This is a genomic window from Alteromonas sp. AWJ4_197 (assembly GCF_056160285.1).
In genome coordinates, this window is the sequence record NZ_JBSWWW010000001.1 from 230,192 (window position 1) to 460,877 (window position 230,686).

Below are 230,686 nucleotides of genomic sequence, written 5' to 3' on the forward strand. Positions count from 1 at the left end.
GCAGGTTCATGACCCCTTTTATAAAGTCAGGAGCATTGGCGATTTTTGTTACCTGCTCGTAACCTCTGATTTCCTTCACAGTGGTGATGTCCAGCGCGTAGTGCTCCTCACCTAAAACAAAACTGAGAAATTCACGATCATCTCCGGCCATCACCGACTGTTGTACGGCGGCTTCGCTCATACACATAACTCCTCTTCTGCGGGCAGTTGACAATGTTCTGCCACGGCGTCTGCATCCAGTATCATGGCCACGGTGCCATCACCCATAATTGTTGCTCCTGCCAGACCGGGGATTTTCCGGTAATGGCGCTCCAGACTCTTAATCACCACCTGCTGCTGACCTAAAATGGAGTCAACCTGAATGCCGTAGCGTTTTTTGCTACTTTCCACCAGTACAACAATGCCTTGAGTAGCCGACGTGACGGCATCATCGATATCCATCATTTGGTGCAGTGCCACCATTGGCCAGTACTGTTCTCTGATCCACAGCAGTTTTTCATTCCGGATATTTTTCAGTTCGTTAGGTTTTGGTTGGAATGACTCAATTATATTTAGTAGAGGAATCACAAAAATGCGACTTCCAACTTTCACACACATGCCATCAAGAATGGCTAAAGTGAGGGGTAACTGAATGTAAAACCCTGATCCTTCACCAGTTTTTGAAACTATCTCAATTCTTCCGCCAATCGACTCAATATTTCGTCTGACCACGTCCATGCCAACTCCCCGGCCACTGACGTCAGTCACTTCCGCAGCAGTGGAAAAGCCGGGTTCGAAAATCAGATTCCACACATCACTGTCTGGCATATCGTCACTGAATGGCAGACCATTTTGACGTGCTTTGTCCAGAATGCGCTCACGGTTAAGACCGGCACCGTCGTCTGTAATACCGATGACGATATTGCCGCCTTTTTGCTCCGCACTCAGAGTCACCGTACCCGCCTCTGGTTTACCGGCTGCCTTACGGACCTCCGGGGATTCCACACCGTGATCAATACTATTGCGCACCAGGTGGGTGAGCGGATCCACCAGCTTTTCAATCAAACTTTTGTCAATTTCGGTATGCTCACCTTCCATCACCAGATTGACCTGCTTACCTAACTTTCTAGACAAGTCACGGACAACCCGGGGGAAACGGCTGAAGGTCATATTTACAGGCAACATCCGCATGGACATCACCGATTCCTGAATTTCCCGTGTATTGCGTTGCAACTCGGTGATTGCATGTTGCAACCGGTCGCTTGCCTGTCCGTCTACTTCACTGCCCACCATCGAGAGCATTGACTGGGTGATCACAAGCTCTCCCACCAGATTCACCAACCCGTCGATCTTGGTAGTATCTACGCGGATAGAGGCGTTCTCTTTGGCCGGTGAGGCTTTCGCCGGTACTTTCGGTTTCACTGCGACGGCCGCCGGAGCAGGTTCAGATTGCCCGGCCGCTTTGGCATCCGCCGTAACATCTGTCGTATTCGCGGCAGGGGTTTCACCTGCGCTTTCTGCAACAACAGGGAATTCTTCTTCATCATCAAAAAAGCCGAAATCAAACCCTTCACCGTCATCACCGGATTCAGAGGAAGCCGCCGGCTGGCTGTCCTGACCGCTATTCTCTCCCTGACTCCCGCTCCCAAGGACGGTTTCCAGTTCAGCAATACGGGCAGAAATATTGTCGTCGGGAGTATCAGTTCCCGCTTTATAAGCTTCGAGGGTTTCCTTCAGCACATCTGTGGAGGAAAGCAGTAAGTCCACGGATTCCGTGGTGAGTGGCATAAGGTGTTTGCGGGCCTGGTCGAGCAGGTTTTCCATGACATGGGTCAGACGGGTAAGTGCGTCGAAACCAAAAATACCGCTGCCGCCTTTAATGGAGTGGGCGGCGCGAAATATGCTGTTCAGTTCCTCATCATCAGGGGCAGACACATCAATTTCCAATAAGATGCGTTCCATTTCCTGCAAATGTTCGTCGCTTTCGTCGAAAAAGACAGTATGAAACTGCCCAACATCAATGGACATTTTACGCTCCCGTGAAGCATAGAATCAGCTGGCCAACTTATTGATAACTGTCACAAGTTTATTGGGGTCAAAGGGCTTAACCATCCAGCCGGTGGCACCGGCCGCGCGCCCTTTTGCTTTCATGTCATCACCGGCTTCGGTGGTTAACATGACGATAGGAACGCGTTGGAATGCCGGTTTGCCTCTGAGCGCTTTAATCAGTGTCAGTCCGTCCATGCGTGGCATGTTCTGGTCTGTAAGCACAACATCAAATGCGGAACCGGAACACATATCCAGTGCATGCTGACCGTCTTCGGCTAATGTCACTTCGAAGTTAGCCGCACGCAATGTCATTTCCACCATTTGTCTGATCGAAACGGAATCATCTACAACTAAAACCCGTGTACTCACCTGATTACTCCTCACTATTCGGTGTTGGCATTAAACCGGACAGAAAGTGATCGGTGATGCCAATAAACGTAGTACACAGTATGAACAAGATCCAAATTCGCGAAATTATACTTTTGGTTATTTGGCGACAATAGTGAATTTTAACGACATTTGCGACAAAGATAGTGTAAGCATTAAATTTTGACTATAAATTAATCGCTTAACATTGAAATAAGAATGAGTCGCATGAAAGAAGATACTGAAATTATCAGTGAAATCAGTGACAAACATACATAGTTATACATTTATATAACTGAAATTAGAGCCATCACACGTTACTCCGGACCCACTTATGTCATTTCTCACCAGATATATTCTCATAACCATTTGCATAATCTCTCCGGCATCAGCGCAGGAATATCGCCTCGAAGATACCGGAAATGATGTTTACCGGTATGTGGCCGGAAACTACCGCTCCGTGGTGATCAATACCAGCGACGGTATAGTGGTCGTCGACCCGCTAAACACGGATGCTGCAAACTGGCTGAAAAAAGAAGTAAAAGAGCGCTTTAATAAACCAGTACGTTACGTGATCTACAGTCACAGCCATCCTGACCATAGTTACGGTGGCAACGTGTTCGATGACGGTAATACAGTTTTTATCAGTCACGAAGATGCGAGAGCTAACTTAGTACGAACAAAAGCGCAGACGACTATCCCGAAGCTGGTTTTCAGTGACACCTTCATCCTGCACGCCGGCGAAAGTTCGATTGAAATGCGTTACCTGGGGCCAAATAACGGTTATGGCAACGTGGCTATCAGGATTCAGCCCGGCAACATTTTGATGGTGACCGACTGGATAACACTGGGACGTTTACCCTATAAAGATTTAATGGGATACGACATTGAAGGAATGATAGTTTCGGTAGAAGAGGTGCTGAAGCAGCCCTTCAATTTGTTTATCGGCGGGCACGCAGACACAGGTAGCTACAGGGATGTGGAAAACTACAGAAATTATCTGGTGACCCTGCATGACACCGTGCTGGAAGGTATTCTGGCTGGCAAATCGTTAGAGGAAATACAGACCACTAAAGCGCTCAGCCCGTGGTCAGAATTGAAAATGTTTGAGGAATGGATGCCACTGAATATTGAAGGCGTATACAACCAGCTGATGTCACGCTCGTATATTCAACTGCGTCCTGAGTAGAGGACGCAGCGCACTTTACAGGCGTTCGATAGCAGGGATGTCGTAGTAAATATCCGGAGACTGCTCTTTCAGCTCAGTGAGGGATTTTTTTCGGGCGGTCCGCTCGCTGACTGTTTCACCAAATACAGCCAGATGCTCTTCTTCGATGAGTTGCGAGATATCAGAATGGCTGGCAATACCAAGCAGTTTTGCTGCCTGAATAAGGCCTTCGGTCCGGTGCTTTTGCACATCGTCCGGCTTGCCTGATAAGGTATTGCGGAAACTCAGAATAAGTTGCTCCCGGCAATAACCTATAAATTCATTCTGTGTCATCAGCGTACCTTTTTCATCGTTTGCGATTGAGCACGATAATGGATCTGCAAAAAGAACTCAAAAACCACTACACCAGTCAAGCAGGGCATACGTTAAAAAATACGCATTTCCATGCTGTACACCTGCTCTTTGCCGTTTATTTCTGACATATAGACTTTATACAGATAATTAGGCGCTTCCACTTCGATAACATCATTCATCACGAAACTGTCCTCGCCCACCGCAGATAAGGCATCGTTTTTAGATTGCCCTTTAAAGAACTGCGCAAAGCGCCAGTGATGATTTTGGGTGTATTCATTTTGAATAAAGTCAGGGCTGACATTGACCTTACTGACATTCCGGCCGATGACTTCTACCAGCGTCCAGGGGTTTATTAACACATACCCTTTGCCAAATCGCCGGTTCGTCCAGCCAATCTTTTCACCGGGCAGTGCGGAGATATCCAGACTTTCCCCGTTGTCGTCCCGATTTGTAAAGTCATCCAGAAATGCCACAGCCTCATTGTTTTCCTGCCATGTAAATTCAGGTAACGACGCCATCACTTTTTCATTGCGCAATACAAAACCGGTAGCTTCCCGCTCTACGTCTTTCTGATCGTTCACCAGATAGGTTTCGCCGGTGAGCGTAAGGGTAATATCTCCCTGTCTGAAAGACATTTGCTGTTTGCCTGAATAACTCTCTCCCTTCCCGATGCCATTAATTGACCACTTACGGTAGTCGAAGCGATCATCAAAAAAGAAAAAGTTGGTCAGTTCATTACCAAAAAATGCTGAGCCGTACCGGGCCTCTGCCACGATGCCGTCTTTCAGGGTAATCCAGTGGGAGCGGCCATAGGCAAGCATTGTCCAGTGCTCATCCTGCCTGAACGTAAAAGAGGGCGTTCCGAAAAGTTTTTCTACTTTTTCCTGCTTATCACCGGGTTTGATGCCATACATGCCCTGCCCGATACTGACTTCAGTACTTTGAGGCAGTGGCGGGGTTTTATCATCGGAAGCGTCAAACGCCGGCACTGAGACCGTTTGTCTGGCGCGGATGACATTCATGCCGAATTGTTTGAATCCGTCCGGAGTAAACGGGGTCAGATCGCCATCAACATATTCACTGCCATCTTTGCATTCAGATAACAACTGGGCCGTTACCCTTAACATGCCACGGTCATTGCTGGTTTGCTGAAATTTTGTCCGTAATACCGCAACACCCTGTGCATCGACATCAAGGGCTTCGTAAAACAGATCGTCCCTGGCCTCAGCCATCATTTCTTTGTGCGCAGCGTCGCTGATTCTGTCACCGCGTACATAAGACATCACACTCACTACAGTGGTATCGAGTACGTCGTAATCACACGTCGGGTAATACTTGAGGAATTCCGGCTCCTTGCCGGTAGCATTGGCAGACAAACTCCCTGTCAGTAAGGCCAGAAATGTTGCTACGAAAGTATTTGTTTTCATGACACACTCCATGTTTTTTAGACAATCATAACAACACTAACTGGCCAAAAAGTAAACTAAAGTATAGACCTGCTGCTCTGTCCTACGGCCGGATATCATGCGCCGGTGTGCGGACATCCGGCAGTGTCTCCCCTTCCAGCGGGTTTACCGGATTCAGTTTTATCTGCTCTTTTAAATAGCGGATTGCAGCGTCCAGCTGAGCGTCTTTTCCGTTAAATGTTGCATACGGAAGATTATCGACTTCCCTGTCCGGACTGATCCCCCGCCCTTCAGTTATCCAGCGTCCGTCTGCAGCAAATACAGGAAACTCAGCCACCCGCGCCATACCATTATCGGCAACGCGGTTGCGTCCGGTAAGCCACACACCGGCACCTGCGGTCTGCTTGCCGATAACCGGAGCCAGGCGCATTGCTTTTACTCCGGCAGTGAAAGTTTCGCCATCTGAATAGGTAAACTGATCGGCCAGTACCACAAGGTGACCACGGAATGTTTGCTGCATGTTTGTGCCCACGCTACCGGTAGGATACTGCCAGAACATCCATACCCGCCGGAGCAGCTTCTCCAGGATCATGCTGTCCACGTTACCACCACGATTACGCCTGACATCAATGATTAAGCCATCCTTTTTATATTGGGCATAGAACTCCCGCGCAAACGACGCGACATCATTACCCCCCATTGCATAGAGGTGCAGATAGCCAATATCAGCATCTTCCTGATTCACTTTTTCGCTGTTCGCCAGTACCCAGTCACGGTAGCGCTGTGCAAAATCTGTATTCACATCTGTCGGGGTAACAACGGTTTTCACTACTTCCTCATCCCGTTTCAGTGTCAGCAACACCTGCTTGCCGGCGGTGTTCATGAGCGCCCGTACTACGTCTGCACGGGTTTGTGTTTCATGGCCATTCACCGCAAGGACAATGTCGCCTTCTTTCGCATCGGTACCAGGCTTTGCCAGAGGTGGTGCCTCTGCCGGAATTTCACTGTCGTAACGGTAAATGTGGGAAAGAAGTACACCATCAGCGGTGTCGTCAAGGATGCCGCCCAACATGGCCGCTTTGGCTGCATTTTTATCTTCCGGCATTTCACCGCCCCGCACCTGACTGTGTAACGCATTGAGCTCTCCCATCATCTGGGCAAAAACGTCATTCAGTTCACTCCGGTGTGTTACACGTGCAAGCAGCGGAGCGTATTTTTTTTCTACCTGTTTCCAGTCGAGCCCCCGCATCGCCGGATCGAACAGTGACTCCCTGTGCATCAGCCAGGCATCATGGAACATCTGCGCCCATTCCTGCTGCGGCGTAATGCGCATTTGCCAGCCTGCTGTATCGAGTTGCTTACCTGACAAGTCTTTCGGAAAACTGGTACTGGCAGGCACGATATACATGTGCTTATTGCCCTTACCCTGTTTGTGTACAAACAGGGACTTTCCGTCTGCGGATAAGGCATAACCGGCCACACCGGAGGTCACCGCCTTCAGCTTACCGTCGTGCTTAATTGCCATCCCTTTCAGCACGGCTGCGCTGCCACTTTGTTCCGTTACAAATAAGGTTGAGTCAGTCATAGTCAGATGACCGTAGTTAGCCGGACTGACTGGCACCTGCCAGAGTCTCGAAGTCAGGCCATCCCATTTTACAACGGAGCCGGACTGCTCACCTTCCTGCTCTGACCCCGTTTCATCTTTTTCTGAGCCTTTAATTTTACGGTTCAGCTCGGTTGGCGCGGCAAAACTGAAATCACCGTTACCGGTAAGATCAAGAGCAAAAATTTGTGTCGGTTTGTCAAAGGCAGTCCCCATGGCACGGTCGCCCCAGGGATTCGACGGTGAAGCAACAAAATGCCGGTCAGACAGAAAATAAAGCCACTGACTGTCTGCACTGAACGCCGGAGAGTAAGACTGGTATTTATCCGATGTTACTTCCATCCCCCGCTGTTCAGCCATGGCATACAGATAAATACTGTTGCGCTCGTTACCTAAAATATTACGGCTGACAGCCAGCAGTTTGCTGTCCGCAGACCACACCAGGTCCGGGGTGGCAAACAATCCGTCACTGTCGTCCAGTACCGTGGACACCGTGCTATCAGAAGTATTGAGAACCTGAACCTTTCCCTCATTGTCGTCGAAGGCAAGCCACTTACCGTCAGGTGAAAGGGATAACTGCCAGCGAAACGCATCACCATTTTTTGTGAGTTGCTCAGCCTGGTCAGAACCATCTGCTGCAAAACGCCAGATCTCCGTTTCACCGCTGGCGTCGTTTAATGCATAAACCCACTTCCCGTCATGACTGAGCAGGGCTTTCCGGCTGCGTGAATCTTCCGGCGTATCCACTTCAACCAATCTTGAACCATCTGTTCTGGCAATAGCAATGCGGCCTCTGGCCGTCAGCACAACAGCATCACCAGATTGCGCGAAGGCCGTATTGGTAAGGAACTCAAGAGGCGCATTGTCCCAGTGTTCCCGCAGGTAGGGAAAATCTGAAATCAGCTGAACCGGTACAATTTCGCTGCTGCCTGATGACAAGTCTTTCAACACTAAATCCGCACCCTGCTGGTACACAATCCGGTTGCTGTCGGCACTGGCACCGCGTACCGTCCAGTCTGCTGTTCCGGATTCTTTTCGCAAAGATTTACCGTCGGGAGTCATCGACCAGAGGCTGTCCGGGCCATCCTGGTTACTGATAAAATAAATGCGGTTGTCTGCCAGCATTGGGGTGCGTACAGAACCGTTATGGTCTGCTGTTAACCGCTCAGCCTCCAGCCCGGAATGCAGTTTCCATCGCCAGAGTTCACCTTTTGCTCCACCCTGATAATAGTTTGCATTGTCGCCAGAAACCTGTAAGCCAAAACGAACAAAGTAGAGCCACTCACCTTTGTCATCAATGACCCCCTCTACTGCATCAGCGAGAGGTAAAGTAGAGACCTTGCCAGAGTCCGGCTCCAGCAGTTTAAGAACATAACTATTGGCTGGCCCTGTATGGCTGTTCGTGCTGTAAAGGAGCACACCGGATGTCGTCCACTGGTGCAGTTTAACTGCCGCATTTTCGAAGGTGGCACGCTTTGCCACACCGCCTCTCACTGGTTTTATGTAAACTTCTGTCGTGCCTTCATAGTTAGCAACAAACGCCAGTTGTGTGCCATCAGGAGAAATAACCGGCTGCGTTTCTTCTGCCCGTTGGGTAGTTAACCGTGTCGCTCCAAACTGACCGCCATTCTTGGTGTTCAAATCTACAGACCAGAGATCGCCTTCAGCGTTGAATATCAGCTGGTCATTATGCAAAACCGGTTCACGGTAATACCCCGGAGCCGCCATGGCCTGCGATACAGAGAGGGCAAGCAGCACTGCTATGCCGCACGCGAGTCGTTTGCTCTTCATTCGTTTCATTGTTTGTTCCCTGTTGTAAGTGCTTTATAATTTATTTTTTCATCCCCGCCTCAACGCTGACGCTTTTTTATTCTTCGTCAGAGAAGTCAATCTGAGGAGCTTCTTTTTGTTTATCGAACAACTTTCGTTTGCAGACATCAGTATCGTGCTGGCAATTGGTTTTATGGTCGGTCTGGCCAAGGCCGGCATCCATGGTACATCTCTGCTGTCAGTTCCCTTACTTGCCATACTGTTCGGCGGAAAAGGTTCCTCAGGCATCATGCTGCCAATGCTGATTGCCGCTGATGTTTTTGCAGTCTATCACTATCACAGACACGCAAACTGGCAGTTTCTGATGAAACTGTTTCCTCCTGCGATTGCCGGAGTATTGCTTGGCACGTGGCTGGGCGACCACATCGACGACGGTATGTTCATGCGGGTCATGGCAGTGATTATTTTCGCCAGTGTGGCGTTAATGCTTTGGTTGGAAAAGCGAAAAGCCGACGTGCCTGATAATACAACGTTTGCTGTGCTGACCGGTGTCATGGGGGGATTCACCACTATGGTGGGCAATCTGGCCGGCTCTGTGATGGCTGTTTACCTGCTGAGTATGCGGTTACCCAAAAATGTATTTATTGGTACTGCTGCCTGGTTTTTCCTTGTCATCAACCTGTTTAAAGTCCCTTTTCATGTTTTTGTGTGGGAGACCATCAGCTGGGAAAGCCTGAAATTGAATTTGCTCGCTCTGCCACTCATCATTGCAGGGGTATATTGCGGGATCTGGCTGGTAAAACGTATCAGTGAAGCTCACTACCGCTGGCTGGTTATCATCATGACCTTACTCGCGGCACTGGCGTTACTGCCGGGTTGACCCTTCACCTCTGCGCGGTCGCCTCTGTTGCCACAAGGCGCATAACAATGCGCTTTACCACCGGCGACACCACCATAATCACCGGAAAAGCGATGGCAAACGTCAGCGGCCAGGAATTCAGCCAGCTAATAATCACCCCATCTGTAAAGCCGATATTAATTGTGGTTACTACCAGCGACATAATGCCGGACATAAAGAAAGCCATGAATAATGCAAAAACCACCGGTGCATAACGGGGATGAATCATAGAAGAACCTTTGAAATAAAAAATGAAGAGATACGTGTTGCAGTTCATTCAAGTATATCACAGACTCTGGTGTAAATTTGAGCCGTTACTCTCTTAAGGTAAAACAGGCTGTATTTATCAGTGCTTCATCTGTTCAGGGTAGCGGCCCAGTGTAATGATTAATCCGGCTCCTGTTGCAGAGAGTATGGCCACAGCATGCAACGTGAAATCATAGCTGCCAGAGGCATCAAAAGAACGGCCAAAGACGAATGGCGCCAGCCCGGCTCCCACCGAAAAGAAAATATAGAGAAAGCCATACAGCGAACCGTAATGCGCCAGCCCGAAGTAGCGGCTGATGAGATACGCCATAATATCCAGTTCAGCACCTGCCGCGAGGCCCACAATCAGAGCAGCAATCATAATTTCCATCTCATTAAGAAGCGGTTGCTGCAAAATGATTGCAGACACCAGAGGCATACCTAAAAAGAGCGCTGCAACCGCAGGTGCCCAAACCTTGTCCATAAGAAAACCTGCCAGCAGCCGGCCGGCGATAACACTGATACCGATATATCCGGCAAAATGCGCGGCATCACTTACTGACAAGCCCCGGTCAGTCAGGATAGGAACCAGATTGGTAATAACCCCGGAAATACCCACTGCCACACATAATAAAGCTATGCAAAGGGCCCAAAGTTTATAACCTTTCAGTGCCTGTTTAAGACTGAGTCCGGATGGGACTAAATTTGTGTCTTCCGCTTCAGAGGAAGAAGCCCCGACGACATTAGCCCTGCCCGCTTCACGAAAGAAAAGCAGCAGCGGAACATATGCGATGACGATGACAGTGATACCCAAAAGCGCGTAGGCATTACGCCAGCCAAACTCTGTAATCAGCCAGGCTGTATAGCCGGGCGCGACAGCCGCTGCGATGCCGGTTCCCATCAGAGTCAGCCCCAACGCCAGTCCTCTGGCACGGTCAAACCACCCGTTCACAACTTTCGTCCAGGTTACGGGTAATGTGCCGGCGGCCAACACAGACATCACCACCCAACCTGTATAAAACATCCAGATTTGTTTGCCTGTAAAGGAAAGCCCGATCAGACTCAGCGCAAAAAGTGGCATTGATACCAAAGCCACAGCCCTTGCACCAAAGCGATCGATAACCAGGCCGGTAAGCGGTGCTGTGATCACCGCAGCTAAAATCATGATACTTATTCCGAGCTGAATTTCCCCCCGACTCCAGGGCATGTCTGCATCTATCGCCGCAACAAACACGCTGTTCGTGTAAAAACAAACCGATGTGAGTCCGCAACCGGCACCAATCAACGCAGCCAGCAGCACTTTGTAGCCTTGTTTGAATTCTTGTGAAGCAGAAGACTGAGCGTTTTTTACAGAAGCGGATACAGATGACATGAACAACCCTTAAGTGAGTAGCCGGGATACTAAAAGCAATGACCTTACTCCCGAGACTATCCCCCGCCGCACGGTGCCACTATGATAAATATCAATCCGGTACTGCTATTAGCGGTGCGCCATAAGCATTAAAATTTGCTGACGGTCAAAGAAGGCCAACCAGAATTGATTGCCGGGCCAATAGCTGTAATAGTGATGATTATCTGAGCTATGCTTAACGTTCAATGAAAGGCGGAGACGGAAATGAAAACCTGGGAAGAGCATAAAAAGCAAATGGCAGCTGATGAAAGACGGGAGTGGATTTTGGCTCTGGCAGTCACTGCGGTTATTTTTCCGTTCATTGCCGTGCTTTTCATTTTTTAGGTAAGGCACCGGAACGGATGGTATTTTCAGTTTCCGGAATCAAAAAAGCCCCGCTTACGCGAGGCTTCTAAGAATGGTGCCCAGAGGCGGGATCGAACCACCGACACGCGGATTTTCAATCCGCTGCTCTACCAACTGAGCTATCTGGGCGAAACTTGGTAGCGAGGAGACTTTTTAAAGCCTGTCCTGCTGTGGGTGCGTATTAAACGGATTTCCGTGCTTCAAGTCAACCGTTTTTCTGCATATTTTTTTCAACTGCGCATTAGTTGCGCAATTCAGAGAAAAAAACAGCAACCCGTGCATTTTTCAACCGTTTAACACTACTTCTTCGGGGGTACGTAGCCTTCGATGGTCGGCTCAATCCCTTCGAACAAAAAGGCCTCCATCTTTTCTTCCAGGAACTTTCTGTCTGTAGGTTCCATCATATTCAGCTTTTGTTCGTTAATCAGCATGGTTTGCTTTTTCTGCCATGCGGCAAAGGCTTCTTTAGAAATATTGTCAAAAATACGCTTTCCCAGTTCGCCGGGATAAAGCTGAAAATCCAGTCCGTCTGCGTCTTTATTCAGGTGCTGGCAAAATACTTGTCTGCTCATGGTGTCTCCTTAAGCCGGGCTGACAAACCCGCGAATGTGGGCATAGTCTAAAGGAATTGTTTTATTTGCGAGATAATTTTTTGCGTGGGTGCTGCAGTACCTACACCCAAAGGCTCATCAAGATTAAACCAGCGCTGATTATTTTCCTCAACCCGCTGCTGCTCAATGCCGTCAGCCAAAATCAACCAGGGCTGAATATCCAGATGAAAATGACTGAAGGTATGCCTGAAAGGCTCAAGCGCTTGCATTTCGCCCACACTCACCGGTAACTCATCTGTCAGTTCTGTGACCGCTTTATCTGTTTCTATAAATCCGTACAATCCGCCCCAGAGGCCGGCCGGAGGACGCTGCGCCATTAACACACTGCCGTGATAAAGCACTGCCACCATAGACGTGGTCCGAACAGGCAAGACTTTCTTTGGCTTTTTACCGGGAAACTCGCCTTGCCGTCCCTGCGCATAGGCCAGGCAATCTGTTTGCAACGGACACGCATCGCAACGGGGCTTTGAACGGGTACATATCATGGCCCCTAAGTCCATCATGGCCTGAGTGTAGTGATTACAACGTTGCTCAGGGGTATTCGCAGCGGCATATTCCCATAGCTGATTCTCCACCGGCTTTTGTCCCGGCCAACCTTCCACGGCATAGAACCGCGCCAGTACCCGTTTAACATTGCCATCAAGGATTGGATGATTCTGACCGCAAGCGATAGACAATACAGCACCGGCAGTAGAACGGCCGATGCCGGGTAAAGCGACAACCTCATCAAGGGTAGCCGGAAACTGGCCATGATATTGCCCGGCGATAATGCCTGCCGCTTTATGAAGATTGCGGGCTCTGGCGTAGTACCCCAATCCCGTCCAGTGATCCAGTACGGCATCCTGCGATGCATCTGCCAGGTCATTTACCGTAGGAAAACTATTCATAAAGCGCTGGTAATAAGGGATGACTGTTGAAACCTGCGTTTGCTGGAGCATGATTTCCGACACCCAAACCCCATAGGGCGTGATATTCTGCTGCCAGGGAAGATGTTTACGGCCATGCACATCGAACCAGTCCAGTACACGTTCTGAGAATTGCTTTGTCATTTAGGCTATTTATTCACTCTTTCTGCTACACCGCTATGATAACATGCCGCGCTGAATACCAAAGTTAAGCAGGTTTAAGCGTGTCATTTCCTACATTATTCCTTCCGGGCACATTGTGTGATGAAAGAGTGTGGTTGCCGGTATGGCAGAAACTGCAGGTTCATCAGCGTCGCTACGTACCTTTGCAGTGGGCTTCTTCTATGGATGAGATGCTGGCTTTGACCACCGACCGTGTTCTGGCAGGTGAAAAAGTGCACCTTGCCGGCTTTTCCATGGGCGGTTATATCGCTGCACGCTGGGCGATTGATAATCCTGACAGCGTTGCATCACTGACGATGATCGCCAGCTCTCCTTACGGTTTAACTGCAGAAGAAGAAAAACGCCGTGCCCAACTGGTCACTATGTTGAAAAAAGGCAGTTTCAAACCTGACAGCCCGGCCTACATTACCCGCTTTGTTCACCCTGACCACCAGAACAACCCCGATGTAGCCGGTGTTGTGCAGGACATGGGGAAAGATCTCGGTGCGGCCACCTTACTGGCTCACACACAAGCGACCACGCCAAGACCAGCGCTGACAGACAAACTGAAAGCCTGCTCCTTCCCTGTTCATATCATTGCCGCCGCTGACGACCAGGTAGTCACAGCCAGTGTACTTAAAGACGCCGCAGAAACTATTCCTTCAGCCTCATACACATCGGTTCCCGGCGCCGGCCACATGTGTCTTTTAGAGCAACCGGACACTATGAGCCGCATTTTACAGTCGATTCTGGACTAATCCGGCGGATTTCACAGCAGTACCACAGTTATTGCAGTAAAATTAACCACTCTATATTGCAATCACCCGGGCAGCGGGCATAATGCCGCCCCTGTTTAACCGGTAATAGTGCGGACACGAAAAAATGGGTCAATACAAAAATCAGGAAGAGGCGGAAGCCGCCGGCGTTTACATCAGCAAGGTACGCAGCTTTGTTAAACGTGAAGGCAGATTAACCAAAGGACAGGCTAAAGCGCTGGAATCTTTCTGGCCAACCATGGGCATTGAGTTTAGAGATGAAATGCTGTCTTTACAGGATCTTTACGGTCGCGATGCGCCGGTGGTGCTGGAAATAGGTTTCGGAATGGGCAAATCTCTGGTAGAAATGGCAGAGAACGACCCGCAATCAAACTTTTTTGGTATTGAAGTACATCGTCCCGGAGTAGGCGCATGTTTGTCGGAAGCCGGTGAACGAGGCCTGACGAACTTACGTGTCATGGAATACGACGCGGTAGAAGTGTTTAAGAAAATGATCCCTGACGGCAGCCTCGCCCGGGTTCAACTCTACTTTCCTGATCCATGGCATAAAAAGCGTCACCATAAACGTCGTATCGTACAACCTGAATTTGTACAAATGGTGCGTGAAAAGCTTGCTGTCGGCGGTAAATTCCACATGGCGACAGACTGGGAACCTTACGCTGAGTATATGGCGGAAGTGATGAATGCGGCTCCCGGCTATGAGAATACCGCGACAGACGGAGACTATGTGCCCCGTCCGGACTACCGGCCAATAACGAAGTTTGAAGTCCGCGGACAAAAGCTTGGCCACGGTGTGTGGGATCTCATATACCAACGTACAGAATAATAAAATAACCGGAAAACACACATGCTCAGCCCGCAAAGCCAGTTAATGGAAAGAAACCTGGCACTTTTTGAAGAAGGTAACTGGTTGATTATCAACCCTGCCGACGCGTATTTTGCCGATCAGATAGATCACAGACCTGTGACCTTTCTTCACCAGTACTTCGACATTTTCAGTGAAAGTGTGCGGGTGATCCCCTGCTGTGAGTTCGACAGCCGCGATGTCAGTCATTCTGAGACCGGCTTTTGCATTGAACAAAAGACCGGCGCTCACCGCCATCTGTTTGCCCCGTTCATTCCGGCAGAAACCTGTTTTTCTGACATTCTGATTTATATGCCTAAATCAAAAGCGCACATGCAGATGTTGCTGGCCATGGCTGTCTCTGCGTTGCAGGAAGGCGGCCGCATTCACATTGTGGGTGAAAATAAAGGTGGCATTAAGAGTATCGGCAAGCTGATTGAAAAGACCGGTCCGTCACAGAAAGTAGACTCAGCAAGGCATTGTAGTCTGGTTACGGTGATGCCTGAGAAAGCGGGAACTGCGTTTAAGCCGGGGGACTGGATTGACGAATCAGAATTCGAGGTTCAGGGGATCCAATGGGAAGTCGTTTCCATGCCCGGCGTGTTCAGTCACGGTGAACTGGATGACGGTACCCGTATGCTGCTGGACAAAGGATCTGACCGTTTACGGGGTAAAGTACTGGATTTTGCCTGTGGTGCCGGTGTTATCGGTGCACATTTGCTCCGTCGCTTTCCCCATCTGGATATGACATTGCTGGATGTCAGTGCCCTTGCCATTTATTGCAGTGCCAGAACGCTGGCCGCAAATCAGCAGTCAGCAACACTGATTGCATCAGACGGCTTGCATGGCGTGAACAAATCTTTCTCACACATTGTCACCAACCCGCCGTTTCATACCGGCGTAAAAACAGATTACACAGTGACCCGCCGGTTTATTGAAGACAGCCGCCGCTGCCTGAACTCAAAAGGCACATTACAAATGGTTGCCAACCGGTTCTTACCCTACCCCGGACTGCTTGGTGATATTTTTCCGCAAACCCACACGGTGGCGCAGGATTCCCGCTTTTCATTGTATTTGAGTATTTGCGGATAGGCAGATTTTGAACTGTGTGGTAACGTTTACCATCACATAACCGGTGTTGATTTAACTGTTTGGTAAACAAAGCAGCGCCATTGCTTTGAGGTTGTCGGGAGTCTTGTTGTGAATATTGTTTTCGCCATTTCAGAAGTGGAAGATTTAGTCAAAACAGGAGGACTTGCCGACGTAGGAAAGGCATTGCCTCTGGCTTTACTGGATGCCGGTGAACAAATCAGCATCATCATGCCCTATTACAAGGCGATTGCGGACGAATATAAACTCGCCGATGCCTGCGCACAACAGACATTATTTGCCGAAGGTAAGGTATACCACTACAACATCAAACAGTTGTCCTGGCAGGGACTCAATATCTACTTTATTGACTATCCTGAATATTTCGCCCGCGACGGTTTATACAGCAGTACCTATGAAGCCTACCAGGACAATGCTGAACGCTTCAGCTTCTTTTGTGGAGCAGCGTTGAATGCATTGCAGGCTCTGAGTATTCAGCCTGATATTATCCACTGCCACGACTGGCACACGGCCATGCTGCCATTTCTGTTGCGCTTTGATCAGTCCGGCTACTTCAATCAGACGAAGACGGTTTTTACTATTCACAATGCAGCCTTTCAGGGCGTGCACAAACTGGACGACATTCCTTATCTTCGCCATCACCCTGCGATTTTGTCTCAGATCCACGGCGGCTACATCAATATGTTGCAGTCGGGCATCGAATTCGCCACCAAGGTAACAACTGTCAGTCCGAATTACGCAAAAGAGTTGCTTACAGACCTGGGCTCACACGGCCTGCACGACCGCCTGGTCATGCGCCAGCAAGATTTGTCGGGTATTCTGAACGGTTGTGATTACGGGCAATGGAATCCGCAGGACGACACCTATCTGCCGCAAAATTATTCTGCCGACACCTTACACGATAAGAAAACCTGCAAACTGGCGTTACAGGAACTCAGCCATTTACCTCAAAATCCCGATGTGCCGCTGCTGGGCATGGTGTGCCGTTTAACAGAACAGAAAGGCTTCGGTTACCTTGTCCCTATTTTGCAGGATTTGATGCACCACAACGTACAGATGGTCATTGTCGGCACCGGTGATCCCACAGTTTGTATGGATCTGGATGAGTTTGCCCAGAATCATCCTCAACAATTTGCCTTTATAAACGGTTTCAGTACCCACCACGCCCACCTTGTGGAAGCCGGCGCGGATTTCTTCCTGATGCCATCCCAGTTCGAGCCTTGTGGCCTGAATCAGATGTACAGCCTTGCCTACGGAACATTACCCATCGTGCGTTCAGTGGGTGGCCTGAAAGACACTGTCATTGATCAGTGTCAGGATAAAGAAAACGCAACAGGCTTTGTTTTTGATGCCCCTACACCGGAGGCGCTGCTGGCGTGTATCCGCCGTGCCCTGTTGTTCTACTATGAACACCCGGTGCAGTTCAGAGAAATGCAAATCCGTGGCATGCAAACCCGTTTCACCTGGGAAGCGTCAGCAGAATCTTACCTCGCACTCTACAGGACGATGATTTAAAGGAATAAATCACGGATGTTGCTTTATTTTTACGCAACTATAAGCCACTATTGAGTGAAGGGACGCGCTTAGAATAAGACACTGTTTAATGAGTCAGCACGCTGTGCAGCTATCAATACGTAGTTTGTTTTTGTGGATGGTTATGGCCATCGCCACAGCGTCTTTGCTTGTATCTGCGGGTCTGTCCGGCTACAACCAGGTGAATCATTACCGCGAAGCACAGCGCGAAGATGTCACTATCTTTATTGACTTACTCGCCGCCCTGTTTAAAGACGACCTTCTTAAAGTACAATCAGACAGAGATAAACGGTTACTGGGTAATAAACTTAAAAACCTGGCGGTTTCTCCTGATTTGCTCAACGTGCATATTTACCAGCAGGATATATCCGGTCAGCTCAGAATGGTGGCAAACTACACCAAAGAAGGCGAAACCCGCACCAGTTCGAAAGAGTCCTCTGTCAGTAATTATTTTCGTCCGGTTTACTCAAACGAAATCGTTGAAATTGCACGTGCCATCGAGAATGAAGATGCCTCAACGGCGGGGTACATCTATATTCAGGTGTCCACACATCGTCTGAATGAAAAAATCCAGCAGTCCATTTTGACGTCTGTCACCGTCATTATTCTGATGCTGGTGATCTGCTTTATTGTTTCTCTCAAAATGCAAAAGCTCATTACTGCGCCTATCCAGCGTCTGGGAGATTTTCTCAGTAAAACGTCCCGGCAAAGAGATTACTCCGCCCGTGCTGAACCCGGCAATATCAGAGAGCTGGCGTATTTATCTGAATCGATTAACGTAATGCTGAGTCGTATCCAGGAATACATGCAAAAACAAAAAATGGCGGAGGAGCAGCACCGTAAACTGAATGCCAGCCTGGAAGATATGGTGAGTCAGCGCACGAACGCGCTTAAAGATGCCAACCAGGAGTTAATCCAGACACTGGAGAAGTTACACCAGTTTCAACGACAAATCGTTCAGAACGAAAAAATGGCGTCACTTGGAGATATGGTTGCCGGTGTGGCCCACGAAGTTAACACACCAATTGGTCTTGGTGTTACGGCTTCCACCATGATGCTGGACAGATTGCACATCATTCAAAAAGAATTCGAGAGTAAAACGCTAAAAGCCAGTACAATGGCCAGGTTCTTAAATGAGAGTCAGGAAAACCTGAATATCATCTACCGGAACCTTAACCGTGCAGCAGAGCTGATTTCCAGCTTCAAACAGGTTGCGGTAGACCAGTCTTCAGAAAGTAACCGCAGATTTTGCTTTGCACAGCTGGTTAATGAGATACTGTTATCCTTACGTCCCAGATTAAAAAAGCTCCATCATGATATTCGCGTAGACTGCGATCCGACGTTATCAGTGGAGACCAAAGCCGGCCCTATCAATCAGATAATAATAAATCTGATCATGAATTCTGTCATACACGGCTTTGAGCATATAGAACACGGTGAAATAGACATCATTGCGGAAATGATGACACCGACAAAAATGAAATTAATTTACAAAGATAACGGAAAAGGCATATCGAATGATATCCGCAAACGTATCTTTGACCCGTTTGTTACAACTAAGCGGGGGCAAGGTGGTTCCGGACTGGGTATGCATCTGGTCTACAACCTGGTAACACAGGCATTGAACGGCACCATCTCAATTACCAGTGAAGAAGGAAACGGCGTGGAATTTATTATCATTTTCCCTGTCGAAAGCTCTGAAACCGGAAATTTACCGTTAAAAGGTGAATAAGCCCTTGTAAATTTTGTACAAATCCTTATACCGTTGACAAGTTATCCGATAAACGCTTTTAAAATAGTCACCCGGATATTAGAATTGTCAGAAGCTAGCTTAATCGATTGTAGAAGAGTGTAAAACACCATGCAGACGCCAAATATATTAATTGTTGAAGACGAAGTGGTAACGCGTACCACACTAAAGAGCTTATTCGAAGCTGAAGGCTACAATGTGTTTGAGGCCGAGAATGGCGATCAGATGCATGATTTCTTCGAAAATCACTCTATTAACCTGGTTATCATGGATATTAACCTGCCGGGCAAAAATGGTCTTATTCTGGCGCGTGAAGTACGCGACCGTAAGAATGTAGGTCTGATTTTCCTGACTGGCCGTGACAACGATGTAGACCGTATTCTGGGTCTGGAAATCGGTGCAGATGATTATCTGACTAAACCTTTCAATCCGCGTGAACTGACTATTCGTGCCCGCAACCTGCTTGCACGTACTACCAGTTCTGCAGAAGACGACGACTTACCAAGCCGCGTCAGCTTCAACGGCTGGATTCTGGATGGCGACAGCCGCTCTCTGATTTCACCAAGCAGCACGGAATTCCGTCTGCCACGCTCTGAATTCCGTGCACTGCACCTGTTCCTGAGCAACCCTGGCAAAATTCTTACCCGTGAACAGCTAATTATGGAAATGACAGGCCGTGAACTGCGCCCGAACGACCGTACTGTTGACGTAACCATCCGCCGGATCCGTAAACACTTCGAATCCGAGCCGAGCGATGAAGAGTTGATTGTAACCATCCACGGTGAAGGTTACCGTTTCTGCGGTTCTGTAGACAGCTGATAGCCCGCCGGGCATTAGCTTTCACATTCCACAGATGAAAAAATGCAGCCTCTGGCTGCATTTTTTGTGTCTGATGTTTCTGATACGGCTATTTGATTGAAGCCGGCAATCAGCTGCCGGCTATACGCATTTCACCAATCAGCACTGAGCCGGTTTGAACACCGCCGCGAAGCTCGCGTTCGGCGCCGATGGCAGCAATGTTCATAAACATATCTTTCAGATTACCGGCAATGGTCACTTCGTGAACCGGATACTGGATAATACCGTTTTCAACCCAGAAGCCGGCAGCACCACGGGAATAATCGCCTGTTACGGTGTTTACACCCTGCCCCATTAGCTCTGTAACCAGTAAACCGGTGCCCATTTCTTTGAGCATCTCAGCATCTGACTGCCCGGTGTCCCCCACAATCCAGTTGTGGATACCGCCAGCATGACCGTTTGAAATCACGCCCAGTTTGCGTGCTGAATAGGTCGTGTAGAGATAGTGAGATAAACAACCGTTCTCCACAATCGTCATGTCTTGTGTTGCCACCCCTTCAGCATCAAAGCTGGAACTGGCCAGCCCTGATTTCAAATGAGGCTTTTCTTCAATGTTCAGCCATTGAGGGAAAACCTGTTCGCCCAGCTTATCCAGCAGGAATGAAGAACGGCGGTACAGGCTGCCACCGCTGATGGCACTGACATAATGGCCGAATAATGAACTGGCAACGTCCTTATGCAACATGACCGGTACTTTGCCTGTGGCAATTTTACGGGCTCCCAGACGGGCGACAGTTGCCTCAGCGGCTTCACGGCCCACTTCTGCAGCAGGTTTAAGCAAATGCGCCTGACGGTTTACTGTATAGGCGTAATCCCGCTGCATATCACCATTTTCAGAGCCGATCATCATGCAGCTCACGCTGTAACGACTGCTCGGATAGCCGGCGTTGATACCATGGGTATTACCGTACACCCGCATCCCCAGGTTTGCGTTATAAGATGCGCCGTCTGAGTTGGTAATGCGTTTGTCGTATGCCATGGCGGCCCGCTCAGCTTCAATGGCAATCTCAATGCCTTTTTGCGGGTCCAGCTCAATGGGGTGATACAATTCTAAATCAGGAAATTCAGTGGCAATCAGTTCTTTGTCTGCCAGGCCAGTGCACGGGTCTTCACTGGTATAACGGGCAATATCCACCGCTTTTTCTACCGTCAGTGCCAGCGCTTCCTTACTCAGATCCGCTGTAGACGCACTGCCCTTATGCTTACCGACATAAACGCTGATCCCCAGACCACCGTCGTTATTAAATTCCACATTTTCTACATCGCACATGCGGGATGACACAGCAATCCCCTGCACTTTCGACATACTGGCCTCGGCCTGCGTCGCGCCTTTTTTCAGCGCCATTTTAAGAACGTCGTCTACGACATTCTGAATTTCCGCAATTTGCTTTTCAATTTGCATAGTGAGTTTCGCTATTTCCGTCTGTATGTCACAATAACCGAATACTGCAGTGTAACATTTATGAGTGCCAAATGAGCGATAACAACCACCATTCTGATGAAGAAAACTTATTTAATGAAATTGATCAGGATGATGAGAGTGAATTAATCAGTAAATCCGAACTGAAGCGTCTGTCTGCTGAACGTCAGAAGCTCGGAGAAGACCTGGTTAACTTAACGCCGGCCCACCTTGCCACCATTCCAATGGACGAAGAACTGAAAGACGCAGTGATGCTGGCGCGGAATATTAACCGCAAAAAAGATGGTTTCAGACGTCAGCTTCAGTTTATCGGCAAATTAATGCGCAGCCGGGATACCAGCGATATTGAAGCTGCGCTGGCAAAATTGACGCACGCACACCAGGCCAGCAATGCCGCGTTTCACGCGCTGGAAAAAGCCAGAGAAGCGGTAATTAATGAGGGTGATGACGCCATACAACGCCTGATGGAAGAGCATCCTGCCCTGGATCGCCAGAAACTGCGGCAGTTCCACCGTCAAATCAGGAAAGAGCGGGAGAACAACGCACCGCCAAAAGCGTTCCGCGAGTTATTTCAGTACTTAAAAGAAGTGATTCACGAAGGGTAATATAAAAAGGCGCGATAAAAATTTATCACGCCTTTTTTCATCAGAGCAGTTGAGCGCTTAAGCAGTACCACCTACGGTGAGTTCATCCACCTTCAGCGTTGGCTGACCGACGCCTACCGGCACGGACTGACCATCTTTACCGCACACACCGACACCGCGATCCAGCGCCACATCATTACCAATCATGGAAATTTTCTGCATGACTTCAGGGCCATTGCCAATGAGGGTAGCGCCTTTTACCGGTGCAGTAATTTTACCGTTCTCAATCAGATAAGCCTCTGCGCTGGAAAATACAAACTTACCGGACGTGATATCTACCTGACCACCGGCGAAGTTCGGTGCGTAAACACCTTTGTCGATTGACGCAATGATCTCCTGCGGGTCGTGCTCACCGGCCATCATGTACGTATTGGTCATACGTGGCATGGGTAAGTGCGCGAAGGACTCACGGCGTCCGTTTCCGGTTGGGCTCACACCCATCAAACGGGCATTCATTTTATCTTGCATGTAACCTTTCAGGATGCCGTCTTCAATCAGCACGTTATGTGCTGACGGCGTGCCCTCATCATCTATAGAAAGAGAGCCACGGCGGTCAGCCATTGTGCCGTCATCTACCACTGTGACCCCTTTGGCAGCTACACGCTCGCCTATACGGCCGCTGAAAGTAGATGCACCTTTACGGTTGAAGTCACCTTCCAGACCATGGCCTACCGCTTCATGCAGCAGCACACCCGGCCAGCCGTTACCTAACACCACCGGCATGGTCCCGGCAGGGCTGGCGATCGCTTCCATATTCACCCGCGCCATGTGCAGTGCTTCATCGGCCAGGGTTTCGTAATAAGGCCGGCCGTCTTTATCTGTGGTGAAGAAGTCATATGAGTGGCGTCCGCCGGCGCCGGCACTGCCACGCTCCCTGCGATCGCCTTTTTCCATCAGTACTGAGCAGTTCAGACGCACCAGCGGACGAATATCTGCCGCCAAGGTGCCGTCAGTCGCAGCCACCAGTACTTCTTCATACACGCCGCTTAAGCTCACTACCACCTGATTAATACCGGGTTCTTTTTGACGGATGTAAGCGTCCACCGATTTTAACAGCGCAATTTTTTCAGCGTCCTGCATGGCAAGCAAGGGATTGTTGTCTTTGTAACGGGTGATATAGCTGCCGGTTTCCAGTGACTGAACATGATGTTTACCACCAGAAGGAGCAATCGTGCGGGCTGCGCGGCAGGCGTCCAGCAGGGCCGTTTCATTGATGTCGTCAGAGTATGCAAAACCTGTTTTTTCACCACTGACTGCACGCACACCTACACCGCGCTCGATGTTGTAGCTGCCGTCTTTGATGATGCCGTCTTCCAGCACCCAGCTTTCATGCTGGCTGGACTGAAAATACAGGTCAGCATAGTCATTGTCATGGTGATAAATTTCACCCAGCGCTTTTTCCAGCGATGACAAATCAAGGCCTGAGTCTGTAAGCAGATGCGTTTTTACGTTATTAAACAAGTTGGCTCCTGAACCGGTTATGTTGGCTGACAGGCATATTCGCCTTCAACTTCACCCGATCGTTAATGTCTATTTTAGCACTTACCAGCCCGGTCTGTTCAGGCTCGCAGGCCAGAACATCCCCCCAGGGAGAAATCACCATACTGTGACCGTAAGTTTCGCGCTGGTTGGCATGAATGCCGGTTTGATTTGCGCCAGCCACAAAACACTGTTTTTCAATTGCCCGGCTACGCAAAAGCACTTCCCAGTGTGCTTCGCCGGTACGCTGCGTAAAAGCAGCAGGCAACACCAGAATATCGATGTCTCCCATTGCCGTAAATAAGCCGGGAAAGCGCACATCATAACATACTGCCAGACCAATACGCCCGACCTCTGTATCCACAACTACCACCCGGCTGCCGGGTTTCGTATATTTAGATTCCAGATAGGTACCGGTGCGATCATTTACCGCCACATCGAAAAGGTGAATCTTCTGGTATTCGGTTATCAGTTCGCCATCCGGCGAATAAAACAGGCAGGAAGCTGTAAACAGGTTTTCCTCAGAGGTTTTGAGCGGAATAGTGCCACCCGCCAGATAGCACCGGTATTTTGCCGCCATAGCACTGAGTGCCTGTTGAATTTTGCCTTCACCTTTTGCTTCTGCGATCGTCAGTAATGTACCGTCACGGGTGCCGAAACAGGCGAAACACTCAGGCAATACAACCAGGCTGGTCACTTCGTCCGGGTCTGGCAGTAACGCAAGTTGAGATTCAACAAACTGTAAGTTCGCTTCGACATCCGGTCCGGATGTCATCTGTATCGCGACTACATTAACCATTGTTTACCTCCAGTTTGATACGCTCCATGTCCTGGTCTGTGATGGGATCATCCGGCGATGTTGCCGGCCGGTTTTTCGCAGGCAGTGCAACTTCTTTGCTGTCCCTGCCCACCTCTTCAAATACCGGTTCACTTAAGCTGCCGGTAACATGGTAGTTCACATTTGATATGACTTTCGCTGATGTTAACACCTGGTCAAGTGCCAGTGCAGCCAGTGCGGTTGGCGGCGTGGCAAGGAAGTACACCAGGATAGGCAGGTTGCCGGTGACGTTAGGCGAAAACACCACATTGTAATTCAGCTGGTTTTCCACCAGATCCGTATAACCTTTGATATTGATCTCACCGGCACCGCCATCAATTACAGTATCGCCGGTATACGCTTTGCCGTCAGCGATGGACAAGGTACCGCTCATATCATCATAAAAGAAGCCCTTCGCGAACACATCACGGAAATCCAGGCTCAGTTTACGCACCAGTGAATTCAGACTGAAAAGGGTAAAAATACGGGAGCCTTTATCACTGACTTCGCTGAGATAACCGTCTGACAAAGACCACTCTACATCGCCTGTCAGGTTTTCTGCACTAAAATCCATGGGGGATTTTGCCCAGCTTAAATCAAAATTCATTCTGGCGCCTGAGTCTTTAATGCCGCTGTCGACGCCCCAGTTTTTCAGCATCATGCCCACATCATCACTTTCCAGCGAACCTCCCAATAAAGTGTTGTTGTCGTCGCCGTCAAAGACCCATTTTCCTTTTGCCGAAAACTTGCCATGCTTACTCACTGCACTGAGTTGCCGGATATCCAGACCAGACGTCGCTTTCGCCACATCCAGTGTTACCTCGCCTAAATCTTTGTCGAGGAATATGCATTGTTTACAGTGGAAGTAGACCGGCGGTAACGTATTCGCATCCCAGTTATGGGCCACGCCTTCATCTTCTGATTCCCAACTTTCAAAACGGATATAATCAGCTTCAACGGCAACGCCCCGCGCCAGCCAGTCATCATACAAATTCACCGTCGCTCTGGCTTCCGTGGCGTTGATATCCAGCATCCAGTTGTTGTTTTGCTGCTTGGTGGTAATTTTAGCGTTATGCAGATTCTGACCGGCAATCACCAGGTTACCGGCATTAACAAATATACGTTCCGGCACAGAAAATAACGCGTTTTTCTGCGTACCGGGTTCGCCGCCACTGCCCATGCCGTTTACCAGTAACTCGATGGTTTTGTACCAGTCCGTCACATTCACGACATCCATGGCGGCGGAGATGCTGAAACCTATGCCCATGCCTACAAAGTCGCTGTCACCCAAAGCCAGGTGGGCGCGGGAAAACTGCATTTCCTGATGAGGCAGTACACCTTCGAAGCGCACATCATCACCTAAGCTGGCTTTCACCGTTGAGGCTTGCTCATTCCCTTCACTGATCACATTGAACAGTAAATCACTGTCTGCTGTTTTAGCAAAAGGAGCTGGCAACTTTGAACTAAGGCCGGTTAACGGCGTAGTAATATTCGCACGGTAGCTGAATCCTTCCGGCGGAATACGCAATGCGACAACGGCCTGCCAGTGGGCATCACCGGATAAATAAGTGTCGAAGTCAGGATTAAACTCAGCCAGCAGAGGATTAATGTTCCAGGTACCATCCAGCGACAGATCCACCAGATAATCTTCGTCTTCCTGCTTGCCGTCAAAAGACAAACTCACCGGCTGCCCGAGCAACGACGCCTCTAGATCGGTGAACTGTACCTTTTCGTTTTCAAAGATGACTTTACCGGTAGCGCCGGCAAAATCCATTTTTACGCTGCTCACGTGAACATCGTTCCCGGGCAGGGTCACTTCCCCCCGGGCAATGACCTGGTTACTGTCGAAAGGAATTTCAAGATGTAAGCCGGCAGACAGGTCTCCCTTTATCTGCACATCTTTTTCCAGTAATCGTCCCAGCGAACCGGATAAACTGCTCTGCAGCATAAATGAAGTAACATCCGCCCCTGTTGCTTTACCCGTGGCATCAATAATCACTTCCGAATCGCCCCTTAAGGCAGGGATCACAGCAGTCATATCACTAACGGCAACACCACCAAGTGTGCCGCCCGGACTGTGCATAGTTAAGCTGTCGTTCTCGAACAATAAAGTAAGGTCCAGCCCTTCCAGTGGCAGCCAGTCATCAGAGAAGCGGAACGTACTGCCGGTTACCTGTACTTTGGCCTGAAAAACCCCTTCATTGCCGCTGAAAGGAAAATCTGCCGGTTTACCCTGCCAGAGTATAGTGGCCCCTTCTATTTGCCCCGGCCCGACGAAAGCGCGGTTGAGAAAAGCCGTTGTGTTCTTGCCAATTACCGGACCAGGCAACAAGTCCTGTATATCTTTTACCGGACGGGACGCGATGTCAGCACTTACCGACAAATCCCGTGAAGTGGTATCAAAGCGGAATGCAGGTTGAAACGATAATTTGTCCGACTGCACATCCAGTTTGTGGCTCTGGACAACCCAGTGATTGCCGTCATCAAGGGACTGCCGGTAAACAAACACTTTCCCTCTCAGCTTGGTTACCTTCACTGATTCCGGTAGCAAATTATCGATGTCCAGGGTGCTGTCATCTGCAGATAACATCACCACACCTTGTTTCTTATGCCAGAAAATGTCCATGTCGAGGTGAGAAAGCCCGGGCACATAGCCATCCTGATCCCAACTCACGTCAATGAGTTTTGCTGCCAGGTCGAACCCTTTCGGCTGCAGTTTTACCTGTAGTGTCGCCAGTTGCCCCCCCGGGTTAATATCGCGGATATTGTCATCGGCGGTATCGTCTGTGAACAGGGGTAATAACACCAGAAAAGGGTTCACCGGTGCCGGCTTCACCGTATTCACCAGTAATTCATTATCCGATACGGTTCCTACCAGGTCTGTTACCAGACTCTGATCGTTGGCATCAAAAATAAGCTGGTCAACACGGAAGTGCCATTTGTCTTTAACCGGTTGCGCCTGAATGCTGCCGCCGCGGATCCCCGAGTTAAACACCAGCGCATCGTCGCCCCCCCACGCCAGCTTACTTTCGTGGAATTCGGTATAAAACGCACTGAAGTGACTTTCTTTTACTTCAGCCCAGACTTCAAAATTCGCCCGGCTTTCACGCAACGGACGCCGTGTTGCCAGCAAGCCGCTAACCCAGGGAGAAATATCCAAATCCTCTGCCCGGGCGTACATCACGCCATCCAGTGAATCAGGGGTACCGGTGAGATCGAGAATAAAAGAAGCGGAGTTATTTGCCAGTTCCTGTACCCGCACAGCGCCGGTGCCCTGGTGACGCCGGTCTTTGTTGATCCAGCTCAGTGACTCCAGTTGCAGTACTTCCCGCTCATTATTGCGGGTAATCGCAACCTCACCGTCAGTAAGTGAAAAGCGCTGTAACTGCTCAAGGAAAAGGCTTTTAAGGGCATCGACGACAGGAAAATCACTCTCGCCGGCACCGTCAAGACGGTCGGCATCGATTTCGAGTGTCAGTGCGTCCAGAGTAAAGGCATTGGAAGACAACATCCGTAAGCGCAGGCTTTCCCAGAAGTCGATGTCCATGTGGACTTGTTTAATGCCAAGCGCCACCGGAGAAGAGTCGCCGTTGGCGAGCACCACATCATTTAATACGATACTGGGGCCTGATTTTTCCCAGTCAGCCTGAACGCTGCCAATTTTGAGATCGACACCGTATTTTTCACTGACATAGTCTTCGAGCAGGTATTTTTTATGGTCGATATGGGGCAATGCGTAGCGCATAACGCTCAGCATGACAGCAAACAACACTAAAAAGACTGCCAGCAGCATCCACAGCTTTTTTACCAGCCAGGTGGCTACCTTACCTGCTTTACTCACTTAACGGGCACCGCCTTACATCATGACTACGTCGTATTTATCCTGGTTGTAGAGCGGCTCTGTCTGCACTTTAATCTGCTTAGACACAAACACTTCCAGCTCAGCCAGAACATGGGATTCTTCACCCAGCAGCGCATCGGCCACATTTGGCGAAGCATAAATAACAAATAATTCTGCGTCATAGGCACGGTTAACACGCACCACTTCACGCATAATTTCAAAGCAAATCGTCTCGATAGTTTTTACCGAGCCCCGGCCTTTACATACCGGGCATAGTCCGCACAGGGTATGCTCAAGACTTTCGCGGGTGCGTTTACGGGTCATTTCAATCAGACCCAGTGAGGTAAACCCGTGAATATTAATCTTTGCCCGGTCTTTCACCGTTGCCGCTTCCAGACTATTTAAGACACGCCGTTTATGATCCGGTTCCGACATATCAATAAAGTCGATGAGGATCATACCACCCAGATTGCGCAACCTGAGTTGCCTTGCGATAGCCAGCGTGGCTTCAATGTTAGTATTGAAAATGGTCTCTTCCAGATTGCGGTGACCGACAAACGCACCGGTATTAATATCGATGGTGGTCATCGCTTCGGTCTGGTCGATAATGAGATAACCGCCGGATTTAAGATCGACTCTGCGATCTAACGCCCGCTGTATTTCATTTTCGACATCATACAGGTCAAAAATGGGCCGGTCGCCACGGTAGTACTCCAGTTTGCTTTGAAGCTCGGGAACATATTCGGCGGTAAATTCACCTAACTCCCTGAAAGACAAATTAGAGTCAATACGGATACGGTCCAGCTCGGTGCCAACAAAGTCCCGCAGCACCCGGCGTGCGAGGGGCAAATCTTCATACATGATATGCTGCTTCTTGCGGCCCATCCGTTGTTTGATTTTGTTCCACAACCGGCGCAGAAAAGCCGCGTCGGAAGAGAGCTCCTGTTGCGATACTCCCTCTGCGGCTGTTCGCAAAATAAAGCCGCCTTCATCATCACAGTATTCCTGAACCAGATTCTTCAGCCGCTCCCGCTCCGCTTCGTCTTCAATTCGCTGGCTTACGCCGACATGGGTGACGCTGGGCATGAAGACCAGATAGCGTGACGGAATGGTAATGTCGGTAGTCAGCCGCGCGCCTTTCGTACCGATGGGATCTTTCACCACCTGCACAATAATGTCCTGACCGTCACGCACCAGCTCGCGGATATCCCGCTTTTGCAGCTGACTGCTGGATACCTCATCAACAATTTCATTGTGGACAACGATGTCTGATGCATGCAAAAAAGCGGCTTTATCCAGACCGATATCCACAAACGCTGCCTGCATGCCAGGTAGCACACGGCTCACTTTCCCGCGGTAAATATTCCCCACCAGCCCTTTCTTGGTGTGCCGCTCTACGTGCACTTCCTGAAGGATACCGTTTTCGATTAATGCGACCCTGGATTCAGAGGGCGTTACGTTGATTAGTAGTTCTGCACTCACGATGAAATTCCAAATTCTTTCAACAAACAACGGGTCTCGTACAATGGCAGACCAATCACTGAACTCACACTGCCGGATACCGATCTGACAAACTGACCGCCAATGCCCTGAATGGCATAACTTCCGGCTTTATCTGCAGGTTCTCCTGTCTCCCAGTATGCGGCAATATCGTCGTCGGTGACAGGGGCGAAAAGTACCTTTGTGCATACGCACAGTGTTTTTGATTTACCGCCGCAATAAATACTCACGGCAGTCAGCACTTCGTGTTCCTTGTCAGACAAAGCTCTGAGTGTGGCAAAACAATCATCACGGTCTGCCGGCTTACCTAACGGCCGGCCCTGAAAAGCAATGAGCGTATCTGAAGCCAGCACCACATAAGACGAATCCGCATCCACGTTCAGACGCTCACTGGCAACCATTGCCTTTTCAGCCGCCAACCGCGTCACCATGGTTTCGGGAGATTCTCCGTCGAGGGGAGACTCATCGATATCGACGGGAAACTGGCGATGGGCAAACCCCATCTGGTCAAGTAATGCAGTGCGGCGGGGAGAAGCTGATGCCAGAATAAGTTGCGCTGACATAACGCCTCCTAATTAATGTTGAGTTGTCTGCGTGCTTTACGGAGCAGCCAGAATATCCATGGCCATAAGATCATCGTGCTGAGGACAGGCCATAAATAGCTGAGCTGAAAAGGAATGCCGGTGAGAAGGTGCTGAAGCCAGAATAAAACGGTGTGATAGAGCGCACTGATCAAGCCGATGATAATAGCCTGTTGCCACACCGAGTAGTTGCGCAAACGCTGATAATTAGCCGCCAGTGTAAATACCGATAAACTCAGGGAAAAACTATGAATCCCCAGCGACGTCCCCAACAAAATATCCATGGCAATTCCCGCCATGAAGGCCACGCCTACATTCACGCGGTGAGGTAATGCCATGGTCCAGTAAGCCAGCACAATGAGCACCCAGTCCGGCCGGTAAATATCGACCTGGATCGGCAGAGGCACAATTTGTAGAACCAGTGCAATAAGTAAAGTGGCAATAATGGCAGAGTGGCGGGTCTTAATCATTCTCTCCCTCCGGGCCTTCATCACCGGCGGTACTGACACCATCAAATTCCGCTTCCCCGTCATGATGTTCCGGCCACAACAACAGCAAATACTTCAGCCTGTCCAGCCGTGCAAGAGGCGTAGCGGCGACAATGGCAAACGGACGGCTTTCGTCACGGGTCACACGGCTGACCTGTGCCACCGGATAACCCTCCGGAAATACCTGTCCTAAACCTGATGTCACCAGAATATCCCCGACTTTTACGTCCACACTATGGGGGACATGTTCCAGCAGCAGCTCATCGAGAGAGCCGGTACCGCTGGCAATAAAGCGGATATTATTACGTACTGAGCGTACCGGCACAGCATGAGTCACATCAGTGATCAGCACCACCCGGCTGTTCGTCGTACCCACTTCCATCACCTGGCCCACTACGCCACGGTCATCCAGCACCGATTGCGACAGGAACACATCGTCCAGCGCTCCTTTGTTGATGACAATTTGCTGACTGAAAGGACTGTTTTCAACAGCCATCAGCTCTGCCACCTTTTTTCGCACGTCCGGCTTTGCCGGCGTATCCAGTAGGGCACGGAGTTGATCGTTTTCTGACTGTAAAACATCGAATCGCTGTAAACGTTCACTCATCAGCAAAACCTGATTGGTCAGCCGCTGGTTTTCTTCAACGAGGTCTTCATGGGAGGTAAGGCGTTGCGCACTGGCGCTGAGCAGTACGCTGGGGAGGTTCGCAAGATATTGCAATGGACTCATCAGTGAGTTCATATACACGCGCGAAGACTGAAACGCATCAAATTTCGAATCTGCGATTATCAGCGCCACCGACATTACCAGCGCAAGAATGAGGCGGCTAATCAGTGAAGGTCCGCGTGTGAAAATCGTATCCATATTACCCGTGATACGCAGTAAGGCTACCTTGCGGTAGCCTTTCTGGTTTGATTATTCGTAGCTGAACAAGTCGCCGCCATGTATATCAATCATGTCGAACGCTTTACCGCCACCGCGGGCTACACAGGTAAGCGGATCATCTGCCACCACTACCGGAATACCGGTTTCTTCCATCAGTAAGCGGTCCAGATCTTTCAGTAACGCACCACCACCGGTAAGTACCATGCCGCGTTCAGAAATATCTGAAGCCAGTTCCGGCGGAGACTGCTCCAGGGCAACCATGACCGCAGACACGATACCGGTTAACGGTTCCTGTAAGGCTTCTAAAATTTCATTGGAATTCAGCACGAAGCCACGGGGAACACCTTCAGCCAGATTACGGCCGCGCACTTCAATTTCACGTACTTCATCACCCGGGTAAGCAGCACCGATTTCGTGCTTAATACGCTCTGCAGTAGCTTCACCGATGAGTGAACCGAAGTTACGACGCACATAGTTAATGATAGCTTCGTCAAACTTATCACCACCAATGCGAACAGAAGAGGAATACACCACACCGTTCAGTGAAATAATTGCGACTTCTGTGGTACCACCACCGATATCGACCACCATGGAACCGGTAGCTTCTGATACCGGTAAACCCGCACCAATAGCAGCCGCCATCGGCTCGTCAATCAGATACACTTCGCGGGCACCTGCACCCAGTGCAGATTCTTTAATAGCACGGCGTTCTACCTGAGTAGAACCACAAGGTACGCATACCAGCACTCGCGGGCTGGGACGCAGGAAATTGTTGTCATGAACCTGTTTAATAAAATGCTGCAGCATTTTTTCAGTCACATAGAAGTCAGCGATAACGCCGTCTTTCATTGGACGGATAGCACGGATATTACCCGGCGTACGGCCAAGCATACGCTTAGCTTCAGAACCCACCGCGGCAACACTTTTTGGTCCTGATGCCCGTTCCTGACGGATTGCTACCACTGATGGTTCGTTAAGTACGATGCCCTGATCTTTTACATAGATGAGCGTGTTAGCCGTTCCGAGGTCGATGGACAAATCGTTGGAAAACATGCCTCGAAGCTTTTTAAACATGAAATGCCAGTTCCTGTTATTGCGCCTGCATACCTTTCTTCGGGTATGGCTTGCGGCGTGACTGCGAAATGAAGATATATATCCGCACACTTTAACAACGGGTACTACTTTGGGCAAGCAAATAGCCCTCTGAGGCGCACAAAATACCGCTTCGCTGGTCAGCTTAAATAATTGAGCAGAATTTTAGTTCAAAAATCAGCCAGCAAGGGAATTATTTCGTCATGTAAAAGTGTGCAAAAAGAGTGACAATCACCACTCTGAACAGTCGTTAGACTGAGAAGACGGCATTCCGTTCAGGAAAAGTTCAGGAAAATCCGGAGGCAAAGATAAACATACCAGGCAAGACTAATAGTTGAAGGGTTTAGTCATGTTGTATGTGTTGGATTTCGTCGCCACCATTTCACCGGCAGCGCAGGTGCTGGTGGATTTAATTTCATAATGGTACTCTGTCTGGTTTCCGCTGACAGGGATTGAACGGGTGGTACACCGCACTACAATTGTACAGCCTTCAAACCCCTGCATATTTACCACCAGACTGTTCAGGTTGAAAGAGTTGTCGCAAATATGCAGATTACCGTTAACTGGTTTAATCGCGTGGACCAGTATTTCTACTCCCACCAGAGAGGCCTGCTCTGCCCGCTCGCCCATGACTTCATACACAATGGTTTTCTCTGATGACTGCACCATTGACGCCATTGAAATACCAATGAGTGACAGCACAACGATAGCAAACATCGCCAGTACCAGCATACTGCCGCGTTGTGATGCGGGTAAAGCGCAAGTTGTTTCAGGGTTTGAACGCAACGTGCACCTCCTGAAAATGATTAACCTGCTCACCGTTATCATTAAACTGAAGGTTTATCCTGACGAAATTGCTTTTTCCGGCCGGGCCCGCAAATACCATTAACGGGTCGTTAGCGGCATAGGAAGACGCCGGATTACCTGACAAGGAATTTGTAACATGCTCAGCCACAATTACAGCACCAGACAACGACAAAGATTGCGAGGTATTCATATTTTCCTCTTTGCGATATACGTTGCCATTCGCCACACAGTAGCTGATTGTCCGGTTAACAAAATAGGCATAGTGATGAGGTGATGCCTGCTGAAATGCACGGTCTACCTGTACCTGAATAACATCATCACTGTCATCACGGGTGAGGCAATGCCCGTCTCCGTCATCTGAGCATCCTGTTACCCGCGCTTTTCTGTTACGTGACTGATCGTATACGTCAGCGGGTTGCAGGGGATAAATGACGATGTGCTGATCATTAGCGACAATATGGTAATTCCCATCCGGGTCGTGTGGCCAGAACATGTTAACCGTGCGGTTGGACGTTGAACCAAAAGGTGCAGTGGCATAGCTGGCAGGCCAGACGACCGGGGTAAATTCAACGCAGTGCACACCACTGTTTCCGGCGATGCGAAAACTGTTTGGCACTGCACGGGCCATTTCCCGCTGCATCCGCGTTACGGCGAAGCGGCCCTCGTTCATCAGTTGCTCTCTCTCAACACTGCCGGCAAACAGCAGCATAGTATTTCCCATAAAGCTGCTTATTCCCAAACCCACAACCCCCAGGATCACAATCACTGTGACAAGTTCAATCAGGGTGAAGCCTTTTTGTACACTGAACTTCGCCATCAGATATTCCACTTGTATGCAGAGAACACCACCGTATCGCCACCCGGTGTGGTAATAAAGACGACAATGCGTTTTATATTCCCGGTATAGGTACCGGTATCGTATACGCCATCCTGATTAATATCGTCATCGTCTATACCATCAATATTGTCATCGTAATGCACCCGGACAAACAGCGAAAACCCCTGATAAAGTGGTGAGCCGTCTGACGCAATTAGCGCTACACCACGGCTGTCAGTAATACCGGCACCCGACTGGCTGAGCAGGTGATAATCATCCACATCATCCCAGTTTGCTCTGAGCTCACCGCTACCCGGCCCGAATTCATTGGTATAAGAACAGCGACTGCCCTCATTACACCGGGGGGCGTCGGGATTAGAACTGGAACGCACATCAAATTTTTTACTGTTAATTTCCGATAGCAATGCCCGTCCGAGTTCCGCTGCACGGGTTTGCCAGATGGGTTCCAGGCTTTTCTTTGATTGTTCAGCAATGAGCTGCACAGACGTGGTCAGCACGATGGCAAATATCACCATCCCGATAACCGTTTCCAGTAATGTAAACCCCCGGTTAGCATTCATAGATGAAACCCTGGCTGTTTACGCACACACTGGCGGTTGATTTGCCGGCAAATGAAATACGGCAACCGGAACCTGAAGCGCACAGAGCGCCGGGGGTCAATGGTTTACCCACATTGTTAAAACCGATATAGACCGGCGCGGAGGCATTGCCATCGTAGCCCGACATAGTGACTTCCATGGCACTCATTTCGCCATTATCCGTACGGAGGTGGCTGGCAGCGCTGAAATCAATGCCGCTCTGACAGGACGCGGATGAACTGGCAGTTGCCAGAGTGGCTACTGGCGGGCCGAAATTGAGCGATGACGGGGAATAATTGAAGTTCAGCCGGTGACAATATCCGTCACGGGTGTCCTGCATGGCCTGCATCTGAACATGCCTTAGTGCGCTAAGCAGGCGCTTTTGCAGCAGGAACTCGTTGTACCCCTTGCCATCATCGAAGCGTGAAATCGCTACCACCGATAACACACCCAGTAAAACTATGATGATGACAAGTTCAACAAGGGTAAAGCCCGACTGAACATAATTTGACGTAATGCGCTTTCGCATTACACATCCTTCTTTATTTCAGAGTATTAGCAACCGTCTGTGTAAACATCAACGGATGGAGCTGTATTCGCGTCTGCAGCTTCTGTATATACCACCTGACACGCATCAGATGAAGTGATCGCTACAGCTGTAACACCATTTGGAGTGATCGTAAATTGACCGGCAGCTGGTGCATTCGCCGTGAAGTCCCAGTCTGCATCAGCAAACTCTACCCAATAGTTCAAGTTTGCGAGTGAAGCAACTTCGGCATCTGGGTACCCAAAGTCAGTATTAACGTTTTCCCCTCCAATAGTTACCCGCGTCGTAGCGTTACCGGCATAGGCCGTGCGTTGTTCACCGGCAATGGCAGATTTTGCATAAACCAGTTGCATGCCGCTGGTCAGTGCCGCTTTAGCACCTTGCAGGGTAGATGCACGGGCATCGCCTTGTAAGTCAATGAAACGGGGCGCTGCCGTTACGGCAAGAATACCTAAAATCACTATCACAATGACCAGTTCGATAAGTGTAAAACCACGTTGTTGCATGCTCAGTACCTCTAAATAGGAAATTAACTATATATATTATGGCTCAAAATCTTGCTCAGTTAGTTATGGATTGATCGCTATTGTTAGTGAACACAATAACCTGACCTATCCTTGAGTCGTATATGAATCCATTTCCCTGTGTGTTATCGACCGGCGCGGTGTTTAAGTTCTTGATGGTTTGACTTAAATAATAGTAGCACTGGTCATTTCCGCCAGATCCTGTACCACTGCTTACAGCGGTATAGTAACGAAATCGTTCCGTGGGAATATTTTGCCAGTTAGCAGTAATGGTCGGTGCACTCTGCATGATCAGACTGAAAATGCTCTGGCAATCTGCATTACTCATACTGGTATCTTCCGAGCTGCCATCATTCGCCAGCTGTCCGGTAGGGTAGCCGGTGTCACTGTCGACCCCTACACGCACGCCATCCAATGTGACAAAGGTTTGATTCGTGCTGTCGTTGTCCTGCGGACGGGCCTCAAGTTCCCATTGCGCCCGTACCAGCCCCACGCCGGTGGCAAAACCGCCTGCCACACCTTCAACGGTGGCATTTTCCGCATCTTCGGTTACGTCCAGAAACCGGGGAATGGCCACCGCAGCCAGCAGGCCAAGCAATACCACAACAATGGTCAGCTCAATCAGCGTAAAGCCGGCCTGACTCTGTGTTGCCCGATAACGCTGTATATCCATGTTTCTGTTCTCCCGTTTTTCTGCATGCTGGCGATGTACCGGGTCACTCATCTTCATAGGTCACATCTCCGCGATAAATTGCATAATCAAAATAGTCACCGCTGCTCAGTCCGAACCGGCAATAAGCATTAACTGGCTCACCCGACTCTGTATCTGTATCACCTTCGTAAAAATCCCCGCGGACTCTGAAACCATCCACTTCCATAGGCTGATTCAGCAACATCTGCCACAGCTTCCGGCAGCCGTCATCTGTATGTTTAACGCCGGGCCAGCCCGTTACTCCCATCACCACCGGACGGCGATCAGTCTCTTTACCTTCGCTATTATAGTGCACCAGCAAAATACGCTCCGGACGGCCCTCGGCCTGCCACTGCCAGTGTGCGCTGACAGCACTGTCTTCGAGTTTATCGCCGAAGCGGAACAGGATCTGGCCTTTCAAATTCGGCTCTGATTCGTAGAAGTAGACGATAAAACTGCCCATCAAAATGGCAAACACCAGGGTTGATATGATGCCAAGGAACATCTTGCGCTGTTCATTCACTGCGGCGGCGTTACTTTTTCTCACCGGCCCCCCTTTATCGCACTCATCATGTCCCACATCGGGGAGAAAATACCCAGAGCTAAAATCAGTACCATGCCGGCGACAATCACAATCAGGAACGGCTCAATTTTCGCAGTCAGGCTTTTCAGGTCGTAATCCACTTCCCGTTCATAGAAACCGGCAACCTCAGCAAGCAGCTCATCTACCCGCCCGGTTTCTTCCCCCACGCTAATCATTTGCATGATCATCGGGGTGAAGAGTCCGCTGGCATGGCTAACCCGGGTTAAATTCTCGCCCTTCTCGATGCGCTGGCGCATTTCAATAACAGAAGCTGACACATAAGCGTTATCGACCGCATCCGCCACAAGATTAAGGGCATTGGTAAGGGGCACACCGGAATGGAGCATCATAGAAAAACTGCGGCTGAAACGGGCCAGCAGTGAGCGGCGGATGATGTCTCCCACCACGGGAAGACGAAGCTTGAGACGATCCCATTTGTAACGGCCGCTTTCGGTACTTACATAGCGGTAAATGCCATAGCTGATTAACGCGATAATGCCGATAAGAATATAACTGCGGTTAAGCATGAAATCAGAAATGGCCAGCAGCACTTTGGTCATGGTGGGCAGTTCGGCTCCGAATTTGGCAAACATGGTGGCAAATTTTGGGATAACGAACACGTTGAGCACTACAAAGGCCATTGCCAGAGCAATCAGCACGAATATAGGATACCGGGTGGCGGCTTTAATTTGCTTACGGGTTTCCTGCTCCCTTTCAAGGTACTCAGCCAGCTGTAAAAACGCATCATCCAGACGACCGGTATTCTCGCCCACATGAATAATGCTCACAAAAAGCTGGTTGAAAATATCGCTGTGTAAATGCAGCGCCGAAGACAAACTGCGCCCCCTTTCTAACTGAGCGATAACATCAAGCAGAGCTACACGCATTCGCGCAGAGTTACTGGACTCAGCCAAACCGCTGACGGCCCGCAAAATAGGAATGCCGGCACGGGTCAGTGAAAACATCTGACGACAAAAGATAACCAGCTCGTCCAGCGACACATTGGGCGTGTACCAGTGCACGTCCATGGATTTTTCAGCACCGGAAGCCGCCTCATCTTTGCTCGCAACAATTTTGATGGGGATGACATTGCGGGCCAACAGCAGCTTTGCCACGGCGCTCTCGTCCGTGGCATCCATAGTTCCTTCGGTTAACTCACCCGTCCTTTCACGGGCAGTATAACTAAACCTGGCCATCACCCGTGTCCTCTGCTTTGTCCACATCGGTATCTGAGGTATCGGCGACCATTTCAGACAACTTGAGCACTTCCTCAACGGTGGTCATGCCCATTTTCGCGTAGGTTAATGCGGCGTAAGCAAGCGGCCGGTAACGATTACTTTCTCTGGCATGTTGCGCGAAGCCCACGGTATCCCCTACCTTCAGTGCATCCATCATGGCGTCATTCAGTTCCAGCAGTTCGAACACACCAATCCGGCCTTTGTAGCCGGTCTGATTACATTTCTGGCAACCGCGACCTTTTTTAAATACCACCTCTCCCAAAGATTCATCCACGTGTTTAAGCCAGAACACCTCTTCCGGGGTGGGGGTGTAAACACTTTCGCAACTGTCACAAATTTTACGGACCAGACGCTGGGCAACAACGCCCCGTAACGCACTGGCGGCCAGATAGCCGGGCGCTCCCATATCAAGCAGGCGGATAGCACTGGAAACAGCGTCGTTGGTGTGTAACGTTGACAATACAAGGTGACCGGTCAATGCTCCCCGCAGACCGATTTCCACCGTCTCCTGGTCCCGCATTTCCCCCACCATGATAATGTCCGGATCCTGACGCAATGTGGTGCGCAGTACACTGGAGAAAGTCAGGTCGATTTTGCTGTTAACCTGCACCTGGTTTACCCTGGGCAAACGGTATTCCACAGGATCTTCAACAGTAATGATTTTTCTTTCCGGTTTATTCAGCTCACTCAGCGCGCCGTAAAGGGTCGTTGTTTTCCCTGAACCGGTAGGACCGGTAACCAGAATCATGCCGTGCGGGCGTTGTAACAGCGTGCGGAAACGTTTCAACAGCGGCGCGGGCATCCCGGTCTGTTCCAGTGTTAATACTCCGGCTGACTGATCCAGCAAACGCATTACCACCGCTTCACCGGACTGAACCGGCATGGTTGATAAACGCACGTCAATGCGGTGTCCCCGTACTTTTACCTGGGTACGGCCATCCTGAGGTAAACGCTTTTCAGAGATATCCAGACCGGCCATCAGCTTCAGGCGTAATACCAGTGCTGCAGCAATGTTTCCCTGCGGAATAACAGTTTCCTGCAACACACCGTCGACACGCTGACGGATGCGCAGCTTGCTTTCATCCGGCTCAATGTGAATATCTGAGGCTTTAGCAATGACCGCATCATCGAAGATTGACTGAAGTAACCGGGAAACAGCGGTGTCCTGCTCTTCTTCCACACCGGCACTTAACGAAAAGTTATCTGATTCCTGATATTCCTCTGCCAGCTCATGAGCGAAAGAGGCGATTTCATCGGTTTTACGATAATGGGTATCGTAGGCGTTATACAGTTGCGCTTCGCTGACCACAGCCATATCAAATGGTTTGGGCAGCAGATCCGACAGGTTATCCTGCGCGTTGAGGTCAGCCGGGTCGCTCATCGCCACCAGCAACCGGTCACCTTTGTCTGCAATAACCAGCGCTCTGTACCGGCGGGCCTGAATTTCCGGTAATAACTTAACTGCACTGGCATTAACCTGATACTGGTCGAGGTCGATAAGCGCGACCTTAAGGTGACGGGAAAGTAATGTTAATAACTCCTGCTCTGTCACCAGCCCCATGGAAATAAGGGTGGCACCCAGCTTACGGCCAGTTTTACGCTGTTCCCCCAGAGCCTGTACTAATTGCTCACCGGTAATTAAACCATCCTGTACCAGCAGATCTCCTAAACGGATTTTCGTCTGACTCATAATTACTCCGAGAGATCCTTAATCCGTTTCCGGACGAATAATTCAACAGCGTCTTCCAACCCTTGTCTGTTAAGAGCTTCCTTGTATGCCTGCACCGCCAGATGCGGCTTTCCAAGCTTGTCGGAGGCAACTCCAAAACCTAGCCACCAGCGTGCTATGGCAGGCTGAAGTTCAGTCAGCACACGATAATCAATTAGCGCTGCGTCATACTTTTTTAGTTGATTGGCATATCCGGCACGGAAACCCAGAAAGTCGATGTCGGTGGTATCAGCCGGCTGACTGATCACCTCCCACGCCTGTTCACCCATGTTCTGCTGACGGTAAAGACGCCCCAGCATCAACCGGATACTCGTGTTCTCCGGTGCTTCCTCAAGTGCCTGCTCCAGCATTTGCTGCGCCTGCTCTACTTGTCCTTCTGCGAAATACACCGATGCCAGTTTCTTGCGGACATCAAGGTCATCCGGCTCCCGTTGCGATAACAGTATCAGCAGACGGGTGGCCTCACGCATATTGCCTTTTTTCATCTCACCGGCAATCTGATCGCGCAGTGTAGCCTCCACAGCGGCAGGCTGCGACTTAGTGACTTTCATCACCCCTGTATCAGCGGTTTTACTATGTGCTTTTTCCGGTGTGATCACCGGCACCCTGTCACCTGCAGGATCCGGAGCCGCTTTTTTTTCAACCTCTTCCAGTGGGGATTCGGATTGTGGTTCTGTTTGAACCTGATTAAAAACAATGACCGGACCATTGTCACCGGCTTGTGGCGCTGCCCGTGCTCCGGCCTGCGGTATACTTTCCGGCGTTACGGGGGCAGACTCTGAGCTATTTGTAACAGCAAGTGATGTATTATCACGCGGTGCAATTGCAGTAAGGCTGCTATCTCCTGACGCGGTGAGGCGCGGTTCAGATTCATCAGAGACCGGTGATGACGCAGTGCTCTGAATACCAGCTTGTTCGGTTTTGGAAGACGCTGAATTCAACGATAACGGCGCAGGTCTGGTTTCGTTATTCGCAGAAGTCTTTGCAGTGAGAGCCGAGGCGGTTCTGTCCCCGCTGTCTTTGCCATCTACCAGAAAAGTAAAAGCACTCCATGCAATTGCGGCAAGCAACAACACACCCAGAATGATCAGCCGGCTCTTTATGCCAGCGTCTCCCGATAAGGGCGGTTTATAGTTTTTTGTGTTGTCGCCCTGATTATTCTCTCCCTCAAGGTCGCGGAGCATTTTATTGATTACACTCATACCGCGCCTCCACTGAACCACATACCTGCGATGACAGTAACCGCGATAACCACTCCCGTCGCTACGAGACCAATGGCTTGCAGAGGCATACCGGCTATCCGCCGTTGTGTGGCTTCAGTATCTTTTACAGCATATTTAATATGCGCCAGTGTTACCTCATGTTTTCCTTCGCCATAAGCCAGCATTAAAGCCTTATGAGAGACCACATTAATCAGCCTTGCGGTTCCGCGGCAGGCAGACACCATCATCTGGCAGGGGCGGTGCCCGAACACAGGAGAGCCTTTGTATCCGGCGACCTGCAAACGATGATGCACATACTGCTCAACCTGATCCACATTCATCAGCGCCAACCGGTAACTGAAGGTAATACGTTGCTTTAGCTGCCGCAATCTTGGCGTAGCCAGCTTCTGATCCAGTTCTGGCTGACCAAACAGCACTACCTGAAGTAACTTTTTGGATTCCGTTTCCAGATTGGTCATAAGTCTGAGCGCTTCCAGCGTTTCCTCAGGCATGGCCTGGGCTTCGTCCACGATCAGCACCACCGACAACCCTACTTTAGCTTTTTCAATCAGTTTGGCTTCAATCTGACGGGTAAATTGCTGCTGATCGCCTCCCACATCCAGCACCACACCAATTTCAGCGGCTACCGCACGACGAAACTCTTCCGGTGACAGCATGGGGGTAGGAATATAGGCGGAGGGAAAGTTATCCGGCAACTCGTTGAGCAATTTCCGGCACAACAGGGTTTTGCCAGTGCCTACCTCGCCAGTCACTTTGATAAAGCCTTCACCTGCGTCCAGCGCCGTTTTCAGTACTTCCATTGCCTCATTATGGCTGGGCAACCCGAAGTAAAACTGGGTATTCGGCGTCAACGTGAAGGGCGGCTCCTGAAGGCCAAAGTGACTCAGATACATGACTTATTCCACGTACAGCCAGTCAGCCATCTGCGAACGGCTCATTTCGATTTGCTTACTCCACGTGCCGGGCTCAACCACAGTGGGCTTAAGCAGTATGATCAGTTCTTTTTTGATTTCCTGCTGACGTTTATTTCTGAACAGGTTCCCCACCACAGGAATGTCTCCCAGCAACGGCGTTTTACTTTCATTATCGGTAATGGTGGTTTGCATCAGGCCGCCAATTACAACAATTTCTCCCGAAGACGCGCGGATAACCGTGTCAGATTCCCGGATAGTGCTTTGTGCAAGCGGCAGCACAATTTCTTCTTCGTTGAGGGTGACAACTTTAGTCTGCTCTTCGGTTTCAATAACAGAAGGATGCACGTGCAACAGCACACTGCCTTTATCGTCAATCTGGGGAGTAACATCCAGCGCAATACCCGAGAAGAACGGCGTCAGTTCAATATCCGGGACCACTGAAGTCGATGTGGCTGTAATCGTATTCTGGCTGGATACGTCGGTAACAAAATACTCATCGTCACCCACTTTAATCACCGCCTTCTGATTGTTTGTTGCAGTAACACGGGGGCTGGACAGCACCTGAACATTCCCCTGTGTGGACAACAGATTCAACACACCTGAGAAATCCTGATTGAGGAAAGACAAACTGGTGATGCCGCCCAAATCCGGGGTCAGTGCGTTGCCAAACGTACCTGCGGTGGTAGCGAATGAGAAATTCGTGCTGCCCACATTGGCAATAATTTCATTCCAGTTGATCCCTTGCTGATAGCCGTCACTCAGCACCACTTCAAGAATACGGGCTTCCAGCACTACCTGACGTTGCAGGTGGGTTTCAGACACCTGCAAAAAGCGTTTTATGGCACGGATCTCAGACGGTAAAGCACGGACGGTAACCAGACCGGCCTGAGGCGTAACAAACACCGCACGACCACCTTCTGTGCCAAGCATAGACGCCAGGCTGGTTTGTAAATCTTCCCAGAAGTTAGTTTCTGTGCGGGTGCTGATCATTGTGCCATTATTGTTACCGGACATACTGCTGTACTGACCGTTGCCGCCCATTTCACTACCGGTAAAATTACTGAAGTTACCGCTGCCGGACTGACTGCCGTTTCCGCCATTGGCATTTTGCGATACCCCGCCGGAAATGATACTGGTTTGGGTCGCCCCGTTACGCTTCATCAGCAGGTAGTTCACGGCGAAAGTTTCGGTACGCATACCCGCGGGTAACACGCGAAATACGTTTCCCTGTCTCTGGATATCGAATCCGTATAAATCAGAGAGTAATGACATGACCCCGTCCAGTGACACCTGCTTCAAATCGAGGGTAACCGAACCGGTCACATCCGGGTGCACGGCTACACTGTATGGCGTGTCATAAACCAGCCCGGACAAAAACTGCCGCACATCCACGCTTTGGGCATTAATATCGTATTTTTCAGGGCCAAGCAGTGCCGCCGGCGTAGCGGCAGGTCCGGGCGCGGTCATCAGCGCAGAATTCACGGCATCAGGTACTTCATCCAATTTTTCAGAAGTAGCCTTATTCGCCTTTTCAGCATCCAGCTGTGCCTGCAACTCGTCCTTCAACGAGCGCTCAACAACAGATTCTTTTGGCGCTGACTGGCAGGCGCTCAAAACGAAAGCTGCAAGTAAGGTGATGGTGGCTTTACGCATTGCCTGATCCTAATATGAGTCCGCAGTGCGGATACTAAACTTATCTGATGATGCCGGATTCACTGACAGCGTCACCGGTTGCCAGCGGCCGTCGCGCTGATGACTGATAATCACTTTATCTTTTAAAATTGTTTTCACGGTTGCGTCACTGAACTGATATCCCTCAGCCACCAGCTTGCCGTTAATGATGGCCTGAGGACGCATGCCATGATTAAAAATCGCTGTTACCTGATAACCGGTCTGCGTTTTTACCGCAGAAGACTGACCTTTATAGCCCCGTCCCGGTCTGGTCGGGTCGCCGGCATGCACTTGCTGGCTCATCATGAGCAGAATGCCGATAAACACCAAATATTTGCCGTATCTGTTAAACACCGATAAACGCCTTATCTGTACTGAGGGTATACACTTCCACAGTGACATCTGCCGCCGGCCATGCCGTCACCTCGTAATCAATTGACCGCCAGTAAAGCTGCCTTGAGCGGGTTTCCAGTACTTCGATGAAATTCTTAACGTCGAAATAATTGCCCCTGAATGTCATTGTCACGCCATGCTGATAAAGCTCTACATCCTGCATAGATTCGTTATCTGCAAAAACAGAGACGGGCTCCGCCGACGACATTTCAGTCAACGTCAGTGCGTGGGTATGGGAAAACACTTCTTCCACCAGCAACACCATTTCATCCGGCGACACCAGCTCGTCGAGTTGTGTTGAAAAGCTGACGGACAAATCATTCTTCTTAGCCACCAGATCATCATATTCAGCATGCTTTTCCGCATCCGGGTCTACCGACAGCGCTTCCACGAACAGGGCCTGTTGCGCCTGTAACGTCTGCTTTTTCATTTCTTCGGCAGCCAGTTCTTTTCTGTACCCGCTTAAGTCATTCATGGCAGGCTCAATAAAGAAGGTGAAGCCTGTAAGCAGCACCAGTGCGATACCGGATACCAGTGTCATCACCTTTTCCCGCCGGGATAACGCTTCAAATTTAACGTGTAATGAAGGCTTACTCATTGAGCACCTCCCGGCAGCGTTAAACCCGGCGCACTTTGCTGTGCCGGCGCAGCAGCCGTTGCTGATGCCGTTCTGCGGGTGGATAACTCGAATTTCAGTGCGTCATCTTCGTCCATATACACCCTGGCAGCGGCAAAACTGCGCCCTCTGAAACTGCTTGTTTCACTTAACCGCTGCAACCAGCGGGGAAAAGCCTGGGGTGAAGACACCTGCCCGTTGAAAGTCATGTTAGTTTCAGACACCGCCATAGACTCGATCCAGAGATCAGACTCATGTTTGTCAGCCAGGTCGTCCAGCAGAATACTGAAACCTTTGAACCGCAGCGGGGCGCGGGCAGCAAGTTCTTCCAGTACACGACGTTGCTTACTGAGATCCAGTTTGATGTCTTCTACCTTTTTGATCAGCGCAGGGTCTGCTTTCCAGTTTGTTACCTCGGCCTGCAATTCATCAATCTGGCTCTGATGGATCCGGTTACGTTCCAGCAGCTTCACGTATTCAGCTTCTGCACTACTGGCCAGATAATGATAAATACTGCCTGTTATCAGTACGATGAGAGCAACTACTCCAATGGCAAGACTGACGCTGGACAATGACAGATAATCAATGCGTGGTTCGAAGCGGGACTGGTAGAGGTTGATATTACTTTTCATCAGCCACCATCGGTTTTGCAGACAGCGTTTTATTCCGTGCCGGCGTCAGCGCCATGCCCAGACTGCTCAGATTAGAGATAACTTCCGACGGGTCGTTGACCACCCCGCTAAGATCCAGCTCAGTCACCTCAGCAGAAACTGCCTGTGATATCTGTTCTAAAATAATTGCGGTTTGTGCTGCATTGATGCGAATCATCACCTTACGTACCGGTGCCTGACGCAGCTGGCTTTCGAAAAAGTCCATGGAACGCTGAATTTGAATACATAATGAATCCAGCACGCCCATTCTCAGTTCTTCTTCGGAAAAACTCCCCAGGTTCTCGAAGCCTTTCAGCCTTCGGCTGAGATACAAGTGACTGTCCTTGACGACGTTCAGAATAATTTCTTCTCCGGCTTCCTGCGTCAGCGTGATAACCGGTTCCTGCATAACCGGCAACAGCGCGCAGTGTGCCAGCTCTTCAACAGAAATACTTTCCAGCCGTACATTCGCTTCAATACAACCGGCGACAATCTCTTTTATGGTGTCTTCAGGCATAGCAACGACATTGACCTTTTTATTGCCGGCCAGTGGCACAGGCAGATCGAAGTAGTCCAGCACCATGGGCTTGTCGAATCCCATCAGCTCTTTCACCGGCCAAACCAGAGAATCATTGATTTCGTCATCTTTAACGTCGGGCCGGTCAATCTGCAGCAATTGATACCAGTTTTGCGCCAGCGCAACGTGACACTCTGCACCGGACAGCTTTTGCTTTGCTACCCATTTACTGAGTTGCGTCTGCCACTGGGAATAAAGCACAGAAACTTCAGAGACAACATAAGATTCACCGCCCTTACTACGCAAAGCCGTGAAGGTAGCAGTTTCGGCAGACAACGATACACCGACAGCCATGCCGGCACGCTTCGATTGAAAACGTTGTTTGAGATAAGTTGTCCAACCAATGTACATAGTGATTAATTCGCTTAGTTATTATTCAGCGCCGGCAGAAAAAAGTGTCAGCGTACTGTCAGCCGTTATAAGTGTAGACGATTAACGCCCCAATAGCCGTTATCCTTCTCTGCAACTGCCCAGCCCCGCTGTTGCAACCTTTTGCGAATTTCCCTGTTCATCATTCCATGGCCAAACATGACTATTTTTTTATGGGTCTTTGCCCGCACTTCCAATAAGTTAACGGCCATTTCTGCCCGGGCTTTAGCGTCTTTATAGCTTTCAAACCTGCCGCCCGCCCCGGCCATCCACAGGGCACGACTGAAATAAACCCAGGTCCACGCTCTGAGCCGGAACGGTAACCGGTAATAAGGGATATCCATCTCTCTGAATAAACTGCTGTACTCACAGGCACTATGGCCGCAGCAATATCGGGCCGTTAAACGGGCCCGGTACAAATCGCTGCTCATGACAAAGTAGTTGTTAAGACTCAGTAATTTAGCGGGTTTGCTTTTGGGGTCAAGGTCGGCGGCATTATACTTTCGAATCCAGTTCGCGTAACCTGATACTGTACAACGGATATTATCTGCTGAGCGGGGTCTGCCATGCCGGATCAATACAATTTCAGTCTTCACACCTGTGCTCATATGTGCAATTTAAATCCGGAATCCTATAATAAACAAAGCCTTACAAAAGAGAAAGCACTTTGACCCCGCTACCATTTTCAGACCGGAGCCTGCCTTCGTTACGCGCGGCACTTCCCCGCTGCGATGAAAAAGGGCCTTACCTCGATGTACTTAACAAAGCAGACGCGCCGGCTAAAAGCAAAAAACAGGCAATGAAAGCTCTCTTTACATGCCGCGGTCCCTGCTGGATTGAGCCGGTATTTTGTTTGTCAGGTAATGCCTCCGTGGAACTGGGCCGGTTCGTTTTTCTCAATCACAACGTGACATTTATTGCTGAACAAAATATCCGTCTTGGCGAAGGGGTATTTGTCGGGCCGGGCGCAATCATCAGTACCGTGCCGTTAGACACAGGAGAAGTTCATCCCCCCGTCAATATGAATAATGCGCCGGTGACAATTGGCGACAATGTGTGGATTGGTGCTAATGCGGTTATTCAACCTGGCGTCACTATTGACGATCAGGCCATTGTCGGTGCCGGTGCGGTGGTGTTTGACGATGTACCGGCGAACACCACTGTCGCGGGTTCGCCGACCACCATCCGGAAAAGACCCGCTTTAAAATGACCAGGTCACGCCCAGAGTTGCTGTCGTACCCAGACCTTTAATATTGTAGCCACCGTAGGTGTAAGACTGGGCCCTCGCCGGGTAGTAATCACTGTTGAACAGGTTTTCGATTCCCATAAACGCATTCCAGTTGTCTGCAAACTGATATTTCCCGCTCACATTGAAAATGTTGTAGCTGGAGACTGGGCCCTGATCACCCACATATTCCCCGTCAGCATCGGGCGCAAAGCGCTTACGGTCGCCAACATGCAAATAGCTTACTGTTAATGACATACTATCAAGGGGGCGCCAGTTTACATTTACCGTGGCCTTCGGCGGACTGATTTGACGCGAGCCTAAATAGATATCGGCTTCGGTATTCTTTCCTTCAACGTAACTGTATGTTGCAACGACACCCAGGGTGTCAGAAACACGGTAGTCAACCAGCCCTTCATATCCCCAGATTTCCTGTGGTGCACGCACCGGCTCATACACACCGGTAACCGCATTAAACTGGTTTGTGGTGCCCAGTTCAGAAGTGCTGCGGTAAGCAGCCACTTCAATACGAACATTATCAAACAGGGAGGTGAAACCCGCTTCGTAGTTATCGATAATAGACGCTTCTGTCTGAATCAGACCGATATCGTCTACTGTTGCTGCGCGGAGTAAACGGCCAATATCGGCGATATCTGAACCCTGTGAATAGTTAATAAACGGACTGAATACATCCTTCCAGTTGTACTTGATAGCAATGTTGTACGTCGTGGCATCATAATCAATGGTATCTCCCTTTACCTGTAACGGCACAGAGCATTGTGTTGCGGTACGGCAAAGCTTGAGTGTTTCGTAATCATCGACAGTTAAGTCAATGCTTTCTCTTCTGACGCCCGCTTTCACAATAATATTATCCTGAATTACCCACTTGGTTTGCAGGAAGCCGGCAATGCTGTCCATGTCCATTTCAGGTACCCATACCCGGCCATCCACCAGAGGCTGTGAAGTGGTGTCCTGCAAGGCATCAACACCATAGATAAACGTTGCTTCCACGCCATCGAAGTCGGCAATGGTGTTGAATGTGGCTCTGGCACCACGTTTCTCTGAACGGATAATCGACTGGCCCCCGTCGTAACCCTCGTCAGGGTTTGCAAGGTTCGGCGAAAAGAAAAATACATTTTCTATGTCCTGCGAATACACATCGAGGGTCATTTCGGTGTTGGTGAAAATAGTGCTGTCGGTGTATTTAACAGTAATGTTTTCATTTCCGTCAGGCCCCTGGGGCTTACCCTGTTTCTGGAGGGCTTCCGGAACGTGAATAGCGTAGGTTTTCTCACCCTGATTAATGTCGCCGGCCACATCCCCTAAATCTGTTTTTTGCTGAGAGCTGAAATAGTTGTAACTGAATTGCAGACGCTTTTCGTCATCAAACTCATAACCCAGTTTAGTGAAGTAGTTCTGCGTTTCTGCGTCTGAAAGCCCGTACTGCAAGCCAAGAATATCGCCCTCAGCATCCCGCTGCACGCCGTTTTCTTCGTAACTGGCAGTCAGCAGGTAATCAAAGTTACCGGTTTTTCCGTTAACCGCTGCGGATACCCTGGCGCCGGCGGACTCTTCCGTTTTCACCGCACTGAACCGTGATGACAGACTGATCTGCCCTTTATGGCTGTCCTGTGTTGTTGCCTGCTTCGTAATGTAGTTAATGATGCCGCCTGATGCACCGTTTCCGTATACTGACGTGGCACCTTTAATCACCTCGATACGTGCAAGAGCACTGGGATCGATAGTTTTAATCCCTAGTGAGCCGTTCCTCAGCGGCGTTGACTGTGGCACACCGTCAATCATGACCAGAGGCGCCCGCCCCCGCAACGACTGACCGGTATTGCTTGAACTGCCGGTATCAGGAGCAAGTCCCGGCACCATTTGAGCCAGCAAGCTCTGAAGTTCGGGATTAACCTTAAGATGTTCTTCAATCTGGCGCTGAGAGATGACTGTAATGGACGCCGGCACTTCATCAATACTTTCGATAACACGGCTTCCGGAAACAATAATACGTTCAATGTCGTCTGTTTGTGTCTCGACAGCCATTGAGGAGGTGCTGACAGCCAACGCCACGAGAGAAAGGGAAAATTTAGACATGAAAACTCTTTTAAGAAATATAACAAGAAGAAAGGCCCGTTATACTAAAGGTGTAGGGAGGCAATGTAAAGATAATGAAAACCATTCTCATTATCTTTACAGAGTATGACTTATTTGTAGTGTCGCTTGTACCAGAACCAGATCCCTGAGCCGGTAAAAAAAGCAGGCAACAGAGCAACAAAGAACCATAAGAACTGAACCACAGGGCCGGCAAAATCGCCGGTATGGAACTTATATTTGAAATTCCAGACCTGCGTGGCAACGTTTGCCGAAGAGGCATCGTAACGTCCGGTTTCCTGCCCCGTCACCGGGTGAGCCCATACCCAGCTGTAAGCATGAGACTCGCCGGGATTTTGCATTCTGAAACCAATATGTTCACCGGCTTTCAGAGGGAAATAGATGCGGAATAACCGGGCATCAGGGAATATTGTTGTTGCCCGGTCATAAGCGATATCGATGGCGGCAGGCAATAACGATTCAGACGCTGTTAGCCTCGCGGGTACGGGCCTGATTTCCACCTCTGAAAAAGTGATGGTTTCGACGACCTGCTGCGTTGGCTTTTTCCAGTTGAAGGCCATGCCGGTAAACGCAATTAAGAGAAGTGGTACCAGCAAGTAGACACCCAGCACCGTATGAAGCTGATACATCAGGATGCGTAACTTTGCGCGGCTTTTGATTACCAGCCGCTTTAACCTGTTTTTCGGTTTCACCCACAGGTAAAAACCCAGTAAAAGCTCGAAGATAAGTACCAGTGCGCTTATCGAGACCCAGTTACGTAACGGCTTACCCTTCTCTCCGTCCTCATACAATAGCCAGCGGTGCAAAGCCATCGTGAAGCCGTAGATAGTGGTGTAGTAGTCATACCGGTACACAACGCCACCGGTATAAGGATTGACACTGACATACTCATCGTTCGCCAGCTTTCCCTGCCAGGCAAGCTGTGGATCCGTTTCCGGCATCAACATGGCAAAGGGTTGTCCGGTTTCCGTTTCAACGGCGAACATCAGGCGTGAAAGAGGAAGTACTTCATCCCGTGATGACACCTGCCATTTATCAGGTTGTGAAAGAATCTGGATATCTTTGGCGTAAACCAGCAGCGCTCCGGTCACACTCAGACAGGTAATAAACAGTCCTGAAATCAGCGCCAGCACAAGGTGTAGTCTTCTAAGCCAAAGTTTCAAATGAGCAATCCAGGGTGTCCGTTCAAAGGTAATGTTCCGGTGCCGGCTTCTTCTCACGGCACGGTAAGCCGGCAATACTAACAGGAAAAACCCTTCCCGGAACACTCTCTTTCAGGCTACAACCTGAAAGCTTGCCGGATCCATCCGTGCACAGGGCTGTGGTGGGTACGCCCGAGCCACACAAGATGCTTGGCAAAACCGGGCACATCCACTGGCAGCGGCAAAATTGGCTTAGTGCCGTGGCCATTTGATTGCGTGCATAAAAACGCCTGAAATAGTCAGTCATAAGTTGACGTACTACATCATCAAGTTTTGCCAGATATAAATCCAATCACCTTTTACCATTAAACCTATCAGATATAATTATTACTGGAATTTTCCGGGGAATAAAAATAACAAACCCTGCAAAAAGCAGGGTTTGTGAGTATGAATATTTTTGTGTTCTTGTTCAGAGCGATGACTTTCCTAGAACGGAATATCGTCATCAAAGTCAAAATCAGGCTCGGCCATAGGAGGCTTGTTACCGCCGCCTTGCTGGTTTCCACCCTGATTGCCGCCGCCGTAGCCGCCCTGATTGTTACCCTGTGGACGTTGCTGATAACCGCCGCCCTGGTTGTTGCTGTAACCACCCTGGTTGCCGCCCTGATTTCCACCTTGAGGACGTTGCTGGTAGCCACCGCCACCCTGACCACCGCCATCGCGGCTGCCAAGCATTTGCATCTGGTCAACAATGATCTCCGTTGTGTAACGGTCCTGACCTTGTTGATCCTGCCATTTACGGGTCTGCAATTTACCTTCAACGTAAATTTGTGAGCCTTTCTTCAGGTATTCACCGGCGATTTCCGCCAGACGACGGTACATAGTTAACCGATGCCATTCTGTACGTTCCTGCATCTGGCCTTGTTGATCCTTCCAGCTTTCACTGGTAGCAAGACTCAGGTTTGCTACGGCGTTTCCATTTGGCATGTAACGAACTTCAGGATCATTCCCGAGGTTACCGACCAATATGACTTTGTTGACGCCTTTCGTTGCCATCGATGTCTCCTGTTAACTCTGTCTTTGTCTGTGACTTATGAATTCACAGCCACCCGCCCCGCACACTTTTTGCGGATTTCTGGCGGATTTAACGTTGCTGCTCAACGTTGTTCCCTGCCCGTGCAGTCGCTGTAAATTTTGTGATAGTGGGCCAGTATACCTGATTTTTTTCTCTGGCTAAGGGAATATTTTCGTTAAATAAAAGCTGCGGCAGCCAGTTAATTGTCGCACAAGGTTTTTTCCGGATTTATACACCCGCAGCACCAACCTGTTTCTATGTTGAGTCAAAATTTATCACACGCAGAGAGGCTGTCGAGCTGTACTGACGGTCCGTTTATTACCTGACCAGTCGCGGTCATACTTCATCCCCACTTTGTATCAGCGCTATGTGTCTGAAGTGGATTTTACCGGCTTGCGGCGTGGCATCATTATCGAGAATAAATGTCAGGTATTGATAATTACCGGCTTTGAGATACTCACCTACCGGTATAACCAACCGTTGCCAGCCGTCCTGTTCGCTCAGATCATCAACAAGATGACCGTATGATTGCGAACCACCGAAGCTTAATATCACGCCGGGTCCCTGCTTTAAATTGGTATCCAGGCCTAACGCGGCAATTTCCGCCGGACCTTCAATTTTAACTGTCGCTACCAGCCGGCTGCCAGCGTCGACAATGAACTGCCCTGCGATTTGTTTCCATGCGTTACCGGATAACGTTAATGTTGAACCATCATCGCTTATGGTCATTCCGCCATTGACGGTGTCATCCTGTTTCGCATCGTAGCTTGCCGGTGCAAACTTATTAAAATTGAGCATTTCCTCAAGTAACACATGGCTAAACGACAGGTAAGGAGCCGCGCCGGTCACCGGGCGGGTTTTTCCGGTGATCAGTCCGCTTGCGAACTTCGAAAAATTAGCAACGGTGAGACCATCAGCTATGTTCAGGGTTTTCGGCGCTGCCTGTTCAGCCAGCGACTGAGCAAAGGCGGTGTTGAGCTTAGTTGAGTCGGCAAAAGGCACAGTTATGTCAGCCTGAAACCGCTCACTGGCGGTATCCAGATTAAACAGGTAATTACCTGTGAAGAGACTGCGGGTATCGAACTGCTTATCAAGAATGCTGAAGCCGGATACGTCTGTTGCCGGACCGGTGATAATCACATTGTTCACCGCATTTACCCAGAACCCGTCATCACCCTGGACATAGGATGCGGTGATACCGTTTCCTGAAGAATAAACGTAGTTGTTGAACAGATTAACCTGCCCTTCAGGATTAGATGACACGCCGCCGGCCTTGATAGCTGCCCACATCATACCACGCTCGTCGCCCATGCTGTGAAGGGTATTATTAAAAATATAAGACGGTCCGCGACGCACCGGCGCAACACTTATTCCGCCATAACCGTGGGAAAAATCATTGTTGTAAACCAGTACGTTGTGCTGACCACCATCCAGTTCGATAATGTCATCGTTGGCGAAAGCAAACGTGTTGTTATATATCGCCGAGTCCCGGATGAAACCGCCATCGCTGTTGAGGTTAAACCGGCTTTCCACCACATCATTAAAGCGCACCTCATCAGTACCGGTGAAGGTATTGTTGCGTAATATGATTTGCCCCTGAAAGACTTCCTGCGGATGGTTGGCAAAAGCGAGGAAAGCATTGGTACCTTTGGGGTGGCCGTTACCCCAGTGGTTTGCGCCAAACACCGGGTCATGTACGTAACAGTTCTCTACTGTGATCACGCCACTGCGACGCATAAAGAAAGCGGAATCGTAGTTAATCTGCCGGCCCCGGTCGTCATAAGCGATGCCTTTGCGGTACTCTGCCGGGCGTCTTCCCCACTGAGAAATATCACATCCGTTGACCCAGATATGGTGTGCTTCTTCTGCAAAGAAACCGAGCTGACCGCCCTGCGCTATGGTGATGTCTTCGAAATACACATAACTTTGCGCACCGATGCGGATGGCCGAGAGAGCATCCTCCGGGGCTACGATGGGTGTATTAAGATCGCCTTTAATCATGGCCCATGCACCGGGCGCACCTTCGATACCCAGCGCTTCTACATCCAGCGTACCGCCCTGATAAATATCTTTCAGATGATATATCTTCTGAGGGTCCACCGGCGGCTTGTCAGCCCGGGTATAGAAGGAATCTGTATACAAACGGGTTCCGGCATCATCTGTCACACTCAGCTCAATGTCATAGTGTGAAGACGGCTTCAGGTACACTACGGCACCGGATAACGACCCCTTAACAGGGTCAAAGTAAAGCGGGTTAGCATCCAGCCACTGCGTAGTGCCGGTTTCACGGAAACGAAGTGTATTGTCAACATCTGCGGACTGACCGGGCAGTTCAATCCCCGCTGATTCTATTAATGGCGTGATTGTGAGTTGTTCAGGCAGTGGCTCATCAGCACCGGCGCGGGCACTCAGCACAAAGCCGGTCAGAAAACATAACGTCAGGATACGACACATAATTGCCTCGCAAGTAAGAATAGTCAGGGGAAACAGAACGTACGAACAGTACCGGTGACTATGCTACCAGCGGAAAGAGTTATTTACACATTAAACTTGCACAGAAAATAAACAAAAAACCGCCCGGAGGCGGTTTTCAATTCATACTCACCGGCGATTTATTACCACCAGGTAATGTAGAACGCTGCAGTTACCAGTGTGATTGCAATGGCTGCGATATTGAAGCCGGAGGACGTAGCAAAGCTGACTTCACCCAGTTCAATAGCATTGTCGTGGTTGCCCTTTTTCTCAGACAGAGAAATCAGCACGGCCAGACCCACACACATCAAAAACACAATGCCTACACGGTCAATGAAGGGAACGTCAGGGAAGAACATACGGCCCGCAAGGCTGAAGAAGAATGACCCCAGCGCAGCAACCAGACCACCATTTGCAGTGGTTTTCTTCCAGAACATACCCAAGGCAAACAGGGCAACAATGCCCGGCGTGAAGAAGCCGGTGAATTCCTGAATATACTGGAATGCCTGATCAAAGTTACCCAGTAGCGGTTTAGCCACCAGCATAGCGATGATTAACGACACCAGACTGACAATACGGCCCACTTTCACATAGTGATTTTGCGGTTTATCCGGATTTTTAGGCTTGTAGAAATCCATGGTGAAGATGGTAGAAACACTGTTGGTCATTGACGCCAGTGAAGACACGATAGCCGCTACCAGAGCAGCGAAGATCAAACCTTTCAGACCAACCGGCATTAATGTCATCAGAGACGGGTAAGCTTCATCAGCACGGTTCAGATCCGGCACCAGTATGACCGCAGCAATACCCGGTAACACCACAATCAAAGGCATCAGCAGTTTAAGGAATGCCGCAAACGCGATCCCTTTCTGCGCTTCTTTAACGCTTTTAGCAGCCAGAGTACGCTGAATGATGTACTGGTTAAAGCCCCAGTAAGACAGGTTCATGATCCACATACCGCCAATCAGCACAGAGATACCCGGCAGGCTCTTATAGTGCGGATTATCTTCAGAAAGAATCATATCGAATTTTTCCGGCAGACGGTTTGTGATATCAACAAATCCCTGAATCACACCGTTACCGTCACTGATCAGGTTCAGCGCAGTGTATGACAGGAACAGACCGCCCAGCACTAACAACACTACCTGGATGATATCGGTCATGGCCACAGCCTTCAGGCCGCCGTACAGTGAATAGGCCAGTGAAAACACGCCAAGGAACAACATACCGTACATCATGTCTACGCCGGCGATGGTATTAATAGCCAGCGCACCCAGCCACAATACAGCCGTGAGGTTCACAAATACGTATACTGCCAGCCAGAATACCGCCATAACGACACGCACACGGTGGTCATAGCGCTGTTCCAGGAACTGGGGCATGGTGTAAATTTTATGCTTCAGGAAGATTGGCAGGAAGAACTTACCAACAATCAGCAACGTTATGGCTGCCATCCACTCATAAGAAGCTATGGCTAAACCGATGGTATAACCAGAGCCGGACATTCCGATGATTTGTTCAGCGGAAATGTTAGCAGCGATCAATGATGCCCCAATCGCCCACCAGGGCAGGCTTGAGCCAGCAAGGAAGTAATCATTGGTATCCTTCTCATGGCCTTTCTCCTCGCGGGAGACCCACCATGCGATCCCAATAAGCGCGATGACATATATCACAAAGACTGTGATATCCAACGTCTCAATGTTCATATTATTTCCCAACAGAATGTTATTTTTATCAGAATGTCTTATGACAGTCAGGCAAACGCCCCCTGTTCAGCCGAGCAAATGTAAATGTTTTGTTTATACCCGGTCCGCGCATAATAATGTTTATTAACGGCTTCTTCTACCTGACTCAGCAGATTTTTTGGCACCAGTGCCACGACGCAACCACCGAAGCCGCCGCCGGTCATCCGCACACCGCCCTGCTGCCCAATAACGTCACCGACAATTTCTACCAGCGTATCGATCGGTTTTACCGTGATTTCAAAGTCATCCCGCATGGAGGCATGTGAGGCAGCCATCAACTCACTGACGTCAGCGGTGCGGTCTTCATTGAGCGCATCAAACATCGCCAGAGTTCGGATATTTTCTGTGATGATATGCCGTGCACGGCGGTATACCACTTCTGTCATTTTATCTTTCGCGGCGTCCAGCATGGCCATATCGGCTTCCCGCAGGCTTTTCACACCCAGCGCTTCTGCAGCCGCTTCACACTGCTGACGCCGCACATTGTATTCGCTGTCTACCAGACCGCGTTTCACATTAGAGTTAATGATGACAATGCTGTACTTGTCGGGGATTGGCGTATGCTGAATAGCCAGAGAACGGCAATCAAGTAACATGGCAGAATCTTTCTTGCCCATGGCTGAAATTAACTGGTCCATGATGCCGCATGAGCAACCGACAAAGGTATTTTCCGCCTTCTGGCCGAGTAACGCAGCTTCGATCCCGTTTACGTCGAGGTTGTAAAGTGCCTTGAACATTTTCACAATCGCGACTTCAAATGACGCCGACGAACTTAATCCGGCGCCTTGCGGTACGTTGCCTGTCACCACCACATCAGCCCCTTTTAAATCAGGGTAACGGGTCAGCAGCACCTTACACACACCGCGAATATAGTTCGACCAGGTCGCCTCTTTGACATGCTCAATGTTATCCAGAGAGAAAGTATTACGCTGACCGTCATAATCCAGCGCTACCACATCAATAACACGGTCATTTCTGGGCGATGCGGTGATCCAGGTACCAAAGTTAATTGCTGCCGGAAATACAAAGCCTTCATTGTAGTCGGTATGTTCGCCTATCAGGTTTACACGGCCGGGAGCCTGCACAGTGACCGCTGGGCTGCTGCCGAAAGCCGCTTCAAAAGCGGAAATAAGTTGTGCGTTATCAGTCATGGCTTCGTGCCTTCTTATAGTGAACTTCCGCTAAGTCTTTTAATCGTTGCGCTGCCTGCTCCGGGGTCAGATCCCGCTGGGCTTCTGCCATCATTTCATATCCCACCATGAATTTGCGTACCGATGCAGAACGCAATAGCGGCGGGAAGAAATGCGCATGCAGTCCCCATTCGCCATGGGCTTTATTATCGAATGGCGCACTGTGCCAGCCCATAGAGTAAGGAAAAGAAGTCTCGAACAGGTTGTCGTAACGGGTGGTAATGTTGCCAATGATTTCAGCCAGGCTCTGTTGCTGGCCGGCGGTTAAAGCAAGCAGTGAACTGGCTTCAAAACGGGGTAACAGCAGTGTTTCAAACGGCCATGCTGCCCAGTACGGTACCACAACAGCCCAGTCATCATTTTTACAGACAACCCGTTCATCAGCCTCTGTTTCGCGCTTCACGTAATCAAGCAATAAACTGGTGCCGTATTTTTCGGTATACGCCGTAAAGCGGGCTTGTTTCTTTTCCGCCAGCGTAGGTAAATGATGCTGTGCCCACACCTGACCATGGGGATGAGGGTTTGAACACCCCATCAGAGCACCTTTGTTTTCAAACACCTGTACCCAGGTGTAATCTGCACCCAGTTCTTCAGTTTGTTTGACCCAGCATTTCACCACGTCAAGACGCTCTGCGTCGCTGAGCTCAGGCAGGGTTTTGCTGTGGTCGGGTGAGAAACAAATAACCCGGCTGCAGCCCTGTTCAGCCTGAAAAGTGAAAAGGGGATCATCGGATGATGCATCCGGCGTATCCTGTTGCAAGGCAGCAAAATCGTTCGTGAATACATAAGTACCGGTATAGGCCGGGTTCAATTCACCGTTCACGCGGGTATTGCCGGGACACAGATAGCAGGTTTCGTCGTATTGCGGACGCTCTTCATTTGAAGGCGGTTCATTCTGGCCCTGCCACGGACGCTTTGCACGGTGGGGAGACACTAACACCCACTCTCCCGTCAGCGGATTAAACCGGCGGTGAGGATGGTCGGTCGGGTCAAATGCTGTTGTCATTGCTTCTCTCATTACTCTGCTACCCTTTTGTGCCCTAAACCCGCACAAATCATGTAAACGTTTAACCTTTTAAAATAAATCTTTCCTGTGTAATCACAGGAAAGAGGATAATTATTGCGTTGAAAAACCGTATTTTATACGCGTTACATGGGCTTCCCCCGGCTCAACCCAGCCAAGCGGAAACGACGGCTGATTAGGCGTATCAGGAAATGCCTGCGGTTCCAGACACAAGGCACCGTCATCGGTAAATGTTGCAGTATCACCGGATGCGCCACTCAATCCATTAGCGCTGTAAAACTGAATGCCCGGCGTGTTAGTCCATAACGTCATCACACGGCCACTGGCTTCATCGACAACCTGCGCTGCAGGCTCATCTTCATCCGCAGGAAAAGTATCGAGCACAAAATTATGGTCGTACCCGCTGCCTGTGCGTATTTGCGCATCATCTGCGCCGATATCCTGACCAACGGGTTTTAATTTCCTGAAATCAAAAGGTGTACCGCTGACTTCCTGCAATTCGCCGGTTGGCACAAATTCAGGTCCCACCGGGGTAAATCTGCCGGCATTAATCATCACTTTATGGGCAAGCACATCACCGCTTCCGGCCAGATTGAAGTAGCTGTGACTGGTAAGACTTAACGGCGATTTCGCCGTACTGTTTACTGTCATCGTCAGCAGCACTTCGTTGTCGTTATTCAGCGCATAGACAGCTTCAATGTGCCGCGTGCCCGGAAAGCCACCTTCCCCGTCAGCGCAATCCAGCGACAGGGTTAACGTAGCAACCGTATCGTTGCTGTGAGTGGCAGCCTGCCAGCACTTTTTGTTAATACCGGCGCTGGCGCTGTGTAAATTATTTGTGCCTGAATTCTGCTCCAGTTCGTACACCGTGTCGCCAATAGCAAAACGGCCGTTTGCAATGCGGTTAGCGTAAGGCCCGACGAGTGCCCCTAAAAAAGCGCCATCTTTAACGTAGTCGTCAATGCTTTCAAAACCGGCGACAACATTTGCGAAGTTACCGTCTCTGTCCGGCGCCAGAATAGCCGTGACAATGCCGCCATAGTTGGTGATCTTCACGGTCATTCCGTTGGCATTTGTCAGGGTAAACAAGCTGACGGGTTTGTCATTTACTTGTCCGAACGGGGCTTGAGTTATCTTTGGCAAAATCACATTCTCTGAAAATCGTTTCTGTAAGCCCTACTGTGCCTGAAATCCGGTCATTCACACAACGCTTACGTTAAACATTAACACATACGCAACAAATAGGGTATACGTTTTCCCTCTTTTTGAAAAGGCTCTGTTAAAGGATTTTTGCCTTTGTGAAAGCATTCGTCAGGATTTTTTTAATGCAATCGGTTGAAATATTCATAAGATAGACGGCAAATAAATGAAAACATTTACCCTTAATCCGGTGAGCTAAGCGTGATTTGGTAGAACAATTCCGCTGAGCAAACCTGTACAAGGGCCGCACTGGCTACACAATGGCAACTATAAAAGATATCGCTACCGCCGCGGGCGTGTCGCTGGCAACTGTGTCACGGGTTATCAATAACGGCCCCAAAGTAGGCGACGCCACACGGGAACGTGTGAAAAAAATCATGGAAGAAATGGGCTACCGGCCGAATGCCAATGCCCGCGCACTGGTAACAAAGCGCAGTGCATCTTTGGGCGTTGTGCTCCCCGAATTTCATGATCCCTTCTTCGCCACCCTGGCTCATGGTATAGAAACCGTTACCCGTAAACAGGAAGTCCAGATCCTGCTCAGCGCCGGTTCTATTGAGCAGGCGACAGAGCGCAGGGCAATTGAAACTCTGCTGGAGCACCGGGTTGAAGCCATGGTGGTGCACAGCAAAGCGTTACCGGACGAAGAGATTATTCACTTTGCGTCTCAGATCCCGGGGTTCATGCTGATAAACCGGTATATTCCTGAAATCGCCAACCGCTGCGTCTGGCTGGATAACGAAGCCGGCGGGCAGATCATGGCTGAACACATGATAAAACAGGGTCATAGCAAACTAGCAGTAATTTCAAGCCGTTATCAAATTGCTGACCCCGCCATGCGGTTACAGGGAATACGCAATGCGATGGCAGAATTCGGCCTTTCTGTTCCCGACAGTCATATTGAATATGGTACGCCGGATCAGGAAGGGGGCGAGCAGGCTGTGCAGAATTTGCTGGCAAGGGGGATCGAGTTTACCGGCATAATGGCCTACAACGACGCCATGGCTTCCGGCGCGATGTCTATGTTGCAGGATCACAACCTGGAGATTCCCGGGCAGGTGTCTGTGATCGGATATGATGACGTTCTGCTGGCAAAATACTGTCGCCCGAAACTTACCACTCTGCGCTACCCGATAGAAATGATGGCAGCCCGCGCCGCCGAACTGGCTTTGAGCTATGCCAGCGGGAATACAACAACATCAGAAGACACTTACAAGTACACCCCGACTATTGTTAAACGGGAATCAGTGGGACGCCCGCCTTCAAGGTAAAGATCAGTCAAGATAGGTAAAGTCGCTCGAAGGCTGCTGAAAAGGGTGAAATGATAACTCCGACAGTCACCGGATTGTGGCTGTCAGGGAAAACCTGAAGCCCTGTAACCCCATTACCAGCGTTTTCATGGTTTCCTGCTCTCTTTTGCGAGAATACCTCGGGCGCTTCATGCGCCCTTTTTTTGTGGCCTTTTGTTTTTTCTCCGATTCCCTGACATTATGTGCTCCTGGCATCACGCGGGAAAACATCAGGAGCATTCATGGCAGAATTTGAGGAAGTCACACAGGCAGTAACAGAAGAACGTCTGGCATCACGGGGAGAAAGGTTTGCTGCGGCTGTCATTGATATAGTGATTTCGATACTCGCATCCCTTCCGTTTTTCTTCTACACAGGCCTTGAAGCCCTCGAAAACCCCGATATGACATTAGTGGTCACCGGCCTTGTTTACAGCATTCTGATTTATATCGTGATTAACGGATACCTGTTGTTTCACTTCGGTCAAACGGTAGGAAAGCGCTTTTTGAATATCCGGATAGAAGATTTACAGGACCGTCAGGCCGGTTTAGGCCGTATTCTGCTGATGCGGTTCCTGCCGGTTCAGGTTGTCACCAACATACCTTTTATTGGCGGCATACTTGGCCTTATCAACATTGCATTCATCTTCAGGAAAGACCATCGCTGTGTTCATGATCATATTGCCGGCACCCGTGTATGCCGTGTACCGGATGAACTCAGGGTTTAATTGATCCTGCGCATATCAGGGTCTGTTCAGACAGGCACGGGCGGAGTAAGCTGAGAATTCTTTCATTCTCACACGGAATAAGCCTGTGTTTGCACTGGACGCATCCCTTCATGCCTGGTTTGTATTCGGACTGATAGCCCTGGCTGCAGCAGCCATGCTCAGCAATAAAGTGCGCTACGATTTTATTGCCATCGGGGTCATTTCAGCCCTCACCCTCAGCGGCATCATGTCTGCCCGCGAGGCGGTATCCGGCTTCGGCAACAGCGTGGTTGTACTGATTGCCGGTCTGCTGGTCATCGGTGAAATGCTGGATAAAACCGGCGTAGCCAGTATCACCGGCGACATCATTCAGTCTGCCGGCAAGAAGAGCAAACACGGCCTGCTGGCCATTATTATGCTTGCCAGCGCCTTTCTGAGTGCCATCATGAGCTCCACTGCGGTGGTGGCGATTTTCATTCCTGTCATTCTCGGTATTGCAAAACGCAATCAGCTGCCTGCGTCGTCACTGTTGCTTCCCATGTCATTCGCCACACTGGTGTCTGGAATGCTCACACTGATTGCCACGCCGCCAAATCTGGTGATCAGCGCGAGACTCAGTGAGTCCGGCTACGCGCCTTTAGGGTTCTTTTCCTTCTCGTTACCCGGCCTGCTCATTCTTGCTGCCACCATTATTTTTGTCGTTTTTGCAGGCCGCAAATTACTGCCACAGAACGATGCCGCGCAGGTTCCGGATATCTATCACCGGAAACTGGCGCATCTGATGGAAGATTACCGCAGCGACCGTGAGATCACTGATGTGATGATAAGCGCCCGAAGCTCACTGAACGGCGTGACTGTCGGGATGAGCGAACTCTATACCGGTTACGGCATCCGCATTATCGGCATTGCCCGCCATCAAAACGGACAACATCAGTATTTCACGGCGCCTCACGCCGGTTTTGTGTTATCGGAAAAAGATATTCTTCATCTTTCAGGCGATCCGGAGCAACTTCACACGGCCTGTACTTCACTTCAGCTAAAGCCGGTAACACTGTCTGCAACGCAGAAACAACAGGAAAACTGGGAGCTTGGTGCAACAGCAGTGCTTATTCACCCGAATTCCAGGCTGGCAGGGAAAACAATTAAGGATGTGCGGTTCCGCGACCGTTATCATCTGGATGTCATTGGCCTTCGCCGCAATCAGCAAGCCATACCTGCTGCAGAAGATGTTCGGCTGGCCCCGTCTGACAGCCTGCTGGTGACCGGCGCCTGGAAAAACATTAAAGCGCTGGAAGATCAGAACCACGACTTCGTTGTCCTTGAACGGGCCTCAGAAGGAGATGACGTTGCACCGGCTTATAAGAAAATGCCGCTGGCACTCATAATTGTTGCCGTGATGGTGTTGATTTCGTTGTTCGATGTCATGCCACTGGTCATCGCCGTTCTGATGCTGGTAGCGGTGGCGGTTACAGGGCGGTGCTTATCTGCTGAAGAGGCTTACAGAGCGATACACTGGCAGTCACTGGTACTGATTGCCGGCATGCTTCCCCTTGCCACAGCCCTGGATACCAGCGGCGGAACGAAAATGATTGTCGGTATGTTGATGACACTGGCGGGAGGAAAAGACCCGCAAGTACTACTGGTGCTGCTGTTTTTTATTACCGTAGTACTCACCAACTTTCTGTCTAATACCGCATCAGCGGTACTGATGGCCCCGATTGCCATCACCGCTGCAGAGCAGGCAGGAGTATCTCCCTATCCGCTTGCAGCGACTGTGTTGTTTGCTGCCTCTGCAGCATTTCTTACCCCTGTGGCCTCCCCGGTGGTCACGCTTGTGGTTGAGCCGGGCCGTTACCGTTTCATCGATTTCATTAAGCTGGGCACCCCGCTCCTTCTGATAGTATTCGCAGTTACATACTGGTTTGTCCCCCTGGTGTTTCCCTGGCAGGGTAAGGGAGCGCTTTAATCCTTTGCATTGCCGTAACGGTCGTAAATGCCGTGAATTGCGAACACAACAGGCGTTAAAGTAGGGTTCTCAACCCGCTTCCGCTACACAGGAACAACAATGAAAAATAAAACCCTGCTGGCACTGCTCACCGGTGCCTGTTTCGCGCTTCCTCTGCAAAGTCAGGCAGTCACTGACGATCAGAAAGTCATTCTGGATTTATTACAAACCAACGCAAGACAGGACAATCTGTCTTATCAGATCATCGAATCTCTGACCACAGAAGTCGGCCCCAGGCTTGCCGGGACACCCGGTTCTGAAAAGGCTGTCGCGTGGGCTCAGGACACCATGAAGCGCCTGGGTTTCGATAAAGTATGGATTGAAGAAAGTAAGGTTCCGCTGTGGACCCGCGGCGATTTAACCGCGTCGATTTCAGCCCCTTACCCGCATAAAGTCACAGCGCTGGCACTTGGCGGCAGTGTGGGAACAGACGGTAAACCCCTCGAAGCTGAAGTTGTCCGGTTTGCAACGCTGGACGCACTGAAAGCCGCTAAACCCGGTTCTCTTGATGGCAAAATAGCCTATGTGGCTTATCGTATGGAACGTCACAAAGACGGACACGGCTACGGTAAAGCTGTTGGCGCCAGAGTAGCCGGTGCATCCATTGCTGCTGAAAAAGGCGCTGTAGCATTTCTGTTACGCTCAGTAGGCACCGATGACAACCGTCTTGCTCACACCGGGGTGATGCAATACGAAGAAAACATTAAACGCATTCCTGCTGTGGCGATTTCAAATCCCGACGCAGATCTACTGGATAATATGCTGACCCGTGATGAGCCGGTCATGTTTTCCCTCAATACGTCCGCCAGCGGACCTACGGGCCGCGTAGCGACCATCGCCAATGTTATCGGCGATGTGACCGGCAGTGAACACCCGGAAGAAGTTGTCACGCTGGGAGCACACCTGGACAGCTGGGATGTGGGTACCGGCGCCATTGATGACGGTATCGGCATCGGCATTACGCTGGCAACAGGCCATTACATTGCTGAATTACCACAGCGTCCGGCACGCACTGTACGGGTAATTTTGTTTGCTGCTGAAGAAATCGGACTCTACGGAGCTAAAGATTATGTTGTACAGCATAAGAACGATATGGATAAGCACGTCATTGGCGCAGAGTGGGATTTTGGTAACGGCGCTATTTACGAACTGACTCCGGGCGTGGGCACACAGGCACTGTCTGAAGTGCGCGACTTTGCTGAATACCTTGCACCTTACGGTGTGGGAATGTCAGACAAAAACGACGCTAAGGGCCAGTCAGACATGAGTGCACTGGGCGAAGCCGGTCAGCCGGCGATTAACTTCTCTCCGGACGGCAGTGATTATTTCGACTACCACCACACTGAGAACGACACGCTGGATAAAGTTGAGCCGGAAGCACTGAAGGTAAATACCGGAATCTTCAGCGCCTTCGCATTCTGGGCTGCAACCTCAGAAACCAACTTCAGAAAATAGCCTGAAACGAAAAAGAGCGGCCATGCCGCTCTTTTTCCTGCTGCGCCGCGTAGTCTTTATCTGCCGGATTTCAGCGAGCGCACAAACATCCGGTACTGCCCTTTCACATCGGGATATGTCATAGACTTGTTGTGCTTACCACCCGGTACAACGTAAATCCACTTATCTGTGCTGGGTGACACTTCATACAACTCCCGGCTGAACGTGATCGGCGTAGTCCGGTCTTTGTCTCCTACCACCAGGAAAAGCGGCTTATCAAACTGACGGATAAAATCATCGTTTTCGATAATCGCCAGTTCCGGAGACACCTTCAGAAAGGTGAATGTTTTGGTCCAGTCCGGCACCATGTTCTGTACAACATCATTCACTTTGTTAATCGCGCTGTCGAGTACCAGACCGTCGATATCCCGCTTCACCGCTACATAGCTGGCGAAAATGGTCCCCATGGAAATGCCGTGTACCACCGTAGGTAAATCATTAGCAAAAACTTCTTTGGCATAATCGTAAACCAGCAGAGAATCCCGTTTGAGATTATACATTCTTGCTCTTTTGGCCTTATCGCTGGCACCCGTGCCCTGATAATCCACCCACAAGACATTCGCCGGCAGCTTTCCGAACTCGTGCAACAGCGCTGAATTTTTACTGATGGTCATGCCATTATCGGCAAACAACACAACGTTAACGATAGGGTCCGGATACGCCACAGCCACACCTTTAAGTGTCAACTCTTCACCATTCACGATTTCTACCGTGGTAATGGTCATCGCCGCTTCATCTTTATTCACAGCCTGACTCAGTGCAGTGGTATCAAGGCCGGACGCGGAGGCATCCTGATGCAGGAAACTGGAGGAACTGACATCAATAGCACAGCCCGAAAGCTGAAAGACACATGCCAGCAAAAGAAAATTACGAACCAATCTGAACACTTAACTCTACGCTCATTTAACAATCAGGGACATTACAGCAAGATACATTACAGTAATCCGTTGCCGCCGCATAGTAATCAGGATACGGCAGAAACGGAAATCAGGATGAATACCGGAACACCTGAAACCTCAGGCGTATTTTGCCAGCAGCGCCCGCGCGGCCGACGTATCAAATGCTTTGGTGATTTTCAGATAAACTGCACTTTCCTCACGGGAAGCCACCACTTCATGGACACCTTCCAGTTTATGCAGTTCAGTTTCCAGTACTGCAGGATCAACCTTATCGAATGATACCTGCATGGAAAGCCGCTTTAGCTTCATCACTTCTTTCAAGCCAAACAGTATGACCATCCAGACACATGCACCGGTGGCGCCTGCGAGGTAAGCGGTTTTAGGTGTCCAGATGTCGGTCACAACGCCGGACAAGACACCGCCCAGGAACGCCCCGAAGAACTGAAAGCTGGCATAAATGCCCATTGCACTGCCCTTCTGTCCGGCCGGAGCAATAGTAGAGACCAGTGCAGGCAGGCTGGCTTCCAGATAGTTAAACCCGGTAAAAAACAGGATGACCGCAGCAAACACGACCCACATGTGGTGGTCCTGCATATTAAGCATCAGAAAAGCGGTCATCATCAACGCTGCAGCGGTAATCACCACGGATTTCGGCGTTTGTCCCCGGCTGATCCCCATCAGCACTATCAGACCGATAATCGACACGGCTAATACCGGTAAATAAATCGTCCAGTGGCTCTCCAGTGTCATATCAAACTGAGTCAGAGTAATGGGCAACTGAACAAACAAAAGAGTTATCATCATATGCAGCGCCATCACGCTGACATTCAGTCGCCAGAGCTGGGGTGAAACAAACAGAGACTTGATTTCAGACACATGGGGAAGGGTATCTCCGCTGGCGCTGATACTGACATCAGGCACCACCCATTTGACCAGCGGCATACAACAAATAGCAAGCACACCGGTGACACCAAATACGCCGGACAGTCCCCAGTTCTGAGCAATTAAGGGACCTACAAGCACCGCAAGATAGAATGAGAAGCCAATGGCAATACCAATGACGGCCATGACTTTGGCACGCTGGGTTTCCCGGCTCACATCAGTGGCCAGCGCCATAATTGCACCGGCAATAGCACCCGCCCCCTGCAGGATACGTCCTGCAATCATCATCACCATGCTGTCGGCTGATGCGGCGATGAAAGAGCCGGCGGCAAAAATACACAGTCCGAGCAGAATAACCGGTTTGCGGCCCCAACGGTCTGACATCATGCCCATGGGAATTTGCAGCGCTGCCTGAGTCAGTCCGTAACCACCTATCGCTAAACCCACCAGCAAAGGTGAATAATCAGGGTAATCCATCGCCGCCACGGCCAGCACGGGCATGACCATAAACAGCCCCATCATGCGCAATACATATACCAGCGCCAGTGCTAATGCGGCGCGAACTTCAAGTGCGTTCAAGTGTGTTCCCGTGCTTCTCTTTCTCAGGCCGCGAAGTGTAACACAAAACCAACATTCGCCCAGTGTCTGATAATGGTCCGGGTGTGATCCCACTAATAACTTAAACGTAGTTAATGATTAATTTTCGTGCCCGTTGTGGCATACTTTCTCTTTTGGCAATTCTCAGGCTTCAATGGATAAAATCGAAATTCGCGGTGCCCGCACCCACAACCTCAAAAACATCGATTTAACCCTTCCCAGAGACAAACTTGTTGTGATTACGGGTCTGTCTGGCTCCGGTAAATCCTCATTAGCATTCGACACACTGTACGCTGAAGGTCAGCGCCGTTATGTTGAATCATTGTCGGCGTATGCCCGTCAGTTTTTATCAATGATGGAAAAACCGGACGTGGATCACATCGAAGGGTTGTCACCGGCCATTTCCATTGAACAAAAGTCGACGTCGCACAACCCCCGCTCAACCGTTGGTACCATTACAGAAATTTATGATTACTTACGTTTAATGTTTGCGCGGGTCGGTACACCACGTTGTCCTGACCACGATGTACCGCTGGACGCCCAGACTATCAGTCAGATGGTAGATAAAGTGCTGTCTATGCCTGAAGGTACCAAGCTGATGCTGCTGGCACCGGTTATTCAGGAGCGGAAAGGTGAGCACGTCAAAACATTGCAAAATCTTGCTGCGCAAGGCTTTATCCGGGCCCGCATCGACGGCGAAGTGTGTGATTTATCCGATCCACCCGAACTGGATTTGCGCAAGAAGCACACCATTGAAGTGGTGGTCGACCGGTTTAAAGTGCGGGACGATTTGCAACTTCGTCTGGCAGAGTCCTTTGAGACAGCATTGGAACTGGCTGGCGGAAATGCCAAAGTCGCTTACATGGATGAGCCGGACGCGGACGAAATCATGTTCTCCGCAAATTTTGCCTGTCCCCACTGTGGTTATAGTTTAAGTGAACTGGAGCCACGGCTGTTCTCCTTTAACAACCCTGCCGGTGCCTGTCCGACGTGTGACGGACTGGGAACAAGACAGTTCTTCGATCCGGTTCTGGTGGTCTCGAATGATGAATTGAGTTTATCCGGCGGCGCGATCCGTGGCTGGGATAAACGAAGCTACTACTACTTTCAGATGCTGCAAGCTGTCGCCGATGCCTACAAATTCAGCCTTACAGCGCCTTTCAACGAGCTTTCTGATGAGGCCCGTGATGTGGTGCTGTATGGTTCAAAGGGTAAGTCTCTGAACTTCAAGTACATCAACGAGCGCGGCGATGTGATGGAGCGCAAGCATCCGTTCGAAGGCATCATTCCGAATATGGAACGTCGCTACCGCGAAACTGAGTCCAATGCAGTCAGGGAAGAACTGGCTAAAAATCTGAGTCAGCAACCCTGTAACAGCTGCGGCGGAACACGACTGCGTACGGAAGCGCGAAACGTATTTATTGAAGGCACCAATCTGCCGAAAATCGCAGATATGTCTATCGCAGACGCCTTTGATTTCTTTGAAACACTGAGCCTGAGCGGGCAGAAAGCGCAGATTGCCGAGAAGATTTTAAAAGAAATTCTCGACCGCCTGGGGTTTCTGGTAAACGTAGGTCTGAATTATCTGTCTATGTCCCGCAGTGCCGACACCCTTTCAGGCGGTGAAGCCCAGCGTATCCGACTGGCCAGCCAGATTGGCGCCGGACTTGTCGGCGTTATGTACGTACTCGATGAACCTTCCATCGGTCTGCACCAACGTGATAATGAACGTCTGTTGAAGACGCTCACGCACCTGCGGGATTTAGGTAACACTGTATTGGTTGTTGAGCACGATGAAGATGCTATCCGCGAGGCGGATTACATTGTTGATATCGGTCCCGGTGCCGGTGTTCACGGTGGTCAGGTCATTGCTGCCGGTACTATGCAAGATATTCTTGACAGTGAAGACTCACTTACCGGCAAATATCTGTCTGGTCGTGAGAAAATTGAAGTACCGGAAAAGCGCAACAGTGCCAAAGATGATAAATGGCTAACGCTGACAGGTGCCTCAGGCAACAACCTGAAAGATGTAACCCTGAAGATTCCGGTTGGCGTAATGACTTGTGTTACCGGCGTATCGGGCTCAGGCAAATCGACGCTGATTAACGATACCTTCTTTAAAATTGCGCACCGCGAACTGAATAAAGCCACTACATCTGAGCCGGCTCCGTACAAAACCATGAAAGGGCTGGAAATGATGGATAAAGTGGTCGACATCGATCAGAGCCCGATTGGCCGTACGCCCCGCTCGAATCCGGCCACTTACGCAGGCATTTTTACATCCATCCGTGAATTGTTTGCCGGAACACAGGAAGCCCGTTCACGGGGTTACAAAGTGGGCCGCTTCAGCTTTAACGTAAAAGGTGGCCGCTGTGAAGCCTGTCAGGGCGACGGTGTCATTAAGGTAGAAATGCACTTCCTGCCAGACGTATATGTGCCATGTGATGTGTGTAAAGGTAAACGGTACAACCGTGAAACGCTGGAAATTCAGTACAAAGCAAAGAACATCCACGAAGTGCTGGAAATGACGGTGGAAGAGGCCAGAGAGTTCTTTGACGCCATTCCTGCCATTGCCCGTAAGCTGCAAACACTGATTGATGTAGGCTTGTCATACGTGCGTTTAGGCCAGGCAGCAACAACGCTGTCCGGTGGTGAAGCGCAACGGGTGAAACTGGCAAAAGAACTGTCGAAGCGGGACACCGGCCAGACACTTTACATTCTGGATGAACCGACTACCGGTCTGCATTTCCATGATATTAAACAGTTGCTGGCTGTACTGCACCGCCTGAGAGATCATGGCAACACTGTCGTGGTCATTGAGCACAATCTGGATGTTATCAAAACCGCTGACTGGCTGGTCGACCTTGGCCCCGAAGGCGGTTCAGGGGGCGGTCAGATCATCGCAGAAGGTACACCGGAAGACATTGCTAAAGCGAAGCAGTCTCATACCGGCCGGTTCCTGAAGCCGATGCTGTAAAAAACAGCTTCTCTGAAAAGCGGCGTGATCCGTTAAGGACACGCCGCTTTTTTGTATCTTTCGTCTATCAGGCATCAGCCATCGCTGAACGGCACTTTCCCCTTCAGGGATCCATGCGATAATAGTATCTGTATCCTGAAATGCTGCCTCCGGCGACTGAGTAATAACGACAAGAGTGAACTATGGCTTTATCACACAAAATCACCGCAATGCTAACCCTGATCATCTCAGTCATGGCAATGCCAGCACTGGCAAACGAACCAGAAGAGGTTTACTGGGAAGATTTGGTCCCGCCGGGCTTTAACGAACTCGCTCCGCCGCCGGTTGCCAGCCACGAAAGTACCATGGCGCAATTGCAGCCTGATGCGCCAGTGGTTGAAAAGTACAATGATAAGCTGGTTAAAATTCCGGGGTTTGTGGTGCCGCTGGAAGGTACTGACGAACTGACCACAGAATTTTTACTGGTTCCCTATTTCGGCGCATGTATTCACGTTCCACCACCGGCATCCAACCAAATCGTGCATGTGACCTTTGAAAAAGGCGTCGCCATCGAAGATTTATACGACGCCATCTGGGTAACCGGCACCCTTTCTACCGAAGGCTGGAAAGGTGATATCGCCTCAGTGGGCTACCGTATGACCGGTGTTTCCGTCACCGCGTACTGATCCTCCAGCATAATACGCAGAAATTACTGCGTATAAATTTGTTCAGCGCGGTTGAACAGCATCCATGAAGTGAGGATGTATTTATCATTACTCACCGGAATATTGCCCCGGTGAGTATGGGTAAAATGAGCGGGGGCAATCACCATTCTGCCTGCTTTAGGCTCGATACTTTTTCCCTGATAGTAAAAATCCGTTTCCCCGCCTTCTTCTACATCATTTAAGTAAAACATAAACAGCATAACGCGGTGCAGGGCATCATTGTGTTGAAGTTGCGGATAGACTTCTGAATGCCAGTACGGGTAACCCCCTTCTGCGGCTTTATAACGCTGGGTATTGATATCTCCGATCCTGAACAAATAATTCACCATATTAGCCAGATTCGGGCGCCCCACTTCCGCATAGTTGTCGCCGGTAAGCTTCACCGGTTGCCCGGTTTGCGGATGTCTCACTGTCAGGCCAATGGGCCCTACCAGCGCAAAGAAATATTCATCAATATACTTTAACAGTTCATTTCCCGTTTTCGTCATCACCTCTTTGTGAAAGGGTTGGAATACTGGATCCTGAGTGAAGGAAACATCTGTGCTGCGCTTTTTGTCAGTATCAATCCCTCCGCCGGTTTTGCCGGGAGCAAGGTTAGCGCTGCCATCAAATGCGGCGATGATATCTTTACATAGCTCCGGTGACAGGACGTCGTCTGTTACCGTAATAAAATCTGTGTCTTTTCCGTACATCGACTAGTCCTTCAACCAAGTCTGCATCTTTTCCCTTACTGCATCAGGAACAGGTTCGGCTTTTTGCGTGTTGTAATTGAAATGCACCATAGTGGTCGTTCCCGTTGCGCAGTGCTCACCCTCCTGCCAGATCTCCTGATACACATCAAAAGAACTGCTCCCCAGGCGCCCTACCCATGTTTTCACGGTGACGGATTTTCCGTAATAAATTTGCTTCAGAAAGTCGACCTTGTAGCTGGCCAGAATCAGTGGCCAGGCGGTTAAGTCCAGGTCTGGTACAAACAGCCGGAATAGAGGATCTCTTGCGGCTTCCAGCCATCCCACATGCACGGTGTTACCCACGTGACCAAGCCCGTCTGTTTCATAAAAGCGCACGTCAAACGTCGTTTCCATAGGTTCGGTTTTTGTCATCGTTATTCGTCCTGTCGTTGTATTGAGGAAACATACTCAGCATACCTGTTCGTCACTGCCGGCTAAAGAGCACACTGAAAACTAATATCAGTAAACCATTCGTATCTGTACATCACAGCAGACACAAGCACCGTTAGTTTCTGTAAATGAAAAGCACCACAAATTGCGGATTTATCACGCGGATAAAGATCAATGAATCATTAAACTTTCGCCTATTAGTTCTCTTCATCAATCGCTAACAAATTGATTTTAATAAACTAAAATAATGCGAGCAGGTCTATCCCGTCCTTTCCATCCGCACAGGTTGATCTCAGCCATACACCGTCCCCGTAGGCATGTGGACCGTTACAGTGAAAGTTTATGCATCAGTTCACCATTCCACACTGAGTTTTTCTTGTGAATTTCACTGGCATTTATGCACCACCCTCACCACAGACCGAACAGGAGTGATCCATGGCACAAGATAAGTTGAAGCCATATCAGAAAAACGGAGAAGTTTTTAAAAGCAGCACGGCGTCCCGCTCACGCCGGAACTTTCTTAAGGGCGTTGGCGTATCCGGCGTTGCGGTTGCGGCAAGTGGTTGCGCTGCAAGAAGTACCTCAGCACCGGAATCAGCCATTGAAGCAAACGACCCGGAAGCGCTGTCGAAAGTAGCCATCACCCTCAAGATCAATGGTGAAGCCAGAAAAATGAAAGTCCAACCTAATGCAGTGTTACTTGATGTACTTCGTGACGACCTGCAACTGACCGGTACCAAGAAAGGCTGTGACCACGGTCAGTGCGGTGCCTGCAACCTGCATGTGAACGGCAAAGTCATTAACAGCTGTTTGAGTCTGGCGGTGATGCACGATGGCGATGACATCACCACCATCGAAGGATTATCAGAAAATGGTGAGATGAGTGCGGTGCAAAAAGCCTTTCACGAAAATGATGCCTTTCAGTGCGGCTACTGTACTGCCGGACAGATGATGACCGCAGATTATGTGATTCGCAGTGATGATATTCCGGCCAGTCCTGAAGCCTGGCGGGAAGCTATGAGCGGCAACATCTGCCGGTGTGGTGCGTACAAGAATATTCTTTCTGCTATGCAGCAAGCCAGCAAATACGTGTAAGGAGGCATCATGCGACAATTTTCCTACGTAAGAGCAGAAGATACCGCACAGGCAGTAAAAGCAAAAGCGACACAAGCCAATGCATTTCTGGCCGGCGGCTCGACCCTTATTGATCTGGTGAAGCTGGATGTAATGCAGCCTGATACCCTGGTGGATATCAACAGCCTGCCACTTTACGACATTGAAAAATTAAAAGACGGGCGGCTTAAAATTGGCGCGCTGGTCACCAATAACGACCTTGCCTGGCATCCTGAAGTGAAGGCCCGTTACGCTGTTTTATCAGAAGCCTTGCTCTCCGGTGCTTCAACTTCTTTACGGAACAAAGCCACTACCGGCGGCAATGTTATGCAGAAAGTACGCTGCCCGTACTACCGCGACGGCGTATCGCCCTGTAACAAACGGGCACCGGGTAGCGGTTGCTCTGCCATAGAAGGTAATAACCGCTCTGTTCATGCAGTGCTGGGCACCAGCGAACACTGCATTGCCAGCCATCCGTCAGACATGTGTGTGGCGATGGCTGCCATTGGTGCCACGATTTTAGTATCCGGCCCTGAAGGAGAGAGGGAAATTCCTTTTACCGACTTTCATTTGCTGCCGGGCAGCAGTCCGGACAAAGAGCACAATCTGGCCCCGGGCGAACTCATCACCCATGTAATTTTAGACAAGCCCTTGCTCGGCAACCGGTCACACTACCTGAAACTGAGAGACAGAGCGTCTTATCAGTTTGCGCTGGCATCCAGTGCCGTAATTGTGTCCCTCTCGGGCTCAACCATCAGCGACGCCCGCATTGCGATGGGCGGAGTAGGTACAAAGCCCTGGCGTGCCTTTGAGGCAGAGCAATCGTTGAAGGGTAAAACACCGTCTCAGGCAGCATTTGAAAAGGCAGCAGCTATCGCCTTTGCGGCAGCCAGGCCCCAGTCTCAGAATGGGTTTAAAATTCCACTGGGACAACAAGCGATTGTCCGCAGCCTAAAAACCATCACCGCGTAGGAGGACACCATGACTATTGACTTAAATGCCAGCGACATCATGGGCGCTGCCCTTCCCCGCGTTGACGGACCGGATAAGCTGACCGGAAGGGCAAAATATTCTGCCGATAACCATCTGCCCGGCATGCTTTACGGCTACGGTGTGTACAGCACTATCGCTAAGGGAAAAATCACATCCCTCGATACCTCGGCGGCCAGACAAATGCCGGGAGTCGTAGATGTGTTTCACCACAACCACTTTACAGACAAGCTTTACCATGTGCCTGCGAACATGGCCAAGGGGCTTAAAGTCGATGAGAGCCGTCTGCCCTTTGAAGATGACACCATCTATTATGCCGGTCAGCTTGTCGCTTATGTTGTGGCGAACAGCTTTGCGAAAGCCCGCGAAGCCGCATTGAAGGTGAAAGTCACCTATTCAGAAGCACAATCTGTGACCTCTATAAAACAGGCCAGAGCGGCAGGTGTATCACCCATAGAGCAGAAGCCTTCTGAGAAAAGCCGTGGAGACGCTGAAGCAGCCTTCACCCAATCGGCTTATCAGCACGAAGCGGTTTACACCACACCTTTTGAAACCCACAATCCCATGGAAATGCACGCTACAGCGGCGCAGTGGGAAGACGGCAAACTGGTGGTTTATGAAGCCACACAAGGTGTGACATTCAGCCGTAACACTCTTGCAAGAGTATTTGGTCTGGTTCCTGAGAATATTGTCGTGCGTACGCCGTTTTTAGGCTCAGGATTCGGTGGTAAGTTGTTCACCTGGCCCCATTGTATTGCCACGGCGGCGATTTCGCGGGAAGTGGGTAAGCCGGTACATTTCATGGTCCCCAGAGCGCAGATGTTTACCACCACAGGGCACCGTTCGGCCACAGAGCAAACCTTTAAAATCAGTGCCGATGCTGAGGGTAATCTGACGTCTATGACTCAGCATACGCTTAACAGCACATCAGAAATTGATATACGGGTGGAAACCGCCGGCCGTACCGCGCCGATTTTTTATCAATGCCCCAATGTGGATATTGCCAACAGCGTAATTCAGATGAACACCGGCAGCCCTGCCGCTATGAGGGCGCCGGGTGCCGCGCCGGGTATCTTTGCGCTGGAATCAGCCATGGATGAACTGGCTGTGGCGATGAATATGGATCCGCTGACCTTACGCCGGAAAAACTTCACTGATCGTAATCAGGTAGAAGACTTACCCTGGTCTGATATCAACATCTTAGAAGCCTACGACAAAGGCGCGGCTAAATTCGGCTGGGATAAACGCAATCCGGAACCGGGTTCTATGCGCGATGGTAAAGACATCCTTGGCTGGGGTGTAGCAGCATGTGCCTGGGATGCGATGAAGTCATCCAGCAAAGCCAGGGTTTCCTTTTTAGCTAATGGTAAGGTACGTGTGTCATGTGCGGTGCAGGACATTGGTACCGGCACGTACAATGTCATGGCTCAAACCGTATCTGCCGCTACAGGCATACCGGTGGAAAAAGTAGAAGTTAAAATCGGTGATTCTGACTTAGTGGCCGGCCCGCTTTCCGGTGGCTCATGGGCAACAGCCAGTTTGCTTCCTGCAGTGAAGCAAGCCTGTGAGAATGCCATATCCGAACTGAAAACCTATGCGGTGATGGACAAGTCTCCTTTTGCCGGAGAAAGTGAAGAAGACCTTACATTTAAAAACGGGCAACTTTCTTCGCAATCAGGCACCGCGCGGTCATTCAGCGACATCCTCAAGGCCATTAAGGCAGGAAGCGCGGAAGGCGAAGGCAGTACCGATGGCGCTATGAAAGAAGGCTATTCCAGCCGCGTATTCGGCGCTCACTTTGTGGAAATTCGCTGGGATCCTGAAATCGCCGACTTACGGGTATCCCGTGTGGTCAGTGCCATTGACGTGGGCAAAATTGTTAACCACAAAACAGCAGCTAACCAGGTTGAAGGTGCCATTGTGATGGGTATCGGCATGGCGATGTTTGAACACACCGAATATGACGAGCGGACCGGCCTCCCCGTTAACAACAATATCGCGGAGTACCTGATGCCTGTTCACGGTGATATGCCTGATGAGCTGGAGGTAATATTTCTCGATAAGCCCGACTATAACTTCAGTGAAGTGGGCGCAAAGGGTCTTGGAGAAATAGGCATCACCGGCCTCGCCGCCGCGGTAGCCAACGCGGTTTATCATGCAACAGGTAAACGGGTCAGGGAATTGCCCATCACCCTCGAAAAGCTGATGTAACTATAGAACCAACAAAGGCGCTAACCAGCGCCTTTTCTTTGTTTTATTTTCGCAAATCAATCTTTATGGTCATGGTCATGGTCATGGTCATGGTCATGGTCATGGTCATGGTCATGGTCATGGTCATGGTCATGGTCATGGTCATGGTCATGGTCATGGTCATGGTCATCAGTATCGCGGCAGACCTCGCCGGGCATTTCAAGTTCGATGGTGGTATGTGCCAGATTAAATCCGGAGAGCTTGTCGTCTATTTGCTTTTTAAGGGCCCGGGCTGTGGCGGCATCCACGTCGCAGGCGAGCTCAATGTGAGCAGTCAGTACATGCTGTTCGCCGTCAAGAGACCAGAAATGGACATGGTGAAGGTTACTGACGTGTTCAACAGATAATAATGCTGAGTGAATTTCCTGCTGTTGTTTCGCATCCGGACTGCCCTGTAAAAATAAGCGTACCGTCTGATAAACGTAGCGGCCTACATTGAACAAAATAAACAGGGTAAACAGCACCGAGAGTAAAGGGTCAAGCACCGGCCAGTTTACGAATTGAAGCACAATCCCCACAATCAGTACGGCGACCCACCCGAGTACATCTTCCAGTAAGTGCCAGTTCAGTACCTTTTCATTAAGCGTGTTTCCGCCAGACAGCTTGTAAGCGGCTACGCCATTGACCACGATCCCTAAAATCGCCAGCGCAATCATGCCTTCCGTCACAGGCATTTCAGGTGCCCACAAACGGGGAATGGCTTCCGATAACACCCAAACGGAACCCACAATCAAAATCAGCCCATTGATCATCGCGCCCAGCAAACTCAGGCGCTTGTAACCATAAGTGTATTGTTCGTCGGCTTTTTTGTGCCCTACTTTGCTGAGATACCAGGCCAGACCTATGGATAGCGAATCCCCTAAGTCGTGAACGGCATCAGCCATAATTGCCACGGAGTTAGTGAGCCAGCCGCCGATAAATTCGATGATCGTGAAGATAAAGTTAAGCCAGAACGCCCAGCCGATGCGCTGCCCGTCGCTGACATGATGATGCCCGTGGTGGTGTCCGTGATGATGATCGTGGGAATGCAAAAGCGTCTCCGGCAGTTTTATTAAAAGCTGCCCCCAGTTTGCTGGCAAACCTGTTACATTTCAATCCATTGGTCTGCAGAACGCCGGATATCTTCCGGTGTGACATGGGTAGCGATAATTACCAGCGCATTTTCTGCAGCCGCAGTCAGTCCGGCGGCGACATATTGCTGATTGCCGGTATCCAGCCCTTCAAAGGGCTCATCAACCAGCCAGACCTTTGGCGAAGCGAGCAAAGTCCGGCTTAACGATACACGTCTTGCCTCGCCACCGGAGAGTACTCTACCTCCCTGTCCCAGCCACTCGTCCAGTTGTGAGAAGTGCCCCAGACCGAATTGAGAAAGCGCATTATTCAGTGCCCGGTCGCTTTGAACAGACTCATCCGGCACCAGATTCATTCTTAATGTGGCCTCCAGTAATACCGGCGACTGCTCAGCATACACCCAACCCTTGCGTCTGCCGGCCGGCACAATATCACCATCAAAACGCAAATCACCTTTCGCCTGTACCAGACCGGCCAGTGCTTTAAGTAACGATGACTTACCGCAGCCGGAGGGCCCGGATAACACAACCAGACCTTTAACAGGCAAAGTTGCATCGATACCTGACAAGACGTTTACAGCCTGAAAGCTTTCCAGTTGAATTTGCCCCCGGGGTTGGGTGTCGTGAATGGCCGGCAAGGCTATGGCTCCTGATTGAGCCAACGCACTTTTCGCCTGGCGGTAGCGCCCAAGGTGTGCGGCAGTCGTCACTGACCGTCCGAGCCAGTCGGTAATACTCAGTAGCAACATGGGAACAATCAGTGATGCCGGGTCGCCAAATCCCTTATCCTGATTGAAAGCAAACAAGGCCACCAGCGCCAGGATAGCACAGCCATGCAGCAACCATAATGCCCATTGTCCGGCTACGTCCGTGGCAAACTGATGACGCCACACTTTATCCAGCCCGGGAGCAGAGGCAAAATGAGGGTTGCGACGATTAACAGATAAATGCCACAAACTGCTGCTGTTAAAGAAATGCTCTGAACCGAACCGGAAACGCTTTTCTTCAGCGGTTTGTTTCGCTGACTGATTAAGTCCGTACACTACAAGCCACAGTGTAAGTACAAGCCAGAGGCCCGCCATGACCCGCATCGCCAACGTGCCGGGCAGCGCCAGTTGCGTGACAATGCCCGTTGCCAGAATAACCAGCACAACCGCGCTTGCCTGATGGGCAACCCATCCCACCCATACCGAGGACAACAGTTCAGTTTGCGCGGCAAGCTTTTCCACATCGCCTGCTTTTTCATGTAATACATGGTCTTTCAGCTTGCTGAACAGTTCACTGCGAAGCACCGTGGTACGTCCCAGTAAATCGTGATGCGCCAGCCACATGTGTCCGTAGCCGGCACCAATACGTACCAGCGCCAGGGCGCGGATGATGACTGCCGGCAGCATATAATTTAAGTTAACCGGCATCAGTGCGCATGCCGCAATGAACCAGCTTGAGAATATAAGAATGAGCAGTCCGGCACTGGTGTGAGCAATGGCAAGCAATAAGCTGACTACGGGGATTTGCTTCATTCGTCTGCTCCTGTTGTCTCGCCCTCTGTTCCGGATAATTCTGCGCTTGCGGTATGGAAAACGCGTCCATCCTTTATCAGCCAGTTCGCGCTGAACCAGTGAGATGGCAATGGCTTGTGCGATGCCCAGATGACAGTTGCCTGCTGACAGTTACGATGGATAATCTGACAAATCGCTTCATGCTGAGACTGAGGCAAATGGGCGGTGGGTTCGTCCAGAAACCACACCGGTGCTTGCCGGAGTAACAACCGGGCAATGGCCAGCCGCTGCGCCTGACCACCGGATAAAGGCGGATGCTCACCCATTGGCGTATCCAGTCCCGCAGGTAACATAGTGATCCAGGCCCCCAGTTCCACACTGTCCAATACCGCAAGTAACTGCGTGTCAGAACAGGTCATAGCCAGACACAGGTTCTCTCTTACCGTGCCCGGCAGTATAACTGGCGTTTGCGTAAGCAGAACGTAATCAGATACCGGCTTTGCTAATCCCGGGCGCTGACCGCTCAGTAACTCCATCAGCACGGTTTTTCCTGCACCGGATGCACCATTTAAACGGATCCAGTCACCCGGGTTGACGGTAAGCGTACTTGTGCTTAACGCAGGTGACCGGGTGAGCTCTCCGGTTAGTGTAATTGGTGCAGCTTCGTCCCTTGTTGCTGGCACTTCGCCATGGCTTGCGGGCGCTTCGTCCGGCGGGGAATCATGTAATAAATCCTGAATCGCCTCCATGGCAGACTCAGCCTGCGCTTTTTGATGATAAAACTGCCCCAGCTTCTTCATCTCAGATAGCAGTAAAGGGGCAGTTAATAAGAGCCACAAACCTTGTTGAAGGTTTATTGTCTCTCCTAAATTAAACTCGCCAAGCAATGTAAACCCGATATACACAGCAATTAACGCAACGGCGAGGGTGGAGAAAAAATCCAGTACGGTAGTAGACAAAAACGCCACCGACACCACTTTCATGGTGCGCTCTCTTAAGCTTTTGCCAGCAGTATCTATCCGTTTGGCCTGTGCATCATGGGCGTTAAACATGGCCAACAGCGGCAACGCGGATATCCGGTCTGTAAACAGCCGCCCCAGCCGCTCAAGAGCAATAAAATGCTTGCGGTGCAATGCCGCGGCACCTTTACCAACCAGTATCATAAACAGCGGTACAATGGGTAAAGTGATCAACAAACTCCCGCCCACAACTATGCTGACACTGAAAATGACCACAAGAGCAAAAAGCGGCACTACCACCGCCACCAGTTGCTGAACACGGTAATCAAAATGCCAGTTCACCACAGCAGGGATGTGCATTTGCCACAAGGTTTGCCAGTGAAAGGTTGAATGCTGACGCACTAAAGCATGTTGCTGACGGCCAAATGTGCGCAATAGCTGTTGCTGTAAGCGAAAGAGCAGTTTTAGTCTGCCATGATGATTCAACCAGATGCTGCACCCCTGACTCAGCCACACGCCGGCAAGGCAAATTGCAGTAAACCATAACAGTGAGGACGAAGCGGCAACCCCGTCAATGATCCACTGCGACACCATGGCAGCAAAACCCCAGTATGCCGCAATGAGCGCAGCATCACGTAAAACGTGGAGGACGGTAAGTGCCACCAGAGCCCTGCGGGGAGCAGGGTTTCCGGTGGCGACAGATTGCTGAAACCAGCGGGTAAGTGAGAGGGAACGACTCAAATTATCCCTTATTCTTCAGTATCAGGGCGGTCCATGTTCTCGGTAGACTCCAGCCACATGGCGTTGATAATGCCAAATGAACAAGCCAGTAAAATGCCAAGGATCCAGGTGAAATACCACATAATGCCTCCTAGTAAATCGCGTGAGATTTATCTAAATCAGATTGTTTAACTCTTCCACGCATCACGTAGAACCCGTAGATGGTGTAAGACAGTACAATGGGTACAAATACACAGGCTACGAAGAACATCACACGTAATGTCATTTCACTGGATGTAGCATCCCACATTGTCAGACTTGCATCCGGCATTGTGCTGCTTGGCATCAGGAACGGGAACATTGAGAACCCCGCCGTTAATATAACGCCGGCTATCATGGCAGAACTGGACACAAATGCCCATCCAGCACGGCCTGCTTTTGAAAAGGCCGCGCACGCCAGGCCACCTGCAATACCCAGTGCCGGTGCAATGATCATCCAGGGGTAAGTACCATAGTTGTTCATCCACGCGCCGGTTTCAGTGACAACGGTTTTGTGCAACGGATTTGAGACGGCATAAGTGTCTGCTACAGAGCTCATCACATAACCATCTATGCCGAAGGCTACAAACACCCCTGCCAGAATAAATAACGCCACAGTCACCAAAGACAGGATCACTGAGGTGGCACGGGCACGCACTTCAACAAAACCGTCTGTTTTCATTTGCAACCAGGTTGCTCCGTGATTAAGCAGTAATGCAACGGATACCAGACCGGTCAGGATGGCAAAGGGATTCAATAATCCGAAGAAAGAGCCGGTATAGGTGGATTTCAACGTATTATCAAATTCATAGGGTACGCCCTGTAACAGGTTTCCGAACGCAACACCAAAGATAAGTGCCGGAACAAATCCGCCGGCAAACAACGCCCAGTCCCAACGCTGACGCCACTTTGCTCCGGGCAGTTTACTACGGTAATCGAAGCCGATGGGGCGCATCCATAACGCAGCAAGCGTAAGAAATAACGCGATGTAAAAGCCGGAAAACGCAGTAGCGTAAATCATTGGCCAGGCAGCAAAAATAGCGCCACCGGCCGTGATGAACCACACCTGGTTGCCGTCCCAGTGCGGGCCGATGGTATTAATCATCACCCGGCGCTCTTCGTCGGTACGTCCGATAATTGTAAGCAACGAACCTACACCTAAATCAAAGCCGTCGGTAATGGCAAAGCCAATCAGTAACACACCGACAAGCACCCACCAGATCACCCGCAACACTTCATAATCGATCATGCGTTTGCTCCTTTTTCAGTTAAACCAATTACGCTTGCTTCATCCTGTTCGTCGCCGGGAGGAACCGGTCCTTTTTTGGCGAATTTCTTCATCAGGTAGAAGCTGATAATGAACATCACGGTGTAGAACAAGGTGTAGCCCACCATGGTGAATACCACATCACCCACACTCAGATTGGAAACAGACACGTGGACCGGCAGTACTTCTGCAATAGACCATGGTTGACGACCAAACTCGGCGACGAACCAGCCTGCTTCACAGGCAATCCAGGGCAGAGGTAAACCGTAGAGGGCTGATTTCAGTAACCAGCGGGGCTGAGTAATGCGGTGTTTAGTGCTGTACCAGAACGCTGCCGCGAACAGAGCCAGCATTAAAAAGCCTGCCAGTACCATTAAGCGGAAGGAATAAAACAGCGGTGCAACAGGCGGAATACTGTAATCCACGGCACGCTCAAGCGCTTCAGGTGTAGGCCGTGTAATATCCTGCGTAAAGGGTTGCAGCAGCATGGCGTAACCCAAATTTTCTTTATTCGCGTCAAACAGCGCCTGCTCAGCCGGCGTGGCTGAACCGTCACGCACTGCATCCATGTGCTTGTATGCCTGCACACCGGATAAAATGCGAACACGGTGCTGCTCTTTCAAATCTTTAATGCCGGTAACTTCTTCATCAAAGCTGCGGGTGGCGATGATGCCCATGGCGTACGGAATTTGAATGGCATAGTCCATGCGCTCTTCTTCGTCATTGGGAATACCAAAGATGGTGAATGGCGCAGGCGCAGGATGGGTTTCGTACTCCGCTTCAACGGCGGCAAGTTTCACTTTCTGCACGTCACCGATTTCGTATCCACTTTCATCGCCCAGAATAATCACTGACAACACAGACGCCAGACCAAAGCTTGCAGCGATGGCAAAAGAGCGGCGGGCAAACGCAACATGCTTGTGTTTCAGTAAGTAATAACTGGAGATAGCCAGCACGAACATTGCGCCTGTTGTATAGCCTGCAGAAACAGTGTGTACAAACTTCACTTGTGCCACCGGATTAAAAATAACGTCAGCGAAGCTGGTCATTTCCATCCGCATAGATTCAACATTGAAGTCAGCGCCCACAGGGTTTTGCATCCAGCCGTTGGCGATAAGGATCCAAAGCGCCGAAAAGTTAGAACCGATAGCCACCAGCCAGGTAGCCATAAGGTGCTTCACTTTTGACATGCGGTCCCAGCCAAAGAAGAACAGTCCGACGAAAGTTGATTCAAGGAAAAACGCCATCAGGCCTTCAATAGCCAGCGGCGCGCCAAAAATGTCACCCACGTAATGTGAATAATAAGACCAGTTCATACCGAACTGGAACTCCATGGTGAGGCCGGTAGCCACACCAATCGCAAAGTTTATCCCGAACAACTTACCCCAGAATTTGGTCATCTGTTTGTAGATTTCCTTGCCGGTCATCACGTAAACCGATTCCATGATGGCAAGCAGGAAAGTCATACCTAAGGTAAGGGGTACAAAGATAAAGTGGAACATAGCAGTCAATGCAAACTGCCAGCGCGATAACTCCAGTAATGTATCGCTCATTAGGAACATCTCCCGATTAATTAGTAATTTGGCGAAATGTCGACGATGTAGCCGAATTTAATATCACTGGCAGAGCAGAAGTCGTGCCACAGAGTAACGTTGGCAATCACAGAAGCGTGAGATAAATCAAAAACCGCAATTATTGTGCGCAGAAAGCGTGAATAACGAACACAACAGGGATGTTTGAGCCACCGGACGACTTCGGATACATCGCAAATTTCATAGCCGCTACCTTACACCCTTCGAACAGGCCGCTATTTGATCCAACGCAAGCTTTCTCACCGGAAAAACAAAGTCATTTTTGACAAATCTTGTGACATAATTGTCATAACTCACTGAGGGGGGCATAAACGTGAACATTTCTATTATTCAGTCGATGATCAATGCGATTGATAAGCCGGCGATTTTTATCACGCCGGATTATGTGGTGCATGCGGTTAACCAGCTCTACCGCGACACTTATGAAGAGCACATCATCACCGGTAAAAGTACCTGCTTCAGCGTGTCTCACAACAATGCTGTTCCCTGTGATCAAGCCGGAGAAGACTGCCCCCTTGCGGAATGCAAAAGTACACAAAGACCAAGCTCAGTGGTACACAATCACAAAACCCGCACAGGCGATTCTCACTGCCAGATCACAATGAAGCCGGTGGAAGACGAAGATGGTATGGTGCTTGGCTACCTGGAGGTGCTGGAGCAAATCACCTTCGCTTCTCCCCGTGCCGGTAATGCGAAACTCATTGGCAGTGCACCGTCTTTCAGGAATATGCTGCATCAAATCAGCCGCGCAGCACCGGCAGACATTGCCGTGTTATTGCAGGGAGAAACAGGCACAGGGAAAGAACTTGTCGCTCACGCTATTCACGAAAGCAGCCCGCGGAAAGACAAACCGTTTGTAGTCATTGAATGCACCGGACTGACTGAGTCATTATTTGAATCAGAGCTGTTCGGCCACGAGAAAGGGGCATTTACCGGCGCATCATCGTCGAAAAAAGGACTCATTGACGTGGCCAGTGGCGGCACGGTTTTTTTTGACGAAATTGGCGATGTGCCCATGAGTATGCAGGTCAAGCTGCTGCGATTGCTGGAGTCAGGAACTTACCGTCCTGTCGGCAGCCTGAAGCTGAAGCACTCTGATTTCAGGCTGGTCTGCGCTACACACAAAAACCTTAAACAGCTGGTTGAGAAAGGCGAATTCAGACAAGATCTCTATTACCGGATTGCCGGCTTTCCCATCGCCCTGCCTTCTCTACGCCAGCGCAGGGAAGACATTCCTGCGCTATGCGGGCAATTCCTGGCGCAAGCCGGGCACACGAAGAAGACCTTTAACAAAGATGCCCTTTCCGTACTCAGCCGTTATGCATTTCCCGGCAATATCAGAGAATTGCGCAACGTCACCGAACAAGCCGCTCTGTTATCGGTAGATGAACACATCACTCCGGCGGACTTACCTTCACATCTGACAGTACCGGAAAGCGAACAGGAGTCCGGCCCGCTCAGATTAAAAACACTGGAAGAAGCAGAGGAAGCGTACCTGTCTGAAATCATCTCAGCCTTCGACGGTACGCCGGAAGCGCTGGCAGACGTACTTGGCATAAGCACCAGAACACTTTACAGAAAACTCCGGCGATACGGCCTGACGCTCAGCAGGCGTTAGAGCGACATCGCTGCCTGCCAGATAAGGCGCAGGGCCAGTATGGTAACGATAACTTTAAACAGTAGGGCAAAGCGTTCGTCAGACACTTTTTTCAGCACTTTCAACCCCAGCCAGGTGCCGGTAAAGCCGCTGACTACCATAGCAACTACCAGTGGCAACCATTGAAAAAAAGCAAATCCGGCAAAGCTGAAAACAAAGGCTTTAAGCAGATGCTGAAATGTCATACAGGTAGCAAACGTACTGGTGAGGGTCATCTTATTATCAGTATTCCGGTGCACAAACCCGGCGACCAGCGGCCCTGTCGCGCCCACAAACATAGTCGCAACCGTCGTCAGCGCACCGGCAATGCAACGGCCGGTTTTGCTCAGCTCCCTTTTCGCCGGTTTGGGTCCCCACACTAAAAATAAGATAAAACCCGCTACAGTAAACTGAATGGTGATTAGCGGCAGTTGCACCACAATGAAAGACGCAGCAACAGCCCCGGCCAGCGCACCACCGCTGAACCACTTCACCATGGCCCAGTCGATGTGCGAACGGGTCAGCCACGAACGGCTCCCGTTAGAACCTAACTGAACAAGTCCGTGCACAGGGATCAACGCGGCTACCGGCACAACCGTTGCCATGGTCGCCAGCAACATAACACCGCCCCCGACACCGAATGAAGCTGTTATCATTGACGTAAGGCCTGCGAGAATAATCAGTCCCAGCGCTACAGCAGCGGATACTGCCCCGCCTCCGGTAAATAAATCTGTAAAGCTTGCTACTTCCAAGATTACTGTTTTCCTTCAATAAATTATCACTGCATCATACATTTCGCGTAATCGCGAATCGATTTAAAAAACCATCCAGCAGCCACGCCAGGCTCATAAGAAGTGACAGTGCGATAACGACAGAGGAAAAGCGGTACATACTGCTGTACAGCATGTCTGAATTGGGCTGAAGATACTGCCCGAACAAAATGCCGATGGTGGTTAAGGCACCAAAGCCCATACCTGAACCGGTGCGTTCAATCAGATGCAGCCGTGCCGTGAGCATAACGGTGATAAACATCGCAATCACAACCAGGGGAAGATAGCGGATCAGATCGTACATCAATAATTGTACGGTAATACCCAGCGCACACCCTAAGGCTACGCCTTTCGCCCGCTTCATAGAGTTTTCCAGCGAGCCGCGGAAGGTCATGGGAAACAGCACGAGTACCGTTGCTACCTGCGCAGACAGGGAATCTTTCAAATCGAAAATTTGAAAGACAACGAATGACAGCGTCGCCAGAATCGCCCCCGTCAGCGTGCGGTGATTAATCTGTGCAAACGTCACGTTATGCTGTGGTGGCGGTGCGATAGGATCAGTCTCCGGAATCAGCCAGTAAAGCACCGCTGCAGAAATAACGGATATCAGCGTGGCGAGGAATGCCGCCATAGTCATATCGGTTAGTGATGCATCCGGATAGCTTGAAAAATGGAGCAACACTGAGAGAGTGACTATCCCGGAGGCCCATAGCAGGAAGTGCGAGCCTTTAGCCATCAACCTGAAATGAACAAAAAATACTGCAAACACACCCATTATCATTAAAGCCGGATGATGTTTGAAAAACACATTCAGCAGATAGATTTCCACCACATTCACCGCCACACCTACCATAAACTGCCAGGCAATCAGGCGGTCGAACTTAGGCAACATGCCCAGCAATAACATGGGATAGACAGCGAAAAATACGCCGTACGGCCAGTTCATGTATTTACTGATGAGAAACCCGGCACAGCTGCCAAGGGCTATGCGCAACACCCGACGCTGGTCCTGCGGGGAATAATCCCCGGCCGAATTAATAAAGCGATGGTCACGCTGCTTTTTCAGTAAAAAACCGGACAATTTACTGATACCCATCTTAATAGATATAGTGCAACAGACTGACAACCTTCATCTGCGCTGCGCCTATCCAGTTAAAGATGCCGTCCTCATGACGTTGCAGCAACACCGTCGCCCGTGCGCCGCTCACCATATCGGCGGGCAGAGCCTGGTCGGTTAACGCAACATACACACGGACACGCTGGGCATCACGTACCCAACGGTCGGATACGTCCGGTTCGGCCAGCTTCCCGTCCGGCAAAAGTTGTCCTGTAGCCACACCCAAATCTTTACTGACAACTGAAGCGTGAAACACTTCCCCGGGAAGGGCATCAAATACCACCAGAGCACCTGCGCTATTGCCAATTTTACTCAGGCTTTTTTCGCGGAAATCGGCAACGACACGTTCTTCACCTGTGACCACCAGCGAAAGCAGAGATTGATTTGCCTGAGCCTGAATGCCGGGCGAAAGTTGCAGGTTCGAAACGACGCCATCTTCTGGTGCTACAACAGTGGTACGCGCCAAATCCAGTTCAGCCTGTTTAAGTGTATTTGTAGCAATACGAAGGCGCAGGTTATCTTCTCCTTCATCACCAAGCTCAACCTGTAACGCTTTTTTACGCTCCTGTGCAGCCTGCAGTCTTGCCCCGGCGGCTTCAACTTCAGCCATTTTTTGATCAACCAGTTGGGTACTGACCAGATTTTTAGCAGCTAATGAGGCTAAACGCTTATGTTCACGTTTGTCTTTAGCAAGGGTAACTTGTGATTCGATAATACTTGCCTGAGCTTCGGCCAGCTGGGCGTGCAAATTGTCGTTAGTCTGCTGCGCTTCCCGCAATGCCAGGCGGGCTTTTTCCACCGCCAGTTCGTAGTCAGTACCGTCAATTTTAAACAGCACGTCCCCTTTACGGACCGGCTGATTGTTTCGCACAGCAACGCTGATCACTTCACCCGACACTCTGGGTGCCACAGTCACAACAGGACGCTGCACCATGGAATGAGGTGTCATGGGAATATTGAAATCGGCAATAAAAATGTAAGCACAAATGGCAATGAACAGCACTAATGCGCCGCGCATCCATCGGTTAAATTGTGCATCTGCGGTCATGAATTCTCCGGCGTAGAAATATGGTTTGCGTTATCGATGACTTTACTCAGCAGTCCGTAAAAGACTGATCGTTCTTCATCAGTCAGTCCGCTCAGCATCTGCTGACGGCCTTCAAATGCTTTGGCCTCAACGGCCTGCATGAGTTCTCTGCCTTTTTCGGTAAACCAGAGGGTTTTTCGTCTGGCGTCATCGGGACAAGGCTTTCTGAGTATGAGTCCGGCCTCTTCTAACAAATTCAGCGTGCGTAGCAACGAAGGCTGTTCAATGCCTATATCACCGGCCAGTTCCTTCTGGCTGCATCCTTCACCGGTGCGGTCGAGATGTAGCATGGCGATCCAGCGGGACTGAGTCAGGCCAAGATCCGCCATGTAATGGTCTACGGCGTGCCGCCAGGCAAACGCCGCACGACTCAGTAACCATCCGATATTGTTTTCCATCTGCACTGCACATCCAATTAGTTAGCATGCTAATCATTTAAGCATATAATTAGCATGCTAATCAATATCACGATGGATAATTTTCGTCAGACAGGGGATTAACAAAGACAGGAGGGCGGATAACTCAAAAAACACCATGCAAAGGCATGGTGCTTTAAAGGTGCGGGAAACCTGGGCCGGCTACTTACTATGACCGGCAGCAAAAGCCAGCTCTTTCTCCGTTTTGAAACCAAAGAATTTCCTTAACACAATGGTTGCAGGGCAAAAGCCGGTAAAGCTCTGCTGAAACAGGTTTGCACCGATAAAAGCCGTAAACCACACAAAGTAACTGCTGACGAAGTACGTGAGTGCAACACTTAATAACACCATAAAGCCTGCGAAAGCCGTAAGAGCACGTTCTGCTGACATAATTATTCTCCGAAGTAGTAGCGAAATGAAGCATAGACGTTAGAGGCATCTCTGAACTGACTGTAAAACGTGTGTAGTTCGTCACCATAAAACAGGTTCAGCCCGCCGCTCAGTTGCCAGGTATCCACCGGTGACCAGGTTGCTTTCAGACGCAGATAGCCATCCCCGTCAGTGGGTGAATAGAAGTTGAAAGCCTGCAACGATAAGGTTTGCCGCCAGGCCTGATAGCGCAATTGGGTAGTGAACACATGACGCCTTTGTGACGGTTCATATTGTGGCCACATCGAATTGGTCATCAGTGCTTCATAATCATGAGTCAGCTCTGTATACCACTGAACACCCCCGGTCAGATTTGCTATCAGCTCCTGCTCATACCCCACCAGAAAGCGGCTTTGATCATTGGGCAAACGGGGATCATTACCCGATGTATCTTCACCATCGTGAAAAGCGTATTCCAGTTTACCCAGCCCAGGTCCGACGGCACGTACTGCACTGAACCCTGTCACTGACAGTTCGCTGTAACGGGGCATGCCATCCACATCAGCAGCTTGCGGCAATTTACTGAAACCTTTGTAACCGTATACCGCAAGTTCAGTACCGGCAAGGGTCCGGTAGAGGCGCAGTGCATATTCCGGTTTATCAGGTGTATTTTCATTACTGACCGACAGTCTGTCTGATGTGTTTCCACCCGTCTGCGGATTAAAGTAAGAAAAAATATCACCGTCGATGCCATTGTCAGGTTCAAACTCAGGCGTTATCACCACATCCACATTCAAAAAATTGAAGTAACCACTCACTTTCATGGACAGCGAGGGATACTTCAGATAGCCATCGTCCCGCCCGGCAAAGAAGGACTGATAATCTTTCGGGAACAAATCATTGAGAAACAAATAGTCGCCGGTTCCCCAGGTAAGGATCTGCTGACCAGCTTTTACGTCGACAGATTTGCCGGCTTCTCCCAAAAATCCTAAGTTACCCTGCCAGTACAATTCCCTGATTTGAGACTGCCAGCTATCTTCTGCACCGTTGTACAACGCATCGCCGCGAAAACTGATTTTTGATTCAGAAAACGTGTACGCACCCTGCAACTGCATTCTCACATCAGCCAGCGTTGTATTGTCCGGATGGTAAGGATCGCTCTGCAACCGGGTACCGCCGGCAACATCGAGAAAGCCGGACCAGTTGAATGGCGATACCGTTTCATCCCAATCCCCCATGTTTTCCCACAGATCATCCTGACCGCTTTGCTCATCCGCGAACTGCCGGGCGTAACCCGTCGTGGTTAACCCGGACATCAGACACAGTGCCAGTGCTACGGTGGCTTGCCTGTTCATACTATTTCAGCCACTGAACAGGTGGTGTACGAAGGCTACGTTCGCTGAAAATATCATCATCCAGCCCCAGGTCATAACTCACATTTCTGAATTCCATCAGGGTATAACCGCCTGATGTCAGATCCGTTACCTTAGAGCGGGTGACGGTGGGCTTACCCTGTATTGTCTCCACAGACACAGCTTCAACGCGGCGATAATTTTCATCGTTTCCACGATAAAAATTAATCAACACCGGTAACGTGGTTTGTTTATCAATTTCAACGACGTAATAGCTGAATTCCACAGAATCAGGTGTTTTCGGATTTGCCTTTAAGATATAGCGCTCAGTGGTTTCGCTTTGCAGCGTGAAGTGATCTTCACTGACAGCCCGTCCGGATACATCTTCATAGAAGAAATGGGAACCGGTGAAAGAGGTTCGCTTGTCTCCGGCGGAAATCCGCTTGACCAGATCCAGTGCAGGCAGATATAACCACCGGTCATCTTCCTGCTGCAGGCTGGCATGTTTCTCAACACGAAAAACCGTGTCTTTCACATCTGCCGGGCGACTGAAGAACACCATCATTTTCTGATCGCCATTGTCGGCAACATCTTTTCGCAAAATAGTGAACTGACGCATTTGCTTCCGTCCCTGCCCGTCCACAATCATCATTCTGGCGTCTGACCGTCCGTCATCTCCCGCATAATAGGCTGCTTTTTCCGATGCCGTTATTAAGGCGGTGACATCCACGGACTCAGCGGTGGCAAAAGCAGCCGGCAAGGTGAACATAAGAGCGAACGATAACACCCTGACGTGTTTAAAATACTGTTGACCAATAAACATAAAATCTCTCCGTTATCCGCGGAACACAAAACGACGCAGCAGGCTCATGGCGGAAGGCAGCACCAGTAAAGTGACCAGTGCTGAAATTGCCATAATAGCCGCCAGGAAAATACCTACTGTGATGTAGGGCACGAGTGGTGCAAACAGAAGCGGTGTAAATCCAAGTGCAATTACCAGCGCGTTGCGAGTGATCGCGCTGGCGGGTTCGCCAAACATTGCCTGCAAAGTGATATCAACGTTCCCGGTTTCTTTATAAATTGCGCGGGCACGTTCCAGAAAGTGAATAGCGAAATCAACAGACAAGCCAAGTGTCAGCGCTGATAAAACGGCGATTGGCATATCATAGTCTTTACCAATAAAACCAATCATGCCGTAAATCAATGAAATGGTGATGGTAAGCGGCAGCATGGCAAGCATGCCAAATACCAGAGAGCGGAACAACACCACCATCATAATGAACACCATGACAAACGCACCGGTCAGACTTTCTGTCATGCCTTTTACCATATTGTCCTGCCAGACCACATTCAGATAAGCTTTGCCTGCCCAGTGGTATTCAATACCCTCAGGTAACGGGTTGTCTGCAAACCAGGCTGCAACTTTCTCTTTTACTGCAGTCATTGCCTGGTTATCACCACTGGTGAGTTGCAACCAGAGCAGGGATTGTCTGAAATCAGGGGTCACAAAATGCCAGAGATCACCGGGCCGGTGTGACGACTGATATTGCAACAATGTTTGCGCCACAGCCTGTTCAGATTCAGGCAGAGTGTAGTCTGTGTCTTCACCGCTTCTCAGTTCACGGTTAACCACTTTCACCACATCAGCGAGTGAATTTGATTTACCGGTCAAACCGGTTTGACTCAGGTACCCTTGCAGTTCACTGATTTGATTTAATAAGTCAGGAGACTGAAACGTCTTGCTGGCAGACAGAGCCAGTTCAGTTTTACTCATTGCCCCCTCAAGCCATTCAATGGCCTCATCGTCTTCTGCGGCAAACAACGCATCATCAATAGCAAAGACCAGCGCTTCAAGAGCAGCGGCGCTATCAGAAGAAGCGAGCTTTTTCAGCGTGTCTTCGCGCCAGGTGCTCAATGACACCGGTACAGGAGTACTCAGCAGGGATTCGGCGTCCGGTACCGGACGGTTATCTGTCAATACCAGGTAAGCATTGTAGGTACCGGCAAACTGTTCGTTCAGTACGCGATCTGCCACACGAATTTCATGATCTTCTTTAAACCAGCGTACCGGATTATCGTTAATCTGAATGGTTGTCATGCCCCAAACAGAAAAAACGAACAGGACAGTAAACAAGAAAATCCAGCCACGACGCCATGCCATAGCCGCCCTGCCGATATTTGCAGCGAACCGGGCGACTCCGGACTGAGACTGACCATCACCGTGGAGAGCCTGCTGAAGCCCGGCTAACGATGATTCACTCATCCGCGACACGTAAGCCGGCATAAAAATAAGTGTCAGCAGAAACGCCAGCAGAATACCGCTGCCCACAAACGCGCCAAAAATCTGTACCGGCGGAATTGGCGTTAACATCAGCGAGAAGAATCCGGCAGATGAGGTCACAGAGGTATATAGCATCGGCGTAAACAAATGGGACACCACCCGGCTAATGACATCGCCTGCATCCTCGCCGGGCTTATAGCGGTCAGAAAACTCCGACAAAATATGAACAGAATCCACCACAGCAATGGGCATGAGAAAAATAGCAATCATTGACGACATGATATGAACAGTAAATCCCATACCAATCATCACGCCCATGGTCACAATGACCGTGACCATAGCAACAATCATTGGCGCAATGATTAGTGGCAAGTTGCGGAAGAAAAGGAAAAGCAGGAAGAAGATTGTGGCGCCGGCCAGCGGCGCAGAAATCCCCATCTGCACAAACATTTCGACACCGAACTGGTCCTCAGCAACAGGTAAGCCGGTGATATACCATGACTGCTCCGACCCCGTTTTATCAATTTCAGTACGGATAGCCGTTGCGATGCGGTAGCTTTCATTTTTATCTGCGATGGGTACGTAAATCGCCGCAGCCTTGCCAGTTTCAGCCACCAGCGTGTCGTAAAGTAACGGCAACCTTTCGATATGCTCTTTAATTCGCTCAGTACCGGCTGTATCTTCAGGTGCCTTATCCATCAACCATTCAAACCGGATTGTTCCGGGGCCGGCCTGAGTGATGTTATCCACGGTGGATAAGGACATAAGATCCGCATTAATGACCCCGTCAATAGCCAGTATTGCGCCGGTAACCTGTTTAATTTCTGCCAGTGTTTTCGGTGTGTAAATACTCTCTTCATTTTGCGGTACTACGCCCACTACAATGGCATCATGCATCGCGAAATCTTGCTTTACCTGATTGTGAAAAGCTCTTTGAGGATGACTGGCAGGCAGCATGTTTTCAGGATCGGTATCGACCTGAAGGTACGGGATCATGGCAGCAGCCGCTAATGTGATCAGCCCGACAAGCGCATAAACCCACAGAGCATGATTGACAGAAAAATTAAGAAAACGTGCTGACAGCTTTTTCACAGGATCACCAAAACAAACATAAGAATTTCATTATATAAATATTTTCTTATATTGCAACTATTGCTTGCGCCGGAAAGTGGTCACTCAGATATGGAAGCTGGCCGGAGGGCCCACCGGACGTCCGGAACAGGTCGGAATATAATTGGACAAGACAGGAGAATGAGGCAGCGGGATTACAACGCTGCCGGTAATACAGGGACAAAAAAAAGCAGCCGGCTAATGTGCGGGCTGCGCTCTTAGTAAAGCAAACAGAGTGAGGTTATTTTGTCAGGTGATTGGCAAACTGACCGACGGCATCCACAACGGCACGGGCACCTTCCTGGATTTCATCAATGACCGCACCGGCCTCTTCTGCGAAAGCCAGTCCTGTTTGTGCACGTTCATCACCTTTATTCACCAGTTCTACGGCATCTGCAGCCAGTGTCTGGTTGTGTTTCACTACGTTCACAATTTCTTCCGTGGCTTCAGACGTACGGGAAGCCAACTGACGCACTTCATCAGCAACAACGGCGAAGCCACGTCCCTGATCACCCGCACGGGCCGCCTCAATAGCAGCGTTCAGTGCCAGCAGATTAGTTTGATCCGCAATAGCACTGATACTGCTGATAATAGTTGCGATTTGCTGGGACTGAGAGTCCAGTGCGTGGATCCCCTCTTTCGCCTTGTCCATTTGCTCTGACAGCGTGGACATTTCTTCCAGCACTTTATTGATTACGTCTTTACCTTTGCGGGCAACAGCATCGGTATTGTTAGAGGTGTGATAGGCGATATCAGCGGCATTCGCTACCGCTTGTTCCTGCTGAACCTGAGCTGTTATTTCTGTGGCAAACTTCACCACTTTATACAAACGGCCGTGGGTATCGTGAATCGGGTTATACGTTGCTTCCAGCCACAATGTATTGCCGTGAGCATCTACACGATGAAAACGTCCGGCCACGAACTCACCGCGGGCCAGCTTAGCCCAGAATTGTTTGTAACCTTCTGAATTCGCTTCTTCATCAGTACAAAACATACGGTGATGCTTACCTTTAATGTCTTTAAGGCCGTATTTCACCGCCCCGAGGAAAGCGGCATTCGCCTCTAAGATGTGACCGGTTAAGTCAAATTCGATTACCGCCGTGGATTTATGTAATGCCTCGACTAAGTCTTCATGCTCTTTTGACATGGTAATCGTTCTGGTGAGATCGTTCAGGTTAACGGAGAAGTGATGCACTCTGCCGTTATTATCTAAAATGGGCTGCATCACGCCGCGAAGCCAGGCTTCCTCACCATTTTTTCGGGTATACTCAATGGCCCCGCTGTAATGATGATTACTTTCCATCGCCTGATGCAGTTTCTTGTAATAATCTGTGCCTTTCGCAATAGACGGAACAAAATCGAGAAAATGTTTACCTTCCACTTCTGACCCGCGGTAGCCTAACTCTTCTTCGAACAGGCGGTTCACTTTTTCAATGCGACCCGCGTGATCCAGTCTCACGAAAATCATCTCATCACGAAGACTTTCACGAACCTGTTTAAGCATGTTCAGTTCTTCCCGAAGCGCTTCGTTTTCTTTGACGAGGTGACGATTAAACATAAAATTTATTTCCAGTCGTTAATGAGTTTATGACTGCCACACGTGTCTTTAATCCCGTGATTAGCAGTAAATATAAATTTACGTGATCTTTATCGGCAGAGTGGTCTAATTTCTTGATTTATAAAATTAACCATTTTTATATGTCAGTTTCAGGACATTGAAAAAGCACTTAATAATAGCTAGGCTAAAAACGGGCAAAAATCAAACAACAGGGCAATCATGTCTACACTCCACCGTCGCCAGTTCGTCAAGCTCGCCAGTTCCGGTTTGCTCATCGCATCAGCAGTGCCGGTTTCCTCTGCGCTTGCTTTACCCCGCCCTTCGAAAGACAAAGTGGGTGTTGCCCTGCTGGGATTGGGTAACTACAGCACCCGTCTGCTTGCCCCGGCGCTGCAGGCCACCCGCCACTGTGAACTACGGGGTATTATTACCGGCAGTCCGGAGAAGATACCAGAGTGGCAGTCAAAGTATGGTATCCCTGATAAGAATACGTATACCTACGGGACAATGAATGACATTGCCAATAACGATGACATCGACGTGATTTATGTGGTCACCCCCACGGGTACGCATAAAGATTTCTCCGTTATGGCTGCCAACACTGGCAAGCATGTGTGGTGTGAAAAGCCTTTTGCTATGGATGAGGCCGAATGTCAGGCTGTGATTGATGCCTGCAGCCGCAACAAAGTGATGCTTTCTATCGGGTATCGCATGCAGCATGAACCGAATACCCGTCATTTTGCGGAGTATCATTTACGACAGCCGTTTGGTGCTTTCACCGGTTTTGAAAGTTATGCGGGCTACGCAGGTTCCGGCCGTGAAGCAAGCAACTGGCGAATGCAGAAAGCTATGGGTGGTGGTGCGCTATACGATATGGGGGTGTATGCCATTAATGGCACCCGATTCATCAGCGGCAAAGAACCTGTAGCGGTGAGCGGGTATCACGAAAAGTCTCATCCTGACATATTCAAAGAAGTGGACGAAACCACCATTTTCACCATGGAATTTGCCGATGGTACCCAAGCTGACTGTGGTGCCAGTGTTGTGCGGGGCTTCAATTATTTCAAAGCAAACTGCAAGGAGGGCTGGTATCAGCTCAAACCTATGCAAAGTTACTCAGGCGTTACGGGTACGGCCAGTAATGGTGAAACCTTACCTCCGATAAGTGCCATGCAACAAACACTGCAAATGGACAATGATGCCAGGGCAATTCTGGGCACCGGCCCCGCATTGGTTACGGCCGGGGATGCATTGCGTGATGTGAAGATCATCAACGCCATATTTGAGTCCGCTGAGACAGGAGAGCAAGTGCTTCTGGACTAATGTTTGCGCAGAGCGTCTATAAGTTCTGCTTTATTCATCCGGGAGCGGCCACTGATTCCAATTTTTTTAGCCTGCCCGTACAGGTCTTTCTTCGTCCGGTCTTCATATTTTTTGCTTGTGCCACCTTTCTCAGACGGATGCAGGCTGTCATTGGCCTGTGCATTAGAAATTCTTGCAGCCTTTTCTTTGCTGAAGCCTTTATCCCTAAGCGCTTCGTACTGTTCGTCGTCTTTAATCTGGCTACCGTGATTTTTTGTCATCAATTTATCCTCAACATATAAGTTTCCGGCACACATACCTCATTTGCATACATCACTCGTTGATACCCGAAGACTTGCTCACTGGTTTAATCCCGGACTGACAAGACCTGTCACGCATCTTTACGGATCAAAATACGGTGATGCTGCGTAGCAGTACTGAATCCCGACCGGATCGCCTTTTGAAAACTGCTCATTGAACAAGGGAGGATACATGGCAAAAGTTGCACAGCTCTATCGCATGGTTACAGACAAGCATATTTGTCCTTTCGGCCTGCGCTCAAAAGATTTACTTGAGCGGGAAGGGTTTCATATTGAAGACCACAAACTGACCTCGCGGGAAGAAACCGATAAATTTAAGCAGAAGCATGATGTAAAAACCACGCCGCAAACCTTCATCGATGGTCAGCGTATTGGCGGCTATGATGATTTGCAGGCATACTTCGGCAAAGGCGACACGCCGCAATCCGGTACAACCTACACACCGGTTCTGGTGATTTTTGCTGTTGCATTATTACTGGCTTTCGCCGTACAGAGCCTGCTGATGACACACTTTTTCAGTGTTCGTACACTTATGCTGTTTATTGCCTTTTCCATGACCTTACTGGCAGTACAGAAGTTACGGGATCTCTTCAGCTTTACTAACTCGTTTATCACCTATGATTTACTGGCGATGAAGCACTTACGCTACGCCTACCTCTACCCCTTTCTGGAAGCTTTCGCCGGCATAGGCATGATTGCGATGTTGCCAGTGTGGCTGATTGCCCCCATTTCACTTTTCATGGGGTCGGTAGGCGCGGTTTCAGTTTATAAAGCCGTTTACGTGGACAAGCGTGAATTGAAATGCGCTTGTGTTGGCGGTGACAGCAACGTGCCCTTAGGCTTTGTATCCTTGTCTGAAAATCTGTTCATGATTTTCGGCGCACTGTTGATGATTTTACTCTGAAGCAGAAGGCGGGCCTGACTCTGTGCGACAAGGTTGATAGGAGGGGTCAGCAGATTTATCAGCGGCCTCTTTTATCAGGGCTGAAATAGCGTCTTCTTCACTGGATTGCTGCAATGCATTAAGCCAGGTATAAAACAGTGCATGGTCATGCATCATCAAATCCAGAGCATCCGCAAGACGCGGATTCTCCGGTGTTGCATCAGCTTCCATTTCTTCTCTGACAGCATCAACCATCGCCATGTTGCCCTGCTTCGTATAAATATCGAGCTCTATATCATGACCAATTAATTTTTCTAACTCTAGTGGCGCTCTTGACACCATATCTTTTGCAGCCGCAATGCATGCACTGGCAACAGCTGGCTCGTCAGCCCTGCTCCCGCACCATGTTTTGAGCAGATTATATTTGTACGTACCGGCGGCCCATTTACCCATCGCATAAATCACTGCACCTTCAAGAGATGCCACCTGCTCAGCTATCACGGAATCCAGCGCCAGGGAGACGAACCGTGCATAATGATTAGAATAGCTTTTGGCCTGCACCATATTTTCAAGGGATGCCAGTACAGCCTCATGATCATTCTGCTTTATATGAAATAACACAAGGTTCAGCCAGGTTTCACCATCATCACGGCCACCCTCTTGTGCCTGACGCACAAGCGTACGGTTACATACTGAGTGGGAACCGTTCATACTGCAAAGTCGCAATGTTTCCCGAAGTGCATCTGTATTACGGGGATATTCAGACAAAAATGATTGCCAGGCATTCATCGCAGCCTCACCCTCAGAGCTGGTCATCATGAGTGCAGTCAGGCGTGATTGCTCACTCTCTGAACTGAGGTTTTCTGCATAAAAGGCTTCTATTTTCTTTTCAATCAGCGTGTAGTCGTCGGGACTCAACCGCGTACAGGAAGGAAAACTATCAAATACAGGCTCCGGCTTTTCAGTGCTTTCATCTTGTTCTGCTGTGACCGGAGGTTGCGGCTCTTCCGCAGGCGTGTTTATCACTTTTGTTTGTGGAAGCCGGGCAGTGCTATTAGCCGGTTTATCAGGTTTTAAAAAGAAGACAACACCGGCAAGGATGACTAAAGCAAGTGTCAGTATTATTCCGTATTTTTTCACCAACCGGTTCCGTGGCAGCAAACTGTTTAACACAGCTTACTGAATGACAGGAAAGGGATAAAGTAATAACTTGTTTCCTCCTCTAACCATAGTCAGTTATCTAAGTTTGTGTATGAAAATATAGACACACTGGCAGGTAAAATTTTCCCACACGGATTCTCCTCCTTTTTATCACACCGGATTAAACACCATAAAAAAACCTTAAAAACCAGTGCAATAACATCATATTTAGTACAAAAGTATAATCTGGCACGCCACTGGCATTATTGTTTGCAACAGACAACGAACAGGAGAACAGAGTATGAAACGGATAATTCCCGCTTTGACAATGACAGTCATGACTGTGTTCTCAACGTCACTTCTTGCTGAAGGGATTTCAGCCTCGCCAACGCAATCTGCGACGGATGATGCAATTGCAGGCAAGGTAGAAGCGGCACTCTTGTTTAGTGGTCAATTCGATACGATGGATATTCGCACGGATGTGAGCAAAGGACAGGTTATTTTAACCGGCAAAGTTAACAGTGAAGTTAACAGGGAACTCGCACAGGAAGTTGCGGCGTCACTGGATGGCGTAGTATCAGTTGAAAACAAGTTGGATGTTGTAAAGCCTGCATTACTGGAGGGTGACCTTGTCACCTTGCTCCATGGAGTCAGGGATGCGCAAATGGTGTCGTTGATACGCACACAACTTTTGCTGGAATCCGGACTGTCAGGCGACGACATTGATGTCCATGCTTTACGAGGGATTGTAACCCTTACCGGCAAGGTTGAATCGCTCACAGAGCGCGATTTGATCATAGCCATTGCAAAGAACACTGATGACGTTGTTGACGTTAAAAGTGAACTGTCTGTTGACAGTTAATCTCCCCTCCAGGCCTTTCCCGGCCTAACCAAAACCTCTGATTTTCTCCCGCCATTTGGCGGGAGCTTTTTTTGGTATCGGGAATACTACGCAGATATAGTTTTTCATGTCGAATAAAGCAGCAGTCAGTCCTATATTTAAAATCACAAAACAACAGAGTGCTTTCATTGTTTTGTTTCCATGTGTATTCCTAAATGTCTTTTGCCGGAACCTTTGTGTTCCGGCTTTTTTTTCATTCTATTTTATCGGTTATACAGATACCCACCATTCGTAACAATGCGTTGTCTTTAAGAATTGTTCTCATTTAAAATGGTGGTGAATTAATAGAAGAGAAAATAAGTATGGAAAAAAGACAGCCAAGACAACCCGCCTGTCTCACAGTAAAAGACAACATTGCAATTACTCCTCACATGCGCCGTATCACCGTGACCGGCGATGCCCTGAAAGCTTATCCCGATATCGATACAACAGCATACGTTAAGTTACTTTTTGATTTTGATGGTAATCCCTTGTCAGTGCCACCGGCGTCCTTACAAGATGCGCAGCTTCGCACGTATACCATCCGTCAACTGGATCGCAGCAACGGCACTATGGATATCGACATGGCGCTGCATGGTGAAGGCGTTGCAAGCGGCCCGGCTTCACACTGGGCAAAAAGTGCAGCACCCGGTGATCAAATTTGTGTAGGCGGACCGGGCAGCTCCAAAGGTCTGGCAGACAGCTTCGACTGGGTATTATTCGCCGGCGATATGACATCCCTTCCGGCCATTTCTACCTACCTGGAAAAACTGGAGCCGCAAACACAGGGTTATGCCGTCATCAAGGTTACCACCGCAGATGATATCCAACCTCTGGAGAAACCTGCCGGCGTAAACGTAATTTGGGTAACCGGTGCAAACAGTCTTGCAGATGAAGTGGCAGCACTGAGCTGGCTTCCGGGTACACCGGCTGCCTGGGTAGCCTGTGAGTTCTCAGATATGCGGGCACTGCGGCAGTTACTGGCTAAAGAAAGACGTATCCCCCACGACCAGCTATATATCAGCAGTTACTGGCGTGAAGGCCGGTCTGAAGACCAGCATAAGGTGGATAAGCGTAAAGATATGGAAGAATACGAAGCCGGCGCCTAGCCAACCTTCAGGCTAACGATGATACTGTTCTTCCTCTGTATCGTTAGCCGCATGAATATGCCCTTTGATATCCACGAAGGGCATAGCATCCCCTGCACGCATATCCTCAAGATAATCTGTGAGATATAAAATCCCTGCCAGGTTGTGACACACCGTTACCGGTACGGCATTCAAATGAAAGTTGAAGCGGTTCAGCCACTCAGAAATCAACCGGCTGTCGCCATCTGACAACGCAAACAGTAAATGGTACAGGCGTATTAAAGCGACCTGAACTTCACACTCCTGCGACGTTTCCTCAAACCCCACATACAAACTCTGATCCAGAGCCACTTCTGAAATACCCAGTAAATTCGCGGCTTCCAGACGTGTCATGCCCATAGATTCATAAGCCATTACATAGGCTTTCATCACTACTGCCGGTGACGTTCCCATTGCATGCATACCCGACACTCCTCATTTTTCACTGATATTAAACAGTGACCTGCGAGAAACGTTCCAGTTTATGAATTTTTACTGTAAAGGGGGCTTTTAAAAGAAAATAGAGAGGATTACAGCACAGAAGCGGGAAGATGAGCACAGAATACCTGTTCTGATTGCGCAGACGTTGAAAAGCCCGCGTCTTCGAGCCAGGCCTTTGCTTCAGAATACGTTGTGAAAAAATCGTACTCAACGTCAAGGCTGTCATACATTCTGGTGAGCTGCATGCGCGCGGTAACGCTCACTGAGGATTCAGCTGTTACGATAGCCACTTTTTTCAAACCTAAGGGCACAACCGCAGCTATCCGCACACCAAGCACACGCTCAGCATCGGGAATAAGCAGGCTTTCGCCACGCAGTATCACAATATCAGACCATGTGTCTGCTTTTAACAGCTGACGTTCAATCCGGTAAGCTTCACCAAATGCCACCACGCATTCAGCATTCCAGGGCCCGTATGCCTGAGTCAGCATGATATTGCCTGATAATGCTATATCGAACTCACCGTGAACAAACTTCATAATTTTTACTGAGGGTGATGAAAACGGCGGAATTATACCAGAAAACCGGTGGCACAGTAATCTGTGCCAGCCGGTTTATCCGGTCCGTGTCAGGCTGCAATGACGCTGGAAAGCGCCGAGAATGACGGTTGTGCTTGTATATCAAGGGGAAGACGTAACTCTCTGGCAATATCACTCACACTTATAATGCCACGAATCACGTGTTCCTTGCGGTCAATCACCAGACAATGCTGCTGGCCGTTGTCTTTCAGTGTTTCGATAATATCTTCCACTGTCGCCTGCTGGATCTGTTCGTAATCGAATGACTGCAAGGCTGACTTTGGCTGCATAAAGTCCGCCGCGATAAGATCGCTGCGGGACGTGCCCAGGGCAACTTTCTGCATGATACGCTGCTCGGTAAGGTCAGCCAGTGTCACGATACCCGCGAACTGGTCGTTCTTATCCAGCACAATTTTCATTTTCACATGGGACTGTTTCATCAGATGCTCCAGTTCCGTCGCTTTAGCATCGTAATCGATTACCAGCGGAACGTGCTCTTTGAAATCAGTAAAAACAGCACTCGCAGGCGATTGCAGGGTCAATCGGTTTTGCGCTGCTGGCCAGGCGAGTTTATCGACATTTTCGGTTTTGAATAAGGGTAATACGTGCATGATAATTTCCTTTGTTTATTTGATCATGGATGGCCCGCAATAGCGGGAACATAAACATCAGGAAAATACCGGTGGCCCTCTGATACTGTAGGCCTGAATGAGGCCCCGCAAAGGGATCAACCGGATATCTGCATATTCGCTGAACGGCTGTATGACGATGGCGTTACGAACAGCACTTAAAATACCGTTACCACTGTCTGATTCGGCATCGGCGACGGTATTCTTAGTAACTTCAGGCACCTGCCCGTCACTGGCTGACATGACTGCGGCTGATTTTGCGCCCATAGCAACATCACTGCTATCACCCAAAACGGGTAGCAGAGTAAGCAACCATAGTGCAACAGCCCAGAAACGCATCGTGTTCTCCATTGATGTGAGTCAAAAAATTACCGGCCCACACTATAAACATACGATGATTTTCAAAAATTCAAACTACACTTCAGCGCAATAATCGGATACTCATCGCGTTTCGGCAAAACATAACGCCGGTGAATAACCCTGATTTTTAGTCGGGTATTCGCTACCAAAGTACCATTCCGGTTACCACTATAAGTTAATTTTCTGTAAACATCGTCTACTCTAACCTGTGAGAAAGCACAAAAAACCGGATGCTCACCATGACTGAAAAAACATTTAGAAGAAGCTTTATCGCACTGACCGTAAGCTCAGTTTTGCCACTGACAGCACACGCAGCGGTACACTGGGACGAGCAGGAATTAATTGAGGTAACAGGGCAAACCCCGTTATCTGCTTACAACGACGATAACTCACAGGTGAATGCCACCCTGGGGTCAAAAGATATTAATCTTGCCAACGGTGGGTCACTGGCAAGGTTACTGGACAGCGAATTGCTTTCAGTGTCGATTAATGATGTGACGAACAACCCTTTTCAGCCCGATGTGCAATACCGTGGTTTTACCGCTTCGCCTTTACTGGGACTACCTCAGGGTCTGTCGGTGTATCTGAATGGTACCCGCTTTAACGAGCCTTTTGGTGATACGGTAAACTGGGATCTGGTCCCCATGACTGCGCTGGACAGCGTGAGTATTGTGAGCGGTGCTAATCCGCTGTTCGGCCAGAACACACTGGGGGGCGCATTGTCCCTGCGAAGTAAAACCGGCTTCAGCTTTACAGACAACAAGCTCACCGTACAGGGCGGTAATTTCGGCCAGAAAGGCGCTACCGTTGAAAGTGGCGGCAATAATGGTGAGTGGGGCTATTACGTCAATGCCAGTTTTTATGAAGAAGATGGCTGGCGGGATTTCTCCCCCAGCGAAGTAAAGCAATTATTTGGTACGCTGAGCCGTCAGACCAAAGACAGCCGTACACAATTAACATTGTCTCTTGCCGACAACGATCTGATTGGTAACGGAGCGATCCCGGTAGACCTCATTCCTTATGAGGGCCGCGACGCCATTTACACCCGCCCTGACCAGACAATGACTAACCTGACCTTTGTCAGTCTGAATCACGAATGGGACCTCAGCGATTCCGTTGAGCTTGCCGTTAACGTTTATTACCGTGAAAACGAAATTGAAACCTACAACGGTGATGACAGTGATTATGAAGAGTGTGAAACCGAATTCGGCGAGACGCTCTGCGAGGAAGGTGACGAAGACGACGATGATGATGACGAGGCAGAAGAGGCCGCCGTCGATGACGATGACGACGATGACGACGATGACGATGAAGAAGGTGATACGCCGGTCCAGTTCGTTGGTTATCTGCCGGAAGTGCCTCTGGAAGACATCAGCGATATAGACCCTGATGAACTGGACGGCACAGCCAATACATCTCTCACTCAAAATCGCAGTTACGGTGCCAGTTTTGAGCTGAGTGGCACCAAAGCCGGCGATAACATTCACAACTGGGTATTTGGTGGTGGTTTAGACAGAGCAAACATTGATTTTAACAGCCGCACTGAGTTTGCCATTCTGGCCAACGACACCGCTGAAGATACCCGTGGCGTAACAGGTATCGGTGTTTATGATGCCGGTTCTGAGGTTTTCCTGAGAACTGATGTCACCCACTATCATTTGCTGTTAAGCGATACCATTACCCTGACTGATGAATGGCAAGTGTGGATTTCTGGCCGCTTCAACCGCTCTGAAATAAAGATGATGGATCAAGTTGAAACCGGCGAAGGCTCACTGAACGGCGACCATACGTTTAACCGGTTTAATCCTTCCGTTGGCGTGCAGTACCACCGGGATGCCCTCACACTAACAGCCAGCTACAGTCAGTCATCACGTACGCCAAGCCCGGCAGAACTGTCCTGCGCGGACGAAGACGATCCCTGTAAACTGCCTAACGGCTTTGTGGCCGATCCACCACTGGAACAGGTTGTCACAGATACTCTGGAGCTGCGCCTGGCATGGGCTGAAGATAACCTGGAACTGGCCGGTGCGGTTTACCACAGCGACTCTGAAGACGATATTATTTTCCAGCAAGCCGGTGACCGCCCTTCCGTGGGTTACTTTGTGAATGTGGACAATACCCGTCGTCAGGGTGCCGAAGTTGCAGGCCGCTATCACTTTGACACGCTTTCTCTGGGCGCCAGCGCGAGCTACCTGAAAGCCACTTTCGAGTCTGAGTTTACTTCTTTCAGTCCGCAAAACCCGCTGGGCGGCAATCGTCAGGTACAGGCCGGTGACCGTATCCCGGGCCAGCCAGCTTTCCAGACAGGATTTGATGCAGACTGGCAGGCAATGGAAAACCTTACCCTGAGTGCTACCGTTAACTACACCGGCGGACAATACTTCCGCGGCGATGAAGCTAACGAAAACCGTAAGCTGGGCGGATACACGCTGGTTGATGTATCAGCTTCCTGGCAGTTGTCAGAGTCGCTGGAACTGGGCCTCCGCGTAGACAACGTGTTCGACAAAGAGTTTGAAACCTTCGGGACCTATGGCGAAGCCGATGAAGTGCTTGAAGGCATTTATGACGATGTGGAATCCACAGAATTCGTTGGCGTCGGACAGCCCCGTACGTTCTCAGCTTTCGCCAGTTGGGTGTTCTGACCTCACCTGTCACTAAGCAATACACAGACAGCCCCGGTAAATTTGTTTTACCGGGGCTTTTCACTCCTGAAGACAACCTGATAAAGTAATGGGCTTTGCCATTTTAAATTGTTATTTTTCATGTTGAAGCAACGGATTTACTCATCATTAATGCCACTGATCGTGGCGGCAACCTTATCAGCCTGCAGTGCCACTCCACCGCCCCCGGTATCCGGCTCTGCGACCATTACGGAAACAGCAGATTTCGCTGAAGTTAACCTGGCTGTAGAAACTCTGAATGCCCGCTACGGTGCGGCGAATGTACTGATTGTGTCGGATATTGATAATACCCTGCTGACCAGCGCCTCCGACCTGGGTGGCGATATCTGGTATCAGTGGCAACGGGGAAAGCTGGATGTAAAACCCACACCGGCCCAGAAAGTATCGTGTTTGTTTGAAGATACCATCGGCATGTTATATGAACTCAACCCGATGACAGTCACCGACCCGCTGGTACCCGAAATTGTGGCCAGCTGGCAGCTTGCGGGCAATACGGTGATGGCACTGACATCGCGGGATCCCCGCTACCGCTCAGCGACCGAACGGGAACTCAAAAGTAACGGCATCGAACTTGGTCAGTCTGCTCTGACGCTGGAAAACGGCGTCATGCCGGAATACCGCCACCAGATGGACCGGGAGCTGACTTACAGTCAGGGCGTAATGATGACCACCGGCATGGACAAAGGAAAAATGCTGCACTGGATCCTGGATAAAACCGGCAGACATTTCGATGCCGTGATTTTCATTGACGATTCACGCAAGAATATCGACAACATGTATACCGCCTGGAAAGACGGCAACACAGATATGGATATTTTTTATTACACCAGTGTTGAAGATGCCAGAATTGCCCGTCACGGTAGCGTACTCACCCAAGCGCAGGCGGATAAAGTGGCTGCAGACTACGATAAGCTGAATAAAACCCTGCTGGACGTGTTTCCGGGCCGTTCAGATGGTCTGTGTCTCACGGTGAACTGATGGCAATGCTGGAAATCACACCGTCCCTGCGTATTGATGAAGCCGAATTGGAGATGACGGCTATCCGCGCGCAGGGTTCGGGGGGACAGAACGTCAATAAGGTGAGCAGTGCTATTCATTTACGTTTTGATGTGAACGCCTCCTCGCTGCCGGACAATATAAAGTCCCGTTTGTTGTCGGTGGCCGACACCCGGCTGACGTCTGACGGCGTGTTTGTGATTAAGGCGCAAAACTTCCGCACTCAGGAGCAAAACCGGCAGGACGCACAGGCACGTCTGATTGAGTGGATTGCTCAGGCGACAAAAGTGCAGAAAAAACGCAGGCCGACACGCATCGGCAAAGGCGTTAAACAGCGCCGTGAAACCTCTAAGAAACAACAAAGTGAGCGTAAACAGATGCGCAAAAAAGTGGACTTCTGATCCCCTGCTCTGCTGCACAACTGTAATTAGCCGCACCCACAGGTAAAGATAAAGATTCCCCCTGTACGCCCGTTTCCGGCTGTGATTATCTTATTGTTTTGTGCCGGTATGGCACGGGTTCAACAACCGGAATATAACAATGAAAATACTTTTCCTCGCCGGAATGCTGGCTGCAAGCCTGTGTTCTCCTGTCTTCGCCGCAGACAAACCTGCTGAGAACACGAAGACGAAAGTCCCTGAACTGACGTCCTTTGTCACCAAACATAAAGGTAAGTTTAACGGCAAAACTGTCTCATACACTGCGACGGTGAGTAATATGCACCTGACTAACAAAGAGGGTGACGTGACCGGCGATGCAGTGACAACGTCCTATGTGGCAGAATCAGATGAAAACCGGCCGGTTACCTTTGTTTTTAACGGTGGTCCGGGCTCATCTTCGGTATGGCTGCACATGGGTATTTTCGGCCCTAAATATGTGGAAGTACCCAGCGATGCACAGGATGCAGGCAATGCGCCTTACAAAATTCTTCACAACCCGTTAAGCCCGCTGGATAAAACCGATTTAGTGTTTATTGATCCCATCGGCACAGGCTTCAGCCAGCTTGCCGGAGAAGGCACGGCTAAAGATTTCTGGAGCATTGCTGCCGATGCTGAAAGCGTCAGTGCAGTGGTAAAGCAGTGGATAGCGAAAAACAACCGCTGGAATTCACCTAAGTTTATCGTCGGTGAGAGTTACGGTACCACCCGTGCCGCCGCCATGCTGCCGTATCTTAACGACAGAAAAAGTCCCCTGCGCATCAACGGCCTTATTCTTATCAGCCAGGCACTGGATTACGCCGGCAGCACCCCGGAGGCCGACAACATGATTTCATTTGTGACCTACCTGCCAACAATGGCAGCGACGGCCTGGTATCACGGGAAAATAGACAAGAACAGTATTTCACTGGAAAAACTGGTGGAAGATGCAAAAGCGTTTGCCACTGACGAATACCTGCCGGTTCTGTTTAAAGGCTCAGCCCTGACTGCTGCAGAATTCGATAAAATCGCAGCAAAACTTGCCTATTTTACCGGATTGAATGAGACGCTGATCAAGCGGGGTAACCTGCGTGTGGATGCGACCCGTCAGCGCAAATTGTTACTGGCAGACCAGGGCATCGCACTGGGCCGCAGTGACTCCCGCTACACCATTGATGAAATTGACGATCTGGACATCACGCCCAAGTATGACGCCTCAAGCACTGGTGTTTCCGGTGCCTACAATGCGGCACTCAGACACTATCTGATGAATGATTTAAAAGTCACCTGGAACAGAGATTATCTGGTCAGCAACCGTGATGTAGGGCGCAACTGGGTGTACTACCGCGATTCAGGCAGAGAACCTCATACAGTCAATACCTCTGCAGATCTGGCTGAGGGAATGCGGGTTAATCCGTCTATGAAAGTGATGCTGGCCAGTGGCTACTATGACTACGCTACGCCACTGTTTGACGGCGATTACACTTTCGGCCGTTACGGTATTGATAACAGTCGCGTTATCAAACACAACTACGAAGCGGGCCATATGATGTATCTGCACAAGCCGGACATGGAAAAACTGGCGAAAGATATCAGCGCTTTTTATGACGACATGAAAGGCAATCCCTAATCAACGCAGGGATTGCCTGTATGTGTTGATTCAGATGTCCGGCGAAAAACCGCCGGGCATCCCTGTCCAGTGTCACTGGCAGTGTTTACAAGCTCAGTTTTTCCAGTTAACGGGAAGGTCCAGCTTACCCTCACCTATCATCACGTTAACCTTCTGCTCAAAGCGGTTGAGATATTGTTTCGTCGCCGGCTTTGTGGCCAGCGCAGTGGCATACTGCCTGTAGTAACGCACCACATCCCCGGCTGAAGCCTGCCTTAAAGCAGGCACATCAAGGGTTTCGCATTTAAGGCGTTCAGCAAGAAAATCTGCCAGCGCATCCGCATCAAGAAATGACAACGCACTGCCGTGAGCGGCACTGTTTTGCTTTGGCGGCACATACAAAGACTGCAATTCAACCAGATCACCAAAAAAGGCCACATCCTGACAGCGTGCAGTTAATAACGGCCGGAACAGCACATCAGTCTGATTGCGCCGTTGCAGCACAGTAATTTTTGCCTGGATTTCGCCCATCAGCTCGAGCACATGCAAAGCCGCTCCTTCGGCAAATACGATTTCTTCTGCGCTTTTGTAGTATTTCAGCTGAGTCACAATATCTGCGCTCTCAGGCTTAAAAATAGTGAAGCCCTGCCGCGCCATGAACGCAGCAAGATAACCTTCTCCGGCAAATGCTCCTCTCATGAGGAATGATTCACGGCTGACGTATAAACGCTTTGGAAGAGAAGGATCCGCCACCACCCCCGATGCTTTTTCACGTGCAGTTAAAAAAGACAAATATTCCGCTGAAACTGGGTTCCTTGCGCGGAAAAAACTCTGCTGGGGTGAGACCCACAGTGATTCCGTACGAATATTTTTACCGGGTAAGACGATATTTTTTTTACTTACTCCAAGATATTCGAGAACTTCGTAAAAACGGGGAGGCAACACCGCTTTTTTAATAAATGATTTTTGTCTGAACCTTTGCGGCAGGAAGATAACCGGCATGTCGCCGTAACTTTGTCTTATCTGCTGTAGCGGTGCCAGACGATGAACCGACTCTGCCAGAAAATGCCCGAAGTTACTGAAAACCGGACCGCCGTAGAAGAACTCTCCCTTCTTAATTGCGTGTGTTTCAGGCTGAGCAGCTAAAAACTCCCCGTCAGTCACGTTTTGAGGAACAGGATCCTCAGAGCGGGCATTGGAACACCGGAACTGGGCGGCGAATTGAGGTACTTCCTGCGCAGAGCGGATCCCGCCTTTGACAATCCCCGGATTGGATCCCGGGCCTTGTCTGATAATCTCTGCCCGTTTCACGCAGGCCAGCTTCCCTTTAACCGGTTTGATTCCGGCCAGTGCACTGCGTCCCGACAGTGCGTCTTTCAGGCGCTTAACCGTGCCGGCTGCAAGCATCTTTCCTTTTCCCAGCACATAATGAATACCTTTAAGGCGAAACTGCGCTCTAAGCTGCGCGTCCTCTTCAACAAATTCCGCCGAAGAAATAACAGATGCAAGAGACCGGAAAAGACCGGGCTTGTCCTGCTTCAGTTGTTGCAGCATATCGCTGACAACAGAACCGTTCTCCTGCTGATCCCGCACTGGTAAAGCTTCAATTTTTTCATGCGCCCCGGCTAACCATTCCCACTCATGTTCGCTAAGCAGCGAACTGAAACCGGAGGCAGTCGAAGACAACTGGCTTTTATAGTCTGCCAGCAAGTCGTCATCAATGAGCCGGTAACGTGATTTGCCATCACTGACTGACTGCAAATAAGCATCCAGCTCAGCCTGCACAGCAGAGATTGGAAATTGATTTAACCAGCGTTTTAATTCCAGTGCCGGATATGAGTATGAAGTGTTGATTGCGCCCCTGCCTGTGTCTGCCGGCATATCAATATCCAGCACACCAAGTAAGTCCTGAATGATGCTTCCGTTGTCTTCAGGCAACTTAAATGCGAAACAGTGAAAACAGGACGGACTGACCCGCTTCTGAAGACTCTGCAATCGCTGCCACTGCCCGAGATTCAATCTCCTGCCGGCGCTAAAGGGCTTCGTATTGCCGTGTCTTTTCACCGACTGATTATAAATTGAGAGCTGATACTCGATGGGATTACGAATAAAGCAAAGGATCTCAACATCGGGAAGCGCATCGACAATGTCTGTGGCAATTCTGAAAAAGGACTCTGAACTGAACAGTAATATTTGATGCTCAGGCGAAGCGTGAAATTTATTGATAACAGCTTTCAGTTTTTGCGCATCGAGCGCCAGTTTCCCGTGCTCATCAACCCTACAGACAACTCTGGCATTCCCTGAACTGATACCATTCCCGTCTATGTCGTGTTTCGGATAATCCACCCCGAGACGGGAAAGGGTATCGCGACGGGAATGAAGAAAATGTTGGATCGCCGAACTTCCTGTTTTCGGAGGACCAATATGAAAAATAACGCGCTTACTCAATACTTCTGCTCTATCCGGTTTGAACGGCGCAATATTAGCACATCCCTGTTTGAGGTGGATGCTCTGACTTCAAACATAATAAAAAAATGCCGGGTGGTTCACCCGGCATATCTCACTATCAATGCAGCTTCAACTTCGGCCCCACAAAGTTACTCACTTTGCGGCCCAGTAAGGTCATTGTGCCTTTAAACCACCCGTGCACTGAATACTGGTGCATGTTGTACAAAGAGATATACACCAACCTTGCCAGACGTCCTTCAATGAACATACTGGAGTTAACCAGTGCGCCCATCAAACTGCCCACAGTACTGTATTTACTGAGGTGTACCAGCGAACCATAGTCACGATATTCATAGTTTTTAAGGGGCGCGCCTTTAAAGATATTTATGATATTGGCCGCCGCCACACTGGCCATCTGATGGGCTGACTGGGCACGTGGCGGCACCCAGGAACCATCTTTCTGTTTAAAGCCACAGCAGTCGCCAATCACAAAAATATCGTTGTCGACGGTGCTTTGCAGATGTTCATTGACCAGAATCTGGTTGGCACGGTTAGTTTCGAAAATATCCATCTCTACAAGGAAATCCGGCGCTTTTACCCCTGCTGACCACACCAGCAAATCGGCATCGATTTCTTTACCGTCTTTAGTTTTAAAGCCATTTTCTGTGGCTTCAGACACCATGGCACCTTCCAGTACGTCGATACCTAAGTCTGTCAGCGCTTTTTTCGCTGACCCGGCGATACGCTCGGGCAACGCAGGTAAAATACGGGGGCCGGCTTCTAAAATAGACACTTTTAAACGTTCAGCAGACATCTCCGGCATGCCGTAAGCACGGGCAAGATTGGCTACGTGGTGAAGTTGTGCCGCCAGCTCTGTGCCTGTGGCACCGCCACCAACAATGGCCACATGAATAACTTCCTGGTCAGTACAGGATTGATTCACTCTGAGCAATTGATTGAGCAGTGCCTTGTGAAAGCGCTCGGCCTGCGACAGGGAGTCGAGGAAATAACAGTGGTCTGCCACACCCGGCGTGCCAAAATCGTTACATACACTGCCCATGGAAAGTACGAGGTAATCGTATTCGATGGTACGCTCCGGCAGAATTTGATGCCCGTCTTCGTCATAGAGAGGGTCTAACACAATGCGTTTGTTCTCTTTGTCGAGACGTTGCATATTACCAAGCTGGAATTGATACTTGTTGCGCACCGCATGCATACGGTAATCAACACCGTCTGAGTTTTTATCGATAACGCCCGCAGCCACTTCGTGAAGTAATGGCTTCCACACGTGAGTTTTACTGCGATCGACCAGAATCACCTCAGCCAACCCTTTACGGCCCAGCTTTTTACTCAACCGGGTAACCAGCTCCAGGCCTCCTGCACCACCGCCTACAACGACGATCTTTTTCATAATGTTTCCTTAAAGCAATTTTTCCAGCTATTGAATGTCTTGAGGACGGTGTCATCCAATAGCTCGAAAAACTGCAGGTGGCTGTGCTTTTACGTGGAGACGAGTCTGAATTTGAAACACGCGGTAAACCCATCCCTGGGTGCTCTGCCGCAGCATCCATGCTGCGGAAGGTTTCAAATTCAGACTCATCCCCACTTTGGACGCTACTACAGGCAATAGTTACCGCGTCAATCTGGTGCGCGGATGGGGAGGGCGTTGATTTTCAGAACCGTCTGCCGCAGGGAAGCGGCAGCCGAGGCCCCATGGATGGGTTTACGCCGTGTTCTGAAAATCAACGCCCTCCCCGGCCAGAAGCACCAGATACAGGTGCACCAAAGCGCCGGATACCACCTTACATACGGCTGGAAATATTATTCCCAACGATAAACGAGACTAACCATATAGTTTCTCGGACGACCGGGAAAATAACGGTCGCCGCTGAACGACGTGTAGTCTGCCCGCTCTGCATACGCTTCATCAAACAGGTTATTAATGCGGCCGTAAACCGTCAGTGCCGGATTAATGTCCCAGCTTGTCCGTAAATCCACCACATCATGGCCGTCATATTTATGTGCGTTTTCGGGGTCAGTGTAGTAACTACCCATGTGTTGCCATGCCAGTTCCGCCGTGATGGTTTCTGTGGGAGTGTACCGCAATTGGGTATTCGCGACGTGGCGGGGAGCGGTATCCATATCATTGCCGCGAATATCAATATCACCGGAAAGTTCTGAATGGCGATAAGTGTGCTTTGCCACGGTTCCGGCCACAATCAGCGCCCACCCGGGGTTCATTTGCCATTCCAGTTCTGCCTCTGCACCCACGTGACGGCTTTTACCATTATTGACGTAATAGTAATCGCTGTCGCGATAGATAAAGTTGTCTTTATCCATATGATATACGGCAATATTGTAGCGCAGCGACCCGCCCTTTCCTTTCAGGCCAACCTCAATATTGTCAGCCACTTCAGGCTTTAACTCTGCTACGGTTTGAGCGCGCTGAAGGCGATACAATTCAGTCGCCTGGGGGGCACGGTAACCACGCGAAATATTGGTGTAAACCAGCGTATTGTCATCTATCGAATAGGCTGCACCAAGTTTCGGTGAGAAATTGCTGAACGTGTCTTCACGGCTTTCAGGGCGGGTATAACGACAGCCGCCCATCCCGCATGCTGTGCCGTCTTCACGCACCCTGCCGCTGTTCATGTTGTTGGTATAATCGTAGCGCATGTGCTCGTAACGGGCACCGGCCGACCATGCCCACCGGCCATATTCCCAGTTCACCATAGCGAAAGGTGCAACTACTGTAGCATCAACGCTGTAATCGTAGTGCTTACCCGACGGGATGGTTTCTATCAGAAACGCGGAGCCGGTTGTAGCGCCGTCCTGATATTGCAGTAAGTCACCTTCGGTGAATTCACCGTCAATACCGGTGCGCAGGGTTATATTGTCAGCAATCCCGTGCCGCCAGAGGGACTGTATTCCGGCGCCGCGCTGGCTATTTTGTTCAACCGGCTGCCCCGGCAGGAAGTGCATGAGAAAGTCCATGTCCTGGTCTCTCACAAACGGGGTCACAATGATGTCGTCACCATTGTCCAGCGTCAAAGACACTTTCGACCACAGTCTTAATGATTGTGCATTGCGGTAAGCTTCGGGGTTTTCGTTACCCTGTGCCAGCGTCTTGTCTTTATAACTGTCTGTATCGCTGATGTAGCCGGCGGTGTCCTGCTCCAAATTAGTATAAGTGAGTCCGGAATTGACCGAAAAAGCGTTACCGTCATAGCGATGTCGTAAGTTTACTTTTTCCTGATCGACGCCTTCATCAACCCGGTATCCCGTATCACGGGTCACACTGGCGTTGATGCCTGCCCCGGTATTTCCGGCATCATAGCCGGAACGTAATTTATAACGGCTGTATCCGTAAGAGCCGTAATCAACACCCGCCATACCACCGCCACGGGTAGTATCAGGCGTGATCACGTTAATCACGCCATGTACGGCGTTAGAGCCGTACAATACAGAACCGGGCCCTTTTAGTACTTCGATGCGCTGCGCCATTTCGCTGTGAGCTTCAAACAGCTCGTTAATGTTACAAAAGCCAGCGGCTCTTAACGGAATACCGTCTTCAGCGGTAAGCAACCCTCCACAGGCGCCAGCGCCTGAAAATACCGGTGAACGTAATGCCGGCAGATATTCCTGTCCGTTACCCCGTTGTAATTGCGCACCGGCAATCTGGTTCAGGGCTTCTTCAATATGGGTGGCAGAAAGAAGTGTCAGAGCGTTCTCATTCACCGCACTGACGGAAAAAGGCTGTCTGAAGGCCGAGGTCTCTGTGCGTGTTGCCGTGGTGGTAATGCGTTCAATGGAAGACTCACTCTCCGCCGCCATTACCTGTGAGGCCGTAGCGGCAAGCAGTACGGCCTGAGCAAGCACGGTTAGCCGTGATGTGAAGGGATATCTTGCGGTCATAACTCTCTCATACATGGTGTTCTGACACTATGAATCAGTCTCATAGTAGGTGGAAAAATTCAGCCGGAGAAGCCCGTTTCACGGGCACTTTATGGCATTTTGTCCTGCTACTTTGCAGTCCCCCCGGAAGCCACTGACATAACTACTACTTTGGAACTACTCCTTCGGATGCATTTCACTGGCGGACTAAAGTGTAACGGATTCCACCCTATCGACGAGTTTCCAATTTTGCCCCTGACAACAATACTCGAAACATCAAAAAAGTTCGCTGGCAACGAATCAGCGGACAATGGGCATGAGTAACCCGGGATCGATGTGAATTGTTGCTCCGCCTATACGAAAACTAAACAATCAGAAGATAGGTGAAACACATGAACAACAAGAACGTAAGCCTCAAGCCTCTTGCCTTAGCCGTATCCGCACTGGTTTGCTCAAGCGCAAACGCTGCCGTTACTTTGTACGACGACAAAGAAGTCGCCACCGTATCAGTAGACGCGTCTTTCAACACATTTTACGTAAACAGCAGCTCTGAAAGCGATGCAGCCGGTACTTCACGTGATCAGTCACGGGTCAAAATGGGCTTTTTGCCAAACTGGCTGGGCATGAACTTCAGCAAAGAAGTTAACGGCCTTAAAATCGGTGGCCGCTCATCTTTCTGGGTCACAATCAACGACAGTAACACAGGTGTTACCTCTACCGGTATCGATGTGCGCCAGTTCTACGCGACTTTAGGTTCAGACTGGGGTGAAGTGTTGCTGGGTAAAGATTTTACATTGTTTAACCGTAACAACATCTTCCTCGACGAAATCCTGCTTGGTTACGGCAACGTGAATGACACACTGGGCCTGATTGACGGACAGGGCGTGTCTTTCGGCAACATCGGCAGCGGTTATACCTATCCGATGCCGGCATCTCAAATTCGTTATACCTCACCCACTTTCGCAGGTGGCCTGCAAGTCGCCATCGCTGCAATCGATCCTTCACCGGTAAATGCCGCTGACGACCGTCAGGAATCAGCTCCACGCATTGAAGCTCAGGCAACGTACAGCACTGACTTTGACGGCGGTAACGTGACAGCCTGGGTGGGCTTCCTGAATCAAACTTCAGAGTCAGACACCATGGGTGACATCGACTCTACAGGTACTTCTTACGGCGTCAAAGTAGGTCTGGGTGACTTTACTCTGCACGCATCAGGTTACACAGGGGAAGGCATCGGCATCCTGCTTGGCCCAACCGAAGCAGCGCTTGGCCTTGGCCCTGTGACCATGTACGACATGAATATGAATGAGCTGGACAGTTCGGGTTACCTCGTTCAGGGCTCTTACAAAATGGACGCGCACCGCTTTGTTGTGTCTTACGGCGAAAACGAAATCGAAAATGCCGACTATATTGGACATGAGGGGATGCAGGTTGCGTGGTTCTACAACTACAACAGCAACGTGACATTTGCCGTTGAATACGCCACCAGCGAGTTTACCGGCATCTTAGGTGATGAAGAAGCCGACACTATCGCAATCGGCGGTATCGTGAATTTCTAAGCCCTTAGTTTCAATGCCAGAGAAACAAAGGACACGTATTTCCGGTCACCGGGACCGGAGCCGCGACAGGGTATTTTCTGTCTGCAGGCTGAATCCCGGTATCTGGCAACGCTTTTAAAATTGAAAACCGGAGTAATAACTATGATTTACGCAGCACCTGGACAACAAGACTCGGTTGTAACGTTTAAAGAACAGTATGGCAACTACATCGGCGGCGACTGGGTCGCGCCTTTAAAGGGCCAGTACTTCGATAACGTTTCACCGGTTAATAATGAAGTATTCTGTTCTATCCCGCGCTCTACCGCTGAAGATATCGAACTGGCGCTGGATGCCGCTCATAAAGCAAAAGCTGCCTGGGGTTCAACCTCAACGACTGAGCGCTCTAACCTGCTCCTGAAAATTGCAGACCGTATCGAAGCGAATCTGGAAAAGCTCGCAGTGGCTGAAACCTGGGATAACGGCAAGGCTGTACGCGAAACCCTGAATGCCGATATTCCTCTTTCTGCTGATCACTTCCGTTATTTTGCCGGCTGTGTTCGTGCACAGGAAGGTTCAATCGGTGAAATCGACAACAATACTGTGGCTTATCACTTCCATGAACCTCTGGGCGTTGTAGGTCAAATCATTCCGTGGAACTTCCCGCTGCTGATGGCTGCATGGAAAATTGCACCGGCACTGGCTGCAGGTAACTGTATCGTTCTGAAACCTGCAGAGCAGACACCTGCTTCAATTCTGGTACTGATGGAAGTAATCGGTGACCTCCTGCCTCCCGGTGTACTTAACGTGGTCAACGGTTACGGTGCTGAAGCGGGTCAGGCACTGGCAACCAGTAAGCGGATCGCAAAAATTGCTTTTACCGGATCCACCCCGGTTGGTTCTCACATCCTGAAGTGTGCGGCGGAGAACATCATTCCTTCAACCGTAGAACTGGGTGGAAAGTCGCCTAACATCTATTTCAGCGATGTTATGAAGCACGAAGACGAATTCCTGAGCAAGTGTGTGGAAGGTATGGTCCTCGCCTTCTTCAACCAGGGTGAAGTATGTACCTGTCCTTCACGTGCCCTTATCCAGGAAGATATGTACGATGACTTCATCTCTCTGGTTATCGCCCGTACTCAGCAAATCAAGCGTGGCAACCCGCTGGATACAGAAACTCAGGTGGGTGCGCAGGCATCTGCTGAGCAGTACGACAAAATCCTGGGCTATCTGGAAATTGGTAAGAAAGAAGGCGCGGAGGTACTTATCGGTGGCGGCCCTGCCAGCATTGAAGGCTTCAACAAAGGTTTCTATATCGAGCCTACGTTGTTGAAAGGTCACAATAAAATGCGTGTGTTCCAGGAAGAAATCTTCGGCCCTGTGGTTGGCGTAACAACCTTTAAAGATGAAGCCGAAGCTCTGGCCATTGCCAATGATACTGAGTTTGGTCTGGGTGCAGGTTTGTGGACCCGTGATATGAACCGTGCATATCGCATGGGTCGTGGTATTGAAGCTGGCCGGGTCTGGACCAACTGTTACCACCACTATCCTGCACATGCTGCATTCGGTGGCTACAAAAAATCTGGTGTAGGTCGTGAGAATCATAAAATGATGCTGGATCACTACCAACAGACTAAGAACTTACTGGTTAGCTACGACGTTAACCCGCTGGGCTTTTTCTAAAAGCGTTGCCTGAAAAGGCGTAAGTCCGGTACCCGTCGCTCTGGCGGGTACCTTTTTCAAAATCTGGTCTACGCTTTGTAAGGTATTCCAACCATTTACGACACGTAACCTATTCTATGACGTCACTGTTCAGAATCCTTATCATTGCCTGCTTTCTGCTGTTTTCCGGCCTCGCTGTGGCCAAAGAGACGGTGCGCGTGGGGGTACTGCAATACGGAACGGTGAACTGGGAAATGCAGGCCATCAGCAACACCGGTTTGCAGAACAATTATGATATTCAGGTAGAGACTGTTCCTCTGGCATCCACTCAGGCATTACTGGTTGCCCTTCAGGGTGGCAAAGTCGACGTTATCCTCAATGACTGGCTATGGGTCGCCCGTCAAAAAGCCCTCTCCCGCGACTACCGTTTCGCGCCCTGGTCAACTAACGGCGGGCAACTGGTGGTGCGTAACGATCGTAATATTCAAACCCTGAAAGACTTAAAAGGGAAAACCTTAGGCATTGCGGGTGGCAAAACCAACAAGAACTGGGTGTTGTACAAGGCATACATTCAGCAGGCCGCCGGCCTCGAGCTGGGTAAAGATATTCAGGTAAAATTTGCTGCGCCCCCCATGTTAAACGCGCTGGTTCAGCAAGGTGAACTGGACGGCGTGATTAACTTCTGGCATTTCGCAGCGCAACTTAACGCGCAGGGCATGCATACTCTGCTCACCATGCAAACCCTGCTGAACAACAGTGGTATAAAAGCACCTGTACCGTTACTGGGCTGGGTATTTTCTGCAGCATGGGCCTCACAGCACAGCAAGGCAATTAATGACTTTCTCGCCATGTCGGCAGAGATCAGGCAACGCATGCAAACCGATGACAGTCTGTGGGCGACACTGCCGGCCTTCACAAAATATCCGGCTCCGGCGCAGCCATGGCTGATGGAAGGATTCCGCTCCGGTGCGATGACAACAACGTCACCGGACACACAGGCATCGCTGAATGCGGTGTTCGAAATGCTTTCCCGCAATCAGGAAGAGAATGATGTCACCGGTCCCCTCGACGCATTGCCAGCAGACATACTCTGGCAGCGACACTGACGTGCATTGTCTTCCTGAAGACACCGTACGCTGGTATCAACTGCCGTTTTTCAAACGGCTCACATCCGTTGTGCTTTTGCTTACCATCTGGCAACTCGCCGTTACCATTTTTACTCCCGCTTTGCTTCCGGCTCCCTCAGAGGTATTTATAAGACTGGCAGAAGAGTGGCAGGGAACCATGCCTCTGCATCTTTCACAAACCCTGATCAGGGTCGCCATCGCTTTCTCTGCCGCAATGGTACTTGGCACTGCACTGGGTCTGGCGATGGGCCACAACCGCAAAGTGGACACATGGACTGACAGCTTACTGACGCTGATGCTGAACGTACCTGCTCTGGTTACTATTATTCTGTGTTTTATCTGGTTTGGTCTGAACGAATCAGCCGCCATTATTGCAGTCATCCTAAATAAAGCCCCCAATGTTGCCGTCACGCTGCGGGAAGGCGCCCGGGCCATCGACCCGAAACTCATGGATGTTGCCCGGGTTTACCGTCTGGGGCGGCTGCGCACTTTCAGAAAAGTATATCTGCCTCAAATTACGCCATATCTGATTGCCGCAGCACGGGGCGGACTGGCGCTGGTGTGGAAAATTGTGCTGGTGGTTGAACTGATTGGCTGCAGTGATGGCGTCGGCTTTCAGTTATCCAGCTATTTTCAGCTATTCGATATCACAGCCATTCTGGCCTACACCCTTGCCTTCGTTACTGTGGTGTACGGGATTGAAGCCCTTGTCCTGCGCCCGCTGGAAAACCGGCTGTCGGGGTGGCGCAAATCATGAACATTCATATCCGCCACAAGGCATTTGCAGCAACAACACTGATTTCAGACCTGACTATTCATACCGGCGAAAATGAAATTGTTGCCCTGGTGGGGCCATCCGGAGCGGGGAAAAGCACCCTGTTAAACATTATTGCCGGTCTTGATAAGGACTTTAGCGGCGACATCACTTTTGATGATCAACGTCCGCCCGGACTCATGTTTCAGGAAGCCCGTCTGATGCCCTGGCTCACCGTGCTGGAAAACGTCACTCTGGTTGCGCCGCCGGACCACCCTGATCCCACCGGCGAAGCCTTGTCTTTACTTACACTCACCGGCCTTGAGTCACAGGCTGAAAAGTATCCGTCACAGCTCTCCGGCGGAATGAGCAAAAGACTGGCGCTGGCACGGGCGATGATGTTCAAACCCGGTGTCCTTTTGATGGATGAACCCTTTTCGTCTCTTGACGCACCGGCTGCAGAGAGTTTGCGCCAGTGCGTGCTATCGCTGAAGGCAACTTCGCCTTTCAGCATTATTTATGTTACCCACGATTTGAAGGAGGCCGTTGCTATTGCCGATCGCGTACTGATTTTAGACGCGAATCCTATGACATTGAAGCATCAGGAATTTATCACTTTGCCCCGCCCCAGGTGTTTACATGACAAAGCCGTCAGCGATGTTTGTGAGCCTTTGTATCGTGCCTGGCCGGGACTGTTGTACGGGAATGCTGATGAACGCAAAACCATGTAAACCAACACATCATTGTTGTTAAGCAATTGTGAAACAGATATTATTCCTCCATACCTCTGGAGGACACATGAGTCGTCAACAAGCACAACTGGCTGTCGCGCAGGACATCGTCAGCGGTGTAGCCCGCGCCGGGAGTGAACAACAAGACCCGGTGAGAGCTGCCGCGGAGATTTACCGTGCACTTGCTCCCTGTGAGCCAACCTGTGTAGTTTTTTACTGCTGCACCCGTTATCCGCTGGAATTATTAGCGCGGGAGTTATCCCGTTATTTTCCGGACATTACGGTGATCGGCTGTACTTCTGCAGGTGAAATTACCCCGCTGGGCTACAAAAAACACAGCATCAGTGCATTCGGGCTGAGTCAGTCCCTGTTTGCTGTGGAATCTGTGCTGATTGAAAATCTTGCTGCGTTTACCAAAAGCGATGCGGATACGCTGGTTGACGGTATGCTGAATAACCTGCGAAAAAAGGCTGTCACGTCTTCACCCATTGATAAGCAATGTTTTGCACTGTCGCTGCTCGACGGTTTATCTGTGCGTGAGGAACTGGTGATTAATGCATTGAGCGAGAGCCTGCATGAAATCCCGCTGGTCGGTGGTTCCGCCGGTGACGATCAGCATTTTGTTGATACTCAGGTGTTTTATAACGGCAAGTTTTACAGCGACGCTGCGGTGTTTATGCTGGTGAATACGGCCTGCAATTTTGAAGTGTTCAGTCAGCATCACCTTGCTCCTATGCAGGAAAAGCTGGTTGTGACTCAGGTTTCGCCGGATTTACGGGTAGTGCAGGAATTTAATGCCGAACCCGCTGCGCTGGAGTACTGCCGTATTAACAATCTGAAGCTGGAAGATTTGAATTCCCGCACCTTTGCCATGTATCCGCTGGCAGTTCAGATTGGTGATCATCTGTATATCCGCAGCATTCAACAGGTAAATGATGATTTAAGCCTTACCTTCTTCTGCGCCATCGATGCCGGTGTTGTGCTTACCCAGATGACATCGCCGGGCTTGCTGTCGCATACATCAATGATTTTCAATTTGCTGGAAGAATCAGTCGGTGAAATTCAGTTACTCATCGGTTTTGACTGTATTCATCGCCGGGCGGAAATCGACGAGTATCAGCTTGAAGAAGATATGTCTGAACTGTACATGGAACACAATGTCATTGGCTTTAGCACTTACGGTGAACAAATCAACGGGTTACATCTGAACCATACCTTTACCGGTGTTGCTATAGGATATCCACGTGACCAGGCCAACCCAGACCTTACCCTCACATAGCCCTTATCCGGCAGTCAATAACGACGTCGCTTCAGACGAGCTGGAGCGCCTGCGTTACGAAAATGAAAAGCTGACCAAAATAAACGCGGTGCTGATGCGCCGTGTTGAAATGGGATGGGGCAACCACAGCGATGCTTATCAGTCTTTCGAAGATGCCGCTCTGCTTGCTGACAAAGTCAAAGAACGGACATTTAAGTTGCAGCAAACGCTGCACCGTCTGGAAGAATCGAACCAGCAGTTAGACCAGGCCCGCCATGACGCTGAATTAAGCCGGATTTCTTCTGATCAGGACCGCCAGCGTCTTACAGATGCCATAGAAAGTATCTCCGAATCCTTTGTTCTGTTTGATGCCGACCGCAAAATGGTACTGGTGAACAACCGCTGCCGTGAATTCTGGACCCGCTTTGGGATTGTTTTTGAGATTGGCGTTACCACCTTTCAGCAAATTACCGCGGCTTCTTTGCCTCTGGTTGATCACAGCTGTAAAGTACAAAGAAAAGTCAGTGCGTTTCCTGAGTCCATTACCCAGACCATTTTCAAACTGAAAGATGGCACATGGATCCAGATGTCTGAGCGGAAGACCGCTGAAAACGGCCTGGTGGTGGTATATACCGATATCACCAACATCAAAAAAACAGAAGAGTTGCGTTATCAGACGGCCATGGCAGAGCAGGCACAGTTGCTGAAGTCGACGCTGGAAAACATGACGGAAGCGGTGGCCCTGATCAACGAAAACAACGAACTGGAAACCTGGAATCAGCAGTTCCTGGAGTTCGCCGGCCTGAAAGAAGCCGACGTAAAACGGGGTGTGAAGTACAACCAGCTGCTGGCGAACAGCGCTTTGCGTGAAGTACCCGCCTTGCCCATGGACGAATGCCTGAATGATGATGGCTTTGGTGAAACAGAAGTGGTGCTGGAAAGCGGTATTGTGCTGTTGTTTAAAAGCCATCTTATTCCTTCCGGCGGCATGCTGAACACTTTTACCGACATCACTGAACGCAGTCATCATCAACGCGCGCTGCAGGAAAGTGAGCAACGCATCCGTCTGATTACCGATGCTATGCCGGCACTGATTTCTTACGTCAATAAAGACATGTGCTATGAATTCGTGAACCGGGAGTTTGAAAAGTGGTATCACCGCTCCCGTTCAGAAATCATCAGCCACCATCTGCGAAATGTACTGGGTGAACAAACGTTCAGTAACCTGCAAATATATATTGAACGGGCAATGCTCGGGCAGTCAGTCAATTTTGAGGTTGAAACCACAATGGATAACGGCAACAGCCGGATATCCAACAAGACCTACATTCCTCATTTCGACCACGAACGCAACGTAGTCGGCTTCTTCGCATTGGAGCAGGACGTTACCGAGCAGCGGCGCACCGCCAAGGCGCTTAAGCACGCTTACGATTACATGGAACAGCGTGTAAACCAGCGTACCAAGAAGATTTCTGAGATAAATGCCCAGCTGCGCAAAGAAATTGAAGACCGTCAGCTGGCGCAAATCCACTTGCTGGAAGCCAAGCGGGAAGCAGAGCACGCTAACGAGTCAAAAAGTAAATTCCTCGCTGCAACCAGCCACGACCTGTTGCAGCCAATGAACTCAGCCCGTTTATTTGTCAGTGCACTGGCAGAGCAGACGCTGCAACCGGAAGCACAGAAACTGACCAGTTCACTGAGCTATTCGCTGGAGAATCTGGAGTCGCTGATCACGGCACTTGTGGATATCTCCAAGCTTGAGGCCGGTTTGATAGAGCCGGTGCTGGACGACTTTGCTGTTGAAGATCTCATGAGTAACCTTGAGAATGAATTCCGTCAACAGGCAGAAGCCAGAGGCCTGAAATTCCGTTTCCGCAACTCTTCACGTGTAGTGAACTCGGATGGCTACCTGCTCGCCCGTATTCTTCGCAATCTGCTTAGCAACGCCATCCGGTATACCAATGAAGGCGCAATCCTTTTAGGTGCCCGCAGACGGGCACATGGCCTGGAAATTCAGGTGTGCGATACAGGGATCGGTATTCCCGAAGATAAACTGAGTGATATCTTCCAGGAATTTAACCGCGTCGAAGCGAAGAAACGGCGTCATGACCAGGGACTGGGCTTAGGTCTGGCTATTGTGGATAAACTTTCCACCGTGATGAACCATAAAATCCATGTGACGTCCGTTGAAGGCAAAGGCTCCTGCTTTACCGTAACCCTGCCCTACGGCAAACAACGATTAACGTCTGACTTGCCCCGTAAATCTGCAGTACAGGACAGATTCAACAGTCATCTTGAAGGCGCAAATCTGCTTATTATTGATAACGATGAAGCCATTTGCGCCGGTATGGAAGAGTTGCTGGGCGGCTGGGGAATTCAGGTTACCAGCGTGCAGACACTGGAAGATTTGGGTAAAGTAGGCTGGCTGAAAGACTTACACCCCGACATCATAGTGGCTGACTACCACCTTGATGACGGCGACACCGGTTTCGACGCCCTTGAAATCGTTGAGCGGGAACTGGGAACCGGCACACCGGTCATCATGATCACGGCGAACTACACCAATGAATTACGCCAGTCTGTGCGGGCAAAAGGCTACTCACTGCTGAATAAGCCAGTGAAACCCCATAAAATGAAACTGGCCTTGAGCAACCTGATGTCGAAGAAGGCCGGGGAATAACTTCAGGCGCCATAACGTGAACTAAGCCAACCGCTTTGCCGATTCGCGCAGAGCAAACTCCCGCAGTGTTTGAAGTTGCGGGCTTTCTGTTTGCCAGTAATGCCAGTACAGAGGCGTATCCACGTGATAACCCGGCATCAGGTCGACTAACTCTCCGTTTTCCAGTTCTTTATTCAGTTGCAGCACGGGTAACAAGCCGTATCCAATACCCGCCAGCATAGCTTGCTTAAACCCTTCAGAGGACGGACAGAGATGCACCAGTGAGGGTGTGGTGCCGTTTACTTCCTGTAAAAAATCGTGCTGAAGCCTGTCGTGTTCATTAAACACCAGGCAAGGGGCATCGCTGAGCTGTTCAGGACCGGTAATGTTGTACCGGCGAATAAACGCAGGGCTCGCAATCACTTTATACCGGAGTGCGCCCAGTGAACTCACTTTGCCCCCGTTTACCGCTTCTGCTGATGAGCATATGCAAACCATGACCTCTCCTGCTTTCATGCGCTGCAGGGCAATGGACTGATCTTCCGTAATGATTTCAAACTGAAACTGACATCCTGCTTCTTCTTCCGTTATCGCCAGTGCCGCCGGTAACCAGGTGGCCAGTGAATCCACGTTGGCCACAAGCTTTACTGTTAACGGACCGGATTGCACATCGTGACCGGCAATACCCTGAACGTTCAGAGCCACTTCAAGTTGCCGGACTTGCTGCAAATGATTCAGCAGTCTTTTGCCTAGTGCAGTTGCAGAAGGTGGCTGTGTCCGCACCAGTACCGGCTGTCCTAACAGTGCTTCTAACTGATGAATGCGTTTACTCACCGCTGACTGGGTCAGAAACATTTTCTTCGCTGCTCTCTCAAAGCCTTTTTCCGCAATCACATGGGACAGCGCATCAAGTAACTGATAATCGATCATGAATTTCAGGAATGTATAGATAGATATAGTCATTAGATTAATAATAAAAATGCCATTAATCTAGCGCCTGTGTGTTGTCATCAACTGTTGAATTACTGAGCGGGAGCCCGTTGTGCAATCATTTTTATCCGGAATGGGATTAGGTATGAGCCTGATCATTGCTATTGGTGCACAAAATATCTGGGTGCTCAGTCAAAGCATGGCCGGTGCTAACCGACTGGCAATTGCCCTGACCTGCATACTCTGTGATGCCGTACTGATTTTTCTCGGCGTTTTTACCGCCAGTGAAATCAAAACCTGGATCCCGGGACTCATTCCCTGGCTGACCTGGGCAGGTGTCGCATTTCTGCTTTATCTTGCTTTTGGTGCGGCCAAACGGGCTTACGAAGGGTCGTCGGGCCTGACTCTTCATGCAGAAAAAGCTGCCAAAGCATGGTGGAAAACCAGCCTTGCCGCGCTGGCAATCAGCTTACTCAACCCCCACGTATATCTGGATACTGTTGTCCTGCTGGGCAGTATCGGCGCCCTGCAACCTGAACCACTGGTATTTGCTTTGGGTGCAACAACCGGTTCAGTGTTGTGGTTCGGCAGTCTGGTGCTGTTTTCTCCGGCATTGAAAAAGCTACTGAAATCCCCGCTTCGCTGGCGTATTTTCGACAGTATTATAGCTGTAGCACTGTGTGCCATTGCCTGGCAGCTATACAACACACCTGCTGGCTGAACCAGGCCAGCCACTTCCGGTAAATTCTATTCTGTTTTTTCAACGCATCAGATAGTGATTGAAATCGATACTCGCCGCACACAATGCAGCCTGAATCCGGTTATGTACATTCAGCTTATTTAAGATGGCCGACACATGGGCTTTCACGGTGGTTTCCGCAATATTCAGCTCGTAGGCGATTTGCTTGTTCGATTTGCCTTTCGCAATACACTCAAACACCAGCAGTTGTCTGCGAGTCAGTGCTGCAATTAATTTAGGGTCAATTTGCTGCGCGCTGTTCTCGTCTTTCGGCTTGCCGGTACCACTTTTACGGATAATATCCGGTGGCAGATAAACCTGGCCGGAAAGCACCTGCTCTAACGCAGCGACAATCTGTTCACAGCTGGATGACTTGGTGATAAAACCCACTGCCCCATATGTAAATGCTTGCAGCACCACATTTTTATCTTCTTCCGCAGAGACAATCACAATGGGAATTTCGGGAAATTGATTACGAAACCGTACAATGCCGTTCAGGCCGTCCATACCCGGCATGTTCAGGTCTAACAGCACCAAATCAATATCAGGATTCTCTTCAGCCACTTCAATTGCAGCATCAAGGTCTGTACAGGTAATGGTTTTTGTTTCTGCTATATTCCGCTCGACAAAGTCGGTAATGGCATAGCGAAACAGTGGATGATCATCTGCAACCAGGATTTCTACCATAATTGTAAACCTTTTGTTAATTCATGACTGATAGTAGTAAATTCCGCACAGGCCTGTCGAGCACTATGCTCGGGTTATTTACCCGGCTTCTTCTTTTGTTGCATTCCACGTTTAGGATCGTAGCCCCAAATTGCAATCCCGCAGAATACGACGGTAGTTGCAAAGGTGACCCAACCTGCGGTGGGATTCCAGCTCTCATATAACGCAAAGCGAATCAGTTCTACTGCATGGGTAAAAGGATTATGTTGCGAAATCCAGTATAACCACTCGTTCGACTCTTTCAGTTTCCACAACGGATACAGCGCAGATGAAAGAAAAAACATGGGAAACACCACGAAATTCATTACACCGGCGAAGTTCTCCAGTTGTTTGATGAAAGATGACAGCAAAAGCCCCAAAGCGCCAAGCATTAATGCACCAACCAGCAATGCCGGTGCTGCGTATATGTAGCCCATAACCGGTACTTCGATACCCAGCAGATACGCCAGCAAAAAGAAGGCATAGGCCTGCAGTAACGAAATAATAGCGCCGGCAATGAGCTTACTTATCAGTAAAAACGGGCGGGGAAGCGGGCTGGTGAGCAGCACTTTCATACTTCCCATTTCACGGTCGTACACCATGGACAGTGAGCTTTGCATGCCGTTGAACAACAAAATAATGCCCGCCAGACCCGGCATAATGTACACGTCATAAGTAATGTAGGTGTCATATGGCGGGATAATAGCGATACCCAGTGCAGCTCTGAAACCGGCGGCAAAAACAATCAGCCACAATAACGGCCTCACAAGGGCACTGACCAGCCGCGCCTTCTGATGCCAGAAACGCCACATCTCCCGCACCACAATGCCTTTGAATGCCATCCAGTACTTCATGCTGCGTCATCCTGTGTAGTCAGTTGCCGGTACAGGGCTTTTACGTCACCGGCCTGATATTCAGTGAGTGCAGTCTGACAGGGCATATCCAGTAAAATGCTCCCCTGATGTAACAGGATAAGATTATCTTCAGGCAAGACTTCATCCACCAGATGGGTAGATGACAACACCGTAATGCCCTTCTCAGAGCACAGGTCGCGAATATGGCGGTTTATGCTGTCTCTGGTGGGCATATCCAACCCCACACTGGCCTCGTCGAGCAATAAAATGGCGGGTTCATGCAGCAACGCGCGGGCAATTTCTACTCTGCGGCGGTGGCCACCGTTTAATGAGCGCACTTTCTCATGCTGCCGCCCGGTCAAATCAAATCTGGCCAGTTCCCGCGCTATGGCGTCTTTCGTTGCAGAGGCAGACATGCCGTGCAAGCCAGCGTGGTAATTCAGGTTCTGGTAAACGGTTAAATCTAAGTCCAGCGTGCTTTGCTGAAACACGATACCCAATGCCGCTAACGCCTTGCGCGGGGCTTTGGCTGTATCATAACCGCCGACAAAAATGTCCCCTTCCGCACTTTGCAGCAACTGACAAAGCAGGTTAAACAGCGTACTTTTACCCGCGCCATTCGGCCCAAGTAACGCGTAGAAACGGCCCTGTTCCAGGTTCAGGTTCACATTGTGCAGTACTGCCTTTTGCTGATAACCGAACTGCAAGCCAGCGACAGATAACGCTAAACTCATGGCTTCACCGCCACGCCCCAGGGATAACGTCCCACTTTCAGGGTTTTGATTACTTTTAATTTATCTGTATCGATGACTGATACATCGCCACTCACACCATTGGTGGTAAACAGCAAAGACTGATCGTTGGCGAAGGCCAGTTGCCATACGCGACGTCCCACCAGCAGATAATCCAGCACTTCATAGGTTTTCGCATCGACCACCGCTACGTGATTCGCCGGACCCAGTGCTACAAACGCATATTTACCGTTATCAGTCAGTTTCACGCCCACAGGCTGAATTTTATCCCTGTGTACACCCGGAATTTTGAAATTAATCACCTGCGTAATCGCTTTACTGTCCACATCAACAATGGAAACGGTTCCGCCAATTTCTGAAGAAGCCCAGACAGTTTTGCCGTCTTTGGTAAACTCCACGTGGCGGGGACGCTGATCGACCAGTGTGTTGTCTACCAGTTGCTGATTTGAGGCGTCAATCCAGTGCAGCATATTAGTGGTTTCAGAGGTATTAATAACCCATTTACCATCGGGACTGGCGGCCATGCCTTCAGGCTCTACACCCACGTCAATTTGTGCAATCACATCCCGTTTTTCCGTATCAACAACGGTGACTACGGCATCGTCTTCATTGGCGATATACAGATGATGGTTATTAGGATGCAGCGCAAACTGCTCGGGATCTTCGCCGGAAGGCAGGTTATGGATGATCCTGTTGGTACTCACATCCAATACCTGCACTGCGTCGGAATCGCTGGCGCAGATATACAGATATTTGTAGTCATTGCTGAAAATAATCCCCCTTGGCCGCATACCCACTTCGATGGTTTCAATTACTTCCAGTGAACCGGTATCAATGAGGGTCAATGTGTCATCTTTTTCGTTCGACACATAAGCAACACCCGCCAAAGCAGGGGTGGCGAACAGCATCATTGCGGGGAGAACCAACGACTTCATACTTACTCCTTGACCATGGAACAACGAACTTCCGGCTTGTCATACCCCAGCGTATCTAAATCCGTCACGGGATGAAGAAAACCTTCCTGAGGAGATTGGGAAACCAGAGATTCCGGCTGCACTAACGGGATGGGCTGACGCAGTTGTCCGTTCCACTGGCGGAAGGTCAGTTTGCGTCCTTTGAACGCTGCCAGCTCGAAGTTATCGCTCATAAGGTATTGATAAAGCGTAGCAGAGTTATTCGATTTTGTTCGGGTGACCGCTTCAGCAACGGCTCTGACAGCAAGCCAGGCGTTAAAGTCGTCGTCATTCATAGGGCGCTGATTCGCCTCAAAAAAGCGGTTTTGCAATTGGATAGCTCCCCACTGCTCAATACTGCGATGCCAGGAAGCGGCTTTGAGTCCGTGGGTACCGGCTACCGGACGGGGCAACCAGGTGTTATAGGGCAAATAAAAACCAAACAGGTTTTGTGTATCTGCCACCAGCACCACGTCATAATCTTCCCCCTGCGTCAGGGCGGGCACTTCCTGCTGGGAAGTACGGCGTAAATCCGTGTCGAAGGTCCAGGTTTTACGCCCGGTAATTTTGGTGCCAAAGCGCTTTGATGCCCGTTCAAAGGCCTGCGCCATGGCTGTATCGCCTTCACCGCTGCCAGAAACTAAAAACCATTCCCGCCAGCGTTTTGCCATCAGAAACTGACCCAGCGCATCGCCCAGCATGGCGTAACTCGGGGAAGTGTGCAGTAAACCGGCCCGGCATTGATTTAGCCGCCAGCTGTCAGATTTGTTTGTTGCATTGAGCATCAGCCCGGCGTCCGCACCGGGCAGGGCCAGAATTGCCTGCAAGGTACTGTCGGGCACATCCAGGATCAGAGGCCCGTTATTGGCTGTCAGCCACGCCTGTACTTTGCCGGTAAGGGCTTCCCCGCTGACATCTTCCAGTACCGTCAGCGCGTAGTGATGTTTAAGAAAGCGACCGGTGGTATTGGAATCATCCGTCCCCAGCAAAGCGCCGGCAACACCATTGTTCGCAGGAGTTTTAAACAGCGCCAGTGAAGCAGAAGACGTCAGTCCGGTTTGTTTTACATAGGCTATATTTACCGGTAATTCGTCAGCAAAGGATTGTGTGAGGGGCACCAGCAGGCTTAGCAGACACGGCATAGCCAGCAACCGCATCACATAACTTGATGCAGCTTTCAGCGGTATTGCCAGGCCTGGTGTCGCCATTATCGTTATTAGTGGGGCGAACATACCGGTACTCCTTTTGCGAAGGTGAACTAAATACTAGTTGATGACCAGTCCATTATGAATGAGCACAAAGGATGAAAGGTTTACTACCTTAGTACAATTGGACGCATCCGGCATATCACCTACCTTTTAAAACGTGTCTGGTTATGTCGCAAACACAACAAAACCTACTCAAGTTGTCCGCCAACTCTAACCAGCATTGACACTATCTGACAACTTTTGGAGATGTATAAATGAAAAATTTCTCAACCATATTGCGTAGTACGCTGGCAGCGGTTATCGCTGTATCTTCAGCGCAGGCCCTTGCTCATGGCGATGTTACACCACAGGCAGTGGACACCAGCGCGTTACCTCAACTGGGCGAGGAATGGAAAGCCACGAACCCATACACTGGTAACGAGCTGGCAATTAAAATTGGTGACTCTGCCTATAACCAGAACTGCGCCCGTTGCCACGGCCTGGAAGTTATTTCTGGCGGTATCACTCCGGATCTGCGTAAACTGAATGACGAAAACGAATTTTTTAGTCCGGAAGAAGCTGACGACTGGTTCATGATGCGTATCCGTAACGGTGCAGTTATCGACGGCCGTGTTTACATGCCGCCATTCGAAGGCATCCTTAGTCAGGAAGCAATGTGGGCAATCAAATCTTACATCGAAACTCGCGGCACCCCCGAGTAACAGCTATGGCTCGCTTATTACGTTGCTGGATAACGGGCCTTGCGCTGACTGCCTTTATGGCAGCCAGCGCTTTTTCAGTTCAGGCCCGAAGCTATGACGATATTATTGAGTCAGGCTACATCACCATTGCGGTCTACAATAATTTTCCCCCCTACTCTTTTCTGGACGATGAGTTCCCTGCCGGTGTCGACATTGAAGTAGGAAAAGCCATCGCTGCTGGATTAGGTGTTGAACCGCGCTGGATGTGGATCAATGCCGATGAAAATCTGGAAGATGATTTACGACAGGCAGTATGGAAAGGCCATATCATTACCCGCCAGAAAGCGGATCTGATGATGCGTGTACCTTACGACCGTAAATTCAGTTACGGCATTGACGGATACGGTCTGCCCCGTAATGAAATGGTGGTGATGTTCGGCCCTTATCACCGTGAAAAATGGGCGCTGCTGAAGAACACTGAAAAAACCAACGGCATCGACACGCTGGCGATTTTCCAGTACGAGAAAATTGCCGTAGAAATCGACTCACTTCCGGACACCTTTTTAGGTTCGACCATTGGCGGCAGATTACGGAAAAACGTGGTACATACCAACACCACCTTTGACGGCATAGACCTGTTCAAAAAAGGGGAAGTCGCCGCAGTCGCGGGCATGCAGTCCCAACTGGAATGGGCACAGCCAGCCACTGATACTTTCACTATCAATGCTACCGGTCTTGCAGCAATGAGCATTAAAGCCTGGGATATTGGTATGGCGGTGAAAACGGATTACCGGCAGTTGGCTTATTCTATTGAAGACATCACCGTCCCTATGATCGAAGACGGTCGTATGAAGGCCATTTTTGACGACTACAAAATTACCTACACGGTACCCGGGTTATACGCCGGAGAATAACCGGGATAACGGGGAGCGTGGTCCCGGCATCAACACGCTTCCCATTTTTATATTAGATATTTCCCGTCTTTTTCAGTACTGATTCATCCCCAAACACACTGTTCCGCGATCATCATGATTTGTTATGCAGACCACATATTCTATTGACCTGAGGTTATTTACCTGTGCTTCTCACCCTCCCTTTTTGACCCGTTTTTCAGGGTACTACTACCAAGGGAGTAAAAATGATAATCCAAGGTTTAATGGTTGTTAAAAAAACATTAGCTAATACTGACCATGTCGTCGTCCGAAGATGTTCTATGCTTAGGGTCCGGAGGGCGGATTAACAATAATGCAAGGCCGTAAGAAGAACGTTCCCAACTAATACAACTGTTTTTCAGACGAGCCGCTTGTGTAAAAAGGTGGAAAGACCACCGAAGCACCTGTTGAACTACTGGAGAAACCTGATGAAAAGTCGAACAGTTTCACGTCACCTGATTAGCTCTGCTGTCGGTCTGGCCTTGTCTCTTAGCACCTTAGGCGGTGTTCAGGCGGCAGGCGTTACCGATAAAGACATACTTAACGACGCTAAAACCACCGGCGATATTTTAAGCTATGGCATGGGCCCGCGCGGACAGCGCTTCAGCCCGCTGGACACACTGAATACCAAAAACGTTAAGAAAATGCACCCTGTGTGGGCTTTCTCGCTAGGCGGTGAGAAGCAGCGCGGTCAGGAATCACAGCCTCTGGTACACGATGGCGTGATGTTCGTAACAGGTTCTTATTCACGTATTTATGCCATTGACGTTAAAACCGGTGATGAGCTGTGGCAATACGAAGCCCGTCTGCCAGACGGCATCATGCCTTGCTGTGACGTTATCAACCGTGGTGCAGCACTGTATGACGACCTGGTTATCTTCGGTACGCTGGATGCGATTCTGGTCGCCCTTGACCAGAAAACCGGTAAAGTGAAATGGCGTAAGAAAATGGGTGACTATAAAGCAGGTTACTCATTCACTGCTGCGCCTATGATTGTTAAAGGCATGGTTGTAACAGGTATCTCTGGTGGTGAATTCGGTATCGTAGGTAAAGTTGAAGCCCGCGATGCGAAAACCGGTGAACTGGTATGGACCCGTCCGACTGTTGAAGGTCACATGGGTTACCTGAACGGTGAAGAAAACGGCATCACCGGTGGTGAAGCAAACAAAACCTGGACTGGCGACCTGTGGAAAACCGGTGGTGCAGCAACATGGCTTGGCGGCACCTACGACCCTGACCAGGATCTGATTTTCATGGGTACAGGTAACCCTGCACCATGGAACTCTCACTTACGTCCCGGCGACAACCTTTACTCTTCTTCACGTCTGGCTATCGATCCTGACACAGGAAAAATCGTTTGGCACTTCCAGACCACACCACATGACGGCTGGGATTTCGACGGCGTAAACGAATTGATTGCGTTTGACTACAAAGAAAAAGGTAAAACCGTCAAAGCGGCCGCAACGGCTGACCGTAATGGTTTCTTCTATGTACTAAACCGTGAAAACGGCGAATTCCTCCGTGGCTTCCCGTTCGTAAGCGGTATCACATGGGCTGAAGGCCTGAATGATGATGGTACGCCAATTTACAAAGAGGGCGGTCGCCCGGGTAACCCTGCTGAAAGCGAGAACGGTGAGAAAGGTGAAACGGTATTCTCAGTACCTTCATTCCTGGGTGGTAAGAACTGGATGCCTATGGCGTATAGCCAGGACACCGGTCTGTTCTACGTTCCGTCTAACGAATGGGGCATGGACATCTGGAACGAGCCGGTAAGCTATAAAAAAGGTGCAGCTTACCTGGGTTCTGGTTTCACTATCAAATCTGTTTACGAAGATCACATCGGTTCACTGAAAGCCATCGATCCTAAGACCGGTAACACCGTCTGGGAATATAAAAACAACGCACCTCTGTGGGGCGGTGTTCTGGCCACTGCGGGTAATCTGGTCTTTACCGGTACACCTGAAGGCTACCTGATGGGCTTCGATGCCAAAACAGGTGAAGAAGTTTACCGGTTCAATACAGGTTCAGGCATCGTCGGCTCTCCTGTTACATGGGAAATGGACGGTGAGCAGTACCTGAGTATCTTGTCTGGCTGGGGCGGCGCAGTACCTCTTTGGGGTGGTGAAGTTGCCAAACGCGTAAAAGACATCAACCAGGGCGGCACTGTCTGGACCTTCAAGTTGCCTCGCTCGTAACGCGGGCATCGTAGCAGGGCTTTGGTCCCACAACCCTGTTACGAGTTTTTATTCAAAGAGCTGGTATGGACCTGACGCCGGCTCTTTTTTTAAGGACCCGCCTCATGACAGGATTCATCCATACTGCCTTTTTAAGAACCTTCTTCTTTATTTCACTCTGCTTTAGCGCATGTGCTGTTCTGGCTGAAGAAGTCAGTATCGATGATTCCCTTATTCAATCCATTTTTCCTAAAGCCACGCTCATTGGCGAAAAGCAAACCGGTGTCCCCGTGCAACCGGTTTATCAGTTACAGGAATTGCTGGGCTATGTATTTGCCAGTAACGACCTGGTGAATCTGCCGGGCTTTTCCGGCACCCGCATCAACCTGCTTATCGGCATCGACACCGCCGGAAATGTAAAAGGCATTCGGATAATTAATCACCACGAGCCCATTTTCCTGCACGGGCTCGGCCCGGAACCCATGCTCAATTTCATAAGTCAGTATGAAGGTCTGAATGTGGGACAGCGGGTGATTGTGGATTCCGCCGCAAAGAATAATCCCGACGCCCCCTCTACGGTGCATGTGGATGGCGTAACCAAGGCCACGGTGTCGGTGATCATCATCAATGACACCATTTTGTTGTCTTCGCTGAAAGTCGCACGTCAGTTATTGTCCGGGTTCGCCAGCTCCCCGCTGGCCACACCGAAAGAGATGTATGAAGAAAAAAGCTGGCAGCAGTTACTGGAAGAAGGTCTGGTTCGTCAATGGCGTATCAGCCAGCAGAACATGGCTGACGGCTTCAACATTGAGCTTGATACATTCCCCGGCGATACTTTTGACCTTTCCTACGATAACTTCGACGTGTATTACGCCTACCTGAACGCCCCGACTATCGGGCGTAATTTGTTGGGTGACGGCGAATATCAACGTTTAATGGGTATTCTCAAACCCAATGAGCAGGCATTCCTGGTGATGTCGGAAGGTTTCTTCAGCTACCTGGAAGACGACTTCAAACCCGGCACGGTAGCCAACCGCATTTCGCTGACGCAGAATGATTTGCCCTTCCCCATGCGGGATTTAAACTTCTACAGTTATGCCGACCAGCAATTGAGCGCAGGCATGCCTGAGAGCGACGATGTACAGGTATTCGTGGTAAACACCCAGTCCGGATTCAACCCCGGCGATACCATGTCGCTGAATCTGAACATTGATATTGCCCGCAACCACCTCATCCGCAATCAATTGCACCTGCATGACGACTACAGCCTGCCTGAAAACCTGTTTGATTTTGCCGAAGCCGCGGTAGAGGAAGCGCCGAAAGCGCCCTGGGTACGCATCTGGGAAAACCGCATCGTCGATATTTCGGTACTGGTGGTGAGCCTGATTCTGGTCACGTTGATTTTTATCTTTCAGCATCGATTATCGGCGAATGAGAAGCTATTCCGCTGGGTTCGCTGGAGCTTCCTGACCTACACACTGATTTTCATTGGCTGGCTTTGGCAGGGACAGCTTTCTATCGTCAATATTTATCCAGTCCTGCAAAGTGTGATCAATGGTTTCGACATCAATATGTACCTGATGGACCCCATTTTGTTCGTCCTCTGGAGCTACGTATTCGTCAGTCTGTTTATTGTTGGTCGCGGTATTTTTTGTGGTTGGCTGTGCCCGTTTGGCGCACTGCAGGAAATGGTGGGCTGGGTGGCGAAAAAGCTGCGCATCCGTCAGAAGAAAGTGCCTTTCGACGCTCACAGTAAACTCTGGTGGGTTAAGTACGCCATTCTGATTGGCCTGGTAATCACCTCTTTCGCCTCAGTGAGGGTAGCTGAAATTGCCTCAGAAGTGGAACCGTTCAAAACCGCTATTACACTCCAGTTTGTGCGTACCTGGCCATTTGTGCTGTATGCGGTTGCCCTGCTGGTCGCCGGGCTTTGGATCAATAAATTCTACTGCCGCTATGTCTGCCCGTTGGGCGCTGGTTTAGCGGTGCTCGGTTACTTCCACGCCGGTGAATGGCTCACCCGTCGCAAGGCCTGTGGCAACCCCTGTACGCTCTGTCATCACAAATGCGACATCAAAGCCATCACGCCTAAAGGTGATATCAATTACAACGAGTGCGTGCAGTGTCTGGAGTGTATTGTTTATTACAACAACGATGATTTATGCCCACCGCTTAAGAAAGCAAAGCGGCAGGAGAAAGCGGGGCGCAATGAAAAACAGCGCAAAGGCGATGTAGAAATTTATACGCCGGCCTGATTTCTGCCAGGGCACTTTTTGTTATTCAGGCATAGCAGCGTGAGGATCTTTTCGGTCCAACCAGCTTTTCAACAATGCAAACGTAATGCGTGGCCGGTCGTTATAGAAACCGTGTGCACCACCTGGCACCACAGCCAGTTCTGCTCCCGGTGTCAGAGCCAGATAATCCTGTACGGTATCGATACGAGCTGAATCGTACTGGCCAATCATGAACAAAGTATTCATCGGGTCAATGTCTGCCAGTAAATGGGTGGCATCGTAGCTTTTCAGCACGCCGGTAGATGAAAACTCACTCGGTCCCCACATCTTGTTGTAGATAAGCGGATTAAAGCCGTTGCCGCCTACGTTCTCGTAGTAAACTCTGGCCGCTTCGGTGCCAATACCCCGGGTGTAATAAGCAGAATAAAGTTTGGTATAAGCTTTACGACAAACATCGCCTTCTGGCGGCTTCGCGGATTCACACTGTTTCAGCGTCTTTTGTACGTCTTGCGGGGCGGCTTTTACCAGCAGGTTTGCATCCATGATCCAATGTGGCGTCGAAATAAACGTGCCTCCTAAAACCGTAGATACGGTGTACTGCGGATATTTAGCCGAGTATTCCAGAGCCAGCGCCGAGCCCCAGCTATGGCCCACAACATGCCATTTGCTCAGCCCCAGCGTTTTGCGGATAGTTTCCAGAGCATTAACGAAGCGTTCTACCCGCCAGTTGGCCGGGTCGTTTGGCTGCTCTGATTTACCACTGTCGAGTTGATCGTACATGATCACCATACGGTCGTTGGCCAGCTCCGTCATACCGGCGAAGCCATTATGCGTACCACCCGGACCACCGTGAATAAATATCACCGGTGTGGCGTTTTTATGTTCAAGGCCATTTAAGCGCACATAAATTTTGCCGCCTTCTACCGGTACCATCAGTTCCTTTTCAGGCTGAGCCCAGGCTGCGGTTTCTGCCACCGCATGGAAAGACGTTACACAAAAGGAGAGAACATAGAGTAATGATAAAGCCACAGCTTTGGCTGATGACGGGAGTTTGAAGCGCATGAACTAATCCGGTTTGTAGTCGTTATTCTGGGAACAAAAAAAGGCACTTAGAGTAGCAGATTATCCATTACCGGCACAAAGCGGTCAGCCGCACGTTTCAGGCTGTCGGCAGTCAGCGCCTCAACACCGTACACTTCCACTTCACACTGGTGCTTTTCCCGGGCGCGCTGAACCAGCAAATCAAAATCACCGTCGCCAGACACCAGTACAAGCACGTCGCAATGTTCCGCTGCTTCTACCATATCCAGCGTCAACCCCACGTCCCAATCGCCTTTGGCACTGCCGTCGGCGCGTTGGATAAAGGGTTTCAGCTTCACCTCAAAGCCAATAGCTCTGAGAATATTCTGAAACTGCTTCTGCTTTTCGTCGTTACGATTGATGGCATAAGCATTGGCTGTCACCACTTCCCTATCGTGAGTCACCTCAGCCCAGAAACGGTTGTAGTCAAAATTGCGCTTAAACGCACTGCGGGTGGTGTAATAGACGTTTTGCACGTCTACGAAAATACCGGTTTTTTTCACAACAGACCTTAAATACTTAAATAGCGTTAACCATCAGCAACCCCGGAGCAACCTGCATAGCGCACACTGACAATAGAGGTTGCCATTCTAACAAAAACGCTCTCTGTCCGTTGCAAAAGAAAACCTTATTTGCAGTTCATGTGAACACAGACAGAGTGATATAAGCGATAAATGATCCTTAGGAATTAGAAGCCATTTTCTCAACCAGATAATCCACAAAGACCCTCACTCTGGCGGGCATGTGTCGCCCGCCGATAAACACAGCATGGATGACCTCTTTGTCTTGTGGATTGAAGTCTTCTAGAAGTGGAACAAGTTGTCCCGATGCGAGCATCTGTTCGATATGAAAGTTGCCGACCCGGGTAATGCCAATATCAGCCATGGTAAGTTCAACCAGCGTTTCACCATTGTTCGACGTCATATTCCCTTCTATGGGCAGAATGTAGTCTTCACCATTTTCACGAAAAGGCCAGCCGGGCTCTATGCGCTGAAAACTGAAATCCAGACAATTAAAGTGTTTTAGGTCGGCGGGGGTTTCAGGCATGCCTGCCTGCGCTAAATAATTGGGTGATGCGACCACAGTTCTGCCGGTTTCACCTAAGCGCCTGGCGGTTAAATTGCTGTCAGGTAAAGGACCAAAGCGTATTGCGACATCAATATGTCCGTCAGCCACATTGCTGATTTTATCGCTCACTTCGACTTCTATTTTGATGTTGGGATAGCGCTCTAAAAACTCTTTGTACAAGGGAATCATGGTTAGACGACTGTAAGCCGTTGCGGTACTCACTTTAATTAAACCGCTTGGGCGGGCGCGATCGGCAATGGCGCGCTCGGTCTCTTCGACATCTTTTAAGATCCGCCTGGCAGCTAGGGCATAAGATTCCCCTTCACTGGTTAAGTAAAGTTTGCGGGTAGAACGGACAAGCAGCCGGACGCCTAAACGCTTTTCTATCCGGGTCATCATCCGGCTTACTGCCGATGGTGTCAGGCCCAACTCTCTCGCGGCTCCGCTTAAACTACCCAGTTTCGCCACCGTTAAAAAGGTTTCCATTTCAGCCGTTTTATCAGCTTTAACTTGTTTCATTTGTGAATCCAGTGCAAAACAGATTAGCTTCTCACCCCACTACTCTGGGATTCTTTATGTCGTTATATTCCCTGGTATCATAAATAAACTTAAGTTCAACATGAAGATTAACTTTCCACTGATGGCACTGGCCATTGGTGCTTTTGGAATTGGTGTAACGGAATTCTCCCCTATGGGAATGTTGCCTGTGATAGCAGATGACTTAGGCGTCTCTATTCCAACAGCGGGTATTCTCATTAGTGCATATGCTTTTGGGGTACTGGTGGGTGCGCCGGTCATGACTTTACTGTTTGCCAATATGCCGCGCCGTCGCCTGCTGGTGTTGTCCATGGGCATTTTTACCCTGGGCAATTTAATGAGCGCGCTGGCCGACAGTTACAGCGCATTGATGATTAGCCGCATTATCACCTCGTTCAATCACGGCGTATTTTTTGGTGTTGGTGCTGTGGTAGCAACTCAGTTAGTGCCGCCGAATCAACGCGCCGGTGCGGTTGCGGCAATGTTTTCAGGGCTTACTATCGCGACCGTTGGCGGTGTGCCACTGGCAAGTTTTGTGGGCACAACGCTGGGCTGGCGAAATGCGTTTCTGGGCATTGCGGCTATCGGTTTGGTGGCAATGATAGCCTTGCGCTTTAGCTTGCCTCCGTTGGTGAATCAGGAAAAAGCGAACATTCGAAATGAACTAGCCGTGTTAAGCAAAGGGTCTGTGTTGGCAGCATTACTGTTAACGGTGGTGGGTGCCAGCTCTATGTTCACGGTATTTACTTACATTGTGCCAATTCTGCAGCAAGAAACTCATGCTTCGACGACTTTTGTCACGGCTATGCTGGTGCTTTACGGCGTGGGGCTTGCGGTGGGTAATGTGCTGGGCGGACGCTATGCCGATCGCAATTTGTACGGCACATTAATCGTATCGTTAATTGCGGTCATTCTGCTGCTGGTGATCTTTACCGTTACCATGTCTTCTTCCGTTGTCGTTGTGCCACTGATTTTCCTTTGGGGCATTGCCAGCTTCGCTGTGGTTCCACCGCTGCAATCATTGGTGGTTCAGGAGGCCAGCGAAGCGCCGAATCTGGCATCGGCCATGAACATTGGTGCGTTTAATCTTGGTAATGCGGTTGGCGCAGCTTTAGGTGGCGGCGTTATAAGTGCAGGTCTTGGATTACCAGCGGTAGCCTTAGCTGGCGCAGGCACCGCCTTACTTGGGCTACTCATGGTGTTAGTTGCCAGCAGAAAGAAAACAAGCTTTGCGCTTGGCACCTAGCTGATATTAAACATCAGAGCACCGGCTACCCGATGTTCGTGCCGGAACCAGAAAGGGGCTGACAAGCCCCTTCTCTCTCACCTTTTCCCCAATCCATATTTTCGGCAAACCATATCTTCGGCTAAATTTTCAGCACATCCGTCTCAAAACCAGGACTTTTATTTTCCTAGGTTATAGCGTAGGTATTGCAACACTATAACATTACTAAAAATAACAAGGTTCGGGGAACACATGTCATCCAGAAGACAGTTTTTGAAATATTCAGCGGCATTTGCCGCATCATCTACCGCTTTATCTTTATCTGCTCAGCAATTTGAAAGTCCGGTTGGTTCAGCTGCAACCGTGGCCAGAGATGAGCACTTTTGGCAAGCCGTGCGCAGTCAGTTTGATGTGCAAAACGACATCATCAATCTGGAACAGGGCTACTGGGGCAAAATGGCCAATCCGGTTCAGCAGGCCTTCTTTGATCACACGAAAAAGGTCAATCACGCCATGTCCTGGTACGTGCGTAAGCAGTATAAAGCCGATTTTCTTGCCGCGCGGGAGTCTGTTGCTGACGCTTTGAAGGTTAAAACTCATGAGATCATGCTGACCCGCAACGCCACGGAATCATTTGTGAATTTGATCACTCAATTCAATGATTTTAAGGCAGGTGATGAAATCTTGTGGGCAGATATCGATTACCCCGCCTACCAGGACATGATGGTCTGGTTAAGTGATAGCAGAAACGTTAAAGGTCACGAGTTATCACTTCCGGCCTCCGGTTCAGATGATGATTATGTTGATGTGTATCGCAAAGCATTTGAGCGCAACCCACGTATAAAGCTGATGCTGCTTACTCATGTGAGCAATCAGCATGGCCTTGTTATGCCGGTTAAGCGTATTGCTAAACTTGCGCGGGAGCATGGCATCTACGTTATCTGTGATACTGCTCAGTCCTGGGGTTTACTCGACTTCACGCCGGATGAACTTGGTGTCGACTGGGCAATTTTCAATTTGCACAAATGGATTGGTTCACCGGTGGGTGTAGGCGCTCTGTATATGCGGGAACAAACCTTAGCTCCAGTAATGCCCTTTCCGGGCGAAGACCCGGGCGACAATGACGTGGCTAACCGCGTACATCTTGCAACGTCTGACTTCGCCAGTTTTTTAAGCGTGCCGGATGCACTGGCATTTCACCACAAAATCGGCGGCAAAAATAAAGAAGCGCGGTTGCGGTATTTGTGGGAAAGCTGGACGCTACCGCTGAGGGAAAACCCTGAAGTTGAAATACTTGGCGCAGCCAGCTCAGATAATGCATCTGGTATGGGTGGCTTTCGTTTAAAAGGCAAAACCAGTCCCGAAGAAAATCAGGCGTTACAAAAACGCCTGGAAGAAGAGTTCGGTATTTTTACCGTTGTCAGAAATGACTTATCCAGCGGCTCTAATATACGGGTAACACCGCAAATTTTTACGCCGGTTGCCCACATGCAGAAGCTGGCAGAAGCGATCACCACAATCGCAGGCTGATAACAGGGCGCACCAGCGCCCTTGTTAAACGCCCTTCACCGTAATTGACGTGACATCCCGTGATACCGCCACGTCGCTGAGCAGTTCGACAAAGCGCCTCACCTGTTGCGATTGCACAGGGGCGGCTTCTGGCAACTCACAATGTAACGTGGCATCACTAAGACGCTCGTACACGACTTCCCGTCCACCAAGGTCAGCAAACTGACCGGCATTCCTGATACGGTAATAATCATTAGCCAGTGTGATGGCGGGCATTGTAAGCAGTCCTTCATCTGTAACGCGACTAACATTGGCACATACCAGCGTTTCCAGTGCGTCACCAACCGTTTTGCTTTGAATGAAAGTAGCCAGCGGCTTAGGCCATTCACGACCCACATAGCGCTGTCGTACCACTTCTTTTAAATGCGCGTCGGTAAAACGCAGATAGTCCGGCGCATCCAGAATGGTGTTATCCCAGTTTATCAGTCCCGCCAGCTTGCGGTATTGCCACTCTTTAGCATACACAGGGAACAAAGTATCGAAACGGGCAACTTGCTGCTGAATGATGGTATCTACCTGAGCGCTGCCATCATTGTTCAGGGTAACCACGCTGTAGCCTGGCTGATAGGCAGCCAACGACGGCACCTGCACATTCACCAGCCCGCCGGTGTCTTCAGGTTGTGCAATGTCGTACAGGTGCATGTGCCCTGCCATGTGCAGCCGCAATCCGAGATCAGACAGGATCTGCGTTGTCGATGCTGACGGCATACGTTTTAGTTGCATACCGGTGTCTCCGAACAGCTCAGCCAGTTGTTTTTGTGTGTTGTCGTAGAAGTCCGCCATGGGAAAATGGCTGAATGCAATCAGGCGCTTGTCTAGCTCTTCTGCCCGCTTTACCACGCCGGCGATCCAGTCAATAAGTTCCGGTTTATAGTCCATCAGCGCGTTGTAACCTGCATTTCCTGAACCATTAAACTCCAGCGACGAAACCTTACCTTTGGGCGTGTACACATTGGCGTCGATAGCCAGTAACCAAAGGCCCTCTACCGGTTCAACCAGATAGCTGGCATCCGGCATAAAAATACAGGATTCCCCGTTCTCTTCAGTCGGGTTGCTCTTCTCGCCCGTATTGCTGTCCTCACTTCCGTTGCCGGGGTCGCACCAGCGCCAGCCGCGCTTACTGACATCGGCTGTCCCAAAGGGTGTTTCATACAACACATCCTGCGTTGACGGGCTGAAACCCTGTGATTTGAGGGTTTCCATGATGTCAGCGTAGCCCCATTCCCGCAGTGCATTGCTGCATTGCCATGCAGATTTAATCAGGCAATCAGGGTGATCAGGACTCATCACCGCCACTTCTTTACCGCTGCGATGCAGGAAGTCTTTCTTTCCTCCGGCACGGGAGAAGGGGCGCACGGGGTCGTGGTTACCGGTAATTGCAAAGAAGCGCATACCGTATTTGCCTGAGTATTCAGCCAGAATGTCAGCCAGCGCCTTCACATTGGCGGGCTGGCCGTCATCAGAAAAATCTCCGGGCAACGCCACCAGCTTAATCCCTTTGGCAGCAATCTCATCCAGAGCAGCGCGAAAAACAAAGTAGTTTTCATTAAACAGCCGGGTACTGTTGAGCTGTGCCTGCATACTGCGCATCAACACCGGCGTTTGTGCTCCCTGCGAGCTGTCACCTGAGATCGGGGTATCTGCTATCAGTGGCAGTTCAGATGCATCCAAATCTTTAGCTGCAGCGAAGAAATCATGCAAGTGTATGTCTGCAAGAAAGGCAATTTTTACTTCCTGTTCTTTCTCCTGATAATTAGTTTCCGGCGATTCCGTTTTTGCCACATCTACGTCGCAGCCAGAAAGTAACAACATGGCAACCGTGCCAGCCAGCCATCTCATCAACAATGCACTTCCCATTTTTAGTCCTGAAAGCTGATAAACCAAAGTTAAAAACACATAAAAACTGCGTCCCAATTCACATAGACGCACACTTTGAGAAAACGGGGACAAATATTACCCAATGTCACAAAAACTTCATCTGCAATGTGACAATTTTATGAATATTAATAGGTTAGCAAGTTTTTGTTGTCCCCGAAATTTTGTTTTTCGCATCTTCCTCACACATGACCTGTGAGAGAAAACCAATGCGACTTTTAACTACCCTGCTTTTATCCATTGCGGCCACGCAACCCACGTTTGCAGATGCGCTGACGGACTATCAATGGATTGGCTCGCACAACAGTTATAAGCAAGGTTTACCAGCGTCGGTTTATCAGTTTTTGGCCAAAAACAATCCGCGAGCTGCCAAACAAATTAATTACGGCCATGGCACTCTTGAAGCACAGCTGGATTCAGGTCTCCGACAGTTAGAAATTGACGTGGTGAATGACCCCACAGGCAATCAATATGACAAACCGGAACTGGCCACTCGCCTTGGCGAAACCTGGCTAAGTAATGAGGCTCAACACGAGCTGGCACGACCGGGTTTTAAGGTACTGCACATACCTCACGTTGATGTGCAATCTCACTGCACCGGTTTTGCCGCTTGCCTGAACAAGTTAAAACGCTGGTCTGAGGCCCATGCTGACCACTTCCCTATCGTGGTACTGATGAACACCAAAGAGAACCAGCCTTCTTTTATAAATAGCCCTGCGCCTGCGCCGTTCACCGCCGCCACTTATGACCAATTGAATGACGTCATCCGCACAGTATTAAAAGAGCGCGTTATCACCCCTGACGATATCCGTGGTGATTTCAGCTCTCTGCGCGAAGCTGTGCTTGAACGCGGCTGGCCCGATGCTGACAGCCTGCGCGGCAAATTTATCTTCGTGTTCGATGGCAACTTTGAACAAAACGCGCGCTTCATGGAAAACCATGCAGGACTGAAAGGTCGCGTGATGTTTGCCTCGTTACCAGCAAGCGATGATGGCGCCGCTTTCATGATCATCAACGACCCGATCACGCAACACACTGAAATTAAACAGCGTGTGGCAGAGGGGTTTCTGGTTCGCACCCGTGCCGATGCTGACTTTAGTGCCAGCAATGAAGAAAAAACAGCGCAAAAAATGGCGGCGTTTACCAGTGGCGCGCAAATGATTTCCACCGATTTTTATCCGGGTTCCCCTCAGGCAAAACGTGACGGCCACGTTGTCAGTTTTGCCCATGGCGCCCTGCGCCGGAATAACCCAGTTTCCCAATAATTCACATCACTCGACATTAAAAAATAGGAACACACTATGACAACCACGTTTAAAAAACACGTATTGGCGGCTTCCGTCATCAGCGTATTAGGCTCCGTTTCTTCTGCTGCAGTGGCGCAAGAACAAGCCAGTGCCGACGACATTGAAAAAATTGAAGTGTCAGGCTTTCGTAGCTCACTCATTAAAGCAAAAGATCTGAAAAAAGATGCGCTGGGCACACAAGATACCATTCTGGCCGAAGACATTGCCGACTTCCCCAGCCTGAACCTGGCAGAATCCCTGCAGCGTGTACCGGGTGTCACCATTACCCGTGAAGCCGGCGAAGGCCGTCAGATTTCATTACGTGGTCTGAATGCAGACTTCACGCAAGTACAGTTAAACGGCATGGAAGCATTGGGCACATCTTCTTCACCCATGGACAGCCGCGGTACCACAAACAACTCACGTTCTTTCGACTTCAACATTTTTGCGTCTGAACTGTTTAACCAAATCGACGTGAAGAAATCATACTCTGCAGACATGGATGAAGGCGGTATCGGCGGTACTGTTGGTCTGCATACTGCCAAACCTTTTGATTATGACGGCTTTAAAGGTGCTATCAGTGCACAAGCGGGTCAAAACTCAAATACCGGGGACACCAGTCCGCGCATCGCGGCTCTGGTTTCGAATACCTGGGACAAGTTCGGCGCACTGTTCTCCATCGCATACAGCAACCGCGATACCAGCGAACAGGGCTATAACACCTATCGCTGGCGTCCTCGTGATGCTCAAGGTTCTGATATTTCTGCGTTATCAGCGGAAGATCAAGACGCGGTAAACAGTGGTGATTTGCGCTTCTCCCGTGGTAGTCGCTATTCTTTGTTTAACAGCGATCAAACCCGTCTGGGGGCAACGGTTGCTTTGCAATACCGTCCTACCAGCGACCTCTCGTTCGGCTTAGATGCGCTGTACGGCAAACTGGATAACAAGCGCTCTGAATTCCACCTGCAAAGCCGTGGTTCCAGCTCAACCGCATTAGGCTGCACCGGGCCGGACTATGATGACGGCGCGCGCTACTACTGCTCTGAACTAACTGACATTGAATACAACAGTAACAATGAAGTGGTGTACTCAGAATGGCAAAACACGGCGCTGCATTCAGAAAGCCGCGATCAAACAGCGAAAACAGAAATTACCCAATTTGTATTCAATGCAGACTGGACAGTGAACTCTGATTTATCGCTATCTGCACTTGCTGGTCACATGAAAAGCGAATATGAAGACAACAGCGCTAAAGTGTATCTTGAGTCCTTCGCCGACATGACACTGGATTTCCGCCCAGACCGTTTCTATGGCCAGAACACCTATATCAACGATTACGATCCGACTAACATCGATGAATTTCGCTACCATGAAATTGACCTGCTTGAAAACGAAGTAGAGAACAGTTTCGACGTGGCTAAAATCGATGCCGATTTGTTCCTGAATGATATCAGCAGCGTGAAGTTCGGGTTGTCGTATAAGAAGTTCAAACACATGGACAACTACCTGCAGACCAATAACCTGCTGCGCAGTGAATGGCAGTCGGGTGAAGTGTCTGACATAGTTGACCCTGCCACTGTGTACGTGAACAACGGGCACGAGCGTCAGTCGTGGCTGAGTACTGATGTGAACGCCGTGCTTGCCGACTTCAATATCGACCGCAATGGCACCATGAGCCGTACGCCAAACAAGGTGGAAGAAGAAACCAAAGCAGCGTACGCGCTTTACGATGTGAACATGCTGTTAGGCGATACCGAACTGCGAGCAAACTTTGGTGTGCGTTATTACGAAACAGAAATTGCGTCTACCGGCCTGGTTAACGACACCAATTACGTTACCATTGAGAGTGACTACGACGGTTTCCTGCCAGCGATGAACCTGGCGTGGTATGCCACCGACAATCTGGTTTTACGCGCAAGTGCAGGTAAAAACCTTACTCGCCCAACACTGAATAACCTGGCCGTGGGTGGGAGCATCAACACCGATCCGCTGGCCGGTTCAAGTGGTTTGTCTATCAGCTCTGGTAACCCGTCACTGCAGCCATTCGAAACCCTGAACATGGAAACCGGCGTTGAATACTATTTTGATGATGTAGGCTACGCAGCCCTGTCTTACTTCCGCAAAGATATCGACAACTTTATTGCCACCACCACCATTCCTACACCTTACGGTGAGACCGGTTATCCTTCAGCCCTGATTGAAGGCGCGGTAGACGAAAACGGCGTGGCGCAGTCTGCCAGCACGCTATACAACGTGTCGCAGCCGCAGAATCTGGAAGACAGTGATTTCAGCGGTTGGGAAGTGGCGTTCCAGCGCGATTTCGACTTCCTGCCAGCTCCATTTGATAAGCTAGGCGCGATTGCCAACTACACCTATGCGGATGGCGAGTCGGTACACAATGTGCTGGTAGACGGCGAAAACGTGCAGGTATCCCGTCCGTTCTATGGACTGTCGAAAAACACCTATAACTTAACGGTTTACTATGAAACAGAAACCTGGGGTGCACGCATATCTGCTGCTCATCGTGATGACTACCTGACACAGGTAGAAACTTCCAGTGATGATCAGGATGAAGCGGGTTTCCACGGCACCACTTACTATGACTTCTCAGCGTTCTACAACATTAACGAGAAACTGAAAGTGAGCCTGGAAGGCATTAACCTGAGCGATGAGCGTGAAGAGCAGTACTCTGACTCTGATGACCGTCTGTACAACACCACATTAAGTGGCCGTACTGTGTACCTGGGCGTGACTTACGTGATGTAAGTTCTCACTGAACAACCAAAAGGGCCGGTTTCACGGCCCTTTTTTTGTTCATATCTGTTTTGTTTTTACCTATCTAGCCCTGACACATATTTTAATGGTGATTCAAAAACGATACGTTACACCAACGTAGTAATCCCGTCCGCTTAAGGTAGTGTTGTAAGGGCGGTGAGAGGAATCGGAATACTGAATTTCCCGTTGATTGGTGAGGTTTGTGGCTTCCAGGCGCAATTCCCAGTTATCCGCCACATACCAGGCAACGACGGCATCAACATACACACTTTCTTCGAAGCCGGTTTCGTCTTCATCCTGCAATGTCTGGCTATCGACCCTTGCGAGATAATCGTCGCGATAGGTGGCTGAAAGACGAATACTTAAATCGTAGCTTTCCCAGTAAGCAGTAATGTTCGCCAGCCAGGGGGATAGAAACGGCAAGCTTTTCACCGACAGCGCTTCGCCGGTATTGGCATTATGGTAAGTAAGATTGCCCTTGGTATAACTCACACTCCCCACCACACCCAGATGGTATTGGGGCGACCATGGCCAGGGCGTCTCAAGCTGAGCACTGGCCTCTACACCATAAAGCCAGGTTTGCCGGGCATTCTGTGCAGTGACCAGTGTCACATTGTCGCTTGCAGATAGCGAAAACAAGCCCTCGTATTCCGGTAGCTCACTGATGAGTAAGTTATCACTTACATAAACGATGTAGTCATCCAGATACTTTGTAAAGGCGCTCACTGCAAACCGGTTGGTGTCGGAAAGATATCGCTCCCAGGCCACATCGATGTTGTAAGCACTGTACGGTTTCAGGCTGTCGTTGTAGCCATAAAGCGTATTTTCTTCGCTGTCATAGCGTACAGTCGCGGCCAGATCATCTAACTGCGGGCGGCCCAGCGTTTTACTCAAACTCAGGCGCAATGTGTTGTTTGTGGCTAAACGATAACGAAGATTCACCGCAGGTAGCCAATGGGTGTGACGCAGTGTGCGGTTGCGGGCGAACTCGCTGTCAGAATCACTGATGCGTGTTTGCTCGCTTTCAATGCGTAAGCCTGCATCCAGCAACCAGTTTCCCCAATCTGTGCTGAATGACGAATACAGCGCCAGGCGCTGCTCGATGATGTCGTCTTGTTCGGTGCTATGCTCACTTTCAGCGGCAGCATGGGTGCCCTTCAGTGCACTTATCTCATAGGGCAATCCGAAATAACCAAATATCGCGTTGGTATTGAGTGTCAGCCAGTTCAGCTTTGGATGAGCAGTGAGAGGGGTGCTGTAGCTTTCAGGCACCGTGCTGTCTCGTTGCCCGCTTGCCCAGTCTGCAGACAGGAGATCCTGAATATCATAGAAATCGGTCTGATTGCGAAAATGAACCAGCTCAAGGCCGGTCTTCCAGGTCGTGTTATCCGTCGGCTTGTAGGCTAATGTATAGCGGGCATTGAAAAAATCCGTGGCGGCGAAATAGGCTTCGGCGTCCAGTTCCTTCATTTGCCAGAAAGTGGGTTGTGTCAGATCGTCCTGATAGGTGATGTCCGCAAAGCGAGCGTCGTGGCGATAATCCACCGTGATATCGGTTTCCCCTTCCATGTAGGCCTTGTTGCTGCGGGGCATATCGTAACGGGCGTGCTCCCGGCCAATCACACCGCTACCGGTTAGCGCCTGTGCCCAACGATGCTCAACATTCATCACCCACTGATTGTAAATGGTGGCCACTTGTTGATAACGACTTTCCGTTCCCACCTGAGCCTGTTCATAGGCCGCATAAATCAGTTCGTTCAGGTCGTTCACAGCGGCATCAACGATACGGGTTTCCCCTTCAATCACCGGAGTCGAATTAAAGCCCCGGGGATACAAGTGATACTCGTAACGCTCACCAGCCAAACGTCCGTGCAACCAATCCAGGGTAACGTGGGCAAAGTCGGTTTTATATTCAATGGAGGCTCCCACTCCGGCGCGGTCCATGTCACTCTGCCATACCGAGTAGCGATTCCCCCGAGGTATGGTTAACTCGCCATTTTGCCATGCACTGGCAAGCGCTGTGGGTAAGGCGGAGATATCCGCCCCATCAGGCGGAATACTGCGCCACCGAAAGGTATTTGCGCCCATTTCCTGATAAGAACGGGTGCCGTAGGCCACAGAGAACAATGCGCCCCAGTGACCACGGGTATTCGACACCATGGCAGATACCCGCTTCGATAATGCGTCTGTAAACTGGTTCTCACCGGTTTGGGCAGACAGGTTCCAGTGTAAACCGGGGTGGTCGAAAGGGTGCGCGGTTTTAAGCGCCACAATGCCTGCCATTCCCCCTGTGGGTAATTCAGCATCGTAGGTTTTCAGCACTTGTATTTCACTGAACAAATCAGTGGCAAACAAATTCAGATCGAAAGAACGGTCCCGCTGCTTCTGAAGTCTGCTATCCATGGGCGAATCGTTGTTCGCCAACACTATCATGCCGTTCAGGGTAACCAGGGTGAAATCCGGGTTGAGCCCCCGCAGCATGATTTGACGGCCTTCCCCGGCTTCACGGGTAATCGACATGCCGGGAATACGCTGCATCGATTCAGCCAGGTTACGGTCTGGATAACTGGCAATATCGTTTGCTGCAATCACATCGGAAATCACGTGATTCTCACGCTTACGCTGACGGGAGACATCCAGCGAAGCCCGTAATCCGGTAACTGCCACCTCTTCAATAGGCGCTTGGGGGAGCGGTTCATCAGCCGGACTAATCACGATGCCATCGGCGGTAATGCGGTATTGCAAGCCAGCGGGGTATAGCAGTGCCTCTAAGGCTTGCGGCAAGGTAAACTGGCCATTTACCGCCGGAGCGTTAGTGCTCATGTCCACAGCCGCGTCAGTGACAAAAGACTGACCAAACCGCTCAGAGAGCGCGCGCAAGCTGTCTTTAAGCGGTTGGGATGCAATAAAAACAGGAACAGGAGACGATGAAGAAACCGCTGCGCAGGTGGGTAAGGCAATGCACAAACCTGTCGCCACTGCGATGGCAGTGAACGAGAAGCGAGATAGCGTTAACGGCTTAAACACTTTCACAACCCGCCCTGCTAGTCGGACACCGTTATGACGTAGGCGTCATCCTTTTCCTCCAGTGAAAGCCCATCTGTCTGCGCCAACAATCGCAGGCTTTTCGCTGCTTCATTAAGATTAAACCGTCCGCTAATGCGTTGGTTACCGTTCCCTACCACGTGCACCGGCTTATTCAGATAGCGGGACAATTGCTCGGTTACGATGCCAAGCGGCTGATTATCTACATCCAGCCAGCCACTACGCCATTCAGGCAGCAGGCTGTCGTCGATTCTGAATGTACGGTGCCAGTTGCCATCTTCCAGGATTACCCCCTCACCTTTCACCAGCGTGAGCGACTTGTCAGCAAACACACGAACAACACCTTCGTACACTCTGATCACGGTTTGATGCGCCAGTTTATCGATATCGAACGCGGTACCGACGACCTGCACCCTGGTGGTATCGACATTAACGACGAAGGGGCGCTCCGGAGCGTGAGCAATATCGAAATAAGCCTGCCCCCGGGTAAGACTCACTTCACGCAACGCCTGCGTGTGATTCACCTGCAATGATGAATTGCCGCTCAGATAGACCACCGAGCCATCTCGCAACACGGCCGATTCAGGTGAGCCTGCGTGTGTTTCGACAGACAGTGTCTGAGCCTGAGCAACGGCCACTGGCGACTCTGTTTGCACGGTATTGTTGTGTTGTAACCCCAGCCAAATAACCAGTACTGCCGCCACCGCCATACTGGCTGCAATGGCAAACCACGGGCGCGCTGTACGGCGTATTTCGACGACGTCAGGCACAATGGTGGTTGTTTTATCGTGGCGCTGTCGACTGGCTAGCTGTATTGCTGCCGCTGCCACCTCAGGCTGGCCAATCGCCGCTGCAATGCGCGTGAAAGCTTGTTGATGTTCAGGCACAGCAAGCCACAGCGACAATTCAACCTTGCCCTGTTCGTCCAGTTCATCAAAGCGATCAAACCAGTCTGCGGCCTGATCTAAATGATCTGCGTGTGTCATCTGTGCCTCTGTTACTTACATTCAATTATATAGATGGTGATTTTATGCATTCGGGGACAAAAAGAATGATTATTCTGCAGATTCTGTCCAACCCGCTTCTTCCAGTTTGAGCGTAAGCTCTACCATGGCCCGGGTAAGGTGCTTTTTCACCGCTTCGACGCTCAAATCCAGCGCGGCGGCGATGTCATCCCGGCTCATACCGTCTACCCGCCGCATAACAAAAACCTCCCGGCGCAACGGCGACATTTGCGCCAATACGCTTTCAATAAACGCCAGTTTGCTTGCATTGTGATAATGGGTTTCGGGACTGTCGTTGGCGGCTTCCAGTTCTTCATTCTGCCAGTCCACGGCATTCGGCACGGCTTTACGCTGAAAATCATACAGCACCGACTTCGCCACGGTAATCATGTAGGCAAGTGGATTTTCCAGTTCGGCGAAGCGCACACTTTTACTGGTGCGCAGCAGGGTTTCCTGCAGCACGTCTTCGGCTACCACCGGATCATTGGTAAGCCCGCGGATAAACGCTTTTAACGCGCTGCGGGACTGAACGGCTGCCGGGTCAGTAATACCCTGCCAGTCAGCCGGAGAGTTGCTTTCGTTCAATGTTGCCTTCGCTGAAGAAATGAGAGATGACAACATTAATGCAGATTTATGACAGTGAGATGATACTCAAACAGCAAACTTTAATCAGGAAAGCACAATACTCACTTCACAGCCATCAGCAGTAAAGCGATGCTGATAGGTCCAGCCAAGCTTGGCTGTGACCCTTTTTACCAGTTCCAGGCCAAGACCGTAACCTGATTCGTCGTTTCCTACCGGGTCATTATACTGTTCTGCATTGTCTTCACGGTTGACGATCGTCAGGGTATGACCAGACTGGCTTATGGTAACTGTACCACTTTGGGTATGCTGAAATGCGTTACGGATAAGGTTACCGCATACAATGCGAAGGGCTGTCGGCGGGATAGAGCAAACGACATTGTCCGTGGCGAGTTCCACGTTCACCTGTTTTCCGGTCAGCAAATACTGTAAATCCTGCACCAGCGCAGACAACATCCCTCCCGGCTGAATGTCAGATACGGCCAGTTCATCGTGATCCTGACGGCTAAGCCAAAGCAGGGTTTCAGTAAGATCTGTCATAGTATGGGAAGCATGGTCAATGCGACGGATGGCGTTTGCGCCTTTTGACGGCCCTTTTTCTTCCAGTTTATGCAACAACTCCACACTGGAACGGATTACCGCAATAGGCGTGCGAAGTTCGTGGCTGGCGTGGGAAACAAACTCCCGCTCTCTCACCAGTCCTTCCCGCACATGTTGCAGGCTGGAATGGACAATACCCGCCAGTTCATTAAGCTCCTGATATTTGAATTCCGGCACAGGTTGTTCCAGCGTTTGTTCATTAAGCCCCTGTGCCCATAACCGCAGTCGCTCAACTGGCCTGGATACGCTGCGCAGCAGGATCATCAGCACCCCGGCGAACAACACCAGCACGCCCAGCCCCAGGAGCATGGACCAGCCTTCATGGGAAATCATGAATTCAGGTTCGTCATCGAGTTTAAGAGAGTCAAACACCTGGGCCACGTACCGGTCGGGATATCTGCCACGGCGATCAGCAATTTTTACCACAAATACGGCACTGGACGGCCTGAAGAAGATAAACGATCGCTCAACGGCTTTATGTAAATGAAATGGCCGGAGTTTGTCCGGGTTAAATTTTGATTTCACGCTGTCCGGGAAATCCTTCCAGTCGGCGACGATGATAAAACTCAGGACTTTCTGAGGCTTGCCCGGCTCCACTTGTGTTTCTCCGGCGGCAGATATCATAGTGCCACGCATGACGCCGTCCATCCCTGCGAAAAAATTCACCATTGCAAGGAAACTGAAACCGGAGATGACGACTGTTCCCATTACCAGCAGGGCAATGAGAATATAGCGTCTCAAACTCAGACTGAAGCCACGAACCATACTATTGCGCTCCGGACACTAATTTGAAACCTACACCGGTAGCAGACTGCACATCCAAACCGCTTTCTTTCCCCAGTGCCTTTCTCAAATGATGAATATGTACTTTCAGGCTATTGGAGTCCGGCCGGTTTTCGCCCCACACGGCCTGGGACAGCATTTCACGGGAGACCGGCGCAGGGTATGCCCGCACCAGCTGTTCGAGTACGATAAACGCTGTGGGACTCATTTTCACAGGCTCGCCTGCCAGCGTGGCCGTTTTTCCGTTCACATCCACACACAGTTCACCGCATCGCAATTGCTTTACCTGCCCGCTTCGTCTTAGCGACAGCGCCTGCAAACGCGCCACCAGCTCGGCCATGGCAAAGGGTTTTACCAGATAATCATCTGCCCCTTTAGCAAACCCTGCCAGCTTGTCATCTAACTGATCCCGTGCGGTGAGCATGATAACCGGCGTATCATCGCCCTTTTCACGTAACCGTTCACACACAGACAGGCCATCCAGTCTCGGCAGATTAATATCGAGGATCACCACGGCATATTCATTTTCAGCCAGAAAATTCAGTGCCGCCACACCGTTACTGGCATGATCGCAGTCGAAATCTTCCAGTGCCAGATAATCAACAATGTTCCCGGCTAAATCTAAATCGTCTTCAACCAGCAGTAATGTGGTCATCACGGTCTCCGAAACGTTTTTTTAAATGCTCACGGCCACGCACCATCAGGCTTCGCACATCTTCATTAATTAACACCAGTGCAGGAATTAACAACAGGGTGATGACAGTAGCAAACAGAATACCATAGCCCAGCGATGCTGCAGCAGGGATCAGAAACTGTGCTTGTTTGGAGGTTTCCCCGAGAATAGGATACAGCCCGGCAAACGTCGTCACGGATGTCAGCAATACTGCCCGCAGGCGGCTGCTACACGACTCGATAATGGCGTCCTGCACATCGGCACCAAAACGGCGTAACTCGTTATAACGGGAAACCAGCAGCAACGAATCGTTCACCACCACGCCGCTGAGGGCAAGAATACCGTTCAGAGACAACAGACTCATCATCAAACCGTTGCTCCAGTGACCGAGGATAGCGCCTACCACACCAAAGGGGATTGCCATCATAATGATCACCGGCTGAACATAAGATTTAAGCGGAATGGCAAGCAAAGCGTAAATGGCCACCAGTGCCAGGATAAACACCGTTTCCATAGAGCTTTGTGTTTCTTCCTGCTGTTCTGCTTCACCAGCAAAATGCACTGACAAATCCGGATACTGGCGGGTAAGCACCGGCACCAGTTCACTGTTCAGTTTTTCCACCAGCTCAGTTGAGGTGATTTCATCACTGACAACGGATGCAGAGACAGTAAGCGCCCGCAAACCATCAATCCGCGTGATTTGCTTCTGCTGGCTGTCAGGGTTAATACGGGCAACCACGTCCAGCGGTACCACAGTGCCGTCGTTCAAACGCACTCTGGCGTTCAGGATATCGGCAGGGTTCGCCCGGTCTGCTTCAGGGTAACGTACCCGCACTTTTACTTCGTTTTTATCGCGCAGATAGCGCTGTACAATTTCACCACCAAATGCCCGCAGCAGCTGCTGAGACAAGCTTTTGGTATCCATGCCCAGTGCACGGCCCTGCGGCGTCAATTCGAAACGCAACATGGCTTCCCCGGGCGTCAGTGAGCTTTCTACACTGTGCACACCGTCGATGTTTGCCAGCGCTTCACGGAACGCAGCTTCTGCTGCTGTCAGCGTACTGTCACTGATGCTCTTCAGCTCCACCTGGAAGGCGTTTACCATTTCCCTGCGGGACTGAATTTTTAATTGCTTCACCCCTTCAGGTTCACCGGCAAGCTCACGCCATTTCGACGCCAGTTCATCCAGCGAGTAAGGTTGACTCTCTGCCAGTGAAACAATGATGCTGCCACTCTGATCACCGGACGCCGTCACCTGCAAATTGGCGATGCCTGAACCTTCAAGGCCCAGATTGTTCATCAGAAAATCATCCGCTTGATTAAGCGTGTTTTCGAGCCGAGTCAGGTTTTTCTCGTTCTGACCGAAGCTGGCATCACTCTGCAACGTCATTGACGCTTCCACTGTGTCACCGGGCATACTGGGGAAAAAGCCTACCCGCACCACACCTTTCATTGGCATACCAATCACCAGAATAAACAGGGCGACAAACAGCATGACGGCGGCATAGCGATATTGAATGGCTTTGCGCAGTGCCGGCTGATACATCCGTTCGTTGAAGAAACTTAAGCCGCGATCAGCACCCCGCTGCACTTTGCCCCACAGATCAGCAATGCCCTTACGGGGTTTTCTGTGCGTAGGTAAATGGGCCAGGTGAGAAGGTAAAATGAGTTTTGATTCCACCACCGACAGCAGCAGACAGATGGTAACAATCATGCCGAACTGGGAATAAAGCTTACCCAGCCCGCCTTCCACGTTAGACAATGCAAAGAATGTCGCAACAGTCGTCAATACCCCGAATAATGTGGGTACGGCAACCCGCATGGTGCCTTTGATGGTGTTTTGCAGTGTGTCTCCGTATTTTTGCCTGGTGGCGTATACACTTTCCCCCACCACCACGGCGTCGTCCACCACGATACCCAGCGCCATAATAAACCCGAAGGTAGTCATTTCGTTGATGGTCATATCAACGAAGCTGTCAGTCATGAAAAACAGGGTACCAAAGAAGATAAACGGCAGACCGGCGGCCACCCAGAATGCCACGCGAAGATTCAGAAACACTGCCAGCGTGATAAATACAAGCACGATGCCGGACAGCGCATTTTTAGTCAGCAAGGCGAGACGGTCGGTAATCATGGTGCTGCGGTCATACCAGGTTTCCAGCTCTACGCCTTCCGGTAACAGACCCCGCTCATGCCACTCTTCTACCACGCTTTTCGCCTGTGCCACCATGTTCACCACATCGCCGTTTTCATCCATCACGATTTGGATCCCATAGCCGTTCACACCATTGTACCGGGCCAGCGTGTAGGCATCATCGGCAAACATGTCGGTCACGTCAGCCACATCACCGATTGTCAGGAATGTGCCGCTGTCGTCGGCCAGTAGCGGAATGTTGGCAAAGTCCTCTGCATAATAGGCCTGCTCAGAGGCTTTAAGCCGGATCACCTTCTCTTTGTTCCGCAGGCTGGTTGTGAGGGCGGTAGCCGACTCCTGATTAATGGCATCGGCAATATCAGACATGGTCAGTCCGTATGCCTGTAACTTAGCCTCATCAATTTCGATGGACATCATGGGGTCAATAAAATTAGGCGTACTGACCTCACGAATTTCGTCTTTGGCGAGTAAATCCCGCTCCAGCTGATCGCCCAGTTGTTGCAATGTAGCGTGGTCAGTATCACCGTAGAGCTGCACCCAAATCACGTGATCCTGCCGCCGTCCTTTGGAGATCACCGGCTTTTCTGCATCAGACGGAAAATTGAAGATACTGTCTACCTTGGTTTTCACGTCCGTAAGTAGCGTATCGAGATCGTAATCACTTTCCTTTTCAATCTGTACGTTACTGCCACTGGCCGTAGACGTAGAGGTAATGCGCTTAATCCCGGGCACACCTTCCAGCGCATTTTCGATGTTAATCGCAATGCCCTCTTCGGCCTGAACCGCGTCACCGCTGTCGTAGGTCATGGAAACATTGATAAAGCGGGGATCCATACTGGGGAAAGCCTCTTTACGGATATCACCCAAAGACGCCAGCCCGACAATGATCATTCCCAGCATTAACAGATTTGCCGCCACCGGGTTGCGGGCAAACCAGCCGATGATACTGCTGTTATTCGCCGCCATTGCCGACCTCCGCTACCGGATTTACTTTCATATTGACCAGGTAACTGTTCAGCGGCCGCACGACCACTTTCGCGGTCTCCATACCGGCAACCGGCGTAATGTAGGCATGACCGTTTTCCATAAACAACACCTGCGGGGTAAATTTATCCAGCGTGTTGCTTTGCGTGACGTACCAGACTTCCTGCTTCTGCGAAATCGCAGAAGACGGAATTTGCCACACATCCTGCCATTCACGGCCGGCAATTTCTGCCACCACATACGTACCAAAATACAGCGGAGATGCCTGAGCAAGCGGGTCGTTGACCACCACGATCGCGCTTCGCTGTCGGGATGTGGTGTCCAAATGCTGCTCTACCCGCTCAACCACACCTTCCCAGCGGGTTAAACCGTCCATGTCGGTCAGTGTGACCGGCCAGGGCGCTTGTTTCAGTGTCGCCGGTGACGGCAGATTGTTCCACTGTGTCGCTGACAGCGGTATGGCGATTTCTGCCACATTCGTGGCATACAATGCAGCAATTTCAGCGCCCGACTGCACAAAGCTGCCGGGCTGAATGCTACGGGTTACCACCACACTGTTAAACGGTGAAGTAATTTGAGTAAAGGCCAGATCACGCTGCGCTTGCGCCAGCGCTTTTTCTGCCTGGGCAACTGTAGCTTCTGCCGCAGCGAGTTGCGGTCCGCGCAGAACCAGAGAAGATGATGGCTCACCTTCCAGTCCGGAGCGTTGCCATTCAGACAGTGCCTGCTGGCCCTGTAAGCGCTCTTCTTCCAGCGCTACTTTTGCGTCTTCCAGCGTAGCCTGTGCTGCCGCTACAGCCTGTTCATAATCGGTATTGTCGATGGTGGCCAGTACATCCCCTTTATTAAACTGTGCGCCGGTTTCAAACCGTTTGCTCAGCGACTGTACCTGTCCGGATACCTGCGCAGATAACGTCAGATTAAAACGGGGGTTTACCTGACCGTAACCTTCTACATTGGCCTTATGAGACTTTGCAGCCACACTGACCACACCCACTTCAGGAATGGTAGTGGTTTGCTGTTGCCCTGCGCCCGGCATCCTGCCTGCCGGTGCAGCCTGTTGTGTCTTCTCGTTACCATTTTCTGTGCCGGCAGTCTCAGGCTTTGCCGCAGTAGCAGAAGACGGCGCGCCAGGCGGTCCCGGTGGTGCACCATTCCCACCAATTAACATAACAGCGAGAATGACCACGCAGACTGCGCCCAGAGTGATGAAAAGGGTTTTACGTTGCTGACTCATGACGATACTCCAAGGCCGAGTGCCAGCCCTAAATCGATACGGTTTGAAAGTTGATTGCGCTGAAGCTGAACCAGTTGTGCTTCCAGGGAATAGGTAGTCTGGGTAACTGACAATAAATCGAGAATATCACTCAGCCCCTGACGATACTGACTGGTGTAGTTGTCCTGACTACGCCGTGAATTGCTGTAAGCCTGACTGATATGCTGTTGCCGGCGCTGATAGCTGTTTTCCAGATCCAGTGTTGCCTGCACTTCCTGTACCGCGGTAAGCAGTGTGTCCTGATAGTTCCACCAGCTGTTCAGTGTATCCAGCTCTGCCAGCGCGATATTTGCCCGCAGCTCACCGCCCTGAAACAGCGGTGCCGTAATACTGCTCAGTAAGCTCCACACGGGGTCTTTGAACAACGACAGCGCGGGTGTGGTACCAGAGTCACTCAGGGCTGCGGTAATATTCAGTGACGGCAGTAATTGCTTGTACGCCACTTTTTCAGAGGATTCGTTAGCTTTAATCTGATAATACGCCGCCATCAGATCAGGACGCCGCGCCAGGTCCTGTTCCGGCAATGCAGTCAGCGGCAATACCACATCAGGGAACGACTCGCTGATGGCAACATCAGCCAGTGACATATCGCTGCGCCCCAGCAAAACCGCCAGCGCACGTTTTGAACTGGCCAGATTATTTTCATATTCAGCAATATTAGCCCGTGACGTTGCACTGCTGGTACGGGCTGTATCTAAATCTGCCAGTGTGCCAAGGCCGGTGCGGTAACGGTTTAAAATGATGCTCTCGCTGTTCTCAAGCGCGGCCAGTTTCTTCTTTTCAATATCCAGAATTTTCTGCTGGCTGATGATATCGAGGTAGCCCTGCATCACACTGGCCGCCAGCGTGGCCCTTGCCGACTGCAACGCCGCCGCATTACTTCGGGTAGTAAAAGCCGCGGCATCCACACTGTCACCGATACGGTTCCAGATATCAATCTCCCAGCTGACATTCACCGAAGCACTGTAGGAGGTGTCAGTATTTTCACTGTTATTACCGGACAAGCTGGCCGATGCCTGTGGCAGGCGGGACGCATTGGCAGATGTCTCCCGTATTTTTGATTGCTTCAGTGTAATGAGTGTTTGCTGCAAACCTGGGTTATGCGCTATCGCTTCATCCACCAGCGCCCGCACGGCTTCTACCGGCAACAACTGGTCAAGACTGGCTGTTCTCATAGCAGAGTCTGACTGAGGCAACCAGGAAACCGTCTTCCCCATTTCCTCAGTCACCCGTTCACTTAATGCATTATCAGTAGTGTCTCCGGTGCTGGCACACCCCGACAGTATTAATGCGATGCTCACTGTGAGCACCGGCAATTTCCTCTTCATTACTACACCCGGTTTACTCGTATGCTGCAACATTACATCAGGCAGGGTTAAGGCCGGGTTAACGCCGGGATTGTGCCGTTTAACATGAGCCATGTCAGAACCGGAGCGGGTGAAATTGCAAGGGGCATAGGATAAACTTGCGCGGTTGTTGAATTAGCAGGTTTTATTCATTGGATACTTTAATCACCCCCCTTTCTGAACTCATTAAAATTGCCGTTGCGCCGGTATTTTTACTTGCCGGTATCGCCGGCTTTCTGAACGTGATGTCTGGCCGTCTGGGTCGTATTTCCGACCGCGTACGGGTAGCTGAACGGAATATCCAAACCTTTGCTGATGCTGAGCGGATCCAGAAAAACAAACGTGAAATTATTATGCTGTGGCGAAGAGTGGGGGTGATTAACTGGGCGATCGGCCTGTGTGTGACAGCAGGTTTGCTGGTGTGCTCGGTGATTGTTACTTTGTTTTCCGGTGAATTATGGCGCATCAATCTCGATACGCTGGTCATCACACTGTTTATTCTGGCAATGGCATCACTGATATCAGCTTTACTGGTATTTCTGGTAGAGGTGCGGCTTGCTACCAAAACCATCGAATACACCCGTAACGTGCACTGAGAGTGCGGGCTGGCTGACAGCATTGCGCTGTCAGCCCTTACTGTTTATGTCCAGGAAACGATGCCGGCCGCATTGAAATACGCAAGATAAGCGGCAACCATCAGCTGCAGCACAATGAATATCAGCACAAAGCCCTTCAGCCAGCGGGATGCATCTGAACGGCTGTAAACTACCGTTTGAATACAGGCCCATATTGTCACTAAAGGCAGAACAACAGAGCTGATGAACAAGACAACCGAAATTAACCCCGGGGCCGCCAGATAAGCAAAGGGATTGCTCATGCCAATGCCCAGCGAAAGCAGAAAAACAAATGCACTGACCGCTGACAGTGACATCCACTTACGGAGTTGTTTTCCGTGTACCGTGGTAATTTTCCCCCTGGCGTTATTTATCAGCCAGACAGGTGTATACAACAAAGCGATAAGTAAGAAGATTAACCAGGCAAATAACACGATTTTATCGGCGACAGCGTTTAAAGCTGAGACTTTCACCAGTACGCGATCACCGTAATGAATAACCTCACCGGCAAGGGGATCCGTGGCCGCTGCCATCACAATCTCACCCTTTTCGTTTTGCCAGCGATTGTCACCGGCGTAGGTTAATTCCCGGTTCCAACCCGGCGGAAACACGCTGGACAGCTTAGCTCCGTCATCCTCCACATCAATCATAACGGGAGCGACCAGACGCTCGATAAAATACTGCTTTTCTATACGGGTATTAATAAACCGGTAGTAGCCGGACTTTTGCTTCCATTCATCCGGTACCGGCTGACTTATCACTGAAGGAGTATCTGTCTGCGAAACCAGGAAGTCACTGATTTTTCTTCCCACCTTATACAGTACACTGGCATCATCGCTATTCTGCAAAATCACAAACCCGTATCCACCCTTTGGAGAATACGCCAGCTCTGATGTCCAGCCGGTTAACGCCCCGTCATGTCCCCGGTAGGCATATCCGCCGTAGTAGCGGGCAAAATTATAGATGCCGTAACCACCATCGAAGTGATACACATTCGTGGTATCACTTACCTCCATGCGGTTAACACTGTCTATGCTGAGCAGTGGCGAACCGCGCCCAGTAAAGAATGCCAGCAACTTAGCCTGATCATTGATACTGGATGAGACGCCGCCTGACGGATACATCAACAAGTGTTGATGAGGCACAACCTGACCACCGCTGACGCCGGATGCAGCATCGCTGTTTTGCTCAGGCTCTGCGTAAAACGTATTTTCAAATCCAAGGGGAATAAAGAGGGTATCGCGGATATAGTCTGTAAAAGGCTGACCGGTTACCTGCTCTATCAGCATAGCGGTGGCCACTGCCGCGGAATTAGAGTACGCATGACGGGTGCCGGGCGCCCAGCGGGATACCCTGCTGTCAGGATTTATCCCGAACGCTTCACTGAGAGGCATGACATCAGCATTGTCATACACGTGTTCCTTCAGCGACAAGTCATCCCAGCCGGTGGTACTTTCAAGTAAATGCTTAACCTTCAGCGGATGAGTCGCTTGCCAGGGGTTTTCAAATTGAAGATCAGGCAAAACGTCCCTGACATTGTCTTCTGGATTGATGCGTTCCTGTTCGATAAGTCGCATAGCAGCGATACCCACGAACATTTTACTGATGGAAGCAATACGGTAAGTTGTGGAAGGCGTTACCGCCTGAGATGAGCCGGGCGCTTTTACCCCGAAGGTATTAATATGGGCGGCCTGGCCGGGTTGAATGACGGCCCATGCCATTGAGGGAATGTGGCTGTCTTCTAAGATTTCTTCAATAGCAGCGTCGAGTTCATCCACAGAGGCCGGCACACTGTCACCGGCAGCACTGAGAGCAGGGAAAAGCATAATAAAAGCGAGCCAGCACATCGCCGGCAGACGGAAAAGACGGGTCATACAAATATCCTTTTGCAAATTGTAATTCTTTTACTGGCCAGTCCCAGACCAAAGACACCGCTATCTTTGCTGCTCAGTGAACAGCATTAATCCATATCGACAATCTGATCCTTGCCTGAATATTTAGCACGGTATAACCGCGCATCAGCTTTCTCTACCAGCTGTTCCAGATTCTGCATCTCTTCCGCACACACGCCTATGCTGCAGGTAAGATTGAGACGATGCTCGGTGAACTCATGCTCGCGGACTCTTGTCAGAAAAATATTCAAATCGTCCAGCAAAGCAGCATAATCACGGGTGGAAATCACAGTGAATTCCTCACCACCATAGCGGGCATAGAGATCTTTACCGAAACAATCTCCCATCAGACTGGCAAATTCCTGCAGCAGATGGTCGCCGGTTTTGTGACCGTAAGTATCATTAACCGGTTTGAAGTCATCAACGTCGATCATAGCAACAGTAAGCCCGCCCAGACGCCCTTCATTTTTGAACAGTGCCTCGCCCTGTTCAAACAGGTAGCGCCGGTTGTACGTTTTTGTCAGTGCATCCAGATTCGCAGAATCACGGATGGTAACCAGCATCTCCTGGGCTTCGAGGTTTTGTAGCACCCGGCAGAAGAACTCTTCGTGATAAAACGGCTTACTCAGGAAGTCATTAGCGCCGCTTTTAATGAACTTGGCAGATAACACACTGTTACCGTTGGCAGATAAACCAATAAACACCAGGTCCTGGAAGTTACGATCCTGACGCACGGCTTTAACCAGTTCAAAGCCGTCCATATTCGGCATCATGTAGTCAGAGATAACCAGCTTGATATCCGGATTTTCAGCCAGTACCTGCAAGGCTTCCACTCCGTCAAATGCTGACAACACCTGAAAACGGAATTTGCGCAGAAAAGCACACAGGTAAGAGTTGCTGGTAGTGGAATCATCAACCACCAGTACTTTGGTGGTCAGATTTTTACGCAGGCGGTCAATCAGCTTGATAACCTGCATGTAGGAATAACGGGATTCTTTGGTGATGTAGTCCAGTACGCCTTTGTCAATGAGAGAGGAACGTAATGTCTCATCAAAATTACCGGTCAGTACGGCCGTAGGTACGTCATGAGAGAGCATCAGTTCTACGATTTCACCACGCGGAGCGTCGGGCAGGTTCAGGTCGACAATCGCTGCCAGAAATTCTTCGCCGCTATCCAGCTTTTGCTTTGCTTCAGCATAATCCGAACACAGCACACTGTGAAAGTGGGGGTTATCTTCCACCAGCTTATTTAAAATTTTACGGACTATCTGACTGTCTTCGACAACGAGAATTTTAAACATAACTACAACCTGAACAACTTGTCATACCAGCATAACCAATAAAAAAGAATAATGCGTTAACAAAATACGAAAGTTATACTGATGTATAACCTTCGCAGCCATTAATCTTCCCTGGCTAATGCGTCGAGTACAGCAAACAATACGTTTGCACCCACCCGCGACACTTCCTGATCGTAGATATGTTCTACATTTACGCCTTCCTGCCCGCCGGCAAGATCGCTGATTGCACGAATTATAACCCAATCTACATCATTTATCGTGCAAACCTGACCGACTGCTGCAGATTCCATTTCTGTCACTTCGGCTTTAAATACATCACGTGTCCACTGGCGGTATTCGCGGTTATCCAGAAATACCGAACCGGTCACGCCGTTACCGCCTACCGTTAATTTTGCTTTGCGTTCGCCCAGAATCATCTGGTCCGGTAAGGCCAGCATGGCACTTCTTGCTGCATCCAGCAAACGGGGAGTCGCAGAGAAATAAGCCGTATCCACCGGCTCATCCAGGCCGTCTTTAATGATCAGCACTTCGTCAGGCTGGATGAAATGAAAGTTCTTGTATGCCGGCAGGTGCGGATCCACTTGTCTGCGCTCCGGCTGCTCCTGCAAAAATCTGGCGTAATATTCCGGCAACACGTAATTGCCCGGGTTTTGTTTATCCGGATTGGTGTACACGCTTTCATCATGATAGTACCAGCGCTCAGGCACAATCACATCGCCGGGCTGCCAGTCCGGATTCACCGCGCCGGCAATCCCCATGTACACCACCTGTTTCACAGGAAAATAATCGAAAGCCATCTGCATGGTCAGTGCAGCATTGGCGATACTCATGCCCGTCGCAAATACAAGAATGGGTTCATCATGGTATTTACCTATACGGTAAGTCACACCTTTGTACTTCACGACCTCCGTGATCTGAGCGCCGGGATCAGCCTCGATACGGCCCAGAATCCCCTTCATTTCAGGCCCGTATGCCACCACCACGGCAGTAAAACCTTCCTGTTGAAACTGCTTTGGTCCGAAAGCTTCTGTTGAAAGCGTGTTATCTGCGGGGGCTACTACGGAGGGCGTTGCACAGCCACCCAGCATCAGCAACGAAAATAATGCAAAAACCAGTGAGCGGGCACCGGTGATGGAAGGGGTCATAGATAAAATCCGGATGTGTAAAAAGAATTAAGGATTTTAAGCGGAAATACTGGAGAAACACAATGCGCAGTTACCTCGTCAGTGAGCGATAACTGCGCTGCCATTTAGCAAAAAATAAATGGTTTACAGAGGTAATACTTCCATTACCAGAACGAACATACCACGGCGTTTCTGCGCCGGTGCTTTTGCGTTGTCATCTTCAAACTCAGCTTCCAGCCAGTACATGCCCGGTTCCTCAAAGGTAACTGCAATCTGGCCGTCAGCGTCGGTTGTAAGGTTCATCGCATCGTCAGTATCACGATACTTTTCACCGTCTTTTACAATAGTCACTTTCGTGCCGGTGGCAGCACCGCCATCCATCAGAAAACCAAGGCTGATTTCTTCACCGGTATACAGGTCATTCGGATGCGTTTTACCATCCAGCTCCAGGCCTTTACCTGAAGGTTTGATGGCATCTTCTGAAGGTTCACCCAGAGTAGCAAATACATTAATACGGCGTGATGATTCGACCACTTCCAGACCGTCTGCTTTTTTCGGTACTGCTTTGTTGAATTCTTCCAGCGTGCCGGTTTTACCGCGACCGGGCCACATCTGGCGCTTACCGTCTGCGTCTTTCCAGAATGCCATCAACGACTGGGATGCTGTTTCAACACGGTACGTGCCTTCTTCCTTCACATTGATGTCGAAAACACTGCGGTAGCGCAGTTTCTGTTCGTGCTGCTTCGCCACTTCTTTACCGGAAGGCGAAGTTACCGTAATACCTTCTGTGCCCAGTGCGAAGTGATCAGGGGTAAAAATGCCATTTGCCACTGCAGCATCGAAGCTGATCCACTCGTCATCGCCGGACACAACAGTGGTTGTCGGCTTAATCCATGCACGGTGAGCCAGTGCCGGTGTTGCGATTAAAGACAAAGCAACAACGCCGGTACCGATCAGATGTTTAATTTTCATTTATGGCTCCAAAGTTAATTCAATTTCAGACAGTTCCTGCTCACCTTCTGCAACCTGATGTTGCGATGCAGAAACAGGCAATGTGACAGGCACGCTTAATACTTCGCGGCCACCCAGTTCCCGGGCAGCTTCAACGTACAGGGTGTATTCTCCGGCAGGAATATCATCGAACTGTCCGGACAAGTCGATGGTGTGCTCACCGGGACGACGGGTGGCACCGCTTACTCCGTCCATAGGTAAATCAGCACTGCGGCCACTGCGACGCCACCACAGGCGCAAATCTTTCAGCCATTTCTCGCCTTTACCGTTTTCCATTTCCACGTCATACCATACGGCAACGTCTTTTACCCGCTTCTGCTTAGCATCAGCCAGCCAGACGGCAACATAAGGTGCATGGTATTCAGCGACAGACAGACGGGGCAAGGTAACCTTTACTTCACTGGCATGAGACACAACAGGAAAAACAGCGAGAGATAAAGACAGAACGGCACCAGCTAACCCACGGCGTTTTGCTGATGACAATTGGCGTACCACGGTACATCCCATTAACAGACACTCCTTAAATGAACAATTTTAATGTCAGCGCACATTCATATTCCCGGTATATTCCGGGTCGGAATCTTCCCCTTTCTCCTGATAAGCCCGCCGGAACAAGCTGTTTATCCCGTTGTCCTACAAATTGAACGTGATGGAATCGACTCTTTCAGCCCGCACCCTTATTCTGGCTGAGTAAGGATTACCAAGAAATGAGAATTATTTCCATTTAGACTAAACTGACTCGCATGAATTCTCAACTCATTTCTTCTGAGATTTCACAGGAATCATTCGCTATATGAACACCAAGCTTCTCCGTTCGCTGCAAATTTTCGTTGAAGTTGCTAATACCAGCAACATGAGTATCGCAGCCAAAAAACTTCACATGACCGTGTCTGCCATCAGCCAGCAGTTGCGCAAACTGGAACAGGAAATCGGACTCAGTCTGTTTAACCGTAACACCAGACACATCAGCCTGACAGAGGCCGGTCACATTTATTATAAAACCAGCATGGAACTTATCCGTGTGGCAGAAGAGGCTCAGCACCAGATTGAGCAACTTCAGGAAACCCCCTCAGGCCGCTTACGTATTGTCGCGCCGGAAGGGTTCGGTGGTGGTCTGCTGAGTAAACCTTTGCAGGCATTACTGTCTGAATTTCCGAAAATTAAAGTGGCACTGGAATTAACCAGCCAGACTACTGATGTCATTGCCAGCGGTGCGGATCTTGCGATTTCATTGCAGGAAGTAAGCGACGTCAATCTGCACTGCCGTCATCTGGCCACCTGGGATCTGATTGTCTGTGTGGCAGCAAACCATCCGCTGGCAGATCTGGATACCGTTAACAGTACTGATTTAGCACCCCATGCGTATATTTCTCATCCGGGAATGCGGGATTATGTGGAATCACAGGAAGGAAAAGATAAAGCTCTGCCTGATCCGCCCCGCCTGATGGTGGACTCGGTACAAGCTTTAATCCGCCTGACTCTGGATGGCCTCGGTTACGCCGTGCTGCCTGAGCCGGAAGTCAGAGAGTACATTGAAACTGGCAAACTGGTGAACATTCTGCCTGAATGGAAAGCGTCGAAATATGATGTCTACGCGGTTGCACCGAAACATGATGCAACACCAGTAAAAACACTGGCTGCGGTTAAGTGTTTGCAGGAATCTTTTTCACTGATATAGAACGCTTTGTTCTAAATGAAAAAAGGCCGGTTAAACCGGCCTTTTCTCTTTAATTGGCGTAAACGGGGTGAGATACCGCTTTGTTCACTAGTTGTGAAGTTCGTGTGCCCCGTGCCTTATAGCGATATTGCTTACCGGTACGGGTTTCATTTTCAGCCCGGCTTTCGCCTGTTTTAATGGCTTTTCCACGTTTACGTTGAATTTTGATCGTATCAAGACACATAGTTATCACTCCTGACTAACTTAGACATGCCTGAGCTATTCGCCCGCGGTCGTTAAACCGCGCATATTGTATAGCCCGGGATGATAATCCTTACTGCCGGTTTGTCGCTCAGTTTATGCTGACTGGCGCATCCGGAAATTCATACTCACTGTTGATAAAGCACATTTCAGACCAGACTGATTTTTGACACATGCCTAATTCTCCCGAAACGCCCGTATGGTCAAGCTTTGAGCAAAATCATCTGGTATAACATCTTTCCTCAAACTGGATTTTTAACCACGAATAAAGGATGATAGCGGCACTTTCGAATGTAAAATTGGCATAGCAGTGTGTATGCCTTTACCATTTTTCTATTACCAGGACTTAGGGAACTTCTATGTATAAATTGGTACTTATCCGTCACGGCGAAAGTCAGTGGAATCTGGAAAACCGCTTCACTGGCTGGCACGATGTGGATTTGACTGAAACCGGCGTTGCGCAAGCACAGAACGCGGGTAAACTAATGAAAGATGCAGGCTTTGAGTTTGACATCGCTTATACCTCTGTACTGCTGCGCGCAATCAAAACGCTGAACATCGCGCTGGAAGAAATGGGACAGCATTACCTGCCTGTACAACGCCACTGGCGCCTGAACGAACGTCATTACGGTGGCCTGACAGGTCTGGATAAAGCAGAAACTGCAGCAAAACACGGTGAAGACCAGGTAAAAATCTGGCGTCGCAGCTTCGACGTACCACCTCCGGCAGTTGAAGAAAGCAGCGAACACTTCCCCGGCCATGACCGTCGTTACAGCCACGTTGATCCAAGCATTCTGCCTCGTGCAGAGAGTCTGGCACTGACCATCGACCGCGTACTGCCTTACTGGCACGACGTTATCCGTCCTACCATTCAGGATGGCAAACGCGTTGTTATTGCCGCTCACGGTAACAGCTTACGTGCACTGGTTAAGTATCTGGACGGTATGTCAGAAGAAGAAGTGCTGGAACTGAACATTCCTACCGGTGTACCTCTTGTATATGAACTGGATGCCGATCTGAAACCAATTTCTAAAGAATACCTGGGCGACCCTGAAGCGATTAAAGCGATGATGGATGCCGTTGCCAAACAAGGTAAAGCGAAGTAACTTCATTTCGTATTTATGCCCGCGGCATCCGCCTGCGGGCATCTTCTTATTCAGTCCATGGCTAACGCCCACTCTGCAGTCACCCTGTTCAAAATGAACCATGCCATTCTCAGGCTGATATTTCTCGTAGTGCTTTGTGCATCCATTACCGTAGTTTTTACGCTCTTTCCCTCTTTGTCAGATTTCAACGAACAATGGATAGACACGCATTTCCGCTCTGCCGGAAAGGCACCGGCACTGTATTTCATTTTTGTCGCCACTTGTCTGCTAACCTGCGCTTTACCCAGACAAGTCGTCGCATTAATGGCGGGTTACGCTTTTGGTGTCGTGGAGGGTGCAGTGTATTCAACGCTGGCTGCAACTATCAGCTGTTCAGTGTGTTTCTTCAGTGCCCGATTTCTGACGCAAAATACCGTAAACAAGCTTTTTGCCGGCAAAGTTAAAAAAGTTAACCGGTTTCTGGCAGAGCAGGTGTTCTTAAAAGCATTCACACTGCGTATTCTGCCACTTGGAAGCAACTACATTATTAACCTTGTTGCCGGAGTCACGTCGGTAAAACCGGCTCCGTTTATTGGCGGATCAGCAGCAGGTTATATTCCTCAAATGGTGCTGTTTGCGTTGATGGGAAACGGTCTGGAGGTACAGTCCGGATGGCAGATCGCCTTCAGTGCTGCCATGCTGGCAGTGTCGATAATTACGGGCTATTACATTTATCGTACTTTCCGGCTTCAGCATGCCACGAAGCGGTAAATTAATGAAAACTGTCCACCACACTCAGAATTGCCTGCCAGGCAGGTTTTACAGACGGATAGGTACCGTCCTGCCGTAAACCGTTGTGCTGGCGGTTTGTCAGCATGATGACAATCAGGCCATCGTCAGGCCGGAACATCAGTTGAGTACCGGTAAAGCCGGCATGACCAAAGCTTTCCCGTCCCTCCCCGTCTTCGTAACGCCAGAAACCCAGCGCCTGACCAGTATCGTAAGGCGTATTCAGAAACGCTGCCAGCGTCTCAGGCCCGGTTAGCATGGCGTTACCATAACCACCACCGTTGAGCAGCGTCTGGCAATAGATTGCCAGATCCGGCAGAGCAGAAAACAGACCGGCATGACCTGCCACACCTTCCAGTGCATACCAGGCGTTGCCGTCGTTCACCTCGCCGGTTAACGTGTAATCGCGGTAGCTATCAAAATTGCGCTCAAAAGGCGGATTTTCTACTACAGGGTATGGTGTGGATGAACTTACCATGTGTTGCTCGTAGGGATTGCCCTGCGACGTGGCGGCGATATTATCCAGCCAGCTTTCCGGTGGTAAATAGCGGGTTCTGTTCATGCCCAGAGGCCGATGAACGAACGTGTATACGTAGTCGTTAAGCGGCATTTTGCTGATCTGTTCAACGATTTTACCCAGTAACATAAAACCAATATCAGAATATGCCCGTTTTTCAGCAATCCCGTAACGTCGTTCCAGCGACGCCAGCCAGGCGAAGACAGAGTCACGGCTTTGCCTTTTGTGCAGCCAGAGTGGTTGCCACTCCCATAAGCCGCTGCGGTGGGTCAGCAGTTGCTGCACAGTGATACCGGCTTTATCTGTTTGACTGAAGCTGGGCAGCAAGTCGCCCAACGTATCGTCCAGTGACAACCGGTGTTCACTTACCAGATGCATCACTGCTGCTGTGGTGGAGACCACCTTCGTCACGGACGCTAAATCAAAAACCGTGTCTGCCGTGACCTTGCGGGGCGATGCCAGAGAATGCAGACGGCCGGAGTTCATTAACTGATATTGCGCCATACCCTGACCCGCGGAATACAGCACCTTACCCTGTCTGGCGACAAGGAGAGCAACGCCGGGAAACAGGTGTTTATCGGGGTCAGTGCCAATAAATGGCTGCAACGTTTGTTGCAATGCCTTTCTTTGCGCGGCGTTTAATCCTTCTTCCGGACTTGCAAATTCCAGTTCCGGATAGTCTACAGACACCGCTACATCGCCGGTTTTCACTTGTACTGACAGTGCATTTTCACCAGTTTTCACCGCATCTTTACTGGTCAGTATATATTGTGCATTTTCAGCCGGGTCCAATATGCCGTCGAAGACCACCCTGTCATTCACTTCAATGCGCGCCTCGCTGACAACAGCCGGCATAATACGCAATCTGGCGTGGTCACCGGGCACTGAAAATACACCGGTAAGAGGTGTTGAGGTTGCTTCAGACTGTAATACCAGTTGCCCCTGCAACTGTGCGGCATGGGCTGACACACTGGTCGCCATGCCGATAACAGCGGCTTTCAGAAACATCCGGAATGGTTTAGTCATGAGCCCCGGGCGCGCTTACCTCGTCGAGAGATACCGGGATCCCGCCCTGCGGCTTTAACATGCCGGTAAGTACTCTTACCAGGCTGTCCATCGTGCCGCCAGTATAGGGCGCGTCAGGTTCATCAGACAGGGCATACACATTGGCGTTATAAGTCGCCAGCACCGCATCGCTGAAGGTATTCAGTTGCATGGCGTCGTAAGGCATCCGCAAATACACCAGGATACTGCGTTTTCCTGTTTCTTTGACTTGTTCGAGTAATGAAGGCAATAAAGCCTGCGCCTCATCAAACCCCATGATCTGCTTTGTATTGACGTCCATGTCTTCCATACCGCCCAGTTCTACCAGACTGGGCGCCGGTGTCATGCTGCCAACCACTACGGTATCTGCCTGCGCCATGGCACTGTCCAGCGAAGGCCTGTTAAGTTGCTGCAAGCTCATGCAGGTAACCTGCTGCTGCGGACGGTACAGTGACATGTGATAAGACACCGCACGGCATACGGTTTCTTCCGGCATAAGAACCAGTACGTTGCCGGTTTCCGGAATGACAAAGTCAGCAGGTTTGCCTTTAACAACCGCGATGGCAGCATCGGCAAGTAACTGGGCACGCCACTTGTTGTCTGCCAGAGAAGCCGCCAGTTTTTCAGGTGACGGGGTAAAGTGTGCAGCCAGCCCGAAGTCAGCTTTTGTTTTCCGGATCCTTGCGGCAGATTCTGCAATTAACTCTCTGTCGAGCTCACCCTGCAATACCTTTTGTGTAAGGGCATCGAGTAATTCATTGAAGGCGCGTATACCCCTGTCACTGTGGACCGGCAGTGGCATCACGACGATATCCGTACCGGCAGAAAATGAAGCCGCTACCGCATCAGTCTGGTCAAAGAATTTTGCGATGCCGGCCATGTTCATGGCATCAGACACGATGAGCCCTTTAAAACCCAGCTCATCACGCAGGATCCCGGAGAGGATTTTTTTCGACAATGTCGCCGGCTTAATTTGTGGCTGACCGGACTTGTCGTTGAGTTTACTGTCATCTAATTGCGGATACTGAATATGCGCCGTCATTACCATGGCCGGCGACGCCTCACGGATAATCGTTTTAAACGGGTACAAGTCCACCGCATCAATCATTTCGCGGCTGTGATCGACCACCGGCAAAGCCAGATGGCTGTCTGTGTGAGTATCACCATGGCCGGGAAAGTGCTTCAGTGTGGCCAGAATTCCCTGCGACTGCATGGCTTCAACCTGCGCTTCCCCGGCTTGCGCCACCACTTTCGGATCCTGCCCGAAAGAACGCACGTTAATGACAGGATTCGCCAGATTGGCGTTTACATCCACATTGGGAGCGAAGTTGGTATTAATACCTAACAGCTTAAGCTCCTGCGCCATGATTTCAGCGCTTTCACGGGCAAAGCGGGTACCATGTTCTCCGATGGTTGCGCCAATCGCCATATTGCCGGCAAAGTCAGTTGTGAAGACCCGCGGAGTTCTGAATACACGCCCCCCTTCCTGATCAACGGCAATAAACAGCGGCTCTCCGTCACTTTCCCCCGTCGCAGCCTGCTGCAAATCGCTGGTCAGCGAGGCAATCTGGCCTGGCCAGGATAAGTTTTCACTGAACAAAATGACGCCGCCCACGCCGGACTCAGCGACGAAGTCTTTTAACTCCTGCGGTAAAACCGTAACCGGCTCGCGGCATTTTTCTTCGTTGCCAGCACAAAAATAGCGGAAGTCAGGCATGAGTTTTTGCGCAATATCGCGCCGTATACTTTGCGTATCAGTGTCAGCAGTCATAGCATTAGCAGGAGTCAGGTTAAGGCAGCTTAAGCATACCGCTATTTGAAAATATCGTCTGCTCAAGTGGCGGATTAGTGGCATAGAATATCTGTACCCCGATAGTCAGTAATCGTAATTCAGGAATTGGCTGAGAGATTTTTTATCTCATGTTACATTTTTGATCAAGAATATTTTATTTTTATATGCTAGGTTTGTCAGGTGCATTTGCCCTGAAACCTGCTTCCGGATAAGCAGTAAGAAACGGTTTCCGGCACCCTGTACCGGCACAAATACCTAACCGGCAAAAGATGATTATGAATAAATTTATTGAACGCCTGTACCATATTGGTAGCAAACCACAGCGAAAAATTCTCGGACTAATGAGCGGTACATCGCTGGACGGCCTGGATATCGCGTTGTGTAACATCACTGGCTCAGGAAAAGAGACTGAAGCCCGTATCGAGCGGTTTATGACTGTCGATTATGACGTCAAATTCCGCCAGGCAATTCAACGTGTATTTGCAAAGCGTGATGTAGACTTGCAGGAAGTCACGTTACTGAATGCGTGGGTTGGCGAATATCATGCGTCTTTAATCAATAAAGCATTGAACCAGTGGCAAGTGGATAAAGAAGAAATCGACTGTATTGCCAGTCACGGTCAGACCATTTATCACTGCCCGCGGGAACAGCACGGTTTGCCTGAATACGGCAACGGCACATTACAAATCGGCGATGGTGACCGGATTGCTACAGGCACCGGCATTATTACACTTTCTGATTTTCGTCAGAAACACATCGCCGCAGGTGGTGAAGGCGCGCCACTGGCGGTTTACGGAGATTTCCTCGTGTTCAGCCACGAACAGGAAAACCGTGTTTTACTGAACATCGGCGGCATCGCCAATTTCACCTGGCTGCCCGCCGGTAATCATCCCGCTGAAGTATTCAGCACCGATATCGGCCCGGGCAATACCATCATTGATGCCTTTGTCTCCCGGCACTATGCACGGCAGCGCTTCGATAAAGACGGTGCCATCGCATTGTCAGGAAACGTGAATGAAAATCTGCTTAATGAATTGCTACGCCATGATTTCTTTTCCTGTCCTGTGCCGAAAACCACCGGACCCGAGGTATTCAACCTGGATTATCTGAATCAGGCACGATTACGCAGTCAAACCCTGTACATTCCTAACGAAGACGTTGTAGCAACACTGACAGCATTTACTGCTAAAGCGATTGCCCACGGCATTATCATGACTGCCACCAGCACATCAGCGATAATGGTGTACGTGAGCGGGGGCGGCGCGCGAAATAAAGCACTCATGGCAGCTATCGCGGATGAACTGCCGGACTTTATCAGTCTTAAAAATTTGTCTGAACTGGGCATAGATGCTGATGCGAAAGAAGCCCTGCTATTTGCCATTCTCGCCAATGAAACGCTGGCCGGCAGCCCTTGCTTTGAAGGCAATCTGTTCGGTATTCCCAATACCAACATGGGGAAAATAAGCCTGCCATAGACGATGTTCAACACGGGTTTACGTCAGCACAGGTTTACGGGTAGCAGTGTGACAGGAAAAAGAGCGTGCCCGGTGAAGGGCACTAAGTATTTGTTATTCCCTTAGCCGATATTCTTTCCGCGCATACGCTGCAACGTACCGTCTTTATCTATGATGTGGTGTTTAAGCGCACCCGCCACATGAAGAATGATGGCTGCGATGAGCAGATAGCCCACTATCTCGTGCACTTCACCTGCCACCTCTGAAAGGCCTTCGTTTCTTGGCAGCACATCCTGAGGATTAACGGGGTCATGGTTAGCGGGAATTAAATCAAACCCGAAAAACGGAACGTTATGCCCGCCCATCGATGACATGATGATGCCGGACACTGGCAGGATAAGCGTACCGGGGATCAGTACCCAGTGAATCACACCGGCCAGCATATGCTCCCACGCTTTATAGTTTCCCGCCGGCACCGGCCAGCCATTTTTCACCCGCCATACGGCACGGGCAAAAGCAAATACCAGAACGACCACACCAAAAGATTTGTGTAACGGATACAGGCTGTAGTCATGATTCTCTGTCATGTAAATACCGACAGCTAATAAAGCGATCATCAATATCGCCACTATCCAGTGAAGAGACACGGTGATTTTACTGAACTGAAATTTCGAATCTGCACTCATGGGCTTTCCCATCCTTATAATTTGGGGTCTGAGTTAAACCGGGCCGGGCGGTCAGACACGCTACTAAAGTCTGATATTTAATGCATATTTATACCTATAATAACCACTTTAAAAGCATGGAAATAGATAAATTTCATTTTATTTCAGTTAATTAAGTAAAACTAAACTTTTGACTAACTCACAGAGCTGGCGAATAAAAGTACCATAAATATAAATACTAATAACAATGCGCGAGAAATGAGATGTTAGCTTTTAAGTCTACATACGAAAAAGAAATCGCCGGATTAACACAGGCAATTAACGAATATAAAGCCTTTTCTGACGCAGTAAAACGTCACAATGCCTACGTTATTTTCACGCCGGATGGCAACGTGATTGAATGCAATCAGATTTTTGCGTCTATTTTCGGTTTTCAAAGCGGTGATTTGATTGGCCAGCACCACAGTGCACTGTGTTTCAGTGAGCTAACAAACAGTACCGCTTATGCAGCGCTATGGCGTGACTTGCGCGACGGCCATGCCCAAACCGGTCAGTTTCACCGTAAACACCGCAGTGGTGAAGGTGTGTGGCTGGAGGCTTCTTATGAACCCATTCTGGATGAAAACGGAAGAGTAACTGCAGTACTGAAAATTTGCTGCGACATCACTGAGCAAAAAGAAACAGCAGAAGCCAACAAAGCGATTTCTGATGCCCTGGACCGTTCAATGGCAGTGATTGAATTTACCCCGGACGGCACAATCCTTAACGCAAACGGGAATTTTCTGGCCACCGTGGGCTACAGCCTGAACCAGATTCAGGGTCAGCATCACCGTATGTTCTGTTACGATGATTTCTACATCGACAATCCTAATTTCTGGGACATTCTCGCAGCAGGCAATTTCCAGTCCGGCCAGTTTAAACGCAAGAATGCAGCAGGCGAAGTGCTGTGGCTGGAAGCGACATACAACCCCATTTACTCTGCTGACGGTAGAGTCTATAAAATCATCAAGTTTGCCTCAGACATCACGCAAAAAGTGATTGAACAAAGTAACATCGCCAGTGCATCGGAACACGCGGTGTCGATTTCAGAAGAAACGTCACAAATTGCATTACGGGGAACAGAATCACTGACCAATTCCGTGGATGTATTTAACGCCACTTTGAAAGAAGTTGATCAGGCAAACGTACTGATTGAGCAACTGACTGCCCAGTCAGCCAACATTGAATCCATCGTTTCTACTATCCGCAGCATTGCTGATCAAACCAACCTGCTGGCGCTGAATGCGGCTATCGAGGCAGCCCGTGCCGGCGATCAGGGTCGTGGCTTTGCCGTGGTAGCAGACGAAGTACGCCAGCTGGCTAAACGTACCAGTGACTCAACGGTAGAGATTGAATCGGTAGTAGGTGAAAACAAAGGTCTGGCACAACAAGCCAGTGAGAAAATGACCGAAGTGAAATCCAAAGTTGACCTGAATGCTGAGCAAATCGGCAGTGTGCAGGCTGTGATGGATGAAATATATCAGGGTGCGGTAAGCGTAACTGAGAACGTTTCCCGTATCATGAACCAGTAAGTCCAACCGACTAGGGGCAAGGACGCCCCGAACTTCGGGACGCCATACCGTATGACTACGACGTTTTATGATGCCATATGGATCACAGAACGGATGCTCTTTCCTTCGTGCATCAAATCAAACGCTTCGTTGATTTCTCCCAATGGCATAGTGTGGGTGATGAAGTCATTCAGGGCGAATTTACCCGCCAGATAATCTTCAACAATGCCGGGCAGTTGCGAACGACCTTTTACGCCGCCAAATGCAGTACCACGCCATACACGACCGGTCACTAACTGGAACGGGCGGGTTGAAATTTCCTGGCCGGCACCGGCTACACCGATGATCACTGACTCACCCCAACCTTTGTGGCAACATTCCAGTGCAGAGCGCATCACATTCACGTTGCCGATACATTCAAAAGAATAATCAACGCCGCCGTCGGTTAATTCAACAATCACTTCCTGTACCGGCTTGTCATAGTCTTTAGGGTTGATGCAGTCAGTCGCCCCTAATTTCTTAGCCAGTTCAAACTTGGATTCATTCAAATCGATACCGATAATGCGGCCTGCTCCCGCCATGGTTGCACCGATGATGGCAGATAAACCAATACCGCCAAGTCCGAAGATAGCAACGGTGTCACCTTCCTGTACTTTCGCCGTATTGAGTACCGCGCCCATACCCGTAGTCACACCGCAACCCAGCAGGCACACTTCTTCCAGTGGCGCATCTGGATTAACTTTAGCCAGCGAAATTTCAGGCAGAACCGTGTATTCGGAAAACGTGGAGCAACCCATATAATGATAAATTGGCTTACCATTACAACTGAAACGGGTTGTACCGTCAGGCATCAAACCTTTACCCTGAGTTTCACGTACCGCGCTGCATAAATTGGTTTTACCTGATGTACAGAATTTACATTCTCCGCACTCGGCGGTGTAAAGCGGGATAACATGGTCGCCCACTTTCAGAGAGGTTACCCCTTCGCCAACTGACTCAACAATACCACCGCCTTCGTGGCCCATGATGGCAGGAAATACCCCTTCAGGATCCTCACCCGACAGGGTAAACGCGTCGGTGTGACACACGCCTGTGGCAAGAATTTTTACCCGCACTTCACCCGCTTTAGGTGGTGCAACCTGAATTTCTTCAATAGACAGCGGCGCTTTCGCTTCCCACGCTACCGCGGCTTTACAAGTAATTACGTCAGCCATGTTGTTTTATCCTTTATTCGATGTGTGTCGGACTATTCTAAACAGTCGCAGTTATGTAACAATACACGCAATATGAAAATCACTTTTTCATAAATGCAATAATAGAACCATTTACCAGCAGGGCTTTATGAACAGAGACGGTATTGTTGAATTTGTGGCGGTTGTTGAGCAGCGCAGCTTTACGCTGGCAGCGAAAAAACTGCGTATCTCTACCGCAAAAGTAAGCCGCCAGGTCAGCGCACTGGAAACCCGCCTGTCATCAAGGCTGTTAAACCGCACCACCCGTGTAGTGACGCCGACAGAGCTTGGTCAGCAGTTCTATCATCAATGCCGTCACATTCTTGACCAGCTTGATGACGCAGAACGTTTCGTCTCCGAACAACAGCTCACGCCTTCAGGCAAACTCATGCTTACAGCCCCCGTAACTTACGGCGAACGGATCATCGCACCGGTCGTTAATGACTTTCTTACGCTGCATCCCCGCATTGAGGTCAGCCTGAATCTGACAAATCAGGTTGTGGACTTAGTACAGGAAAACTACGATCTGGCTATCCGGCTTGGTCACCTCGAGAGCTCATCGCTGATTGCCCGCCGGTTAGGCTCGCGGACGTTATTCACCTGCGCCTCACCGGAATATTTTGAACAGTATGGCCTGCCTCAGTCGGTGGCCGACCTTGCCAGGCATCAGTGCATTGCCGGCACATCGGCCCACTGGCAATTTAATGTAAATGGCAGAGTCGTCACCTACCGGCTTCCAAACGCACGACTGCGTTGCAACAGTGGCGTGGGGATCCGCGATGCAGCACGCAAGCATCTGGGCATCATTCAACTGCCTGATTATTACGTCGCTGATGATATCGAATCAGGCCGCCTGAAAGTGATACTGCCTGCACAACAAATCGATGATGACGGGATATGGGCGGTATACCCGCAAACCCGTCATGTATCAACCAAAGTCCGGTTATTACTGGACTATCTGGTTACCCGCCTGAATCCCGGCGCGTAAACCAGTTCGCCACCGGGCCGGCTCTGCCGGTTCACACCTTATGCCGGAATTGCCGGTTCGGTGCTTTCAGGTTCTGGTTCAGGAGGCTGTCCCGTAATGCTGGCAATAAGGTCTGCCGCATTTTTCTGTCGGAATGCACGATACTCTTCCCAGTCAAATGACTTCAGAAACGCCACAGCCGCATCACAGCCATTTACAATCAGCTTTTCTTTGTCTTCCGGCGACATATCAAAGTCGAGCCAGCCAATGTCTGTTGTATCAATTTCCTTCACCACCCGGTTGTAGTCTTCAAAATGCTCATGGCGGTATTCTTTATCAGTGTTGCCTTTGGCAATATCCACCACATTGGAGATAAAGTTCAGCAGTGATGAATTATCGAAACGGTCTACATCAAAGCCCAGCTTGGCACCAAACGTGGGCATTGAAGGAACCTTACTGGGTTTCGCGTGAAATTCGTCAAAGGGAAAATTTGATAACAGGCCGCCGTCGACGAAGGAGACCGACTCGCCATACTTCTGAGGGTCTTTCAGCGTCACTGAAAAATCCCGTTGAAGCCGGTCTTTCACATCGCTGTAAGGGGGGATGTTTGTCAGCGTGAAGGGATCAAAAAAGATGGGAATAGACATGCTGGCACGGGCAAAATCTGCAACAGGCGCATCGTTTTCCGGGCGGTAGAATAAATCAGCATCTTTAGGAAAGGTCACCTCAACACCGACAGCCATACAACTGGCTTTTACTGCCAGTCCGCCGAACGGGGCGGATTTATCATATGCGAACCGTGGCGGATGGTTCAGGGTGACCGTTTCCGGCAGCGTCCATTTTGACGCCAGGCCGGTGAGATGTGCTGCGCCGAAAGGCTTCAGCACTTTACGTTCCATCCAGTCGTAAAAGGTTTGACCGGGGTTTAATCCCCGCTTTGCTTTCAGCCGTTTGTAACCGGAAATTACACCCTTCGTCCAGCGCCAGCCTTTACTGAACATATTACCGCCACCGGGATTCTGCACCACATCCCTGACAGCTTTAGGTCCGTCGACAAAACTGAAAAATGCCACTTCATCCAGCACATCTGCAATCGCCATGGTTTTAGGCTGATCAGGCGTACCGGCTGCACTCAGCCCTATCGCATTGATTGCACCGGCAGACGTGCCGGCTATTTTACGAAAACGGATATTACACTGTTCAAGCACGTAGGTATAACCCACGAGACCAAGCCCGAGCATGCCGCCGCCTTCCATCACAAGGTCGACGAAATAGTACTTTTCACCGTCTTTTTCGAAATATACATCTGACCAGGCTTTGCTTTTCAACTCAGCCGGGATTGAATAGGCCGACAATATGTCCTTCACAGACTTAGCCGGTGTAGTTTGCGCGTTCATTACAGCCTCCCTGTCCATAATTTGTTCAACATGCTAACGCAGGGTAGGATTAATGCAATGGTCATTCTGTACTAAGCCAATACCATTTATGAATAAAACCGTCTCTGAGATTGAATTAAGACACAGAACTCTGCGTTTACCCCACGGTGAAGATGCGCCACTGATTGGCTCAAAGCAGCACTACCGGGAAGAACTGAAAAAGTGGCAGAAAAAACTGCTGCATGTTCAGCAGGCCATTTATCACCAGAAAAAACGGGCAATTGTGGTTTTCGAGGGCTGGGATGCATCCGGTAAAGGCGGTGCCATCAGGCGTCTGACCGGCCATCTGGATCCCAGAGGGTTTGCCGTGCACCCCATTGCAGCCCCCACCGATGAAGAACAGGGAAGGCACTATTTATACCGGTTTCAGACAAGGTTACCCAAGCCCGGCCGAATCGCCATTTTCGACCGTTCCTGGTATGGCCGGGTACTGGTAGAAAGAGTGGAACAACTGACACCGGATGATGCCTGGCAACGGGCTTACCGGGAAATCAATGAGTTTGAACGGATGCTGTCTGATGATGGTGTCCGCATCATTAAGCTGTTTTTACATATCTCACCTGACGAGCAGCTACGCCGGTTCGAAGAGCGGCTGCATAATCCCTACAAACGCTGGAAGCTCACAGAAGAAGATATCCGCAACCGCAGTAAGTGGACTGATTACGCGTCAGCCACCGAAGACATGTTTGATGAGACGGATACCCGACCGGCTCCCTGGCATCTGATACAGGCAGAACACAAATGGTATGCACGGGTGGAAGTTTTAAAGAAGGTTGTGAAGGCATTGCGAAAAGGCACCGACATCACACCCCCGCCACCGGATGAGAAGCTCATCCGCCTGGCAGAGCAAAAATTGGGGATAAGCGTGCCGGATACAGACACGCCGGAGCCGCAACAGTCAGAGCAGGATAACTAAAACGTCAGCTTGTATTTCTCAAGCTGGTAGTAGTAAGGAAGCGCTTGCTCACAAACTTCCTGTAATGTCTCTGAAAGTACCGGTACAGGTTTCCGTGCCGTGGCTATAAGCCCGGTACTTTCCCACACCGCATTGTACCAGTGCTCTGCCCAGACGCCGTCAGCTTTGTTGCCGCCAGCCGGCCAGCTGAGCATGCCCGCATCGTAAGATATCCCGATGGCTTCACACAGCGTCTGCAGCCCCGTTGCCGGGTCGGTCAGCAAATCGTCACTGTCAATCACCACCGGCGGTTCGCCGTTCAGCGTCATCTGGCGGTTAAATAACTCCGCCTGCTGACGGATGCCGATATCATCCAGTAAGGGCTTTTCCCGTTTTTCATTGTAGCTGGCAATCACCCTTGCCGGATGACGCAACAGAAACACGTTAATCACATCGTCTGTCCAGGCCAGCGGAAATGCGGGTAACATGTGATGTGACATGTGTTTCTGATAGAAAATATCTTTACCGTCAGGGACCGGACCCAGGCATTGCGCAATAACCTCTGAAGCATGCTGTGGTTGCGATGCCAGTATCGCTTCCTGCATCGGGTGCACTTCCCCGCTTTCCTTCAGATACGCTGCGTAAAAGGGCTCGTCAACTACCGCGCAGTCACTGCGGGCGGCAAACGCATACATCATCGCTGTCGATAAGTTTCTGGGGCCGGACCACATAGCAATACGCATCAGTGTGTCTCCTTAAACAGTTGATAATATGCCTCTCTTATCTGCTGCGTGAACGGTCCCGGGTGCACATCGCCAATTGCTCTGCCATCAATGTGGGATACCGGCGTCTGTGCGCCAAACGTGCCGGTAAGGAAGGCCTCGTCAGCACCATAGGTTTCAACCAGCGAGTAATTACGCTGATGCACCTTCAGTCCAATCCGCTCACACACGTCTATCACCTTCTGCCGGGTGATACCGTTCATGCAGTAATCGCCGGTAGAGGTCCAGACCTCGCCTTTTCGTACAATAAAGAAATTACAGGCGTTGGTGGTGTTTACAAACCCGTTTACATCCAGCATCAGCGCTTCATCGGCACCGGCTTTTTCGGCGGCAATACAGGCCAGTATGCAATTGAGCTTGGAGTGAGAGTTGAGTTTAGGATCCTGCGTCATGGGCAGGCCACGCATATGCGGTACAGTAGCCAGCTTGATTGGCCGCGCAATGGACGCTTTGGAGTGCTCACATATAATAACCAGCGTAGGACCGTGCACAGAAAGCGCCGGATGCTGAAACGGCTTTTTCTTTTTGCCACGGGTGAACATCAGCCTTGCATGTACATCGGTGTGCATATCATTGGCTTTACGGGTGGCTTCCAACGCCTCTGTAACCTGCGCCCTGGTCATGCCTAAATCCATGTCAACCACTTTTGCTGCTTCAAAAAGCCGGTCCATATGCTCATCCAGAAAAGCCCATTTACCGTCGTATAACCGCAAGCCTTCCCAGATGCCATCACCTAACATAAAGCCACTGTCGTATACCGACACTTTGGCTTCGTCGCGGTGAACAATGTCACCGTTCACATAAATGAGAATATCATCATTACGCGCATCTTCCGCTGCGGTGTGGGTAGAGACATCCGCCATACTCATTGATTGTTTTTCCCTTTTTTTGTACAGCCAGAAAAACAAAAATACCGGCTGACGACCCGTAAAGTAAAGTCGTACCGCCGGTATTTGCGATGATATTAAGCGATGATTAGTTAAACAGATCTTTCAGCTTGTCTTTGCCTTTCTCCATTAACTTCTCTTTTTCTTCATCGATTTTTTCCTGCACTTTCTCTTTGGCTTTTTCTGCCAGCACTTTTTTCGCTTCTGCTTTTGCCTGTTTGATGGCGTTATCCAGCATCTGATTTACGATAGCCGCACCGACCTGATCAGCCGGTAAACCGTCAGGCTGACCAATAGCACCGGCACTGAACGTTGGCAGAGTGACTTCATAAGCTTTCTTATCAATTTTGAAATCACCGGTTTCCAGGTTTTCAAAATTCAGTTTCAGCTTCGCATTACTCACCGTTACCGCATCCACAATCAGTTTTGGCGCCGGAGCGGAAGATGGCTCTGCAGGCTGGCTGTCGCCCTGAGGCAGGTTAGCCATCAAATTCTTTTTAATGACCATCAGGTTGCCCTGTCCGGATGCGTCTACTTCATAAAGGATTTCCGGACCGTCTACAGTCACTTCCTGGATGCGGTAAGGCTCTTCGGTAGCCCCGGCGAGATCTAATGTCACACCGTCAAGGCTGAACGCGTCTTCTTCACTGAATCCGTCAGGGTTTTCTACATCAATGTCAGTGATAGTCAGACGCCCGTCACTGAAAGACAAATCCACAGCTGACACGGTAACCGGCGTAGCCAGATATTTTGTGCCCTGTGTTTCAATTTGTTCGCGGATAAAGTCATTGGCCCCACTGGCCAGATAAACCACACCGCCGGCAATCACCACAATAACCAACAATAAAATAACCAGAACTTTCTTCATTATTTCTCCCTGCATAAATGAGATTAAATACCGCACTGTTCACGGCATTTGCGCGTATTCCCTGTATCAGTGTTTGAACGACTGCTTTACACGGTTTACGGCGTTTAGGTTTTCCATACGACCACTGCCTGTTATTGTGATCACAACACTGCATCAGACAACGTCTTTTTGCAGTCACAAGACTAATTTGAAGAGTAAAGGAAAGCAATGAATAAACTCTCATGGGTGCTGGCATCAGCACCGCTGTTATTTGCTTGCTCCCAGCCGGCAGACAACACCACAACGACAGAATCAAAACCAGCCAGTGCACAACACACTGGACACCAATCCACGATAGCATCAGGTACGGATTATCATTCATTTTCGAACCCTGACGCAGTGCGGGTAACACATTTGGATCTGGATTTAACCGCAGACTTCGACAACCGTGAGCTTACCGGTTCAGTGACGCTGGATTTCGACCGTATTCAACCGGATGCGGACACGTTAATCGTTGATACCCGCGCACTGGATATCAAACAGGTAACCGCAAATGGTAAAGCCGTTGAGTTTACACTGGGTGAAGAGGACGATAATCTGGGTTCTCCCCTGTCGATAGCCTTACCTGCATCGGCCAGCGCTGTCACCATCGACTATGTGACTTCACCGGAAGCATCCGGCGTGCAGTGGCTTACTCCGGCACAGACTCAGGGCAAAGAACATCCGTTCCTGTTCACTCAGGCTCAGGCCATTCATGCGCGCAGTTTCATTCCGCTGCAGGATTCACCTCAGGTCAGAGTCACATACGACGCCCGTATTCATACTCCGGCAGATTTGCTGGCAGTCATGAGTGCCTCGAATGACCCTGATACGCCCCGTGACGGCGATTACAGCTTTACCATGCCTCAGCCTGTACCTTCTTACCTGATTGCCCTGGCCATAGGTCATCTTGAGTTCAAGCCTATGGGTGAACGTACCGGCGTGTACGCCGAGCCTGAAGTTCTCGATGCAGCCGCCGCCGAGTTTGAAGACACGGAAAGCATGCTGGAGCTGACAGAAAAAACCTACGGCCCCTACAGCTGGGACCGTTATGACCTTCTTATCCTGCCACCCTCCTTTCCTTTTGGTGGTATGGAAAACCCCCGTCTGTCATTCATCACCCCTACGGTGATTGCCGGCGACAAAAGTCTGGTTTCCCTGATTGCCCATGAGCTGGCGCACAGCTGGTCGGGTAATACTGTGACCAACGCCACCTGGCGGGATTTGTGGCTGAATGAGGGTTTTACCACCTATCTGACTTACCGCATTATGGAAATGTTGTACGGTACAGACCGCTTTAACATGGAGGCGGTACTGGGCTATCAGAGCCTTGAAGCAGATATCGCTGCGCTGCCGGCCAATGATGAAATACTTGCCGTAGATTTACGCGGGCGCAATCCTGACGATGTATTTTCAGATATCCCTTACGAAAAAGGTGCGCTGTTTCTCCGTGAACTGGAACAAAAGGTGGGCCGTGAAAACTTCGACGCTTTCCTGATGCAGTATTTCAAGCATTTTGCTTTCCGGAGTATCACCACTGACACCTTCATGGCGTATCTGGAAGACACCCTGCTGAAACAATATCCGGACAAGCTCGACAAGCAACGCATCGAAGAATGGGTGTTTAAGCCGGGCATTCCTGATGGTGCACCTGTACCGGCGTCTGATGCCTTCGATAAGGTGGACAGTCAGCGCACTGCCTGGTTAAATGGCGATAAGCCTGCTGCAGACATCAAAACAGCAAACTGGACAACCCACGAATGGCTGTATTTCCTGAATAATATGCCTTCTTCACTGTCTGCTGCGCAGTTAAAAGATCTGGATTCTGCCTTTGACCTTACCAACAGCCACAATAACGAAATTGCGCACAGCTGGCTGATGATTGCCGTACAGAATGAATACAAGCCGGCCTGGCCCCGTTTGCATGATTACCTGGTTGAAATAGGCCGGAATAAGCTGGTGAAACCGCTCTACCGGGCGCTGTCGCAAACACAGGAAGGGAAAGCGTTTGCGAAAAAGGCATTTGAGGAAGCCAAACCCGGCTATCACCCGCTGACGGTGCATGCGAATGAAGGCTTCGTAGAGGACTGACATCCTTATTTAGCATTAAATAAACGTCATAAGGCCGTATCAGCGAAAGGTGATACGGCTTTTTTTATCACTTTTGTTCTGAAAACGCCGCCCGTCAGCCTTCTTTATAACCAAAGCGAACAAAAACCCTCTCCGATAAAATGTTAAAAACTATAGCCATATGTTTATTTTATGTTAATACTAAGAGTGTACGTTCTTTGACCAGCAGGAGTGTTGACTATGAGCAATCACATATGGGGACTGATTCATCATCCCGATAAAGAATGGCGTTCCATTAATGAAGAACATGAAACGGTTAGCCATTTATATACCCACCATGTACTTTGGTACGCGCTTATCCCCGTGGTTTGTTCCTTCATCGGCACCACACAGTTTGGCTGGACTTTTGGCGGTGAGGAAGTCTTTCAGGTTTCTGTCGCCAGCGGACTGGTGCTGGGCGCCGCATTCTATGCATTGATTTTATTAGCCGTAGCTGCGGTTGGCAGTATTATTCACTGGATGGCAAGACGATTCCCTGAACGCCCGTCACGGGCAGAATGCATCGTATTTGCCGGCTACACAGCAACCCCGTTATTCATGAGCGGCGTGTTTGCTATTTACCCTGTGTTCTGGCTTTGCGTAACAGCAGTGGCAGCGGGCCTGGTGTACACGGCTTATCTGCTTTATGCAGGTACACCAAGCTTCCTGGGTATCAGCCATAAAGAGGGCTTCATCCTTTCCACGTCGACGCTCTGCATGGGTGTGCTGGTGCTGGAAGCATTAATGATAGTGGCCGTTGCTCTGTGGAGCATGGGCTCGGAGCACAGCATTATGTGGTACTTCTTCCACTAGCATTAAGTGCATTATTCATCACGGATTGAACAATAGTTTCATTCCTCTGTTACTGCGGGCCCGGGCCCGCTTTTTTTGTTTCCGGCTCCGGGGGCAGTTTCACCTTTTGCGGCAACTATTTTCTACCCGCCGAACATCTGGTCAGTCAGTGCCAGCGCGGCTTCTACGGTATCATCCATATCGTAGTATCTGTAGTCTGCCAGCCGCCCGCCGAAGAGGTACTTAGCTGCATTTTCAGGCTTTGCCGCCAGCGCTTTGTATTCTGCCAGCATGGCGTTATTTCTGGCATCATTGATGGGGTAGTAAGGTTCGTTATCTTTGCTGAATTCATGTGGGAACTCCCGCGTTATCACGGTTTTTTCCTGTTTACCGAATTCAAAATGCTTATGTTCAATAATGCGTGTCCAGGGCACTTCAGCTTCGGTGTAGTTAATTACCGCGTTACCCTGATAATTCTCGCAGTCCAGTACTTCGGTTTCAAAATGCAGGCTGCGGTATTCCAGCTCCCCTAAGCACTTATCAAAAAATTCATCAATTTTACCGGTGTAGAGCACTTTACCGGCCAGCGCTTCCCAATCCTCACGATTTTCAAAGAAGTTCACACCGGTTCTCACTTCTATGCCTTCGAGCAGCCCGTCAATCAGCGCGTTGTAGCCACCATGAGGGATCCCCTGATAAAGGTCGTCAAAGTAGTTATTGTCGAAAGTAAACCGGAATGGCAAACGTTTAATGATGAAGGACGGGATCTGCGTCGCCGGTCGCCCCCATTGCTTTTCCGTATAGCCTTTAATGAGTGTTTCGTACAAATCTTTGCCACCGAGATATAACGCCTGCTCTTCCAGATTTTGGGGCTCAGTTTGACGGTAAGGGGCACGTTGCTCTTCAATTTTTGCCTTTGCCTCTGCAGGGGTAGTGACTCCCCACAACTGGTAAAAGGTATTCATATTAAATGGCAGGTTATAAAGCTTGTTGCGGTAATTCGCGACAGGAGAATTTACATAGCGGTTGAAGCTGACAAACTGATTCACATAATCCCATACCCGCTGATTACTGGTGTGAAAGATATGTGCGCCGTACTTGTGCACGTTGATGCCTGCCACGTTTTCACAATAAATATTACCGCCTTTGTGATCACGCTTATCAATGATCAGAACGGACTTTCCGGCAAGGCGCGCTTCTCTGGCAAACACGGCACCGAACAGGCCCGCACCGACGATCAGATAATCATATTGTTGTTTTGTCATCAGACAATCCGCTGTTTTGTATATCCGTTAACAGTATATACCCAAAGTTGTTGAAAAGGCTGCGCTATCAGGCAAACAGCCCTTTCATAAAATCATAAAAGGCTTCGGTTTTGCGTGTGGTTAAGCTGTTCTGCGGCTTGAGAAACCATACCGGCGCGTCGTTATCTGCCAGTGCTTCCGGTAATACTTCCACCAGCTGACCGCGGGCTAATTCATCTTTAACCGCAATATAAGATTTTATCCCCAAACCGTGACCGGCCAGCACAGCCTGCGTCATGTTGTCGGAGTTCGACACAGTAAACCGCGCGTTCACATTCAGCGTCCGGCTGTGTTCGCCTTCCTGTATTTTCAACTGGCGCTGCCAGGGAAGTACAACCCAGCGATGCGCCGCCAAATCATCAATACTGCGGGGATGGCCGGACCGGGCCAGATATTCAGGTGCAGCGCACAACAAACGGGAATTATTTGCCAGTTTCCTCGCTAATAAGCCCGAGTCAGCCAGTTTGCCTACCCTGATGGCAACATCCTGCTTATCTTCAACCACATTGACGAACTGGTCGTTGATCAGAAAATCCAGCTTAAGATCCGGATACGCCTGCTCAAATTCCATAAGTTTTGGCATCACAAATTTTGAAAATACCCAGGGCGGCATGGTAACCCGCAGAATGCCACTGACAGACGAGCCCCTCGCACCAATCTGATATTCCGCATCCCGCAATGCTTCCAGAATGTCTCCCACCCGTTGGTAGAACACCTCACCTGCCGGCGACAAACCAAACTTTCTGCTGTCCCGAAAGACCAGCACCGTGGACAGTGCCTTTTCAAGTTTACTTAACCGCAGGCTCACCGTGGCTGGTGACACTTGCTGTACAGACGCAGCAGCGTGAATCCCCTTGTTTTCCACAATGGCGATGAAGGTTTCAAGTTCATTCAGGCTATACATACTTTAAATATCTTAAACACAGGTTTCGATTTACAGGGCTTCTTTTAAGAAATTAAAACAATAGAATCGTTATGTACACCACTATCGTAGGAACAACTTACATTGAGACATATTCTTTTTATTGCCGTCGCCTTACTGGTAACGGTTATGAACAATGCGGAGGCTGACACCATGCCATCACAACCCAAAGTGATCATTTTTGACGTTAACGAAACCCTTCTGGATATGGAAGCAATGCGTGAATCAGTAGGCGAAGCCCTCAATGGTCAGCAATCATTGCTTCCCCTGTGGTTCTCAACCATGTTGCACCACTCACTGGTATCAACCGTGTCAGGGGAATATCGGGACTTCGGGAAAATTGGCGTGGCAGCATTAATGATGGTGGCAGAAACCAATGGCATAGACATCACGGAAGAAGAAGCCAAAACAAGCATTGTGACGCCACTGCTCAGTTTGCCACCGCACCCGGACGTAAAATCAGGGCTGAAAGATTTAAAAGCACGGGGCTATAAGATTGTCAGTTTAACCAACTCGTCCAACTACGGTGTGAAAACCCAGTTTGAAAATGCCGGCCTGACAGACTTTTTTGATGCCCGTTACAGCATTGAAGATATTCAGATTTACAAGCCTGATCTCCGCGCCTATGCCTGGGCACTGAAGCAACTGGGTGTTAAACCGGAAGATGCCCTGATGGTAGCGGCTCACGGCTGGGATATTGCCGGAGCAAAAGCTGCTGGTATGCAGGCCGCTTTTGTAACCCGTCCGGGTAAAGCCATGTATCCTCTGGCTCAGGAGCCCGATTATGTGGTTAACGATCTGCGCGAATTAACAGATATTCTCGACAAGCAGTACGGCCGGTAATCAGAAACAACACGCTTAAAACATCAGGCCCAGGCTCACCACGAACCTTCGGCCTGATTCTCCGATCTTCATCAACGACGATGGCTCAACCGGCTATACCTCTGCGCCAGTCTCCAAATCCGGTAATTACAAAGAAACCCTGCCAAGCGTGAACTTCACGCTGGATATTACCGATGAGTTATTGTTCCGTGCTGCTGCGTCAGAAACCTTCATCCGCCCTGCACTGACTGACATCGCTTACAAACGTACCATGAGCTTAAATGAGTTTAAATACCGCGACGGTAACCCGGATCTTAAGCCTGCTTATGCCGCTCAGTGGGAAGTGGGTCTGGAATTTATCGTTCAGGTGCCTTTCGCCCGTTTCCATGACGTGCTCGACGGATTTGGTGTGAATGCAAACTACACAACACTGGATAACTCATTAACAGGCGCTTCTGATTTAGGAATTCCTACGCCGCCGGAAGGGCTGACTGACGAAACCTATAACGTGACGTTCTACTACGAAGACGACGTATTTGATGCCCGCGTGTCTTACAACTACAAAGACAAGTACGTGGAATATATCGAGCGTGACATGTATCCGGTATACCGCGATGCCTACGGCCAGTACGATGTGTCTTTAGGCTACCGTATCAACGAAACCTTCCAAGTGACGCTGGAAGGCATCAACATTACTGACGAAGCCACCAAAGGTTACACCATGGACCCGGCCTTCCCGACCATGTATGAGTTCTCCGGTCGCCGCGTCTCTCTCGGCCTGCGGGGCAACTTCTAAGTTTACTGCGTGTTTCTTCCCTGAAACTGTTAGCCGGGCATTGCCCGGCTTTTTATTCCCGTAAATTCACAGAACGCTACAGCCAAACTTCCACTTCAACACCGATGATACGCGGCGCGTCAAGCGGACTGTAAAACAATCCGTCGGTGCCAAAAGCCATATTTTCTATGGCAAGCCCGCTGGCAATTCGCTCGTCTGTCAGATTTTCGCCAAACACTCTGATAGCAGTCTGTCCATCGTCGTACCCTAGCTGTAGTCCCAGCGTCGAGACTGCCCGCTGGACGGCATCGCCTTTTGCCCGCAGCGCGGTCTTCCCGGTAAAGTTAGCTTCAGCTCTGACATAAAAGTTCTCATCCAATTCATACCGGACAGCCACTCCGGCATCATAGTCGGGAACAAACTGAACCGCCTGTCCTGCAGCATTCAGTGACTCACTAATCTGAAGATCGGTGTATTCAGCGTCCACAATTCCGAAGTGGCTATTTATAGAGAGCGAGTCTGCAGGTCGCCAGACCAGTTCTAGTTCAGCGCCTTTGCTTTCTACTGATGCGGCGGAGCCGATATAATCAGAGCTGACAGGGCGACCATTCGCGTCGGTAGCGACCTGAATCTCCTGCCAGTTATCGGATTCTATAAAAAATAGTGCGCCGGAAGAGCGCCACTTTCTGTCTGCGGACATCCACTTGAAACCGACTTCTCTACTGAGCAGCGTTTCACTGTCATAAAACAATATGCTGTCATCTACCACATCGTCCTGTATAGCAGTAAGGTTGAATCCGCCCGGAATATAGCCCTTTGAAACTGACGCATGAAAAGACAGGTTGCGATTAAATTGGTATAAAGCGCTGATGCGTGGCAGCCAGTTTTCAAAGGTGTTCGAAAGGTCCGCATCCTGATAGTAGGTAATGGCTCCAAGACCTAAATCCAGCGCGCCGGCGGTTTGTACCGCAGATCTTTCTGCATGCTCATAACGCAACCCTGCGCCAAATTTAAGCTTATCAGTTACATACCAGTTCAATGATCCAAAGAGGCTCTTGTCTTCACCTTCTTTGTACTGCAGAGGTGCTGCCAGATAGCTGTCGAGATCGCCGCTGCCCATAAACGTCGACTTAGTGTTTTCTTCACTTTCCGCGTAATAGGACATGCCAACGATATAATCGAACACGTTATTTTCGGGCGAGCTGTAGCGCAGCTCTAAGTTTTTGTAGTCTTCGCTTTTTTCTTCGCGTCCGGACACGTACGGTGTGGCAGTAAGATCAAAATCCAGCCCTTTGGAGTCTTCTTCCAGAGTACGATAAGATGCGGCCAGATCAATGTTGCCAAGATCAGTCTCATAGGTCACACTCACACCGGCTACAAATTCTTCCGAATTGGTATATTTGGGCGCATCTTCTAACGCCGTCCACTTATCAATCTTGCGTTCCCCGTTCATCGTGTCTGCATATAACTGATTGTACAGATTGATATTTAGCGGCACATATTGCTGCACGAACAGACCCGGTGCATCCTCATCAAGCCAATAGGACGTTGCGTTAACGGTAAGTGCGTCAGTTGGCGTCCATTGCAGCTTACCCTGAACGAAGTTCTCTTTAATTTCACCGCTTTCGCCCGTGGATGTCCCCTCATTTTTTACGTAGGCATCCTCCATCGATGTACTGAACGCCACGGATCCACTAAGTGAATTTTGAGCCAGTGGGCCGCCGACGAATCCGGTTCCCACATATCCCTGGCCAGAGGCGTAACTTGAAGCCGACACACGGTAGTTCTGTTCCATGACTTCCGAAGGTGTTTTTGTGGTAACTAAGATGAGACCTGACTCTGAATTTGCACCGTAAAGCGTTCCCTGCGGGCCGCGAAGCACCTCGATGGAGTCAACCTGACTAAGTACTGAGTTACTTAGCTCACGAAACGGAATGCCATCTATGTACACCGCGGCTCTGTTAACAACAAACGGATTGGACTCAACGCCACGAATGGTAATGTAAATACTACCCGTCTGCCCTGACTCGTTAAATTGGACGTTGGGAACAAGCTCATCTATCCGGGTAAAATCACGTATTCTCGCTTCATCAATCATTTTTGAATCGATAACCGTTACCGAAACATCGGCTTTTAACAGCTCCGTCCCCCGCTTAGTCCCCTTAACCACAATTTTCTCAATAGCATCTCCGCCATCAGAACCCTCGCCGTCTTTATGCTGTTTTTCTATACGTTCAGGTTCATCTTTTCCGGTAGATATTGCATACTCGCTGGATATCGCTGCGAAAGAAATGAAAGCCAGCCCGAGGCCAGAAGATACAGATAGAGTTTTTGTTAGCCGTCTCTTTTCAAACATACTGAAGATATTCCCTTACTGATTGCAAAGTGACGTAGTTTAAAAACCAGCTGAATGAATACCGCTCCAAAATGTCCCACCACTCCATTTTGGTATTTTTATTATTTTTACCAGGTGAAACAGATGGATAACGGAAACCCTATTGTCGACAGCCTGAAAAATAGCACGGCACAACCGGCTATAATGAGTCTGGCCTGTGAGAGCGCTGTACTCGTTCGCTCACACTTCCCGGCAACTGCTGGAAAAATGGTTGCGGGAAGACATCTCAAAATCGGGGTTTGCTTGTCTGATGGCGGTATCGTCAAATATGGAAATCGTTCCTGGCGCTGGAAGAAAAGGAGTATTTTGATCACTGCTCCTCACGAAAACGGTGAATTCTCATCGCCTGATGTGAATATGCTGGGCATTGCCATCGATACTGAGAAATTTTGTAATGTTTGCCAGTCAGCAAATAACTGCTACCAATCTACTGTACTTGAAGATGAATTAATCCTTACGGTAGCGCTGGCGATGTGGGAATGTGCTGAGCAGCAAGATCCTTGCACATCATTTTTGCTAGAAGGCATATCCGTTATCTTGCGACGTATTGCAGCCCTCTCTGACAACCTTACACAGCAACAACCGGTATCAAGACTAAGTCGCCGGCAATTGAGCTGTCTGTCTGATTACATTCAAACGCAGATTGAACAGGAAATTAAGACAGACGAACTGGCCGGCCTTTTAGGAATGGGAACCAGGCAATTCTCCCGTGCAATCGAAAGAAGCACCGGCACAACGCCATACAAATATATTCTGCTGAATAAGATGAAGGAAGCCAAAAGGTATCTGCTGCAGGGATATTGTGTGACGCATGTTGCAGGTATGGTTGGTTACAGCAATCCAAGCAAATTTTCTGCGGCATTTACCCGTGTAGTAGGATGCGCACCTTCTCAATGGAAGCAGCGGAATTTGCATGATACGGAGCTATCATCTTAAACCGTGCTTATCAGAAATTTTCCGCCATAAAGAATAAAAAATTCCAAACACATCACGCCACTGTAATAAAAATATCTCACTAGCGTCACTCAATCCTGTAACGCTGGTTTGCGCAGTACTCCATCTATTTTTCTCTCTATTCGTTCAAAAGGAATGTATCCATGTTGTGGAAGTTACGCGTCGCGGGCACCCTCGGGCTCCTGCTTACTCTTACCGCTTGTGATGACGATGAAACGGTTGAAATTGAAGTTCCCGTTGAAGTAGAAGTGCCGGTTCCCGTGAACCCTGAGCATAAAATGCTCACAGACCCGTTTTTACAATTACCCACTGCTTCCAGCGTTAATGATTCTGCTGACTTCTGATTTGCAGTCGAAAAAGAACGTTGTCGCAAACTATCAGAAGGTAGTGGAAACCGTTGGCACGCCAGACGCAGTATTCTTTGCCGGTGATTTTGTGAATGCACCCGACCGCGCTTCAGAATGGTTCGATCAGGTCAAAGACAATGCGCCTGCATTCTTCCCGGCCCTGCAGGGACACTACCAGCAATACATGCCTGGCTTTCCCTACAATGGCGGTGAAATTCTCCAGCATGCACCGGTGTTCGGTACTATTGGCAACCATGAGGTCATGGGCCGTTATACGCCAGATGAAGAAAGCTTCTCTCTGAACGGCGGCTTTGGTGATCCTCAACCGGCATGGTTTGCAGAAGTCGCCTATGAACAGGTTAAAGCCGACGTTAACCCGTCTGACGATGAAACGGTTAAAGCACAGTGGATCGCCGATCACTCTCACAACCAGATGAGCTTTCTGGATATCTTTTCCTTCCCCAATGATGGCCCCCGCGGCGAAGAATACTTCGCGGTATCTTTTGGAGACGTGTTCCTGATTTCTATGAATGTCTCCCGTATCTGGCGTTCGTGGAGTGTTACCCCGAACAACAAAACCAAATTTGTTGAAAACGCAGAAAACTACACCGACCCGACACAGTGGGGATTTGGTGAATTTTTGTTTGAGCGTTTCGATGCTGAGTCAGAGCAATACACCTGGCTGACGGATGTTATGCAGACTGAAGCATTTCAAAATGCTAAGTACAAGGTGGTGATGGCGCACCAGGGCGTTTTCGGACTGGGTGACAACACCGTTCCGGTGCTTGCACAGCCGGTGCTGCAGGTTGTACAGGACAATGGCAGTGGTGGTGAATCTGTCGCTGAATACACCTTCCCCATTGAGCCGGCCACATGGACTGACACCATCGCGCCTTCACTGGAAAGCTCTAATGTGGGTAACAGCTACGGTGCATATTACGATGATACCACCGGCACTTACACGTCAAACCGGCGTCCGGCTACAGCTGATTTCTGGGAAGATGTTTATTCAGCCAATCCGCGCTGGTCAGAAACGAATTATCCGCCTAACGGTGATCCACAGGGGCGTGTAATGAGCTTCCCTACGCAGTTCAGTCCCATGAGCATGGAAAATGACAGCTATCCGAATTTACCTTTTGTTGCCAGCAATGTGCTGTCGGTCTTCTCTGTCCTTGATACCAGCACAGGCACAGTGAAAAGCTATGTGTTTGACCCGAGTGATTTGGATTCTGAAGTGACATTATTTGATGAGTTTTCGATTGAGTAAGTAGTTACTTTCGACGAAAGACATACTTATAAAGAATAAGCCCCGGCAGTACTCCCGCTGCCGGGGCTTATTTCAGTGCAGTTAAACCCGGCGATCAGAAATCGAAACGGGCTCCTTCCCTTTTTGCCACAAGGATTATTGGAAGCGAAGAGAAAATAGCTGTTCAGCTACTTTGAAATTACACCCCGGCGAGTTTTGCAAACTCATGCAAACCGGTAACGTGATAGTCTGCCGAAGCATGCCTCTCAACACCAGCACGCAAAATCTGTACGGTCTTCATCCCCAAAGCATTTCCTGCTGCGATTTCAGACTCTGCACTGTCTCCGATCACCCAGACATCTTTAGGGTCGACCCCGTACTTATCGCAGGCTAGCGCAAAGTAATGCCCTTTTCCTTTACGTGGAGGCTCACCCGGGTCGTCAAAATAAATATCGCTGAAAGCCGCTTCCAAGCCCAGCCCCTTAATTTTAGAACGTTGAAACTTTTCAAAGCCCGATGTCACCAGAATTTTCGTGCCCCCCATCTCATTAACGAACAATGTATCTTCATACCCTGACATTGACCCCGTTAATTCCAACTGCCTGAAATAGTCGAAACTGCGCTGCTTAGCCTCCTCAGAAAAAGAATAGGCAGCAGCAATCTTATCCAGTGGCTTGCGCCAGAAATCGAATTTCATCGCGGAAAATTGTTCACCGGATAAATGATGTTTTTCCAGTCTTTCCAGCTCGTCAAACAAAGGAGCGAGCAAGTTTTCCCCAACCGCATTACCGGGGGCGAGGCAGTTGTCGAAATCAAAAATGATAAACGGGCGGGATGTCGTCATAAAACCTCATTAAATCTGTGTGACTGCGGTAAACCGGGCTTATGTTTCCGGCACGCATGCCGTTATAAGAATGAAGCACTTAGCTGCAAAACCTGGTCTCAGCGGCTAAATGGCAACGTGCATAGGTATATTTACAAATAACCCTATACGCCGGATTCTGCTCTACCATAAACAAGTAGTATTACGGTGTATTTAAATTATCGACTGAAAGGGTAAGAAATCGGGCAGGCCAATGCGTTATCAGGTATCCAGACAATCCGGATTCACGCTTATTGAACTGATCATCGTCATCATTATGCTTGGCGTATTATCGGTCACGGCATTGCCGCGCTTTGTGAACCTGTCATCTGAAGCCAATGCTGCTGTTATTAATACCCTTGCCGGCGTACTGAAATCCACCGCGAACATTGCTCACACTAAAGCCATCATCGCCAAAAGAAATGGCGGATTTAATAATGGCTTTGATTTTGACGGCGTTTATTTTGATAAAGGCTATCCGCTGGCGCTTTCTTTCGGTGACAGTGACGGCATTCCGGAAATCATGGAACTGATGAGTTTTGGTGCCGATGATTTTACCTGGGCCGATAATTTCAATGGCCAGTCTGCCAGCGGCGATCTCACCCGTGAAATTTACATCACGGTTCGCAGTAAAATTAACCAGGGTGTGGGGCATAACGAAGTGGTTGCCACGGCCTGCTATGTTTCCTACGAAACTTTTGTTAACACTTACCATCCACCTGAAATTATCGTTGATATTTCAGGGTGTTAGAATTAAAAAAGGGCGCTGAGCGCCCTTTTGAATTTACCAAAAGCCGCGTTTAGTTGCGACCTTGACGGCGTGTCCAGCACAATCCTGCCAGCATCATCAGTGTAACCACAAACGTGGACGGCTCTGAAACAGTGGTGGTCACTGCGTCTGCATTCAGCGTGTAACTGAATGAACCAAAGCTGAAACCTTCATTCCCACCTACTGCCAGCGTGTACCAGCCACTTGTAAGTAATCCCGCATCGAGGTCATTAGTCCCTGCCGCAGGTACGAAAGCGTCGGTACCAGTGATATACGTTAAGCTGCTACCCCAGAAATCAGAGAAGTCACTTGCATTGTCAAACAAGAAACCGGGATCTGTCGCCAGTTCGCCTGAATACAGGCTCATGCCCATTGATGTAAGAAGTGTATCCAGTGAGAAGCTCAGTTCAGTGTCAGCAGATAATTCGAACGTGTAAAAATCAATTGCTGAAGTATCACCGTTTAACCAACCACTTTCGTCACTCAGAGAGCCGCTTGCAGTACCCGGAATGCTCAGGTTCATAATGGCTGCATTCGCCTGAACAGCGAGTAACATTGATGCTAAAAATACCAGTGCTTTCATGTTTATTCCTTAAAGTCTGAAAAGGGGCAGCAACGTGCCCCCGTATTGTTTTATTAAATTTTTATGCTTATTCCGGTTTACAGCGCGCCGTTTTCCCACGGGCCGGTAATCGCGAACGTGACCCCCGGAGACTGGATATTCACGAATAACCAGCGGCCATAGAAACATGCACCACACCACTCACGACTGGTAAAGCTGCGGCGGGCAGAACCATCTGTGCTGGTGCCCACGCTGTCAGTAAAGTTGGCTGAAACGCCGGGGTAAATGTTGTCGATAACAGCTAGATCACCCTGATCCAGCTCCATGCGGTTTTCACAGAACGTGAAGGTTTCGCCGCTTTGCGTTAAGCCCACCAGACGCTTGGGATCAGAGCCACCGTCTTCACACATCAGGATGCTGCCACGGGGACTGACAGCAATATTGTCAGGACCATCGACTTCTGACGTGCTGGTAGATTCAAATACAACCGTGAGTTGCTGACGACGGGGGTCGAAACAGAAAATTTGTCCCAGACCGGCTGCGCCACCTGAAGTAGAAACGAAGTAGATTTTACCGTCGTCATACCAGCAACCCTCACCGCGAAGAATGATGGCAGCGTCGCTGGCCTGACTGAAACAGGATTCACTGAACGCGTCCGGATCAGGGATTTCCTGCCAGCTTACGTTGTAGGTTGAGCCTTCAACCAGTCCGCCACGCAGGTCAACACGTGGTGTGTTATCCAGCACCATTGCGTAAAGCGTACCGCCTGATTTCAGATCACCCCACTCGCCTGCAGGTTCGAATTTATAAAATGCCGAAGTACCCGTGTCTTCTGTCATGTAGACAAAGCTTGTTGCAGGGTCCACTGCCACAGCTTCGTGGGTAAAGCGACCCATCTCACGGATTGGCTGACCGTCTGATACACCAAAACCCGGAACTTCGAAAATGTAGCCGTGATAAATTCCCTGAGCAACCTGGAAGGTCTCTTCACAGGATAACCACGAACCCCATGGTGTGGAGCCACCAGCACAGTTACGGATTGTGCCGCCAAGGCTGTTGTAGGAAGACAGGAACTTACCATTTACTACATCAAACATCAGGTTGGTAGTGCCGCCATATTGCGCCGGATTATAGATACCACGGCCGCCCACTGGGTCGCATTTATGGCCTTCGCCCTCGCTTAACTCATGGTTACGAACCAGACATACAATATTTTGCTTTGCAGCAACCACTGCCATACCGTCATGGTCGGTTGGTGTCGGGTTACGGTCAGACTGGATCTGACCTGTCCAGCCGTAAGAGGTATATTCAAAGCCGTCCGGTAAAGCCAGCAACTCCAGACCTGTTGCTTTACAGGCTTTCATGCTCAGGGGGCCGTAAGAAGAAGAAAAAGGCAGTGTCGCAGCCTTGGCAGACAGTGATGCCAGTGCTGTACTGGCAGCAACAACAGAACCGCCTTTTACGAAATCACGACGGTTAACCGTCGCTTCGGACAGAATCATCCCGGTTGTTTCTTTAGACATTTTTTTGCACCTGTTCGATTGGTTGTAGAAGTAGGAACCCCGACCTCTGAAAGGGGACAACATCCGGTCTTGCCGGGAACCAATCTACGGAGCAAAAATGACACTCAGACGCCATTTTCTTGACGGGCAGGCTACATGTTCGTGACAGATTTTTTTTAATTTATATTTCAGCAGCTTCCTGCGCCGCCTGTGCCCGCCGCTCTGTCCTAGCAACAAGGTAAACAGATACTTCATAAAGCAACACGATGGGCGTACCCAATGCTATCTGGGAAATTAAATCAGGTGGTGTAATAAAAGCAGCGACAAGGAATATCAGCACAATAGCGTGGCGCCGGTAGTGTCTTAGTGTTTCAGCCGTTACCATGCCGGTTTTAGCCAGGATAAGCAGAAATACAGGTAGCTCAAAACTCAGTCCGAATGCCAGAATGAGCTTAATTACCAGCGACAGATATTCACTGACTTTTGCTTCCAATTCGACTCTGATGGCCTCATTGCCACCTGCGGTTTCGAAACTCATAAAAAACTGCCATGCCATCGGCATCACCACGTAAAACGCAAGCGCAGCGCCGGCGATAAACAAAACCGGGGTCATAATAAACAGCGGCAAAAAACCTTTTCTTTCGTGCTGATACATACCAGGAGCAAGAAAGCGCCAGACCTGGATCAGGATTAGCGGCACAGAGAAAAACAGAGCAGTAAAAAATGCCAGCTTCAGGTAAGTAAAGAATGCCTCCTGCAAGCCGGTATAAATCATTCTCCGCTCACTGCCTTCTCCGAATTGTTCAAGCAATGGCTGTTGCAGGAAATGGTATATGTCAGCAGAGAAATAATAGCCGGCCCCGAACATCACCATAAAAAAAGCCAGGCAGTAAAGCAGACGGGTACGAAGCTCAATAAGGTGAGTAAGTAAAGGCGCAGTGGACTTATTGAGCTGTTCGTCATTCATTGCCCTGCTCCTTCTCCTTACGCGCTTCATCAGCCTGATTGCGCGCCTCGTCAATTTTGCTCCGGCGCTCAGCATGTTGCTCTGCAGACATTGAGCCCGGCGTAAAATCTGCCGGCAGATTTCTTATATCTTCAGGCAAAAACGCTTTCCAGCTTTCGTCACCCGGCTGCGCTTTGCCACTCACGATATTCACTTCTTTTGTGAGCTGATTCATACTGCCCTGCATGCCGGCGTACATACGCTTCAGCTTTGCGGTAAAGCGTCCGAAAATCTGAAACAGCTCGGGTAAATCTTTGGGGCCGATGATAATGAGGGCCAGCACGCCCACGAAAAAAAGCTCAGTCCAGCTAAGATCAAGCATGAGGTTGGCCGGCTTTCACCGGTTGCTCTGATCTACGTTTGGATTGCGTGGATTCTGACTTTGTCTGACCGGCAGGCGCTGCTGCATCCAGCTTTTGTTCTTCCTCCTGCAAACCCTGTTTGAAACTGCGCATACCGGAGGCAATATCGCCCATCAGGGCAGGAATACGGCCACGACCGAACAGTAGTACTATGATTAGCAGTACCAGTAAAATCTGCCACAGATTCAATCCCATGTTTTGTCTCCACTTTACTTATTCTCCTTTTATGTTGAAAGTAAAGTGTGACCGGACCGTGACGGTTAAGTGAATACTTGATGAGAATATCTGGTTGACTTAAATCTCACGGCCAGAGCTGAAGGACCAACCGTCATGTCATGGAAATACTGAGCGTGCAGAGTTCTGTGATTTAAAATGGTGTCAAAGTGTGGGTATAAACATTTGCAGCATTGCCCAGTTCGGCGACATGGGACTGCAGTTGTTCCAGCGTTAACTGCTTCGGCTCCCTGAACTCAAACAAAAAACGCTTCAGGGACCGTTGTTGCTGTTCTGTTGGGGCATCATCAAGCGTGATCATAAAATACTGTTTCGGTTTGCCGTTCATAGCAGGCAAAGGCACATCAAACATGAGCTGCCTGAACGTTTTCACCGTGAACCGCTCGTCACCCACTCCGATAAAAATGACTACTGCAATATCTCGGGAAAACTGCGCCTTGATATCGCATAAATCGTTCCCGGCAGCGGTGGATGCGAAGCGATTGTCTTTCAGGTCGGGGATTTCCAGTGATTCTGCCGCGGTGTTGCAATGGCGCTTCACGTAGAGTGACAACGCCATGGGTGTGCCCTGCGCGACAGGCTCAATCTCAGTGGGCCCGGCGTCAGAAGACGCGCTTTTCACCGGTCCGTTTTTGACAGGCAGCTGGGCACCAATTCGGGTATCGGTCACCGTTTTTTCCTGTAAAAACATCGGCACTGAAATCACAGCAACCAGTATCAGCGCCAGTACGTGCCATAACTTTACGGAGCGTTTCCGGGGCATTTCTGATTTTACAATGGGTCGGGGAAGAGCATTGATCACAACGTCATCTAATGGTGGCTTAATACCTGCCGGGTCAGGAAGATATAAGGCCAGGTAGTCGACATTGTTAATGGTACGAAATGTCACACCCTCGATATCAGTAACATCACCTTCGTGTTCCACAGGCAGCAGAAACAGGATGTCGCACTGTTTTTTCCATGGTGATAGCTGTTTGTCGGCCAGGGCAATTTTCTCCGGCACATGATTAACCGGCGCCACGGTTCCGTCAGCCGTTCTTATGCTGCCGGTGGCCACGATAATTTCGTCCCCGGGCTGCGGATTGCCGTCACCGAGAATTTCCAGGAATTTGCAGGCGTGAGCAATATAAAAGCCCAGTTGCCAGCTGTTTCCCTGTGAAATTTTCGCACTCAGATCGATGCGGTATGGCCCCTTGCTGAAATGCGCCTCGATAATACCGGAGCCTAATTTTACAAAGCTGTCGTAACCGTTGGTAATGGGACAGGGCTCTGAAAACCCGCCTGCGGTCACCATGGAATTCGCCACGGCTTCAGGTAACTGATAGAGGTTGTTAACGGCAACCAGGCCCCGGGTTGTGGCGATGAAAACGTGAATAGTCACAACAATCCCTTACTGATTAATTCATGATCACGATGTCGGCACTGGCATCGAGCAGCGCCTGCAAGGCAGGCGAGGTTTCTTCCAGTAAACTCTGCGTTTTATTGTTAGTCAGCGGCGGAAAATGCAGCAGATAAATACAGCTACGACTTTCCACGTGCAGATTCACCCCTTTCTCGCAGTGTGCAGCGGTGGGGAAATTCACCGTAAGGATCACGTAAATCTGCGATGTCTGTACCGGATCACGGGTGAACGACAGAGTAAACTTATCTGACTTCCGGGGCTCCATCTCATCCGTCCCACTGGCTGCCGCCTGTGCGCCACTAACCTCATAAGCAAAGGTTTTCACCAGGTGCATAAATTGTCGGCGTAACGGCAGCGACTGGTTGATCTGTGCCATAATTTCAAGCCTGCGCGGGTGTTCGCCACTTTGGGCCAGTTTAACCAAATCGTTATAAAGCACCGCGCTGCCGCCGGTAAAATCAGACTCCGGGCGGGTCAGTGCATTGTACTGCCGTCTGGCAGCAAATATCGCCTGTGCCTGCTCATGATTGTTATGCGACATGAACTTCTCCATACATTTTTTCAAATCTGCCTTTGAATATGGAAACATCAGAGGCAAAATTCTGTGCGGCGTCATTATTTTCCGACAGGGCATTAATGGTGGCGAGGTGATTACTAAGCAGCAATTCCAGAGACACGATGTGACTGTGTGCGAGCAGATAGGCGTCCTGCTCATCCTCTTCCGGCAGGGTTTTAAATCCTGCCTTGTTATTCTGTTTAAATTTGCGGGCGTTACTGTCGAGCACAATACGCAGTGCCGGCCAGCGCAGAGCGGCCTCAGTGATGAGTGTCTGCAGCTCCTTAGCTGTTGAACCTGCCACATCACTGAGCAGCCACGCCGTTACTGCCGCCTCCGGGTTTGGCAATGCTTCTATCAGTTCTGCGAGCACGAACTGGGGCGTCAGCGGTAGCAGCGCGTGCAGCAGACAGGCTCTGGCAGACTGAATATCTGCAAGGGTATCTGCCAGCGTTTCTGCATACAGCACATAACCATTTTCCGGTACACTTTGTAATTTTTCAGCGACCATCTGCACCGATTTTCGTTTCGCCTGTGACAGTACCGCCTGCCAGGGGCTGAACACCTGCAGGCGCATAAAGGTTTGGGTAAACCGGTTCAACTGACTGCGATGCCTCACCAGCGGCACGGCCAGCACCTGCTGACTCTGATTAATACATTTTGGAAATTTGGTAAGCGCGGCAAGGCAGATGTCGTCCTGCAGCCCGTTAAACAGCGAAGAACAGGCCATGCCCGGCCCGTCATCACTACCGTTCTGCACGCCCGGGATGCGCTCAAGATCGATTTCACCCAGCTCTATATCACCACCCAGGCGCTCCCCTACCCGTCCGGCTTTCTGCTGCTGTACAACTTTCAGTGCAAAGAGGGTGTCGAGCATATCATCCACCGCCGTGTCGAACCGGATATGACTGGGTTTGGAGGGCGACGGATCGTCATTAGCCTGTTGCCAGAACATCAGAATAGTGGCGTCGTTCACCGCTTCGGGAGACAGGGCCGCGCTGGACAGCCAGTCAGCCACATAGCGATAACGATTGTGTTCCTGCGCTTCCGGCAAATGATCCTTCAGATAATCATACAGGGTTTTCTGTATGACTTTAGACAAGTCATCAATGGCACTTATCGTCCCATGTTGAAGGCCTTTCAGTTGCTGCACCATGGTAGGATCTACAGTGGCGACAAATTCCATCATCACCGCCAGAATGCCTGCCCGGGTAGGCGAAATATCAAACTGCGTATTCCCCAGACGAATATGCAGAAAATTGTCTTTCATGGTGACCGAATGCGTATCGGCCTGCCAGTCAACGGCAAAGGCCTGCCTGAATCCACTGGCCGAACTCACGCCATCCAGCCAGAAATAACGGTAAAGCGGTTCCTGATACAACTCGTCGGGATAGGCCTGATTCACCGCCCAGCTCAGAAAACACAATTCCCTGCAAACAAATCCGTAATTACGGCAGCAGATGTACTGAGCCACTTTATCGATATCGGTGTCGTGATACTTTTTCTGTGCTTCGGCATCGTCCTCCCCAAATCGGGTAGCCTGACGAAGGCCGTCAAAGATACTGAGCAATGACTCACTGATGCCATATCCCACTGTGCTGCTCATGATTATCGCTTTCCTTCCCTGTTGCTGCGATGAATCGTCGGCCACAGGAACCTATCGGTAGACAGATTCCCACTGCGCCACTTTTTCCTGCTTATTCATTTTGCGCGCCGGTTTGGTGCCCGTCGCAGAAGTATACTGACTATTCTTCGCACGCCCGGCGTTTCTGGTCAAGTTATGAACACGTATCTGCTGCAGTTTATTCACCCGTGGATCATCAGTGTAATAGGTATCGACGTTGATGTCTGTTATATCCGGGATGTCTGATACCACGCGGGAACGGCTGAAATCGTCCAGACTTGCTACCATGGCCTGCTGACGATCCGTGTGCGACACACCTTCGTCATAGCCCAATGCCAGGTACTCCCGCTGGTATGCCAGCACCTTGTTCACATAGCCCCGGGTGGCCGGATTAATGCGGTAGTTATTGTATTCGTCTTTCACCCGCGAGCCGCCGTTGTAGTGTGACAGGGCAATATCCACCCGGCCACCGTAAGTGGCAATCAACTGTTTGATAAACGCCACTCCCAGTTCAATGTTCACTCTGGGATCATACAGGCGGCTGGAAGCCACAGAAAACTCCCCCATGGCAGTGGCAGGCATTATTTGCATTACTCCCCGGGCGCCCACGTGACTTTCAGCGTACGGGTCGAAATTCGATTCCACTCTGGCAATGGCCAGTGCCAGCGACGGTGAAACGCCCTGACGCAGCGCCTCGTCAATCACCATCTGCTCAATATCAGATTGCGTGTAAGGGCTGTAAGCATTTACGCCAAGGCTCATCAGTGAAAGTGCAACGATAAGCCAGCACTTAACGAAAAGGGTTAAACAGGTTTTCATGGTAATTGCTCCAGTCGTGATTGCCATGCATCGTTAAGCAAGGTTATGGAAAGATTTGGATGATTTATCTGCGCTTTCGCTTCCATAACCTGCTCCATGGGCAAGCTAGCCGGTACCGCCAGAAACACCGGCTGTTCATTTTCCAGCGCATCCGCTGAATACACCGCTAAAGACTGGGTGTAAATTTGCCCCTGATGCAAAAACAAAAACTGGGTTTTCTTCTGCGAAACGGGCGATACCGACTCGGTTGACTCGGCAGATGCCGTGAGTTTTATGTGTTCATCGGTTTGTGGCGAAGTTATCTGAGCGATTTTATCCGCGGTGACATCAGCGGGCGATTCACTCCCCGGCATGCTCATAGACAACAACGCGACAATAAGAATGGCGAAAAATGCCATCGACAAACCCAGCGCGACCTCGGTCATCGCCTGGGTGCTTGTATCCTGATTGATTGTGCTTTGCATAGTCACCTCCGAAGAGGGCTATGAGAAGATTTGGGGGATTTTTATTTTCGAGGTGCTGCCCGGCGCGAACGCTGGAAAATAGAAAGAGCAAAAGAGAAAAACGTGCCTGCGGCACAAAATGCGCTGCGCGCTAAAGAGAAGGCGCCTGACGGCGCTAGTCCTGGGCTAAACGAAAGCCGAAGCTATTGTAGCGGTAAGCCACACCATTCCAAGTACGGAAAGAAGCGCGCACGAGACGCGGATAACTGTCCCACGACCCGCCCCGGTCAACGCGCCGACTGCCGTCGCCGCGCTCCCAGGCACTACCGTTGGTGTGCGCACCGCTGTAACTCTCCTTCCAGTAATCGGCCGTCCATTCCCACACATTACCATGCATGTCATATAGCCCATATGCATTTGCCTGGTATTGTCCAACAGGCGCTGTAAATACATAACCATCATTACATTCGGCTTTAGTAGACCACGAACCACCTTCGGGGTGCGTTTTGTTATCAGCCACATTGCCGTACCGGCAAAGTGAATTGCCATCGCTTCCAAATGAATACTTATTACTGCTTCCTGCTCTAGCCGCATACTCCCACTCAGCCTCAGAGGGGAGCCTGAAGGACCCGCCGGACTGCTCGTTCAGCCACAAGATAAAAGCGACCGCGTCATTGTAACTCACGCATACTACAGGATGGTCATCACTCTGTGATAACCCCTTATATTGTGCATTACGCCAATTAACGCCCGCAGACCATTGAAACTGTCCACTACTCCATGAATAGCACCCCTGATTACCCCCTACATTCTTTTCCGCATCAGTGCGATAGCCGGTAGCGTTCACGAAAGCAGCAAACTGCTCCTTAGTTACCTCTGTCGCCATCATCGAAAACGCTTTGATATTAACATTGTGTCGTGGCTTTTCATCGTCATCACAATCACTGTCGCCGGGGCTGCAACCCATCATAAAACTGCCTGCGGGAATGGGTTTCATGCTATTTATCAGGGCAAGGATGGATTCGGGTAAAGCGCGCTCAAGGACATATCGGAAGCGGTTGTTGCCGTTTTCCAGTCGCACGGTGTCAGTTTGGGTTTTGTAGCCTTGTTGACTGATTTTGATGCTGTATTCACCAGGTATAAGTTTGATACCGTCGGTGTACCTGTCTTTGATATTGGCAATCTCAATCGTTGCCTCTGACGGTGTTGCCGTTATGGTCAGTGGTATTTTTCTGTTTTCGATTTCAATAGTGTTGATGGCTTTGTTAGCCTGGTCCACATACTGCCCCCGGGGCTGACTTGAAAGGTACTGATTGTAAGCCTTAATAGTATTGGCTGATTTCGCGGTGAGCCAGGCTTTATCATCCTGCTTCTTTGCTTTAGCGATAGCAGCAGCTTCACGTTTAGCATCGAGTACAGCTTCCAGTTTGGTCAACAGGATAGTATCCACCGCACCAGTCACCATTAGATTCTGACTTTTCTCAAACGCTTCTATGGCTTTTTGAGTGCGGGTATCCAGTTGGCCATTTTCGGCTACCACATAATTCAGTCGTTTAAGATAACCCTGTGCTTTTTTGATTTGCGCTGCACGTTGCTCTTCGGCACTGAGCTTGGCCAGTCGCGCGGCTTCTTCTAAATCAGTCTTCGACTTTTCAGCTGCAGTGGCATGTGCGCCCTGCGGCCAGTTTTTCAGGTACAGCTCGTAACTATCAATGGTGTTAAGCTGTTCAGCCTGCGTCCATGCGCTTTGCTCGTTCTTTTTCGCAATAGCGGCCTGTTTTTCTTGCGCTTGCATTTGCTGGTAATAGTCAAAGCCGAAATAGCCGCCTCCGGCGAGCACGATGAGCAGCGCTGCAATCCCTATCCATTTCCCGGCCCCACCTGAGCGTGGCTGCTCAGGTTTAGCAACCAAGGTGACATCGTCACCTTTTAATTGTGTCGAACCCGCGCCCTGCTGAACTGACATTCCCTTAGCAGCAAGAATGGACTGGAGTTCTGCTGTTGTTTTACCTGTGCTCGCTTCTCCGGCTTCTACCAAAACCTGTATTTGCTGAGGCGATAGCTCATCACCACGTGCAAGGGCACTATTTATATTCGCCACCCACTGCTGAAACGCTTTTTGTTGTGGGCTTTGGCTGGCTTGTTTTTCTTTTACCTGCTCAATGAGTACTTGCAGCTCATCACTGTTCAAGCCGCCAAGGTCAGCCAGTGCCTGCAGGATGGGTAAATCAGTGTCTTTCACTTCGCCTTTGCTTTGTAAAAGCTGAATGACTTTTTGCTCAAGAGGTTTGAGTTCCGGCTTGATGTCGTCTGTGCCGCCGACCCAGGTGCCGGTGTTTTCATCAGCACTGCTATCTGTTTTTCCTTCCAGGGTTCGCAACGCGCTGAGCATGGCGGCGCCATCAACAAAGCGGTCTTCTTTTTGTTGGGAGAGGGCCTTTAAGATGAAATCGTTCTGCGCTTCAGTCAGGCCAGGCTGGTAATGGATAGGGTCGGCGTAGCGGCCTTCCGGCAGGGTGCCGGTTATCATCCGGTAAGCGAGGACGCCGGCACTGTAAATGTCGCTTCTGGCGTCGACATGCTTGGCGCTCTGACGTTGTTCCGGCGCCATATAGTTTCGGCTGCCCATGCCAATACCGCTGTAGCTGTGCTCGCTGTCGGGCACTTTGGCAATACCAAAGTCACACAGCTTTACCGCACCATGTTCGTCGAACAATAAGTTGGCGGGTTTGATATCGCGGTGGATAAGCCCGGCTTTGTGCACATCTTTTAATGCAATCAGGAGTTGTTCGAGGTATAGCCAGCACTGGCTTAATGGCAGACGACGGGGTTTATCTTCCGGGTCGAGTTCGGCGATGACCTGTGCATCTGTGGCATCGCTGCCGAGCTCATTTTTAAGTGAACGAGGCAAGTAAGGCATCACATAATACGGTGTGCCATCCTCAAGCTCATCGAAATCGAACACTTCAACTATGTGCGGATTACGCTGTAACTTTCTTAACGTGCGGGCTTCGTTAAGAAACCGCCCTTTTAACACCTCGCCCGCATCGCCCGTGGCGCTTGTGGCGGTTGTGGCTTGCTGAGCCACATTTTCATCACGAATACGGAATACTTTAATCGCGACCTGTTCACCCAGGCGCGGATCTTCAGCCAGATAAACAGCACCAAAGCCGCCTGCGCCGAGCTCTTTTATGATTTTATATTTTCCGATCCATTTCATGATGAGGTACTGACTATTTAGATTTTATTATTTATTCAAATATAACGTTACTGGATACCCGTTTTTTATTTCCTGACACTGGCAAAAGCGAAGCGCCTGTAGCGCTAGTCCTGGGCTAAACGAAAACCGAGGCTACCGATGCGGAGTGTCACACCAACCTTAGAGCGTGGTGAAGCGCGCATATAATGCAGAAAATCGACCCACGAACCGCCCCGGACAACGCGCTGGCTGCTGTCTCCGCGCAGCCAGGCACTACCATTGGTGGGCGCACCGATATAACTCTCGTTCCAGTAATCGGCCGTCCACTCCCACACATTGCCATGCATATCGTAGAGTCCAAATGCATTAGGGCTGAATGACTTTGCTGGCGCCGTTTTTTTACCATCCCAGCGTGAACCACAGAAGCCGCAATTCGCTCTGTTATTTCCCAATGAATCCCCCCAGCTATAAGGCTTAGAGCTACCCGCACGGGCGGCATATTCCCACTCGGCTTCGCTGGGTAGACGAAACGATAACCCCGTAATCCCATTTAACCAGGGAATATAACGTTTACTGATATCCTCAAAGCTGACTTTAATAACCGGCCGTTCACCTTTTCCCCAACCCTCATCATTGCCAGATTCGCATACTCCGGCATCAATACAGGGTTGATACATATCCCATGTCACTTCCGAGTCCAACATTGAAAATGCTTTGATATTCACATTATGGAGTGGCTTTTCACTGTCAGAGCATTCTGTATCACCGGCACTACACCCCATCATGAAGCTACCGGCAGGTATGGGCTTCATGCTATCTATTAGCGCGATAATAGACTGAGGAACGCGCTCAAGGGTTACATTTAAGCGGTTGTTACCGTTTGTCAGTCTCAAAGTTTCAGTTTTGGTTTTATAGCCTTTTCGGCTGGTTTTAAAAGTGTATTCGCCGGGTGGGAGTTTGATGCCATCGCGGTATTTTTCTTTGATGTTGGTTATCTGAATAGTGGCATCAGCCGGGCTTACCACGATATTGAGCGGTACCTTGCTGTTTTCCAGCTTGATGCCATCAATGGCCTTATTTGCCTGAGTGAGATACTGCCCTTGCGGCTGGTTGGCGATATATTGCTGGTAGGCATTGATAGTGCCGGATGATTTTGCGGCATTCCAGGCATCACTGTCCTGCTTTTTTGCTTTCGCGATAGCAGCGGCTTCACGTTTAGCATCGAGTACAGCTTCCAGTTTTGACAGCAGGATAGTATCCACTGCACCGGTCACCATCAGGTCCTGGCTTTCCTCAAACGCTTCAATGGCTTTCTGGGTGCGGGTATCCAGCAGACCGTTTTCGGCTAACACATAATTCAGTTGTTTCAGATAACCCTGGGCTTTTTTGATTTGCGCTTTGCGTTGCTCTTCTAAATCCGCTTTGGCTTGTTTGGCTTGATTTAGATGGCTGCCCTCTGGCCAGCCTTTAATATATGCTTCGTAACTATCGACGGTATTGAGCTTCTCAGCATCGCGCCACGCACTTTGCTCGTTCTTTTTCGCAATAGCAGCCTGTTTTTCTTGCTCCTGTATTTGCTGGTAATAACCAAAGCCGAAATAGCCGCCTCCGGCGAGCACGATGAGCAGCGCTGCAATGCCTATCCACTTTCCGGCCCCGCCTGAGCCTGACTGCTCAGGTTTAGCAACCAGAGTTACGTCGTCATCCTTCGCTTGTGTTGAACCAGCGTCCTGCTTGACCGGAATTTCCTTAGCAGCAAGAATGGACTGGAGTTCAGTTGCTGTTCTACCCGTGCTTGCCTCACCAGCTTCCACCAACACGCTTACTTGCTGAGGCGATAGCTCATCATCCCGGGCGATGGCACTGTTGATATTCGCGACCCACTGTTGAAACGCCTTTTGCTGCGGGCTTTGGCTGGCTTGTTTTTCTTTTACCTGCTCAATCAGTGCTTGCAGGTCATCACTGCTCAAACCAGCCAGGTCGGCCAGTGCCTGCAGAATAGGTAAATCGGCATCTTTAACTTCACCGTTGCTTTGTAATAGCTGAATAATTTTCTGCTCAAGGGGTTTGAGTTCAGGCTTTATGTCGTCTGTGCCGCCGACCCAGGTACCCGTGGCGTCATCAGCGCTTGCGCTTTGTTCACTCACACCCTTTACAGCTTGTTGGTAAAGGTTAAGAAACACACCGGCACCGGCAGGACGGTCTTTTTCATTTTGCGACACGGCCTTATCAATCAGATTACTCAATGGGCTGCCAACTTCTGGTGCATAGTGAGAGATATCCTCAAACTTTCCTACCGGCAACTGGCCTGTGAGCATACGGTAGGCGATTACACCCAAACTATATACATCTGAGGCGGGAGACACGTACTTTGCACTTTCGCGCTGTTCAGGGCTCATGTAGTTGCGGCTACCCATGCCAACGCCGCTTTGGCTGTATTCAGCATCAGGCAGCTTAGCGATACCAAAATCACACACCTGTACATTGCCTTGTTCATCAAACAAGATGTTTGCCGGTTTTAAGTCACGATGAATCAACCCCGCCTCATGCACCTGCGCCATGGCTTTGAGCAGTTGCTCAAGAATAGTGAGCGCCCGGTGAGCAGATAATTTACGCGGATGCTGACTGGCAGGAATTTCTTCCAGCCGACCGCGGCTGAAAGCATCCTTTCCAATTTCGCTCTCTAAAGATTTTGGCAGGTAAGGCATCACATAGTAAGGCGTGCCATCATCCAGTTCGTCATACTCTTTGATGTTTACTATGAAAGGATTGTGAGACAAGTTGTGCAGCGTGCGGGCTTCAGCCATGAAGCGTTCACGCAGAATGCCACCTGCATCCTGTGAAGCACTGGTAACCTGCCCGGCCAGGTTCGCATCTTTTACCCTGAACACCTTGATGGCCACCTGCACGCCAAGGCGCGGATCTTCAGCCAGATAAACGGCCCCAAAGCCGCCTGCGCCGAGTTCTTTTATGATTTTGTATTTGCCGATCTGTTCCATCAGGTAACCTTGTCTCTCGGAGAGTCTAATCTTTTACCAGGCGGAAGCCTGTTGTGTCATCTCTAGTCTTTTCAATACCAAACATTCTTATGGAAAGGCGTAAATAATATCCGTGATCAGCCCAACTTCCCCCCTTCATCACATAGTCATCACAACGTGATGACGCTGTGTTTATTTTCAAAGATGAACTTCTACAACCTATAGTCAACTCAAACGCATTACCTGTCATATCGTATAAGCCGAAAGCATTTGGCTTATATCTACCTACTGGAGCCAACATTTTATAACCATCGTTACAGGCTACATGCTTCATAATGCTGGCACTGTTGTATAACGATGAGTCACCAACATTAGCCACCGAGCATAGCTGTTCCTCGGTAGTCACTTGCCCTAGAATCTGCGATGAGCCGGCTCTTGCAGCATATTCCCATTCCTCTTCACGTGGTAAGCGGTAGCGCTCGCCAGTGCTGTCATTCAGCCATTTGATAAACGCTCTGATGTCTGGAGGAGCAATACAAACGACGGGGTTATTAACTGTTTCGCGACCTGCTGTATAAGCATCGGCAGTTCGCCAATTCCGGCTATCAGACAAACTGTCAGCATCGGTTAAGCTGTGAAATTTTGAGCTACATCCTCTAATTCTCTTTTCTGTCTCAGCCAGGGTCTTGTAACCGGTTGCCGCAACAAATTCGGCAAACTGCTCTACAGTCACTTCATTTTCCATCATAGAAAATGAAGTCACATTTACTTTTTGCGCAGGCTTCTCCGTCTCCTGACACATGGGATCATTAGCTTGGCATCCCATCACAAATGTACCGCCCGGAATTTTTTTCATTCCGTCAACGAGTGCAAAAATAGAATCAGGCAACCAGCCCCGTAGGTGATAGCTGAAGGTACTATTTGATTTTGAAAGGGAAATAGTTTCCCTGCGAGTTTCCCTGCCGCGCCGGCTTAATTCAACAGTGTAACTACCCGGCGGCAGACGCATGCCAGGAACATACTCTTTATTAAGACCAATAAACCTGACCTCTGAATCGGCCGGTGTGACATTAACCTTTAAGGCCACTTTATTATTTTCGAATTCTATTTCCTGAATTCGGGTTTGTACCTGCTCTATGTGCTGGCCTCCGGGAAACTCAGATTCGTAAGCTTTATAATCTTCTAACGAGTTAGTTTTTTGCGCAGCCGCCCATAATAACTGTTCCCGGCGTTTCGCCTCTGCGATAGCTTCAGCTTCTTTTCGTTCTCTCTCTGCACGAGCGATTGCGTCATTTTCACGCTTCAGTGCCTTTTCGTGTGCTGATTTAGCTTCTTCGCGATAGGCTCCACTGGTATTTTCATCAAGGTACTTTTGATAACCCGTACTTGAGTTACTTGCCACCGCATTATTCCATGCGGCGTCGTCACGGGCTTTAATAACACGCTGCAAATTACTTATAAGAATACTGTCAACGGCTCCGGCGACAACTAGCTTCTGACTGGATTCGAAGGTCTCGATAGCCTTTCTGGTTCGCTGATCAAGTTCTCCATTTTCAGGCACCTCATAACCTAACGAAATCAAATACTGCTGTGCCTGTTTAACTAATTGCTTTTTCTTGTCGGCGGCGTTCATCTGTGCAAACTTACGCGCTTTCTCCAAATCTTCTAATGCCTCTCTGGCTAGACCATTATGTTCTGCTGATGGCCACGCTCGCAGATAGCGCTCATAACTTTCAATTGAGTCTTCTGTCTTTGCCACTTCCCAGGCCTTCTGTTCTTTCTTTTTTTGAGTCAGTTCGCGCTGAGACTCTGCTTCCTTTTGTTTGTAATAATCAAAGCCAAAATAGCTGCCACCCGCCAGAATAAGCAGCGAGACGACTAACCCTATCCATTTGCCTGCGCTGCCTGAAGAAGCTTCTCGTTGGTTAGTCACTATTTCAGTGTCGGTATTCACAGTCTCGGAGGACGAGTTCTCAGACTCAATGGTCAAGCCCTTACTCGCCAATACATATTGTAATTCTTGCTCCGTTTTATCGGTAGCGGATTCACCCGCATTAAGAAGTATTTTGCATTGTTGAGGTGAAAGTGCATCTCCGCGCTCTATGGCGTTACTGAGAGTGGAAACCCAATGCTGAAAGGCCTTTTGCTGTGGGCTTTGGTTAGCCTGACTTTCTTTGATTTTATCAATCAGCGTTTGCAGTTCGTTGTTGTTTAAACCGCCCAATTCGGCTAATGCCTGTAACATCGGTAGATCTGAGTCTTTTACCTCACCATTATTCTGCAATAATTGGATGATTTGTTGCTCAAGAGGCTTTAGTTCTGTTCTAATCTCGTCGGTGCCACCCACCCAGGTACCGGTATTTTCATTAGCGACACGACTGCTTTTTCCTTCCAGTTTTCGCAATGTACTCAACATAGCTGCGCCATCGGCAAAGCGGTCATCTTTCTGCTGACTTAAGGCTTTTAAAATGAAGTCATTCTGCGCTTCAGTCAGGCCGGGTTGATAATGGATTGGGTCGGCGTACCGGCCTTCCGGCAGGGTGCCGGTTATCATTCGGTAAGCGAGTACGCCAGCACTGTAAATGTCGCTGCGGGCATCGACATGCTTGGCGCTCTGACGTTGTTCCGGCGCCATATAGTTTCGGCTGCCCATGCCGATGCCACTGTAGCTGTGCTCGCTGTCAGGCACTTTGGCAATACCAAAGTCACACAGCTTTACCGCACCATGTTCGTCGAACAATAAGTTGGCGGGTTTAATATCACGGTGGATAAGCCCGGCTTTGTGCACATCTTTTAATGCAATAAGGAGTTGTTCGAGATATAGCCAGCATTGGGTAAGGGGTAATCGCCGGGGCTTCTCTTCCGGGTCGAGTTCGGCAATCACCTGTGCATCGGTGGCATCACTGCCCAGTTCGTTCTTCAGAGAACGAGGAAGATAAGGCATTACATAATAGGGGGTACCGTCTTCAAGCTCATCGAAGTCGAACACTTCAACAATGTGGGGGTTTCGCTGTAGCTTTCTAAGCGTGCGGGCTTCGTTGAGAAAGCGCCCTTTTAACACTTCACCGGCATCGCCCGTGGCGGTTGTGGCTTGCTGAGCCACATTTTCATCACGAATACGGAATACTTTAATCGCGACCTGTTCACCCAGGCGCGGATCTTCAGCCAGATAAACAGCACCAAAGCCGCCTGCACCTAATTCCCTGATGATTTTATATTTGCCGATGCTGTCCATGATGGGCGACTACTTATGTTGGTACGATTAATTTCCGATCAAAATTTACTCTACCTGATACCGGTTAATATTCAATCACTAATCGTTAATCGGATGCATATTTACTCAACCCTCACTAAGCGAAAACCGAGATCATCACTGCGTTCATCTTTAGCGAAAGATTGCCTGGTAGAGAGTTTGATTAATGACGGACTGCTGTTCCATGCGCCACCGCGTTTCACCAGCTCTCCACATTTTCTGGTGTCGGGCCCCCTGGTTAACAGCTGATCGCTCCAGCAGGAGTCGGTCATCTCCCACACATTTCCCAGCATGTTATATAACTCGTTGTCATTTTGTGTGTAGGAGTAAGCCACAGCAGGGCGTTTTATATTTCTGCCACAACCAAAGCAGTTGGCCTGTTCTTTACCAATATAATTACCCCAGTAATAGATGCTGTCGGCCTCTCCTCGGGCAGCAAATTCCCATTCCTGCTCAGTGGGCAAGCGATACTTATTTCCGGTAAGTTTATTAAGCCAGGGAATAAAATCTCCGGTAACGTCTTCGTAGCTCACATTTATAACGGGCATACCGCCTCGGCCCCAGAAACGATCGCCGGGCGTGTGCGAACAATAACCAGCTTGCACGCAACTGTCCCACATGGCGAAAGACACTTCCCCTTGTGACATATAGAAGTCATCAACACTAATGCTAACCTGTCGGGCTTCCGTTTCTTTACAGTCATCATCTGCCGTGCTGCAACCGAGCTGTTTCTGACCGCCCTTAATCAAAGAGAACTTATTTTCCCATTCCTTAACGAGCTGACTCATAAAGAGTTTCTTCGACGCCTTTGGCTTCGGTTTTGCGGGCTCCACGTCATACGCGAAGAAATATCCGCCAAGGCCAAGTACACCAGCCAGAATTGGAATGATGAACAACGCAGGGCTCTTACGCTTTGTTTCCTGAGGAGGCACAGGTTTTTCGACAGCCCTGGAAGCAGGTCTGGGGTCAGAGGCTGGTTTGGATTTCTGAGCCGGTTTTTTCTCGGGGACCGGTGTCGCCTTCTTTACTTTGCCTGCATCAAGAATTGCTTCGAGCTCAGCTTTTGATTTGCCGGTGGTAAGCACACCAGCTTCAATGAGTACCGTACGCTCCGCCGTAGTTACAGCCGCTTTATTTCTGACGGTTGCCAGCCAGTTCGACAGTGCTTTAAATTGAGGGTCCTGACTGCTTTGCTGCCCGGTAATCTGCACGATAAGCTGTTCAAGTTCACTGGCGCTCAATCCGCCTAAATCAGCCAGCGCCTGAAGTATCGGTCGGTCGCTGGTGCGGATTTCGCCGTTACTTAGTAGCAGCTGAATGATTTTCTGCTCAAGAGGCTTAAGCTCTGGCCTGATATCGTCAGTGCCGCCTACCCAGGTGCCGGTGTTTTCATCAGCACTGCTGTTGTTTTTTCCTTCCAGCGTTCGCAGGGCGCTGAGCATGGCTGCGCCATCGGCAAAGCGGTCTTCTTTTTGTTGGGAGAGGGCTTTTAAGATGAAATCGTTCTGCGCTTCAGTCAGGCCAGGCTGGTAATGGATAGGGTCGGCATAGCGGCCTTCCGGCAGCGTGCCGGTTATCATTCGGTAAGCGAGGACGCCGGCACTGTAAATATCGCTGCGGGCATCCACGTGCTTGGCGCTCTGACGTTGTTCCGGCGCCATATAGTTTCGGCTGCCCATGCCAATACCGCTATAGCTGTGTTCACTGTCGGGCACCTTGGCAATACCAAAATCACACAGCTTTACCGCACCGTGTTCGTCGAACAGTAAGTTGGCAGGTTTAATATCACGGTGGATAAGCCCGGCTTTGTGCACATCTTTTAATGCAATCAGGAGTTGTTCGAGATATAGCCAGCATTGGGTAGGGGGTAATCGCCGGGGCTTCTCTTCCGGGTCGAGTTCGGCAATCACCTGTGCATCTGTGGCATCGCTGCCGAGCTCATTTTTAAGTGAACGAGGCAGGTAAGGCATCACATAATACGGTGTGCCATCGTCAAGTTCATCGAAGTCGAACACTTCAACAATGTGGGGGTTTCGCTGTAGCTTTCTAAGCGTGCGGGCTTCGTTGAGGAAACGCCCTTTTAACACTTCACCGGCATCACCCGTGGCGGTTGTGGCTTGCTGAGCCACATTTTCATCACGAATACGGAATACTTTAATCGCGACCTGTTCGCCAAGTCGCGGATCTTCAGCCAGATAAACAGCACCAAAGCCGCCAGCGCCGAGCTCTTTTATGATTTTATATTTGCCGATATTGTCCACAAATAACTACTTCCATGTGTGGTATTACGGATTTCGCAATGATTTATATTTGTTTATTAATTCAACTCTACCGAATGATTGTTAATTTTCAATAAATAATAAGGTTATTTTTCCTTCAACACGCCGTTTTACTTCCCCCAGTATGCAAAAGCCATTTAGGTTGAACTGATTCACCATTTAGCTGGATGTCAGTCAGGTACAATTGCTGTCCGGACAATTGGTAACGTCCGCGCAGGGCTCGCAGTGACTGCGGTGTATTGCCGGATTGACTTAATGCTGAGGCAATGTGGTTAGCCAGGTTGTAATCAAGACTCTCTGGTACCAGGCGAACCGGCGTACCCGCGGCATTGGCCGCCCTGAGCCAGTGCTTTTCCTGACGACTCATTTCGCCTTGGGCAACCCTTAGCCACCGGCTGCGCGCCTTGTAACGCTTAGGTGAAACAATAGTGAGTGCCTGCCCCTGTAAGAGCGCAAATTCTGCTCCAACACACTGATACAAATATGTGAATAATGCCTCGCGTTCAGCATGCCCTGCCGGCCAGGCAAGCTGAATACTCAGTGATGCGTCTTCGCTAAGTTGCGCGTAAATTTGCTTGCTGTATTGTGCTGGCCGTTTTTCGACTTTTACTATTTCCTGAGGCTGCACCGGTGCAACATCATTTAGCTTTGTAAGCAGCTCTGGTTGATGTTCATCTTGTTGTTGCGGCTTTGTCCCGGGCTCCGGCTGCGGTTTTAAAACGGGGGGCCCGGCTGTGACCTGTTTTAACGGAGCAGGAGGCGGTAAAGGCAAAGTAACCGAAGCCAGACGTGTTGCCGACGCATTATCGGGCAAGCTTTCAGCAGGTGCCGACAGGATGATTTGCCGGGTGGCTTGCTTAAGCACGGTGTTCTGATGATATTTCGCCCACAATACCAGCAAAAGCCAGACCAGCAGTATTCCTGCCAACAAATACGCACCTGCCTTCAGCACCCGGTTCATTAGTTGTTCCCCAGTGCACTGCCAAAAGACAGTGCCTGCATTCGCTCACTGATATCCCTCAGATTTGCCTGCTTAACCTGGGTGTTATTTATGGATACCACTTCCCGCTGCTCAGCCACTTCAACAGGAGGCTGAATTTCCACCCCCTGCACGTCACGGGGGGCAACAAAGGAAGGAATATCATCAGAAGCGTTTTGCTCGCGGGCATTAAGCTCTGCCATTTCCTGTTCAAGTTCTGTAATTCGCTGACGCAGCTCTTTTATGGTGTTTTGCTGTTCAGCGTTGCGTGCATCGCTGAGCTGTTGAATACGGTTTTCAACTTCATTAACCAGCTCGTCAGCGCTTTGCTGAATATCATGTTGACTGAAAAAATCATCTACCCAGGCGATACCTGTTTCGTTCTGCGAAGCCAGATACACGCCCGCCCCCGTTACTAAGACTAAAAAGAATAAGGTTTTCATTACGTTTCTCCTTTATTCACAGTAAGCGCCTGTAAACGAATACTACTCCACGCACGAAGTAGCGTGGCCGTTGGCAAACCCACCACTGTGGTCATAAATGCAGTTGAAAATTGTGCCGTTAACTCGCCGATAATGTTTTGAATGGTATCGGGGGTTAAAGGCTGTTCTGACAGCGAACCAATTCCCAGGCTGATCCCCAGCAACGTGAAAGTTAGCGCCAGAGTGGCAATGCCGTTGCCCGCCTGTTGCGCCATTTCCCAGAAGTAGGCGGCCTTGCCATCTGGCATCATCGACTTACACGCATAGATACCTGCTATAAGCAGCAGTGAATAAAGGCCAGCAAATCCCCAGCCGAACACCTGCTGCGCCCACACTAGAAGATCGGGTAATGCTTTGTTGGTGAGGTAGCTTGCCAGTGCTAGCAGAATAACTACGCTGCCGATGCCGGTAAGCACCCAACGACTCCATTTCACCGGTTGCTGTAGGGTATCCATTAGCGTACTCCCGCGTTACTCCGGCTGATGGTTTCCGGTGTGATGTTAAGGGCATAAAGCCAGTGGCTGTAAGGGTCTCGCTCGCTCTCAGCACTGGCGTGGGCTAAGAAAGTGAGGTCGTAATTAGCAAAGGCTTTTTTCACAATCAGCTTGTCGCTGCTGGCGATACGCTCGTCACGCAGCACCATGCGCTCAATATCGACCATGCGACGATATATCATTTTTGCCTTGCGCTGGCGCTCGTCCATGGACAATGCGGGGTCGCTCATAGTGCTGATCAGCGATGCTCTTTCTCGCTCGAGATTTTCCAGACTGAACAGGCTGTCAGCACTGGCACCACCGGTTAGCAAAACACTGGTGAGTAAAACACTTTTTAAAATCTTCTGAGTAAACATGGTGACCTCCTTAAAGGGTAAATAAATCAACGGCTTCACTGGCTTTATTCACACGGCGCGGGGTGGTTCTCTCGCCGTCATCGCCATACGCAATCTGGTATTCCAGTTCCTGTGCATCCAGCGCCACTAAGCGCGCCATGTAGCTGAGCATTAAACCTTCCTGATCCAGCAACGACTGATGCATTGAGATATCCAGCAGCAATTGACGAAGGTATTCTTCCGAGCTGACTTCGGCCCCGTTTAACATAGGCGATGCGTTAGCTTTATGACGGGCAATGGCATCTTTCAGCTGGGTAATTTGCGACACGTTTTGCGCGTATTCATCAGCATAGGGCGAAGTCTCGCTGAAGCCGGCATGCATCAGGTTCTGATCTACCTGTTCCATCACCTGCTCCATTCGCGCTAACGCCGTTTGCTGCTTTTGTTGTAGCTGTAAACGTTCAGGGTTCTGCACTTTTCCATACTGATTACGAAACTGCTGCAAAATATCCTGATAAACGTGCTGCTTCTGTGCAGATGCCTCTTTGCGCAATTTGTGACTTTCCTGCAAAAGATCCAGATAATCGGATTTCTGCTGCACCAGTTCATATTCAATGTTCACTTTGGCTTCACCGGAAACACTGTTTAAGTCGTCCTGAAGCATGGCAATGCGTGAGGTTTTATCACTCATCTGGCTGTCCAGATCGGCCAGACGGCGTGCCATGGGCGAGGCATTAAAATCCTGCTCAACGCGCTTTTCAATGATGTTGGCGGGCAGTTTGATAAGGCGGTCACTGGCTTCTGGTTGCCATTCGCTGGCCACCACAAAAGATGACAGCAGAATAAAAGCCGGAACAACAAACAGAGCGTGCTTAACCGTGTTGCGCTTTTTAACGTAAGTATGTGCCTTCATGATGTGCTCCTTAATGAGCCAGCCAATATTGCTGACGTTCGATTTCCTGGCGCAGTTCGCGACTGATGTTCAGTCCGGCCAGCTCCCGGGTACTTAAATGACTACCGCCAAGTAACGCCACAGCCGTATCGCGGAAAGAGGTGTAATCGGGCAGATAGAGATCTTCCCCCGGAAATTGCGTTTCAAAGCGGCGAAGTTGCGCGTTAGCCGCATCCGACTCGCCCGCTTTCAGATAAGTGAGTACGGTAGTTGCCATCACCTGCATGACCTGCTCCCGCTCATCCTCTTCCATGTGAAGCGGTAACGGGCTGGCGATACAATGTTGCATGGCATTAGCCGCTGATAATAACTGCGCCGGAGACTGGCTGGTTTCTGCGTGCTCACTCATTGCATTTGCCTGCTGCAGACAATTTGCATCAATGGCATCCGCCGTTACGGTTTCCTGCGTACTTGAGCAGGCAGTAAGCAGCAGGGCGAATGACACGCCTGTCGCCAGTTTCAGGCGACGGGCTGTTAGAAATGGGATAACGAATTTGCTCATAGTCTTATCCTTGTCGTTGGGATACGTTTGACTATGAAAGGGTTTGGAGAATTTTTTGTTGAATGAACTAGTGGAATAGCAGTAAAAATAGATATACCGGCGCGAACGCCGGGGGAAAAGAGCAAAAGGGAAAAACGTGCCTGCGGCACAAAATGCGCTGCGCGCTAAAGGGAATGCGCCTGACGGCGCTAGTCCTGGGCCAAACGAAAACCGAGGCTATTGAAGCGATTGGCAACATCATTCCAAAACCGGTTTGAGGCACGCTCGTTCACCGGATTAACGTCCCACGAACCACCGCGAAGCACGCGACGACTGCCGTCGCCGCGCAACCAGGCACTGCCGTCGGTAGGCGCGCTGCTGTAACTATTATTCCAATAATCCGCCGTCCACTCCCACACATTGCCATGCATGTCGTACAATCCAAATGCATTGGGTTGGTATTGGGCTACAGGTGCTGTAAACACATGCCCGTCGTTACATTCAGCTCTATTATTCCAGCTAACACCATCAGGATGGGATTTACTGTCTGCTACATTCCCGAAACGACAAAGCCCGCTACTGTCGTTTCCGAACGTATATTTGCTGCCACTCCCGGCCCGGGCAGCATATTCCCATTCGGCCTCAGACGGTAAACGGAAGGCTATGCCCGTTTCTGCGCTTAACCAGCGGATAAATTCTGTGGCATCGTTATGGCTAACACAAACCACCGGATGATTATTAGCCTGCTTCAATCCTTTATACTCAGCATTACGCCAGCTAACACCCGCAGTCCATTGCCATTGGTCATCTGAAAAAGCGTAGCAACCCGCTTTTCCACCGGCGTTTTTCTCAGCATCGGTGCGGTAGCCAGTGGCATCCACGAAAGCGGTAAACTGCCCGCGGGTCACTTCTGTTGCCATCATTGAAAACGCTTTGATATTAACGTTATGCAGTGGCATTTCAGCGTCAAAACAATCACTGTCGCCGGGGCTGCAGCCCATCATAAAGCTGCCTGCAGGAATGGGTTTCATGCTGTTTATTAAGGCGATGATAGGTTCAGGTGGGGCCCGTTCTAAGGTATAGTTGAAACGATTGTTGGAGTTTGTCAGTCGCACCGTTTCTGTTTTTGTTTCGTACCCTTTTCGGCTAATTTTGACGGTGTATTCGCCGGGCAAAAGCTTAATACCGTTGATGTACTTATCTATGATATTGGTAATTTGAATGGTTGCCTCTGACGGTGTAGTCGTGATGATAAGCGGCACCTTGCTGTTTTCGATTTCAATGTTTTTGATAGCTGCATTAGCCCGGGCTAAGTACTGCCCCTGAGGCTGACCTGAAAGGTATTGATTGTAAGCCTTAATGGTGTTGGCTGATTGGGCGGTGCGCCAGGCGTTGTCGTCTTGTTGTTTAGCTTCCGCCAGTTCTGCAGCCCTTTGCTTTTCATCTGCTACCGTTTTTAGCTTGGTAATCAGTATGGTATCTACCGCGCCTGTGACCATGAGCTTTTCACTGGCTTCAAAGGCCTCAATGGCTTTTTGCGTGCGAGTATCAAGCTTTCCATTTTCGGCCACCACATAACCCAACTGCTTCAGGTAACCCTGCGCTTTTCTGACTTGTTCTGTACGCCGCTCTTCTGCACTAAGTTGTGCAAGCCTGGCCTGCTCTTCCAGCTCGGCTTTCGCCTGTTTTGCCAAATTCAGATGGCTACCCTGCGGCCAGTTCTTCAGGTAAAGGTCGTACGCCTGTACCGTGTTTAGTTTTTTCGCCTGTTCCCACGCGCTTTGCTCATTCTTTTTCGCCACAGCAGCCTGCTTTTCCTGCTCTTGCATTTGCTGGTAGTAATCAAAACCAAAATAGCCACCACTGCCAAGAATGATGAGCAGGGCGGCCATACCCAGCCATTTGCCTGCGCCGCCAGATGATGCCTGCTCGGTGCTTGTTGCCATGGTCACATCTGCATCTGATGACGCAGTGTTTGATTCGGTGTGCGCCGTGGAAGCGCTGGCCGTTATGCCTTTTTCTGACAGGATGTTGCATAGAGTGGCGGTGGGCTTATTCGTACTTGCCTCTCCGGCTTCAATTAATACTGCTTGTTGCTGTGGTGATAACGACTCACCCCGTGAAAGGGCACTGTTTATATTCGCCACCCACTGCTGAAACGCTTTTTGATGTGGGCTTTGGCTGGCTTGTTGTTCGGCAACCTGCGTAATGAGGGTATGTAGCTCTTCTGCACTTAACCCGCCTAAATCTGCCAGCGCCTGCAGAATGGGTAAATCGGTTTCCCGCACTTCCCCCTTTGATTGCAGCAATTGGATAATTTTTTGCTCAAGGGGTTTCAGTTCCGGCTTTATTTCATCCGTGCCGCCGACCCAGGTGCCGGTGTTTTCATCAACACCGCTGTTTGTGTTCCCATCCAGGCTTCGCAAGGCGCTTAGCATGACGGTACCATCGGCAAAGCGGTCTTCTTTTTTCTGCTCAAGAGCAGTGAGGATCAGGTCATTCAAGCCATCAGAGAGCGCGGGCTGGTATTTTTGAGGTTCGGCAAACCGGCCTTCAGGTAAAGTCCCGGTAATCATGCGGTAAGCGAGAACTCCAGCACTGTAGATATCGCTGCGGGCATCAACGTGCTTGGCGCTCTGGCGCTGCTCCGGGCTCATGTAGTTGCGGCTACCCATGCCGATACCGCTGTTGCTATGTTCCGTATCCGGGACTTTGGCTATACCGAAGTCACATAACTGCACCTCGCCGTGCTCGTTAATTAGCAGGTTTGCAGGCTTGATATCGCGATGCACCAGCCCTGCTTTATGCACGTCACTCAAGCCTTTCAGCAGTTGTTCCAGATACCCAATGGCCGCTGCCACGGGTATCTGACGCGGTTTGTCTTCGGGGTCGAGTTCGGCAATCACTGAGGTATCGGTAGCATCACTACCCAGCACATTGCGAAGCGAGCGAGGCAAATACGGCATCACATAATAGGGTGTGCCATCTTCCAGTTCATCAAACTCAAAAACATCCACAATATGGCTATTGCGGTTTAGCTTGCGCAACGTGCGCGCTTCGTTTAAAAAGCGCTCTTTGAGCACGGTGCTGGCATCGGCTGTCGCGCTGGTTGCCATGCGAGCCGCGTTATCATCGCGGATTTCAAAAACCTTGATGGCCACTTTCTCGCCAAGGCGTGGATCCTCAGCCAGGTACACCGCACCGAAGCCACCGGCACCCAGTTCTTTTATGATTTTGTATTTGCCAATTTGCTTCATTTAATTCCCTGCAGGCTTAGCTGGCTTCCCTGACTTTTTATTCTTCCCAGCTGTTCAAGTCGTCTTTACGGCTTTGTCTGGTCTGGCTTTTAGTGATCGTTGCACTGTTGCCGGTAATACGTACCACGCCATCCATATTCATTTCTGAAAGCACGCGGTTAAGATTCTGGTTCAGCTTGTTACGACTGATAGCTGCCCGGTACAGGATTTCTGCGTGCGCCCGGCTTTTGCTGGCATAACGGTAGGTGTCGTAACCGGAGAAAATGATCAGGTATTCTTCAATTTCGGCCATTTCCTGATTATTGAAGCCATCGAAAACCAGATTAAAATCAGTCACTGCCGGACCTTCAGAGCTACTCTGAGGCATGGGTTTGCGCGGTGGTTTCCGGCTGTTGTGCCTTGCTGGCAATGTGGCGAGTATGCGTTCGCTTACCTGGCCACTTACCGATAAAAGGGAGTCACCCACGCCTTCGTTAATGCAAATGCGATCACAGTCACTCGCGGCATTCTGCGCACTGCCATCTACAGTGAAGGAACCATTTACCCGGCCTGAGCCCACGGCGATGGTTTGGCCATTAACCACCGACATCATTCTGGTGGTATAGCCCGAGCGGCTCACACTGGCATCAGCATTCAGAATAATAACGTAATCAATACTGGCGCGACTGTAACTTCTGGCCATGTCCAGTAGCATCATTTTGCTACGACTGCCCGAATACGAAAACTCAGTAGCAGCATCGTACACGTTAACGCCGCTGTCATTAAGTTCGCCGGATACCGCTCTGATAAAGCGGCTGACTGCACGATGGTTATTGGGCAGCGAGTCTTCGCCGTCGTCCTGGACCAACACCATAACGTTGACTGGCTCGACACTGTTTTTGCTCGCGCATGCAGATAAAATCAGTACTAGCGCGGTAATTATTAGCTGTTTCATAGTAAATCCCGATACGTTAATTCGTTTCACTGACTATGGAAGGCTTAGCGCCTTTTATTACCAGTCGATCTTCATTTCACCCGGACTTTCTTGTTTTTCGTTTGTCGCAGCGGCTTTTTGTTTACAGGTCTGAGGGTCTTCAAGCGATACCTCCACCCTGCGATGGCGAGCATCGCTTGGCGCCAACCCTTCAATTAACTCACTCTCACCCTTGCCATCGGCAATGATCTTCTCCAGGTTAACGCCATAGTCCATCACCAGTGTAGCTTTCACAGACTCAGCCCTAACCTGCGACAACGATAAGTTTGAAGGTGCACTGCCGGTTGCATCAGTGTGACCCGTGAGCAAGATATAACACTGAGATAGTGCGCTGCTTTTCAAGGCGCCGGCCAGTGCCGCAATCTGCTGTTCAGCACTTTCGGTAAGGTTGGCAGAATTCAGCTCAAACTGAATATTCAGATCGATGCTGCGACGCACACCACCGTGATTTGCTACCACTTCCAGAGGGTTTAATGCGGCTTCGATTTCTGCCAGCGATTTAAAGCCGCTATCCTGCGCCAATGCTGCTGCAGAAATAAAAAAGGCTGCACCACCAGATAGTAGTGCAGACCATGATTTACCTGACAATTTCATTATCACGTCAGCCGTTTATTACCAGCCGTCATTGGCAGCAGGTTTACGCTTTTCACCACGTAAGCTGATGCGTTTCAGCGTATAGGTATTTCCTTCAACGGTAACTGTGGCACGCATATCCAGTTCGCCCAGCATTTTATTCAGGTTACGGCTTAACTTTGCTGAGCCGATGCTTGAACGATAGAGCACTTCGGTGCGGGTGTGGCGTTGCTCGGCAGGACGATGAGAGTCATAGCCGCTGAAGATAACCAAATACTCTTCAATATCCATGTAGTCTTCTGCGCTGAAGCCATCAAATACCAGATAATAGTCGGTTACCATGCCGTTTGTGCCACTGCGTTCGCGGCCGTTGTTTGAACTGCCGCTCTGAACCAGCCAGTCCAGTTTTTCGGCCAGTACTGAACCCAGTTCATCACCAAGAATGCGAGCCTTGTCACCAACCACTTCAAGAATACATTCGCGATTACAGTCATTCGGCGCATTCCAGAACTGGCCACTGTCGACTTCGAAATTACCCATGAACTTACCGGATTTAGCATTGATAATTCGGCCTTCGATGCGTGCTTTAACCTTAGTGGTATAGCTTTTTTGCTGTGCACTGGCGTAAATGCTGAAAACCACTACCGCATCGATTGGCGGGCGCTTTACAGAGCGTGCGATATCGTAAAGTTCTTCATCTGTGCGGCGAACCCGCCCCTGAGTGAAGTTATCCATGGTAACGTAGGTTTCGTCGTACACGTTGAAGCTGTAGTAGTCCATCTGGCCCTGAAGTGCAGTGAGTACTCGCTTAAAAACACGGCTATTGCGCGGTACGGTATCTTCATCGGCATCTTCACCCATCACTAAAAGGTTAGGGTTATCGGCAGCGTGAGCAGGAACGGCTAAAAAGCCGAGTGTTAGGGTAAAAGCTAAAGTTCTGAACAAGTGACGCATAACGGTTCCTTAAATTTGTGTGTTCGTTGCTACCACTGCTTATAAAAACGTTTGGTAGATTTCCTTCCACTTTCGGTAAAATTTATTGCATTTGTCTTACGCTGGCGCCTTAGACGTCCGTATTAACAGTTTTCCAGTATGGAAATAGTAATGTTGTCTTTGCCGCCACCAGCCAGTGCAGCGTGGATGAGTGCATCTAACGCCTGCTGCGGCCCTGCTGCAAGGCAGGCTGCTATCTGCTCATCGCTCACCATGTCGGTTAAGCCGTCACTGCAAAGTAATAACTTATCACCGGGTTGCCACTGGAGCAGGCCTGTATCCGGTGCAATAGGATTATTAATGCCTTCTACACCCAGGCAATACATGAGCGTATTTCTGTCCGGGTGGGTAGACAGGTCGGCGGGCTGTATACGCCCTTCTTTAACGAGTGCCATGGCCACGGTCTGATCTTCTGAAATTTGTGACAGTGTGCCGTTATGCCAGTGATAAAGGCGGCTATCACCTACACAAACCCATCCAACCTGCTGAACATCAGCCAGCACAGCAATTAATGTACAGGCCATGCCGGCATAGGCTTTATTTTCCTGCCCCATTGCAGCAATTTCCTGATGCGCCCTTCTGGCACTCATGTCCAGCATAGGCCCTCGCATGTCAGGATCCACAGCCATATTTAATTTGCCTTCAGCCACCAGACTCTCAAAAACTTCTGCCGTTTTTGCACTGGCGACCTCGCCGTAATCTTTTCCCCCCACACCATCGCTTACCAGCGACAGCAGGTATCCTTCAGGTTCTGGTAGCGCGCCGTGCCAGAAAGCATCTTCATTGTTGTTTCTGATTTTACCTACGTGAGTACCTGCAACGATATTGACTGTCATGGATTCGCACTCTCCCCGAATTGCACACTCTGACCATCTATGGTGATCTGCACACCTTCTGACAGCGGAATTTTGCCATGTACGGTCTGACCGTTAATCAATATGTCAGACTGTTCAGCATGAAGCACCACTGGCTCAATATAATACCGGCCATCGTAGCTCAGCTCAGCGAGCGCGGCACATTTATCACTGGTCGCTACATTTAATCGGCCGTCTTCATCTATGCCGACGGGCAAAACGGTATCGAATAACACCCAGCGTTTACTCATGTCTTCATCCATGGAAGGCCACATTTGCCCCATGTTGGTATCGTCGATGAATCTGATGACAGAAGATGAGAGTTTTAAGATCAGGCAGCCCGGAATATTAGGCGGTACGATGGTATCCAGCTGACAGGGGCCGCTGGCAGCATTTTGCGCGCCGCTCCCCAGCAACATACTTTGCCCGTCATTGCACTTAACACGACTGAAGGGCGCAACGGTCTGGCCGTTATAATGCGTGCCGTTGGTACTGGCCAGATCTTCAATAAAATAGGCTCTGTCCTGGCGAACTAGCCGTGTTTGTTTACCGGTTCTTGAAATACGTTTAAAGCCAATCACAAGGGTACTGTCTGCCTCACCTGCTGTTCTACCAATCTGCACCTCACTGGCAGTATAGAAGTAAAACGAAGACATCGCCCCCCCGCCCTGCAAAGCACCAGTGAGCGCAGGAAGCCGGGCTTCCAGCTCAGTTCGCAGGCTAGTGAGTTCCGATTGCTCTTTGAGGAAGCTGTTCAGACCGGCAATTTTCAGCAGTGTACTGTCGATTATACTGTAAGCCTGATAGATATTACCGTGACTCAACGCAGCCTTGGCGTCTGAAAGTGCATTTTTACCTAAACTCTCGTGCATTAAACGAATGCACTTTTCCTCAAGAGGACTGATTTTAGGTTCTAGCCGTGGATTAAGGGTTTTTGCTTCTTCAAGAATGGGCAATGCCGAAGCAGGATGGGTTTCTATTTCAGACTGGGCCAGTTGAAAGCGCTCAAAACCACGTTTGTAATCAACAATATTCTTTTTAAGCGCTAAAGCTTCTTCATCGTCACGATTAAGTTTCAGGGCCTGTTCAATTTTTTGCTGTGCGCCGTCATAGTCATGCTGATCGGCCAACAGCCAGGCCTGCTCACTCAATGATTTTGCTTCACTTATTTTACCAAGCCACTGCTTTTCTTCTTCGTACCACTGTTTATTTTTCGGTACTAAAGGGGATTTGGCATCCTTAAAGTAATTCAGCCACTGCTGGGCCTGCCCTTCGCTGGCATATTTGCCGAGCGCCCGTCCATGCTTTTGCCGCTGAACCAGAAAATAGGTGCTGTAGAACGCCAGAACAATGAGCAGAATAACGGCAACATAGCCCCATAAATACGGCATAGTCGAGCGAACCAATTCGAACTTGCGAGCAGTCTGCGAATAGCTGACATTCACAGGAATGCCCTTATCAGACAAAAATTTCTGCATTTCACCCTGCAGCTCCGAGCCTGATTGAAGTGAAACATAGCGTATATGTCTGTCCATGATCTGGTGCAGAAGCTGTGGTCTGGCGTTAAAATCTTTTTGCAGACTATCGGCCACGTAACCGCGGAGTTC

At 49.9% G+C, this 230,686-nt stretch carries 194 protein-coding genes and 1 tRNA gene (2 of these 195 cut by a window edge); 60 read left to right on the forward strand and 135 right to left on the reverse strand.

Features of this window, described 5'->3' with window-relative positions:
* The 3 genes in view from ACXAGC_RS01015 to ACXAGC_RS01025 are tightly spaced (at most 24 nt apart) and all read right to left on the reverse strand, a layout consistent with a single transcriptional unit that may run on beyond the window.
* On the reverse strand, positions 1-181 hold the 5' portion of the coding sequence (locus ACXAGC_RS01015; protein WP_119502837.1) for a chemotaxis protein CheW. Its footprint begins 323 nt before the window's first position; only the first 181 of its 504 coding nucleotides appear in the window; the start codon lies at positions 179-181; its stop codon lies off the left edge, out of view.
* Positions 178-2,007 (reverse strand): chemotaxis protein CheA, encoded by a 1,830-nt coding sequence (locus ACXAGC_RS01020; RefSeq protein ID WP_474841620.1) that lies wholly within the window; start codon positions 2,005-2,007, stop codon positions 178-180. Before ACXAGC_RS01020 ends, ACXAGC_RS01015 begins: the two co-directional genes overlap by 4 nt.
* 24 nt (positions 2,008-2,031) lie before the next feature.
* The gene (locus tag ACXAGC_RS01025) at positions 2,032-2,397 is read right to left on the reverse strand and encodes a response regulator (RefSeq protein ID WP_119502839.1); all 366 of its coding nucleotides are present in this window, start codon (positions 2,395-2,397) and stop codon (positions 2,032-2,034) included.
* A 331-nt stretch (positions 2,398-2,728) separates the two neighbouring features.
* Here ACXAGC_RS01025 and ACXAGC_RS01030 point away from each other — a divergent pair, with 331 nt between their 5' ends.
* Positions 2,729-3,583 carry an MBL fold metallo-hydrolase gene (locus ACXAGC_RS01030; RefSeq protein ID WP_474841623.1) on the forward strand — a complete coding sequence of 285 codons (855 nt, stop codon included), beginning with the start codon at positions 2,729-2,731 and terminating at the stop codon, positions 3,581-3,583.
* Positions 3,584-3,598: 15 nt separating this feature from the next.
* On the opposite strand, the gene ACXAGC_RS01035 is transcribed toward ACXAGC_RS01030, so the two are convergent.
* From ACXAGC_RS01035 to ACXAGC_RS01045, 3 genes are all read right to left on the reverse strand, one after another.
* Complete coding sequence (locus tag ACXAGC_RS01035) at positions 3,599-3,895, reverse strand: hypothetical protein (RefSeq protein WP_474841625.1); 297 nt, start codon at positions 3,893-3,895, stop codon at positions 3,599-3,601.
* A gap of 92 nt (positions 3,896-3,987) precedes the next feature.
* Positions 3,988-5,343: a hypothetical protein gene (locus ACXAGC_RS01040; protein WP_474841627.1), complete on the reverse strand. Its 1,356-nt coding sequence runs from the start codon at positions 5,341-5,343 to the stop codon at positions 3,988-3,990.
* An 82-nt stretch (positions 5,344-5,425) separates the two neighbouring features.
* Positions 5,426-8,716 carry a S41 family peptidase gene (locus ACXAGC_RS01045; RefSeq protein WP_474842377.1) on the reverse strand — a complete coding sequence of 1,097 codons (3,291 nt, stop codon included), beginning with the start codon at positions 8,714-8,716 and terminating at the stop codon, positions 5,426-5,428.
* A gap of 115 nt (positions 8,717-8,831) precedes the next feature.
* On the opposite strand from ACXAGC_RS01045, the gene ACXAGC_RS01050 reads away from it, so the two are divergent.
* On the forward strand, positions 8,832-9,575 hold the full coding sequence (locus ACXAGC_RS01050) for a sulfite exporter TauE/SafE family protein (protein ID WP_474841629.1): 744 nt from the start codon (positions 8,832-8,834) through the stop codon (positions 9,573-9,575).
* A 4-nt stretch (positions 9,576-9,579) separates the two neighbouring features.
* Here ACXAGC_RS01050 and ACXAGC_RS01055 read toward each other — a convergent pair whose 3' ends face one another.
* The 5 genes from ACXAGC_RS01055 to mutY form a co-directional block, all read right to left on the reverse strand.
* A complete protein-coding gene (locus ACXAGC_RS01055; protein ID WP_474841631.1) occupies positions 9,580-9,822 on the reverse strand; it encodes a DUF2798 domain-containing protein in 243 nt (80 codons plus the stop codon).
* Between the two features lie 117 nt (positions 9,823-9,939).
* Positions 9,940-11,211, reverse strand: coding sequence for an MFS transporter (locus tag ACXAGC_RS01060; RefSeq protein ID WP_474841633.1), 1,272 nt, complete (start codon positions 11,209-11,211; stop codon positions 9,940-9,942).
* Positions 11,212-11,648: 437 nt separating this feature from the next.
* Positions 11,649-11,724, reverse strand: a tRNA-Phe gene (locus ACXAGC_RS01065).
* A 170-nt stretch (positions 11,725-11,894) separates the two neighbouring features.
* Positions 11,895-12,167, reverse strand: a complete 273-nt coding sequence (locus ACXAGC_RS01070; protein WP_119502842.1) for an oxidative damage protection protein — start codon at positions 12,165-12,167, stop codon at positions 11,895-11,897.
* 47 nt (positions 12,168-12,214) lie between these two features.
* The gene (mutY, locus tag ACXAGC_RS01075) at positions 12,215-13,255 is read right to left on the reverse strand and encodes an A/G-specific adenine glycosylase (protein ID WP_474841635.1); all 1,041 of its coding nucleotides are present in this window, start codon (positions 13,253-13,255) and stop codon (positions 12,215-12,217) included.
* Between the two features lie 80 nt (positions 13,256-13,335).
* On the opposite strand from mutY, the gene ACXAGC_RS01080 reads away from it, so the two are divergent.
* The 6 genes from ACXAGC_RS01080 to arcA all read left to right on the forward strand — a co-directional run bounded on the left by ACXAGC_RS01080 (position 13,336) and on the right by arcA (position 20,105).
* Positions 13,336-14,031 (forward strand): alpha/beta fold hydrolase, encoded by a 696-nt coding sequence (locus ACXAGC_RS01080; RefSeq protein ID WP_474841637.1) that lies wholly within the window; start codon positions 13,336-13,338, stop codon positions 14,029-14,031.
* Between the two features lie 124 nt (positions 14,032-14,155).
* Complete coding sequence (gene trmB / locus ACXAGC_RS01085; RefSeq protein ID WP_474841639.1) at positions 14,156-14,875, forward strand: tRNA (guanosine(46)-N7)-methyltransferase TrmB; 720 nt, start codon at positions 14,156-14,158, stop codon at positions 14,873-14,875.
* 21 nt (positions 14,876-14,896) lie between these two features.
* Positions 14,897-15,985, forward strand: a complete 1,089-nt coding sequence (locus ACXAGC_RS01090) for a methyltransferase (RefSeq protein WP_474841641.1) — start codon at positions 14,897-14,899, stop codon at positions 15,983-15,985.
* A 108-nt stretch (positions 15,986-16,093) separates the two neighbouring features.
* Positions 16,094-17,518 (forward strand): glycogen synthase GlgA, encoded by a 1,425-nt coding sequence (glgA, locus tag ACXAGC_RS01095; protein WP_474841643.1) that lies wholly within the window; start codon positions 16,094-16,096, stop codon positions 17,516-17,518.
* A gap of 88 nt (positions 17,519-17,606) precedes the next feature.
* Positions 17,607-19,268 (forward strand): sensor histidine kinase, encoded by a 1,662-nt coding sequence (locus ACXAGC_RS01100; RefSeq protein WP_119502848.1) that lies wholly within the window; start codon positions 17,607-17,609, stop codon positions 19,266-19,268.
* 129 nt (positions 19,269-19,397) lie between these two features.
* Positions 19,398-20,105 carry a two-component system response regulator ArcA gene (gene arcA, locus ACXAGC_RS01105; protein ID WP_119502849.1) on the forward strand — a complete coding sequence of 236 codons (708 nt, stop codon included), beginning with the start codon at positions 19,398-19,400 and terminating at the stop codon, positions 20,103-20,105.
* Between the two features lie 109 nt (positions 20,106-20,214).
* On the opposite strand, the gene pmbA is transcribed toward arcA, so the two are convergent.
* The gene (gene pmbA / locus ACXAGC_RS01110; protein WP_474841646.1) at positions 20,215-21,546 is read right to left on the reverse strand and encodes a metalloprotease PmbA; all 1,332 of its coding nucleotides are present in this window, start codon (positions 21,544-21,546) and stop codon (positions 20,215-20,217) included.
* 71 nt (positions 21,547-21,617) lie between these two features.
* Here pmbA and yjgA point away from each other — a divergent pair, with 71 nt between their 5' ends.
* The gene (gene yjgA / locus ACXAGC_RS01115; RefSeq protein WP_474841648.1) at positions 21,618-22,169 is read left to right on the forward strand and encodes a ribosome biogenesis factor YjgA; all 552 of its coding nucleotides are present in this window, start codon (positions 21,618-21,620) and stop codon (positions 22,167-22,169) included.
* A 57-nt stretch (positions 22,170-22,226) separates the two neighbouring features.
* Here yjgA and tldD read toward each other — a convergent pair whose 3' ends face one another.
* From tldD to ACXAGC_RS01240, 25 genes are all read right to left on the reverse strand, one after another.
* The gene (gene tldD / locus ACXAGC_RS01120) at positions 22,227-23,669 is read right to left on the reverse strand and encodes a metalloprotease TldD (protein WP_474841649.1); all 1,443 of its coding nucleotides are present in this window, start codon (positions 23,667-23,669) and stop codon (positions 22,227-22,229) included.
* Positions 23,662-24,486 (reverse strand): carbon-nitrogen hydrolase family protein, encoded by an 825-nt coding sequence (locus tag ACXAGC_RS01125; RefSeq protein ID WP_474841650.1) that lies wholly within the window; start codon positions 24,484-24,486, stop codon positions 23,662-23,664. Before ACXAGC_RS01125 ends, tldD begins: the two co-directional genes overlap by 8 nt.
* Positions 24,479-28,345: a YhdP family protein gene (locus ACXAGC_RS01130; RefSeq protein ID WP_474841653.1), complete on the reverse strand. Its 3,867-nt coding sequence runs from the start codon at positions 28,343-28,345 to the stop codon at positions 24,479-24,481. Before ACXAGC_RS01130 ends, ACXAGC_RS01125 begins: the two co-directional genes overlap by 8 nt.
* 15 nt (positions 28,346-28,360) lie before the next feature.
* Positions 28,361-29,827, reverse strand: coding sequence for a ribonuclease G (gene rng, locus ACXAGC_RS01135; RefSeq protein WP_119502856.1), 1,467 nt, complete (start codon positions 29,825-29,827; stop codon positions 28,361-28,363).
* Positions 29,824-30,408, reverse strand: coding sequence for a Maf family protein (locus ACXAGC_RS01140; protein WP_474841655.1), 585 nt, complete (start codon positions 30,406-30,408; stop codon positions 29,824-29,826). Before ACXAGC_RS01140 ends, rng begins: the two co-directional genes overlap by 4 nt.
* An 8-nt stretch (positions 30,409-30,416) precedes the next feature.
* Positions 30,417-30,896, reverse strand: coding sequence for a rod shape-determining protein MreD (gene mreD, locus ACXAGC_RS01145; RefSeq protein WP_442858433.1), 480 nt, complete (start codon positions 30,894-30,896; stop codon positions 30,417-30,419).
* Positions 30,889-31,779: a rod shape-determining protein MreC gene (mreC, locus tag ACXAGC_RS01150; protein ID WP_474841658.1), complete on the reverse strand. Its 891-nt coding sequence runs from the start codon at positions 31,777-31,779 to the stop codon at positions 30,889-30,891. Before mreC ends, mreD begins: the two co-directional genes overlap by 8 nt.
* A 51-nt stretch (positions 31,780-31,830) precedes the next feature.
* The gene (locus tag ACXAGC_RS01155) at positions 31,831-32,874 is read right to left on the reverse strand and encodes a rod shape-determining protein (protein ID WP_119502859.1); all 1,044 of its coding nucleotides are present in this window, start codon (positions 32,872-32,874) and stop codon (positions 31,831-31,833) included.
* Between the two features lie 345 nt (positions 32,875-33,219).
* The gene (locus ACXAGC_RS01160) at positions 33,220-33,678 is read right to left on the reverse strand and encodes a hypothetical protein (RefSeq protein WP_474841660.1); all 459 of its coding nucleotides are present in this window, start codon (positions 33,676-33,678) and stop codon (positions 33,220-33,222) included.
* Positions 33,662-34,516 (reverse strand): PulJ/GspJ family protein, encoded by an 855-nt coding sequence (locus ACXAGC_RS01165; RefSeq protein ID WP_474841662.1) that lies wholly within the window; start codon positions 34,514-34,516, stop codon positions 33,662-33,664. The genes ACXAGC_RS01160 and ACXAGC_RS01165 overlap by 17 nt, the downstream gene beginning before the upstream one ends.
* Positions 34,516-35,097, reverse strand: coding sequence for a type IV pilus modification PilV family protein (locus ACXAGC_RS01170; RefSeq protein ID WP_474841664.1), 582 nt, complete (start codon positions 35,095-35,097; stop codon positions 34,516-34,518). Before ACXAGC_RS01170 ends, ACXAGC_RS01165 begins: the two co-directional genes overlap by 1 nt.
* On the reverse strand, positions 35,087-35,644 hold the full coding sequence (locus ACXAGC_RS01175; protein WP_474841666.1) for a pilus assembly FimT family protein: 558 nt from the start codon (positions 35,642-35,644) through the stop codon (positions 35,087-35,089). The genes ACXAGC_RS01170 and ACXAGC_RS01175 overlap by 11 nt, the downstream gene beginning before the upstream one ends.
* Before the next feature lie 26 nt (positions 35,645-35,670).
* Positions 35,671-36,168: a type II secretion system protein gene (locus ACXAGC_RS01180; protein ID WP_474841668.1), complete on the reverse strand. Its 498-nt coding sequence runs from the start codon at positions 36,166-36,168 to the stop codon at positions 35,671-35,673.
* Positions 36,169-36,223: 55 nt separating this feature from the next.
* The gene (locus ACXAGC_RS01185; protein WP_119503517.1) at positions 36,224-36,859 is read right to left on the reverse strand and encodes a pilus assembly FimT family protein; all 636 of its coding nucleotides are present in this window, start codon (positions 36,857-36,859) and stop codon (positions 36,224-36,226) included.
* A gap of 43 nt (positions 36,860-36,902) precedes the next feature.
* Complete coding sequence (locus tag ACXAGC_RS01190) at positions 36,903-37,424, reverse strand: hypothetical protein (protein ID WP_119502865.1); 522 nt, start codon at positions 37,422-37,424, stop codon at positions 36,903-36,905.
* Positions 37,421-38,656: a type II secretion system F family protein gene (locus tag ACXAGC_RS01195; protein WP_474841671.1), complete on the reverse strand. Its 1,236-nt coding sequence runs from the start codon at positions 38,654-38,656 to the stop codon at positions 37,421-37,423. Before ACXAGC_RS01195 ends, ACXAGC_RS01190 begins: the two co-directional genes overlap by 4 nt.
* Positions 38,643-40,388, reverse strand: a complete 1,746-nt coding sequence (locus tag ACXAGC_RS01200; protein WP_474841673.1) for a GspE/PulE family protein — start codon at positions 40,386-40,388, stop codon at positions 38,643-38,645. Before ACXAGC_RS01200 ends, ACXAGC_RS01195 begins: the two co-directional genes overlap by 14 nt.
* A 2-nt stretch (positions 40,389-40,390) precedes the next feature.
* Complete coding sequence (locus ACXAGC_RS01205; RefSeq protein ID WP_474841675.1) at positions 40,391-41,629, reverse strand: tetratricopeptide repeat protein; 1,239 nt, start codon at positions 41,627-41,629, stop codon at positions 40,391-40,393.
* Positions 41,626-42,543 carry an ExeA family protein gene (locus ACXAGC_RS01210; RefSeq protein WP_474841677.1) on the reverse strand — a complete coding sequence of 306 codons (918 nt, stop codon included), beginning with the start codon at positions 42,541-42,543 and terminating at the stop codon, positions 41,626-41,628. Before ACXAGC_RS01210 ends, ACXAGC_RS01205 begins: the two co-directional genes overlap by 4 nt.
* Before the next feature lie 3 nt (positions 42,544-42,546).
* Positions 42,547-44,217 carry a pilus (MSHA type) biogenesis protein MshL gene (gene mshL / locus ACXAGC_RS01215; RefSeq protein ID WP_474841679.1) on the reverse strand — a complete coding sequence of 557 codons (1,671 nt, stop codon included), beginning with the start codon at positions 44,215-44,217 and terminating at the stop codon, positions 42,547-42,549.
* 9 nt (positions 44,218-44,226) lie between these two features.
* Positions 44,227-44,589, reverse strand: a complete 363-nt coding sequence (locus ACXAGC_RS01220; RefSeq protein WP_474841681.1) for a hypothetical protein — start codon at positions 44,587-44,589, stop codon at positions 44,227-44,229.
* Positions 44,582-45,226 carry a hypothetical protein gene (locus ACXAGC_RS01225; protein ID WP_474841683.1) on the reverse strand — a complete coding sequence of 215 codons (645 nt, stop codon included), beginning with the start codon at positions 45,224-45,226 and terminating at the stop codon, positions 44,582-44,584. Before ACXAGC_RS01225 ends, ACXAGC_RS01220 begins: the two co-directional genes overlap by 8 nt.
* Positions 45,223-45,876 carry a hypothetical protein gene (locus ACXAGC_RS01230; protein ID WP_474841685.1) on the reverse strand — a complete coding sequence of 218 codons (654 nt, stop codon included), beginning with the start codon at positions 45,874-45,876 and terminating at the stop codon, positions 45,223-45,225. The genes ACXAGC_RS01225 and ACXAGC_RS01230 overlap by 4 nt, the downstream gene beginning before the upstream one ends.
* Complete coding sequence (locus tag ACXAGC_RS01235) at positions 45,866-46,822, reverse strand: biogenesis protein MshI (protein WP_474841687.1); 957 nt, start codon at positions 46,820-46,822, stop codon at positions 45,866-45,868. The genes ACXAGC_RS01230 and ACXAGC_RS01235 overlap by 11 nt, the downstream gene beginning before the upstream one ends.
* 65 nt (positions 46,823-46,887) lie before the next feature.
* Positions 46,888-47,448, reverse strand: coding sequence for a histidine phosphatase family protein (locus tag ACXAGC_RS01240; protein WP_474841689.1), 561 nt, complete (start codon positions 47,446-47,448; stop codon positions 46,888-46,890).
* 59 nt (positions 47,449-47,507) lie between these two features.
* On the opposite strand from ACXAGC_RS01240, the gene ACXAGC_RS01245 reads away from it, so the two are divergent.
* Positions 47,508-48,050, forward strand: coding sequence for an acyltransferase (locus tag ACXAGC_RS01245; RefSeq protein ID WP_474841691.1), 543 nt, complete (start codon positions 47,508-47,510; stop codon positions 48,048-48,050).
* Here the strand turns inward: ACXAGC_RS01245 and ACXAGC_RS01250 are convergent.
* The 8 genes from ACXAGC_RS01250 to ACXAGC_RS01285 form a co-directional block, all read right to left on the reverse strand.
* Positions 48,042-50,162 carry a TonB-dependent receptor gene (locus ACXAGC_RS01250; protein ID WP_474841693.1) on the reverse strand — a complete coding sequence of 707 codons (2,121 nt, stop codon included), beginning with the start codon at positions 50,160-50,162 and terminating at the stop codon, positions 48,042-48,044. The two genes, ACXAGC_RS01245 and ACXAGC_RS01250, sit on opposite strands and share 9 nt — an antisense overlap.
* A gap of 110 nt (positions 50,163-50,272) precedes the next feature.
* Positions 50,273-51,343 (reverse strand): PepSY-associated TM helix domain-containing protein, encoded by a 1,071-nt coding sequence (locus ACXAGC_RS01255; protein WP_474841695.1) that lies wholly within the window; start codon positions 51,341-51,343, stop codon positions 50,273-50,275.
* A 465-nt stretch (positions 51,344-51,808) separates the two neighbouring features.
* Entirely contained in the window at positions 51,809-52,378 is a 570-nt protein-coding gene (locus ACXAGC_RS01260; RefSeq protein WP_474841697.1) for a single-stranded DNA-binding protein, read from the reverse strand.
* Between the two features lie 355 nt (positions 52,379-52,733).
* On the reverse strand, positions 52,734-54,851 hold the full coding sequence (locus tag ACXAGC_RS01265; RefSeq protein ID WP_474841699.1) for a right-handed parallel beta-helix repeat-containing protein: 2,118 nt from the start codon (positions 54,849-54,851) through the stop codon (positions 52,734-52,736).
* 161 nt (positions 54,852-55,012) lie between these two features.
* Positions 55,013-56,575: a sodium/sugar symporter gene (locus tag ACXAGC_RS01270; RefSeq protein WP_119502886.1), complete on the reverse strand. Its 1,563-nt coding sequence runs from the start codon at positions 56,573-56,575 to the stop codon at positions 55,013-55,015.
* 47 nt (positions 56,576-56,622) lie between these two features.
* Positions 56,623-57,765 carry a galactokinase gene (gene galK / locus ACXAGC_RS01275; RefSeq protein WP_474841702.1) on the reverse strand — a complete coding sequence of 381 codons (1,143 nt, stop codon included), beginning with the start codon at positions 57,763-57,765 and terminating at the stop codon, positions 56,623-56,625.
* Positions 57,758-58,810 (reverse strand): UDP-glucose--hexose-1-phosphate uridylyltransferase, encoded by a 1,053-nt coding sequence (locus ACXAGC_RS01280; protein ID WP_474841704.1) that lies wholly within the window; start codon positions 58,808-58,810, stop codon positions 57,758-57,760. Before ACXAGC_RS01280 ends, galK begins: the two co-directional genes overlap by 8 nt.
* Before the next feature lie 111 nt (positions 58,811-58,921).
* Positions 58,922-59,977, reverse strand: coding sequence for an aldose epimerase family protein (locus ACXAGC_RS01285; RefSeq protein ID WP_474841706.1), 1,056 nt, complete (start codon positions 59,975-59,977; stop codon positions 58,922-58,924).
* Between the two features lie 311 nt (positions 59,978-60,288).
* Between ACXAGC_RS01285 and ACXAGC_RS01290 the strand changes: the two genes are divergently transcribed.
* From ACXAGC_RS01290 to ACXAGC_RS01305, 4 genes are all read left to right on the forward strand, one after another.
* Complete coding sequence (locus tag ACXAGC_RS01290) at positions 60,289-61,299, forward strand: LacI family DNA-binding transcriptional regulator (protein ID WP_474841708.1); 1,011 nt, start codon at positions 60,289-60,291, stop codon at positions 61,297-61,299.
* A gap of 260 nt (positions 61,300-61,559) precedes the next feature.
* Positions 61,560-62,042 carry an RDD family protein gene (locus ACXAGC_RS01295; RefSeq protein WP_474841710.1) on the forward strand — a complete coding sequence of 161 codons (483 nt, stop codon included), beginning with the start codon at positions 61,560-61,562 and terminating at the stop codon, positions 62,040-62,042.
* Between the two features lie 85 nt (positions 62,043-62,127).
* Entirely contained in the window at positions 62,128-63,987 is a 1,860-nt protein-coding gene (locus tag ACXAGC_RS01300; protein ID WP_474841712.1) for an SLC13 family permease, read from the forward strand.
* A gap of 99 nt (positions 63,988-64,086) precedes the next feature.
* Entirely contained in the window at positions 64,087-65,481 is a 1,395-nt protein-coding gene (locus ACXAGC_RS01305; protein WP_474841714.1) for a M28 family peptidase, read from the forward strand.
* Positions 65,482-65,537: 56 nt separating this feature from the next.
* On the opposite strand, the gene ACXAGC_RS01310 is transcribed toward ACXAGC_RS01305, so the two are convergent.
* Together ACXAGC_RS01310 and ACXAGC_RS01315 are read right to left on the reverse strand one after the other, a co-directional pair.
* A complete protein-coding gene (locus ACXAGC_RS01310; RefSeq protein WP_474841716.1) occupies positions 65,538-66,407 on the reverse strand; it encodes an alpha/beta hydrolase in 870 nt (289 codons plus the stop codon).
* A gap of 129 nt (positions 66,408-66,536) precedes the next feature.
* Positions 66,537-67,880, reverse strand: coding sequence for an MFS transporter (locus tag ACXAGC_RS01315; protein ID WP_474841718.1), 1,344 nt, complete (start codon positions 67,878-67,880; stop codon positions 66,537-66,539).
* A 172-nt stretch (positions 67,881-68,052) separates the two neighbouring features.
* Here ACXAGC_RS01315 and uvrA point away from each other — a divergent pair, with 172 nt between their 5' ends.
* Positions 68,053-70,875: an excinuclease ABC subunit UvrA gene (gene uvrA / locus ACXAGC_RS01320; protein ID WP_474841721.1), complete on the forward strand. Its 2,823-nt coding sequence runs from the start codon at positions 68,053-68,055 to the stop codon at positions 70,873-70,875.
* A gap of 209 nt (positions 70,876-71,084) precedes the next feature.
* Entirely contained in the window at positions 71,085-71,540 is a 456-nt protein-coding gene (locus ACXAGC_RS01325; RefSeq protein ID WP_474842379.1) for a DUF3299 domain-containing protein, read from the forward strand.
* Positions 71,541-71,563: 23 nt separating this feature from the next.
* Here the strand turns inward: ACXAGC_RS01325 and ACXAGC_RS01330 are convergent, their stop codons facing one another.
* Both ACXAGC_RS01330 and ACXAGC_RS01335 read right to left on the reverse strand, forming a co-directional pair.
* Complete coding sequence (locus ACXAGC_RS01330; protein WP_474841723.1) at positions 71,564-72,271, reverse strand: 2OG-Fe(II) oxygenase; 708 nt, start codon at positions 72,269-72,271, stop codon at positions 71,564-71,566.
* A gap of 3 nt (positions 72,272-72,274) precedes the next feature.
* The gene (locus ACXAGC_RS01335) at positions 72,275-72,682 is read right to left on the reverse strand and encodes an acyl-CoA thioesterase (RefSeq protein WP_474841725.1); all 408 of its coding nucleotides are present in this window, start codon (positions 72,680-72,682) and stop codon (positions 72,275-72,277) included.
* A 453-nt stretch (positions 72,683-73,135) separates the two neighbouring features.
* On the opposite strand from ACXAGC_RS01335, the gene ACXAGC_RS01340 reads away from it, so the two are divergent.
* The 3 genes from ACXAGC_RS01340 to ACXAGC_RS01350 are packed head-to-tail and all read left to right on the forward strand — an operon-like array spanning position 73,136 to position 77,014.
* On the forward strand, positions 73,136-73,795 hold the full coding sequence (locus ACXAGC_RS01340; protein ID WP_474841727.1) for a 2Fe-2S iron-sulfur cluster-binding protein: 660 nt from the start codon (positions 73,136-73,138) through the stop codon (positions 73,793-73,795).
* 9 nt (positions 73,796-73,804) lie between these two features.
* Complete coding sequence (locus tag ACXAGC_RS01345) at positions 73,805-74,785, forward strand: FAD binding domain-containing protein (RefSeq protein WP_474841729.1); 981 nt, start codon at positions 73,805-73,807, stop codon at positions 74,783-74,785.
* Positions 74,786-74,794: 9 nt separating this feature from the next.
* On the forward strand, positions 74,795-77,014 hold the full coding sequence (locus ACXAGC_RS01350; protein ID WP_474841731.1) for a xanthine dehydrogenase family protein molybdopterin-binding subunit: 2,220 nt from the start codon (positions 74,795-74,797) through the stop codon (positions 77,012-77,014).
* A 56-nt stretch (positions 77,015-77,070) separates the two neighbouring features.
* Here the strand turns inward: ACXAGC_RS01350 and ACXAGC_RS01355 are convergent, their stop codons facing one another.
* Genes ACXAGC_RS01355 through ACXAGC_RS01380 form a run of 6 tightly spaced genes read right to left on the reverse strand, consistent with a single transcriptional unit; the run spans position 77,071 to position 84,160 of the window.
* Positions 77,071-78,084, reverse strand: coding sequence for a cation diffusion facilitator family transporter (locus ACXAGC_RS01355; protein ID WP_474841733.1), 1,014 nt, complete (start codon positions 78,082-78,084; stop codon positions 77,071-77,073).
* A 53-nt stretch (positions 78,085-78,137) separates the two neighbouring features.
* The gene (locus ACXAGC_RS01360) at positions 78,138-79,643 is read right to left on the reverse strand and encodes an ATP-binding cassette domain-containing protein (RefSeq protein WP_474841735.1); all 1,506 of its coding nucleotides are present in this window, start codon (positions 79,641-79,643) and stop codon (positions 78,138-78,140) included.
* Positions 79,640-81,322, reverse strand: coding sequence for an ABC transporter ATP-binding protein/permease (locus ACXAGC_RS01365; RefSeq protein ID WP_474841737.1), 1,683 nt, complete (start codon positions 81,320-81,322; stop codon positions 79,640-79,642). Before ACXAGC_RS01365 ends, ACXAGC_RS01360 begins: the two co-directional genes overlap by 4 nt.
* Positions 81,323-81,330: 8 nt before the next feature.
* Positions 81,331-81,444 (reverse strand): cytochrome bd-I oxidase subunit CydX, encoded by a 114-nt coding sequence (gene cydX, locus ACXAGC_RS01370; RefSeq protein WP_119502908.1) that lies wholly within the window; start codon positions 81,442-81,444, stop codon positions 81,331-81,333.
* Positions 81,445-81,452: 8 nt separating this feature from the next.
* Complete coding sequence (cydB, locus tag ACXAGC_RS01375; protein ID WP_474841739.1) at positions 81,453-82,589, reverse strand: cytochrome d ubiquinol oxidase subunit II; 1,137 nt, start codon at positions 82,587-82,589, stop codon at positions 81,453-81,455.
* Positions 82,586-84,160, reverse strand: a complete 1,575-nt coding sequence (locus ACXAGC_RS01380) for a cytochrome ubiquinol oxidase subunit I (protein ID WP_349590170.1) — start codon at positions 84,158-84,160, stop codon at positions 82,586-82,588. Before ACXAGC_RS01380 ends, cydB begins: the two co-directional genes overlap by 4 nt.
* 376 nt (positions 84,161-84,536) lie before the next feature.
* Here ACXAGC_RS01380 and ACXAGC_RS01385 point away from each other — a divergent pair, with 376 nt between their 5' ends.
* Positions 84,537-85,817 carry a sigma-54 interaction domain-containing protein gene (locus ACXAGC_RS01385; protein ID WP_474842381.1) on the forward strand — a complete coding sequence of 427 codons (1,281 nt, stop codon included), beginning with the start codon at positions 84,537-84,539 and terminating at the stop codon, positions 85,815-85,817.
* On the opposite strand, the gene ACXAGC_RS01390 is transcribed toward ACXAGC_RS01385, so the two are convergent.
* The 9 genes from ACXAGC_RS01390 to ACXAGC_RS01430 all read right to left on the reverse strand — a co-directional run bounded on the left by ACXAGC_RS01390 (position 85,814) and on the right by ACXAGC_RS01430 (position 95,895).
* Positions 85,814-86,587: a TSUP family transporter gene (locus ACXAGC_RS01390; protein WP_474841742.1), complete on the reverse strand. Its 774-nt coding sequence runs from the start codon at positions 86,585-86,587 to the stop codon at positions 85,814-85,816. The genes ACXAGC_RS01385 and ACXAGC_RS01390 overlap by 4 nt on opposite strands.
* Before the next feature lie 34 nt (positions 86,588-86,621).
* A complete protein-coding gene (locus ACXAGC_RS01395; protein WP_474841744.1) occupies positions 86,622-87,701 on the reverse strand; it encodes a DUF2955 domain-containing protein in 1,080 nt (359 codons plus the stop codon).
* A 1-nt stretch (position 87,702) separates the two neighbouring features.
* Entirely contained in the window at positions 87,703-88,770 is a 1,068-nt protein-coding gene (locus tag ACXAGC_RS01400; protein ID WP_474841746.1) for an HlyD family secretion protein, read from the reverse strand.
* Positions 88,767-89,207, reverse strand: coding sequence for a MarR family transcriptional regulator (locus tag ACXAGC_RS01405; RefSeq protein ID WP_474841748.1), 441 nt, complete (start codon positions 89,205-89,207; stop codon positions 88,767-88,769). Before ACXAGC_RS01405 ends, ACXAGC_RS01400 begins: the two co-directional genes overlap by 4 nt.
* A 180-nt stretch (positions 89,208-89,387) precedes the next feature.
* Entirely contained in the window at positions 89,388-89,615 is a 228-nt protein-coding gene (locus tag ACXAGC_RS01410; RefSeq protein ID WP_474841750.1) for a YgaP family membrane protein, read from the reverse strand.
* 2 nt (positions 89,616-89,617) lie between these two features.
* Positions 89,618-90,949 (reverse strand): hypothetical protein, encoded by a 1,332-nt coding sequence (locus ACXAGC_RS01415; RefSeq protein ID WP_474841752.1) that lies wholly within the window; start codon positions 90,947-90,949, stop codon positions 89,618-89,620.
* A gap of 1 nt (position 90,950) precedes the next feature.
* Positions 90,951-91,769 (reverse strand): outer membrane lipoprotein-sorting protein, encoded by an 819-nt coding sequence (locus ACXAGC_RS01420; RefSeq protein ID WP_474841754.1) that lies wholly within the window; start codon positions 91,767-91,769, stop codon positions 90,951-90,953.
* A gap of 12 nt (positions 91,770-91,781) precedes the next feature.
* A complete protein-coding gene (locus ACXAGC_RS01425; RefSeq protein ID WP_474841756.1) occupies positions 91,782-94,319 on the reverse strand; it encodes an efflux RND transporter permease subunit in 2,538 nt (845 codons plus the stop codon).
* A gap of 259 nt (positions 94,320-94,578) precedes the next feature.
* On the reverse strand, positions 94,579-95,895 hold the full coding sequence (locus ACXAGC_RS01430) for a methyl-accepting chemotaxis protein (RefSeq protein WP_474841758.1): 1,317 nt from the start codon (positions 95,893-95,895) through the stop codon (positions 94,579-94,581).
* 219 nt (positions 95,896-96,114) lie between these two features.
* On the opposite strand from ACXAGC_RS01430, the gene ACXAGC_RS01435 reads away from it, so the two are divergent.
* Positions 96,115-97,218: a Gfo/Idh/MocA family protein gene (locus ACXAGC_RS01435; RefSeq protein ID WP_474841761.1), complete on the forward strand. Its 1,104-nt coding sequence runs from the start codon at positions 96,115-96,117 to the stop codon at positions 97,216-97,218.
* Here ACXAGC_RS01435 and ACXAGC_RS01440 read toward each other — a convergent pair.
* The gene (locus tag ACXAGC_RS01440; protein WP_474841763.1) at positions 97,215-97,478 is read right to left on the reverse strand and encodes a Rho termination factor N-terminal domain-containing protein; all 264 of its coding nucleotides are present in this window, start codon (positions 97,476-97,478) and stop codon (positions 97,215-97,217) included. The genes ACXAGC_RS01435 and ACXAGC_RS01440 overlap by 4 nt on opposite strands.
* 211 nt (positions 97,479-97,689) lie before the next feature.
* Between ACXAGC_RS01440 and ACXAGC_RS01445 the strand changes: the two genes are divergently transcribed.
* Positions 97,690-98,421, forward strand: a complete 732-nt coding sequence (locus tag ACXAGC_RS01445; protein ID WP_474841765.1) for a MauE/DoxX family redox-associated membrane protein — start codon at positions 97,690-97,692, stop codon at positions 98,419-98,421.
* On the opposite strand, the gene ACXAGC_RS01450 is transcribed toward ACXAGC_RS01445, so the two are convergent.
* Entirely contained in the window at positions 98,413-99,540 is a 1,128-nt protein-coding gene (locus ACXAGC_RS01450; protein ID WP_474841767.1) for a hypothetical protein, read from the reverse strand. The two genes, ACXAGC_RS01445 and ACXAGC_RS01450, sit on opposite strands and share 9 nt — an antisense overlap.
* 301 nt (positions 99,541-99,841) lie before the next feature.
* Between ACXAGC_RS01450 and ACXAGC_RS01455 the strand changes: the two genes are divergently transcribed.
* Positions 99,842-100,402 carry a BON domain-containing protein gene (locus tag ACXAGC_RS01455; RefSeq protein ID WP_303572199.1) on the forward strand — a complete coding sequence of 187 codons (561 nt, stop codon included), beginning with the start codon at positions 99,842-99,844 and terminating at the stop codon, positions 100,400-100,402.
* 341 nt (positions 100,403-100,743) lie between these two features.
* Positions 100,744-101,529 (forward strand): siderophore-interacting protein, encoded by a 786-nt coding sequence (locus ACXAGC_RS01460; protein WP_474841769.1) that lies wholly within the window; start codon positions 100,744-100,746, stop codon positions 101,527-101,529.
* A 12-nt stretch (positions 101,530-101,541) separates the two neighbouring features.
* Here ACXAGC_RS01460 and ACXAGC_RS01465 read toward each other — a convergent pair whose 3' ends face one another.
* The 4 genes from ACXAGC_RS01465 to ACXAGC_RS01480 form a co-directional block, all read right to left on the reverse strand.
* On the reverse strand, positions 101,542-101,970 hold the full coding sequence (locus tag ACXAGC_RS01465) for a hypothetical protein (RefSeq protein WP_119502924.1): 429 nt from the start codon (positions 101,968-101,970) through the stop codon (positions 101,542-101,544).
* 107 nt (positions 101,971-102,077) lie between these two features.
* The gene (locus ACXAGC_RS01470) at positions 102,078-102,527 is read right to left on the reverse strand and encodes a hypothetical protein (protein ID WP_474841772.1); all 450 of its coding nucleotides are present in this window, start codon (positions 102,525-102,527) and stop codon (positions 102,078-102,080) included.
* A gap of 89 nt (positions 102,528-102,616) precedes the next feature.
* Entirely contained in the window at positions 102,617-103,177 is a 561-nt protein-coding gene (locus tag ACXAGC_RS01475) for a CBS domain-containing protein (RefSeq protein ID WP_119502926.1), read from the reverse strand.
* A gap of 57 nt (positions 103,178-103,234) precedes the next feature.
* Positions 103,235-103,534 carry a hypothetical protein gene (locus ACXAGC_RS01480; protein ID WP_474841775.1) on the reverse strand — a complete coding sequence of 100 codons (300 nt, stop codon included), beginning with the start codon at positions 103,532-103,534 and terminating at the stop codon, positions 103,235-103,237.
* Between the two features lie 260 nt (positions 103,535-103,794).
* Between ACXAGC_RS01480 and ACXAGC_RS01485 the strand changes: the two genes are divergently transcribed.
* The 4 genes from ACXAGC_RS01485 to ACXAGC_RS01500 all read left to right on the forward strand — a co-directional run bounded on the left by ACXAGC_RS01485 (position 103,795) and on the right by ACXAGC_RS01500 (position 109,278).
* On the forward strand, positions 103,795-106,197 hold the full coding sequence (locus ACXAGC_RS01485) for a TonB-dependent receptor (RefSeq protein WP_474841777.1): 2,403 nt from the start codon (positions 103,795-103,797) through the stop codon (positions 106,195-106,197).
* Between the two features lie 150 nt (positions 106,198-106,347).
* A complete protein-coding gene (locus ACXAGC_RS01490; RefSeq protein WP_474841779.1) occupies positions 106,348-107,214 on the forward strand; it encodes a DUF2608 domain-containing protein in 867 nt (288 codons plus the stop codon).
* Positions 107,215-107,219: 5 nt separating this feature from the next.
* On the forward strand, positions 107,220-107,633 hold the full coding sequence (arfB, locus tag ACXAGC_RS01495; protein ID WP_474842383.1) for an alternative ribosome rescue aminoacyl-tRNA hydrolase ArfB: 414 nt from the start codon (positions 107,220-107,222) through the stop codon (positions 107,631-107,633).
* A gap of 139 nt (positions 107,634-107,772) precedes the next feature.
* The gene (locus tag ACXAGC_RS01500) at positions 107,773-109,278 is read left to right on the forward strand and encodes a S10 family peptidase (protein ID WP_474841781.1); all 1,506 of its coding nucleotides are present in this window, start codon (positions 107,773-107,775) and stop codon (positions 109,276-109,278) included.
* A gap of 93 nt (positions 109,279-109,371) precedes the next feature.
* Here ACXAGC_RS01500 and ACXAGC_RS01505 read toward each other — a convergent pair whose 3' ends face one another.
* From ACXAGC_RS01505 to ACXAGC_RS01515, 3 genes are all read right to left on the reverse strand, one after another.
* Complete coding sequence (locus ACXAGC_RS01505; RefSeq protein ID WP_474841783.1) at positions 109,372-111,705, reverse strand: glycosyltransferase family 61 protein; 2,334 nt, start codon at positions 111,703-111,705, stop codon at positions 109,372-109,374.
* Between the two features lie 118 nt (positions 111,706-111,823).
* Entirely contained in the window at positions 111,824-113,116 is a 1,293-nt protein-coding gene (locus ACXAGC_RS01510) for an NAD(P)/FAD-dependent oxidoreductase (protein ID WP_474841785.1), read from the reverse strand.
* Between the two features lie 410 nt (positions 113,117-113,526).
* On the reverse strand, positions 113,527-115,620 hold the full coding sequence (locus ACXAGC_RS01515) for a TonB-dependent receptor (protein ID WP_474841787.1): 2,094 nt from the start codon (positions 115,618-115,620) through the stop codon (positions 113,527-113,529).
* A gap of 371 nt (positions 115,621-115,991) precedes the next feature.
* Here ACXAGC_RS01515 and ACXAGC_RS01520 point away from each other — a divergent pair, with 371 nt between their 5' ends.
* From ACXAGC_RS01520 to ACXAGC_RS01550, 7 genes are all read left to right on the forward strand, one after another.
* On the forward strand, positions 115,992-117,158 hold the full coding sequence (locus ACXAGC_RS01520; protein WP_119502933.1) for a porin: 1,167 nt from the start codon (positions 115,992-115,994) through the stop codon (positions 117,156-117,158).
* 141 nt (positions 117,159-117,299) lie between these two features.
* The gene (gene exaC / locus ACXAGC_RS01525; protein WP_474841789.1) at positions 117,300-118,817 is read left to right on the forward strand and encodes an acetaldehyde dehydrogenase ExaC; all 1,518 of its coding nucleotides are present in this window, start codon (positions 117,300-117,302) and stop codon (positions 118,815-118,817) included.
* 116 nt (positions 118,818-118,933) lie between these two features.
* Positions 118,934-119,902 (forward strand): ABC transporter substrate-binding protein, encoded by a 969-nt coding sequence (locus ACXAGC_RS01530; protein WP_474841791.1) that lies wholly within the window; start codon positions 118,934-118,936, stop codon positions 119,900-119,902.
* On the forward strand, positions 119,844-120,680 hold the full coding sequence (locus tag ACXAGC_RS01535; protein ID WP_474841793.1) for an ABC transporter permease: 837 nt from the start codon (positions 119,844-119,846) through the stop codon (positions 120,678-120,680). The genes ACXAGC_RS01530 and ACXAGC_RS01535 overlap by 59 nt, the downstream gene beginning before the upstream one ends.
* Positions 120,677-121,408: an ABC transporter ATP-binding protein gene (locus ACXAGC_RS01540; protein ID WP_474841795.1), complete on the forward strand. Its 732-nt coding sequence runs from the start codon at positions 120,677-120,679 to the stop codon at positions 121,406-121,408. Before ACXAGC_RS01535 ends, ACXAGC_RS01540 begins: the two co-directional genes overlap by 4 nt.
* A gap of 67 nt (positions 121,409-121,475) precedes the next feature.
* Complete coding sequence (gene nosP, locus ACXAGC_RS01545; RefSeq protein WP_474841797.1) at positions 121,476-122,687, forward strand: nitric oxide-sensing protein NosP; 1,212 nt, start codon at positions 121,476-121,478, stop codon at positions 122,685-122,687.
* Positions 122,653-125,346: a hybrid sensor histidine kinase/response regulator gene (locus ACXAGC_RS01550; RefSeq protein WP_474841799.1), complete on the forward strand. Its 2,694-nt coding sequence runs from the start codon at positions 122,653-122,655 to the stop codon at positions 125,344-125,346. The genes nosP and ACXAGC_RS01550 overlap by 35 nt, the downstream gene beginning before the upstream one ends.
* Positions 125,347-125,367: 21 nt before the next feature.
* Here ACXAGC_RS01550 and ACXAGC_RS01555 read toward each other — a convergent pair whose 3' ends face one another.
* On the reverse strand, positions 125,368-126,255 hold the full coding sequence (locus ACXAGC_RS01555) for a LysR family transcriptional regulator ArgP (RefSeq protein WP_474841801.1): 888 nt from the start codon (positions 126,253-126,255) through the stop codon (positions 125,368-125,370).
* Positions 126,256-126,367: 112 nt separating this feature from the next.
* Here ACXAGC_RS01555 and ACXAGC_RS01560 point away from each other — a divergent pair, with 112 nt between their 5' ends.
* A complete protein-coding gene (locus ACXAGC_RS01560) occupies positions 126,368-126,976 on the forward strand; it encodes a LysE/ArgO family amino acid transporter (protein WP_232373426.1) in 609 nt (202 codons plus the stop codon).
* Between the two features lie 39 nt (positions 126,977-127,015).
* On the opposite strand, the gene ACXAGC_RS01565 is transcribed toward ACXAGC_RS01560, so the two are convergent.
* The 5 genes from ACXAGC_RS01565 to ACXAGC_RS01585 all read right to left on the reverse strand — a co-directional run bounded on the left by ACXAGC_RS01565 (position 127,016) and on the right by ACXAGC_RS01585 (position 131,490).
* Positions 127,016-127,681: a response regulator gene (locus ACXAGC_RS01565; protein ID WP_119502941.1), complete on the reverse strand. Its 666-nt coding sequence runs from the start codon at positions 127,679-127,681 to the stop codon at positions 127,016-127,018.
* Positions 127,682-127,755: 74 nt separating this feature from the next.
* Positions 127,756-128,553 carry an ABC transporter permease gene (locus tag ACXAGC_RS01570; RefSeq protein ID WP_474841804.1) on the reverse strand — a complete coding sequence of 266 codons (798 nt, stop codon included), beginning with the start codon at positions 128,551-128,553 and terminating at the stop codon, positions 127,756-127,758.
* Positions 128,550-129,287 (reverse strand): ATP-binding cassette domain-containing protein, encoded by a 738-nt coding sequence (locus tag ACXAGC_RS01575; protein ID WP_474841806.1) that lies wholly within the window; start codon positions 129,285-129,287, stop codon positions 128,550-128,552. Before ACXAGC_RS01575 ends, ACXAGC_RS01570 begins: the two co-directional genes overlap by 4 nt.
* Positions 129,284-130,240: a YVTN family beta-propeller repeat protein gene (locus ACXAGC_RS01580; RefSeq protein WP_474841808.1), complete on the reverse strand. Its 957-nt coding sequence runs from the start codon at positions 130,238-130,240 to the stop codon at positions 129,284-129,286. The genes ACXAGC_RS01575 and ACXAGC_RS01580 overlap by 4 nt, the downstream gene beginning before the upstream one ends.
* Before the next feature lie 2 nt (positions 130,241-130,242).
* Entirely contained in the window at positions 130,243-131,490 is a 1,248-nt protein-coding gene (locus ACXAGC_RS01585) for an ABC transporter substrate-binding protein (RefSeq protein ID WP_474841810.1), read from the reverse strand.
* Between the two features lie 230 nt (positions 131,491-131,720).
* On the opposite strand from ACXAGC_RS01585, the gene pedF reads away from it, so the two are divergent.
* From pedF to ACXAGC_RS01605, 4 genes are all read left to right on the forward strand, one after another.
* Positions 131,721-132,167 (forward strand): cytochrome c-550 PedF, encoded by a 447-nt coding sequence (pedF, locus tag ACXAGC_RS01590; protein ID WP_303572225.1) that lies wholly within the window; start codon positions 131,721-131,723, stop codon positions 132,165-132,167.
* A 5-nt stretch (positions 132,168-132,172) separates the two neighbouring features.
* Positions 132,173-133,060, forward strand: a complete 888-nt coding sequence (locus tag ACXAGC_RS01595) for a substrate-binding periplasmic protein (RefSeq protein WP_474841812.1) — start codon at positions 132,173-132,175, stop codon at positions 133,058-133,060.
* 446 nt (positions 133,061-133,506) lie between these two features.
* Positions 133,507-135,273: a methanol/ethanol family PQQ-dependent dehydrogenase gene (locus ACXAGC_RS01600; protein WP_474841814.1), complete on the forward strand. Its 1,767-nt coding sequence runs from the start codon at positions 133,507-133,509 to the stop codon at positions 135,271-135,273.
* 104 nt (positions 135,274-135,377) lie between these two features.
* Complete coding sequence (locus tag ACXAGC_RS01605; RefSeq protein ID WP_474841816.1) at positions 135,378-137,507, forward strand: 4Fe-4S binding protein; 2,130 nt, start codon at positions 135,378-135,380, stop codon at positions 137,505-137,507.
* A 21-nt stretch (positions 137,508-137,528) separates the two neighbouring features.
* Here ACXAGC_RS01605 and ACXAGC_RS01610 read toward each other — a convergent pair whose 3' ends face one another.
* The 3 genes from ACXAGC_RS01610 to ACXAGC_RS01620 form a co-directional block, all read right to left on the reverse strand.
* The gene (locus tag ACXAGC_RS01610; protein WP_474841818.1) at positions 137,529-138,548 is read right to left on the reverse strand and encodes a proline iminopeptidase-family hydrolase; all 1,020 of its coding nucleotides are present in this window, start codon (positions 138,546-138,548) and stop codon (positions 137,529-137,531) included.
* Between the two features lie 47 nt (positions 138,549-138,595).
* A complete protein-coding gene (locus ACXAGC_RS01615; RefSeq protein WP_474841820.1) occupies positions 138,596-139,069 on the reverse strand; it encodes a LabA-like NYN domain-containing protein in 474 nt (157 codons plus the stop codon).
* A 178-nt stretch (positions 139,070-139,247) separates the two neighbouring features.
* Positions 139,248-140,153 carry a LysR family transcriptional regulator gene (locus ACXAGC_RS01620; RefSeq protein ID WP_474841822.1) on the reverse strand — a complete coding sequence of 302 codons (906 nt, stop codon included), beginning with the start codon at positions 140,151-140,153 and terminating at the stop codon, positions 139,248-139,250.
* 100 nt (positions 140,154-140,253) lie between these two features.
* Between ACXAGC_RS01620 and ACXAGC_RS01625 the strand changes: the two genes are divergently transcribed.
* Positions 140,254-141,417 (forward strand): MFS transporter, encoded by a 1,164-nt coding sequence (locus tag ACXAGC_RS01625; RefSeq protein WP_474841824.1) that lies wholly within the window; start codon positions 140,254-140,256, stop codon positions 141,415-141,417.
* A 252-nt stretch (positions 141,418-141,669) separates the two neighbouring features.
* On the forward strand, positions 141,670-142,926 hold the full coding sequence (locus tag ACXAGC_RS01630) for an aminotransferase class V-fold PLP-dependent enzyme (RefSeq protein ID WP_474841826.1): 1,257 nt from the start codon (positions 141,670-141,672) through the stop codon (positions 142,924-142,926).
* 24 nt (positions 142,927-142,950) lie between these two features.
* On the opposite strand, the gene ACXAGC_RS01635 is transcribed toward ACXAGC_RS01630, so the two are convergent.
* Entirely contained in the window at positions 142,951-144,822 is a 1,872-nt protein-coding gene (locus tag ACXAGC_RS01635) for a metallophosphoesterase family protein (protein WP_474841828.1), read from the reverse strand.
* Between the two features lie 227 nt (positions 144,823-145,049).
* On the opposite strand from ACXAGC_RS01635, the gene ACXAGC_RS01640 reads away from it, so the two are divergent.
* Positions 145,050-146,105, forward strand: coding sequence for a Ca2+-dependent phosphoinositide-specific phospholipase C (locus tag ACXAGC_RS01640; protein ID WP_474841830.1), 1,056 nt, complete (start codon positions 145,050-145,052; stop codon positions 146,103-146,105).
* A gap of 36 nt (positions 146,106-146,141) precedes the next feature.
* A complete protein-coding gene (locus ACXAGC_RS01645) occupies positions 146,142-148,892 on the forward strand; it encodes a TonB-dependent receptor (RefSeq protein WP_474841832.1) in 2,751 nt (916 codons plus the stop codon).
* 102 nt (positions 148,893-148,994) lie between these two features.
* On the opposite strand, the gene ACXAGC_RS01650 is transcribed toward ACXAGC_RS01645, so the two are convergent.
* The 8 genes from ACXAGC_RS01650 to ACXAGC_RS01685 all read right to left on the reverse strand — a co-directional run bounded on the left by ACXAGC_RS01650 (position 148,995) and on the right by ACXAGC_RS01685 (position 161,424).
* Positions 148,995-151,934 (reverse strand): TonB-dependent receptor, encoded by a 2,940-nt coding sequence (locus ACXAGC_RS01650; RefSeq protein ID WP_474841834.1) that lies wholly within the window; start codon positions 151,932-151,934, stop codon positions 148,995-148,997.
* Between the two features lie 11 nt (positions 151,935-151,945).
* Complete coding sequence (locus ACXAGC_RS01655; RefSeq protein WP_474841836.1) at positions 151,946-152,932, reverse strand: FecR family protein; 987 nt, start codon at positions 152,930-152,932, stop codon at positions 151,946-151,948.
* Between the two features lie 69 nt (positions 152,933-153,001).
* Entirely contained in the window at positions 153,002-153,571 is a 570-nt protein-coding gene (locus tag ACXAGC_RS01660) for an RNA polymerase sigma factor (RefSeq protein WP_474841838.1), read from the reverse strand.
* Positions 153,572-153,619: 48 nt separating this feature from the next.
* The gene (locus tag ACXAGC_RS01665) at positions 153,620-154,897 is read right to left on the reverse strand and encodes a sensor histidine kinase (RefSeq protein WP_474841840.1); all 1,278 of its coding nucleotides are present in this window, start codon (positions 154,895-154,897) and stop codon (positions 153,620-153,622) included.
* 1 nt (position 154,898) lies between these two features.
* Positions 154,899-155,570 (reverse strand): response regulator transcription factor, encoded by a 672-nt coding sequence (locus tag ACXAGC_RS01670; RefSeq protein ID WP_474841842.1) that lies wholly within the window; start codon positions 155,568-155,570, stop codon positions 154,899-154,901.
* Positions 155,548-158,709 carry an efflux RND transporter permease subunit gene (locus ACXAGC_RS01675; protein WP_474841844.1) on the reverse strand — a complete coding sequence of 1,054 codons (3,162 nt, stop codon included), beginning with the start codon at positions 158,707-158,709 and terminating at the stop codon, positions 155,548-155,550. The genes ACXAGC_RS01670 and ACXAGC_RS01675 overlap by 23 nt, the downstream gene beginning before the upstream one ends.
* Positions 158,696-159,964 carry an efflux RND transporter periplasmic adaptor subunit gene (locus ACXAGC_RS01680; protein ID WP_474841846.1) on the reverse strand — a complete coding sequence of 423 codons (1,269 nt, stop codon included), beginning with the start codon at positions 159,962-159,964 and terminating at the stop codon, positions 158,696-158,698. The genes ACXAGC_RS01675 and ACXAGC_RS01680 overlap by 14 nt, the downstream gene beginning before the upstream one ends.
* The gene (locus ACXAGC_RS01685; protein ID WP_474841848.1) at positions 159,961-161,424 is read right to left on the reverse strand and encodes a TolC family protein; all 1,464 of its coding nucleotides are present in this window, start codon (positions 161,422-161,424) and stop codon (positions 159,961-159,963) included. The genes ACXAGC_RS01680 and ACXAGC_RS01685 overlap by 4 nt, the downstream gene beginning before the upstream one ends.
* 77 nt (positions 161,425-161,501) lie before the next feature.
* On the opposite strand from ACXAGC_RS01685, the gene ACXAGC_RS01690 reads away from it, so the two are divergent.
* Positions 161,502-161,945 carry a DUF2721 domain-containing protein gene (locus ACXAGC_RS01690; protein WP_119502960.1) on the forward strand — a complete coding sequence of 148 codons (444 nt, stop codon included), beginning with the start codon at positions 161,502-161,504 and terminating at the stop codon, positions 161,943-161,945.
* A gap of 44 nt (positions 161,946-161,989) precedes the next feature.
* Here ACXAGC_RS01690 and ACXAGC_RS01695 read toward each other — a convergent pair whose 3' ends face one another.
* The 5 genes from ACXAGC_RS01695 to ACXAGC_RS01715 form a co-directional block, all read right to left on the reverse strand.
* Positions 161,990-163,837, reverse strand: coding sequence for a serine hydrolase domain-containing protein (locus ACXAGC_RS01695; protein WP_474841851.1), 1,848 nt, complete (start codon positions 163,835-163,837; stop codon positions 161,990-161,992).
* An 86-nt stretch (positions 163,838-163,923) separates the two neighbouring features.
* The gene (locus ACXAGC_RS01700; RefSeq protein WP_474841853.1) at positions 163,924-165,156 is read right to left on the reverse strand and encodes a diguanylate cyclase; all 1,233 of its coding nucleotides are present in this window, start codon (positions 165,154-165,156) and stop codon (positions 163,924-163,926) included.
* 101 nt (positions 165,157-165,257) lie between these two features.
* Complete coding sequence (locus ACXAGC_RS01705) at positions 165,258-166,301, reverse strand: 5'-methylthioadenosine/S-adenosylhomocysteine nucleosidase family protein (protein ID WP_474841855.1); 1,044 nt, start codon at positions 166,299-166,301, stop codon at positions 165,258-165,260.
* A gap of 123 nt (positions 166,302-166,424) precedes the next feature.
* On the reverse strand, positions 166,425-167,252 hold the full coding sequence (locus ACXAGC_RS01710; protein ID WP_119502963.1) for a DUF4198 domain-containing protein: 828 nt from the start codon (positions 167,250-167,252) through the stop codon (positions 166,425-166,427).
* Positions 167,253-167,798: a DUF2271 domain-containing protein gene (locus tag ACXAGC_RS01715; protein WP_474841857.1), complete on the reverse strand. Its 546-nt coding sequence runs from the start codon at positions 167,796-167,798 to the stop codon at positions 167,253-167,255. It lies immediately after the preceding gene.
* A 286-nt stretch (positions 167,799-168,084) separates the two neighbouring features.
* On the opposite strand from ACXAGC_RS01715, the gene ACXAGC_RS01720 reads away from it, so the two are divergent.
* Complete coding sequence (locus ACXAGC_RS01720) at positions 168,085-168,969, forward strand: LysR family transcriptional regulator (RefSeq protein ID WP_474841859.1); 885 nt, start codon at positions 168,085-168,087, stop codon at positions 168,967-168,969.
* 49 nt (positions 168,970-169,018) lie between these two features.
* Here ACXAGC_RS01720 and ACXAGC_RS01725 read toward each other — a convergent pair whose 3' ends face one another.
* Positions 169,019-169,192 (reverse strand): hypothetical protein, encoded by a 174-nt coding sequence (locus ACXAGC_RS01725; RefSeq protein ID WP_303572246.1) that lies wholly within the window; start codon positions 169,190-169,192, stop codon positions 169,019-169,021.
* 376 nt (positions 169,193-169,568) lie between these two features.
* Between ACXAGC_RS01725 and gpmA the strand changes: the two genes are divergently transcribed.
* Together gpmA and ACXAGC_RS01735 are read left to right on the forward strand one after the other, a co-directional pair.
* Positions 169,569-170,315, forward strand: a complete 747-nt coding sequence (gpmA, locus tag ACXAGC_RS01730) for a 2,3-diphosphoglycerate-dependent phosphoglycerate mutase (protein WP_119502966.1) — start codon at positions 169,569-169,571, stop codon at positions 170,313-170,315.
* A gap of 15 nt (positions 170,316-170,330) precedes the next feature.
* Positions 170,331-171,065 (forward strand): TVP38/TMEM64 family protein, encoded by a 735-nt coding sequence (locus ACXAGC_RS01735; RefSeq protein WP_474841862.1) that lies wholly within the window; start codon positions 170,331-170,333, stop codon positions 171,063-171,065.
* Between the two features lies 1 nt (position 171,066).
* On the opposite strand, the gene ACXAGC_RS01740 is transcribed toward ACXAGC_RS01735, so the two are convergent.
* Both ACXAGC_RS01740 and ACXAGC_RS01745 read right to left on the reverse strand, forming a co-directional pair.
* On the reverse strand, positions 171,067-172,626 hold the full coding sequence (locus ACXAGC_RS01740; protein WP_474841864.1) for a serine hydrolase domain-containing protein: 1,560 nt from the start codon (positions 172,624-172,626) through the stop codon (positions 171,067-171,069).
* Entirely contained in the window at positions 172,619-174,415 is a 1,797-nt protein-coding gene (locus ACXAGC_RS01745; RefSeq protein ID WP_474841865.1) for a glycoside hydrolase family 3 protein, read from the reverse strand. The genes ACXAGC_RS01740 and ACXAGC_RS01745 overlap by 8 nt, the downstream gene beginning before the upstream one ends.
* A 296-nt stretch (positions 174,416-174,711) precedes the next feature.
* On the opposite strand from ACXAGC_RS01745, the gene ACXAGC_RS01750 reads away from it, so the two are divergent.
* The gene (locus ACXAGC_RS01750) at positions 174,712-175,911 is read left to right on the forward strand and encodes an anhydro-N-acetylmuramic acid kinase (protein WP_474841867.1); all 1,200 of its coding nucleotides are present in this window, start codon (positions 174,712-174,714) and stop codon (positions 175,909-175,911) included.
* A gap of 101 nt (positions 175,912-176,012) precedes the next feature.
* On the opposite strand, the gene ACXAGC_RS01755 is transcribed toward ACXAGC_RS01750, so the two are convergent.
* On the reverse strand, positions 176,013-176,576 hold the full coding sequence (locus ACXAGC_RS01755) for a cytochrome b (RefSeq protein WP_474841869.1): 564 nt from the start codon (positions 176,574-176,576) through the stop codon (positions 176,013-176,015).
* Between the two features lie 242 nt (positions 176,577-176,818).
* Here ACXAGC_RS01755 and ACXAGC_RS01760 point away from each other — a divergent pair, with 242 nt between their 5' ends.
* A complete protein-coding gene (locus ACXAGC_RS01760) occupies positions 176,819-178,126 on the forward strand; it encodes a methyl-accepting chemotaxis protein (RefSeq protein ID WP_474841872.1) in 1,308 nt (435 codons plus the stop codon).
* Between the two features lie 65 nt (positions 178,127-178,191).
* Here ACXAGC_RS01760 and ACXAGC_RS01765 read toward each other — a convergent pair whose 3' ends face one another.
* Positions 178,192-179,319 carry an S-(hydroxymethyl)glutathione dehydrogenase/class III alcohol dehydrogenase gene (locus ACXAGC_RS01765; protein WP_474841874.1) on the reverse strand — a complete coding sequence of 376 codons (1,128 nt, stop codon included), beginning with the start codon at positions 179,317-179,319 and terminating at the stop codon, positions 178,192-178,194.
* Between the two features lie 127 nt (positions 179,320-179,446).
* Between ACXAGC_RS01765 and ACXAGC_RS01770 the strand changes: the two genes are divergently transcribed.
* Positions 179,447-180,325 (forward strand): LysR family transcriptional regulator, encoded by an 879-nt coding sequence (locus ACXAGC_RS01770; RefSeq protein WP_474841876.1) that lies wholly within the window; start codon positions 179,447-179,449, stop codon positions 180,323-180,325.
* A 38-nt stretch (positions 180,326-180,363) separates the two neighbouring features.
* Here the strand turns inward: ACXAGC_RS01770 and ACXAGC_RS01775 are convergent, their stop codons facing one another.
* A complete protein-coding gene (locus ACXAGC_RS01775) occupies positions 180,364-181,701 on the reverse strand; it encodes a patatin-like phospholipase family protein (protein WP_474841878.1) in 1,338 nt (445 codons plus the stop codon).
* An 88-nt stretch (positions 181,702-181,789) separates the two neighbouring features.
* Here ACXAGC_RS01775 and ACXAGC_RS01780 point away from each other — a divergent pair, with 88 nt between their 5' ends.
* Positions 181,790-182,656, forward strand: coding sequence for a polyphosphate kinase 2 family protein (locus ACXAGC_RS01780; protein WP_474841880.1), 867 nt, complete (start codon positions 181,790-181,792; stop codon positions 182,654-182,656).
* On the opposite strand, the gene ACXAGC_RS01785 is transcribed toward ACXAGC_RS01780, so the two are convergent.
* From ACXAGC_RS01785 to ACXAGC_RS01795, 3 genes are all read right to left on the reverse strand, one after another.
* A complete protein-coding gene (locus ACXAGC_RS01785) occupies positions 182,653-183,378 on the reverse strand; it encodes a sulfotransferase-like domain-containing protein (protein ID WP_474841882.1) in 726 nt (241 codons plus the stop codon). The two genes, ACXAGC_RS01780 and ACXAGC_RS01785, sit on opposite strands and share 4 nt — an antisense overlap.
* A complete protein-coding gene (locus ACXAGC_RS01790; RefSeq protein WP_474841884.1) occupies positions 183,378-184,286 on the reverse strand; it encodes a D-amino acid aminotransferase in 909 nt (302 codons plus the stop codon). Before ACXAGC_RS01790 ends, ACXAGC_RS01785 begins: the two co-directional genes overlap by 1 nt.
* A gap of 106 nt (positions 184,287-184,392) precedes the next feature.
* Positions 184,393-185,172, reverse strand: coding sequence for an AsmA family protein (locus tag ACXAGC_RS01795; protein ID WP_303572265.1), 780 nt, complete (start codon positions 185,170-185,172; stop codon positions 184,393-184,395).
* A gap of 207 nt (positions 185,173-185,379) precedes the next feature.
* Here ACXAGC_RS01795 and ACXAGC_RS01800 point away from each other — a divergent pair, with 207 nt between their 5' ends.
* Positions 185,380-187,281, forward strand: coding sequence for a M1 family metallopeptidase (locus tag ACXAGC_RS01800; protein WP_474841886.1), 1,902 nt, complete (start codon positions 185,380-185,382; stop codon positions 187,279-187,281).
* 219 nt (positions 187,282-187,500) lie between these two features.
* Positions 187,501-188,112, forward strand: a complete 612-nt coding sequence (locus ACXAGC_RS01805) for a Yip1 family protein (protein WP_474841888.1) — start codon at positions 187,501-187,503, stop codon at positions 188,110-188,112.
* 122 nt (positions 188,113-188,234) lie between these two features.
* On the opposite strand, the gene glf is transcribed toward ACXAGC_RS01805, so the two are convergent.
* Both glf and ACXAGC_RS01815 read right to left on the reverse strand, forming a co-directional pair.
* The gene (gene glf / locus ACXAGC_RS01810; RefSeq protein ID WP_474841890.1) at positions 188,235-189,356 is read right to left on the reverse strand and encodes a UDP-galactopyranose mutase; all 1,122 of its coding nucleotides are present in this window, start codon (positions 189,354-189,356) and stop codon (positions 188,235-188,237) included.
* A 67-nt stretch (positions 189,357-189,423) separates the two neighbouring features.
* Entirely contained in the window at positions 189,424-190,299 is an 876-nt protein-coding gene (locus ACXAGC_RS01815; protein ID WP_474841892.1) for a LysR family transcriptional regulator, read from the reverse strand.
* Between the two features lie 147 nt (positions 190,300-190,446).
* Here ACXAGC_RS01815 and ACXAGC_RS01820 point away from each other — a divergent pair, with 147 nt between their 5' ends.
* Both ACXAGC_RS01820 and ACXAGC_RS01825 read left to right on the forward strand, forming a co-directional pair.
* Entirely contained in the window at positions 190,447-191,160 is a 714-nt protein-coding gene (locus ACXAGC_RS01820; protein ID WP_474842385.1) for a haloacid dehalogenase type II, read from the forward strand.
* A gap of 70 nt (positions 191,161-191,230) precedes the next feature.
* The gene (locus tag ACXAGC_RS01825) at positions 191,231-191,935 is read left to right on the forward strand and encodes a TonB-dependent receptor domain-containing protein (protein ID WP_474842387.1); all 705 of its coding nucleotides are present in this window, start codon (positions 191,231-191,233) and stop codon (positions 191,933-191,935) included.
* 76 nt (positions 191,936-192,011) lie between these two features.
* On the opposite strand, the gene ACXAGC_RS01830 is transcribed toward ACXAGC_RS01825, so the two are convergent.
* Positions 192,012-194,270 (reverse strand): TonB-dependent receptor, encoded by a 2,259-nt coding sequence (locus ACXAGC_RS01830; RefSeq protein WP_474841894.1) that lies wholly within the window; start codon positions 194,268-194,270, stop codon positions 192,012-192,014.
* A 123-nt stretch (positions 194,271-194,393) separates the two neighbouring features.
* Here ACXAGC_RS01830 and ACXAGC_RS01835 point away from each other — a divergent pair, with 123 nt between their 5' ends.
* The 3 genes from ACXAGC_RS01835 to ACXAGC_RS01845 all read left to right on the forward strand — a co-directional run bounded on the left by ACXAGC_RS01835 (position 194,394) and on the right by ACXAGC_RS01845 (position 196,877).
* Positions 194,394-195,245 carry a helix-turn-helix domain-containing protein gene (locus tag ACXAGC_RS01835; protein ID WP_474841896.1) on the forward strand — a complete coding sequence of 284 codons (852 nt, stop codon included), beginning with the start codon at positions 194,394-194,396 and terminating at the stop codon, positions 195,243-195,245.
* Positions 195,246-195,406: 161 nt separating this feature from the next.
* A complete protein-coding gene (locus ACXAGC_RS01840) occupies positions 195,407-195,607 on the forward strand; it encodes a hypothetical protein (protein ID WP_474841898.1) in 201 nt (66 codons plus the stop codon).
* Positions 195,588-196,877, forward strand: a complete 1,290-nt coding sequence (locus ACXAGC_RS01845; RefSeq protein WP_474841901.1) for a metallophosphoesterase — start codon at positions 195,588-195,590, stop codon at positions 196,875-196,877. Before ACXAGC_RS01840 ends, ACXAGC_RS01845 begins: the two co-directional genes overlap by 20 nt.
* A gap of 178 nt (positions 196,878-197,055) precedes the next feature.
* Here the strand turns inward: ACXAGC_RS01845 and ACXAGC_RS01850 are convergent, their stop codons facing one another.
* Positions 197,056-197,700: an HAD family hydrolase gene (locus ACXAGC_RS01850; RefSeq protein WP_474841903.1), complete on the reverse strand. Its 645-nt coding sequence runs from the start codon at positions 197,698-197,700 to the stop codon at positions 197,056-197,058.
* Positions 197,701-197,932: 232 nt separating this feature from the next.
* On the opposite strand from ACXAGC_RS01850, the gene ACXAGC_RS01855 reads away from it, so the two are divergent.
* Complete coding sequence (locus tag ACXAGC_RS01855; protein ID WP_474841905.1) at positions 197,933-198,469, forward strand: pilus assembly FimT family protein; 537 nt, start codon at positions 197,933-197,935, stop codon at positions 198,467-198,469.
* Positions 198,470-198,518: 49 nt separating this feature from the next.
* Here ACXAGC_RS01855 and ACXAGC_RS01860 read toward each other — a convergent pair whose 3' ends face one another.
* The 26 genes from ACXAGC_RS01860 to ACXAGC_RS01985 all read right to left on the reverse strand — a co-directional run.
* Complete coding sequence (locus tag ACXAGC_RS01860; RefSeq protein ID WP_474841907.1) at positions 198,519-199,070, reverse strand: hypothetical protein; 552 nt, start codon at positions 199,068-199,070, stop codon at positions 198,519-198,521.
* Positions 199,071-199,147: 77 nt separating this feature from the next.
* Positions 199,148-200,572, reverse strand: coding sequence for an alkaline phosphatase PhoX (locus tag ACXAGC_RS01865; RefSeq protein WP_474841909.1), 1,425 nt, complete (start codon positions 200,570-200,572; stop codon positions 199,148-199,150).
* A 160-nt stretch (positions 200,573-200,732) separates the two neighbouring features.
* Positions 200,733-201,518, reverse strand: a complete 786-nt coding sequence (tatC, locus tag ACXAGC_RS01870; protein ID WP_474841911.1) for a twin-arginine translocase subunit TatC — start codon at positions 201,516-201,518, stop codon at positions 200,733-200,735.
* Complete coding sequence (locus tag ACXAGC_RS01875) at positions 201,511-201,879, reverse strand: Sec-independent protein translocase subunit TatA/TatB (protein WP_474841913.1); 369 nt, start codon at positions 201,877-201,879, stop codon at positions 201,511-201,513. The genes tatC and ACXAGC_RS01875 overlap by 8 nt, the downstream gene beginning before the upstream one ends.
* Positions 201,872-202,114: a twin-arginine translocase TatA/TatE family subunit gene (tatA, locus tag ACXAGC_RS01880; protein ID WP_474841916.1), complete on the reverse strand. Its 243-nt coding sequence runs from the start codon at positions 202,112-202,114 to the stop codon at positions 201,872-201,874. The genes ACXAGC_RS01875 and tatA overlap by 8 nt, the downstream gene beginning before the upstream one ends.
* Before the next feature lie 172 nt (positions 202,115-202,286).
* Positions 202,287-203,534, reverse strand: coding sequence for a hypothetical protein (locus ACXAGC_RS01885; RefSeq protein ID WP_474841918.1), 1,248 nt, complete (start codon positions 203,532-203,534; stop codon positions 202,287-202,289).
* Positions 203,535-203,550: 16 nt separating this feature from the next.
* Positions 203,551-204,096: a hypothetical protein gene (locus ACXAGC_RS01890; RefSeq protein ID WP_474841920.1), complete on the reverse strand. Its 546-nt coding sequence runs from the start codon at positions 204,094-204,096 to the stop codon at positions 203,551-203,553.
* Positions 204,086-205,717, reverse strand: a complete 1,632-nt coding sequence (locus ACXAGC_RS01895) for a hypothetical protein (RefSeq protein WP_474841922.1) — start codon at positions 205,715-205,717, stop codon at positions 204,086-204,088. Before ACXAGC_RS01895 ends, ACXAGC_RS01890 begins: the two co-directional genes overlap by 11 nt.
* Before the next feature lie 51 nt (positions 205,718-205,768).
* Positions 205,769-206,554, reverse strand: a complete 786-nt coding sequence (locus ACXAGC_RS01900; protein WP_474841924.1) for a lytic transglycosylase domain-containing protein — start codon at positions 206,552-206,554, stop codon at positions 205,769-205,771.
* On the reverse strand, positions 206,551-207,018 hold the full coding sequence (locus tag ACXAGC_RS01905; RefSeq protein WP_474841926.1) for a hypothetical protein: 468 nt from the start codon (positions 207,016-207,018) through the stop codon (positions 206,551-206,553). Before ACXAGC_RS01905 ends, ACXAGC_RS01900 begins: the two co-directional genes overlap by 4 nt.
* Positions 207,019-207,172: 154 nt before the next feature.
* Positions 207,173-210,217, reverse strand: coding sequence for an SUMF1/EgtB/PvdO family nonheme iron enzyme (locus ACXAGC_RS01910; protein WP_474841928.1), 3,045 nt, complete (start codon positions 210,215-210,217; stop codon positions 207,173-207,175).
* Positions 210,218-210,321: 104 nt separating this feature from the next.
* Complete coding sequence (locus tag ACXAGC_RS01915; RefSeq protein ID WP_474841930.1) at positions 210,322-213,195, reverse strand: SUMF1/EgtB/PvdO family nonheme iron enzyme; 2,874 nt, start codon at positions 213,193-213,195, stop codon at positions 210,322-210,324.
* 25 nt (positions 213,196-213,220) lie between these two features.
* On the reverse strand, positions 213,221-216,409 hold the full coding sequence (locus ACXAGC_RS01920; RefSeq protein WP_474841932.1) for an SUMF1/EgtB/PvdO family nonheme iron enzyme: 3,189 nt from the start codon (positions 216,407-216,409) through the stop codon (positions 213,221-213,223).
* A 101-nt stretch (positions 216,410-216,510) separates the two neighbouring features.
* Positions 216,511-218,688, reverse strand: a complete 2,178-nt coding sequence (locus ACXAGC_RS01925) for a protein kinase domain-containing protein (protein ID WP_474841934.1) — start codon at positions 218,686-218,688, stop codon at positions 216,511-216,513.
* A gap of 115 nt (positions 218,689-218,803) precedes the next feature.
* Positions 218,804-219,637: a hypothetical protein gene (locus ACXAGC_RS01930; protein WP_474841936.1), complete on the reverse strand. Its 834-nt coding sequence runs from the start codon at positions 219,635-219,637 to the stop codon at positions 218,804-218,806.
* A 29-nt stretch (positions 219,638-219,666) separates the two neighbouring features.
* The gene (locus tag ACXAGC_RS01935) at positions 219,667-220,128 is read right to left on the reverse strand and encodes a hypothetical protein (RefSeq protein ID WP_474841938.1); all 462 of its coding nucleotides are present in this window, start codon (positions 220,126-220,128) and stop codon (positions 219,667-219,669) included.
* Complete coding sequence (locus ACXAGC_RS01940; RefSeq protein ID WP_474841940.1) at positions 220,128-220,622, reverse strand: hypothetical protein; 495 nt, start codon at positions 220,620-220,622, stop codon at positions 220,128-220,130. Before ACXAGC_RS01940 ends, ACXAGC_RS01935 begins: the two co-directional genes overlap by 1 nt.
* Positions 220,622-221,017, reverse strand: a complete 396-nt coding sequence (locus tag ACXAGC_RS01945; RefSeq protein WP_474841942.1) for a hypothetical protein — start codon at positions 221,015-221,017, stop codon at positions 220,622-220,624. The genes ACXAGC_RS01940 and ACXAGC_RS01945 overlap by 1 nt, the downstream gene beginning before the upstream one ends.
* Before the next feature lie 10 nt (positions 221,018-221,027).
* Complete coding sequence (locus tag ACXAGC_RS01950) at positions 221,028-221,909, reverse strand: hypothetical protein (RefSeq protein WP_474841944.1); 882 nt, start codon at positions 221,907-221,909, stop codon at positions 221,028-221,030.
* Positions 221,910-221,919: 10 nt separating this feature from the next.
* Complete coding sequence (locus ACXAGC_RS01955; protein WP_474841946.1) at positions 221,920-222,450, reverse strand: hypothetical protein; 531 nt, start codon at positions 222,448-222,450, stop codon at positions 221,920-221,922.
* A gap of 188 nt (positions 222,451-222,638) precedes the next feature.
* Complete coding sequence (locus ACXAGC_RS01960; RefSeq protein WP_474841948.1) at positions 222,639-225,686, reverse strand: SUMF1/EgtB/PvdO family nonheme iron enzyme; 3,048 nt, start codon at positions 225,684-225,686, stop codon at positions 222,639-222,641.
* A 37-nt stretch (positions 225,687-225,723) separates the two neighbouring features.
* On the reverse strand, positions 225,724-226,620 hold the full coding sequence (locus ACXAGC_RS01965) for a hypothetical protein (RefSeq protein ID WP_474841950.1): 897 nt from the start codon (positions 226,618-226,620) through the stop codon (positions 225,724-225,726).
* A 57-nt stretch (positions 226,621-226,677) separates the two neighbouring features.
* Positions 226,678-227,253 (reverse strand): OmpA family protein, encoded by a 576-nt coding sequence (locus ACXAGC_RS01970; protein WP_474841952.1) that lies wholly within the window; start codon positions 227,251-227,253, stop codon positions 226,678-226,680.
* An 18-nt stretch (positions 227,254-227,271) separates the two neighbouring features.
* The gene (locus ACXAGC_RS01975; protein ID WP_474841954.1) at positions 227,272-228,186 is read right to left on the reverse strand and encodes a hypothetical protein; all 915 of its coding nucleotides are present in this window, start codon (positions 228,184-228,186) and stop codon (positions 227,272-227,274) included.
* Positions 228,187-228,308: 122 nt separating this feature from the next.
* Entirely contained in the window at positions 228,309-229,061 is a 753-nt protein-coding gene (locus ACXAGC_RS01980; RefSeq protein WP_474841956.1) for a PP2C family protein-serine/threonine phosphatase, read from the reverse strand.
* Positions 229,058-230,686: the 3' portion of an FHA domain-containing protein gene (locus ACXAGC_RS01985; RefSeq protein ID WP_474841958.1), read on the reverse strand. The gene runs 654 nt beyond the window's last position; the window shows 1,629 of its 2,283 coding nt (coding positions 655-2,283); its start codon lies off the right edge, out of view — the gene reads right to left on this strand; it ends in the stop codon at positions 229,058-229,060. The genes ACXAGC_RS01980 and ACXAGC_RS01985 overlap by 4 nt, the downstream gene beginning before the upstream one ends.

Bases quoted from the DNA above. Each gene is read 5' to 3' on its own strand.
- ACXAGC_RS01020 (WP_474841620.1), bottom strand. From the start codon at position 2,007: ATGTCCATTGATGTTGGGCAGTTTCATACTGTCTTTTTCGACGAAAGC.
- ACXAGC_RS01030 (WP_474841623.1), top strand. From the start codon at position 2,729: ATGTCATTTCTCACCAGATATATTCTCATAACCATTTGCATAATCTCT.
- ACXAGC_RS01035 (WP_474841625.1), bottom strand. From the start codon at position 3,895: ATGACACAGAATGAATTTATAGGTTATTGCCGGGAGCAACTTATTCTG.
- ACXAGC_RS01040 (WP_474841627.1), bottom strand. From the start codon at position 5,343: ATGAAAACAAATACTTTCGTAGCAACATTTCTGGCCTTACTGACAGGG.
- ACXAGC_RS01045 (WP_474842377.1), bottom strand. From the start codon at position 8,716: ATGAAGAGCAAACGACTCGCGTGCGGCATAGCAGTGCTGCTTGCCCTC.
- ACXAGC_RS01055 (WP_474841631.1), bottom strand. From the start codon at position 9,822: ATGATTCATCCCCGTTATGCACCGGTGGTTTTTGCATTATTCATGGCT.
- ACXAGC_RS01060 (WP_474841633.1), bottom strand. From the start codon at position 11,211: ATGTCATCTGTATCCGCTTCTGTAAAAAACGCTCAGTCTTCTGCTTCA.
- ACXAGC_RS01070 (WP_119502842.1), bottom strand. From the start codon at position 12,167: ATGAGCAGACAAGTATTTTGCCAGCACCTGAATAAAGACGCAGACGGA.
- mutY (WP_474841635.1), bottom strand. From the start codon at position 13,255: ATGACAAAGCAATTCTCAGAACGTGTACTGGACTGGTTCGATGTGCAT.
- trmB (WP_474841639.1), top strand. From the start codon at position 14,156: ATGGGTCAATACAAAAATCAGGAAGAGGCGGAAGCCGCCGGCGTTTAC.
- ACXAGC_RS01090 (WP_474841641.1), top strand. From the start codon at position 14,897: ATGCTCAGCCCGCAAAGCCAGTTAATGGAAAGAAACCTGGCACTTTTT.
- ACXAGC_RS01100 (WP_119502848.1), top strand. From the start codon at position 17,607: ATGAGTCAGCACGCTGTGCAGCTATCAATACGTAGTTTGTTTTTGTGG.
- arcA (WP_119502849.1), top strand. From the start codon at position 19,398: ATGCAGACGCCAAATATATTAATTGTTGAAGACGAAGTGGTAACGCGT.
- pmbA (WP_474841646.1), bottom strand. From the start codon at position 21,546: ATGCAAATTGAAAAGCAAATTGCGGAAATTCAGAATGTCGTAGACGAC.
- yjgA (WP_474841648.1), top strand. From the start codon at position 21,618: ATGAGCGATAACAACCACCATTCTGATGAAGAAAACTTATTTAATGAA.
- ACXAGC_RS01125 (WP_474841650.1), bottom strand. From the start codon at position 24,486: ATGGTTAATGTAGTCGCGATACAGATGACATCCGGACCGGATGTCGAA.
- ACXAGC_RS01140 (WP_474841655.1), bottom strand. From the start codon at position 30,408: ATGTCAGCGCAACTTATTCTGGCATCAGCTTCTCCCCGCCGCACTGCA.
- mreD (WP_442858433.1), bottom strand. From the start codon at position 30,896: ATGATTAAGACCCGCCACTCTGCCATTATTGCCACTTTACTTATTGCA.
- mreC (WP_474841658.1), bottom strand. From the start codon at position 31,779: ATGGATACGATTTTCACACGCGGACCTTCACTGATTAGCCGCCTCATT.
- ACXAGC_RS01155 (WP_119502859.1), bottom strand. From the start codon at position 32,874: ATGTTTAAAAAGCTTCGAGGCATGTTTTCCAACGATTTGTCCATCGAC.
- ACXAGC_RS01165 (WP_474841662.1), bottom strand. From the start codon at position 34,516: ATGGCGAAGTTCAGTGTACAAAAAGGCTTCACCCTGATTGAACTTGTC.
- ACXAGC_RS01170 (WP_474841664.1), bottom strand. From the start codon at position 35,097: ATGAATGCTAACCGGGGGTTTACATTACTGGAAACGGTTATCGGGATG.
- ACXAGC_RS01175 (WP_474841666.1), bottom strand. From the start codon at position 35,644: ATGCGAAAGCGCATTACGTCAAATTATGTTCAGTCGGGCTTTACCCTT.
- ACXAGC_RS01180 (WP_474841668.1), bottom strand. From the start codon at position 36,168: ATGCAACAACGTGGTTTTACACTTATCGAACTGGTCATTGTGATAGTG.
- ACXAGC_RS01185 (WP_119503517.1), bottom strand. From the start codon at position 36,859: ATGGATATACAGCGTTATCGGGCAACACAGAGTCAGGCCGGCTTTACG.
- ACXAGC_RS01195 (WP_474841671.1), bottom strand. From the start codon at position 38,656: ATGGCCAGGTTTAGTTATACTGCCCGTGAAAGGACGGGTGAGTTAACC.
- ACXAGC_RS01200 (WP_474841673.1), bottom strand. From the start codon at position 40,388: ATGAGTCAGACGAAAATCCGTTTAGGAGATCTGCTGGTACAGGATGGT.
- ACXAGC_RS01205 (WP_474841675.1), bottom strand. From the start codon at position 41,629: ATGAGTGTAATCAATAAAATGCTCCGCGACCTTGAGGGAGAGAATAAT.
- ACXAGC_RS01210 (WP_474841677.1), bottom strand. From the start codon at position 42,543: ATGTATCTGAGTCACTTTGGCCTTCAGGAGCCGCCCTTCACGTTGACG.
- mshL (WP_474841679.1), bottom strand. From the start codon at position 44,217: ATGCGTAAAGCCACCATCACCTTACTTGCAGCTTTCGTTTTGAGCGCC.
- ACXAGC_RS01225 (WP_474841683.1), bottom strand. From the start codon at position 45,226: ATGAGTAAGCCTTCATTACACGTTAAATTTGAAGCGTTATCCCGGCGG.
- ACXAGC_RS01230 (WP_474841685.1), bottom strand. From the start codon at position 45,876: ATGAAAAGTAATATCAACCTCTACCAGTCCCGCTTCGAACCACGCATT.
- ACXAGC_RS01235 (WP_474841687.1), bottom strand. From the start codon at position 46,822: ATGTACATTGGTTGGACAACTTATCTCAAACAACGTTTTCAATCGAAG.
- ACXAGC_RS01240 (WP_474841689.1), bottom strand. From the start codon at position 47,448: ATGAGCACAGGTGTGAAGACTGAAATTGTATTGATCCGGCATGGCAGA.
- ACXAGC_RS01250 (WP_474841693.1), bottom strand. From the start codon at position 50,162: ATGTCTAAATTTTCCCTTTCTCTCGTGGCGTTGGCTGTCAGCACCTCC.
- ACXAGC_RS01260 (WP_474841697.1), bottom strand. From the start codon at position 52,378: ATGGCAACGAAAGGCGTCAACAAAGTCATATTGGTCGGTAACCTCGGG.
- ACXAGC_RS01265 (WP_474841699.1), bottom strand. From the start codon at position 54,851: ATGTGTCGTATCCTGACGTTATGTTTTCTGACCGGCTTTGTGCTGAGT.
- ACXAGC_RS01270 (WP_119502886.1), bottom strand. From the start codon at position 56,575: ATGAACATTGAGACGTTGGATATCACAGTCTTTGTGATATATGTCATC.
- galK (WP_474841702.1), bottom strand. From the start codon at position 57,765: ATGACTGATAACGCACAACTTATTTCCGCTTTTGAAGCGGCTTTCGGC.
- ACXAGC_RS01280 (WP_474841704.1), bottom strand. From the start codon at position 58,810: ATGACAACAGCATTTGACCCGACCGACCATCCTCACCGCCGGTTTAAT.
- ACXAGC_RS01290 (WP_474841708.1), top strand. From the start codon at position 60,289: ATGGCAACTATAAAAGATATCGCTACCGCCGCGGGCGTGTCGCTGGCA.
- ACXAGC_RS01295 (WP_474841710.1), top strand. From the start codon at position 61,560: ATGGCAGAATTTGAGGAAGTCACACAGGCAGTAACAGAAGAACGTCTG.
- ACXAGC_RS01305 (WP_474841714.1), top strand. From the start codon at position 64,087: ATGAAAAATAAAACCCTGCTGGCACTGCTCACCGGTGCCTGTTTCGCG.
- uvrA (WP_474841721.1), top strand. From the start codon at position 68,053: ATGGATAAAATCGAAATTCGCGGTGCCCGCACCCACAACCTCAAAAAC.
- ACXAGC_RS01325 (WP_474842379.1), top strand. From the start codon at position 71,085: ATGCTAACCCTGATCATCTCAGTCATGGCAATGCCAGCACTGGCAAAC.
- ACXAGC_RS01330 (WP_474841723.1), bottom strand. From the start codon at position 72,271: ATGTACGGAAAAGACACAGATTTTATTACGGTAACAGACGACGTCCTG.
- ACXAGC_RS01335 (WP_474841725.1), bottom strand. From the start codon at position 72,682: ATGACAAAAACCGAACCTATGGAAACGACGTTTGACGTGCGCTTTTAT.
- ACXAGC_RS01340 (WP_474841727.1), top strand. From the start codon at position 73,136: ATGGCACAAGATAAGTTGAAGCCATATCAGAAAAACGGAGAAGTTTTT.
- ACXAGC_RS01345 (WP_474841729.1), top strand. From the start codon at position 73,805: ATGCGACAATTTTCCTACGTAAGAGCAGAAGATACCGCACAGGCAGTA.
- ACXAGC_RS01350 (WP_474841731.1), top strand. From the start codon at position 74,795: ATGACTATTGACTTAAATGCCAGCGACATCATGGGCGCTGCCCTTCCC.
- ACXAGC_RS01360 (WP_474841735.1), bottom strand. From the start codon at position 79,643: ATGAAGCAAATCCCCGTAGTCAGCTTATTGCTTGCCATTGCTCACACC.
- cydX (WP_119502908.1), bottom strand. From the start codon at position 81,444: ATGTGGTATTTCACCTGGATCCTTGGCATTTTACTGGCTTGTTCATTT.
- cydB (WP_474841739.1), bottom strand. From the start codon at position 82,589: ATGATCGATTATGAAGTGTTGCGGGTGATCTGGTGGGTGCTTGTCGGT.
- ACXAGC_RS01380 (WP_349590170.1), bottom strand. From the start codon at position 84,160: ATGAGCGATACATTACTGGAGTTATCGCGCTGGCAGTTTGCATTGACT.
- ACXAGC_RS01385 (WP_474842381.1), top strand. From the start codon at position 84,537: ATGATCAATGCGATTGATAAGCCGGCGATTTTTATCACGCCGGATTAT.
- ACXAGC_RS01395 (WP_474841744.1), bottom strand. From the start codon at position 87,701: ATGGGTATCAGTAAATTGTCCGGTTTTTTACTGAAAAAGCAGCGTGAC.
- ACXAGC_RS01400 (WP_474841746.1), bottom strand. From the start codon at position 88,770: ATGACCGCAGATGCACAATTTAACCGATGGATGCGCGGCGCATTAGTG.
- ACXAGC_RS01405 (WP_474841748.1), bottom strand. From the start codon at position 89,207: ATGGAAAACAATATCGGATGGTTACTGAGTCGTGCGGCGTTTGCCTGG.
- ACXAGC_RS01410 (WP_474841750.1), bottom strand. From the start codon at position 89,615: ATGTCAGCAGAACGTGCTCTTACGGCTTTCGCAGGCTTTATGGTGTTA.
- ACXAGC_RS01415 (WP_474841752.1), bottom strand. From the start codon at position 90,949: ATGAACAGGCAAGCCACCGTAGCACTGGCACTGTGTCTGATGTCCGGG.
- ACXAGC_RS01420 (WP_474841754.1), bottom strand. From the start codon at position 91,769: ATGTTTATTGGTCAACAGTATTTTAAACACGTCAGGGTGTTATCGTTC.
- ACXAGC_RS01430 (WP_474841758.1), bottom strand. From the start codon at position 95,895: ATGTTTAATCGTCACCTCGTCAAAGAAAACGAAGCGCTTCGGGAAGAA.
- ACXAGC_RS01435 (WP_474841761.1), top strand. From the start codon at position 96,115: ATGTCTACACTCCACCGTCGCCAGTTCGTCAAGCTCGCCAGTTCCGGT.
- ACXAGC_RS01440 (WP_474841763.1), bottom strand. From the start codon at position 97,478: ATGACAAAAAATCACGGTAGCCAGATTAAAGACGACGAACAGTACGAA.
- ACXAGC_RS01445 (WP_474841765.1), top strand. From the start codon at position 97,690: ATGGCAAAAGTTGCACAGCTCTATCGCATGGTTACAGACAAGCATATT.
- ACXAGC_RS01455 (WP_303572199.1), top strand. From the start codon at position 99,842: ATGAAACGGATAATTCCCGCTTTGACAATGACAGTCATGACTGTGTTC.
- ACXAGC_RS01460 (WP_474841769.1), top strand. From the start codon at position 100,744: ATGGAAAAAAGACAGCCAAGACAACCCGCCTGTCTCACAGTAAAAGAC.
- ACXAGC_RS01465 (WP_119502924.1), bottom strand. From the start codon at position 101,970: ATGCATGCAATGGGAACGTCACCGGCAGTAGTGATGAAAGCCTATGTA.
- ACXAGC_RS01470 (WP_474841772.1), bottom strand. From the start codon at position 102,527: ATGAAGTTTGTTCACGGTGAGTTCGATATAGCATTATCAGGCAATATC.
- ACXAGC_RS01475 (WP_119502926.1), bottom strand. From the start codon at position 103,177: ATGCACGTATTACCCTTATTCAAAACCGAAAATGTCGATAAACTCGCC.
- ACXAGC_RS01480 (WP_474841775.1), bottom strand. From the start codon at position 103,534: ATGCGTTTCTGGGCTGTTGCACTATGGTTGCTTACTCTGCTACCCGTT.
- ACXAGC_RS01485 (WP_474841777.1), top strand. From the start codon at position 103,795: ATGACTGAAAAAACATTTAGAAGAAGCTTTATCGCACTGACCGTAAGC.
- ACXAGC_RS01490 (WP_474841779.1), top strand. From the start codon at position 106,348: ATGCCACTGATCGTGGCGGCAACCTTATCAGCCTGCAGTGCCACTCCA.
- arfB (WP_474842383.1), top strand. From the start codon at position 107,220: ATGCTGGAAATCACACCGTCCCTGCGTATTGATGAAGCCGAATTGGAG.
- ACXAGC_RS01500 (WP_474841781.1), top strand. From the start codon at position 107,773: ATGAAAATACTTTTCCTCGCCGGAATGCTGGCTGCAAGCCTGTGTTCT.
- ACXAGC_RS01510 (WP_474841785.1), bottom strand. From the start codon at position 113,116: ATGAAAAAGATCGTCGTTGTAGGCGGTGGTGCAGGAGGCCTGGAGCTG.
- ACXAGC_RS01515 (WP_474841787.1), bottom strand. From the start codon at position 115,620: ATGACCGCAAGATATCCCTTCACATCACGGCTAACCGTGCTTGCTCAG.
- ACXAGC_RS01520 (WP_119502933.1), top strand. From the start codon at position 115,992: ATGAACAACAAGAACGTAAGCCTCAAGCCTCTTGCCTTAGCCGTATCC.
- exaC (WP_474841789.1), top strand. From the start codon at position 117,300: ATGATTTACGCAGCACCTGGACAACAAGACTCGGTTGTAACGTTTAAA.
- ACXAGC_RS01530 (WP_474841791.1), top strand. From the start codon at position 118,934: ATGACGTCACTGTTCAGAATCCTTATCATTGCCTGCTTTCTGCTGTTT.
- ACXAGC_RS01535 (WP_474841793.1), top strand. From the start codon at position 119,844: ATGATGTCACCGGTCCCCTCGACGCATTGCCAGCAGACATACTCTGGC.
- ACXAGC_RS01540 (WP_474841795.1), top strand. From the start codon at position 120,677: ATGAACATTCATATCCGCCACAAGGCATTTGCAGCAACAACACTGATT.
- nosP (WP_474841797.1), top strand. From the start codon at position 121,476: ATGAGTCGTCAACAAGCACAACTGGCTGTCGCGCAGGACATCGTCAGC.
- ACXAGC_RS01555 (WP_474841801.1), bottom strand. From the start codon at position 126,255: ATGATCGATTATCAGTTACTTGATGCGCTGTCCCATGTGATTGCGGAA.
- ACXAGC_RS01565 (WP_119502941.1), bottom strand. From the start codon at position 127,681: ATGGTAGAAATCCTGGTTGCAGATGATCATCCACTGTTTCGCTATGCC.
- ACXAGC_RS01570 (WP_474841804.1), bottom strand. From the start codon at position 128,553: ATGAAGTACTGGATGGCATTCAAAGGCATTGTGGTGCGGGAGATGTGG.
- ACXAGC_RS01575 (WP_474841806.1), bottom strand. From the start codon at position 129,287: ATGAGTTTAGCGTTATCTGTCGCTGGCTTGCAGTTCGGTTATCAGCAA.
- ACXAGC_RS01580 (WP_474841808.1), bottom strand. From the start codon at position 130,240: ATGAAGTCGTTGGTTCTCCCCGCAATGATGCTGTTCGCCACCCCTGCT.
- ACXAGC_RS01585 (WP_474841810.1), bottom strand. From the start codon at position 131,490: ATGTTCGCCCCACTAATAACGATAATGGCGACACCAGGCCTGGCAATA.
- pedF (WP_303572225.1), top strand. From the start codon at position 131,721: ATGAAAAATTTCTCAACCATATTGCGTAGTACGCTGGCAGCGGTTATC.
- ACXAGC_RS01595 (WP_474841812.1), top strand. From the start codon at position 132,173: ATGGCTCGCTTATTACGTTGCTGGATAACGGGCCTTGCGCTGACTGCC.
- ACXAGC_RS01600 (WP_474841814.1), top strand. From the start codon at position 133,507: ATGAAAAGTCGAACAGTTTCACGTCACCTGATTAGCTCTGCTGTCGGT.
- ACXAGC_RS01605 (WP_474841816.1), top strand. From the start codon at position 135,378: ATGACAGGATTCATCCATACTGCCTTTTTAAGAACCTTCTTCTTTATT.
- ACXAGC_RS01610 (WP_474841818.1), bottom strand. From the start codon at position 138,548: ATGCGCTTCAAACTCCCGTCATCAGCCAAAGCTGTGGCTTTATCATTA.
- ACXAGC_RS01620 (WP_474841822.1), bottom strand. From the start codon at position 140,153: ATGAAACAAGTTAAAGCTGATAAAACGGCTGAAATGGAAACCTTTTTA.
- ACXAGC_RS01625 (WP_474841824.1), top strand. From the start codon at position 140,254: ATGAAGATTAACTTTCCACTGATGGCACTGGCCATTGGTGCTTTTGGA.
- ACXAGC_RS01635 (WP_474841828.1), bottom strand. From the start codon at position 144,822: ATGGGAAGTGCATTGTTGATGAGATGGCTGGCTGGCACGGTTGCCATG.
- ACXAGC_RS01640 (WP_474841830.1), top strand. From the start codon at position 145,050: ATGCGACTTTTAACTACCCTGCTTTTATCCATTGCGGCCACGCAACCC.
- ACXAGC_RS01645 (WP_474841832.1), top strand. From the start codon at position 146,142: ATGACAACCACGTTTAAAAAACACGTATTGGCGGCTTCCGTCATCAGC.
- ACXAGC_RS01655 (WP_474841836.1), bottom strand. From the start codon at position 152,932: ATGACACACGCAGATCATTTAGATCAGGCCGCAGACTGGTTTGATCGC.
- ACXAGC_RS01660 (WP_474841838.1), bottom strand. From the start codon at position 153,571: ATGTTGTCATCTCTCATTTCTTCAGCGAAGGCAACATTGAACGAAAGC.
- ACXAGC_RS01665 (WP_474841840.1), bottom strand. From the start codon at position 154,897: ATGGTTCGTGGCTTCAGTCTGAGTTTGAGACGCTATATTCTCATTGCC.
- ACXAGC_RS01670 (WP_474841842.1), bottom strand. From the start codon at position 155,570: ATGACCACATTACTGCTGGTTGAAGACGATTTAGATTTAGCCGGGAAC.
- ACXAGC_RS01675 (WP_474841844.1), bottom strand. From the start codon at position 158,709: ATGGCGGCGAATAACAGCAGTATCATCGGCTGGTTTGCCCGCAACCCG.
- ACXAGC_RS01680 (WP_474841846.1), bottom strand. From the start codon at position 159,964: ATGAGTCAGCAACGTAAAACCCTTTTCATCACTCTGGGCGCAGTCTGC.
- ACXAGC_RS01685 (WP_474841848.1), bottom strand. From the start codon at position 161,424: ATGGCTCATGTTAAACGGCACAATCCCGGCGTTAACCCGGCCTTAACC.
- ACXAGC_RS01695 (WP_474841851.1), bottom strand. From the start codon at position 163,837: ATGACCCGTCTTTTCCGTCTGCCGGCGATGTGCTGGCTCGCTTTTATT.
- ACXAGC_RS01700 (WP_474841853.1), bottom strand. From the start codon at position 165,156: ATGTTTAAAATTCTCGTTGTCGAAGACAGTCAGATAGTCCGTAAAATT.
- ACXAGC_RS01705 (WP_474841855.1), bottom strand. From the start codon at position 166,301: ATGACCCCTTCCATCACCGGTGCCCGCTCACTGGTTTTTGCATTATTT.
- ACXAGC_RS01710 (WP_119502963.1), bottom strand. From the start codon at position 167,252: ATGAAAATTAAACATCTGATCGGTACCGGCGTTGTTGCTTTGTCTTTA.
- ACXAGC_RS01715 (WP_474841857.1), bottom strand. From the start codon at position 167,798: ATGGGATGTACCGTGGTACGCCAATTGTCATCAGCAAAACGCCGTGGG.
- ACXAGC_RS01720 (WP_474841859.1), top strand. From the start codon at position 168,085: ATGAACACCAAGCTTCTCCGTTCGCTGCAAATTTTCGTTGAAGTTGCT.
- ACXAGC_RS01725 (WP_303572246.1), bottom strand. From the start codon at position 169,192: ATGTGTCTTGATACGATCAAAATTCAACGTAAACGTGGAAAAGCCATT.
- gpmA (WP_119502966.1), top strand. From the start codon at position 169,569: ATGTATAAATTGGTACTTATCCGTCACGGCGAAAGTCAGTGGAATCTG.
- ACXAGC_RS01735 (WP_474841862.1), top strand. From the start codon at position 170,331: ATGCCCGCGGCATCCGCCTGCGGGCATCTTCTTATTCAGTCCATGGCT.
- ACXAGC_RS01740 (WP_474841864.1), bottom strand. From the start codon at position 172,626: ATGACTAAACCATTCCGGATGTTTCTGAAAGCCGCTGTTATCGGCATG.
- ACXAGC_RS01745 (WP_474841865.1), bottom strand. From the start codon at position 174,415: ATGACTGCTGACACTGATACGCAAAGTATACGGCGCGATATTGCGCAA.
- ACXAGC_RS01750 (WP_474841867.1), top strand. From the start codon at position 174,712: ATGAATAAATTTATTGAACGCCTGTACCATATTGGTAGCAAACCACAG.
- ACXAGC_RS01755 (WP_474841869.1), bottom strand. From the start codon at position 176,576: ATGAGTGCAGATTCGAAATTTCAGTTCAGTAAAATCACCGTGTCTCTT.
- ACXAGC_RS01760 (WP_474841872.1), top strand. From the start codon at position 176,819: ATGTTAGCTTTTAAGTCTACATACGAAAAAGAAATCGCCGGATTAACA.
- ACXAGC_RS01765 (WP_474841874.1), bottom strand. From the start codon at position 179,319: ATGGCTGACGTAATTACTTGTAAAGCCGCGGTAGCGTGGGAAGCGAAA.
- ACXAGC_RS01770 (WP_474841876.1), top strand. From the start codon at position 179,447: ATGAACAGAGACGGTATTGTTGAATTTGTGGCGGTTGTTGAGCAGCGC.
- ACXAGC_RS01775 (WP_474841878.1), bottom strand. From the start codon at position 181,701: ATGAACGCGCAAACTACACCGGCTAAGTCTGTGAAGGACATATTGTCG.
- ACXAGC_RS01780 (WP_474841880.1), top strand. From the start codon at position 181,790: ATGAATAAAACCGTCTCTGAGATTGAATTAAGACACAGAACTCTGCGT.
- ACXAGC_RS01785 (WP_474841882.1), bottom strand. From the start codon at position 183,378: ATGCGTATTGCTATGTGGTCCGGCCCCAGAAACTTATCGACAGCGATG.
- ACXAGC_RS01790 (WP_474841884.1), bottom strand. From the start codon at position 184,286: ATGAGTATGGCGGATGTCTCTACCCACACCGCAGCGGAAGATGCGCGT.
- ACXAGC_RS01795 (WP_303572265.1), bottom strand. From the start codon at position 185,172: ATGAAGAAAGTTCTGGTTATTTTATTGTTGGTTATTGTGGTGATTGCC.
- ACXAGC_RS01800 (WP_474841886.1), top strand. From the start codon at position 185,380: ATGAATAAACTCTCATGGGTGCTGGCATCAGCACCGCTGTTATTTGCT.
- ACXAGC_RS01805 (WP_474841888.1), top strand. From the start codon at position 187,501: ATGAGCAATCACATATGGGGACTGATTCATCATCCCGATAAAGAATGG.
- glf (WP_474841890.1), bottom strand. From the start codon at position 189,356: ATGACAAAACAACAATATGATTATCTGATCGTCGGTGCGGGCCTGTTC.
- ACXAGC_RS01815 (WP_474841892.1), bottom strand. From the start codon at position 190,299: ATGTATAGCCTGAATGAACTTGAAACCTTCATCGCCATTGTGGAAAAC.
- ACXAGC_RS01820 (WP_474842385.1), top strand. From the start codon at position 190,447: ATGAACAATGCGGAGGCTGACACCATGCCATCACAACCCAAAGTGATC.
- ACXAGC_RS01830 (WP_474841894.1), bottom strand. From the start codon at position 194,270: ATGTTTGAAAAGAGACGGCTAACAAAAACTCTATCTGTATCTTCTGGC.
- ACXAGC_RS01835 (WP_474841896.1), top strand. From the start codon at position 194,394: ATGGATAACGGAAACCCTATTGTCGACAGCCTGAAAAATAGCACGGCA.
- ACXAGC_RS01840 (WP_474841898.1), top strand. From the start codon at position 195,407: ATGTTGTGGAAGTTACGCGTCGCGGGCACCCTCGGGCTCCTGCTTACT.
- ACXAGC_RS01845 (WP_474841901.1), top strand. From the start codon at position 195,588: ATGATTCTGCTGACTTCTGATTTGCAGTCGAAAAAGAACGTTGTCGCA.
- ACXAGC_RS01850 (WP_474841903.1), bottom strand. From the start codon at position 197,700: ATGACGACATCCCGCCCGTTTATCATTTTTGATTTCGACAACTGCCTC.
- ACXAGC_RS01855 (WP_474841905.1), top strand. From the start codon at position 197,933: ATGCGTTATCAGGTATCCAGACAATCCGGATTCACGCTTATTGAACTG.
- ACXAGC_RS01860 (WP_474841907.1), bottom strand. From the start codon at position 199,070: ATGAAAGCACTGGTATTTTTAGCATCAATGTTACTCGCTGTTCAGGCG.
- ACXAGC_RS01865 (WP_474841909.1), bottom strand. From the start codon at position 200,572: ATGTCTAAAGAAACAACCGGGATGATTCTGTCCGAAGCGACGGTTAAC.
- tatC (WP_474841911.1), bottom strand. From the start codon at position 201,518: ATGAATGACGAACAGCTCAATAAGTCCACTGCGCCTTTACTTACTCAC.
- ACXAGC_RS01875 (WP_474841913.1), bottom strand. From the start codon at position 201,879: ATGCTTGATCTTAGCTGGACTGAGCTTTTTTTCGTGGGCGTGCTGGCC.
- tatA (WP_474841916.1), bottom strand. From the start codon at position 202,114: ATGGGATTGAATCTGTGGCAGATTTTACTGGTACTGCTAATCATAGTA.
- ACXAGC_RS01890 (WP_474841920.1), bottom strand. From the start codon at position 204,096: ATGTCGCATAACAATCATGAGCAGGCACAGGCGATATTTGCTGCCAGA.
- ACXAGC_RS01895 (WP_474841922.1), bottom strand. From the start codon at position 205,717: ATGAGCAGCACAGTGGGATATGGCATCAGTGAGTCATTGCTCAGTATC.
- ACXAGC_RS01900 (WP_474841924.1), bottom strand. From the start codon at position 206,554: ATGAAAACCTGTTTAACCCTTTTCGTTAAGTGCTGGCTTATCGTTGCA.
- ACXAGC_RS01905 (WP_474841926.1), bottom strand. From the start codon at position 207,018: ATGCAAAGCACAATCAATCAGGATACAAGCACCCAGGCGATGACCGAG.
- ACXAGC_RS01910 (WP_474841928.1), bottom strand. From the start codon at position 210,217: ATGAAATGGATCGGAAAATATAAAATCATAAAAGAGCTCGGCGCAGGC.
- ACXAGC_RS01915 (WP_474841930.1), bottom strand. From the start codon at position 213,195: ATGGAACAGATCGGCAAATACAAAATCATAAAAGAACTCGGCGCAGGC.
- ACXAGC_RS01920 (WP_474841932.1), bottom strand. From the start codon at position 216,409: ATGGACAGCATCGGCAAATATAAAATCATCAGGGAATTAGGTGCAGGC.
- ACXAGC_RS01935 (WP_474841938.1), bottom strand. From the start codon at position 220,128: ATGAAAACCTTATTCTTTTTAGTCTTAGTAACGGGGGCGGGCGTGTAT.
- ACXAGC_RS01940 (WP_474841940.1), bottom strand. From the start codon at position 220,622: ATGGATACCCTACAGCAACCGGTGAAATGGAGTCGTTGGGTGCTTACC.
- ACXAGC_RS01945 (WP_474841942.1), bottom strand. From the start codon at position 221,017: ATGTTTACTCAGAAGATTTTAAAAAGTGTTTTACTCACCAGTGTTTTG.
- ACXAGC_RS01950 (WP_474841944.1), bottom strand. From the start codon at position 221,909: ATGAAGGCACATACTTACGTTAAAAAGCGCAACACGGTTAAGCACGCT.
- ACXAGC_RS01955 (WP_474841946.1), bottom strand. From the start codon at position 222,450: ATGAGCAAATTCGTTATCCCATTTCTAACAGCCCGTCGCCTGAAACTG.
- ACXAGC_RS01960 (WP_474841948.1), bottom strand. From the start codon at position 225,686: ATGAAGCAAATTGGCAAATACAAAATCATAAAAGAACTGGGTGCCGGT.
- ACXAGC_RS01965 (WP_474841950.1), bottom strand. From the start codon at position 226,620: ATGAAACAGCTAATAATTACCGCGCTAGTACTGATTTTATCTGCATGC.
- ACXAGC_RS01970 (WP_474841952.1), bottom strand. From the start codon at position 227,253: ATGAAATTGTCAGGTAAATCATGGTCTGCACTACTATCTGGTGGTGCA.
- ACXAGC_RS01975 (WP_474841954.1), bottom strand. From the start codon at position 228,186: ATGCGTCACTTGTTCAGAACTTTAGCTTTTACCCTAACACTCGGCTTT.
- ACXAGC_RS01980 (WP_474841956.1), bottom strand. From the start codon at position 229,061: ATGACAGTCAATATCGTTGCAGGTACTCACGTAGGTAAAATCAGAAAC.